228 protein-coding genes, 3 tRNA genes and 2 pseudogenes (2 of these 233 cut by a window edge) are annotated in these 230,686 nt (G+C 46.9%); 79 read left to right on the top strand and 154 right to left on the bottom strand.

The features are described 5' to 3' along the window. The 12 genes from guaD to SFSGTM_RS08550 form a co-directional block, all read right to left on the bottom strand. On the bottom strand, positions 1 to 1,179 hold the 5' portion of the coding sequence (gene guaD, locus SFSGTM_RS08495; protein WP_174237406.1) for a guanine deaminase. It extends 156 nt beyond the left edge of the window; only the first 1,179 of its 1,335 coding nucleotides appear in the window; its start codon is at positions 1,177 to 1,179; its stop codon lies off the left edge, out of view. Next, positions 1,176 to 2,375 (bottom strand): urate hydroxylase PuuD, encoded by a 1,200-nt coding sequence (locus tag SFSGTM_RS08500; protein ID WP_162084776.1) that lies wholly within the window; start codon positions 2,373 to 2,375, stop codon positions 1,176 to 1,178. Before SFSGTM_RS08500 ends, guaD begins: the two co-directional genes overlap by 4 nt. 9 nt (positions 2,376 to 2,384) lie before the next feature. Then, complete coding sequence (locus SFSGTM_RS08505) at positions 2,385 to 3,311, bottom strand: ABC transporter permease (RefSeq protein ID WP_174237407.1); 927 nt, start codon at positions 3,309 to 3,311, stop codon at positions 2,385 to 2,387. Beyond that, positions 3,308 to 4,420: an ABC transporter permease gene (locus SFSGTM_RS08510; RefSeq protein WP_162084777.1), complete on the bottom strand. Its 1,113-nt coding sequence runs from the start codon at positions 4,418 to 4,420 to the stop codon at positions 3,308 to 3,310. Before SFSGTM_RS08510 ends, SFSGTM_RS08505 begins: the two co-directional genes overlap by 4 nt. After that, positions 4,413 to 5,957: an ABC transporter ATP-binding protein gene (locus SFSGTM_RS08515; RefSeq protein WP_162084778.1), complete on the bottom strand. Its 1,545-nt coding sequence runs from the start codon at positions 5,955 to 5,957 to the stop codon at positions 4,413 to 4,415. The genes SFSGTM_RS08510 and SFSGTM_RS08515 overlap by 8 nt, the downstream gene beginning before the upstream one ends. Further along, entirely contained in the window at positions 5,954 to 7,006 is a 1,053-nt protein-coding gene (xdhC, locus tag SFSGTM_RS08520) for a xanthine dehydrogenase accessory protein XdhC (RefSeq protein ID WP_162084779.1), read from the bottom strand. Before xdhC ends, SFSGTM_RS08515 begins: the two co-directional genes overlap by 4 nt. Further along, positions 7,003 to 9,294 carry a xanthine dehydrogenase molybdopterin binding subunit gene (gene xdhB, locus SFSGTM_RS08525; protein WP_162084780.1) on the bottom strand — a complete coding sequence of 764 codons (2,292 nt, stop codon included), beginning with the start codon at positions 9,292 to 9,294 and terminating at the stop codon, positions 7,003 to 7,005. Before xdhB ends, xdhC begins: the two co-directional genes overlap by 4 nt. Then, positions 9,291 to 10,757 (bottom strand): xanthine dehydrogenase small subunit, encoded by a 1,467-nt coding sequence (gene xdhA / locus SFSGTM_RS08530; RefSeq protein ID WP_162084781.1) that lies wholly within the window; start codon positions 10,755 to 10,757, stop codon positions 9,291 to 9,293. The genes xdhB and xdhA overlap by 4 nt, the downstream gene beginning before the upstream one ends. Position 10,758: 1 nt before the next feature. Next, positions 10,759 to 11,112: a hydroxyisourate hydrolase gene (gene uraH, locus SFSGTM_RS08535; protein ID WP_162084782.1), complete on the bottom strand. Its 354-nt coding sequence runs from the start codon at positions 11,110 to 11,112 to the stop codon at positions 10,759 to 10,761. Positions 11,113 to 11,337: 225 nt separating this feature from the next. After that, on the bottom strand, positions 11,338 to 12,609 hold the full coding sequence (locus SFSGTM_RS08540) for an amidohydrolase family protein (protein ID WP_162084783.1): 1,272 nt from the start codon (positions 12,607 to 12,609) through the stop codon (positions 11,338 to 11,340). Between the two features lie 15 nt (positions 12,610 to 12,624). Then, the gene (gene upp, locus SFSGTM_RS08545) at positions 12,625 to 13,257 is read right to left on the bottom strand and encodes a uracil phosphoribosyltransferase (protein WP_162084784.1); all 633 of its coding nucleotides are present in this window, start codon (positions 13,255 to 13,257) and stop codon (positions 12,625 to 12,627) included. A 39-nt stretch (positions 13,258 to 13,296) separates the two neighbouring features. After that, a complete protein-coding gene (locus SFSGTM_RS08550) occupies positions 13,297 to 13,812 on the bottom strand; it encodes a nucleoside deaminase (protein ID WP_162084785.1) in 516 nt (171 codons plus the stop codon). Positions 13,813 to 14,215: 403 nt separating this feature from the next. On the opposite strand from SFSGTM_RS08550, the gene SFSGTM_RS08555 reads away from it, so the two are divergent. Genes SFSGTM_RS08555 through SFSGTM_RS08575 form a run of 5 tightly spaced genes read left to right on the top strand, consistent with a single transcriptional unit; the run spans position 14,216 to position 17,944 of the window. Beyond that, a complete protein-coding gene (locus SFSGTM_RS08555; RefSeq protein WP_198420531.1) occupies positions 14,216 to 14,944 on the top strand; it encodes a GntR family transcriptional regulator in 729 nt (242 codons plus the stop codon). Between the two features lie 39 nt (positions 14,945 to 14,983). After that, a complete protein-coding gene (puuE, locus tag SFSGTM_RS08560) occupies positions 14,984 to 15,910 on the top strand; it encodes an allantoinase PuuE (RefSeq protein WP_232525950.1) in 927 nt (308 codons plus the stop codon). Further along, positions 15,907 to 16,413, top strand: coding sequence for a 2-oxo-4-hydroxy-4-carboxy-5-ureidoimidazoline decarboxylase (gene uraD, locus SFSGTM_RS08565; RefSeq protein ID WP_162084787.1), 507 nt, complete (start codon positions 15,907 to 15,909; stop codon positions 16,411 to 16,413). Before puuE ends, uraD begins: the two co-directional genes overlap by 4 nt. 9 nt (positions 16,414 to 16,422) lie before the next feature. Next, a complete protein-coding gene (gene alc, locus SFSGTM_RS08570; protein ID WP_162084788.1) occupies positions 16,423 to 17,448 on the top strand; it encodes an allantoicase in 1,026 nt (341 codons plus the stop codon). Further along, positions 17,435 to 17,944 (top strand): ureidoglycolate lyase, encoded by a 510-nt coding sequence (locus tag SFSGTM_RS08575; protein ID WP_162084789.1) that lies wholly within the window; start codon positions 17,435 to 17,437, stop codon positions 17,942 to 17,944. The genes alc and SFSGTM_RS08575 overlap by 14 nt, the downstream gene beginning before the upstream one ends. A gap of 185 nt (positions 17,945 to 18,129) precedes the next feature. Here SFSGTM_RS08575 and SFSGTM_RS08580 read toward each other — a convergent pair whose 3' ends face one another. Together SFSGTM_RS08580 and SFSGTM_RS08585 are read right to left on the bottom strand one after the other, a co-directional pair. After that, a complete protein-coding gene (locus SFSGTM_RS08580) occupies positions 18,130 to 19,104 on the bottom strand; it encodes a phosphotransferase enzyme family protein (protein WP_162084790.1) in 975 nt (324 codons plus the stop codon). Between the two features lie 514 nt (positions 19,105 to 19,618). Continuing rightward, positions 19,619 to 20,257: an MOSC domain-containing protein gene (locus tag SFSGTM_RS08585; RefSeq protein ID WP_162084791.1), complete on the bottom strand. Its 639-nt coding sequence runs from the start codon at positions 20,255 to 20,257 to the stop codon at positions 19,619 to 19,621. Between the two features lie 966 nt (positions 20,258 to 21,223). Here SFSGTM_RS08585 and SFSGTM_RS08590 point away from each other — a divergent pair. Further along, on the top strand, positions 21,224 to 22,168 hold the full coding sequence (locus SFSGTM_RS08590; RefSeq protein ID WP_162084792.1) for a cation diffusion facilitator family transporter: 945 nt from the start codon (positions 21,224 to 21,226) through the stop codon (positions 22,166 to 22,168). Between the two features lie 103 nt (positions 22,169 to 22,271). On the opposite strand, the gene SFSGTM_RS08595 is transcribed toward SFSGTM_RS08590, so the two are convergent. Then, on the bottom strand, positions 22,272 to 22,844 hold the full coding sequence (locus tag SFSGTM_RS08595; protein WP_162084793.1) for a Spy/CpxP family protein refolding chaperone: 573 nt from the start codon (positions 22,842 to 22,844) through the stop codon (positions 22,272 to 22,274). 379 nt (positions 22,845 to 23,223) lie between these two features. On the opposite strand from SFSGTM_RS08595, the gene SFSGTM_RS08600 reads away from it, so the two are divergent. Together SFSGTM_RS08600 and SFSGTM_RS08605 are read left to right on the top strand one after the other, a co-directional pair. Beyond that, a complete protein-coding gene (locus tag SFSGTM_RS08600) occupies positions 23,224 to 25,005 on the top strand; it encodes a copper resistance system multicopper oxidase (RefSeq protein ID WP_162084794.1) in 1,782 nt (593 codons plus the stop codon). A 15-nt stretch (positions 25,006 to 25,020) separates the two neighbouring features. Then, positions 25,021 to 25,977, top strand: a complete 957-nt coding sequence (locus SFSGTM_RS08605; protein WP_232525951.1) for a copper resistance protein B — start codon at positions 25,021 to 25,023, stop codon at positions 25,975 to 25,977. Between the two features lie 24 nt (positions 25,978 to 26,001). Here the strand turns inward: SFSGTM_RS08605 and SFSGTM_RS08610 are convergent, their stop codons facing one another. From SFSGTM_RS08610 to SFSGTM_RS08665, 12 genes are all read right to left on the bottom strand, one after another. After that, on the bottom strand, positions 26,002 to 27,018 hold the full coding sequence (locus tag SFSGTM_RS08610) for an adenosine deaminase (RefSeq protein ID WP_198420532.1): 1,017 nt from the start codon (positions 27,016 to 27,018) through the stop codon (positions 26,002 to 26,004). 75 nt (positions 27,019 to 27,093) lie between these two features. Beyond that, positions 27,094 to 28,176, bottom strand: coding sequence for a BMP family ABC transporter substrate-binding protein (locus tag SFSGTM_RS08615; protein ID WP_162084796.1), 1,083 nt, complete (start codon positions 28,174 to 28,176; stop codon positions 27,094 to 27,096). Between the two features lie 107 nt (positions 28,177 to 28,283). Beyond that, positions 28,284 to 29,138 carry an outer envelope protein gene (locus tag SFSGTM_RS08620; RefSeq protein WP_162084797.1) on the bottom strand — a complete coding sequence of 285 codons (855 nt, stop codon included), beginning with the start codon at positions 29,136 to 29,138 and terminating at the stop codon, positions 28,284 to 28,286. A 267-nt stretch (positions 29,139 to 29,405) separates the two neighbouring features. Continuing rightward, entirely contained in the window at positions 29,406 to 29,819 is a 414-nt protein-coding gene (gene hpxZ / locus SFSGTM_RS08625) for an oxalurate catabolism protein HpxZ (protein ID WP_162084798.1), read from the bottom strand. Continuing rightward, a complete protein-coding gene (locus tag SFSGTM_RS08630; protein ID WP_162084799.1) occupies positions 29,816 to 31,213 on the bottom strand; it encodes an AtzE family amidohydrolase in 1,398 nt (465 codons plus the stop codon). Before SFSGTM_RS08630 ends, hpxZ begins: the two co-directional genes overlap by 4 nt. Then, complete coding sequence (locus SFSGTM_RS08635; RefSeq protein ID WP_162084800.1) at positions 31,210 to 31,395, bottom strand: DUF4089 domain-containing protein; 186 nt, start codon at positions 31,393 to 31,395, stop codon at positions 31,210 to 31,212. The genes SFSGTM_RS08630 and SFSGTM_RS08635 overlap by 4 nt, the downstream gene beginning before the upstream one ends. Beyond that, entirely contained in the window at positions 31,385 to 32,086 is a 702-nt protein-coding gene (locus SFSGTM_RS08640) for a cysteine hydrolase family protein (RefSeq protein WP_162084801.1), read from the bottom strand. Before SFSGTM_RS08640 ends, SFSGTM_RS08635 begins: the two co-directional genes overlap by 11 nt. Then, positions 32,083 to 33,651: an ABC transporter ATP-binding protein gene (locus tag SFSGTM_RS08645; protein WP_162084802.1), complete on the bottom strand. Its 1,569-nt coding sequence runs from the start codon at positions 33,649 to 33,651 to the stop codon at positions 32,083 to 32,085. Before SFSGTM_RS08645 ends, SFSGTM_RS08640 begins: the two co-directional genes overlap by 4 nt. Continuing rightward, a complete protein-coding gene (biuH, locus tag SFSGTM_RS08650; protein WP_162084803.1) occupies positions 33,648 to 34,334 on the bottom strand; it encodes a biuret amidohydrolase in 687 nt (228 codons plus the stop codon). The genes SFSGTM_RS08645 and biuH overlap by 4 nt, the downstream gene beginning before the upstream one ends. A 59-nt stretch (positions 34,335 to 34,393) precedes the next feature. Continuing rightward, positions 34,394 to 35,326 carry an ABC transporter permease gene (locus tag SFSGTM_RS08655; protein WP_162084804.1) on the bottom strand — a complete coding sequence of 311 codons (933 nt, stop codon included), beginning with the start codon at positions 35,324 to 35,326 and terminating at the stop codon, positions 34,394 to 34,396. A 13-nt stretch (positions 35,327 to 35,339) separates the two neighbouring features. Continuing rightward, positions 35,340 to 36,422 (bottom strand): ABC transporter permease, encoded by a 1,083-nt coding sequence (locus tag SFSGTM_RS08660; protein ID WP_162084805.1) that lies wholly within the window; start codon positions 36,420 to 36,422, stop codon positions 35,340 to 35,342. 67 nt (positions 36,423 to 36,489) lie between these two features. Next, the gene (locus SFSGTM_RS08665; protein WP_162084806.1) at positions 36,490 to 37,614 is read right to left on the bottom strand and encodes a BMP family ABC transporter substrate-binding protein; all 1,125 of its coding nucleotides are present in this window, start codon (positions 37,612 to 37,614) and stop codon (positions 36,490 to 36,492) included. A 340-nt stretch (positions 37,615 to 37,954) separates the two neighbouring features. On the opposite strand from SFSGTM_RS08665, the gene SFSGTM_RS08670 reads away from it, so the two are divergent. From SFSGTM_RS08670 to SFSGTM_RS08680, 3 genes are all read left to right on the top strand, one after another. Continuing rightward, positions 37,955 to 38,701, top strand: a complete 747-nt coding sequence (locus SFSGTM_RS08670; protein ID WP_198420533.1) for a GntR family transcriptional regulator — start codon at positions 37,955 to 37,957, stop codon at positions 38,699 to 38,701. Between the two features lie 190 nt (positions 38,702 to 38,891). Beyond that, on the top strand, positions 38,892 to 41,015 hold the full coding sequence (locus SFSGTM_RS08675) for an HDOD domain-containing protein (protein WP_162084807.1): 2,124 nt from the start codon (positions 38,892 to 38,894) through the stop codon (positions 41,013 to 41,015). An 85-nt stretch (positions 41,016 to 41,100) separates the two neighbouring features. Further along, the gene (locus tag SFSGTM_RS08680; protein WP_162084808.1) at positions 41,101 to 43,251 is read left to right on the top strand and encodes an EAL domain-containing protein; all 2,151 of its coding nucleotides are present in this window, start codon (positions 41,101 to 41,103) and stop codon (positions 43,249 to 43,251) included. An 8-nt stretch (positions 43,252 to 43,259) separates the two neighbouring features. Here the strand turns inward: SFSGTM_RS08680 and SFSGTM_RS08685 are convergent, their stop codons facing one another. The 9 genes from SFSGTM_RS08685 to purU are packed head-to-tail and all read right to left on the bottom strand — an operon-like array spanning position 43,260 to position 53,538. Further along, positions 43,260 to 44,624 (bottom strand): FMN-binding glutamate synthase family protein, encoded by a 1,365-nt coding sequence (locus tag SFSGTM_RS08685; RefSeq protein WP_162084809.1) that lies wholly within the window; start codon positions 44,622 to 44,624, stop codon positions 43,260 to 43,262. Between the two features lie 15 nt (positions 44,625 to 44,639). Then, positions 44,640 to 45,329, bottom strand: a complete 690-nt coding sequence (locus tag SFSGTM_RS08690) for a GltB/FmdC/FwdC-like GXGXG domain-containing protein (protein WP_162084810.1) — start codon at positions 45,327 to 45,329, stop codon at positions 44,640 to 44,642. Further along, positions 45,317 to 46,210 (bottom strand): class II glutamine amidotransferase domain-containing protein, encoded by an 894-nt coding sequence (locus tag SFSGTM_RS08695; protein ID WP_162084811.1) that lies wholly within the window; start codon positions 46,208 to 46,210, stop codon positions 45,317 to 45,319. Before SFSGTM_RS08695 ends, SFSGTM_RS08690 begins: the two co-directional genes overlap by 13 nt. Before the next feature lie 26 nt (positions 46,211 to 46,236). Then, positions 46,237 to 47,565 carry a type III glutamate--ammonia ligase gene (glnT, locus tag SFSGTM_RS08700; RefSeq protein ID WP_162084812.1) on the bottom strand — a complete coding sequence of 443 codons (1,329 nt, stop codon included), beginning with the start codon at positions 47,563 to 47,565 and terminating at the stop codon, positions 46,237 to 46,239. A 19-nt stretch (positions 47,566 to 47,584) separates the two neighbouring features. Continuing rightward, the gene (locus SFSGTM_RS08705; RefSeq protein WP_162084813.1) at positions 47,585 to 48,241 is read right to left on the bottom strand and encodes a methylglutamate dehydrogenase; all 657 of its coding nucleotides are present in this window, start codon (positions 48,239 to 48,241) and stop codon (positions 47,585 to 47,587) included. Continuing rightward, entirely contained in the window at positions 48,238 to 51,153 is a 2,916-nt protein-coding gene (locus tag SFSGTM_RS08710) for a 2Fe-2S iron-sulfur cluster-binding protein (RefSeq protein ID WP_162084814.1), read from the bottom strand. The genes SFSGTM_RS08705 and SFSGTM_RS08710 overlap by 4 nt, the downstream gene beginning before the upstream one ends. Further along, entirely contained in the window at positions 51,150 to 51,425 is a 276-nt protein-coding gene (locus SFSGTM_RS08715) for a sarcosine oxidase subunit delta (RefSeq protein WP_162084815.1), read from the bottom strand. Before SFSGTM_RS08715 ends, SFSGTM_RS08710 begins: the two co-directional genes overlap by 4 nt. Then, positions 51,426 to 52,667 (bottom strand): FAD-dependent oxidoreductase, encoded by a 1,242-nt coding sequence (locus SFSGTM_RS08720; protein WP_162084816.1) that lies wholly within the window; start codon positions 52,665 to 52,667, stop codon positions 51,426 to 51,428. Positions 52,668 to 52,677: 10 nt separating this feature from the next. Further along, complete coding sequence (gene purU / locus SFSGTM_RS08725) at positions 52,678 to 53,538, bottom strand: formyltetrahydrofolate deformylase (RefSeq protein WP_162084817.1); 861 nt, start codon at positions 53,536 to 53,538, stop codon at positions 52,678 to 52,680. A 144-nt stretch (positions 53,539 to 53,682) separates the two neighbouring features. Here purU and SFSGTM_RS08730 point away from each other — a divergent pair, with 144 nt between their 5' ends. The 3 genes from SFSGTM_RS08730 (at position 53,683) to SFSGTM_RS08740 (ending at position 55,330) form a co-directional block, all read left to right on the top strand. Continuing rightward, a complete protein-coding gene (locus tag SFSGTM_RS08730; protein WP_162084818.1) occupies positions 53,683 to 54,282 on the top strand; it encodes a helix-turn-helix domain-containing protein in 600 nt (199 codons plus the stop codon). Between the two features lie 6 nt (positions 54,283 to 54,288). Then, positions 54,289 to 54,762 carry a GNAT family N-acetyltransferase gene (locus tag SFSGTM_RS08735; RefSeq protein ID WP_162084819.1) on the top strand — a complete coding sequence of 158 codons (474 nt, stop codon included), beginning with the start codon at positions 54,289 to 54,291 and terminating at the stop codon, positions 54,760 to 54,762. A gap of 160 nt (positions 54,763 to 54,922) precedes the next feature. Then, positions 54,923 to 55,330, top strand: a complete 408-nt coding sequence (locus tag SFSGTM_RS08740; protein ID WP_162084820.1) for a hypothetical protein — start codon at positions 54,923 to 54,925, stop codon at positions 55,328 to 55,330. Positions 55,331 to 55,402: 72 nt separating this feature from the next. Here SFSGTM_RS08740 and SFSGTM_RS08745 read toward each other — a convergent pair whose 3' ends face one another. Beyond that, positions 55,403 to 55,576, bottom strand: a complete 174-nt coding sequence (locus SFSGTM_RS08745; RefSeq protein ID WP_162084821.1) for a hypothetical protein — start codon at positions 55,574 to 55,576, stop codon at positions 55,403 to 55,405. A 74-nt stretch (positions 55,577 to 55,650) separates the two neighbouring features. Then, the gene (locus SFSGTM_RS08750; protein ID WP_162084822.1) at positions 55,651 to 55,836 is read right to left on the bottom strand and encodes a CsbD family protein; all 186 of its coding nucleotides are present in this window, start codon (positions 55,834 to 55,836) and stop codon (positions 55,651 to 55,653) included. Positions 55,837 to 56,223: 387 nt separating this feature from the next. On the opposite strand from SFSGTM_RS08750, the gene SFSGTM_RS08755 reads away from it, so the two are divergent. From SFSGTM_RS08755 to SFSGTM_RS08780, 6 genes are all read left to right on the top strand, one after another. Further along, the gene (locus tag SFSGTM_RS08755; RefSeq protein ID WP_332836243.1) at positions 56,224 to 57,186 is read left to right on the top strand and encodes a carbohydrate kinase family protein; all 963 of its coding nucleotides are present in this window, start codon (positions 56,224 to 56,226) and stop codon (positions 57,184 to 57,186) included. Further along, entirely contained in the window at positions 57,183 to 59,336 is a 2,154-nt protein-coding gene (locus SFSGTM_RS08760) for an HAD family hydrolase (protein ID WP_162084823.1), read from the top strand. Before SFSGTM_RS08755 ends, SFSGTM_RS08760 begins: the two co-directional genes overlap by 4 nt. Next, a complete protein-coding gene (locus SFSGTM_RS08765) occupies positions 59,333 to 60,181 on the top strand; it encodes an HAD-IIB family hydrolase (protein ID WP_162084824.1) in 849 nt (282 codons plus the stop codon). Before SFSGTM_RS08760 ends, SFSGTM_RS08765 begins: the two co-directional genes overlap by 4 nt. A 1-nt stretch (position 60,182) precedes the next feature. Continuing rightward, positions 60,183 to 62,135 (top strand): amylosucrase, encoded by a 1,953-nt coding sequence (locus SFSGTM_RS08770; protein WP_162084825.1) that lies wholly within the window; start codon positions 60,183 to 60,185, stop codon positions 62,133 to 62,135. 12 nt (positions 62,136 to 62,147) lie between these two features. After that, entirely contained in the window at positions 62,148 to 63,059 is a 912-nt protein-coding gene (locus SFSGTM_RS08775) for a mechanosensitive ion channel family protein (protein ID WP_162084826.1), read from the top strand. 111 nt (positions 63,060 to 63,170) lie between these two features. Continuing rightward, positions 63,171 to 63,449 carry a hypothetical protein gene (locus tag SFSGTM_RS08780; RefSeq protein ID WP_162084827.1) on the top strand — a complete coding sequence of 93 codons (279 nt, stop codon included), beginning with the start codon at positions 63,171 to 63,173 and terminating at the stop codon, positions 63,447 to 63,449. Here the strand turns inward: SFSGTM_RS08780 and arsJ are convergent. The 3 genes from arsJ to SFSGTM_RS08795 form a co-directional block, all read right to left on the bottom strand. Continuing rightward, positions 63,446 to 64,654, bottom strand: coding sequence for an organoarsenical effux MFS transporter ArsJ (gene arsJ / locus SFSGTM_RS08785; RefSeq protein WP_162084828.1), 1,209 nt, complete (start codon positions 64,652 to 64,654; stop codon positions 63,446 to 63,448). The two genes, SFSGTM_RS08780 and arsJ, sit on opposite strands and share 4 nt — an antisense overlap. Before the next feature lie 3 nt (positions 64,655 to 64,657). After that, positions 64,658 to 65,653: an ArsJ-associated glyceraldehyde-3-phosphate dehydrogenase gene (locus SFSGTM_RS08790; protein ID WP_162084829.1), complete on the bottom strand. Its 996-nt coding sequence runs from the start codon at positions 65,651 to 65,653 to the stop codon at positions 64,658 to 64,660. 228 nt (positions 65,654 to 65,881) lie between these two features. Continuing rightward, complete coding sequence (locus SFSGTM_RS08795) at positions 65,882 to 66,127, bottom strand: TIGR02647 family protein (protein ID WP_162084830.1); 246 nt, start codon at positions 66,125 to 66,127, stop codon at positions 65,882 to 65,884. A 152-nt stretch (positions 66,128 to 66,279) separates the two neighbouring features. Here SFSGTM_RS08795 and SFSGTM_RS08800 point away from each other — a divergent pair, with 152 nt between their 5' ends. After that, complete coding sequence (locus SFSGTM_RS08800) at positions 66,280 to 67,020, top strand: 2OG-Fe dioxygenase family protein (protein WP_162084831.1); 741 nt, start codon at positions 66,280 to 66,282, stop codon at positions 67,018 to 67,020. A gap of 21 nt (positions 67,021 to 67,041) precedes the next feature. Here SFSGTM_RS08800 and hslO read toward each other — a convergent pair whose 3' ends face one another. Continuing rightward, positions 67,042 to 67,917 carry an Hsp33 family molecular chaperone HslO gene (gene hslO / locus SFSGTM_RS08805; protein WP_162084832.1) on the bottom strand — a complete coding sequence of 292 codons (876 nt, stop codon included), beginning with the start codon at positions 67,915 to 67,917 and terminating at the stop codon, positions 67,042 to 67,044. Between the two features lie 97 nt (positions 67,918 to 68,014). Between hslO and SFSGTM_RS08810 the strand changes: the two genes are divergently transcribed. After that, positions 68,015 to 70,312 carry a Tex family protein gene (locus tag SFSGTM_RS08810; RefSeq protein ID WP_162084833.1) on the top strand — a complete coding sequence of 766 codons (2,298 nt, stop codon included), beginning with the start codon at positions 68,015 to 68,017 and terminating at the stop codon, positions 70,310 to 70,312. A 64-nt stretch (positions 70,313 to 70,376) separates the two neighbouring features. Here the strand turns inward: SFSGTM_RS08810 and SFSGTM_RS08815 are convergent, their stop codons facing one another. The 6 genes from SFSGTM_RS08815 to SFSGTM_RS08840 all read right to left on the bottom strand — a co-directional run bounded on the left by SFSGTM_RS08815 (position 70,377) and on the right by SFSGTM_RS08840 (position 73,462). Beyond that, positions 70,377 to 70,652 carry a twin-arginine translocation signal domain-containing protein gene (locus SFSGTM_RS08815; protein WP_162084834.1) on the bottom strand — a complete coding sequence of 92 codons (276 nt, stop codon included), beginning with the start codon at positions 70,650 to 70,652 and terminating at the stop codon, positions 70,377 to 70,379. 69 nt (positions 70,653 to 70,721) lie between these two features. Next, positions 70,722 to 71,333: a DNA-3-methyladenine glycosylase family protein gene (locus tag SFSGTM_RS08820; RefSeq protein ID WP_162084835.1), complete on the bottom strand. Its 612-nt coding sequence runs from the start codon at positions 71,331 to 71,333 to the stop codon at positions 70,722 to 70,724. Between the two features lies 1 nt (position 71,334). After that, positions 71,335 to 71,901 (bottom strand): YceI family protein, encoded by a 567-nt coding sequence (locus tag SFSGTM_RS08825; protein ID WP_162084836.1) that lies wholly within the window; start codon positions 71,899 to 71,901, stop codon positions 71,335 to 71,337. Positions 71,902 to 71,928: 27 nt separating this feature from the next. After that, on the bottom strand, positions 71,929 to 72,483 hold the full coding sequence (locus SFSGTM_RS08830) for a YceI family protein (protein ID WP_162084837.1): 555 nt from the start codon (positions 72,481 to 72,483) through the stop codon (positions 71,929 to 71,931). Further along, entirely contained in the window at positions 72,480 to 73,022 is a 543-nt protein-coding gene (locus tag SFSGTM_RS08835) for a cytochrome b (protein ID WP_174237408.1), read from the bottom strand. The genes SFSGTM_RS08830 and SFSGTM_RS08835 overlap by 4 nt, the downstream gene beginning before the upstream one ends. Next, on the bottom strand, positions 73,019 to 73,462 hold the full coding sequence (locus SFSGTM_RS08840) for a MarR family winged helix-turn-helix transcriptional regulator (protein ID WP_162084838.1): 444 nt from the start codon (positions 73,460 to 73,462) through the stop codon (positions 73,019 to 73,021). Before SFSGTM_RS08840 ends, SFSGTM_RS08835 begins: the two co-directional genes overlap by 4 nt. 145 nt (positions 73,463 to 73,607) lie before the next feature. Between SFSGTM_RS08840 and ppsA the strand changes: the two genes are divergently transcribed. The 5 genes from ppsA to SFSGTM_RS08865 are packed head-to-tail and all read left to right on the top strand — an operon-like array spanning position 73,608 to position 79,952. Beyond that, positions 73,608 to 76,043, top strand: a complete 2,436-nt coding sequence (gene ppsA, locus SFSGTM_RS08845; protein ID WP_162084839.1) for a phosphoenolpyruvate synthase — start codon at positions 73,608 to 73,610, stop codon at positions 76,041 to 76,043. Beyond that, positions 76,040 to 77,428: an MBL fold metallo-hydrolase RNA specificity domain-containing protein gene (locus tag SFSGTM_RS08850; RefSeq protein ID WP_162084840.1), complete on the top strand. Its 1,389-nt coding sequence runs from the start codon at positions 76,040 to 76,042 to the stop codon at positions 77,426 to 77,428. Before ppsA ends, SFSGTM_RS08850 begins: the two co-directional genes overlap by 4 nt. An 11-nt stretch (positions 77,429 to 77,439) precedes the next feature. Then, complete coding sequence (locus SFSGTM_RS08855; protein WP_162084841.1) at positions 77,440 to 78,708, top strand: MgtC/SapB family protein; 1,269 nt, start codon at positions 77,440 to 77,442, stop codon at positions 78,706 to 78,708. A 12-nt stretch (positions 78,709 to 78,720) separates the two neighbouring features. Continuing rightward, on the top strand, positions 78,721 to 79,641 hold the full coding sequence (locus SFSGTM_RS08860; RefSeq protein ID WP_162084842.1) for a DnaJ C-terminal domain-containing protein: 921 nt from the start codon (positions 78,721 to 78,723) through the stop codon (positions 79,639 to 79,641). Between the two features lie 2 nt (positions 79,642 to 79,643). Next, on the top strand, positions 79,644 to 79,952 hold the full coding sequence (locus SFSGTM_RS08865; RefSeq protein ID WP_162084843.1) for a chaperone modulator CbpM: 309 nt from the start codon (positions 79,644 to 79,646) through the stop codon (positions 79,950 to 79,952). Positions 79,953 to 80,007: 55 nt separating this feature from the next. On the opposite strand, the gene SFSGTM_RS08870 is transcribed toward SFSGTM_RS08865, so the two are convergent. Next, the gene (locus SFSGTM_RS08870) at positions 80,008 to 80,298 is read right to left on the bottom strand and encodes a hypothetical protein (RefSeq protein WP_162084844.1); all 291 of its coding nucleotides are present in this window, start codon (positions 80,296 to 80,298) and stop codon (positions 80,008 to 80,010) included. A gap of 201 nt (positions 80,299 to 80,499) precedes the next feature. Next, complete coding sequence (gene radA, locus SFSGTM_RS08875; RefSeq protein ID WP_162084845.1) at positions 80,500 to 81,858, bottom strand: DNA repair protein RadA; 1,359 nt, start codon at positions 81,856 to 81,858, stop codon at positions 80,500 to 80,502. A gap of 35 nt (positions 81,859 to 81,893) precedes the next feature. On the opposite strand from radA, the gene SFSGTM_RS08880 reads away from it, so the two are divergent. Both SFSGTM_RS08880 and arfB read left to right on the top strand, forming a co-directional pair. After that, on the top strand, positions 81,894 to 82,007 hold the full coding sequence (locus tag SFSGTM_RS08880; RefSeq protein ID WP_162084846.1) for a peptide chain release factor-like protein: 114 nt from the start codon (positions 81,894 to 81,896) through the stop codon (positions 82,005 to 82,007). 158 nt (positions 82,008 to 82,165) lie between these two features. Continuing rightward, positions 82,166 to 82,579, top strand: coding sequence for an alternative ribosome rescue aminoacyl-tRNA hydrolase ArfB (gene arfB / locus SFSGTM_RS08885; protein WP_332836255.1), 414 nt, complete (start codon positions 82,166 to 82,168; stop codon positions 82,577 to 82,579). Positions 82,580 to 82,698: 119 nt separating this feature from the next. Here arfB and tnpC (SFSGTM_RS08890) read toward each other — a convergent pair whose 3' ends face one another. The 3 genes from tnpC (SFSGTM_RS08890) to tnpA (SFSGTM_RS08900) all read right to left on the bottom strand — a co-directional run bounded on the left by tnpC (SFSGTM_RS08890) (position 82,699) and on the right by tnpA (SFSGTM_RS08900) (position 85,069). Beyond that, positions 82,699 to 84,327, bottom strand: coding sequence for an IS66 family transposase (gene tnpC / locus SFSGTM_RS08890; RefSeq protein WP_162084465.1), 1,629 nt, complete (start codon positions 84,325 to 84,327; stop codon positions 82,699 to 82,701). Between the two features lie 80 nt (positions 84,328 to 84,407). Then, on the bottom strand, positions 84,408 to 84,767 hold the full coding sequence (gene tnpB, locus SFSGTM_RS08895; protein WP_162083704.1) for an IS66 family insertion sequence element accessory protein TnpB: 360 nt from the start codon (positions 84,765 to 84,767) through the stop codon (positions 84,408 to 84,410). Then, the gene (gene tnpA, locus SFSGTM_RS08900) at positions 84,764 to 85,069 is read right to left on the bottom strand and encodes an IS66 family insertion sequence element accessory protein TnpA (RefSeq protein WP_162083703.1); all 306 of its coding nucleotides are present in this window, start codon (positions 85,067 to 85,069) and stop codon (positions 84,764 to 84,766) included. Before tnpA (SFSGTM_RS08900) ends, tnpB (SFSGTM_RS08895) begins: the two co-directional genes overlap by 4 nt. Positions 85,070 to 85,127: 58 nt before the next feature. Between tnpA (SFSGTM_RS08900) and SFSGTM_RS08905 the strand changes: the two genes are divergently transcribed. The 8 genes from SFSGTM_RS08905 (at position 85,128) to tnpC (SFSGTM_RS08940) (ending at position 91,195) form a co-directional block, all read left to right on the top strand. Further along, positions 85,128 to 85,973 (top strand): toll/interleukin-1 receptor domain-containing protein, encoded by an 846-nt coding sequence (locus SFSGTM_RS08905; protein ID WP_162084847.1) that lies wholly within the window; start codon positions 85,128 to 85,130, stop codon positions 85,971 to 85,973. A 7-nt stretch (positions 85,974 to 85,980) separates the two neighbouring features. After that, positions 85,981 to 86,250 (top strand): hypothetical protein, encoded by a 270-nt coding sequence (locus SFSGTM_RS08910; RefSeq protein ID WP_162084848.1) that lies wholly within the window; start codon positions 85,981 to 85,983, stop codon positions 86,248 to 86,250. Between the two features lie 26 nt (positions 86,251 to 86,276). Further along, entirely contained in the window at positions 86,277 to 86,582 is a 306-nt protein-coding gene (gene tnpA / locus SFSGTM_RS08915) for an IS66 family insertion sequence element accessory protein TnpA (protein ID WP_162083703.1), read from the top strand. 62 nt (positions 86,583 to 86,644) lie between these two features. Beyond that, a complete protein-coding gene (gene tnpB, locus SFSGTM_RS08920; RefSeq protein ID WP_232526076.1) occupies positions 86,645 to 86,938 on the top strand; it encodes an IS66 family insertion sequence element accessory protein TnpB in 294 nt (97 codons plus the stop codon). Between the two features lie 80 nt (positions 86,939 to 87,018). Then, positions 87,019 to 88,647: an IS66 family transposase gene (gene tnpC / locus SFSGTM_RS08925; protein ID WP_162084465.1), complete on the top strand. Its 1,629-nt coding sequence runs from the start codon at positions 87,019 to 87,021 to the stop codon at positions 88,645 to 88,647. A 177-nt stretch (positions 88,648 to 88,824) separates the two neighbouring features. After that, complete coding sequence (gene tnpA / locus SFSGTM_RS08930; protein ID WP_162083703.1) at positions 88,825 to 89,130, top strand: IS66 family insertion sequence element accessory protein TnpA; 306 nt, start codon at positions 88,825 to 88,827, stop codon at positions 89,128 to 89,130. Positions 89,131 to 89,192: 62 nt separating this feature from the next. Next, the gene (tnpB, locus tag SFSGTM_RS08935) at positions 89,193 to 89,486 is read left to right on the top strand and encodes an IS66 family insertion sequence element accessory protein TnpB (protein ID WP_232526076.1); all 294 of its coding nucleotides are present in this window, start codon (positions 89,193 to 89,195) and stop codon (positions 89,484 to 89,486) included. Positions 89,487 to 89,566: 80 nt separating this feature from the next. After that, on the top strand, positions 89,567 to 91,195 hold the full coding sequence (gene tnpC / locus SFSGTM_RS08940) for an IS66 family transposase (protein ID WP_162084465.1): 1,629 nt from the start codon (positions 89,567 to 89,569) through the stop codon (positions 91,193 to 91,195). Between the two features lie 135 nt (positions 91,196 to 91,330). Here the strand turns inward: tnpC (SFSGTM_RS08940) and smc are convergent, their stop codons facing one another. Then, a complete protein-coding gene (gene smc / locus SFSGTM_RS08945; protein ID WP_162084849.1) occupies positions 91,331 to 94,825 on the bottom strand; it encodes a chromosome segregation protein SMC in 3,495 nt (1,164 codons plus the stop codon). 62 nt (positions 94,826 to 94,887) lie between these two features. Between smc and SFSGTM_RS08950 the strand changes: the two genes are divergently transcribed. Beyond that, entirely contained in the window at positions 94,888 to 96,063 is a 1,176-nt protein-coding gene (locus SFSGTM_RS08950; protein ID WP_162084850.1) for an FGGY-family carbohydrate kinase, read from the top strand. A 79-nt stretch (positions 96,064 to 96,142) separates the two neighbouring features. Beyond that, positions 96,143 to 96,535: a Gfo/Idh/MocA family oxidoreductase gene (locus SFSGTM_RS08955; RefSeq protein WP_162084851.1), complete on the top strand. Its 393-nt coding sequence runs from the start codon at positions 96,143 to 96,145 to the stop codon at positions 96,533 to 96,535. Positions 96,536 to 96,584: 49 nt separating this feature from the next. Here SFSGTM_RS08955 and SFSGTM_RS08960 read toward each other — a convergent pair whose 3' ends face one another. Genes SFSGTM_RS08960 through SFSGTM_RS08975 form a run of 4 tightly spaced genes read right to left on the bottom strand, consistent with a single transcriptional unit; the run spans position 96,585 to position 99,980 of the window. Further along, positions 96,585 to 97,787, bottom strand: a complete 1,203-nt coding sequence (locus tag SFSGTM_RS08960) for a tryptophan--tRNA ligase (protein WP_162084852.1) — start codon at positions 97,785 to 97,787, stop codon at positions 96,585 to 96,587. A 6-nt stretch (positions 97,788 to 97,793) separates the two neighbouring features. Continuing rightward, on the bottom strand, positions 97,794 to 98,495 hold the full coding sequence (locus SFSGTM_RS08965) for a site-2 protease family protein (protein ID WP_162084853.1): 702 nt from the start codon (positions 98,493 to 98,495) through the stop codon (positions 97,794 to 97,796). A gap of 1 nt (position 98,496) precedes the next feature. After that, positions 98,497 to 99,123 carry an L-threonylcarbamoyladenylate synthase gene (locus tag SFSGTM_RS08970; RefSeq protein ID WP_162084854.1) on the bottom strand — a complete coding sequence of 209 codons (627 nt, stop codon included), beginning with the start codon at positions 99,121 to 99,123 and terminating at the stop codon, positions 98,497 to 98,499. Continuing rightward, positions 99,123 to 99,980 (bottom strand): 3',5'-nucleoside bisphosphate phosphatase, encoded by an 858-nt coding sequence (locus tag SFSGTM_RS08975; RefSeq protein ID WP_232525952.1) that lies wholly within the window; start codon positions 99,978 to 99,980, stop codon positions 99,123 to 99,125. Before SFSGTM_RS08975 ends, SFSGTM_RS08970 begins: the two co-directional genes overlap by 1 nt. Before the next feature lie 54 nt (positions 99,981 to 100,034). On the opposite strand from SFSGTM_RS08975, the gene SFSGTM_RS08980 reads away from it, so the two are divergent. The 6 genes from SFSGTM_RS08980 to hfq all read left to right on the top strand — a co-directional run bounded on the left by SFSGTM_RS08980 (position 100,035) and on the right by hfq (position 103,109). Next, entirely contained in the window at positions 100,035 to 100,769 is a 735-nt protein-coding gene (locus SFSGTM_RS08980) for a hypothetical protein (protein WP_162084855.1), read from the top strand. A 2-nt stretch (positions 100,770 to 100,771) separates the two neighbouring features. Further along, positions 100,772 to 101,374, top strand: a complete 603-nt coding sequence (locus SFSGTM_RS08985) for a septation protein A (protein WP_162084856.1) — start codon at positions 100,772 to 100,774, stop codon at positions 101,372 to 101,374. After that, entirely contained in the window at positions 101,371 to 101,679 is a 309-nt protein-coding gene (locus SFSGTM_RS08990) for a YciI family protein (RefSeq protein ID WP_162084857.1), read from the top strand. Before SFSGTM_RS08985 ends, SFSGTM_RS08990 begins: the two co-directional genes overlap by 4 nt. Continuing rightward, positions 101,676 to 101,939, top strand: coding sequence for a BolA family protein (locus SFSGTM_RS08995; protein ID WP_162084858.1), 264 nt, complete (start codon positions 101,676 to 101,678; stop codon positions 101,937 to 101,939). Before SFSGTM_RS08990 ends, SFSGTM_RS08995 begins: the two co-directional genes overlap by 4 nt. A gap of 28 nt (positions 101,940 to 101,967) precedes the next feature. Continuing rightward, positions 101,968 to 102,810 (top strand): peptidylprolyl isomerase, encoded by an 843-nt coding sequence (locus SFSGTM_RS09000; protein WP_162084859.1) that lies wholly within the window; start codon positions 101,968 to 101,970, stop codon positions 102,808 to 102,810. Between the two features lie 62 nt (positions 102,811 to 102,872). Continuing rightward, entirely contained in the window at positions 102,873 to 103,109 is a 237-nt protein-coding gene (gene hfq, locus SFSGTM_RS09005; protein ID WP_162084860.1) for an RNA chaperone Hfq, read from the top strand. A gap of 62 nt (positions 103,110 to 103,171) precedes the next feature. Here hfq and pepN read toward each other — a convergent pair whose 3' ends face one another. The 5 genes from pepN to SFSGTM_RS09030 are packed head-to-tail and all read right to left on the bottom strand — an operon-like array spanning position 103,172 to position 112,279. After that, positions 103,172 to 105,811 (bottom strand): aminopeptidase N, encoded by a 2,640-nt coding sequence (pepN, locus tag SFSGTM_RS09010; RefSeq protein WP_162084861.1) that lies wholly within the window; start codon positions 105,809 to 105,811, stop codon positions 103,172 to 103,174. A 9-nt stretch (positions 105,812 to 105,820) separates the two neighbouring features. Continuing rightward, on the bottom strand, positions 105,821 to 107,797 hold the full coding sequence (locus SFSGTM_RS09015; protein ID WP_162084862.1) for an ABC transporter ATP-binding protein: 1,977 nt from the start codon (positions 107,795 to 107,797) through the stop codon (positions 105,821 to 105,823). Next, on the bottom strand, positions 107,797 to 109,161 hold the full coding sequence (locus SFSGTM_RS09020) for an ABC transporter permease (RefSeq protein WP_162084863.1): 1,365 nt from the start codon (positions 109,159 to 109,161) through the stop codon (positions 107,797 to 107,799). The genes SFSGTM_RS09015 and SFSGTM_RS09020 overlap by 1 nt, the downstream gene beginning before the upstream one ends. Then, the gene (locus SFSGTM_RS09025; protein WP_162084864.1) at positions 109,158 to 110,135 is read right to left on the bottom strand and encodes an ABC transporter permease; all 978 of its coding nucleotides are present in this window, start codon (positions 110,133 to 110,135) and stop codon (positions 109,158 to 109,160) included. The genes SFSGTM_RS09020 and SFSGTM_RS09025 overlap by 4 nt, the downstream gene beginning before the upstream one ends. Then, positions 110,132 to 112,279, bottom strand: a complete 2,148-nt coding sequence (locus SFSGTM_RS09030; RefSeq protein ID WP_162084865.1) for an ABC transporter substrate-binding protein — start codon at positions 112,277 to 112,279, stop codon at positions 110,132 to 110,134. Before SFSGTM_RS09030 ends, SFSGTM_RS09025 begins: the two co-directional genes overlap by 4 nt. Before the next feature lie 74 nt (positions 112,280 to 112,353). Here SFSGTM_RS09030 and fabI point away from each other — a divergent pair, with 74 nt between their 5' ends. Next, complete coding sequence (gene fabI, locus SFSGTM_RS09035) at positions 112,354 to 113,139, top strand: enoyl-ACP reductase FabI (RefSeq protein ID WP_162084866.1); 786 nt, start codon at positions 112,354 to 112,356, stop codon at positions 113,137 to 113,139. Between the two features lie 46 nt (positions 113,140 to 113,185). On the opposite strand, the gene SFSGTM_RS09040 is transcribed toward fabI, so the two are convergent. The 12 genes from SFSGTM_RS09040 to SFSGTM_RS09095 form a co-directional block, all read right to left on the bottom strand. Further along, positions 113,186 to 115,096 carry a SurA N-terminal domain-containing protein gene (locus SFSGTM_RS09040; RefSeq protein ID WP_162084867.1) on the bottom strand — a complete coding sequence of 637 codons (1,911 nt, stop codon included), beginning with the start codon at positions 115,094 to 115,096 and terminating at the stop codon, positions 113,186 to 113,188. Between the two features lie 58 nt (positions 115,097 to 115,154). Continuing rightward, a tRNA-Asp gene (locus tag SFSGTM_RS09045) sits at positions 115,155 to 115,231 on the bottom strand. Positions 115,232 to 115,244: 13 nt separating this feature from the next. Beyond that, positions 115,245 to 115,320: transfer RNA gene (locus SFSGTM_RS09050), tRNA-Val, on the bottom strand. 10 nt (positions 115,321 to 115,330) lie between these two features. Continuing rightward, a complete protein-coding gene (locus SFSGTM_RS09055; RefSeq protein ID WP_162084868.1) occupies positions 115,331 to 115,603 on the bottom strand; it encodes an HU family DNA-binding protein in 273 nt (90 codons plus the stop codon). Positions 115,604 to 115,723: 120 nt separating this feature from the next. Beyond that, a complete protein-coding gene (gene lon / locus SFSGTM_RS09060) occupies positions 115,724 to 118,141 on the bottom strand; it encodes an endopeptidase La (RefSeq protein ID WP_162084869.1) in 2,418 nt (805 codons plus the stop codon). A gap of 155 nt (positions 118,142 to 118,296) precedes the next feature. Further along, the gene (gene clpX / locus SFSGTM_RS09065) at positions 118,297 to 119,556 is read right to left on the bottom strand and encodes an ATP-dependent Clp protease ATP-binding subunit ClpX (protein WP_162084870.1); all 1,260 of its coding nucleotides are present in this window, start codon (positions 119,554 to 119,556) and stop codon (positions 118,297 to 118,299) included. Between the two features lie 26 nt (positions 119,557 to 119,582). Further along, positions 119,583 to 120,212: an ATP-dependent Clp endopeptidase proteolytic subunit ClpP gene (clpP, locus tag SFSGTM_RS09070; protein WP_162084871.1), complete on the bottom strand. Its 630-nt coding sequence runs from the start codon at positions 120,210 to 120,212 to the stop codon at positions 119,583 to 119,585. Between the two features lie 4 nt (positions 120,213 to 120,216). Then, the gene (tig, locus tag SFSGTM_RS09075) at positions 120,217 to 121,524 is read right to left on the bottom strand and encodes a trigger factor (protein ID WP_162084872.1); all 1,308 of its coding nucleotides are present in this window, start codon (positions 121,522 to 121,524) and stop codon (positions 120,217 to 120,219) included. 436 nt (positions 121,525 to 121,960) lie between these two features. Next, positions 121,961 to 122,263 carry a cyclic-phosphate processing receiver domain-containing protein gene (locus SFSGTM_RS09080; protein WP_162084873.1) on the bottom strand — a complete coding sequence of 101 codons (303 nt, stop codon included), beginning with the start codon at positions 122,261 to 122,263 and terminating at the stop codon, positions 121,961 to 121,963. 75 nt (positions 122,264 to 122,338) lie between these two features. Continuing rightward, on the bottom strand, positions 122,339 to 123,268 hold the full coding sequence (locus SFSGTM_RS09085) for a 5'-nucleotidase (protein ID WP_162084287.1): 930 nt from the start codon (positions 123,266 to 123,268) through the stop codon (positions 122,339 to 122,341). 5 nt (positions 123,269 to 123,273) lie between these two features. Next, a complete protein-coding gene (locus SFSGTM_RS09090; protein WP_162084286.1) occupies positions 123,274 to 123,636 on the bottom strand; it encodes a hypothetical protein in 363 nt (120 codons plus the stop codon). 39 nt (positions 123,637 to 123,675) lie between these two features. Then, the gene (locus SFSGTM_RS09095) at positions 123,676 to 124,578 is read right to left on the bottom strand and encodes an arginase family protein (RefSeq protein WP_162084285.1); all 903 of its coding nucleotides are present in this window, start codon (positions 124,576 to 124,578) and stop codon (positions 123,676 to 123,678) included. 111 nt (positions 124,579 to 124,689) lie between these two features. On the opposite strand from SFSGTM_RS09095, the gene SFSGTM_RS09100 reads away from it, so the two are divergent. Next, positions 124,690 to 125,247, top strand: coding sequence for a hypothetical protein (locus SFSGTM_RS09100; RefSeq protein WP_162084284.1), 558 nt, complete (start codon positions 124,690 to 124,692; stop codon positions 125,245 to 125,247). A 69-nt stretch (positions 125,248 to 125,316) separates the two neighbouring features. Here the strand turns inward: SFSGTM_RS09100 and SFSGTM_RS09105 are convergent, their stop codons facing one another. The 4 genes from SFSGTM_RS09105 to SFSGTM_RS09120 are packed head-to-tail and all read right to left on the bottom strand — an operon-like array spanning position 125,317 to position 130,516. Beyond that, positions 125,317 to 125,826 (bottom strand): DUF1643 domain-containing protein, encoded by a 510-nt coding sequence (locus tag SFSGTM_RS09105; RefSeq protein WP_162084874.1) that lies wholly within the window; start codon positions 125,824 to 125,826, stop codon positions 125,317 to 125,319. Continuing rightward, the gene (locus SFSGTM_RS09110) at positions 125,807 to 128,026 is read right to left on the bottom strand and encodes a DUF262 domain-containing protein (protein WP_162084875.1); all 2,220 of its coding nucleotides are present in this window, start codon (positions 128,024 to 128,026) and stop codon (positions 125,807 to 125,809) included. The genes SFSGTM_RS09105 and SFSGTM_RS09110 overlap by 20 nt, the downstream gene beginning before the upstream one ends. 15 nt (positions 128,027 to 128,041) lie before the next feature. Continuing rightward, a complete protein-coding gene (locus SFSGTM_RS09115) occupies positions 128,042 to 129,013 on the bottom strand; it encodes a helix-turn-helix transcriptional regulator (RefSeq protein ID WP_162084876.1) in 972 nt (323 codons plus the stop codon). Between the two features lie 3 nt (positions 129,014 to 129,016). Then, positions 129,017 to 130,516, bottom strand: a complete 1,500-nt coding sequence (locus SFSGTM_RS09120; protein WP_162084877.1) for a DUF2779 domain-containing protein — start codon at positions 130,514 to 130,516, stop codon at positions 129,017 to 129,019. Positions 130,517 to 130,714: 198 nt separating this feature from the next. On the opposite strand from SFSGTM_RS09120, the gene SFSGTM_RS09125 reads away from it, so the two are divergent. The 5 genes and pseudogenes from SFSGTM_RS09125 to SFSGTM_RS09150 all read left to right on the top strand — a co-directional run bounded on the left by SFSGTM_RS09125 (position 130,715) and on the right by SFSGTM_RS09150 (position 138,231). After that, the gene (locus SFSGTM_RS09125; protein ID WP_162084279.1) at positions 130,715 to 131,653 is read left to right on the top strand and encodes an FtsZ/tubulin family protein; all 939 of its coding nucleotides are present in this window, start codon (positions 130,715 to 130,717) and stop codon (positions 131,651 to 131,653) included. A 142-nt stretch (positions 131,654 to 131,795) separates the two neighbouring features. Further along, on the top strand, positions 131,796 to 133,895 hold the full coding sequence (locus SFSGTM_RS09130) for an AAA family ATPase (RefSeq protein ID WP_162084878.1): 2,100 nt from the start codon (positions 131,796 to 131,798) through the stop codon (positions 133,893 to 133,895). 296 nt (positions 133,896 to 134,191) lie between these two features. Further along, positions 134,192 to 135,105: pseudogene (locus SFSGTM_RS09135) on the top strand (tyrosine-type recombinase/integrase). Further along, positions 135,102 to 136,217 (top strand): IS91 family transposase, encoded by a 1,116-nt coding sequence (locus SFSGTM_RS09145; protein WP_162083488.1) that lies wholly within the window; start codon positions 135,102 to 135,104, stop codon positions 136,215 to 136,217. The pseudogene SFSGTM_RS09135 and the gene SFSGTM_RS09145 overlap by 4 nt, the downstream one beginning before the upstream one ends. 736 nt (positions 136,218 to 136,953) lie before the next feature. Continuing rightward, complete coding sequence (locus SFSGTM_RS09150) at positions 136,954 to 138,231, top strand: HEPN domain-containing protein (protein ID WP_162084879.1); 1,278 nt, start codon at positions 136,954 to 136,956, stop codon at positions 138,229 to 138,231. 358 nt (positions 138,232 to 138,589) lie between these two features. Here the strand turns inward: SFSGTM_RS09150 and SFSGTM_RS09155 are convergent. Then, positions 138,590 to 138,674 (bottom strand) — tRNA-Leu (locus SFSGTM_RS09155). A gap of 407 nt (positions 138,675 to 139,081) precedes the next feature. Here SFSGTM_RS09155 and hpnC point away from each other — a divergent pair. From hpnC to SFSGTM_RS09175, 4 genes are read left to right on the top strand one after another with little or no spacing between them, the layout of a single operon-like run. Beyond that, positions 139,082 to 139,894, top strand: coding sequence for a squalene synthase HpnC (gene hpnC, locus SFSGTM_RS09160; RefSeq protein ID WP_162084880.1), 813 nt, complete (start codon positions 139,082 to 139,084; stop codon positions 139,892 to 139,894). Positions 139,895 to 139,902: 8 nt separating this feature from the next. Beyond that, complete coding sequence (hpnD, locus tag SFSGTM_RS09165; protein ID WP_162084881.1) at positions 139,903 to 140,736, top strand: presqualene diphosphate synthase HpnD; 834 nt, start codon at positions 139,903 to 139,905, stop codon at positions 140,734 to 140,736. Then, positions 140,703 to 142,022 carry a hydroxysqualene dehydroxylase HpnE gene (gene hpnE / locus SFSGTM_RS09170; protein WP_162084882.1) on the top strand — a complete coding sequence of 440 codons (1,320 nt, stop codon included), beginning with the start codon at positions 140,703 to 140,705 and terminating at the stop codon, positions 142,020 to 142,022. Before hpnD ends, hpnE begins: the two co-directional genes overlap by 34 nt. Then, positions 142,000 to 142,740, top strand: coding sequence for a YciK family oxidoreductase (locus SFSGTM_RS09175; protein WP_162084883.1), 741 nt, complete (start codon positions 142,000 to 142,002; stop codon positions 142,738 to 142,740). The genes hpnE and SFSGTM_RS09175 overlap by 23 nt, the downstream gene beginning before the upstream one ends. A gap of 13 nt (positions 142,741 to 142,753) precedes the next feature. On the opposite strand, the gene SFSGTM_RS09180 is transcribed toward SFSGTM_RS09175, so the two are convergent. Genes SFSGTM_RS09180 through SFSGTM_RS09195 form a run of 4 tightly spaced genes read right to left on the bottom strand, consistent with a single transcriptional unit; the run spans position 142,754 to position 145,526 of the window. Further along, positions 142,754 to 143,251: an efflux RND transporter periplasmic adaptor subunit gene (locus SFSGTM_RS09180; RefSeq protein ID WP_232525953.1), complete on the bottom strand. Its 498-nt coding sequence runs from the start codon at positions 143,249 to 143,251 to the stop codon at positions 142,754 to 142,756. Between the two features lie 8 nt (positions 143,252 to 143,259). Next, positions 143,260 to 144,540: a TolC family protein gene (locus SFSGTM_RS09185; protein WP_162084885.1), complete on the bottom strand. Its 1,281-nt coding sequence runs from the start codon at positions 144,538 to 144,540 to the stop codon at positions 143,260 to 143,262. Next, on the bottom strand, positions 144,540 to 145,049 hold the full coding sequence (locus SFSGTM_RS09190; RefSeq protein WP_162084886.1) for a thioredoxin family protein: 510 nt from the start codon (positions 145,047 to 145,049) through the stop codon (positions 144,540 to 144,542). Before SFSGTM_RS09190 ends, SFSGTM_RS09185 begins: the two co-directional genes overlap by 1 nt. Before the next feature lie 12 nt (positions 145,050 to 145,061). Then, positions 145,062 to 145,526, bottom strand: a complete 465-nt coding sequence (locus SFSGTM_RS09195; RefSeq protein WP_162084887.1) for a TlpA disulfide reductase family protein — start codon at positions 145,524 to 145,526, stop codon at positions 145,062 to 145,064. Between the two features lie 44 nt (positions 145,527 to 145,570). Here SFSGTM_RS09195 and SFSGTM_RS09200 point away from each other — a divergent pair, with 44 nt between their 5' ends. Next, positions 145,571 to 146,971, top strand: a complete 1,401-nt coding sequence (locus tag SFSGTM_RS09200; protein WP_162084888.1) for an aspartate ammonia-lyase — start codon at positions 145,571 to 145,573, stop codon at positions 146,969 to 146,971. Positions 146,972 to 147,032: 61 nt separating this feature from the next. On the opposite strand, the gene SFSGTM_RS09205 is transcribed toward SFSGTM_RS09200, so the two are convergent. The 3 genes from SFSGTM_RS09205 to SFSGTM_RS09215 are packed head-to-tail and all read right to left on the bottom strand — an operon-like array spanning position 147,033 to position 147,969. After that, entirely contained in the window at positions 147,033 to 147,227 is a 195-nt protein-coding gene (locus SFSGTM_RS09205) for a hypothetical protein (RefSeq protein ID WP_162084889.1), read from the bottom strand. Between the two features lie 32 nt (positions 147,228 to 147,259). Further along, on the bottom strand, positions 147,260 to 147,556 hold the full coding sequence (locus tag SFSGTM_RS09210; RefSeq protein ID WP_162084890.1) for a DUF1840 domain-containing protein: 297 nt from the start codon (positions 147,554 to 147,556) through the stop codon (positions 147,260 to 147,262). A gap of 26 nt (positions 147,557 to 147,582) precedes the next feature. After that, complete coding sequence (locus SFSGTM_RS09215) at positions 147,583 to 147,969, bottom strand: DUF302 domain-containing protein (protein WP_162084891.1); 387 nt, start codon at positions 147,967 to 147,969, stop codon at positions 147,583 to 147,585. A 162-nt stretch (positions 147,970 to 148,131) separates the two neighbouring features. Between SFSGTM_RS09215 and SFSGTM_RS09220 the strand changes: the two genes are divergently transcribed. Next, positions 148,132 to 148,998, top strand: a complete 867-nt coding sequence (locus SFSGTM_RS09220) for a methionyl-tRNA formyltransferase (protein ID WP_162084892.1) — start codon at positions 148,132 to 148,134, stop codon at positions 148,996 to 148,998. Here SFSGTM_RS09220 and SFSGTM_RS09225 read toward each other — a convergent pair. From SFSGTM_RS09225 to SFSGTM_RS09310, 18 genes are all read right to left on the bottom strand, one after another. Beyond that, positions 148,981 to 150,390, bottom strand: coding sequence for a tetratricopeptide repeat protein (locus tag SFSGTM_RS09225; protein ID WP_162084893.1), 1,410 nt, complete (start codon positions 150,388 to 150,390; stop codon positions 148,981 to 148,983). The two genes, SFSGTM_RS09220 and SFSGTM_RS09225, sit on opposite strands and share 18 nt — an antisense overlap. A 99-nt stretch (positions 150,391 to 150,489) precedes the next feature. Beyond that, on the bottom strand, positions 150,490 to 150,828 hold the full coding sequence (locus tag SFSGTM_RS09230; RefSeq protein WP_162084894.1) for a hypothetical protein: 339 nt from the start codon (positions 150,826 to 150,828) through the stop codon (positions 150,490 to 150,492). A gap of 174 nt (positions 150,829 to 151,002) precedes the next feature. Next, positions 151,003 to 151,872 carry an ADP-polyphosphate phosphotransferase gene (locus SFSGTM_RS09235; protein WP_162084895.1) on the bottom strand — a complete coding sequence of 290 codons (870 nt, stop codon included), beginning with the start codon at positions 151,870 to 151,872 and terminating at the stop codon, positions 151,003 to 151,005. A 37-nt stretch (positions 151,873 to 151,909) separates the two neighbouring features. Then, the gene (locus tag SFSGTM_RS09240; protein WP_162084896.1) at positions 151,910 to 152,794 is read right to left on the bottom strand and encodes a F0F1 ATP synthase subunit gamma; all 885 of its coding nucleotides are present in this window, start codon (positions 152,792 to 152,794) and stop codon (positions 151,910 to 151,912) included. Beyond that, positions 152,791 to 154,338: an alternate F1F0 ATPase, F1 subunit alpha gene (locus SFSGTM_RS09245; protein WP_162084897.1), complete on the bottom strand. Its 1,548-nt coding sequence runs from the start codon at positions 154,336 to 154,338 to the stop codon at positions 152,791 to 152,793. Before SFSGTM_RS09245 ends, SFSGTM_RS09240 begins: the two co-directional genes overlap by 4 nt. Continuing rightward, positions 154,328 to 155,131, bottom strand: coding sequence for a F0F1 ATP synthase subunit delta (locus tag SFSGTM_RS09250; RefSeq protein WP_162084898.1), 804 nt, complete (start codon positions 155,129 to 155,131; stop codon positions 154,328 to 154,330). The genes SFSGTM_RS09245 and SFSGTM_RS09250 overlap by 11 nt, the downstream gene beginning before the upstream one ends. A gap of 3 nt (positions 155,132 to 155,134) precedes the next feature. Further along, positions 155,135 to 155,416, bottom strand: a complete 282-nt coding sequence (locus SFSGTM_RS09255; protein ID WP_162084899.1) for a F0F1 ATP synthase subunit C — start codon at positions 155,414 to 155,416, stop codon at positions 155,135 to 155,137. Positions 155,417 to 155,433: 17 nt separating this feature from the next. Further along, entirely contained in the window at positions 155,434 to 156,150 is a 717-nt protein-coding gene (locus tag SFSGTM_RS09260; RefSeq protein WP_162084900.1) for a F0F1 ATP synthase subunit A, read from the bottom strand. Further along, complete coding sequence (locus tag SFSGTM_RS09265; RefSeq protein WP_162084901.1) at positions 156,140 to 156,439, bottom strand: ATP synthase subunit I; 300 nt, start codon at positions 156,437 to 156,439, stop codon at positions 156,140 to 156,142. The genes SFSGTM_RS09260 and SFSGTM_RS09265 overlap by 11 nt, the downstream gene beginning before the upstream one ends. Then, on the bottom strand, positions 156,432 to 156,764 hold the full coding sequence (locus tag SFSGTM_RS09270; RefSeq protein ID WP_162084902.1) for an AtpZ/AtpI family protein: 333 nt from the start codon (positions 156,762 to 156,764) through the stop codon (positions 156,432 to 156,434). The genes SFSGTM_RS09265 and SFSGTM_RS09270 overlap by 8 nt, the downstream gene beginning before the upstream one ends. Then, positions 156,757 to 157,146 (bottom strand): F0F1 ATP synthase subunit epsilon, encoded by a 390-nt coding sequence (locus SFSGTM_RS09275; RefSeq protein ID WP_162084903.1) that lies wholly within the window; start codon positions 157,144 to 157,146, stop codon positions 156,757 to 156,759. Before SFSGTM_RS09275 ends, SFSGTM_RS09270 begins: the two co-directional genes overlap by 8 nt. Beyond that, positions 157,136 to 158,575, bottom strand: coding sequence for a F0F1 ATP synthase subunit beta (atpD, locus tag SFSGTM_RS09280; protein WP_162084904.1), 1,440 nt, complete (start codon positions 158,573 to 158,575; stop codon positions 157,136 to 157,138). The genes SFSGTM_RS09275 and atpD overlap by 11 nt, the downstream gene beginning before the upstream one ends. A gap of 169 nt (positions 158,576 to 158,744) precedes the next feature. After that, positions 158,745 to 159,293, bottom strand: a complete 549-nt coding sequence (locus SFSGTM_RS09285) for a hypothetical protein (RefSeq protein WP_162084905.1) — start codon at positions 159,291 to 159,293, stop codon at positions 158,745 to 158,747. Positions 159,294 to 159,449: 156 nt separating this feature from the next. Continuing rightward, complete coding sequence (locus tag SFSGTM_RS09290; protein WP_162084906.1) at positions 159,450 to 159,701, bottom strand: hypothetical protein; 252 nt, start codon at positions 159,699 to 159,701, stop codon at positions 159,450 to 159,452. 29 nt (positions 159,702 to 159,730) lie between these two features. Then, positions 159,731 to 160,018, bottom strand: coding sequence for a hypothetical protein (locus SFSGTM_RS09295; RefSeq protein ID WP_162084907.1), 288 nt, complete (start codon positions 160,016 to 160,018; stop codon positions 159,731 to 159,733). A gap of 177 nt (positions 160,019 to 160,195) precedes the next feature. Next, entirely contained in the window at positions 160,196 to 160,771 is a 576-nt protein-coding gene (locus SFSGTM_RS09300; protein WP_162084908.1) for a hypothetical protein, read from the bottom strand. Then, positions 160,761 to 160,919, bottom strand: coding sequence for a hypothetical protein (locus SFSGTM_RS09305; RefSeq protein WP_162084909.1), 159 nt, complete (start codon positions 160,917 to 160,919; stop codon positions 160,761 to 160,763). Before SFSGTM_RS09305 ends, SFSGTM_RS09300 begins: the two co-directional genes overlap by 11 nt. 174 nt (positions 160,920 to 161,093) lie before the next feature. Continuing rightward, positions 161,094 to 161,660 carry a YqhA family protein gene (locus SFSGTM_RS09310; RefSeq protein ID WP_162084910.1) on the bottom strand — a complete coding sequence of 189 codons (567 nt, stop codon included), beginning with the start codon at positions 161,658 to 161,660 and terminating at the stop codon, positions 161,094 to 161,096. A gap of 87 nt (positions 161,661 to 161,747) precedes the next feature. Here SFSGTM_RS09310 and SFSGTM_RS09315 point away from each other — a divergent pair, with 87 nt between their 5' ends. Then, positions 161,748 to 163,298 carry a cyclic-di-GMP receptor FimW-related protein gene (locus SFSGTM_RS09315; RefSeq protein ID WP_162084911.1) on the top strand — a complete coding sequence of 517 codons (1,551 nt, stop codon included), beginning with the start codon at positions 161,748 to 161,750 and terminating at the stop codon, positions 163,296 to 163,298. Here SFSGTM_RS09315 and SFSGTM_RS09320 read toward each other — a convergent pair. Next, positions 163,281 to 164,465 (bottom strand): YihY family inner membrane protein, encoded by a 1,185-nt coding sequence (locus SFSGTM_RS09320; protein WP_162084912.1) that lies wholly within the window; start codon positions 164,463 to 164,465, stop codon positions 163,281 to 163,283. The genes SFSGTM_RS09315 and SFSGTM_RS09320 overlap by 18 nt on opposite strands. Positions 164,466 to 164,537: 72 nt before the next feature. On the opposite strand from SFSGTM_RS09320, the gene wrbA reads away from it, so the two are divergent. Genes wrbA through SFSGTM_RS09340 form a run of 4 tightly spaced genes read left to right on the top strand, consistent with a single transcriptional unit; the run spans position 164,538 to position 167,429 of the window. Then, complete coding sequence (gene wrbA, locus SFSGTM_RS09325) at positions 164,538 to 165,140, top strand: NAD(P)H:quinone oxidoreductase (RefSeq protein WP_162084913.1); 603 nt, start codon at positions 164,538 to 164,540, stop codon at positions 165,138 to 165,140. Beyond that, on the top strand, positions 165,140 to 165,487 hold the full coding sequence (locus tag SFSGTM_RS09330) for a DUF2069 domain-containing protein (protein ID WP_162084914.1): 348 nt from the start codon (positions 165,140 to 165,142) through the stop codon (positions 165,485 to 165,487). Before wrbA ends, SFSGTM_RS09330 begins: the two co-directional genes overlap by 1 nt. Before the next feature lie 12 nt (positions 165,488 to 165,499). Beyond that, positions 165,500 to 166,783, top strand: coding sequence for a serine--tRNA ligase (gene serS, locus SFSGTM_RS09335; RefSeq protein ID WP_162084915.1), 1,284 nt, complete (start codon positions 165,500 to 165,502; stop codon positions 166,781 to 166,783). Next, entirely contained in the window at positions 166,776 to 167,429 is a 654-nt protein-coding gene (locus tag SFSGTM_RS09340; RefSeq protein WP_162084916.1) for a DUF1345 domain-containing protein, read from the top strand. Before serS ends, SFSGTM_RS09340 begins: the two co-directional genes overlap by 8 nt. Positions 167,430 to 167,515: 86 nt before the next feature. Here SFSGTM_RS09340 and SFSGTM_RS09345 read toward each other — a convergent pair whose 3' ends face one another. Next, positions 167,516 to 168,493, bottom strand: a complete 978-nt coding sequence (locus SFSGTM_RS09345) for a TonB family protein (protein WP_198420534.1) — start codon at positions 168,491 to 168,493, stop codon at positions 167,516 to 167,518. 361 nt (positions 168,494 to 168,854) lie between these two features. Here SFSGTM_RS09345 and chrA point away from each other — a divergent pair, with 361 nt between their 5' ends. Together chrA and SFSGTM_RS09355 are read left to right on the top strand one after the other, a co-directional pair. Beyond that, positions 168,855 to 170,060 (top strand): chromate efflux transporter, encoded by a 1,206-nt coding sequence (gene chrA / locus SFSGTM_RS09350; protein WP_162084917.1) that lies wholly within the window; start codon positions 168,855 to 168,857, stop codon positions 170,058 to 170,060. Between the two features lies 1 nt (position 170,061). Next, positions 170,062 to 170,823 carry a transporter gene (locus tag SFSGTM_RS09355; protein ID WP_162084918.1) on the top strand — a complete coding sequence of 254 codons (762 nt, stop codon included), beginning with the start codon at positions 170,062 to 170,064 and terminating at the stop codon, positions 170,821 to 170,823. A 189-nt stretch (positions 170,824 to 171,012) separates the two neighbouring features. On the opposite strand, the gene SFSGTM_RS09360 is transcribed toward SFSGTM_RS09355, so the two are convergent. Next, positions 171,013 to 172,173 (bottom strand): IS30 family transposase, encoded by a 1,161-nt coding sequence (locus SFSGTM_RS09360; protein WP_162084919.1) that lies wholly within the window; start codon positions 172,171 to 172,173, stop codon positions 171,013 to 171,015. 439 nt (positions 172,174 to 172,612) lie between these two features. Between SFSGTM_RS09360 and SFSGTM_RS09365 the strand changes: the two genes are divergently transcribed. Then, positions 172,613 to 173,269, top strand: a complete 657-nt coding sequence (locus SFSGTM_RS09365) for a peroxiredoxin (protein ID WP_162084920.1) — start codon at positions 172,613 to 172,615, stop codon at positions 173,267 to 173,269. Between the two features lie 140 nt (positions 173,270 to 173,409). Beyond that, positions 173,410 to 173,697 carry an encapsulin-associated ferritin-like protein gene (locus tag SFSGTM_RS09370; protein ID WP_162084921.1) on the top strand — a complete coding sequence of 96 codons (288 nt, stop codon included), beginning with the start codon at positions 173,410 to 173,412 and terminating at the stop codon, positions 173,695 to 173,697. 262 nt (positions 173,698 to 173,959) lie between these two features. Here the strand turns inward: SFSGTM_RS09370 and SFSGTM_RS09375 are convergent, their stop codons facing one another. Then, the gene (locus tag SFSGTM_RS09375) at positions 173,960 to 175,045 is read right to left on the bottom strand and encodes a TRAP transporter substrate-binding protein (RefSeq protein ID WP_162084922.1); all 1,086 of its coding nucleotides are present in this window, start codon (positions 175,043 to 175,045) and stop codon (positions 173,960 to 173,962) included. A 68-nt stretch (positions 175,046 to 175,113) separates the two neighbouring features. Here SFSGTM_RS09375 and SFSGTM_RS09380 point away from each other — a divergent pair, with 68 nt between their 5' ends. The 4 genes from SFSGTM_RS09380 to dnaJ all read left to right on the top strand — a co-directional run bounded on the left by SFSGTM_RS09380 (position 175,114) and on the right by dnaJ (position 180,630). After that, positions 175,114 to 176,796, top strand: coding sequence for a glutamine--tRNA ligase/YqeY domain fusion protein (locus SFSGTM_RS09380; protein WP_162084923.1), 1,683 nt, complete (start codon positions 175,114 to 175,116; stop codon positions 176,794 to 176,796). A gap of 110 nt (positions 176,797 to 176,906) precedes the next feature. Next, positions 176,907 to 177,428 carry a nucleotide exchange factor GrpE gene (gene grpE, locus SFSGTM_RS09385; protein ID WP_162084924.1) on the top strand — a complete coding sequence of 174 codons (522 nt, stop codon included), beginning with the start codon at positions 176,907 to 176,909 and terminating at the stop codon, positions 177,426 to 177,428. Positions 177,429 to 177,501: 73 nt separating this feature from the next. Beyond that, positions 177,502 to 179,421 (top strand): molecular chaperone DnaK, encoded by a 1,920-nt coding sequence (gene dnaK, locus SFSGTM_RS09390; RefSeq protein ID WP_162084925.1) that lies wholly within the window; start codon positions 177,502 to 177,504, stop codon positions 179,419 to 179,421. 96 nt (positions 179,422 to 179,517) lie between these two features. Continuing rightward, positions 179,518 to 180,630 carry a molecular chaperone DnaJ gene (gene dnaJ / locus SFSGTM_RS09395; protein WP_162084926.1) on the top strand — a complete coding sequence of 371 codons (1,113 nt, stop codon included), beginning with the start codon at positions 179,518 to 179,520 and terminating at the stop codon, positions 180,628 to 180,630. 53 nt (positions 180,631 to 180,683) lie between these two features. Here dnaJ and SFSGTM_RS09400 read toward each other — a convergent pair whose 3' ends face one another. The 17 genes from SFSGTM_RS09400 to SFSGTM_RS09475 all read right to left on the bottom strand — a co-directional run bounded on the left by SFSGTM_RS09400 (position 180,684) and on the right by SFSGTM_RS09475 (position 193,934). Further along, positions 180,684 to 181,223, bottom strand: a complete 540-nt coding sequence (locus SFSGTM_RS09400) for a DUF1439 domain-containing protein (protein WP_162084927.1) — start codon at positions 181,221 to 181,223, stop codon at positions 180,684 to 180,686. Then, a complete protein-coding gene (locus SFSGTM_RS09405; RefSeq protein WP_162084928.1) occupies positions 181,223 to 181,939 on the bottom strand; it encodes an EI24 domain-containing protein in 717 nt (238 codons plus the stop codon). Before SFSGTM_RS09405 ends, SFSGTM_RS09400 begins: the two co-directional genes overlap by 1 nt. Further along, positions 181,936 to 182,709 (bottom strand): TatD family hydrolase, encoded by a 774-nt coding sequence (locus SFSGTM_RS09410; protein WP_162084929.1) that lies wholly within the window; start codon positions 182,707 to 182,709, stop codon positions 181,936 to 181,938. The genes SFSGTM_RS09405 and SFSGTM_RS09410 overlap by 4 nt, the downstream gene beginning before the upstream one ends. Positions 182,710 to 182,713: 4 nt before the next feature. Continuing rightward, the gene (locus SFSGTM_RS09415; RefSeq protein ID WP_162084930.1) at positions 182,714 to 183,073 is read right to left on the bottom strand and encodes a PilZ domain-containing protein; all 360 of its coding nucleotides are present in this window, start codon (positions 183,071 to 183,073) and stop codon (positions 182,714 to 182,716) included. A gap of 7 nt (positions 183,074 to 183,080) precedes the next feature. Next, the gene (holB, locus tag SFSGTM_RS09420) at positions 183,081 to 184,088 is read right to left on the bottom strand and encodes a DNA polymerase III subunit delta' (protein WP_162084931.1); all 1,008 of its coding nucleotides are present in this window, start codon (positions 184,086 to 184,088) and stop codon (positions 183,081 to 183,083) included. Then, the gene (gene tmk, locus SFSGTM_RS09425; RefSeq protein WP_162084932.1) at positions 184,081 to 184,689 is read right to left on the bottom strand and encodes a dTMP kinase; all 609 of its coding nucleotides are present in this window, start codon (positions 184,687 to 184,689) and stop codon (positions 184,081 to 184,083) included. The genes holB and tmk overlap by 8 nt, the downstream gene beginning before the upstream one ends. A gap of 43 nt (positions 184,690 to 184,732) precedes the next feature. After that, positions 184,733 to 185,713 carry an endolytic transglycosylase MltG gene (gene mltG / locus SFSGTM_RS09430; RefSeq protein WP_162084933.1) on the bottom strand — a complete coding sequence of 327 codons (981 nt, stop codon included), beginning with the start codon at positions 185,711 to 185,713 and terminating at the stop codon, positions 184,733 to 184,735. Then, positions 185,706 to 186,515 carry an aminodeoxychorismate lyase gene (pabC, locus tag SFSGTM_RS09435; protein WP_162084934.1) on the bottom strand — a complete coding sequence of 270 codons (810 nt, stop codon included), beginning with the start codon at positions 186,513 to 186,515 and terminating at the stop codon, positions 185,706 to 185,708. The genes mltG and pabC overlap by 8 nt, the downstream gene beginning before the upstream one ends. Beyond that, a complete protein-coding gene (locus SFSGTM_RS09440) occupies positions 186,515 to 187,825 on the bottom strand; it encodes an aminodeoxychorismate synthase component I (RefSeq protein ID WP_198420535.1) in 1,311 nt (436 codons plus the stop codon). Before SFSGTM_RS09440 ends, pabC begins: the two co-directional genes overlap by 1 nt. A 76-nt stretch (positions 187,826 to 187,901) precedes the next feature. Further along, complete coding sequence (gene fabF, locus SFSGTM_RS09445) at positions 187,902 to 189,140, bottom strand: beta-ketoacyl-ACP synthase II (protein ID WP_162084935.1); 1,239 nt, start codon at positions 189,138 to 189,140, stop codon at positions 187,902 to 187,904. Between the two features lie 20 nt (positions 189,141 to 189,160). Continuing rightward, a complete protein-coding gene (acpP, locus tag SFSGTM_RS09450) occupies positions 189,161 to 189,397 on the bottom strand; it encodes an acyl carrier protein (RefSeq protein WP_162084936.1) in 237 nt (78 codons plus the stop codon). 67 nt (positions 189,398 to 189,464) lie between these two features. Then, a complete protein-coding gene (gene fabG, locus SFSGTM_RS09455) occupies positions 189,465 to 190,205 on the bottom strand; it encodes a 3-oxoacyl-ACP reductase FabG (protein WP_162084937.1) in 741 nt (246 codons plus the stop codon). Between the two features lie 10 nt (positions 190,206 to 190,215). Beyond that, positions 190,216 to 191,148 (bottom strand): ACP S-malonyltransferase, encoded by a 933-nt coding sequence (fabD, locus tag SFSGTM_RS09460; protein ID WP_198420536.1) that lies wholly within the window; start codon positions 191,146 to 191,148, stop codon positions 190,216 to 190,218. Continuing rightward, positions 191,148 to 192,107, bottom strand: coding sequence for a beta-ketoacyl-ACP synthase III (locus SFSGTM_RS17020; protein WP_179954399.1), 960 nt, complete (start codon positions 192,105 to 192,107; stop codon positions 191,148 to 191,150). Before SFSGTM_RS17020 ends, fabD begins: the two co-directional genes overlap by 1 nt. After that, positions 192,108 to 193,130, bottom strand: coding sequence for a phosphate acyltransferase PlsX (gene plsX / locus SFSGTM_RS17025; RefSeq protein WP_179954400.1), 1,023 nt, complete (start codon positions 193,128 to 193,130; stop codon positions 192,108 to 192,110). A gap of 110 nt (positions 193,131 to 193,240) precedes the next feature. After that, the gene (gene rpmF, locus SFSGTM_RS09470) at positions 193,241 to 193,420 is read right to left on the bottom strand and encodes a 50S ribosomal protein L32 (protein WP_162084938.1); all 180 of its coding nucleotides are present in this window, start codon (positions 193,418 to 193,420) and stop codon (positions 193,241 to 193,243) included. A gap of 19 nt (positions 193,421 to 193,439) precedes the next feature. Beyond that, positions 193,440 to 193,934, bottom strand: coding sequence for a YceD family protein (locus SFSGTM_RS09475; protein WP_162084939.1), 495 nt, complete (start codon positions 193,932 to 193,934; stop codon positions 193,440 to 193,442). A 54-nt stretch (positions 193,935 to 193,988) separates the two neighbouring features. Between SFSGTM_RS09475 and SFSGTM_RS09480 the strand changes: the two genes are divergently transcribed. Genes SFSGTM_RS09480 through SFSGTM_RS09490 form a run of 3 tightly spaced genes read left to right on the top strand, consistent with a single transcriptional unit; the run spans position 193,989 to position 197,887 of the window. Then, entirely contained in the window at positions 193,989 to 195,407 is a 1,419-nt protein-coding gene (locus tag SFSGTM_RS09480; protein ID WP_162084940.1) for an acetyl-CoA carboxylase biotin carboxylase subunit, read from the top strand. Positions 195,408 to 195,437: 30 nt separating this feature from the next. After that, complete coding sequence (oadA, locus tag SFSGTM_RS09485; RefSeq protein WP_162084941.1) at positions 195,438 to 197,288, top strand: sodium-extruding oxaloacetate decarboxylase subunit alpha; 1,851 nt, start codon at positions 195,438 to 195,440, stop codon at positions 197,286 to 197,288. Positions 197,289 to 197,293: 5 nt separating this feature from the next. Further along, positions 197,294 to 197,887, top strand: a complete 594-nt coding sequence (locus tag SFSGTM_RS09490; protein ID WP_162084942.1) for a Maf family nucleotide pyrophosphatase — start codon at positions 197,294 to 197,296, stop codon at positions 197,885 to 197,887. A 17-nt stretch (positions 197,888 to 197,904) separates the two neighbouring features. Here the strand turns inward: SFSGTM_RS09490 and SFSGTM_RS09495 are convergent, their stop codons facing one another. Genes SFSGTM_RS09495 through SFSGTM_RS09505 form a run of 3 tightly spaced genes read right to left on the bottom strand, consistent with a single transcriptional unit; the run spans position 197,905 to position 200,997 of the window. After that, on the bottom strand, positions 197,905 to 199,806 hold the full coding sequence (locus tag SFSGTM_RS09495; protein ID WP_162084943.1) for an ATP-binding cassette domain-containing protein: 1,902 nt from the start codon (positions 199,804 to 199,806) through the stop codon (positions 197,905 to 197,907). Positions 199,807 to 199,838: 32 nt separating this feature from the next. Next, the gene (gene rnhA, locus SFSGTM_RS09500) at positions 199,839 to 200,288 is read right to left on the bottom strand and encodes a ribonuclease HI (protein ID WP_162084944.1); all 450 of its coding nucleotides are present in this window, start codon (positions 200,286 to 200,288) and stop codon (positions 199,839 to 199,841) included. Further along, positions 200,281 to 200,997, bottom strand: a complete 717-nt coding sequence (locus SFSGTM_RS09505) for a class I SAM-dependent methyltransferase (protein ID WP_162084945.1) — start codon at positions 200,995 to 200,997, stop codon at positions 200,281 to 200,283. Before SFSGTM_RS09505 ends, rnhA begins: the two co-directional genes overlap by 8 nt. A gap of 52 nt (positions 200,998 to 201,049) precedes the next feature. Here SFSGTM_RS09505 and gloB point away from each other — a divergent pair, with 52 nt between their 5' ends. The 3 genes from gloB to SFSGTM_RS09520 are packed head-to-tail and all read left to right on the top strand — an operon-like array spanning position 201,050 to position 204,022. Next, positions 201,050 to 201,817, top strand: coding sequence for a hydroxyacylglutathione hydrolase (gloB, locus tag SFSGTM_RS09510; RefSeq protein WP_162084946.1), 768 nt, complete (start codon positions 201,050 to 201,052; stop codon positions 201,815 to 201,817). Positions 201,818 to 201,861: 44 nt separating this feature from the next. Further along, complete coding sequence (locus SFSGTM_RS09515; RefSeq protein WP_162084947.1) at positions 201,862 to 203,538, top strand: transglycosylase SLT domain-containing protein; 1,677 nt, start codon at positions 201,862 to 201,864, stop codon at positions 203,536 to 203,538. Between the two features lie 7 nt (positions 203,539 to 203,545). Beyond that, positions 203,546 to 204,022, top strand: a complete 477-nt coding sequence (locus SFSGTM_RS09520; protein WP_162084948.1) for an SRPBCC family protein — start codon at positions 203,546 to 203,548, stop codon at positions 204,020 to 204,022. 12 nt (positions 204,023 to 204,034) lie between these two features. Here SFSGTM_RS09520 and SFSGTM_RS09525 read toward each other — a convergent pair whose 3' ends face one another. The 21 genes from SFSGTM_RS09525 to SFSGTM_RS09620 all read right to left on the bottom strand — a co-directional run bounded on the left by SFSGTM_RS09525 (position 204,035) and on the right by SFSGTM_RS09620 (position 226,151). Further along, positions 204,035 to 205,600 (bottom strand): endonuclease MutS2, encoded by a 1,566-nt coding sequence (locus tag SFSGTM_RS09525; protein ID WP_162084949.1) that lies wholly within the window; start codon positions 205,598 to 205,600, stop codon positions 204,035 to 204,037. 58 nt (positions 205,601 to 205,658) lie between these two features. Then, a complete protein-coding gene (motD, locus tag SFSGTM_RS09530; protein WP_162084950.1) occupies positions 205,659 to 206,432 on the bottom strand; it encodes a flagellar motor protein MotD in 774 nt (257 codons plus the stop codon). A gap of 9 nt (positions 206,433 to 206,441) precedes the next feature. Continuing rightward, a complete protein-coding gene (locus SFSGTM_RS09535) occupies positions 206,442 to 207,182 on the bottom strand; it encodes a flagellar motor protein (protein WP_162084951.1) in 741 nt (246 codons plus the stop codon). Further along, a complete protein-coding gene (locus SFSGTM_RS09540) occupies positions 207,164 to 207,895 on the bottom strand; it encodes an RNA polymerase sigma factor FliA (RefSeq protein WP_162084952.1) in 732 nt (243 codons plus the stop codon). Before SFSGTM_RS09540 ends, SFSGTM_RS09535 begins: the two co-directional genes overlap by 19 nt. Positions 207,896 to 207,898: 3 nt before the next feature. Further along, positions 207,899 to 208,687, bottom strand: coding sequence for a MinD/ParA family ATP-binding protein (locus tag SFSGTM_RS09545; protein WP_162084953.1), 789 nt, complete (start codon positions 208,685 to 208,687; stop codon positions 207,899 to 207,901). Next, entirely contained in the window at positions 208,680 to 209,954 is a 1,275-nt protein-coding gene (gene flhF / locus SFSGTM_RS09550) for a flagellar biosynthesis GTPase FlhF (protein ID WP_162084954.1), read from the bottom strand. The genes SFSGTM_RS09545 and flhF overlap by 8 nt, the downstream gene beginning before the upstream one ends. Continuing rightward, on the bottom strand, positions 209,951 to 212,035 hold the full coding sequence (flhA, locus tag SFSGTM_RS09555) for a flagellar biosynthesis protein FlhA (protein ID WP_162084955.1): 2,085 nt from the start codon (positions 212,033 to 212,035) through the stop codon (positions 209,951 to 209,953). Before flhA ends, flhF begins: the two co-directional genes overlap by 4 nt. Then, entirely contained in the window at positions 212,032 to 213,204 is a 1,173-nt protein-coding gene (flhB, locus tag SFSGTM_RS09560; protein ID WP_162084956.1) for a flagellar biosynthesis protein FlhB, read from the bottom strand. The genes flhA and flhB overlap by 4 nt, the downstream gene beginning before the upstream one ends. 151 nt (positions 213,205 to 213,355) lie before the next feature. Further along, positions 213,356 to 214,120, bottom strand: a complete 765-nt coding sequence (locus tag SFSGTM_RS09565) for an MBL fold metallo-hydrolase (RefSeq protein ID WP_162084957.1) — start codon at positions 214,118 to 214,120, stop codon at positions 213,356 to 213,358. Then, on the bottom strand, positions 214,117 to 216,324 hold the full coding sequence (locus SFSGTM_RS09570) for a CHASE2 domain-containing protein (RefSeq protein ID WP_232525954.1): 2,208 nt from the start codon (positions 216,322 to 216,324) through the stop codon (positions 214,117 to 214,119). The genes SFSGTM_RS09565 and SFSGTM_RS09570 overlap by 4 nt, the downstream gene beginning before the upstream one ends. Further along, on the bottom strand, positions 216,309 to 217,247 hold the full coding sequence (rfaE1, locus tag SFSGTM_RS09575) for a D-glycero-beta-D-manno-heptose-7-phosphate kinase (RefSeq protein ID WP_162084958.1): 939 nt from the start codon (positions 217,245 to 217,247) through the stop codon (positions 216,309 to 216,311). The genes SFSGTM_RS09570 and rfaE1 overlap by 16 nt, the downstream gene beginning before the upstream one ends. Further along, entirely contained in the window at positions 217,244 to 218,566 is a 1,323-nt protein-coding gene (locus SFSGTM_RS09580) for a UDP-glucose dehydrogenase family protein (protein WP_162084959.1), read from the bottom strand. Before SFSGTM_RS09580 ends, rfaE1 begins: the two co-directional genes overlap by 4 nt. Positions 218,567 to 218,589: 23 nt before the next feature. Further along, positions 218,590 to 219,279 (bottom strand): orotidine-5'-phosphate decarboxylase, encoded by a 690-nt coding sequence (gene pyrF, locus SFSGTM_RS17030; protein WP_179954401.1) that lies wholly within the window; start codon positions 219,277 to 219,279, stop codon positions 218,590 to 218,592. Then, positions 219,280 to 220,434, bottom strand: coding sequence for a lipopolysaccharide assembly protein LapB (gene lapB / locus SFSGTM_RS17035; protein ID WP_179954402.1), 1,155 nt, complete (start codon positions 220,432 to 220,434; stop codon positions 219,280 to 219,282). Beyond that, complete coding sequence (locus tag SFSGTM_RS09590; RefSeq protein ID WP_232525955.1) at positions 220,424 to 220,720, bottom strand: LapA family protein; 297 nt, start codon at positions 220,718 to 220,720, stop codon at positions 220,424 to 220,426. The genes lapB and SFSGTM_RS09590 overlap by 11 nt, the downstream gene beginning before the upstream one ends. A 128-nt stretch (positions 220,721 to 220,848) precedes the next feature. Then, positions 220,849 to 221,136, bottom strand: a complete 288-nt coding sequence (locus tag SFSGTM_RS09595; protein WP_162084960.1) for an integration host factor subunit beta — start codon at positions 221,134 to 221,136, stop codon at positions 220,849 to 220,851. A gap of 11 nt (positions 221,137 to 221,147) precedes the next feature. Then, a complete protein-coding gene (gene rpsA, locus SFSGTM_RS09600; protein WP_162084961.1) occupies positions 221,148 to 222,866 on the bottom strand; it encodes a 30S ribosomal protein S1 in 1,719 nt (572 codons plus the stop codon). Between the two features lie 57 nt (positions 222,867 to 222,923). Then, positions 222,924 to 223,601 carry a (d)CMP kinase gene (gene cmk, locus SFSGTM_RS09605; protein WP_162084962.1) on the bottom strand — a complete coding sequence of 226 codons (678 nt, stop codon included), beginning with the start codon at positions 223,599 to 223,601 and terminating at the stop codon, positions 222,924 to 222,926. After that, complete coding sequence (aroA, locus tag SFSGTM_RS09610) at positions 223,598 to 224,881, bottom strand: 3-phosphoshikimate 1-carboxyvinyltransferase (protein WP_162084963.1); 1,284 nt, start codon at positions 224,879 to 224,881, stop codon at positions 223,598 to 223,600. The genes cmk and aroA overlap by 4 nt, the downstream gene beginning before the upstream one ends. Positions 224,882 to 224,918: 37 nt before the next feature. Next, positions 224,919 to 225,620, bottom strand: a complete 702-nt coding sequence (gene dnaQ / locus SFSGTM_RS09615) for a DNA polymerase III subunit epsilon (protein WP_162084964.1) — start codon at positions 225,618 to 225,620, stop codon at positions 224,919 to 224,921. A gap of 57 nt (positions 225,621 to 225,677) precedes the next feature. Continuing rightward, a complete protein-coding gene (locus tag SFSGTM_RS09620; protein WP_232525956.1) occupies positions 225,678 to 226,151 on the bottom strand; it encodes an Lrp/AsnC family transcriptional regulator in 474 nt (157 codons plus the stop codon). A gap of 155 nt (positions 226,152 to 226,306) precedes the next feature. Here SFSGTM_RS09620 and leuA point away from each other — a divergent pair, with 155 nt between their 5' ends. Next, a complete protein-coding gene (leuA, locus tag SFSGTM_RS09625; protein ID WP_162084965.1) occupies positions 226,307 to 227,968 on the top strand; it encodes a 2-isopropylmalate synthase in 1,662 nt (553 codons plus the stop codon). 60 nt (positions 227,969 to 228,028) lie between these two features. On the opposite strand, the gene SFSGTM_RS09630 is transcribed toward leuA, so the two are convergent. The 4 genes from SFSGTM_RS09630 to SFSGTM_RS09645 all read right to left on the bottom strand — a co-directional run bounded on the left by SFSGTM_RS09630 (position 228,029) and on the right by SFSGTM_RS09645 (position 229,172). Beyond that, the gene (locus tag SFSGTM_RS09630; protein WP_162084966.1) at positions 228,029 to 228,283 is read right to left on the bottom strand and encodes a hypothetical protein; all 255 of its coding nucleotides are present in this window, start codon (positions 228,281 to 228,283) and stop codon (positions 228,029 to 228,031) included. Then, positions 228,280 to 228,480, bottom strand: coding sequence for a hypothetical protein (locus tag SFSGTM_RS09635; RefSeq protein WP_162084967.1), 201 nt, complete (start codon positions 228,478 to 228,480; stop codon positions 228,280 to 228,282). The genes SFSGTM_RS09630 and SFSGTM_RS09635 overlap by 4 nt, the downstream gene beginning before the upstream one ends. 94 nt (positions 228,481 to 228,574) lie before the next feature. Next, positions 228,575 to 228,856 carry a helix-turn-helix domain-containing protein gene (locus tag SFSGTM_RS09640; RefSeq protein ID WP_162084968.1) on the bottom strand — a complete coding sequence of 94 codons (282 nt, stop codon included), beginning with the start codon at positions 228,854 to 228,856 and terminating at the stop codon, positions 228,575 to 228,577. Continuing rightward, complete coding sequence (locus SFSGTM_RS09645; protein WP_162084969.1) at positions 228,849 to 229,172, bottom strand: type II toxin-antitoxin system RelE/ParE family toxin; 324 nt, start codon at positions 229,170 to 229,172, stop codon at positions 228,849 to 228,851. Before SFSGTM_RS09645 ends, SFSGTM_RS09640 begins: the two co-directional genes overlap by 8 nt. A 653-nt stretch (positions 229,173 to 229,825) precedes the next feature. On the opposite strand from SFSGTM_RS09645, the pseudogene SFSGTM_RS09650 reads away from it, so the two are divergent. Further along, a pseudogene (locus SFSGTM_RS09650) lies at positions 229,826 to 230,686 on the top strand (tyrosine-type recombinase/integrase); it runs 53 nt beyond the window's last position.

Consider the following 230,686-nt stretch of genomic DNA (forward strand, 5'->3'; position numbering starts at 1 on the left):
ATCAGGGTCGAGCACGACAAAATCGGCTTCCTTACCCACGGCAAAATTTCCTATATGCTGATCCAGTCCGAGAGATCTCGCATTACCCAGTGTAATCATGTAAAACGCCAGTAACGGGGATAAGGTATAACCGCGTAACTGCGCCACGTTATATGACGCCCCCAAGGTTTGCAGCAGGCTGAAACTGGTGCCACCACCCACATCTGTCGCGATGCCCACACGCATACTCGCGTCACGCGCACCCGCCAGATCGAACAGTCCGCTGCCTAAAAACAGATTGGAAGTCGGGCAAAATGCAGCCGTCGCCCCGCTATCCACCATGCGCTTACGGTCTTCCTCATCCAGATGGATACAATGCGCATACACCGCACCTTCACGCAGCAAACCGAAATGGTCATACACGTCCAGGTAACTTCGGCTCCAAGGGAACAAACGCGCCACCCACGCCACTTCATCATGGTTTTCTGCCAGATGGCTGTGTATATGTACCTGAGGGTAAGCCAGAGCCAATTCACCTGCTCGCGCCAGTTGCTGATCGCTGGAAGTAATAGCGAAACGCGGGGTAATCGCATAACCCAGTCGCCCCAATCCATGCCAGCGCTCTATTAATGCAGCGCTGTCGGCAAAACCCGTATCAGGTGTGTCGCGCAAATATTCAGGACTATGCCTGTCCATCAACACCTTACCCGCCACCATGCGCAGCTTGCGTTGTTCTGCTACGGTAAAGAAAGCATCTATAGACGCTCTATGTACACTACCGAATACCAGCGCGGTCGTTGTGCCATTGCGTAATAATTCATCAAGAAAAAACTCAGCAACTTCAGTAGCGTGGGCTTCATTATCAAAACGGCTTTCGGCAGGGAAAGTATAACGCTCCAGCCAGTCCAGCAACTGTGTTCCTGGTGCAGCGATAATGTCAGTTTGTGGAAAATGAATATGCGTATCTATGAATCCAGGCATAATCAGTTTGCCCGAATAATCGGTGATAACTGTATTGGCAGGTAAATCAGATGCAAGTGCAACATAATCACCGACAGCGTCAACCAGTCCATCTTTAACCAGCATTAATCCATCGGCAAAATAGGCATAAGCCTGTTCATTTTCACTCTCGCCAGGGTCAGCCAGAAAATGCAGTATGGAACCACGAAAAGCACGATACTTCGGTGTAACTATACTCATTGAGTGAGCGCCCCTGCATCATGCCAGGCAACGATGAGTTGTCGTTCCTGTTCGGTCATTGCGGTCAAATTTCCTAGCGGCATAGCTCGGCTCGATACCTGCTGATATACCAATGTCTCCTGCATTGCTACTCGTGTCGGCGTATCCAGCATAATACCCTTAGGCGCCGCGACAAAACCAGCCTGTGTCGGATGTTCGGCATGACAGGCAACACAGCGGGTCTGGACGATATGTACGACCTTGGCAAATTGCGCTGCCGGTGCTTCAACAGTTTCCGGTGGTGTAACCGCTGCGGGAGAAATTGCTATCGCAACACCCACCAGCAAACCTATCCCCAGCAACAATGGCAATTTTGATGGCTGTCCTTTATGACGCGAAACAAAATATACCCGTATTGCTGCTCCTGCCAGAGATATTGCCACCAATAATACCCAGTTATATGCATGATTAAACAGCATCGCATAATGGTTGCTCATCATCGTAAAAATCACTGGCAAGGTGAAATAGGTATTATGTACTGAGCGTTGTTTGGCTTTCAAACCTGGCGTTGCATCAGGCTTACGTCCGGCCAGTTTGGCCTTAATCAGCTCACGCTGACCAGGCATAATCACAAAAAACACATTCCCAACCATCAGCGTACCCAGCATGGCACCATAGTGGATAAATGCTCCGCGACCGCTGAATACGTGGGTCAATCCCCAGGCCGCAAAAACCGACAGCGCCAATACCGCCAACCCAAGCAAACGATCATCTCGACCTAAAGGAGAGCGGCATAAACCATCATAAATCAGCCAGCCAGCAATCAACGTGCCTATACCTATCGCAATCGCTTGCTCAGGTGTCAGTACAGCAACAGCAGGATCAATCAAATAAGTGTCTGCACCTACATAATAAACCAGGCTCAGCATAAAAAAGCCTGAGAGCCAGGTTGAATAAGCTTCCCATTTGAACCAATGTAACGGTTCAGGCAATTGCTCAGGCGCTACGCGATATTTCTGTGCATGATAAAACCCGCCGCCATGCACCGACCACACCTCGCCGCTTATCCCCTTGTAACTATCAGCGGGGTCAATAGGCACGCGTAGATGGTTGTCCAGCCAGACAAAATAAAACGATGCTCCTATCCACGCGATACCTGTAATCAAGTGTACCCAGCGCCCAAGGAAATTCAGCCATTCCAACCAGTATGCATCCATAATTTTTTGTCAGGTATGAGGATAAAAACTCTGTCCCAGCGACATAGGCTGATTCAGCAATATAGTCTTAGGGTTGCGGCTAATCAGCACCAGCACCACAATAGTCACGATATAAGGCAACATAGACAGTATCTCCGACGGCACATGTACACCCATACCTTGCCCGTAGAATTGCAAGATAGTTACTCCACCGAATAAATAGGCACCAAGCAGTATGCGCATAGGTTTCCATGTCGCAAATACCACTAATGCCAACGCGATCCAGCCGCGTCCAGCGGTCATGCCCTCAACCCACATCGGCGTGATCGCCAGTGACAAATAAGCGCCAGCCAGTCCGCTCATGGCCCCGCCAAAAAGGATAGACAGATAACGAATACGTATCACTGGATAGCCAATCGCATGCGCTGAAGCAGGTGATTCACCCACTGCTCGCACTACCAACCCCCAATGAGAGCGGTTAAAAAACCACTGCAATGCAAACAGCAACAATATCGAGCCATAAACCAGAATGTCAAAATGAAACAACAACGACCCAACAAACGGAATATCAGTTAACACAGGAATATTCAAACGATGTAAACCATCCAGTGACATACCCACATACGCTTTACCAATAAAGGCACTCAATCCGACCCCAAACAGCGTTAAAGCCAATCCTGTCGCAACCTGATTGGTTTGCAAAGTGAGCGTAAGCACTGCGAATATTAGCGACAACGCAATACCAGCAATAATGGCAGCCGAGAATCCTAATGCCAGACTACCTGTATGCGACGTCACGGCAAAACCTGCGATGGCGCCAACTAACATCATGCCTTCCACACCGAGATTGAGCACACCAGCACGTTCCGTTACCAGCTCGCCATAGGCAGCATATGCCAAGGGTGTAGCAGCAGCGACAGTGCTGGAAAAAATGGGTATCAGTTGATCTGTGATCATGATTGCTCCTCAGGTAATGCAGTTGTCACTGGTTGCACAGGAACAACGGGGTGGTTTGCTGCCTTGAAGCGGAAAGTTATAAAGATGTCAGCGGCTAACAAATAGAACAGCAATAACCCCTGAAATAAACCGGTCACTGCCGAAGGCAAACCCAAATCAATTTGTGCGGTTTCACCACCGAGATACAGTAACGACATCAACAAGCTGGCCAGCAAAACTCCCAGTGGATGCAGCCGCCCAACATAGGCAACGATAATGGCAGCAAATCCATATCCCGGTGAAATGATAGGCTGCAACTGCCCAATAGGCCCAGCTACCTCACCCATACCAGCTAATCCAGCCACACCTCCACTGACAAGTAGCGCCAGCCAGACATTGCGTTTTTCACTGAATCCCGCATAACGTGCCGCTGCAGGCGCCAGTCCGCTGACCTGCATGCGAAAGCCAGCAAACATTTTGTGTGAAAAAAACCAGGACAGCGCGACTAATCCGATAGCGATCACAAACAACAAATTAGTGCGTAGCCCCTCCATCAATAAAGGCAAAGTTTCTGCACTGGTAAACATGACAGTCTGCGGAAAATTCAAACCATCTGGATCACGCCAGGGGCCTTGTACCAGGAACCCAAGGAACAGCTGAGCCACATAAACCAGCATCAGACTCACCAATATCTCATTGGTATTAAAGCGAGTACGCAAAAATGCTGGTATCACCGCCCATGCCATACCGCCGAGTATGCCAGCCAGCATCATTAACGGGATCAGCCAGGGTGCCGTTTCCAGTCCTTGAAAGTGGAGCGCAACCCCACCAGCAGCGATAGCGCCCATGGTCAGCTGACCTTCAGCACCAATATTGAATACGCTGGCACGGAAACCGATAGCCAAGCCCAATCCACACAATATTAACGGCGTGGCCTTTAACAGCCATTCACCTATGCCATACGCACTGGTCAGTGGCTTGATAAAGAATACCCAAAAGGCATGTAATGGTTCTTTGCCTAGCAGCGTAAACAGCAAATATCCAGTAATCAGCATGCACACGGCAGCGATTACCGGTGACGCAAACATCATCATCGTTGATGGCTGGGCACGACGTTCCAGGCTAGGCATGAGCGACCTCCGCATTATCATGATTAAATTCTCCACTCATCCACATCCCTATCTGTTCAACAGAGGTGTCTTTTGCTGCTACTGTGGGTGACAGTCGGCCATCCGCTATCACGGCAATACGGTCGCAGATCATAAACAACTCCTCCAGCTCTTCTGATATCACTAATACAGCAACACCCTGATTTCTCAACTCTATAAGCGCTTGCCGTATCAACTGTGCAGCCCCTACATCCACGCCCCAGGTGGGCTGTGCGACTATCATCACTTTGGGTGCTTGCATAATTTCTCGACCGACGATGAATTTCTGTAAATTACCGCCTGACAAACTGCCCGCCAGCGCCTGATCTCCACCACATTTCACATTGAATTGAGCAATAACGTTCCGGGCAAATTCACGTACATTTGTATAAGAAATCAAACCTCGTTTTACCATGTCACCGTCACTGGTAGTAAGCAAGGCATTAAGCGCCAAACTGAGTGTGGGCACTGCCCCGCGCCCCAATCGCTCCTCAGGTACAAAACGTAAGCCCAACAGTCGTCGCTGAGCAGGGTTCAATTTCCCTACCGCAGTACCACAAACTTTTACACCCTCAGATTGAGACAGGGTTTGTTCTCCGGATAATGCAGCCAACAGTTCCTTCTGTCCGTTGCCGGATATCCCTGCAATCCCCACCATTTCACCACTACGTACTTCCAGATTGATGTCTTTCAGCGTCGTGCCAAAGGGATCTATGGTGGAAAGACTCAAGTGGTCGACCTGTAATCTTGCCTCCCCTACTGTCGTCGCATCCAGCTGACATCCGGGCAAATCACGACCTATCATCATCTGCGCCAGTGTGACTTTGGTTTCTTCCTTGGGACTGGCAGTGCCCGTCACGCGGCCACTGCGCAATATTGTTGCGCTGTCACACAGCGCCTGTATCTCGTCGAGCTTATGGCTGATATACAATATGCTGCAACCCTCAGCAGCGAGGCGACGCAGGGTTTCAAACAGTTTGAGTACGGCCTGAGGTGTGAGCACTGAAGTAGGCTCATCCATAATCAGCAACTTGGGATTATTGAGCAGACAACGAACAATTTCGACGCGCTGGCGTTCACCCACTGACATGCTATGTATCAGGCGATGTGGGTCAACTGGCAAGCCATACTCTGTGGATACATCACTGATACGTTGCGCCAGTTCGGCCGGGGCTATGGTCGTATCAAGCGCTAGCGAAATATTCTCAGCTACCGTCAAAGTTTCAAATAAAGAAAAGTGTTGAAATACCATGCCTATACCCATGCGTCGTGCTTCTGCAGGTGACGCAATATGCACTTCACGGTTTTCCCAAAGTATTTCCCCCGCGTCAGGTTTGGTTACACCGTAAATAATCTTCATCAGCGTACTTTTACCCGCACCGTTCTCACCTAGCACAGCGTGAATTTCACCAGGATGTACGATTAAATCGACATTTTCATTGGCGATGACGGACGGATAAATTTTGGTAATGCCGCGCAATTCCAATCGAGGATGGGCAATGGGTAAGCTCGTATTCATACGCTCTCCATAATGGTACGTTGGAAATTATTACTGTTCATGTGAGGGAGATGATTGCTTGTAGACTGAGCTTCTCGCAATTGCATGAGTTGTGCGACCACAGAAATAGCGATGGTCGCTGGTTCTTTGCCAGATATTCCAGCTATCCCTATTGGACAGGTAATACGCTCTGGCTGATACCCCTGATCACGTAAACGGTGACTAAAACGCGCAGCCTTGGTCGCAGACCCGATCAATCCGATAAAGCCTGATTTTTCCTGATCTAATAAAGCCGCGCAGATGGCGTAATCCAGCGCATGATCATGTGTCAATATCAGAAACCAGGCATGGTCTGGTGCCTGCTCAACTTCAGCGGCAGGGTCATTACTGACCAATTTATTCAGTACCACATCAGCAGGAAAAATATCAGCACGATTATCGATCCAGATCAGGTCAAATGGCAGGTCGCGCAAATGGCTGACAATAGCCTGCCCTACATGGCCCGCACCGAATATCCACAGCGGTGTATTGCCATGTTCCAGCCGTTCTAGCAACACACTAGTAGCATCACTTTGTAACAGCCTCACACCGGCTGTGGCCGCATCCATTAATTCACCCACTTCACTGGCTAAACCAGCTTCACTATGGTCGTTGGCAGACTCAAAAACAATACGCTGAATTGATTGTTGTTTGACTCGGGAAGCAAAAACTATGGTCTTGTGTTGTAGTAACTGAGCATGGGCTGTTGTTATCGCTGATCTATCTGCAATGGTGTAACGCTCCCACCATAAATCAACGATGCCACCACAACATTGTCCCAATGTGGTTGCCAGTGAAAAACGTTGATAACGCGCCATCGAACCTGTTTGTGCTAACAAATCTCGTGCCAGTGCAATGGCCTTGAATTCGAGATTGCCGCCCCCCAGCGTACCCGACATACCCTGTTGGTGTACCAGCATGCTTGCACCCGGTTTGCGTGGTGTAGAACCTTTGGTCGCTGCAACAACGATACGAACTACGTCATGACCGTCGGTCAGTAGTTGGTCGAGTTCAGCGAGCCAGTGTTTCATACCACCTCTCCTGCACCCAAGGCACGCAGTATGGCTTCAGGTGTAGCAGGCGCACTCAAGTGCATTGCCGCCTGCGCACCAGCACTATTAGCAACCGCATCGCGCAACGCATGGAATGCTGAAATCGCCAGCATCAGCGGTGGTTCTCCGACTGCTTTAGAATGGAATATGGTGTCTTCGGCGTTTGGTGTATCACTCAACAGATTGATGCGTGTATCTTCTGGCCAGTCGCTGGCGGCCGGAATTTTATAAGTCGAAGGGGCATGCGTTTTAAGCTCGCCTTTATCACTCCAGTACAGCTCTTCGGACGTTAACCAGCCTACACCTTGCAGGAAGCCACCTTCTATCTGCCCTATATCCAGTGCAGGATTCAGTGAGGTGCCTACATCATGCAGAATATCCACACGCAGGATACGGTTCTCGCCAGTAAGCGTGTCTATTGCCACCTCCGTCACGGCGGCACCCCAAGAAAAGTAAAAGAAAGGACGCCCGCTGAAGGTTTTGCGGTCATAGTGAATTTTTGGGGTGCTGTAATATCCAGTCGAAGACAACGACACACGTGCCATATAAGCCTGAAATACCAATGCGGCAAATGTCAGCTGATGTCCCGGCATGTACACTTGCCCATCGGCGAAGACTACATCTGCTGCTGCCACCTGATATGCCTCGGTCGCAAAACTAACCAGGCGCTCCTTGATCGTCCGTGCTGCTGCCTGTGCTGCCTTGCCATTCAAATCACTGCCTGAAGAAGCTGCGGTAGGAGATGTGTTGGGCACCTTACTGGTATCTGTCGCCGAAACGCGAACCTGATCCAGCGCAATACCAAATTCATGCGCTACCACTTGTGCCACTTTGGTGAACAAGCCCTGCCCCATCTCCGTACCACCATGATTCAGCAATACACTACCATCGGTATAAACATGCACTAACGCACCCGCCTGATTGTATTGCGTGGCAGTAAACGAAATACCGAACTTGACTGGAGTCAGCGCCAACCCCTTTTTAATAATCGGGCTATTCTTGTTGAATTCATTGATAGCGATTCTGCGCGTCGCATAATCGCTGCTATCCACCAACTCATCCACTATCTTATGTACCAGATTGTTTTCAACCAGCATCTTGTAAGGCGTGACATTACGGTCTTCAATACCGTAGAAATTAGCACGACGCACATCCAGCGGATCAAGCTGTAAATGACGGGCGATGTCATCCAGCACCGCTTCTATCGCCACCATTCCTTGCGGCCCGCCAAAACCGCGGAAAGCGGTGTTGGATACCGTATTGGTTTTGCAGCGGTGAGAAATAATCTGCACATGCTCTAAGAAATAGCAGTTGTCCGCATGAAACATGGCGCGGTCGTTGACTGGACCAGACAGATCAGCCGAATAGCCGCAACGTGAAGCCAGCATCAACGTCAACCCCTGGATTCGTCCTTGCGTATCGAAGCCGACATCATACTCAGCGATAAAATCATGGCGTTTACCGGTCATGATCATATCTGCGTCTCTATCCACCCTGACCTTGGCTGGCACACCCAGTGCAGTCGCCACTATGGCTGCAACACTGGCAAATAACGCCGGTTGACTTTCCTTACCACCAAAAGCACCGCCCATACGCCGACATTGCACCACGACATCATGTGACTGTACATGTAGAGCATGCGCAACCAGATGCTGGACTTCACTTGGATGCTGGGTAGAGCTATGTATCAGCACACCGCCATTTTCCTGCGGTATGGCAATCGCAATCTGCCCTTCCAGATAAAAATGGTCCTGCCCACCAATCGCAACCTGCCCGGATAAACGCTGCGGCGCATTAGCCAGAGCAGTCTCGGGCTCACCCTGACGCAGGGTCTCAGTCGGTATCACTTGGCTATCAACTGCTAGAGCACTGGCAATATCCAGCAATGCCGGTAGCGTCTCATATTCAATTTTGGCTAATTTAACAGCACGTCGTGCTGCATCAAACGAGGTTGCGGCAACAGCAAAAATCGGTTGCCCATAAAACTGGATGAGGTCAGTCGCAAAAATAGGGTCATCGTGCAATATCGGGCCATAGTTGTTTACTCCTGGAATATCAGCATCGGTAAACACCCGTACTACACCCGGCGCACTGGCGACTGCCGACAAATCCATATGCCGGATATGCCCATGTGCAATTTCACTCATGCCGAATGCTACATGCACCGCATTTGCAGGCAATTCAATATCATCAGCATAACGTGCCCGACCTGACACATGCAGTGCTGCGCTATCATGCGTGGTAGAAATTTGTACGACCTGACTCATGATGCCACCCCATCAAGCTGCTTGATACGACATAGCGGCGTTGCCTGTTCCAGATAAAACCGTTTCAGCAGGTTTTTCGCAACCGTGAGTCGATAATCCGCGCTGGCGCGCATGTCACTGAGCGGCGTGTAATCGTTACTAAGTTCATCCATGGCAGTGGTTATACTGGCTAATGACCAATCCTTATCTGTGAGCACAGCTTCGGCATGTGTGGCACGTTTAGGTGTTGCCGCCATACCACCGTAGGCTATACGTGCTGTCTTGATTTGACCGTCCACAATATCGAAAGCATATGCACCACACACAGCTGAAATATCCTGATCACTGCGCTTGGAAATTTTATAAACTGCAACCAGACGTCCCGCTACCGGCAATGGTACGGAAACTGCCTCGATAAATTCTCCAGGCTGCAATGCTTTTTTCTGATAGCCCAGATAGAAATCTTCCAGCGCCAACTCGCGTACAACATCACCGCGACGCAGTTTCAACATCGCCCCGAGGGCTATGAGTATTGGCATGGAATCGCCTATCGGTGAGCCATTCGCCAGATTACCGCACAGCGTTCCTGAATTGCGTATCGGCGGAGAAGCAAAGCGCAGGGAAAGCTCCTCTAACATAGGATAGTGTTGTACCAGTCCAGCATAGGCATCAGTCAAAGACACAGCAGCGCCGATTTCTAATGTAGTTGCACTTACCCGTATCTGTTTAAGCTCAGCAACTTCACCCAGATAGATCATCTCTGGCAGTACACGTAATTGCTTAGTCACCCATAAGCCAATATCAGTACCGCCGGCTAACAGCAAGGCATCTGGTGTCTGCACATAACGTTGCGCTAATTCAGCCAGACTTTGTGGCGCATAAAAACCGTTATGGGTATCCAGCGCCTGAGTACGCTGAATTGCACTTAATTGCTGTTTACGTTCTGCACTCTGGGCATCAACCCTGCTCCAGCGCTTGGGCGCAGCATATTGATTGAGGCTACAGCCAGCATCAATAATGGGACGATAACCAGTGCAGCGACATAAATTCCCGGCTAAGGCATCGACAACTTGCTGACGTTCTGCATCAGGCTGATTCAGATACACGTCAAATAACGACATCACAAATCCAGGCGTACAGAATCCACATTGGGATGCATGATGGTCAACCATGGCTTGTTGTACTGGATGCAAAGGCTGATCCTTCTCAGCCAGACTTTCCACGGTAATCACTTGTTTACCATCAACTGTTGGTAAAAAACGCACACAGGAATTTACTGCGTGATAAACAATTTCATCACCTTCCAGTTCGCCCAGCACCACCGTGCATGCACCACAGTCACCCTCGGCACAGCCTTCTTTGGTGCCACAACGCCCTAATGTGTCGCGCAGATATTGCAACAACGTGGTTGCAGGTGCAGCATCCGCCACCTCTACCATCGCATCATCGAGCATGAATTTTATTGTATGTTGGTTGATCGTCATGTTAGCTACCCCGATAAGTAGAATAACTCCACGGCGATACCAGCAGTGGTACATGGTAGTTCTGTTGAGGATCGCTTACCTGGAAACGTATGGCTATCCTGTCAAGGAAGGGCGGCTCAGTTAGCACCAGACCCGCATCACGGAAATAAGCCGCTACATAAAATACCAGTTCATATTCGCCCGCCAGAAACTCATCTCCAGCTAGTAAAGGCATATCAGTACGGCCATCAGCATTGCTTAGCGCAACCAGTATGGGCGTATCCAGCGATGAACTTACGTTATAGAGCGCAATCGGCACATTCGCAGCTGGGCAACCGCGAGCGGTATCCAGTATGTGCGTACTTAACTTTCCCATTACTGAGGGTTTCCTTTCATATCCAGCCAAATCAATAAAAATTGGATACAATTTTATAAGCAATATCTATACCAATAAATGCATCACCAGCCATATTTCCCTTATCATGAAGCAATGAATCAAAGCTATTGAGGATGGTTATGAGGAACTTTCAATTCATCAGCAGCTAAAAATTAATAAAATTACACCGCTAAAAATATCAATATCAATAAAATTGGATACAATTTAAATTCTAAAATCAACAAGCGCTGTCCGCCCAGGTAACGATAACTGTGTCAACGCTGGTGCACTAGTGGCAATCACCTGCCCTGCACGTATCACTGCCAGTCGGGTCGCCCGCAAACGCAAAGCCTCTACTGGATCACGAGCCTGTAACAAAACCAGATCGGCACGACAGCCCACAGCTACGCCATAACCCGCCAAACCTAATATCTTTGCAGGCATGCTGGTTACTGCATCGAAGCTGGCACGCATTGCGTCCTGCCCAGTCATCTGTGCAACATGCAGCCCCATATGCGCAACTTCCAGCATATCGCCTGTTCCCAGGCTATACCATGGATCCATCACGCAATCATGCCCAAAAGCGACATCCACACCCGCCGCCATTAATTCGGGTACACGCGTCATGCCGCGACGTTTAGGATAGGTATCATGCCTACCCTGCAAAGTAATATTAATCAGCGGGTTGGCAACAACAGACACACCCGCTTCACGTATCAGCGGTATGAGTTTGGAAACATAATAATTATCCATGGAATGCATGGAAGTCAGATGCGATCCAGTTACTCGCCCTTGCAGACCTAAACGTTGCGTTTGAAATGCCAGCGTTTCAATATGACGCGATAGTGGATCATCCGATTCATCGCAATGCATATCGACCATTAAACCTCGTTCCGCCGCCAGCTCGCAAAGGATGCGCACAGACTCACCGCCATCAGCCATGGTGCGTTCAAAATGCGGGATGCCACCTACCACGTCCACACCTTTATCTAGCGCACGTTTTAAATTTTCCAATGCATCAGGAGCGCGTAACAACCCATCCTGCGGAAATGCCACCAGTTGTAAATCCAGGTAAGGTTTGACTTGTTCACGCACATAAAGCAGCGCATCCACTGCCAGCAGGCGCGAATCACAGATATCCACATGGGAACGGATTGCCAGCAATCCTTTGGCTACCGCCCAGTCGCAATATGCTAATGCGCGCTCGACCAGCGCCTCTTGTGTTAATAAAGGCTTGAGCTCACCCCACAGCGCGATACCTTCAAGCAAAGTACCCGATTGATTGATTCTGGGCAGACCAAAGGATAACGTACTATCCATGTGAAAGTGCGCATCAACAAAAGGAGCCGATACTAATTGCCCTTCTGCATCAATAACCTGAGCGGCCTCTGCCACAAGTGAGGGTTGCAGCGCGACTATGCGATCCCCCTGTATGCCGATGTCCATACCAGAACGCCCATCGACGAGAGTGCAATTACGGATGAGCAGGTCAAGCATGGCTAGCACCTATCATTATTTAGTACCAAACATACGGTCGCCCGCATCGCCCAACCCAGGCAAAATATAGCCATGATCATTTAGCCCCTGATCCAGTGCAGCAGTGGTGATTTGCACATCTGGGTGCGCTGCTTGCAAAGTCGCAACTCCCTCAGGCGCGGCCAACAGACAGACAAATTTGATCGTACTTGCACCTGCTGCTTTCAGCTTATCCAATGCCGCCACGGCAGAATTGCCGGTTGCCAGCATAGGATCAACCACAATGACCAGTCGCGCACTGATGTCATCAGGCACTTTGAAATAATACTCAACGGCTTGCAAAGTCTGTGGATCACGATATAGCCCGACATGCCCAACCCGCGCAGCTGGTAATACATCCAGCATGCCATCCAGCATGCCATTTCCTGCTCGCAGTATGGAAACCAGACACAATTTCTTACCTCTAATTTTGGGTGCTGACATTTCAACCAGAGGTGTTCTGATAGTCACCAACTCAATAGGCAAGTCTCGAGTAGCTTCATACGCCAGCATCTGACTGATTTCACGCAATAGTTTACGAAAGCTACCCGTTGATGTAGATTCATCCCGCATCAAGCTAAGCTTATGCTGTATGAGTGGATGGTTTATCAGGTTCAGTGCGTATGTCATACAGTTTACTCAACTCCAGCAAGATCAATGAAAATGATGTTATTCGTGCCAAAATGCCCGATGTAACAGCAATGTTTCCGCTACTATTTCTTCTATGGGTCCTATCAGTTCAACAGGTTTCTGGCAGTGATCAAACACATAACGGGATGGCACACTCATGGTCGGATTTTCTTTATGCCCACCCGTTTCCTGAAGTAACTGATGCTCGCTCATGCCATATACAACACGGCCGATATTCGCCCAATATGCGGTCCCTGCACACATACAGCAGGGCTCCACAGCCGTATACAGCGTGCAGCTCCATAAAAACTCAGGTGAATAATTAGTCGCAGCAATGCGCGCCAATGTAGATTCAGCATGATTGACTGTATCAATATTGCATTGCTCAAGCAAAACTGTTTCCTGGTCTGGCCCAACCAGTATGGCGCCAAATGGATGGCAACCCAGCGTCACTGCCCGCAATGCGACTTCGTTTGACTTGCGTAGATGCCGTAATATTTGTGCATGAGTTGGCGTCAAACCTTGAGCGCCCAGTATAGGATTAGGAAATGTCATCGTAATATATTTAAATAGGTTGGATACAAACTAGCATCGTCCAGCTGCCCGATACCACTAACATAATTTTACATCTGGCTTAAACAAGCAATATTTATGCAAATTAAATAACATACTATAATTTTAGATAAAAACCATTAACTGTATACAAATTTTGGTTAGGAATTTCATATCGGATTACTTTTCAAACCTTAATTACAGCTGAGATGCATTACTATGGTGCAATGATTACTCAGTATTGCAATATATTAGTGCATCGACATAATTCTGCAATTTTAAAAAATACAAAATTTTAAAAAACTGTATTCAATATATAATAAATTTCATTGCATATAAGTTGGGCAAATCATTACAATTAAAATGCACTTGGAAATTCAGCCAATTCATTACTATGGAACAAATCATGGCAACTCAGAATACATCATCCTCTACAACCCCTGCAGCAGCAAAGCGTGGCCTGGCGGGAATAGACAAAAAAATTTATGACGCCGTATTCAATGCAGTCATGAGTCAACGTCTGCCGCCTGGTACCAAGCTGACAGAAGCCCATTTCTGTGACTTATTCAAAGTCAGCCGTACCATCGTCCGCAAAGCATTGCAAAGACTCGCGCATGCACACATCGTCGAGCTCAAGCCCAATCATGGCGCCACTATCGCCTCTCCTACCCCTGAGGAAACTCGTGAGATATTTGCCGCCAGAAGGGGAATAGAAGCTGCCATTATTCCGCTGGCGATAGCACGTGCCAACAAAACTCAGATTGCCCGATTACGCAAAATGGCTAAGGACGAGCATGCCGCTTATGAAAGCGGTGATCGCGCTACCTGGATCAGCATGAGCGGTGAGTTTCACATTGCACTGGCTGAACTGGCTGGCAATAGCATATTGCAGCGTTTCCTCGCCGAACTGGTGTCACGCTGCTCATTAATCATTGCATTATATGAAGCACCGGGCAGCGTTGCATGCAGCCATGATGAACATGACAGGCTCATAGACGTCATCGCCAGCGGTGATATTCCCCTGTCGCTAAAAATGATGGAACAACATTTGCTAGCAATAGAAGCAAAGCTCAACCTGAACGATGAGGAAGACAAGATCGATCTTGCCGAAATCCTTGGGTTGTCACCCATTTAATAAATCTCGGGTTATCCCCCGCTTAAATAACGACACAACATGCTGAATATAACGACTGATTACCCACGCGACTTGATAGGCTACGGCGAGCACCCTCCCCATCCACATTGGCCAGGAAATGCACGTATAGCAGTACAGTTTGTTCTGAATTATGAAGAAGGCGGAGAAAACTGCATTCTGCATGGTGATGCCGCATCCGAAACATTCTTATCAGAAATTATTGGTGCGCAGCCATTTGTCGGCAGTCGTCACATGAGCATGGAGTCTATTTACGAATATGGCAGCCGTGCAGGTGTCTGGCGCATACTCAAACTGTTTCAGGACAGACAAGTACCACTCAGCATATTCGCCGTCGCCATGGCGCTGGCACGTAACCCAGCACTTGCCGAAAAACTGGTAGAACTCGACCATGAAATCGTTTCGCATGGATGGCGCTGGATTAACTACCACGGCATGGATGAAGCACTGGAACGTGAACATATCCAACTGGCAGTTGACACCTTACGTTCACTCACAGGTAAAGCGCCTGACGGATGGTACACAGGTCGAAATAGCGAAAATACACGACGTCTGCTGGTAGAGCACGGCGGCTTTGTTTATGACGCCGATTCCTACAGTGATGACCTGCCCTACTGGGAAACTGTCTCCGGTCAATCTCATCTGGTTGTCCCTTACACCCTTGACACCAACGACATGCGTTTTGCCACAGCCCAAGGTTTTAACAGCGGTGATCAGTTTTATACCTATCTGAAAGACGCTTTTGACACACTTTATGCAGAAGGTGCCGAGGCTCCAAAAATGCTGTCGATAGGTTTACATTGCCGTATCGCAGGCAGACCCGCCCGTATCGCAGCACTGGCGCGTTTTCTCGACTACGTACTCAGTCACCAGCAAGTATGGCTATGCCGTCGCATCGACATCGCCCGCCACTGGATCGCGCAACACCCTGCTCCTATTAAGCCATGAACATTACTGAATTAAACACACTCGATTCAGCCGACTTTATCAACTGCCTGGGTGATATTTATGAACATTCACCCTGGGTGGCTGAATGTGTTAGTCAGCAAAGGCCATTTTTAGACATTAGCCAGCTCGCGACTCAAATGCAGCATTGTGTATTGACAGCTAACCCGACTGCGCAAATGGCGCTCATATGCGCTCACCCAGAACTGGCGGGCAAACTGGCTATCAGCGGCAATTTGACTGCCGCTTCGCTATCCGAACAATCGGCGGCAGGACTGAACAATTGCAGCGCAGCAGAGTTTGCAGCCTTATCCCAATTAAATGCAGACTATCAGCAAAAATTCGGTTTCCCCTTCATCATCGCAGTACGCGGGCTGAAACGCGCCGACATTATCGCAGCAATGACTCAACGGCTTACCCATACACCAGAGCAGGAAATAAATACTGCGCTATATGAAATCGGACGTATTGCTCAATTTCGACTCAACGATCTTTTAACTTCCTGATAGCCATCCATGGATACTCAATCAACCTCATCACCCGAATTTACCACTCGCTGGGTCAACCTTGCAGATCCGCGCATCGGTGCACTCGTACTCTCTGCTACCGACGAATTTTTCGCTTCCAGAGAACGCATGCTTAATCCGGAACCTGCTGTATTTATTCCCGGCAAATACGATACCAACGGCAAATGGATGGATGGTTGGGAAACGCGGCGTAAACGTGTGCCTGGCAACGACCATTGCATCATTAAATTAGGTTTGCCGGGCATCATCAAAGGCATCGATATCGACACCAGTCACTTTACTGGCAATTACCCACCCGCTGCCTCGATAGAAGCCGCCAGTTGCGATGGCGAGCCGAATGCCTCAACACGCTGGGTGCGATTAACAGCACCAGTACCTTTACGTGGGAATGCTCACCATTACCTTGACATAGCAGACCCTCACATCTGGAGTCATTTACGCCTGAATATCTATCCTGATGGCGGTATCGCCCGCCTGCGCGTGTATGGACAAGTTGCATGTGACTGGGCGCTTCGTCCGCAGGATGAACTGTATGATTTAATTGCGATGGAAAATGGCGGTCTGGCAATCGCCTGTAACGATGCGCACTTTGGTAAACCCGCCAATCTATTGACACCCGGACGCGGTAAAGACATGGGCGACGGCTGGGAAACACGCCGCCGCCGCGAACCTGGTAACGACTGGGCTATTATTGCATTAGGCCATCCTGGAATTATCAAGAAAATAGAAGTAGATACAGCACACTTCAAAGGTAATTTCCCGGATAAATGTTCTATTCAGGCTGCTTACATACAGGGTGGAACTGAGCAGTCCATCGTCGCGCAAAGCATGTTCTGGCCGACGTTACTGCCAGAGCAGTCGCTGAATATGGATACCATACACACCTTTACTGACGAGATACAGGCGCTACCTGCCATCACCCACATTCGTTTCAATATTATTCCCGATGGCGGTGTCAGTCGATTGCGGTTATGGGGCAAAGTTAATCTAGGAGCTACACATGACAGCATGTGAGAACCTTGCCATCATCCCACTTACCGCCGAGGCATTCGCACCATTTGGTGACGTGATAGAAGCGCGTAGTGCGAATACATTTCTCATCAACGATGGTCAGGCGCAGCGCTTCCATGACTTAGCCAAGGTGGATATCAGCACTGACGGCGGCCGCCCTCTAATTAGTCTGGTACGCAGCGCACCTACCCAGTTTCCGCTGACTTTGAAGCTGGTAGAACGCCATCCACTCGGCAGCCAGGCATTCATACCGCTGGGAAATTATAAATTCCTTATCGTAGTCGCCTTAACCAATGATCAGGATTTGCCCGACACATTGCACGCTTTCCTGAGTAATGGCCAACAAGGTATCAACTATCACCCTGGCATATGGCATCATCCATTGATCGTTTTCGACCAAACCACCGACTTCCTGGTTATAGACCGAGGTGGCGCAGGTAAAAATTGTGATGTGGTAACGCTTGATGGAGATTTATTGATTCCTGAACCGCAACATTGACAAGTATTACAATTAGTATTTTGATATAAGCTAATTGTGCAGTTGGGGGCGATAAGCGGTTGATATGTGTTGATGCAAGACCTAGTACCAGTTTTTGGTTGTACACAAAAGTCAGACTTCGGGTATGAAAGTCATGAAGCCAGCGTTCGAACAATACTTAACCGACTATTCAGCACGCCCAATATTCAGTTTTTAAACACCACTTTTTCAAGTTCTTTAAGCATAGTCAGCTTTCTATTCCAATAGGGTTGCTCTAACCATTTGTGACCGATTAGATCAGCATTTTTTACAGTAATTGCCATTACCCATATAACCGAAATCATTTCAAAATAAGGCACTGCAGAAACTTCCAATGGAGTTAGTTGGCGAATTTGTTGATAGCCGTCTATGAATGCCTTAGCAAGATCATCTTTCATTTTTAAGGCATGAACTGAAGAAATTAACTTACCAATTTCAAAAGCTCTGTAACCATAGCCACATTGATCGAAATCGAACAATGTTATTTGTTTTTTATCATTCATATGGAAATTTGTCGGATTAACATCTCCTGTACAGATGCCATATAAACCTGGTTCTTTTGGAATTGACGGCAGAGCCAGATGGAGTTGCTTTTGCAACGTTTTAAGGTAGCTCCGCATGGCCGGATCAAGAAACGGATCAACAGTGATAATTGATTCATCAAGCAGGTGTGACATATCCAGAAGCGTTCGAGTGTAAGGTGTAGAAAACGTATCAGTTAATTGATGAATAATCGCTACCGAACTTCCCAGCAAGCCACTTTCCTCAACTGTAATTTCATGCCCCGGTGCATGGCCATCAGCATAGAGAAACAAAGCTGCAGCTCTTTGACCTTCGGCAGTATCAATGAGGAAGCTCAAACTGCCATTCTTGGTATGAATTGGAAATGATACATTGGCAGACTGGTTGCCAAGAAATCTCAGCAAGTCCAGCTCGAATCCTATCTCTTCTGCCGTACGCCAGGTCTTCCTGTATATACGAAGAATAAATTTGTTCTGCTTCGTTACAACCAAAAAATTATCATGTAATCCGCGAGCATAATATGTGCAAATTTCAGGGGTGGGCAAATCGTAATGTAATGCGATCAGATGGGAAGCTGATTGGGATGAGAGCTGAGAATAAGTGAATATATTTTCTTCCATTTTTTACTTGTCCGATATGACTTGCTGCTTTTAATTAGTTATTGCTGGTCACGACCGTCGGCTTTCTTAATGTTATTCCACACCTCGATCAGCCGCCTATAGCACAACACAATCATAACTCACATCCATTTCCCGTCACTTGGTAATTGCATGGGTAAGTATCCGCCAATAAGGAATGAGCCAATCAAAAAAACTGAGCACTGAGATGAAAATGTTAGCAAAGAAAGAGTTCAGAAGCCTAAAACGGTAAATCAGCGAACGAAAGACGAGCGAATGGAGTCAGGCAAGATTACGCAAAGGGAGTACGAAGTACTGAAATCATGCATTTTTCATGGGGTCCCCCCACCTGCAAACGTTAGCGTAATACATATAAAGCGATAGACTGTGAAAGATTTGGCACCGGCTTTCTTTATTTACGATGGTGTGGGTAAAAACTGTGATGTGGTTGAATTAAATGGGCAACTAACAATTCTCGCACCGCAGAATTAATGCATTGCCAGTATTCACCCAGTTTTTACATAAGCTGGTCATACCAGCCCTGTAATTTTGCTCTATGCATAGGTGCGATAGGTGAAGCTAATGCTTTTTTTATAATTTCTGGTGATTTGCTGTTGCTGTGCCATTGCTCAAAGACTTCCTTAACCGTTGCATAATCCATCTTGGTTTTTTCAACGGTTATGCTATCACCTACCGCAACGCTACCTTCTTTAATGACCCGTGCATAAGCCCCTGGACGTACGGCATTTGCAAATTTTTTCATAAAACCACTGTCATCCATACGCACAGCAAGCTTAAAACAGGGCGTACGTGGTGCAGTAATTTCCAGAACTACACCATTTACTTCCAGACGATCACCTATCACCCATGCAATATCGTCAGACCCTGCTAGCGTAAGGTTTTCTCCGAATGTTCCGTAAGGTATATCCCTGCCTAGTTCATTAGACCACCAGTCATAATCTTCTTTGTGATACAGGTACACTGCCTGGTCAAGGCCACCATGTACACTACTATCTATGATGGAATCTCCAGCCAGTCCCATAGGTGTAATTGCCACCTGACCATCAACTGGCATTTTAAATAACCCAGTTAACACATCTTCACCATTAAACCGAATAGTTACAGGTTGAGCCACATTAATAGACACTATTTGCATACACATACCTCTCAATGTTTGTAATGAATTCAGTATTTTGCAAGCACGAGTTATGCCATATCAAAAAATAACCCAAGCCTCGCGAGCTGGCAGCGTCAGTGCAGCGGCAATTAAGCGAAACCTGATGTCCGAGAATTCAGTATGGCAGGGGGTGGATATGCGCTGCTATAGTCAGTTGAACGATAGCAGCGCAACGAGGAATTTTAAATGGAATCGACCTTACTTATTGGATGGTGCAAATACTAACGCATCCACTGTGCAACCAGTTTGCGACACTCTTTGCTCCATTCACAGACTTCGGTACATGTATATCGTTTCGCAGTTCGAAAACACGGATCATCCGCCCGCATTATCTGTATAGACCTGATTTGCTGTATTTCAGCATGACAATCGCCAACCCAATTCGGGTGCGATGGTGATGATTTAACTTCAGTTACTAAATTCATACTCCATCTCCTTACGAATATATCATCATAATTCAGCCACCAAGGTGGCAAAGAATATAACGGTGTAGCGTCGTCACAATCAACCAGAGAGACTAATGACAGACTAAAACGACACTTTGGTAATTTAATTTAATATGTTTATCTGCCAATGATTAACAATCACGCTTAGCAATTCAGCATAACGTTAAACGCTCAACTTCTAGATGGCAGGTCTCAAACTATAGATAATTATTTGTAAAAAAACAACCAACCAATTATTAAGATTTCATTGCACTAAGTATATAAATTAAAATTGAAAAACAATCACTGACTCAACTCTAAAATAGCCAACATGCCATAAAAATTATGATAAGCAATGGTTAATAATCGACATAATCAGATGCTATAAATTGAGTCGAATATAGCTAAAAATCAACATCGAGTTGATATATCACCAACCTCCCGAATTATGGCAAATTACTGTATAGTTAGGCTGTATTAAAATCCGCCGTATAGACTTAATTCTTAAGCTCAACGACCTATGAAACACACTGAATTTTCCGATGACCCCGATGCGCCCCAATACAGCCTGGAAGAGCGCACTGTAGCCGCATCCCGTACTACTTGGGTCAGCGTAGCTGTAAATCTGTGCCTGAGCATCACTCAAATTATTGTTGGTCTGATATCGAAATCTCAGGGATTGGTAGCCGACGGTATCCATTCGCTTTCTGATCTCATAGCTGACTTTGTTGTGTTATTTGCCAGCCACCACAGCAAAAAAGATGCTGATGAGGACCACCCTTATGGACATCAACGCTTCGAGACTGCTGCCTCATTAGTATTAGGTGTGCTCTTACTGGCTGTTGGTATAGGCATGCTGTGGTCAGCTTTCCTCAAACTCCAGGATCCAGACACTGTACCTAAAGTACATATCGTCGCCTTGTGGGTAGCTGTGGGTGCACTCATCGCCAAGGAATCATTATTCCGCTATATGCTGGTAATAGCCAAGCGAGTCCGATCAAGCATGTTGGTTGCAAATGCATGGCATGCACGTTCTGATGCGGCGTCATCTTTAGTCGTTGGCATTGGTATTATTGGCAATCTGGCGGGCTATCCAATATTTGACCCCATTGCTGCACTGATAGTGGGCTTTATGGTCGCCAATATGGGATGGGGATTCGCCTGGGACGCATTGCATGATCTGGTCGATCGCGCAGTAGATGAACAGGAAGTCGCAGCTATACGTGAAACGCTAGTAACAACCCCCGGTGTTAAAGGTGTACACGACCTCCGCACCCGCAAAATGGGCGACATGATCGTTGTCGATGCGCATATTGAAGTCGATGCTACAATCAACGTCGAAGCCGGTCACGACATCGCTGTCGCCGCCCGAGCCCGCGTAATGCAACATCATCGAGTATTAGATCTGATGGCACACGTAGATCCATGGCACCGCCCAGACCTTGATCACGTAAAGCGACACTAAACTAAATACACTCAGTAACATTAGAATTGTTAGCGTGTGCAGATGTCGCTACCGAGCATACCTGTTGCTGCTTTACTAGGTTTAATCCTGCTTTATTTTTAGATCAGTAACCCATCATCCCTCTGCCAAAACCGCGGTGCATCTGACCTTGCTGCTCTTTAGTCAGTATGGCAGCCATTTTGTTTTCTGCATCAATATGAACCGCTAACGCCTGCTGTTGCATATCTGCTAATTGAACGTAGGCCTTACCGATTGCACTCAGGTCGCGCTTATTTGCTTTCATCAAACCATCTAGCTTATCCTGCGCATCCCACATCTGGCGCATGAGTGGATGCTGCTGCTTCATCATATCAACCTGAATTTTCTCCATTTGGGCTGTTTGTGCATCCGTCAGATCGAGCATGCTCATAGCCCCCATTCCGCCGCCCCAACCATTCATCATTCCCTGCCCCATACTATAACCGGAGCCCATTTTTCCTCCCATCATGCCTGCCCCAGCACCACCCATCATACCTGGACCATAACCTGGGCATGGCGCCCCGTCACCTGATACCTGACCTTGCATCATAGGCGGAGTAGATTTCGTGGGCTCTGCCGCGGAGGCAGGCACTGTAGTCCCCGCTAAATAAAAGGAAACGATGGAAGATGTTAATAAGAATTTCATGGATTTGTTCATTTGAGTCTCCTTTGCTCTTGCTGTTAAAAGAAATGAAACTTATTGCGCGTCATTGAGAACGGTCGTACCTCACTAAGTGACGTATATCTGACACACGGCCTGATTGCACCATATCTGCAAAATCACATTTCATTGTAGGCCATTAAAACGTTACCAAGTAACTAAATGTCATACGTAGCAAGATATCTACATTGTCGCTTCTACTAATTAATATTCATGGTGAACTTATCGATCTGTTGCATACTCTCGAGATATGATTGCGAATCGGCTATCTCTATACCAGTAATGCTTATCTTTGAAGCGTATTCTGTTTTCTAAATGCCTGACTCATTTCAAATATTGGGGTCGACCAAAAACGCTATTTCCCGAAGGGTGCTCTATGAAACCGTTTAAAAATCCGCCAGCAAATGTATCTCGCCGCCGCTTTGTAGAAGGACTTGCTGCAGGAGGTGCATTGATAGGCGTCGGTCTATGGCAAAACCCAGCGTGGGCTTTAACCAGCCCCACTCAAGCCACCGAACTCAGCGGAACCGATTTTGCGCTTGATCTGGTTGAATCTCCGGTCAACTTTACGGGCACTTCTCGCATGGCGACCACCGTGAATGGCCAGATTCCAGCACCACTACTGCGTTGGCGTGAGGGCGACCGAGTCACCCTGCGTGTAACTAATCGTATGTCAGTATCCAGTTCCATCCACTGGCACGGCATTATCCTGCCTACCGCTATGGATGGCGTACCAGGCCTGAGCTTTAATGGCATTGCGCCTGGAGAGACCTATGTGTACCAGTTTGATGTACGTCAATCCGGTACCTTCTGGTATCACAGTCATTCAGGTTTTCAGGAGCAGACGGGTCTGTATGGACCCATCGTCATTGAACCCCGTGAACCCGCACCCTTCACATATGACCGCGATTATGTCGTAATGCTATCGGACTGGACTGACGAAGACCCTAAGCAGGTCTTCAAGCACCTCAAACAAATGAGTGATTACTACAATTATGTCAAACCCACTGTCGGTGACTTGATCAAGGATGCCAAACAAGACGGCTGGGCTAACGCCTTGTCCACACGGGCAATGTGGGACGAAATGCGTATGAGTCCACGCGATTTATCAGATGTCAGCGGCGCAACCTACACTTTTCTCACCAATGGCATTACCCCAGCGGGAAACTGGACAGGATTATTTAAGCCAGGCGAGAAAATCCGTTTACGCTTTATCAATGGCTCGTCGATGACCTATTTCGATGTACGTATTCCTGGTTTACAAATGACCGTAGTCGCCGCTGATGGACAATATGTAAATCCAGTCAGTATTGACGAATTCCGTATTGGTGTTGCCGAGACTTATGATGTGATTGTCGAGCCGACTGAAGATCGTGCCTACACGATATTTTCGCAGGCGCTGGATCGATCTGGCTACGCACTGGCGACCTTGGCACCACGCATAGGCATGCACGCTGAGATACCCAAGCTCGACCCTGTGCCGACACTCGACATGGCAGACATGGGTATGGCGATGGGTGATATGGCCGGCATGGACATGACAGGATCTAACGACATGCAGGGTATGGATATGAAAGACATGCCGGGAATGGATATGTCAGCCACAAGCAAACCAGACACCGAAGGTGGGGATGTGCCAGTAGACCACCATGCAGCTACTGAATTCGGCCCATCCAATTCCATGCGTGCAGAGCAAGTGTCAACACGACTGGATGATCCAGGTGTCGGTTTGCGTGACAACGAGCGTCGTGTATTGACTTATGCTGATCTGCATACCATAGGAGGCGCACTGGATCCACGCAATCCAACACGTGAAATCTTATTGCATCTTACTGGCAATATGGATAAATATATGTGGTCTTTCAATGGCGTACCCTACTCTCAAGCCGAGCCGATACTGTTTCACTTTGGTGAACGTTTACGTATCGTCCTGATCAACGACACCATGATGCATCACCCGATACACCTGCACGGCATGTGGAGTGAACTCGAGTCACCCGATGGCAAATTCCAGGTGCGCAAACATACTATTACCGTGGCACCCGGGCACCGCGTCAGCTACCGGGTCACTGCCGATGCACGTGGCAACTGGGCTTATCATTGCCACATGCTATACCACATGGAAGGCGGCATGTTCCGCACTGTTGTGGTTGCCTAACTGGAGAATGCATTAATGAATAACCTCAAACCGTTAGCACTGCTATGCACGTTGTTCCCACTAAGCGGGATTGTTTTAGCGCAAGAAACGATGACTATGCCGATGTCTGGGCATGACATGGCACCCTCAGAGTCAGATGCCAGCATGAAAAACATGAACGACATGCCCGGCATGGCGGACATGCCGAGTATGGATCATAGCAGTAAGCCAAAACTGCCTGAGCAACCAAATTCGCCAGAGTTACCTGCACCAGCAGTAGGCAGTCTGCCCAGCAGCGATGGTTCAGCAGGCAAATCTTTCCACGTTGATGGAATGAACATGGACATCATGGATATGAATGACGATCCGCTCATCGCTAAATTTATGCTCGATAAGCTGGAATATGTACATGGCGATCAAGCCGACAGCTTGGTATGGGATGGCCGCTTTCGTCTCGGTTACGACATTAACAAGCTGTGGATACGCAGCGAAGGTCAGCGTGCGCATGGTAAAACACAAGACGCAGATGCGGAGCTGTTATGGGGCCACACCGTTGCGGCCTATTGGGATGTGATGTCGGGAATACGTCATGATTTTGGTACTGATCCATCACGTGATTGGGCAGCGCTGGGCATACAAGGGCTGGCACCGTATAAATTTGATGTGGAAGCCACCGCATATGTTGGTCCATCAGGTCGTACTATGGCACGCCTGAAAACATCATATGACTTGTTATTAACCCAACGGCTGATACTCACCCCAGAAGTCGATGCTAATCTATATACCAAAGAAGATTTGGAGCGTGGCATAGGCGCAGGACTGTCCGATACATCGTTAGGTTTACGCCTGCGTTATGAGATCCGCCGTGAGTTTGCACCTTACTTCGGTGTTAACTATGTACAAAAATATGGCAAAACTGCAGCCCTTGCACGAACCAATGGCGATCCAGCACATGATCTGCAATTTGTTGCGGGTGTGCACATGTGGTTCTAATTTATAGGTAACACACGTGACTTGTTAGCCATGAACACATGCGTCAATTTTCCGTTGCCATCCTTGTTTGTCTGTTTCCGACAAGAAGGATGCTTCAATAGAATTACGCGCAAGGGTCATCATGTCATCTCGTGTCAAATCCAGCGCTTGCTGCACGGCCAGCAGATTGTCCAGCGCATAACCACCAAAATAAGCAGGATCATCCGAGCTCACTGTCACACACAGACCGCGTTGCAACAGACGCTTAAGGTTATGTGATTCCATGCGATCAAATACTGCCAGTTTGATATTGGAAACAGGACACACAGTCAATGGCATGCGTTCTTGTGCCAGACGCTGACATAATTTCTCGTCTGCTTCACAGCCTACACCATGGTCAATCCGTGACACTTTCAGATCATCCAGTGCTTCCCAGATATATGAGGGTGGACCTTCTTCACCTGCGTGCGCTACGGTTAAAAACCCTTCAGCCCGCACACGCGCAAACACATTAGAAAATTTTGAAGGTGGATGGCCATTCTCGCTGGAGTCCAGACCCACAGCACAAAAATACTCACGGTAAGGCAACAAAGCTTCCAGGGTTTGCATGGCGGCTTCCTCGCTCAAATGACGCAAGAAACACGGGATAACACGATAAGTAATACCCAGCTCAGCCTCACCTTTTGCCAGAGCACGATTAATACCCTCGAACACAACGGACAGTGGAATGCCGCGTTCAAGATGACTTTGTGGATCAAAAAATATTTCGACATGAATAACGCCATCTGCATGAGCATGCTGCAGATAAGCATAAGTTAGCTGAAAGAAATCATCCGCATCAATCAATACCTGCACACCCTGGTAATAAATATCCAGAAATGACTGCAAGTTGGAAAAATTATAAGCGCTGCGTAATGCCGCTACATTGGCGTAAGGCAGCTGTATGCCGTGCTTGGCGGCCAGTGCAAACGTCATTTCGGGTTCTAGCGTACCTTCTATATGCAAATGCAATTCAGCTTTTGGCAAGGCACGTACAAAACTGACGATATCGGTGTCTGTCATAATTTTCTCTTCCATAATAAAAAACACGGACGGGATATGACTCCCGTCCGTGAATGATTTGCTGCCTGTCCGGAATTACTTAGGAATCGAACCTTCAACCCCTTGCACATAGTAATTCAATGACATCAATTCACCCATAGGCATCATAGCACCTGCGGCCACTTTCACTACACCAGCCTGATCTACGATAGGACCAGTGAAGGGAACGAGTTTACCACTGATAATCGCCTGTTTTTTCTCTTCAAACACTTTGGCTACTGGAGCTGGTACAGAAGGGCTAAGTGCAGTTAACACCACCATACCTTCTTTCATGCCCCATAAAGTTTGGGTCGGTTTCCATGTGCCAGCTAAAACCTCTTTCACTGTGTCAGTGTAGTAACGTGACCAGCTTAAAGTACTGGCAACCAGATGCGCCTTAGGACCAAATTTGGACATGTCCGAATCCCAACCAAATGCATAAACACCCTTTTCTTCGGCAGTCTGTATCACCGCTGGTGAATCAGTATTCTGGCTTAATACGTCAGCACCTTGGGCTATCATCGTTTCTGCAGCTTGACGTTCACGTGCTGGATCGTACCAGCTGCTTACCCAGATTACCTTGGTTTTTATTTTCGGGTTCACACTTTGCGCACCCAAAGTATAAGCATCGATATTACGCACGACTTCAGGCACTGGATAAGAACCTACGAAGCCCAGAATATTGCTCTTGGTCATTTTACCTGCCAGCACACCCAGCATGTAAGCACCTTCCCAGGAACGCGCCTGATAAGTGCCCATGTTTTTGGCTGTTTTATAGCCTGTCGCATGATCGAAATAGGTGTTAGGGAATGTTTGCGCCACTTTCAGTGTCGGATTCATGAAACCGAATGAAGTGGTAAAAATAATTTTGTTACCATCGGCAGCCAGCTGTCTGATTACACGCTCGGCATCTGCGCCTTCAGGTACATTTTCAACATAAGTCGACTTGACCTTGCCCGCCAGTGCTTTTTCCATGCTAAGACGACCTTGGTCATGCGCAAAAGTCCAACCTGCATCACCAACAGGACCCACATAAACGAAGCCCGCTTTTAACGGCTCGTCCGCAGCATGCGCCATTACCGCTGTCGTTGCTAAGGCCAATCCGATTGCCGCTATTTTGAAATTACGTACGTTTTTCATGTAAACAGACTCCAATATCAATAAGTTGTGATGCGGCACACGTAACATCATGCGTGCCGTACATCTTCATTGCCAAACCATTCGCTTAATTAAATGTTGCACCTGAATTAGAAATGATATTCGGCACGTATCATTGGGGTCTTAGCAAAAGCGCCACTACCCGCAGCACCTGAAGAATCGTTACCGAATTTGTTTTTCCAGTATTGATATTCCAGACCAAGTTTAAAGGTGTTCTTTGGTCCACCAGTCAACTTGCCAATATCAGCCATAATCTGACCATCAAAATCAGTTTCAGGCTTGGTTTCATGAGTGTATTCATCTAAGCCTTTGGCTGCGATGAAGTTTACAAAACCCTCAAAAGAAAAAGCGGAATCGCCGAGAGGAATGCCCCAAGCTGCGGTCAACATAGGATGTGTTTTATAGGTATAGCGATCGACGCCAGTAGGTGCATTACTTTCCCACAGAGCCAGCAAGCTAACATTCAAAAAACCAGGAACATCAAACATTAAAGTAGGACCAGCCACCAGCATGTGTTTCTTTGAACTGTAGTTGTCATTTTTGGTGTTAACATCAAAACCGACAGTTGCACCTACGTCTTTAACTACACCAAATTTCAAATCCTTGCCCGTAATTTTGCCTAAATCCAATGTATGGCGGTAAACCATGTATGCCTCTTGAGCACCTGTGGTAGAACCAGCTGCTGGATCCTTACTATCTGACATCAAGTAATCAATACTGACAAAATTCGTGCCATACTTATATCCACTCACGTGGGTAAAATTAATGATGTTTTTGGAAATATCATTTGTATTATATGGTTCTGCAAACGTTGTTCCATAACGCCAGCTAATCGAAGTATCACTCCAATCAGCCGCATACAGATTAGATGTTGCACCTGCTAACACGACCCCTAATAGAGCAACCTGTTTTAATCGGCTAGCTGCTTTTGCACTCTTTTTCATTGATGACACTCCTCTAATCAAAATAAAATTAAAACGCACTGAATAAACATCCGAATCAATGATTCATATCCAAATCACTTAAAAATTACAATTGGATACAAAGCAATTGCCATGCCAGCAATATAAAATTATTTATTATCATATAGTTGCTAATTTTGATTAAATACTATCAACACTTTGTCAGCAATGTATGCACAAAAATGTATCCAATTTATTTGTCCTTAAACTGTAATGGTGCATACATTTTTTTGTCATTAACTGAGGTAGTTAGTCGCAATGTATCGCCGCAACCGCACCATGCTGATTCAAGCTGATATGAGCAGAAACCACACGCCAACCTTCGTTAAACCTCACCCATGTCTGACTTTGACGGCCTAACATCTGATCTGAGCGAGTAAATTCAGTGGTTGTCGTTGCGAAATCTTCGCCATAAGTGATGATTTGCGTGTGCGATAAAACGCGTTTGAGCGACCCGACATTGCGCGCCTGTCGAAAAGCCCGTATCGCATCAATGCCATAAAGGTTTTCCGCAACGCCAAAACGTACAGTAAGTGTGCTCGTCCAGAACAGATGATCCAATGTTTCCAGATCGTTATCCATCAGCGCGGCTTCATACTGAGCAAAAATCACGGTAAGCTCTGTCAGCACATGGTCTAAATTAACTTGTGCGAGCTGTATCATGATGTGCTTTCAGGGATGCGTGAATAAGCCAGACCTTGCTGTTCCAGCATTCGAGCCGCACGCAGACATATATCCTCACGCCAAGGAGCGGCAATTAGCTGCACACCTATCGGCAAACCACCTTCTGGCCACATAGGTGCAACAGCAACGGGCATGCCGACAAAAGAAATTGGTTGTGTCAATAAGCCCAAATTAGGGCGTGTAGGTAACTGACGTGCACCAATAGTGATATGTTGCTGACCCAGCAACGGAGCTGTCACTGGGGTTGCAGGCGCTATCAGCAAATCATATTGCTCAAACAACGACAGCATGCGTTCGAGATATAAACGACGATAGCGTTGCGCCTGCTGATACCAGCTGGCTGGCACCAATGTACCTGCGGTCAGCCTGTCCACAGAGAGCGGCTCAAAATCATGCGGGCGGTCGCGCAAATTCTCAAAGTGCAATGCACCACCTTCCGATGCAGTGATGACGAATGCAGCGGCTCTCGCCTTATCCGTGTCCATCAGCTCCACCTCATTCACAGCTCCTAATGCTGCTGCTGCAGTTGTGGCCGCCCAGCGTGCCTCTACACCCGCATTTTCGTCAAAGTATCCGGTAAGTCGGGCCACTCGCAGCCCTTCCATACCATGTCCTAGTGTATCCAATGTGTTAGCTATGGGACGTTGTGCGCAGGCGGGATCACCAGCGTCATGGCCTTGCATGGCATCATAGGCCAGCGACAAGTCCTGCGTATTACCAGCCAGAGGACCTAAATGATCGAAACTGGCGACAAAAGGAAAACTTCCCGTACGCGGCAATCGTCCATAAGTAGGTTTAAGTCCAAAGACACCGCATAGCGATGAAGGTACGCGTATCGAACCATTGGTATCGCTACCCAACCCTATTGGCACCAGCCCGGCCGCAACCGCAGCACCCGTACCACCTGAGGAACCACCCGCACTTCGTAACCAGTCATGCGGATTGCGGGTAACACCATAGTGCGTATTTTCAGTGGTAAACCCATAAGCCAGCGCGTCCATATTCAACGTACCCAGTAACAACCCACCTGCCGCACTCATACGCTCGACCAGTACGGCATCTCGCGCTGCTACTGAATTTTGACTGAGCAGTTTTGCACCCGCCAGCGTCGTCACGCCTTCCACATCAAACAAATTTTTAACTGCATAGGGCACAGCAGCTAACGCAGGCAATGCGTCACCTTGCTGGCGCATTTTGTCCAGCGCATCGGCTTCGGCCAATGCACGTTTGCCAGTGATATCAATAAACGCATTCAGCATCTCATTTTGCGATGCAATGCGATCCAGTACGTCAGTCGCCAATTCACGGGCTGACACTTCACCTGAATTAAATGCTTCATTGCAGGCATGCGCAGTGACAGGATAGTTGCTCATAATCGGTATATGGCTGCTGATTCCAACTCAGCCGAAAGCGGTTCATCGATAAAGCTATTTGTCATTGAGGTCAGTAACGCAAACTGCTGAACGATAGATGCAAGCCGTTGCTTATCGACTTCAGTACCTTGTAAAGACAAGGCGACTTTGACGTACTCTTCCAGATAAATTTTATTGATCATCACTCGCTACTTTCGTTGCTGATAATATTGCCGACAAAGGTGCAGTCCAGCCCACTATTCCGCCCTGAGCGCGGATCATATCTATGGTGGACTGTTTAAATTCCGGGAAATAACTTTCAGTGGCGTCCTCGACCAGCAGACATTCATAGCCACGGTCATTGGCTTCACGCATCGTCGTCTGTACACAAACTTCAGTGGTGACGCCGCCGAACAGCAAATGCGTGATATTGGCTTGTTGTAGCAGACTACCCAGCTCAGTTGCGTAAAAGGCGCCTTTGCCAGGCTTGACGATGACCACCTCATTAGGTAATGGCGTCAGTTCAGCAACGAAATCACTGCCCTCCTCGCCATCTATCAGGATGCGTCCCATAGGACTTTGATCACCAATACGCACAGTAGGATTACCGCGATTGAGCTTGGATAATGGGCAATCGGACAAATCTCCTTTATGCGCTTCCTTGGTATGCACCACCAGCATGCCATGCGCTCGGCACCAATCCAGCAGTTGCCGCGCGACAGGAACGGTAGCAGCAAGTCGGTCAACATCATTACCCAGGCTTGCACCAAAACCACCAGGCAAAATAAAATCCCGTTGCATATCTATCATGATGACTGCGGTATGTTCGGGTGAAAAATTGAATACATAAGGTTCCGCAGTCACTGCGTAGTTATTCGACGTAGATTTGCTCATTGCGTCACCTCAGTTTCCACATGCCCACCTGCCATATAATGGCCAAGCTCACGTACATCTGCAGTTTCGGCAGAAGTTTCAAACACGATGAGCCCTTCACTCATCACTACGATACGATCTGCAAGCTCTAACAACTCATCCAGATCCTCACTCACCAGCAATACCGCAGTGCCAGCGTTGCGTGCAGCCATCAGACGAGCATGTGTTTCAGCAACGGCGTTAAAGTCCAGTCCAAACACGGGATTGGCGACGATAAGCAGATCTACGGGATGAGATAACTCACGCGCCAGAACCGCACGCTGCACATTACCACCTGACAGGGTCTGAATCTTGGCATCTATTCCGGGCGTTTTGACGTTAAAAGTCTCAACGTAACGCTTAGCCTGATTACGCATGGCACGCTGATTTATCCAGCCCCAGTGCGCCAGTGGCGGCTGATCAAAATTTCGTAGTGACATATTATGAACAACCGACAAACCACCCACACAGGCATTACGCAATGGTTCTTCAGGCAGGCTATAGACCTTATGCCGCGCCAATTCCTGACGTGTGCCATTAAACGGCACCCCGTTAACCATGACAGTACCGCCTAATTTCATGCGCTGACCAGTCAGCACTTCCACCAGTGCTTTCTGACCATTACCCGACACCCCCGCAATACCCAGAATTTCACCAGGGCGAACCTGCAAATCAACCCCTCTGAGCACAGGCAGTCCGTTATCTCCCTGGGCAAGCAACTGCTCTACCACCAGTCTGGCAGGCAAATCAGGTATAGCAGGTCGTTGCTCTCGTGGTGCGACATCCTGTGCAATCGGGCTGCCCACCATCATTTCTGCCATATTTTCAGTTGTCAGTTCGGGCAAAGTGCCACTACCGGCATAACATCCACGTCGCAGTACGGTTACCGCATCAGCATAGGCGGTCACTTCACGAAATTTGTGGGTAATTATCAGTACCGACAATAATTTCTGCCGAGTCATATCACCTATCAACCCAAGCACTTCATCTGCCTCATCGGGTGTTAGCACCGAAGTGGGCTCATCCAGTATCAGCAAGCGACGTTGTAGATACAGTTGTTTAATAATTTCGACTTTCTGTTTCTCACCAGCAGCCAGCGCACCTGCGGGTTTATCCAGTGCGATTTTAAAAGGCAGTGTCGCCATAAAGTCAGACAATCTGGCACGTTCCTCTTGCCAGTTAATAAACGCTGGCAGTGCGCCACGTGCTACCACCAGATTTTCTGCCACAGTCATGCTCGGCACTAAGGTGAAATGCTGATAAACCATGCCGATACCCAACTGCGAAGCATCTTTGGGGTTGGCAATACACACTTCACGGTTATCCACCAGTACAGTCCCTTGATCAGCCGTGTAAAACCCTACCAGGCATTTGACCAAGGTTGACTTCCCAGCCCCATTTTCCCCAAGCAAGGCATGGAACCCGCCTGCAGAAATATTTAAACTGACATCAGTGAGCGCTTTCACATCACCGAAATGCTTGGTCATATTTAAAATATTGAGCTCAAGTGCGCCAGTAGCTGGCACTACAGATTCCACTGGTATCATGTGAGCAAACCCTCCAGAATCTCGGTGCTGCTTGCCACAGCACCAAACACACCACCTTGCATCTTCACCATGCTGATGGCTGCCAGATGGTTAGCGTAATCTGTGGCGGCACAACCGTCTTCAACCAGCAGACACTCGAAACCCCTATCATTAGCCTCACGCATGGTGGTATGTACGCATACGTCAGTGGTAATCCCCGTCAGGATAATGTTACGGATACCACGTGTATGCAGGATTAACTCAAGATCCGTGGCATAAAATGAACCTTTGCCCGGCTTGTCGATAATCACTTCGCTGGGCATAGGCGCTAACTCAGGAATAATGTCCCAGCCAGGCTCGCCACGTACCAGCACCCTTCCACACGGACCGCTATCACCTATCCCTGCACCTATACGACGCGAGCGCCAGAGTTTGTTCTCAGGCAAATCAGACAGATCAGGACGATGACCTTCACGAGTATGAATAATCATGTATCCCTGCGTACGCATTGTATTCAGCAAATTCGTAATGGCCGGGATAGGTGCGCGCGTTAGCGTAATGTCATAACCCATTCTGTCAACATAACCACCATGCCCGCAGAAATCCGTCTGCATGTCGATTATGATCAGCGCCGTATTGTCTGGGTTGAGCTTGCCGTCAAACGGCCATTCATACGGATCTGCCTGTATATAATTTCCATTCATATCAATAACCTGCCGTTATATTTAAATTTTTTACATGAATACACATAGCCGCCCCTTTTCTAATTCCGCACCAGACTTAATTCTCCTGGCGCGCCAACCAGAGTGCGATGAGGCGAGCTGGTTGCAATTAAAATGCCCAAGGTCAGCACATAAGGTGCGGCGTTAAACAGGTAGTAACCGCTGGTAATCCCCATCGCCTGCAAAGCGGGTCCCAACGCGCCTGCTCCACCGAACAACAATGAAGCCCACAAACAACGCAACGGTTCCCAACGTGAAAATATCACCAGCGCCACGGCAATAATCCCTTGCCCTGAGGACAAACCTTCATTCCAGCTGCCAGGGTAGTAAAGTGAAAGAAAAGCACCACCAACTCCCGCCAAAAATCCGCCGATCACAGTAGCAAAAATACGTGTGGGCAAAACAGGGTAACCCAGGGCCAACGCAGCATCTGCACTATCACCCACGATACGTAGTTGCATACCCCAGCGCGTGTATCGAAACGCATAATGGAGCAATACCGCTAACGCTATCCCAATCAGGAACAAGGGATTGATTTGCAATGCGGACTGAATTTGCGGTGAATCACTCCAGAATCCGAACGGAATGGCATTCAACATCGGTGCCTGCGGTTGCACCAGCGGCTTACCGAGGAAAAATGCCAGTCCAGTACCGAGCAGCATGATACTGATACCAATGGCAATATCATTCACCCGTCGCAGGCTACATAACAAACCATGCAGCAAACCAAGCAAGCTGCCCACCAAACCCGCCGCCAACACACCTAGCCATGCCGAACCGCTCAGTAGCGACACGCCATAACCAGCCATCGCACCCATGATCAACACACCTTCCAGTCCCAGGTTAATGCGTCCGGATTTTTCCGTGATGCACTCCCCCAGACTCACCAACAAGTAAGGCGTACTGACGCGTATTGCACCTGCAAATATCGCCAGCGGCACACCCCACCATCCTAATCCATCAGCTACGTTCATAATTTTTACCTGCTCAAGGTTTAGTAGGGATCACCGCACTGATCGGTGACACGGGTTTGAAAATACGGAGCCGCCCATTTAAGGTTTCGCTTGCAATAATCACTACAAAGATAATGCCCTGCAGCACCATTACGCTGGCGTCCGGCATATCCAGGCGGCGTTGCAACATGCCGCCCGCAGCGTTAATACCCCCTATCAGAATAGCCACAGGAATGACTGCAAACGGATTTTGCCGCGCAATAAATGCAACTAATATCCCCGCATAACCATAACCTGCCACCACCGAAGCATTAGCCGAACCTTGCACAGCAGCAACCTCAATCGCACCCGCCAGACCAGCAGCCAGGCCACCAGCAAACGCCGCCCCGACTATCCAGTAGCCTACCTTCAAACCCGCCATTTGCGCAGCACGAGGATTGCCACCCACAGTACGCAAAGCAAAGCCTATGGTGGTAAATTTCAATATCACCCAGGTTATCAGCGCGCAGATAACGCCAAACAGTAATCCGTAATGCACATCCATACCGGGCAGATTACCTATCATATTGGCGTCGCCTATGGGTGCGGTTGAGGGTTTGTTCAAACTGGCAGGATCCTTAAGCGGACCTTCAACAAAGAAATTAAGCAAGGCAATACCGATATAGGAAAGTAGCAGGCTGCTTATGGTTTCGTTCACGCCGCGATAATGACGTAGCCAGCCAGACAGGCCTATCCACACTCCCCCGCACAGCGCGCCAACTGCCAACATTCCAGTTTGCACCAAATGTGGCGATGCGCCGTTTAGTGAGGCTCCAGCCACTGCTGCCGCCAGCGCGCCTAGTGCCAATGCACCTTCGCCACCAATAATCACCATACCAGCCTGAGCTGGAATAGCCACAGCCAATCCAGTCAAAATTAAGGGTGCTGCGCGCAATAAACTATTCTGTAATGAAAATGCTGAACCAAAACCACCTTGATACAACAAAGAGTAAACCTCTACAGGAGACTGACCGACTGCCATTACAAAACCAGCAAACAGCAACATCGCAACCAGCAGCGCCATAACAGGAATTGCGATAGATTCAGCCACTGGCAGAAAACGTTGCATTAATTTCATAGCAAATCAGTCCCTTAAAAGCACCACAAAATCAGCGTTGATCCGAGTGGATCAACGCTGTTGAACATCAAGCCTTGCCGACTACGCCAGCAACCAGATAATTCATTTGCTCCAGTACCATATCCTGCTGACCCAGACTGACCCCTGCTGCAATAACTGTATTACCGGCGTTATCCTTGATCGGCCCTTTGAAAATCACATAATCACCCTTCAGCATTTTGGCTTTTACACCATCTGCTTTAGCTTTAGCTTTGGCGGTAACTGCTGCACCATAAGGGCTCATTTTGACAAAGCCTTCCTTCAAACCACCACGCAGGAAGTTGATCATCGGTTTGCCGGCTTCGGTATCGCTCACCAGCAATTTATAAGGTGTCGTCCAGTCCCATTCAGCGCCGGTCAAATAGCCTTTTGGTGCCAAAGCTGCCTGACTTGCATGGTAACCACAGGAATATACGCCACGCTTTTCAGCCGTTTCGACGATAACTTTTGGACCATCAACGTGACAGGTCAGTACATCACAGCCCTGATCTATCAAACTATTTGCGGCTTCCGCTTCTTTCACCGGTAATGACCAATCACCGGTGAAAATGACATGCGTAGTAATGGCTGGATCGATTGATTGCGCACCGAGGGTGAATGAATTGATGTTACGTAATACTTGTGGGATAGGCTTAGCAGCTATAAATCCCAATTTTTTAGTCTTACTTGCGTGCTCGGCAACGATACCGCTCAGATATTCACATTCATCTATATAACCAAAGAAGCTTCCTACGTTTTTAGGTTTGCCTTCAGACCACAACCCACCACAGTGAGCAAAACGCACATCAGGATATTTTTCTGCCATTTTCAGTACATGCGGATCAAAATAACCATAGGAAGTTGCAAATATCAACTTGGCACCATCCTGCTGTATCATGGATTCCATAACTTTTTGCACTGCAACTGTCTCTGGCACTTTCTCTTCTTCAACCACTTTTACACCAGGCATTTTCTTGATGTTTGCTGCCGCTTGAGCATGTGACTGGTTATATCCAAAATCACCACGAGGGCCAACATAAATCACCCCTACCGTTAATTTATCAGCAGCAAATGCCAACTTGCTTCCCAGTGGTCCCAGTGCTGTCATTGCCGTTGCAGCACCAACTGTTTTTAGAAATGTCCGACGTGGTACAGAAAAATCAAATTTGCTCATAGTTAACAACTCCTCAAAAAGTAATTTAAATTGCCATAGGGGTATACACTTCCAAATCAAAAAAGTGATGAAGTTTCCCTCTTAACTTAATCATGATCTGTTGTATGCAACAATGTATGCAAACTTTATGCCAGCAATATAATTCCTGATGACATTATTCAACACCCTGTTTTTTATTAGGATTATGCATATACTATGATCGTGGTAGCGACATTGTTCATGCATTAAATTTGTGCACTTTCTGGTTTCTATGCGCACTATTGGTGCTCACAAATTTCGCTAAATTTGGTGTTTAAGCAGTAAAATGGGGCATTGAGCCCAAATTCAGCAGGTATATTCTATGGACAACATAAACACAGATATGAATAGCGCAGAACCTAACAAAACAGATAAGAAAATTGCGGCTAAGCAGGACATCTATAGTGTTTTACGGGAAATGATCCTGACGTTTGAGTTGTATCCAGGCAGTCGCGTAACCGAAACAGAACTGGCAGAGTATTTTGAAGTCAGTCGCACGCCGATTCGTGAAGCTTTACTCAAGCTGGAAAATGAAGGGCATCTCACCATACGTGCCAAGCAAGGCTGTTTTATCCGGCAAATTGACGTTGCTGAATTGTCTGAGTATTACCGAGTACGTACTGCACTGGAACTTGCAGCAGTAGAAGACGCCTGTACCCATATGCCTACCACCGAGGTGGAAAGATTAATCGCAATATGGTCGCCAGAAAACAAGCCCGAAACAGTCACTGCGAATCAGATGGAAGAATGGGATGAGTCGTTTCATATTGCCATTGCCTTAGGCGGCAAGAACGAAGTGCTGGTGAAATATTTGCAGGACATTAATGACCATATCCGCGTCATCCGCCGCGTTGACTTCGACAACTCAGACCGTATTAAACACACTTTTGACGATCATCAAAAAATCTTGCAGGCCATACTGCTACGCGACGTAACCACAGCACGCAACCTGATCAAGCGCCACATCCAGCGTAGCGAGGAATTTGCCAAGACACTGACGCTGACACAATTAGCCCGGAAGAAATCATCTGCCAATCGTTTTGGTAAATTACAGAATACGACTCTTTGACACGATTCGATACAGATTATTTCTGTTAGCGTTACAGCCTTAAAACACCCACCTTGTAAGAGACGATATGTAGTACATTTTTACGGTGTATTTTTTGCTACAAAATATCTACATATATATGAAAAATATAACAAAAAGTAATATAAAAATGGTTAAATAACTCGTATTCATTTTACAAACTTCATGGCCAATGAAACCAGTCACTACTCAACTGATGCAAACACTGGAGATTACCAACCTCCCTTCTTTGCCGCACGTGCTATTAAGAGTGCTGGATATTTGCAATCGTGACTCGGCATCTCTGAAAGCCATAGCAGACATCCTCAGCCAGGATGCTGCACTCACTGCCAAGGTTTTTGGTGCAAGCAGTACCGCTCAGTTCAGTCGACACAAAAAACTTACCACACTGGAACAAACGCTTACGTTACTTGGTTTGGACATGGTAAAAACCATAGCCATCAGCTCATCGTTTTATCAAGTATTCAATAATCTCAATATTAGTCCAGGATTTGACCTTAAGACATTCTGGACACGTTCCCTGTCTTCAGCTGTCCTATCCAAGCTGATCGCTGAGGAAGTCGAATACCCACATATTGAAGAAGCTTACCTCACTGGACTATTACTGAATATCGGCCAATTGGTGCTATGGAGTAATTTCCCTAAACAATATGCAAGCTTATTAACAAATAAAATCGATGACCTTGCATTATTGGCGCAAGAATCAGAGCAACTAGGTAACAACCATTGTGAAGTAGGCGCATGGTTAGTCAACAAATGGAATCTGAATTCATTTATGGCTGATGCGGTGCTCTATCATCACATGCCGCAAGACAAAATTACCGATGCACAGCAATTGATACAGATCACCCACGTTGCTAACAATCTGGTAGCCCTGAGAGACACCGACGCAGCCATACAATTTGCGGCTGGCGAACAAATATTAGGCGTTTCACCTGCCCGATTCCAAAGCATCCTTGATGAGTCTAAAACTCTGGTAGGCAAAGTAGCTAAATCTCTCGGCATAGAAATAGACACGCTGGAATCCACAGAACAAGACAACATGCGACAACAAAAAATGCAGCTCGCTGTTGAGTTGCGTGACATTGTCCTGATAGGCAGGAATCCGTTGGGAACGGGTTCTGGCAATACACTTGAAGAAACGCTTGCTTCAATACAGCGCTCGGTTCAAATTTTGTTTGGCATTCAAGACCTCGCTTTCTTTCTGCCTGACCCACAGGGCAAAACGCTCAAGGGCGAGTGCCTGACTGGGCACTGCACCATGCTCAATGAAATTCGCATCCCGCTAAATAAGAAAAACAGCATCATTACCAATGCTTTTTTCAGTAACACACCGACAACTTCCTTTACCCCTGCCGCAGACCCCAAAAACCCGAGCATACCTGACGAACAAGTCACCCGCCTGATGCAGACAGAAGGCTTTTATTGCCAACCCATGTTCACCCAGAACAAGGTTGTCGGCATTATGATCTTTGGATTGAATCAGACCCAATTGAGTTATGTGAAGAAACAGCAAAAACTCATGTCGATGTTTGCCCAAGAAGCAGCACAAGCCATTGCAGCGCTAAATGCATTTAATGAACAGGAAGCGCGTATCAAATCCGAGGTGCTGGCTGCATCCAGAACCCATGCGATGAAAATCATGCATGAAACAAACAATCCACTCAGCATCATTCAAAACTACATCCAGTTATTGGGCATAAAGTTACCCAAGGAAGACCCGGCTCAGGAAGATCTGAAAATCATCAAACAAGAAATTGATCGCGTTACTCGACTATGCCAGGCAATTACCACAGACGTAGAGTTCAATCCAAAACAGAAATTGAATGTCAATGATGTGATACACAACTTGTACAGAATCCTGCTGGAGCCGCTGTTTGCATTACATCAGGTGACAGTGCAAACGCAACTGGATCCTGCGCTGCCCACCATCATGGTGAACAAAGATAAGCTAATCCAGGTCCTGATCAACCTAATGAAGAATGCGGCAGAAGCCATGCAGAATGGCGGTACTTTACTGATCGTCACACGCGTCAATACCATGCGTAATGGTACCGAATATATTGAAATTTCAATCAAAGACGATGGCCCCGGGATACCCGCCGATGTAATGGAAAACTTGTATCAGCCAATAACGACTGATAAAGGCACAAGGCATGCTGGACTAGGACTGTCGATAGTTAGAAATATTATTGACGAATTAGGTGGGAAAATATTTTGTCAAAGCAATGAAGTTTCAGGCACCATCTTTCAAGTTTTACTGCCCCTCTCACGAAAGATAGGCATCAAACCCTGATCCACAAAGATACATTTTATCAATGCTCATCAGTACAGTTTAGTGCGGGGACAAATAGCATGACTTTAATGGTAAACAGGCAAATATGAATGCATTAGCTAAACAGCCATCGATACTGGTGGTAGACGACGAGCCACTGCTGCGTAATAGTTTATGCTCAATACTTGATTATCATGGTTTCCCATCATCGGCCGCAGATGGCGGAAAATCAGCCATAGCCGCACTGAAAAATAACGCTTACGAAGTGGTATTGCTGGATCTGTGCATGCCAGATGTTGATGGCCATCAGATCATGAACTGGATAATCGAAAACCAACTAGATACCTGCATCATAGTAGTAAGTGGCGACACCTCAATTGATTCAGCTATTAGTGCATTGCGACAGGGTGCATCTGATTTCCTGCGTAAACCCTACGAACAAGATGAATTGATATTAAAAATCAGGAATGCGCTTACCAAGCGTCGCCTTGAAAAAGAAAACAAAACCATCAACCTGCAGTTGAAGGAGTCAGAACGCTGGTACCGCTACATGGTAAATAGCTCACCAGATTTCATTTATACGCTGGATGCTAACGGTTATTGTACTTTCTGTAATGATCGCGTGAAAACACTGTTAGGTTATAACAAAGAAGATGTAATCGGCCAACACTTCTCTACTTTGATACACGCAGAAGATATAGATATCGCCCAATTTGCGATTCAGGAAAGAAGGTCGGGAAACCGGGCAGCCTGCAACATGGAAATCAGGATTCCACATGGTAGCGAAGCGACTATGCTGACGTTGGAATTTAATGCTTTTGGGATTTATGACGATGGAATTGATGGTTCACCTAAGTATGTAGGTACTTATGGTGTAGCAAAAGATGTCACCGAAAGAAAAAAAGCCGGCGAACTCATACTGTATCAGGCCTATCATGACCTGCTGACAGGTCTGGCAAACCGTAAATTATTTAAAGATCGGCTAGAAGTTGCTATCGCTCAAGCCAAGCGTTACAAACATACACTTGCCTTAATGTTTCTGGATCTTGATCGTTTCAAGGTTGTCAATGACACCTTGGGTCACGTAGTCGGCGATCATCTGCTAATTGAAGTGGCTGCACGATTACAGAAATGTCTGCGTGAAGGTGACACATTGGGTCGCCAAGGCGGTGACGAGTTCACCCTACTGCTACCACAGATAGTAAACAAGGAAAGTGCTGTTTCCACTGCAGAAAAAATCATCAAAGCATGTGGCGAACCCTTTTATATCGATGGCAATGAACTGTATGTACCCATGAGTATAGGTATAGCGTTTTACCCCGAAAATGGTGAAAACGTCGACACCTTAATCAAAAATGCCGATATTGCCATGTATGACAGCAAGGCCAAGGGAAGAAACCGCTTCCAGCTCTACTCAGCTAGCATGAACACCAAATTTGATGAGCGCTTCTCACTCGAAGTACAAATGCACAAAGCACTTGAACGCGATGAGTTTCAGATGGTTTATCAGCCACAAATCAACGTTGTCACAGGCAAAATTTCCGGTGTGGAAGCACTCATTCGTTGGGCATCCCCACTGCTGGGTCATTTATCACCAATAGAGTTTATCCCGCTGGCCGAAGAAACTGGTTTGATTATCCCTATTAGTGAATTCGTATTACGTACTGTTTTCCAACAGGCGAAATTATGGCAACAGACTAATTTATTACCTGAACGTATTGCCATCAACATATCATCAAGGCATCTGGAACAGGAAAACTTTGTCTCATTTCTCGCAGAGCTACTACTAGAGTTTAAACTGGATGGCTCGATATTCGAACTTGAAATCACCGAAAGCATCCTGCTGAATGATGGTGATGACATTATCGAAAAATTACACCTGATTTCCAGCATGGGTATGAAAATTTCGCTGGATGATTTCGGGACTGGGTATTCTTCTCTGAGTTACATCAAGAAATTCCCAATTGACACCATCAAAATTGATCGCTCATTCATGCATGGACTTTCCAGCGACTCAGAAGATGAATCCATAGTTACTGCTATATGCACTTTAGCAAAGAGTCTGCATCTGAATCTGATCGCAGAAGGTGTGGAAGAAAGTGGACAATATCGCGTATTGCAATCACTACAATGTAATGAAGCACAAGGCTTCCTGTTCAGCAAACCTCTTTCTGCCCATGACACTACCGAACTTTTACTAAAAAACTTACCACTGGGGCCGCAACATTTACGCCCCCAGCATTGTTTCAATTTATAACTGCTTCATCACATTTGCGAAAAACCAGGTATCCAGTCAGTACCAGCTAATGGCAATCTTGCCATAGCTGCCGCTTCGATAGTCATCGCTGCCAGATCCTCACGCTCCAGATGATGCACGTTCTGCTTGCCGCAGGCGCGCGCCAGTGTAGTCAGTTCCATGTTCAGCGTTTTCAGGTAATTCTTCAACCGCTTCGCTCCCAGATCGGGCATCAGGCGTTGCGCCAATTGCTCGTCCTGAGTGGTGATGCCGACTGGACATCGCCCAGTGTGACAGTGGTGGCAATAACCCGCCGCCGTACCTAACTGCTCATAATCATTGCAGGCACTATGCACCACGCCGTCCAGCGTATAGGCGTCGTGATTGCAACCCAGCGCATACAACACGCCCTGACCTATGGCTACGGCATCGGCACCCATGGCTAAGGCTTTAGCCACATCGGCACCGGTACGCACACCACCTGAAATGATGAGTTGCACCTTACCCTTCATGTTCAGATCTTCCAGCGCATCAACAGCCTGACGCAACGCCGCCAGTGTCGGTATACCAACGTGCTCGATGAAACAGGTCTGGGTAGCCGCAGTGCCGCCCTGCATGCCGTCGACCACGATAACATCGGCACCAGCATGGACTGCCAGTTTGACATCGTGGAATGTGCGCGTGGCACCGACTTTGACGTAGATCGGTTTTTCCCAGTCAGTCATCTCACGCAGTTCCTGTATCTTGATCACCAGATCGTCCGGCCCGGTCCAGTCCGGATGGCGACAGGCGGAACGCTGGTCGATACCTTCCGGCAGAGTACGCATCTTGGCCACGCGAGGTGAAATTTTCTGTCCCAGCAACATGCCGCCACCGCCCGGCTTAGCACCCTGCCCGATCACGATTTCTATCGCATCGGCGCGGCGCACATCGTCCGGGTTAAAACCATAACGCGATGGCAGGCACTGATATACCAGCGTTTTCGACGATTGTCGCTCTTCTGCAGTCATACCACCATCCCCCGTGGTAGTTGAGGTGCCCAGCTCGGTCGCAGCACGACCCAGCGATTCCTTGACGTTGGCCGACAGCGCGCCGAAGCTCATGCCGGCGATGGTGATCGGTATCTCCAGCTCTATCGGCTTACTGGCGAAACGCGTACCGAGTATGGTTTTGGTCGAACATTTTTCGCGGTAGCCTTCCAGCGGATAGCGCGACAATGACGCACCGAGTAAAACCAAGTCATCAAAATTCGGTACAGCGCGCTTGGCACCCATACCACGAATTTCATATAAGCCATGAGTCGCCGCGTTATGAATATAGTCCATGATCTTGCGGTCGTAGCCGGCACTGCCTTCTTTGGCGATATGCTTGAGTATGTGTTCGTTATCGTTCATTTTACGGCTCCTGATTTAATATTCCTGATTAGCGTCGGCGTTCCAGTGATACAGACTTTTAGCCGATGCAACGCGCTTGAATTCATGCGGGTCGTATGTGTAGCCTGCCGCCGCCAGCAATTCACCAACGGCTTGATAGTCGCTCTCAGTCATGTCCTCAATGCGCGCATCTGCACCCAGTGACTTAATCTTGCCACGCACGTAAATCACAGCCTCGTATAGCGAATCACCCAGTGCATCACCCGCATTGCCGCAGATCACCATGCGCCCAGCTTGCGCCATGAAACCGGAAAAACTTCCGACTGACCCACCAACCACAATATCGCCGCCCTTCAGCGAAATACCACAACGCAGCGAGGTATCGCCGTCCACTACCAGCAAGCCGCCGTGGGCGGACGCGCCCGCCGATACTGAGGCAAAGCCCTTAACGTGCACTTTCCCAGACATCATATTCTCCGCTACACCAGTACCGGCATTGCCATGAATAGTGACCTCGCCGTGCTTAAGCATGCCGGCAGCGTAATAACCTGCATGACCTTCAATATCCACAGCGACAGGCGCATTCAGACCAACCGCAATATTGTGTGCGCCATCCGGGTGCAGCACGGTTACCTGTTTGATTCCTTGCGCTACAGCTTCCTTGTGCAGGAAGCGATTGAGATCGCGCAATGGCGTTACCGCCAGATCGAAATTCATGCTGTCCATACGTACATCTCCTCCGGATTGGGTTCGTAAATGTGGGCATTTTTCACATCCGGTAAATGCGCCAGCGAGCGGAATTCGGACGCGATTGCCACGTAGTCGTCAGTCTCAGCGACAATGGCTGGTTTACAGGCAAACGGATCGCGCACTAAAGCCAGTTTATTTTCAGTACCAATCAAAAATGTGTAGAAACCATCCAGCTCTTCGAAACCTTTCTGGATAGCAGTTTCCAGTACATCACCTTCACGCATGCGCCACTCCAGATAACGACAGGCCGCTTCGGTATCATTGTCAGTTTCGAAGTGGATACCTTCCGTTTCCAGCATGCGCCGCAACCCGTACGGATTCGATAGCGAGCCGTTATGCACAAGACAGAAATCCTCGCCTGCCGTAAACGGGTGAGCACGGTCTGGGGTGACAGCTGACTCCGTCGCCATGCGCGTATGCCCTACCGCGTGGCTACCCTGCAAACTGGCGAAGTCATAACGCTGCGCCACTTCGCCGGGTGTACCGATATCCTTGTACAAGTCGATGGCACGGCCACACGACAGCACGTGCAGCACAGGGAAATGTTCCTTAAACCACTGTCTGACAGCTTCCGGCGCCAGCTCGGTGACCAGCACGGCATGGTTGCCGTGGCCTTCACACTTTGCAGGCACACGCAGGTGTGCGAACAGCTGTTGCGCCAACCCTTCCCAGTCAAAGCTAGCCGAGGCGGTATACAGGCTGTATTTATGGCCACTGGCCAACGGCGCGCTGAACACGGCCAGCCCGGCTGAATCAGGGCCACGTTCGGTCATCCCTATCATCATCGGCACCAGCATTTCGCCTAACCGCGCGCGTAACGCCGGGGTCTTGACGAGTAAACCTACAATTCCACACATGACACTCTCCTTGTTTCGGTAGCCGATTAAAAGAACTCGAGATAGCTGTTGATTTCCCACTCGGACACATGGCGCATGTACTCTATCCATTCCATGCGCTTCAGCTTGATGAACTCCTGCGCCACCGGACCTAACGCATCGCAGATGGTGCTGTCCGCTTCCAGCGCTGCTACAGCTTCATGCAGACTTTGCGGTAACACGCCTATGCCTTTGGCGGTCAGTTCTTCAGCGCTCAGGTCATAGAGGTTGATATTCTGCGGGTCGCCCGGATCAAGTTCGCGCGCTATACCGTCCAGACCAGCAGCGATAATAGCGGCGGCGGCCAGATAAGGGTTTGCCGATCCATCTGGCAGGCGTAGCTCGATACGGTCACCAGGGATGCGCACCATGCTGGAACGGTTATTGTCGCCGTAGCTGATATAGGCCGGCGCCCAGGTTGCACCAGTGAGCGAGCGCCCTACTACCAGGCGTTTATAGGAATTGACGGTCGGTGCGCATATCGCGGTAATCGCCGAGGCATGGGCAAGCAAACCGCCCAGGAAATGATAGGCCAGCTTCGACAGCCCAAGCTGGCGCGGATCTGCCGCATCGGCGAACAGATTGCGCTTACCATCAGACAGCGACATATGCATATGCATACCGTTACCGGGACGGTTGGCAAACGGCTTAGGCATGAACGAACAAATCATACCCATTTCATTGGCGATCTCGGACGCTGCCATTTTGAACATGACGAAATTGTCCGCCGACTTCAGGCAATCGCTATAGGTGTAATTAACCTCGAACTGGCCGTTCGCATCCTCATGATCGATCTGAAACACATCAATATCCACCGTCTGCAATGCCGCTACCAGCTTTTCTAGATAAGCGCTGCTGCGCGTCAAACTCTTGTAGTCGTAACATGGTTTGGCCAGCGTATCACTGTCATCGAACGGGTGTATGGCTCCGTGCTCGTCACGTTTCAACAACGAAAACTCCGGCTCCAGCCCGGTATTCAATATCCAGCCGTGTTCCTTGAGTCGGTCTATCTGTTTCAGCAGCACCACCCGTGTATCGTATTCATACGGCTGTTTATTCACATGACCATTGCAGACAATACGGGCAAAACCAGGTTGCCAGGGCACTAGTGACAGCGTACTGATATCACCGACCGCCATGTAATCCGGGCCATGCGGCTCTATACCCAGCCCCCAGATCGCAAAACCAGCAAACCCTGCGCCTTGTTTGAGGATGTCTTCAAAATGATTCACCGGCACCGCTTTGGTTTTGGCCGCGCCGTGGATATCGACAAATTGCGCCAGCACAAATTTAATCTGGTGGTCTTCAAGAAAAGCCTTAGCCTCTGTCAAATTCATTGTGATTTCCCTCTTAACATTAAATAATCGAAATACTGTTCAAGCCCACTGCACCACCACCCAGTTCATGAGCAATTTCCAGCAGCGTGCACCATAAATATTCACCGTAAGTACCATCGCACCACAACCGGTAACGCACACCATCCGGCGATTCCTGTGGCAGTATGGTAATTGGTACGCCAACCATGGTAGTCATTACCAATGGCCGAGTTGCTACATCCAGCCCCATGAAATTAAAGCTGCAAGTTTGTCGTAACAATTGTTGCAATGCTGCACCAGTCAATGCGAAAGCGGCATCCTGACGCAGTACTGGATAAATGCCATCTGGTCTATCAGCCAGTAAATTTTGTATGCGCCGAGCAGTATTACCTGCCAGTCCGTCTTCCAGCATGAACTCGGTTTGACCCAGTCTGGCGATCAACCCTCCATCTACTAATGTTGACCAGCTATTCACTGCGGGAACAGCGATATTCTGCGCCTCCAGCCATTCCACACTGCGGGGACCCTTTAGACCATGACGCCACAGGCACGACAAATCTGCGATGCCCAAAATTGACGAACGCTCCTTATCATCATGGTTAAACAACAACACCGTCGGCATATCATTACAGAGATCCCAATCAGGTTGCTGTTTGGCTAACACATGGTGAACCGGACTTTTGCGCAAAGGATTCATGCTGCGACCTCCTGAGCTGGATATTGTTGTCGGCTATTTTTGGGATCATAAAATGGCGTTGCATGTATTAGCGCACTAACCATACTGCCATCGCTTAAGCGAATAGAAATAACGCCATTTTCCACTGCCAGATCGGGGCGTACGAATGCCAATCCTATATGGCGCTGCAAACTCGGGCTCCAGGCAATACTGGTAATACGACCGGCGATATCACCCTGCTCGATAATCAAATGACATTCCTGCGGCACAGTGCCGTTGTAGTCTGCTGCGAGCACAAAACCTGTCAATTTTTGTTGTAACGGTTGCTGCGCGACGATTTGCAGGCTGCGCTGGCCGATGAAAAATGGCTTGTCCATCTTCAACGCCCAGTTGAGATTGGCTTGCAGCGGTGTGGTCAGACCATCGGTATCCTGACCGATAATGATGTGCCCCTTTTCCAGACGCAGCAGTCGTTGTGCTTCCACGCCAAACGCGCGGATGCTGTGCGCCTGACCGCTTTTCCATAAAGCCTGCCATAGCGCATCGGCATAGCTAGCCGGGACATGAATTTCATAACCCAGTTCGCCGACGAAACCGACACGCATCAATCGAGCAGGGATGCCCGCAACGACAGTCTCGCGGATACCCATATACGGAAATTCGGTCAATGCCAGATTCAGCTCTGTAAGCGGCGCCAGCACTTCGGCTGCCTTGGGGCCAGCGAGATTGATCGCCGCCATGGCACCAGTCAGATTCACCAGCCCACAATCAAGTTGCCACATGGTATTAAGCCGGGTCAGCTCGCGATAGATGGGCGCAGCGCCAGAAGTGGTAGTGGTGAAGTAGAAATGCTGCTCCCCCAGACGCGCTACCACGCCGTCATCGATAATCACCCCGGATTCGTCGCACATGATGGCATAACGTGTCATGCCGACCTTCAGATTAGCGTAGCGGCTGATGTACACCCGCTCCAGAAATTCAGCGGCATCTGGGCCGTAAATCTCTATCTTGCCTAACGTGCCGACATCAATCATACCTACTTGATTACGCACCGCAGCCACTTCGCCACGTATACATTCGATACGCGACTGGCCAGACTGGGCATAATACTCTGGCCGCTGCCACACTCCAGCGGGCATAAATACCGCGCCAAGCTGTTGATGCTGTTGATGCAATGGCGTCAGGCGTTCCGGTGAGAATCCGCGTCCGGCAAGATGCGATAACGGCACTGGGTGGAAGAATGGACGCGCCGTAGTAGTACCGACCTGACCCGGCGATTTATGCGTCAATCGCGCCAGTATGCGCAACGCGTTCATATTTGAATGTTTGCCTTGCGAAGGCCCCATGCCGACAGTGGTGTAACGCTTCAATAACTCAATATTATCAAAGCCTTCCTGCACTGCATTCTCAAAATCCTTGAGCTGAAGATCTTCATCGAAGTCAATAAAATTCTTACCCTTGGGATGTGCCACGACAGGCCAGGCATGCGATGGAGATTCGGTTTCGGCTATGGCAATTGCGCTACTTGCGCTACCAAAACCCAGGTGTGCAGCTGCATCACGACCGGCTCGTTCTCCGTCGAGCAGTTTACGAGCGGTATCGTAAACACCATTCACGCGACCACAGGCGAATACGCCATCCGGAAGCTGTTCTGGTACGAACTGTTGTACATCATCAGCAAAACGCATGCGTGTACCTGCCTGATATAGCAGGTTGGCAGTTGGTGCCCAGCCCACACTCATGACGATACCATCACAAGGAATACGCAGCGTCGATGCAGCATCTGCATTACCCTCTGTATCAAACGGCGAGATAATGGCAGCAGCCACGCCGTTACCATCGGCAGTCGCTTCGGCTTCCAGTATGCAATGGGCTTGAAATATACTAATACCAGATGCACGTATTTCAGCAGCCAGTACAGGTTGCTGATGATTACTACGCATATCAATCACCGCGGCTACATTAACGCCTAGGGCTACCAAGTCCAGCGCAGCACGGTAGCCATCGGCATTGGCAGTCAGCACTACTGCACTGCGCATAGGCTGTACTGCATAACGATAAATCAGGCGTTGCGCAGCGGACGCCAGCATCACCCCAGGCAAGTCGTTGTTATGGAACACCGCTGGTTGCTCAAATACACCTGTTGCCACCACCACACTACCCGCGCGCATTTTGGTCATTTTTTGTTCATCAACCAGCGGTATCCAGTGATCTGCATAATAGGCAGCTGCAACTGTACTGGTAAATAAACGTATGCGCGGATGTTTTACGACACTATTCAGCAGCGCATTAATTTGTGTATAACTATCAGCCTTACCAGCACGCTGATAAGCAGCTGAGCCACCAGCACGGGCATTTTCATCGACAATGACGACTGTTGCGCCCGCATCTGCTGCTGCTAATGCAGCATTTAAACCAGAATACCCAGCTCCGATCACCAGCACATCACAAAAATCATAATCCTTGGGGGTACGTATATGCGGCGTATCGAAATCCAGCTTGCCCAAGCCAGTCAGTCGACGGAACAAGCGTTCCCATAGCGGAAACAGCGCCTTGGTATGGAACGCCTTGTAATAGAAACCGACCGGCAGAAATTTCGCCAGATGATTCAGCCAGCGTCCGCTATCTGCCTGCAAGCCACCAAAGGTGTTAACGCTAGTCAGTTGCTGTTGTGCTGCCAACGGCTCAACGTCAGCACGCACATTCAGTCGCTGCCCATCCTGCATCAGCGCATTGATATCATGATTAGCCAACGACAGAATGCCGCGCGGGCGGTGATATTTGAAACTGCGCCCGAGCATACGCACATCGGCAGCCCATAATGCACTACTGATGCTGTCACCACGATAGCCGCGATAATGTTTGCCCTCGAACTGAAAATCGACCTCAGCACTGCGGTCTATCCATTCTCCAGGTATCGATTTAAACCTCACGCTGCACCGCCTTGTAAACTTATTTCACCAAAAAGAAAGCTGCGGATCACCACATCGCGTGCTGTATCACGCTCGGCAATAAACCATGTCGTAGATGGGGTATGGCACCACCATTCGAGCTTTATTCCGGGTGCACCATTGCGATTGAACACGTAATCGGCCCATACAGCATCTGTAGCCGTTTGCGCGTCAGGCATCGGACGATATTCGCCGCCGTAGGTGAATTCGCTGATGGGGCGTTGGCCATTAATTGGACAAGTCAGGATTTTCATTTAATGCCCCACCGATGCAGCGCCCTTCTCCCCCGTCAGCGCATACTGCGCAAAACGGGATAGAGAAAAGCCTGTTATCAAGTCATGATTACGGTCATTCGCCAGGGTATAAGCCATAGTCTTGCCGGAGATGGGCGTAGCCTTGAAGCCCCAGGTACCCCAGCCTGCGTCAAGATAAAACCCTTCAACCGGAGTTTTACCCATAATAGGCGCAAAGTCCGGCGTCATGTCGGCCATACCCGCCCATTGCCGCACCACTTTAACGTGCGACAGGAACGGGAACATATCGAGCATATGCGCAGACAAGCCCTCGACAAAATCCAGCGTCGAACGGGTGGAATGCAATTCGTAAGGATCGAGTGATGCGCCCATCACCAGCTCGCCACGAGCACTCTGGCTGACGTAGATATGCAAACTGCCTGACACCAGTATTGGGTTCAGCCAGGGCTTCATCGGCTCACTGACCATGGCTTGCAATGGATGGATATAGATCGGCGTACGCAGCCCGACCATATCGGTAATGCGCGGCGTTGAGCCAGCCACCGCACACAATACTTTAGGTGTGGAAATGTACCCCTTATCAGTTTGTACGCCGCAGACCTTGCCGCCTTGCACGTCTATCCCCGTGACCTGAGTCTGCTGGTGGATTTCCACCCCGCGCATGCTTGCTCCGCGCCCATAACCCCATGCCACAGCATCATGACGGGCAACTGCTCCTGGTGCGTGATACAACGCGCCTAAAATGGGCGAATGTCCACCGCAACTGAGATCGATTTGTGGACTGGCCTTGCGTATTTCCTCAGGGCCAACCACTTCTGAATCAACGCCATAATGCTTGTTTACTTCGGCCCGCCAGCGCATGGTGCGCATGGCTGCATCGGTGTGCGCCAGCGTGTAATGACCCCGTGTTGAATAAAACAGATTAAGGTCGAAATCCTGTGACAAATCCTTCCACAGATCGACCGAGGCATCGTAGAACTTCACGCCTTCTGGGGTCAGGTAATTGGAACGGATAATGGTGGTATTGCGGCCGGTATTGCCACCACCGATGTAACCTTTTTCCAGCACGGCAATGTTGGTCATACCATGGTCGCGCGCCAGATAATATGCCGCAGCCAAGCCATGCCCGCCGCCGCCGATAATTACCGCATCATAGGAAGATTTGAGCTTGTCGGGCTGCGTAAACATCCTTGGTTCGGGATGTTTTTTCGACAAGCCAAAACGTAACAGTCGCCAGGGCATTATTAATCCTTCACCTAAAAATTACGGTTTTGTTGCCATGCACCAGCGCACGATCTTCCAGGTGGTAACGCAATCCGCGTGCCAGCACGGCCTTCTCGATATCCTTACCGTAGCGCACCAGATCATCAACCTGATCAGAATGGTTGATACGGATAACATCCTGCTCAATGATCTGTCCCTGATCAAGATCCTCCGTCACATAATGACAAGTCGCACCGATCAGCTTCACACCGCGCTCAAATGCCTGATGATAGGGCTTGGCTCCGATGAAGCTGGGCAAAAAGGAATGATGAATGTTAATAATGCGCCCGGCATAGCGCTGACACAATGCTGGATTAAGTATCTGCATATAACGCGCCAGCACCATGACATCACCCTGCACTTCATCAAATAATTGGGCGATCTCAGCATAAGCTTCATCTTTAGTCGCAGCTGTTACCGGCACATAGTGAAATGGGATGCCGTGCCATTCAACAAAGCCGCGCAGGGTTTCGTGATTGCTGATTACGCAGGGAATATCCACGTCCAGATCATCACTCTGCCAACGCGAAAAAATATCGTATAAACAATGCTCCTGCTTCGACACCAGCAGCACAACACGCTTCTTAACGGCGGAATCCGTAATACGCCATTGCATATCAAATTGCTCGGCAATAGGCGTAAACAAAACACGGAATTGCGCTATATCAAACGGCAAGGAATCAGCCAATATTTCCTGACGCATAAAGAAATGCTTGGTTGTTGCATCCGCATGATGATTAGCCTCAACTATCCAGCCATTATTGGCTGCGATAAAGCTGCTGACTGCCGCAACGATGCCGGTACGATCAGGGCAGGACAGGCTTAACGTATAACGTCGTACATTTGGCATAGAATTATAAACACCAGAAGATTCATATTGAGAAACATTAGTGAATATTGTGCACACATGATTCACACAAGTCAACAATATTTAATACAAAATATTTGGATATGCGATAATCAAAACCAGTAACGATCAACAGGAATATCGAAAATGGAAAAAGACATCAATGACGATAATGAGCTAGAACGATATCTGGGCAACGCCATACGTGACCTGCGCCAGAAACATGGCCTGACCATAGCAGACGTCGCCGAGCGTGCGGGCATCAGCCGTGGCATGTTATCCAAGATAGAGAACAGCCAGACTGCAACCAGCCTGGACACGCTGTCCAAGTTGGCACAGGCGCTGGGCATTTCGTTGTCTACGCTATTTAAGGGTTATAACATCCCCGAAGGTGGCGCACAGCACGTCAAGAATGACAAAGGCATGCAAGTAGTGCGACGCGGCACCAAACACGGCCACACCTATCAGTTACTGGCTTACGATCAGGGTCCGACCAAACTGTTCGAGCCGTTCCTGATTTCGATGGACGATGCCTCCGAGGTATTCCCTACCTTTGAACATCCCGGCACCGAATTCCTCTACATGCTGCAAGGTAAAATCGAGTACCGTCACGGCCAGCAGACTTACTTGCTGGAACCCGGCGACTCGCTGACTTTTCGTGGCGAAGTGCCACATGGCCCGGAACAGTTAGTCGAATTGCCGATCCGCTTCCTCTCCATCACCATCTACCCGACCTCTGCGGGCTGACGACAGATGGCTGCATACACTATCCAGGCCGCCTGCCATGACGACATTCCGGCGCTGATCGTGCTGCTCGATACGCTGTTTACCATTGAACAGGACTTCACCCCTAATCATGCCGCACAACAACAGGGGCTGGAACTGATGTTGCAGCAAGCCGACATGGCCTATATCGCCATAGCGAAAAATGATGCAGGTAGTGTCATCGGCATGGCGAGCGCACAACTGGTCGTATCGACCGCGGAGGGTGCGTTTTCCGCATGGATAGAGGATGTGGTGGTAGATGCGAATTACCGACAGCACGGCATAGGCTCGGCACTCTTAGCCAACGTTCTGGATTGGGCAACCAGCAAAGGTGCCACCCGCGCCCAGCTACTGGCTGATCTGGACAACACCCCTGCACTGGATTTTTACCAGCGCACAGGCTGGAAAATGACGCGGCTGGTTGCGCACAAATGTGGACTGGTAAAACACTCAAATCCATAAACAAGTTTGTCGATTCAGCTTATACCTGAACAATATTCAAGTACGCCCCAGCCCGTTCCTCCTTGGCAATACCAAGTATTATTTCTTTATCTGAGCAATATTAAAACCATGTGCTATAACTAGTTATAGGTTTTTCATATTCTCACACAGGAGGTAGATCATGCATACTCTTCCAAACGCCGTACAACATGAGCGTGAAGCACTGCTCAGTGACGCTGTTGGTATTCTTAAAACCCATGGTTATAAGTCAGTAGCAGCACAGGACTTGGCTGGCTACCAAGAACCAGATGAATTACTCATACCTGTATTAAATGTCCACATGAGACCTGACATATTCGCTTCCAGCGAAATGGAAGATGGGATGATACTGGGTGTAGTTGAAGTCAGTACCGATCTGGGGGAAGAATCTTGCGGCCGACGCTGGCAAGCTTTTAACGCATGGGCGAACGATCACCATACCCGCATGCAAGTTTACGTCCATCCAGAGGACTTGAACCGCGCCACTGAAATTGCCAAACATTGGCACATGGTTCCTGATTTCCTTGTATCCGTCAAACGCACTCATTGACACTGGATACACAGGCGTAACAGCTAGCGCGCCTGAGCGTGCATAGCTGCAATTGGTAAATACTGACGCTGATTAATGATTGTCTTCTGAATTGTGATGATCATCATGACCTTTATTCTGGTCGCCATGGTCATCATGGTGCCCCTGATCATTGTGGTAGCCACCATCATGATCTCGGTAAGGGACGCCATAGCAACCAGTCAAACTGATAGAGATTATGCCTAAAAGCAGCAATAGTTTTTTCATGATATTTCCTTTAATAAGTAATACAGGGCTGAAGTTACAGTTGCCTAAACAATGCGGCCTGATCGGATCAGGAATTAGATAGAATTCACCTTGTCTGTAATAATTTTTTGCACGTCACCAACTGTTTTTTGCGTTTTTCCGGAGATTTGCTTATCCAGTCCTTCGACTTGCTGTTCTTCATTGCCAACCAGCTTGCCTGCTTTTTCCTGTACTTTTCCAATGATGTCTTTTGTAGTGCCTTTAATTTGATTTTTGTTCATGGTGATTCTCCTTAAAGATGCCAGATTGCACCTGTCACCAAATTAAGTCTGTACGGAAGCGAACACAACCCTGAAACGGCAGTATCGTCAGCAAACTGATTGCCACCAAACCAGATTAATTGCGCATCAACATAAATTATTAAAATAAATTTTTAACCTCAAAGAAATTAAAATTCCACTCAACCCGACCCATACCTCATTACCCCACAGCTACCAGTCACACTGGCCTTAGCACACCCAAGTCTTCAACTGCAAACCAAAATCAATACCAGCTTTGCAGCTCCAGGCACTCATTAGCCGCACCCAAAAACGCTATTAAGGTTTTGTCAGTTGCTTTTTTGTGGCACACTAAAAAAGGTGTTTTACTTCAACCAATAAAAGGAAAAGGTGAATCCCATCCATATTCAAAGTAATAGTAATGAAATAAATACTCAATCTAAACATCAATCTAGCACCATAGTGCTGTTCGGTGAGGTGTTGGCTGACAAGTTTCCGGATCGCTCTGTATTGGGTGGTGCGCCCTTTAATGTAGCCTGTCATTTGCAGGCGTTTGGTCTGCATCCAGTGCTCGTTACGCGTGTGGGAAATGATTACTTGCGCGACGAACTGCTTGCCAGCATGGTACGGTCTGGAATGGATACCAGCGGTGTGCAATATGATCCAGTTCATCCTACGGGTCAGGTGGTCGTACACATGACACAAGATGGTCACCGCTTCGAAATTTCTCCAGAACAAGCCTATGACTACATCGATGCCAATTTGGCACATCTCATTGCAAGCGCTGTAAAACCTGCGCTGATTTATTTTGGTACGCTGGCACAGCGTCATCACGTTTCCAAATATGCATTAAATCAGCTACTGCAAAACGTCAATGTCCCGCACATGCTGGATATTAATTTGCGTGAACCCTGGTATAACGAGTCCATACTCACCCATTCATTGCAGTTAGCCAGCATCGTTAAAATGAATCAGGATGAACTGATCAGCATAGTGCAACAATTAAAACTACCCGGTGAGCATGTAGCTGAGCAAGCAGCAGCATTGATCAAACACTTTGCGCTGGAACGATTAATCGTTACCAATGGCGCCGAGGGTGCATGGGAAGTGGATACGAATGGCATAAGCATGCAGGTTAAAGGCAGCACATTGACCGAAGCCCTGATAGACACCGTAGGTGCTGGCGATGGCTTTGCTGCTGTCTGCATACTCGGCATGTTACAAGGCTGGACTAGCGAACATACGCTGAGTCGAGCCAACTACTTCGCTGCAGCAATATGTGGAATACGCGGTGCTATTCCAGAGAACTCAACATTTTATCAACCCTTCCGCAACTCATGGGGGATAGGATGACATCTACCACAGCAACGCCTTTGTACATAATGATGATCAGCGTACATGGTTTGATAAGGGGTACGCATCTGGAACTTGGGCGTGATGCTGATACCGGTGGTCAAATCAAATATGTGGTTGAGCTTGCACGTGCTCTGGGTGAACGCGCTGAAGTTGGGAAAGTGGATCTACTAACGCGCCGTGTCATTGATGATCAAATCAGCACTGATTATGCTGAACTGTCTGAACCCCTCTCTACCAAAGCCGAAATCATCCGTATCGAATGTGGTGAGCAAAAATATCTGCGTAAAGAAATGCTGTGGGATAGTCTGGATAGTTTTGCGGACAATGTGCTTGCCTATCTCAAGAATCAGGGTCGCATTCCAGATATTATTCACAGTCATTATGCCGATGCCGGTTATGTCGGATCACGTCTCGCCCATCAACTGGGTGTACCCCTGATACATACTGGGCACTCATTAGGCCGTAATAAATTCAGTCAGTTATTAGCCAGTGGTGTCAAACGTAATGAAATAGAAACCACTTACAATATTACTCGACGTATTGATGCAGAAGAAACCACGCTCGGTGTTGCAGCGCGCGTTATTACCAGTACCCAGCAGGAAATCGAGCAGCAATATGGACTGTATGATTTTTATCAACCTGAGTGCATGCGTGTCATCCCACCCGGCACTGATCTGGTACAGTTCTTTCCACCTGTAGGTAACGAAAAAAACAGCGATATTGCCAATGAGCTACGGCGATTTCTGACCCAGCCTGACAAACCCATCATACTTGCCCTTTCACGTCCCGATCCGCGCAAAAATATTGTTGCGTTAATAACGGCTTATGGTGAATCCATTGAATTACAGCAAGTAGCTAATCTGGTTATTATTGCGGGTAATCGGGATGATATTCAGGACATGGAAAATGTCTCAAGTACCGTACTGAACGAGATTTTACTGACTATAGACAAATATGATTTATATGGGAAAGTAGCCTATCCAAAACACCACAAGGCGGATCAAGTTGCTGATTATTATCGCCTCGCAGCCACAAGCCATGGTGTATTCATTAACCCAGCATTGACCGAACCATTCGGCCTGACGCTGATTGAAGCTGCCGCCTGTGGTCTGCCTATCGTAGCCACTGAAGATGGCGGACCAATAGAGATTATCAACAACTGTAAGAATGGCTATCTCATTAATCCGCTAGACAAAGTAAATATTGCGGAAACGTTACTGCGCACCCTGACTAACAAAGCTAAATGGAAAAAGCTATCCAATAATGGCATACAAGGTGTTCGCCGCCATTATTCATGGCAAGCTCATGTGGAAGCCTATCTGGGTGTCATACGTCCACTGGTGGAGCGAACTGAGCCTATAGTCAGAACGCCGTTAAGCCGTCGCAATGGGCTATTCCGCGACCGGGCAATTTTTACCAGTCTGGATCTGAATCTGATCGGAGACCGAAGAGCGTTGACTCAGTTTCTGCAAATCATGAATAGCCATCACAAATCGGCCATACTTGGTATTGCAACCGGCCGGCGGCTGCGTGATGCATTATCCATATTGCGTGAACATGCCATTCCTCTGCCCGATGTACTTATTACCGGACAAGGAACAAAAATACATTACGCACCTAATCTGACTGAAGATACGGCCTGGAGCCAACATATTGATCATTTGTGGAACCCTCATGCCATACGTACTATCCTTGATGAAATAGAAGGACTTACACTACAGCCACAAGTTAATCAAAGCCGTTACCAGATTAGCTATATCGTCGATCATTCTGTCGCAAATATACAAGATATACGACAAACCCTGTTGCGTAACGAACAAGTGGTCAACACCATTTTCTGTTTTGGGCAGTTTCTGGATGTCATCCCAGTCAGAGCTTCAAAAGGTCTGGCTCTGCGCTGGTGTGCTGAACAACTGGGCTTCCCACTGGAAAACACATTGGTTGCCGGCGTTACAGGTGCCGATGCGGATATGCTGCGTGGCAATACTTTAGGCGTAGTCGTAGACAATCATTATCTTGATGAGCTGTCTGAGTTAACTAACATCGATAAGATTTACTTCACGCAACAGTCCCATGCGGCGGGCATACTTGAAGCGATGCAGCATTACAATTTCTTTGGTGACCAACCAGTGAAAGACGTGCAATGAAGCCTATCCTGCTATGCACCGATCTTGATCGAACATTAATTCCAAATGGGGTGCAGCCCGTATCATCAAATGCAATGGCAAGATTTAAACAATTAGCACGCAGACCAGAAATAACACTGGTGTATGTCAGCGGACGAGACCGTGGACTTATCGAACAAGCCATCATCGAATTTGATCTGCCGCAACCGGATTTTGCCATAGCAGACGTGGGTTCAACTATCTATCAAGTCAAAAACACCGAATGGCAACAGTGGGATGAATGGGATAAGCATATCGCAGTTGACTGGCAAGGACTGTCAGCTCTAGCACTCTTAGAATTACTGAAAGACATACCTGCGTTAACCTTGCAGGAGCAGACTAAGCAGAATCATCACAAACTTAGCTTCTATGTACCATTGGCAACTAATTTGGAAACGTTGAGTCACATCATATATGCGCAGTTTCTCAGTGCTGGCATCAAAGCAAATCTGATTTGGAGCATAGATGAAATACTTAAGGTGGGCTTGCTGGACGTGCTTCCGGCAAGCGCCAACAAGTTGCACGCCATCAATTTTTTGATGCAACAGCTACGCGTTACTCAAGACCGCGCTTTATTTGCCGGTGACAGTGGCAATGATCTGGACGTACTCGTCAGCGACATTTCCGCCGTTCTCGTCGCCAATGCGGATAGCGAGGTACGTCGCCTAGTGAGCCATGCGAATAAGGACAAGCTATATATCTCCCAGGGTAATTATCTTGGCATGAATGGCAATTACAGCGCCGGCATACTTGAAGGCACTGCTCACTTTTTTCCAGAAATTGATACATGGTTACGAACGATGAGCGAAACACACTCTAAGGGCTAAAATGTACGAACAAATTTCCCATTCGCTACTTAATGAAATACTGAATGATATAAAACCCGAGATTAGAAACCTGCGGCTGCATCATTTTTACACCCGCCTCGGCGCCAATTTCTACGCAATACACTCATTGTTTCACCTGCTCTATGGTGATCGAGACGATTTTAAACAGCAGATGACCCACCTGGTTGAAACACTGGCCAGCCGTTACGCCGAACGTGATGATGAACTGAAACAATCCGATCTGGATCGTGAAAAAAACCATAACTGGTTTTTGAGTCAGAAATGGGTCGGAATGGCATTGTATTGCGACCGTTTTTCTGAAAATCTGCAAGGCTTAAACACGAAACTACCCTACTTGCAGGAGCTCGGCATCAACATGCTGCATATTATGCCTATTCTGGACTGTCCTCAGGATAACAGCGATGGTGGCTATGCAGTGCGTAATTTCCGCAAGGTAGATACACAATATGGCACGACTGATGATGTTGTAAAACTGGCCTCAGGACTGCGCAAGCGTGACGCATTGTTAGTGCTTGATATCGTTGTTAATCACACATCTGATGAGCATGAGTGGGCACAGCGTGCAAAACGAGGTGAAAAAAAATATCAGGATTACTACTACGTCTTCGATGACCGCGAGTTACCCGATATTTATGAAGAAACCATGCCTGAGGTTTTTCCAACCACAGCACCGGGTAATTTCACCTGGGATGAGGAGATGGGAAAGTGGGTCATGACTGTATTCAACAATTACCAGTGGGACCTGAACTACCATAACCCGGCTGTGCTCATCGAGATGATAGACATCATTCTGTTCTGGGCAAACAAGGGCGCGGACATATTACGCATGGATGCGGTCGCATTCCTGTGGAAAAAAATAGGCAGTGTCTGCCAGAACGAACGCGAAGCACATTTACTGCTGCAACTGATGAAAGACTGCTGCCAAGTAACTGCACCCGGCGTGCTATTCATAGCTGAAGCTATCGTTTCCCCGAGTGAAATCAGCAAATACTTTGGTGAAGACGCAATCAATGCCAAAGAATGCGAAATCGCTTATAACGCCACACTCATGGCTTTGCTCTGGGATGCCGTAGCAACCAGAAATGCTGCCTTACTCACGCAGGGCCTCAAAAATCTGCCCGTAAAGCTGGAGCGAGCCACCTGGCTCAACTATGTACGCTGCCATGACGATATCGGCCTGGGTTTTGACGATAATGACATACGCTTGGCAGGTTATGACCCCACCAGTCACCGGCACTTTGTCATTGATTATTTTACTGGCAAATTTCCTGATTCCCCGGCCAGAGGATTGCCATTTGGCGCCAATCCCAAGACCGGCGATGCCCGTATTTCCGGTTCACTTGCCTCACTCGTCGGCCTGGAATCTGCACTGGAAAATGGGGACGAGGCTGCTATTGATGCCGCAATCAAGACCATCACTTTGTTACATAGCGTCATACTGTCATTTGGCGGCATCCCGTTGCTCTACTATGGCGATGCAATCGGCACGCTCAATAGCCTGGAGTATCTCGCCGAACCCACCAAGGTCGCGGATAACCGCTGGATGAATCGCTCTCACTTTGACTGGCGCAAAGCGGAACTACGCCAGCAGCCGGGCACCGTTGAATATCAAATATTCAGTGCGCTTAAAAAAATGATCGCACTACGCAAAGAAACAACTGCATTCGCAGATTTCGATAATCGCCAATTTCTGACAGTAGACAATCCTAACTTGTTGGTCTACTCACGAACCGACCCGCAAAACAACCGCAACCGAGTACTGGTGATCAGCAACTTCAACGTAGAACCACAATCACTTGCCGCCAGCATACTGACTACGTATGGCTATTTCCAACTAGGGGTAATGAAAAATCTCTGTGCCAATACTCAAATTGCAATAGAAAACGGTGCGCTAATCATTCCTGCACTGACCACCTTCTGGCTAACTGACTGAAAAGGAAACATTTTGGAAAAATCATTATCGGCATTTGACATCGCAAGTTTCAAAGAATTATTACACTTATCACAACCCATCTTACACATACTACTAATCCTGATACTCGCTACGGTATTACTGGCACTATCTCGCAAAGCCATTAAGATATTAAAAGGTTTGTTACGCAGCCATGCTGACCACAATCTGGAAGATTTAAAACGGATCGAAACGTTGAGCCAAGTATTTCGCTATATTACTTCTGTAGTTGTCGGGGTGGTGACTGGCATGCTCATATTAGGTGAACTTGGTATTTCCATCGCCCCAATATTGGCTGCGGCTGGCGTGCTTGGTATTGCGGTTGGATTCGGTGCGCAGAGTCTGGTCAAGGACTACTTTACCGGATTTTTTCTGCTTCTGGAAAATCAGGTTCGGCAAGGTGACGTAGTCGAAGCCGGGGGAAAAGCCGGTCTGGTTGAGGAAGTTACACTACGCTATCTCAAACTGCGTGATTATGAAGGTAATGTCCATTTCATTCCCAACGGCATAGTCACTACCATTACCAATATGAGCAGAGGTTACTCATATTCGGTCATAGATGTGGGTGTAGCCTACCGCGAGAACACAGATGAAGTAATGGCTATCATGCATGAAGTCGGCGCTGAAATGCGCGAGGACGAGGTATTTAGCAATAAAATCGTCGACGCTATGGAAATGGCGGGTGTTGATAAATGGGATGCGTCGGCTGTGGTATTGCGTTGCCGCTTCAAAGTGCAACCGCTACAACAATGGGATGTACGCAGGGAATATTTACGCCGTTTAAAACATGCTTTTGATCTCAAAGGCATCGAAATCCCCTTCCCTCATTTGACTGTATATGCAGGACAATCCAAGGATGGCTCAGCCCCGCCTTTGCATATTGCACAATTCGCTAGTCGAGGGTGATAATATTAACGCAAGCACAGCAATCAGATATGCACATTGAATAAACATGAATGATGTGGCAATGTAATCATCGTGTAAGGTATTTAATCATTTCTTGTGTAAGGGAGACGCATGATGGTGGTCATTAACCGCAACAGAAAAACCGCACTGGCTGTTCGGCGCACGGGTTGCGCTGTGCTGATGATAGTCATGCGTTCTGGAAAACTGACGACGTCCTATGTAAAACATCAGGAATTTGAAACCGAATGGCGTGAAATGAAGAAATCCATGGAACAGGCGCTCATCACATTTTCCAGACATGCAAAGAAAAACGGGGCAACCCAGTCTGCCCTCAATGCACTGAAAAAACTAACTAAAGAACAGGAATCTGCTTCGCTACGATTATTCTAAGACGTAGCACTGGTTTCTATTCGCTCTGGCAAACCTAAAGACAGCAACCATGCCATTATGACAAACCCACTGGATAGCCATAGGCAGCCAGTTAAACCATATTGTTGATAAGACCAACCCGACAATACCGTGCCAACCAAACGTCCGCCCGCATTGGCCATGTAGTAAAAACCCACTTTAAGTGCGACTTTATCCTGATCAGCATAAGCGAGTATCAGATAAGAATGCAGTGCTGAATTGATAGCAAATACCACACCAAACAGCATCAACCCGATAACCAGTACTGTAGCTGGATCCTTATGCTGCATCAGCGCCCATGCCATACCAGCAGGTATCAGTAACAGTATGAATGCCCAACGTCTTGCCGCACCTGCTCCCAATTGATGCTCTTTAAGCCGCAGCAACATGGGTGCAACGGCTTGCACGAAGCCATAACCTATCACCCATAGCGCCATGAAGCCCCCTACCCACATAAAGCTCCATTTCAGCTCGCTGTACATAAACACAGGCACAGCAACAACAAACCAGACATCACGTGCACCAAACAGGAAAAAGCGTGCTGCCGATAACCAGTTGATCGCGGCATTATTGGAAAATACCTGAGTAAACTTGGCGCTGGATTTGGCCTTGCCTAATTCACGTGGCAATATCAGCATGGTGATGACCATAACAATGAATAGACTACCGGACAAGATAAGCAAAGCATGGCTAAATCCGACAAACTCTAGCAATACGGCGCCTAGGAAGAAGCCGACTCCTTTCAATGCATTCTTCGATCCAGTCAGGATTGCGACCCATTTGAATAAGCGCGCGTTTTCACCCTGTGGCACCAGCGTTTTCACACTGGATTTTGCCGACATTTTATTCAGATCTTTGGCTATACCCGACATGGCCTGTGCAAACATGACATAAGGCACGGTAAGCATCGCCACTGGAACCGCCAGCATCGCCAGCGCACCCACCTGCATCGCCATGCCCACATGCATGGTTACGTTCATACCTAATCGCGCAGCAAGCCAGCCGCCGACAAGATTAGTTACTATGCCAAAGAATTCATAAAACAGAAACAGCATCGCCACCGCAAAAGGGCTATAACCCAACTGATGGAAGTACAGCACCACCAGCATACGTATCGCCCCATCAGTCAGGGTAAACGCCCAATAACCGCCTGTCACCGTCAGATAATTGCGCAGGTCATGATTCATGATTTATAGACTGGCTGCCACTTTCGCGGCCAACTCCATCATGCGGTTCATATAGCCCCACTCGTTGTCATACCAGGCATAAATCTTGACTTGCGTATCGTCAATCACCATCGTCGATAGCGCATCCACAATAGATGAGCGCGGGTCATTTTTATAATCTACTGATACTAACGGGCGCTCTTCATAGCCTAATATGCCCCGTAAATAAGTATCGGCTGCGGTTTTGAAATAGCTGTTAATTTCTTCAGCCGTAACCGCACGTTTTGCTTCAAACACAAAGTCAGTCAACGACGCATTGAGCAAAGGTACACGCACAGCATGACCATTGAGCTTACCTGCCAGCTCAGGGAATATCTTGGTAATGGCCTTGGCTGAACCTGTCGTTGTCGGTATTAGTGATTCGCCACACGCCCGCGCACGGCGCAAATCCTTGTGACCCTTATCAACGATGGTCTGGGTATTGGTCATGTTATGCAGTGTAGTCATACAGCCATGTACAATGCCAATTTTCTCATGCATAACTTTAACAACAGGTGCTAAACAGTTGGTTGTACATGAAGCCGACGTGAGTAAGTGATGCACATCTGGTTGGTAGAGATAATCATTCACGCCATAAACCACGTTGAGCGCTCCCTCGACAGGTGCTGCCACTATGACCTTTTTCACGCCCTGATCAAAATAGGACTGCAACTGTTCAACTTTGCGAAATTTTCCCGTACATTCAAGTACGATATCGCAGCCTGACCAGTCCGTGTCCGCAATTTCCTTGTTTGCGCTATAAGCTATCGCAACACCATCTATCACCACATGACCATCATCAGCACTACAATCTGGCTGCCAAATCCCATGGACAGAATCGAATTTCAGCAAATGTGCTGCGGTCACTGCGTTGCCAGCTATTTCATTGATCTGTTTAAAAGTAAGTATTGAGTTGCCCCAAGCCGCACGCACACCCAACCGCCCCATACGTCCAAAACCATTGATACCGATAGTTGCCATGCTGCCGTCCCTGTCAAATTGATCTGTGGCGAATTATATTCGCCATATCAAATATAATAAACAGCAAATACATCATGTCATAAAAAATTAATATTTGGGCTGGTTTGAGTTGAGGCAGGCAATGAATTTACTGGGTGACAAAATCGTCACCGCAGTAATTTTGTTAATGATACGAGAGCATCAATAGCGTATGTCGTTCCCACTTGTACAGGAACGAATAAAGTGAAATTAAACGGCTACAACTGAGGTTAATATGGTCAGTGCCATTGCTGCATGCTCAGCAACTTCACGACCCAAATCGGTTAAATATCCACCATCTACTTCTGTAACCAACCCCTTATCGAACAATCGCGCAGTCGTAGCAATTACCGCTGCATCTGCATTCTTATGGATTTTGATACCTTGTTGATTGGTAGTTAAATCATAACGTAGCAAGGCATTCAATTCATCGACTAAATCTTTGGTATAAATCATGTTAACTCCTCGCGGTAACATCAACCCGAATGGGTGACGAAGTTTCACAGTATCGCACTCGTCAACCCGCGTCAATAAGTCAGATTGAGCCCTATTCAATTCAAGCTCACCATTCTATACTGCCGAATGTTCTTCACACTACATAGCATCTTATGAGTATCACGACGATCACCCCTCCCTATACACCGCTCAACACATTAGGCCATCAGCTAAACACTGAGGGTTATGTCGTACTTGACCCATTATCGGTGTGCGCACTCATACATACAGATTTAACTGCACTCAGCACCATCCAGCCTGGCTGGGATAACTTGCCTGTTGATCAGTTCCTGCGTGATGGAGGGCGTTATCGACAACGCAGACATGCCAGTTTTATTGTTTCTCACAATGAAGTTAAGCAAACACCACACCGCGCGCATTGGCAACCGCTTGAATATAATGCTTTACACGGCGGTATGCAGCGCATGTTCGAGCCAATTGCCGAAAACACAATAACGCAACCTGTTTGGTCTCAACTGTTAACAGCAATAGCTACAGTGTGCGACAGTATCAAAGGTGAACAGCCGTGGTACGTAGAAGCGCACCAGTTCCGCATAGACACAACCGATGGCATAGGGCGACCGACTCCTGAAGGTGCGCATCGTGACGGTGTGGATTTTGTGGCGATATTGCTGATTACGCGTGAGCAGGTCAAAGGTGGCGAAAGTCGTGTGTTTGCGGCAGACAGTGCAAATGGGCAACGCTTTACTTTGATTGAACCTTACACATTACTCATACTCGACGACGAGCGTGTTATTCATGAAACCACACCGATACAACCGACTGCACCAGGTGGACATCGTGATACGCTGGTGCTGACTTTTCGTTCAGGTGGATTTCAGGAAGCTGAGTAATTTGAGCTGGTCTAATCCTGATTAATGCCGAGTAACATCGGTGGTTACTACATGGGGTAACCATAATTGCGCAGCATCAATCGGATCAAACCGATAATGTCGGTTGCAAAACTCGCATTGCACTTCGATTTTCCCTTGCTCTTCCAGCACTGATTCAACTTCTTCTCGACCCAGCATTTTCAGCATATCCGCAACCCGTGTACGCGAGCAAGTGCAATCAAATTGCAGCGCTTCAGCTTCATAAACACGTATATCTTCTTCATGAAATAAACGTTGCAATATCATATGTGCACTCAATTCCAGCAATTCATCAGGCTTTACTGTCGCCACTAAATGGCTCGCACGGTTCCATGCATCCGGATCAGCATCAGGCAAATCAGGTAATTTTTGTATAAGTATGCCCGCCGCACACTCATCATCCGCAGCGAGAACGATATGGGTGTCGATTTGCTCTGACTGTGCCATGTAATGCATAAGCGCAGCAGCAACATTATCACCCTGCAGCGGCACGATACCTTGGTAGGCTTGTTTATCACTGCTTTCTGGATCCAGGGTAATGAGCAAGCGTCCTTCGCCTAACAAATCCGCAAAGTTGCCGTGGGTCAAATCACCTGTCCACTTCGCTGTGGCACGCAGGGTGTGGGCTGACGTGGCTTCGACAACCAGCAACTGAATTGCACCCTCGCCTTGCATTTGCAATATCATGCTGCCCTCAAATTTCAACGTAGCAATCAGCAAGGCCGCAGCCGCCATGAATTCACCAAGCAAGTTCTGTAAAGCAGGCGGATAGTCAGCGTGTTTAAGTACCTCTTGCCAAGTTTTATCCAAGCTCACAATCTCGCCACGCACAGCAGCTTGTTCAAACATAAAGCGGGTCAGGCAGTCGGTAGTCATCATGGCTAAACTATGTGTCAAAAATAATAGTTAATTATACCGCTTGTCAGCGCCAAGAACTTTCTGCATAGTCACGCTTTTTGCAAATTCGTATCGAAATATGTTGCCTACCATAGAACAGCGCTTAGCTCAGGAAATGAATGTCCGCCCACAACAAGTCAATGCAGCCGTCAGCTTGTTAGATGAAGGGGCAACCGTTCCCTTTATTTCACGCTACCGCAAAGAAGCAACTGGCGGGCTGGATGATACGCAAATGCGCCTGCTACAAGACAGATTAGGCTACCTGCGCGAGCTGGAACAGCGCCGTGATGCCATCATCAGTAGCATTAGTGAACAAGGTAAACTTACGCCAGCATTGCAGCATGCAGTTACCCATGCAGAAACCAAACAGTCATTAGAAGATTTATACCTGCCCTACAAACAGAAACGTCGTACCAAAGCACAAATCGCACGCGAAGCAGGCTTAACGCCTTTAGCAGATAGCTTGTTTAATGATCCCACTCTAAATCCTGAGCAAACCGCATTGTCATATGTGGATGCAGAAAAAGGCATAGTCGATAGCAAAGCGGCGCTCGAAGGCGCGCGGCAGATTCTAATGGAACGTTTTGCCGAAGATGCAGGCTTGCTGGCACGATTACGTGAACACGTATCAGCACATGGCATGATGGTATCCAGAGTCGTTGCAGACAAAGAAACCGAAGGCGCAAAATTCAGAGACTATTTCGACTATCGCGAAGCACTTAAAGACATTCCGCCGCATCGCGCCTTAGCCCTGTTTCGTGGACGCAATGAGGGCATGCTTAGCATCGCTATCAAACTCCCAGAAGAACTCAGTGACACCCCCATGACGCACCCTGCTGAAGCCATGATAGCCCAACAAGTCGGTATCAGTTCACGCAACCGGGCTGCTGATCAATGGCTGGCAGATACGGTACGCTGGACCTGGAAAATCAAGCTCGCATTACATCTGGAACTGGAACTGCTGGGCGAGCTGCGTGAACGTGCTGAAGCCGAAGCCATCAAGGTGTTCGCACGCAATTTACATGACTTGCTACTCGCTGCTCCTGCGGGCTTACGCGCTACTATGGGTCTGGATCCTGGCATACGTACAGGGGTAAAAGTTGCCGTCGTTGATGCCACAGGTAAATTGCTCGACACGGCAACAGTTTACCCGCACCAACCGCGTAATGACTGGGATGGCGCTTTGCACACCCTCGCCCAACTGGCACAAAAACATCAAGTTGAGCTGATCAGCATAGGCAATGGCACGGCATCACGTGAAACCGATCAGCTTGCTGCAGATTTGATCGCGTGCCTGCCGCAACTTAACATGACTAAAATCGTCGTATCTGAAGCAGGCGCATCCGTCTATTCTGCCTCCGAGTTCGCTGCGAAAGAGTTCCCGCAACTTGATGTCAGCCTGCGTGGTGCAGTTTCCATCGCACGCCGCTTACAGGATCCCTTAGCCGAACTGGTCAAAATAGACCCCAAAGCCATAGGTGTAGGGCAATATCAACATGATGTCAGCCAAAGCAAGCTGGCTAAAAGCCTGGATGCCGTAGTTGAGGATTGTGTGAATGCCATCGGTGTAGACGTAAATAGCGCATCAGTTCCACTACTGGCACGAATCTCAGGCCTGTCGACCAGTCTCGCAGAGAGTATAGTAAATTATCGTGATCAGCACGGCATTTTTACCAGCCGGGCAGCACTGAAAAAAGTGCCTCGTTTGGGAGATAAAACCTTTGAACTGGCTGCTGGCTTTCTGCGTATCCGTGGCGATAATCCGCTGGATGCCTCTGCCGTCCACCCCGAAGCTTACCCAGTTGCCGAACGTATCTTGTATGATCTGATGCAAAAATTGCAAGCGCCTAAAGCTGATGAGTTGATTGGTAAAGCTGGCGTGTTCAATCAAATCGACCCACAAGCTTATGTTGATGAACATTTTGGTATTCCTACCATCAAGGATATTTTGCATGAGCTGGAAAAACCAGGACGTGATCCCCGCCCTGCGTTCAAAACTGCGACATTCAAGGCCGGCATTACCGCTATTAAAGACTTAACTGCAGGTTTGATACTGGAAGGCGTGGTCACCAATGTCACTAACTTTGGTGCGTTTGTGGATATCGGCGTACATCAAGATGGCTTGGTGCACATTTCTGCATTAGCTGATAAGTTCGTTAAGGATCCACATAGCGTGGTCAAAGCAGGCGATATCGTGAAAGTAAAGGTTCAGGAAGTCGATGCCCAGCGCAACCGTATTGCGCTTACCATGCGATTAACTGATGCCGCCACCATTAGCATGCCAGCCTCGCCTAAACCGAGCAAACGACTAGAAACCAATCAAACTCAGCCCCAAGGAGCGATGGCAAGTGCGCTGGCAGGATTGCTCAAAAGATAAGCTTGCTACATAAGTTCAGACGAAAAAAAACGCGGCTATTTGCCGCGTTTTACATTCAAAGCAATTAAGCCTTGGTATAAGCTAAACACCAGCCTTTAGGACTGACTTCGCCTTCAACAATTTTACATTGAGGTTTTTTACCTGGAATAAATTGCATACAGCTAGAACATTCAGCACCATTCTTAGGGCTATCCTGATACTGCATAGCAGCCTTAGGTGTTTTTGCAGCAGCAGCTTCTTTACTGACGACCAAAGCAGGAACCACTGAAATACTGGCTAACAACGCAGCACCCTTTAAGAAAGAACGACGTGATACTGGCTGATTTTTGATATCTTCCACAAATTTCTCCTGACTAAAGTTGATAAAGAATATTACAGTTCGCTAATGTATGCCTGTTAAACTCCATTGTCAATAAGCAACAAGTACTGGGTCCAGACTGCGCCAAAGGTACCATGTCGCCACCGAACGCCACGGTTGCCAACGCTCTGCGTGCTGCCGTAATTTGGCCTTGGTATGCGGCAATGTGTCGGGATAATGCTGGGCAATCGCCCGTTGCAAACCAATATCATCCAATGGCAACACATCAGGACGCAACAAATTAAACATCAAAAACATCTCTGCACTCCACTGCCCTATGCCGCGTATCTGCGTCAAATCACTGATAATTTCTACATCACTCATCGCATCCCAGGCACTAGGTACGATCAGACCTGCGGCAAAATGTCGCGCCAGATCATGTAAATATTCAACTTTGCGCTGTGAATACCCACATGACCGTATATCAGTAACTGAACAAGCTGCAATATGGGCTGGCGTGATTTCCGTCAATGCAACCAAACGCGCCCATACACTATCAGCCGCCTTGATTGAAATCTGCTGCCCGGTAATCGCACGGGCCAACGTCACAAAGGCATCACCACGGGTGAGCATTTGTCCGTGCGGATAACGAGCAATCAGGCCTGCCATTACCTCATCGGCCTGGCTTAATTGCGCAGTAGCAAGTGCCCAATAATCCTGCATGTTATTGCTGGATGGCTTCAACTGGGATAGTCAGCGTCACATCATCACCTACATACGGTGTGTACTTTGCCATATTAAAATCTGAACGCTTAATCATAGTTGTTGCATTTGCACCACATGCGGCTTTTTTAGCCATAGGATGTGGCATACATAACATAGAAGTCAAAGTTAAGGTAACAGGCTTGGTAATTCCTTTGATAGTCAGATTGCCATCGACTGCAACCACTTTATCACCATCAAATTTCAGTTTGCTGGATTTAAAAGTAATCGTTGGATATTTTGCGGTATCAAAGAAGTCCTCATCCTGCAGATGTTCGTTAAATACTGGAAAACCCGAGTCTACTGACTTGGCATCGATGGTGACATCAACAGAACCAGTCTTGGCAGCGCGATCTAAAACTATCGTGCCAGCGAGACTATCAAAACGACTCATTTGAGTAGAATAACCGAAGTGACTATAGCTAAATACTGGCTTGGTGTGATTAACATCAATAACATAAGTCTCAGGTGCCGCATAAGCTGCGGTTGTAAATGTGGTTGCAATGATTAAAGCTGATAATAGTTTCATGAAAAACTCCTGACTAATTAATAAAAATCACTTTACTGAACTCAGTACAAAGTGAAACTTCACCTGAACATCATCCGCCACCACTGATGGATCTGCCCAGGCCCCCTCACCTATCCCAAATGCTGCACGCGAGATAGGAATACTACCGTCCAACAACAAATTCGCACCTGCGAGTACACCGGTAAATGGCACAACCACATCACGCACCTTGCCCTTAATGGTTAATTTACCAACTGCTTGATAGCGATTGCCACCCAAGGCTTTGACAGCGCTGGAAACAAACGTAGCAGCCGGATATTCCTTGACGTTGAACCACGACTTGCTCTTGACTTCATCATTAGCTTCATCACTGCCCGCATCTATGCTGTTGAGCTTCACGGTTATTTGCGCCTTACCAGCTTCAGGATGTGCAGGATCCAGATTAATCAGACTGTCAAACTGGGCAAAGTTCCCAGTGACTGCCACGCCCATTTGCTTGGACACAAAGCTAATATTGCTTTTGGTTGCGTTAACCACACTAAAATTTGCAGCCAACACATGAGCGGAGGCAAGCAGTAACAACAATACTGATATAGCTTTCATTTAGGCGCTCCCAGAAAAGGCAACATGCGTCGTAAAGTATCATCACGCAGCATAAAGTGATGCTGTAACGCCGCACCGACATGCAAGACCACCAAACTTAATAAACCGTAATTAAGCAATTCATGGACTGACTTGAGCGTATGCCCCAACGCCTTGTCGGTATTAATTAAGTCAGGTATAGGCAATACGCCGAATAGAACTACTTGAAACCCTAATGCTGAACTCATTAACCAGCCAGTTAATGGTACAGCCAACATCAATCCATAGAGGGCAACATGCACCGTATGCGCAGCCATTACCTGCCATCGTGGCAAACCTGCCACTAATGCAGGTGGGCGATGTGTCACACGCCAAATCACGCGCAGAGTTAGCAACATCAAAATCACCATGCCTATCCATTTATGGTAGGAGTAGAGCTGCAATTTATGTGGTGATAACGGTAAATCACTCATATACAGACCTAATGGAAATGTAGCTATCATCAGTAAAGCCATCAGCCAATGCAGAGTAATAGCAGGATATGTATAGCGAATTGTCATGTTGCCTCCTTATCGAACAGACTGTGTATTTTCTGCAACGTTGCTTGCATCTGTTGAATTTCTTCTATATTTAAAACGGAAAAAACCTTATCCAGATAGTCTAAATGGTGCGGGAAAATATCATTAAAAGTTGCCTCACCCACTTCAGTTAATTGCACAATCTGACTACGCCCATCGTGTACAGCATCGTTACGCTGTACCAGACCTTTTTCTTCCAGCCTTTGTACTACGCCGGTCAAAGTACCTTTGGTAATCAAGGTTTTTTCACCTAACTCACGAAAGCTCATCCCTGCCGTATTTCCCAGTGTGGCAATAATATCGAACTGACATCCAGTCAATCCCATACTGCGTATATCCTGACTGGAATAAGCCTCAAATGCCTGAAAGCTGCGTGCCAATTCGCGGATTAATGGTAAAAATGGTCGGTTAAATTTCATCATGCAATTCATATAAAACTAAGGTTATGAAAATATAGTACTAATAAGAACTAAATACAAGTATCTTTCCAATTTATTTTGTTAGCGTCGCACAACTTAAAAATCGGCATATACTTAAAGGATAAATAATAAAGCGCAGGAGGCTATCATGACCAATAACTACATACGCTGGTTTGAAGATATCACTTTGGACGATATTGCATCGGTCGGTGGGAAAAATGCTTCACTGGGTGAAATGTATAGAGAACTATCCCCGCAAGGCGTAAAGGTGCCAAACGGATTTGCCATTACTGCGGCAGCTTACCGATCACTATTGGCACAATCAGGTATCGCCAGTGCGTTGCATGACGCAATGGATAATCTAAATGCAGATGATATGAATGACCTGGCGCAACGCGGTGCCCGCGCACGAGAGATTATTTACAATGCACCATTAGCTGATGAGCTCATTACACAAATATTATTGGCTTATGCAGCACTTAAGGCAGAATATGGTAACGAACTCAGTCTCGCAGTACGCAGTTCCGCCACCGCAGAAGACCTCCCCACCGCCAGTTTTGCCGGACAACAAGATACTTTTCTAAATATCAGTGGCGATAACGAGCTACTTGAAGCCTGCAAACGCTGTTTTGCCAGTTTATTTACCGATCGAGCCATCCATTACCGTATAGATCAAGGGTTTGATCATTTTGATGTTGCCTTGTCGATAGGCGTGATGAAAATGGTACGCTCGGACATAGCCGCATCTGGCGTGATGTTCTCGCTTGATACCGAAACCGGGTTTAACGATGTCGTATTTATCACTGGGGCTTATGGCTTGGGCGAAAATGTCGTACAAGGCACGGTTGAACCTGATGAGTTTTACGTACACAAGCCCACTTTTAAACTGAGACACCGTATGGTATTGCGTCGCCGTCTGGGTGGCAAAAAGATAAAAATGATTTATACCGCAGAGACTGCGACCTCACCCACCCGCAATATCGCCACTCCCGAAGCTGATCAGGCTCGTTTTTGTATCAGTGACGCTGAAGTACTAACCTTAGCCGACTATGCATTGAAAGTTGAATCGCATTACTCACAAAAAATCGGCCATAACCGCCCTATGGATATGGAATGGGCGAAAGACGGGATAGATGGTCAGCTCTATATGGTACAGGCACGCCCCGAAACCGTGAACTCACAGCGCACAAAAAACATACTGGAGGTTTTTCAGCTTGATGGTGAAGGCGAGGTACTGATAACTGGCAATGCGGTCGGTGCGCGCATTGCCGCAGGAACGATACATGTGATTGCAGACGCAACTCATTTATCTGAATTTCAGGCAGGCGAAATACTCGTCGCTGACACGACCTCTCCTGACTGGGAACCAGTCATGAAGATAGCCTCGGCCATCGTCACCAATCGAGGTGGCCGCACCTGTCACGCTGCAATTATTGCGCGCGAACTGGGTATACCAGCCATCGTCGGTACGGATAGTGCGACGACAACCTTAATCAATGGTGAGAAGGCTACCGTATCCTGCGCTGAAGGCGAAACAGGCAAGGTTTACCGTGGCGAGATTCCATTTCATGTCGCACAGACTGATCTTGCTGAACTGGCACGGCCAGCCACAGAAATCATGATCAATATCGGCAACCCGGATATCGCCTTCAAAACCGCCCAGTTACCCAATGACGGCGTCGGCTTGGCGCGCATGGAGTTTATTATCACTCAGGCGATCAAAGCCCATCCCATGGCGCTATTGCACCCTGACCGAATTACAGATACGAGTGTTCGTGACAAAATAACAGCGCTCACACAGGGATACAAAGATGGCGCAGACTTTTTCGTCTCTCGTCTTGCCGAAGGAGTCGGCACTATCGCCGCAGCGTTCTATCCCAAGCCTGTCGTTTTACGCATGTCGGATTTCAAATCCAATGAGTATGCCTCACTGCTCGGTGGACAGGATTTTGAGCCAACTGAAGCCAATCCGATGATAGGTTTCCGCGGTGCATCACGTTATGCACATCCCGCTTATGCCGATGGCTTCCGTCTGGAATGTCAGGCCATGAAACGCGTGCGTGAAGAGATGGGATTAAGCAATGTCATACTCATGTTGCCATTTGTACGCCGCGTAGCAGAAGCTGACGCAGTGCTGGCTAAAATGGCGGAATTCGGTCTTAAACGTGGAGAGAACGGCTTACAAATTTATGCCATGTGCGAAGTGCCTAACAACGTTATTCTCATTGACCAGTTTGCTAAACGTTTTGATGGTTTTTCCATAGGCTCAAACGACCTCACCCAACTTACTTTAGGTGTCGACAGAGATAGTGAAATCGTCGCATTTGATTATGATGAACGTGACGATGGCGTAAAAGCCATGATACAACTCGCGGTTGAGGGTTGCCGCCGCAACCAAATTCATTCAGGTTTGTGTGGGCAAGCCCCTTCTGACTATCCTGAAATGGCTGAATTTCTGGTTCATTTAGGCATAAATTCTATCAGCCTGAATCCCGACAGCGTACTTGCTACTACACGCCGCATATTGGCATTAGAAGCACAATTAGGCCGTGCACCTCGCACCTTACCAGGAGAGCTGTCATGAATATCTCCTTCCACGGTGCAGACCGGGGTGTCACAGGGTCTTGTCACTTAATCCATTGCTCAGGTAAAAACATCCTGATTGATTGTGGCATGTATCAGGGCGGGCATGAACTAGACGAGGAAAATAGCAAACCGTTTGGCTTTGATCCCACAAAAATTGATTACGTACTGCTCACTCATGCCCATCTTGACCACTGCGGACGGCTGCCTTTGCTCGTTAAACGGGGATTTCGTGGCGAAATAATCACTACTTCGGCGTCTCGCGCATTAGCACGTGTGGTCATGATGGATGCGGCTGGATTACAGGAAGAAGAAGCCCGCTATCAAGCACGCAAACATCACCGTCGCGGCGAACAAACAGATGCTGATCCGTTATATGCCACTGTGGATGCTTTAAATACGCTGGATTACTTTGGACGGACAGCTGACTATGAAAAGCCTATCGCCATTACGCCAGATATACAGGCAACCTTTTATGATGCAGGGCACATACTGGGATCAGCCAGTATAGTATTAGCACTCAATGAAAATGGCATCAAGCGCACTGTAGCCTTCTCAGGTGATTTAGGTAACGCAGGTCGCAAACTACTCCGTGACCCAACTCCACTGCCACCTGTCGATGTGGTGGTGATGGAAACTACCTACGGTGACAGGCTGCATCGATCTTTGGATGGCTCAATAGCTGAACTCTATTTAGCAATTAATGATGCTAAAGCGCGTGGTGGCAATATCATCATCTCGACCTTCGCCCTGGAAAGAACCCAGGAACTGCTGTTCTACTTGCGTGAAGGTGTCGAACAAGGCTCATTGCCGCGTGGTATGCAAGTGTTTTTAGACTCTCCGATGGCGATATCCGCCACGGAAATATTCAAACGTTATCCTGATTGCTACACGCCTGCCACTGCTGCATTATTTGCCCATGGGCAAGATCCATTTAACATGCCCGGCCTGCACTTTACTCGCGAAACCTCACAGAGTATGGCAATTAACAATATAGTCGGCGGTGCCGTAATCATGGCGGGATCGGGGATGTGTACTGGCGGGCGTGTACGTCACCACCTAAAACATAACTTATGGCGTAATGATTCAAGTATTATCTTCGTCGGCTATGCGGCAAATGGCACATTAGCGCGACAAATCATTGACGGTGCGAGTAAAGTCAAAATTTTTGGTGAAGAAATTGCTGTCAAAGCCAAAATTTATACCATTAACGGCTTTTCTGCCCATGCAGACCGCGATGAATTACTGGCTTGGCACCGACACATCCATCCTGCCCGCACTTTTCTGGTTCATGGCGAGGAACCCGTCATGCAAAAATTTGCAGCGCTAATCTCTGATTCCGTCATTGAAATTCCTACACGTGGCCAAACTTTCGACTTATCCTAAAAATTTACCTTATGTTCACTTTACCTGATATCCCACCACTGCTTGAATCACTTATTGCCACTGTATTATTTGGTTTTGTTATTGGCCTGGAGGTTCATAGCTACCGCCGCGCCAGCAATCAAGATTTAGGTTTTGGAACGACGCGCACACTCACCTTACTCGCGGTGATGGGATTTGTACTTGCAGCACTTGATCCACACTTATGGTTATTTATGGCTGGGATGGGTGTTATTGCCTTGTTGCTCACCTTGCAATACTGGAATCGGCTTGCAGCAGGTGAACAAAGTCTGTTACCCACGTTTATCGCCCTGCTGACTTATCTAATTGGGCCGCTGGCACTGTATCAACCCTTATGGCTAGTGATATTGTATGTAGTCATCGTTTTACTATTACTGAGTGAAAAACCCTTTATCAGAAAATTTTCCGATAATATTCACAGTGCTGAAGCGATTACCTTAGCTAAATTCCTGATTATGGCAGGCCTGATCCTGCCCATGCTCCCAGATCAGCCGATCGCCAGTTTTATCAGTGTCAGTTATAGCCAGTTGTGGCTGTCTATCGTCGTGGTCTCAGGAATTTCATATGTAAGCTATCTAACTCAAACTTATTTTTTCCCAAATGCTGGCGTTTTATTAACGGGTATATTAGGCGGATTATATTCCAGCACCTCCGCCACAGCCGTATTGAGTCGGCGCGCACATAAAGTGAACGCCAGCAATCGGCTCTATGCGAGCGCTATCATTCTCGCTACTGCCATGATGTATCTGCGTTTAATGTTATTGATTACATTACTTGGACATATTGATGTTGCCCGTCAGCTAATTTTGCCCTTTGCATTGCTGATATCTGGCTCTGTCATCCTCGCCTGGTGGTTATATCGACAAGGCAACCACACCCAACCTGCCGTAAACGACACCAGCAACACTATCCACCACCCACTGGAGTTCTCTACTGCAATATTATTTGCCGGATTATTTGTATTTTTTGCCGGACTGACTCAAGCAGTTATTACGAAATTTGGATTAGCTGGTTTGCATAGCTTGTCATTATTAGTGGGTTTCAGCGATATCGATCCATTTATCCTTGCCTTATTGGCAGGAAAATACAGCATAAATATACACATCATTACTAGCGCAGTGTTAATGGCAACTGCCAGCAATAACATATTGAAAGCTATTTACACCTTGGGAATTGCACGCAATCGCAATGTTTTTGCCGCGGCCGCATGGCTTGTTTTTACAGGTTTCGCCTCCATTACCTATACATACATTAATCAATAAACAGGAGTCGTTATGGAATTTCAGGATTACTATAAAACGCTAGGCGTGGACAAAACCGCCAGCGCTGAAGAAATCAAAAAAGCCTATCGCAAATTAGCCCGTAAATATCATCCTGATGTCAGCAAAGAGGCTGATGCAGAAAAAATGATGAAGGCAGTGAACGAAGCCAACGAAGTGTTATCAGATCCTGAAAAACGTGCCGCTTATGATCAGGTTGGACAAGGTTATCAGTCTGGCCAAGATTTCCGTGCTCCACCTAACTGGGATGGTGGATTTGAATTTTCAGGTGGCAATTTTAACGACACGAGTGACTTTTTTGCCAATTTGTTTGGGCAAGCAGGTAAACGTAGCCAAGGCCGTAGACAATATCAGGAGCGTGGTGAAGATAAACATGCCAAGATTGTCATTGACCTGATCGATGCCTATCAAGGTACCACGCGCAATATCACCCTGCGCGCACCAGAACTCGATGCTACAGGTCACACGGTCAATAAAGAACGCACTATCAGTGTACAAATACCTAAGGGTGTCAAAGCCGGCCAGCATATCCGCCTCAATGGACAAGGCAGCCCTGGCTTTGGCGGTGGCGCTGCTGGCGATTTATATCTGGAAGTCCAATTCAGGGAAGATGCTCGTTTCCGCGTAGAGGAACGTGATGTCTACCAAACGGTGCCAGTCACCCCATGGGAAGCTGCATTAGGGGGTGGTATAGAGGTCAACACACCATCAGGTACAGTGCAAGTCAAAGTACCTGCCAATTCGCAAACAGGCCGTAAGTTACGTCTTAAAGGTCGTGGTATACCGAGTACAACCCCGGGTGATTTATATTTACTGCTCGAAGTCGTGTTGCCACCGGCAGACACTGAAGCCGCGCGTAAAATTTATGAAACCATGGCGCACGAGCTTGCCTTTAACCCACGTACGGGAGCGTAAACATGAGTATAACGGCTGTTATTATTGACGACGACCTGCTTACACTGACTGATTTAGCCCATAGCTGCAATGTCAGTCCAGAATGGATAGTTTCACGTTTAGAAGCTGGCCTGCTTAGTTTAACCATCACCAACGCTCAACCAGTACGCTATACCAGTGCCGAACTTACCCGAGTTCGACGCTTATGTAATATCGAGCGCAATTTTGATGCGAATCCGGAATTAGCCGCACTTGTTGTTGATATGATGGAAGAAATTGAACGACTCAGAAAACAACTCCAACCTGTTGATAAACAGGCGTTTGATATATAAAAAAACACGAAGTTTTTGACTTCGTGTTTTATGTTTTCCAGACCATCCCTAATACTTATTGATTTCGGATAGTAATCACCTGAACAATCAGATTTTCTGTATACAAAATACGATCGGCCATTAAACCTATTTGCTCTTCAGTTGAGAGTATGCCATCTATCAATTGACTTGCAATGCCTGCACTTAACACCATAGCTGTATTCACATTTGCGGCACGATTTGCACTATTGCTGGTATTTGCGTTGGGGCCAGCGGCATATACATTGTGTTGTGTGATAACTGTTACAGCCATTAACATTGATGAAAAAACAACTTTACGTAGCACTGCAGTCATATTTAAAAACATAACAAAACCCTTATCGAAGTAAATTTTAAAAAATGTCTCACATGAAATCGAGCGCTTACGTTTCACTGACGGCGGCATTGTAACATTACTATATTATAATTTACTAATACTATTTCACTGAATAAAGATAACAAACAGCCGTGAGAGAGTATCGATTTACTTACTAACTGGCACGCATCACCATTTCAGTTGATTCAGTAATTAAGCATCCCTAAGATAAGTCACAGCATCCTGCAAACGCTCCACACCAATAACCTCCATCCCAGCAATAGCCTGACGAGGTTTATTGGCAATGGGCACAATCGCCAGCGTAAAACCCAGTTTTGCGGCTTCACGCAGACGCTCTTGCCCGCGTTGCACAGGACGAATTTCACCCGCCAAACCAACCTCACCAAATACAACAAGTTTGTCTGGCATCGCTTTGTTTTTAAAAGATGAAACTATGGCCAGTAACAGAGGTAAATCAGCAGCTGGTTCATTGATACGCACACCACCGACCGCGTTGATAAATACATCCTGATCATGGCAGGCCAAGCCAGCATGGCGATGCAATACAGCTAATAACATAGCCAGCCTGTTTTGTTCAAGACCCACTGACAAGCGACGCGGATTCGGCATGGGTGAAGACTCAACCAAAGCTTGAATTTCCACTAATAACGGTCGTGTACCCTCTTGCGTCACCATGACGCACGACCCCGGCACATCAGAGCGGTGGCCAGACAGAAAAATAGCGGAAGGATTGGAAACACCTTTCAATCCCTTATCTGTCATGGCGAACACGCCTAGCTCGTTCACCGCCCCAAAGCGATTCTTAATTGCGCGTACCAGACGGAAAGTCGAGCTGGTGTCGCCTTCAAAATACAACACAGTATCAACAATATGCTCCAGCACGCGTGGCCCAGCCAAGGCACCTTCCTTGGTTACATGCCCAACAAGAAATATCACGGTACCGCTTTGTTTAGCGAATCGTGTTAATTGTGCCGCACACTCACGCACCTGTGCCACCGAGCCGGGTGCAGATTGCAATGCCTCGGAATATACTGTTTGTATGGAGTCGATTACTGCGATAAATGGCTGGTGTGCTTGCAGGGTCGCAAGTATTTTTTCTAATTGAATTTCAGCTAGCAGTTCCAGCTTTTCGCCATCCAGTTGCAAGCGATTCGCTCTCAGCGCGATTTGACGGGCGGATTCTTCACCACTGACATATAAGGTTTTGTGCTGCTGGCTCATGGCGGTCAACGCCTGTAGCAGCAAGGTTGATTTACCCACCCCAGGGTCGCCGCCAATAAGCACGACACCGCCCTTGACCACACCGCCACCCAGCACTCTATCCAGCTCATCTACTGTGGTTAATACACGCTCATCTTCAACTGCCTCAACGCTACCCAGCGTTTGTACTTGGCTGACTACCGATAACGCACTGTAACGCGAAGGTGTAACGGATTCAGCCAGCGTTTCAACCAGAGTATTCCATGCATCACAATGCGGGCATTGTCCTTGCCATTTGGTCGAAGAACCACCACATTCGGTACATGTGTAGAGCGTTTTTGCTTTAGCCATTTGAGGATATCGTATTACGTTATAATTGAGTCACTATGATACGCATTAACCGCCACATCAGCATCCCTGAATCCGAGATTAGCGAGCAGTTTATCCGCGCGTCGGGTCCTGGTGGGCAAAACGTCAACATGGTGTACACTCGTACATAACAAGGTGTTTTTGATGAAAAACAAGGTAATTTAGTACAAAATTAGACAGATATTGTGAATAAATCGATTTGACCACCAAGAAATAAACGTTTTGTCCACCTAGTTTATTATTTTGCCCACCAAGGATAATATGAAAGCGTAGGTAAATTATTCTACAAATCACTCCAAATATCTCCATCGATGAGCGTGATATTGAACTTCAGTTTATTCGAGCTTCAGGACCTGGAGGTCAAAATGTAAATAAAATTTCTAGCGCGGTACAATTACGATTTGATACAGTACGTTGTACTTCATTACCAGAGGATGTGCAGCTACGTTTGCGCAAGTTGGCTGGTAGACGGATGACAGATGAGGGCATTTTAATCATTGAAGCAAGCCGTTTTCGCACTCAAGGAAGAAATCGAGAAGATGCACTGGCGCGATTAATCGCGCTAATCCGATCTGCGACCGAAATACCTAAACCACGGGTCAAAACCAAACCAACTTTAGCATCAAAGAAACGACGACTAGAAGGAAAGCAGCAACGAGGGGAAGTTAAACGTTTGCGAAAAGTTCCACCTTCGGATAGTTAATTCAATATATTATTTCCCCCTGTTATTTTTGGAAAGCTAAGATGATATGGCGACAGTAAGAGAGCGTTTTGATGTTGATGCGTAAGCGTCCAGCCCAGCCACTCCAATCCCTTCACTACTTATGGTAGTTCATTTTTAAACGGCAGCAATTCATCAATCTGGCTATTAGGCCAGACCGGTAATTTTTCCAACGTATCTTTGAGCCATGCATAGGGTTCCAAGCCATTGAGCTTGGCGGTAGCCAACAAACTCTGAATCGCTGCAGCGCGTTTGCCTGCACGTTCTGAGCCTGCGAACAGCCAATTCTTTTTGCCGATGGCAATGGGTCGTATCGCATTTTCGACTGGGTTGTTATCAATAGGCAAGATGCCGCTGTCCGCATAGCGTATCAGTGCTGGCCAACGCTTGATGCTGTAATCCAACGCGCGGGCTGTGCCGCTGCCATCGGCCACTTTGACGCGAGTCTGGATTAACCAGTCATGCAGTTCGCCCAATAACGGTTTTGCCTGAGTCTGGCGCAACTGCAAACGACCTGCCGCATCCAGCTTGTCCGCAGCCTGCTCAATGGCATAGAGTGCCGCGATACGCTGCAGCGCAGCCGCTGCAATTGGACTTTGGTTGGCCGCATGCAAATCAAAGAACTTCCGACGTGCATGTGCGAAGCATGCCAGCTCAGTGATGCCTTGGGTAAATAACGCTTTATAACCAGCGTAATCGTCAACCATCAAGTGTCCTTGCCAACCTGCCAGAAAGTGCCGCGCATGCAATCCCTGTCGCCCTGGCTGATAGTCAAACACCACGATAGGCGGTGCGGATGAAGGGGATGCCAAATCACCCGTGCGGTAAGCCCACAGATAAGCTTTCTTGGTTTTGCCCGCCCCGGGGTCTAATTGTGGCACTGGCGTTTCATCCGCATGCAATACACTGCGTGCCAGCAGTAATTCAGTGAGCCTGTCGACCAACGGTTGCAACGCTACCCCCACACGTCCGACCCACTCCGCCAAGGTGGAACGCGCCAGGGTCACCTGGCTGCGCTGGGCAATGTGTTCTATACGGTAGAGCGGTAAATGATCAACGAATTTACTGATCATCACCCACGCCAGCAAACCTGATGTCGCCACGCCGCCGTCGATGACGGCAGCTGGAATGGGGGCGGCAGCAACGGTTTCGCAGTGGCGACAAGCATACTGTGGACGGATGTGTTGATGCACGGTGAACTGGGCAGGTTCGACATCCAGTTGTTCGCTGATGTCTTCACCGATTTTGATTAACGCACCACCACACGCACCGCACTGGCAAGATGCAGGCTCATGGCGATGAATGATGCGGGGCAGATGGTCAGGCAGTGGCTGACGACCTGCGCGTGGACGCGCAGGCTTGGGGATAGCGGTTGTCGCATCTTCGGTATTAGGTGTATCTGGCTGCCCGATTTGGGCTTCAATGGCCGTGATGTCGGCTGCCCAGCACTCATCAAACAACGCACGCTGCTCAGGCGAGAGCTGCTCGCTCTTGTTGGCGAAGCGGATGCGGCGGTAATAGGCAAGTTCCAGTACCAAAGCCTGGTTCTTGAGTTCGGCGTGCTGGATTTGCTTAGTCAGCGTGAGGATTTGTGCGGTGTTTTGCTGGAGTAATACTGTGTTTTGTTGAATGAGTTCAGCATCCTGTTTAACCTGCGCCAACAGCTTATCCACATACGCCGCCAAGGCGGGATCGGGGATAAATTGGGCAAGTTGTTGGGCTGAATCCATGCTTGAATTATACCATTTCACCCCGCCTGAAACCAGCAATAATGCGGGTTTCAGGCATGTTTTTACTGAATCATGAGTGGCTACACCTGCCAGTGGGCAGGGGCTGGGGCACTGAGTCTTTGCCAGTCGATACCTGTGATCAGCCAGTCCCACTGTGTGGGGGTTAAAGGATGGGTGATGGCAGCGATGTCTGGCCAGGTGAAGTGACCACGATGCAGTCGGCGTTGGCACAACCAGACCCCTGTGCCATCCCAGACCAGGAGCTTGACCCGCGTTTGGCGACGATTACGGAAGGCGTAGGCGGCGCCGTCGCAGGGACTGCGACCCAGGCGGTGCTGGATGCGCTGGGAAAGGCCATCTATGCCGATGCGCATGTCCACGGGTTCGATGACTAGCCAGACCTGGGTGGCGATGGGGCTGATGGGATGGGCAGATATCATGGCAGTTGCCGCAACAAGTCAATTAGCCAGGGCGTGCTAGCAATGGGAAGCTCTACCCGCCAGCCAGTGGGGCTGTGGAGCTGGAGCGTGCCCGTGACAGGCGCAGGTTGAACACTGACGGGGATGAGGGTTAGCGGTGGCTGGCGCGTGAGATTGGGCGCTGTTGTCAGCTGGCTGCGCCAGCGATAAAAGGTCTTGGCACATAAGCCGTGCTGGGTGCAATAAGCTGTGACGGTCAGTTTGGTTTGTTGCCAAGCGGTAAGGTGCGTTTGCCAAAAATCAGGCGTGTGTCGAGTAGCCATCTAGCGTGCCTTTCATAAAAAAGCAGCTAGATTGCATGAGTTTGGCGGGCAATGACAGGTGGATGGGCTGGACGCTTACGTTGATGCAAAAGCATTAAATGCTCAGACAGAATGGACAATGAATGGCTCAGGAATAAATCAGCATAACATCATTGGGAAAATATCCTATGCCTTTGAAGAACATACTAAATATTGGTCATTTTTTGTGCCTGAAGGGTCAAACATTGCTTGCGTAGAATATATGCTTAACATGCCTGATACAGCTCAATGCATCATTTCGGAAGATATTCCAATATTTCAGATAGTTGGAGATGCTGATAGCCCAGAGAGATATGCACTAGATTCATTTAAATTTTCTGGGCGCATCTATTTGTACATAGACGAAGTATTGAAATCCGAACACAAGGAGAACATTGTCGATATTGGGACACGACTTGGATTCAGCGTGGTGGTAAGAGATAGAGAATATGTGGAAAAATGTTCTGAATTAGCTAGACCTATTGTGTTTATTTCTCATGACTCCAGAGACAAGGATTCTTTAGTTAGCGACTTGGCTCGTGAAATGTCAAAACTCATATGTCCAGTTTGGTACGATGAATATTCACTTAAAGTTGGAGATAGTCTTCGTGAAAACATTGAGAGAGGGTTAAAGGAAGCAAGAAAATGTGTTGTGATTTTGTCCCCAAACTTCATTTCAAATGGCGGTTGGACAAAAGCAGAGTTTGATTCCATATATACCCGTGAGATTCATGAAAAATCAAATGTTATTCTCCCCGTATGGCATAACATTGAGAGCTCAGACGTCTATGATTATTGTCCGCGTTTGCTAGATAGACTTGCTTTGTCTTCTTCAATCGGCATAGAGAAATTAGCTAAGAAACTAGTAGAAGCAGCCAATTCTTAGCTTATTAATGGATTTAATTAGACATAATATCAATAAAGTCAGTACAGCAGTGCAATTACGTCTGGATGTTGCGCATTCACCCTCAATACCTGAGGATGTACGTGTGCGGCTGATTAAATTAGCCGGCGGTCGTATCAATCAGGATGGCATACTCACCATAGAAGCCAAACGCCACCGTACACAGGCGCGCAATCGTGATGATGCACGGGTGAAGCTGATTGAGTGTAAGCGTCCAGCCCATCCACCTGTCATTGCCCGCCAAACTCATGCAATCTAGCTGCTTTTTTATGAAAGGCACGCTAGATGGCTACTCGACACACGCCTGATTTTTGGCAAACGCACCTTACCGCTTGGCAACAAACCAAACTGACCGTCACAGCTTATTGCACCCAGCACGGCTTATGTGCCAAGACCTTTTATCGCTGGCGCAGCCAGCTGACAACAGCGCCCAATCTCACGCGCCAGCCACCGCTAACCCTCATCCCCGTCAGTGTTCAACCTGCGCCTGTCACGGGCACGCTCCAGCTCCACAGCCCCACTGGCTGGCGGGTAGAGCTTCCCATTGCTAGCACGCCCTGGCTAATTGACTTGTTGCGGCAACTGCCATGATATCTGCCCATCCCATCAGCCCCATCGCCACCCAGGTCTGGCTAGTCATCGAACCCGTGGACATGCGCATCGGCATAGATGGCCTTTCCCAGCGCATCCAGCACCGCCTGGGTCGCAGTCCCTGCGACGGCGCCGCCTACGCCTTCCGTAATCGTCGCCAAACGCGGGTCAAGCTCCTGGTCTGGGATGGCACAGGGGTCTGGTTGTGCCAACGCCGACTGCATCGTGGTCACTTCACCTGGCCAGACATCGCTGCCATCACCCATCCTTTAACCCCCACACAGTGGGACTGGCTGATCACAGGTATCGACTGGCAAAGACTCAGTGCCCCAGCCCCTGCCCACTGGCAGGTGTAGCCACTCATGATTCAGTAAAAACATGCCTGAAACCCGCATTATTGCTGGTTTCAGGCGGGGTGAAATGGTATAATTCAAGCATGGATTCAGCCCAACAACTTGCCCAATTTATCCCCGATCCCGCCTTGGCGGCGTATGTGGATAAGCTGTTGGCGCAGGTTAAACAGGATGCTGAACTCATTCAACAAAACACAGTATTACTCCAGCAAAACACCGCACAAATCCTCACGCTGACTAAGCAAATCCAGCACGCCGAACTCAAGAACCAGGCTTTGGTACTGGAACTTGCCTATTACCGCCGCATCCGCTTCGCCAACAAGAGCGAGCAGCTCTCGCCTGAGCAGCGTGCGTTGTTTGATGAGTGCTGGGCAGCCGACATCACGGCCATTGAAGCCCAAATCGGGCAGCCAGATACACCTAATACCGAAGATGCGACAACCGCTATCCCCAAGCCTGCGCGTCCACGCGCAGGTCGTCAGCCACTGCCTGACCATCTGCCCCGCATCATTCATCGCCATGAGCCTGCATCTTGCCAGTGCGGTGCGTGTGGTGGTGCGTTAATCAAAATCGGTGAAGACATCAGCGAACAACTGGATGTCGAACCTGCCCAGTTCACCGTGCATCAACACATCCGTCCACAGTATGCTTGTCGCCACTGCGAAACCGTTGCTGCCGCCCCCATTCCAGCTGCCGTCATCGACGGCGGCGTGGCGACATCAGGTTTGCTGGCGTGGGTGATGATCAGTAAATTCGTTGATCATTTACCGCTCTACCGTATAGAACACATTGCCCAGCGCAGCCAGGTGACCCTGGCGCGTTCCACCTTGGCGGAGTGGGTCGGACGTGTGGGGGTAGCGTTGCAACCGTTGGTCGACAGGCTCACTGAATTACTGCTGGCACGCAGTGTATTGCATGCGGATGAAACGCCAGTGCCACAATTAGACCCCGGGGCGGGCAAAACCAAGAAAGCTTATCTGTGGGCTTACCGCACGGGTGATTTGGCATCCCCTTCATCCGCACCGCCTATCGTGGTGTTTGACTATCAGCCAGGGCGACAGGGATTGCATGCGCGGCACTTTCTGGCAGGTTGGCAAGGACACTTGATGGTTGACGATTACGCTGGTTATAAAGCGTTATTTACCCAAGGCATCACTGAGCTGGCATGCTTCGCACATGCACGTCGGAAGTTCTTTGATTTGCATGCGGCCAACCAAAGTCCAATTGCAGCGGCTGCGCTGCAGCGTATCGCGGCACTCTATGCCATTGAGCAGGCTGCGGACAAGCTGGATGCGGCAGGTCGTTTGCAGTTGCGCCAGACTCAGGCAAAACCGTTATTGGGCGAACTGCATGACTGGTTAATCCAGACTCGCGTCAAAGTGGCCGATGGCAGCGGCACAGCCCGCGCGTTGGATTACAGCATCAAGCGTTGGCCAGCACTGATACGCTATGCGGACAGCGGCATCTTGCCTATTGATAACAACCCAGTCGAAAATGCGATACGACCCATTGCCATCGGCAAAAAGAATTGGCTGTTCGCAGGCTCAGAACGTGCAGGCAAACGCGCTGCAGCGATTCAGAGTTTGTTGGCTACCGCCAAGCTCAATGGCTTGGAACCCTATGCATGGCTCAAAGATACGTTGGAAAAATTACCGGTCTGGCCTAATAGCCAGATTGATGAATTGCTGCCGTTTAAAAATGAACTACCATAAGTAGTGAAGGGATTGGAGTGGCTGGGCTGGACGCTTACGATTGAGTTAATCAGCCTCGCGCTGCATGTTCCCAAGCTGCGCACGGCTACCAAACCAACGTAAGCGTCCAGCCCATCCACCTGTCATTGCCCGCCAAACTCATGCAATCTAGCTGCTTTTTTATGAAAGGCACGCTAGATGGCTACTCGACACACGCCTGATTTTTGGCAAACGCACCTTACCGCTTGGCAACAAACCAAACTGACCGTCACAGCTTATTGCACCCAGCACGGCTTATGTGCCAAGACCTTTTATCGCTGGCGCAGCCAGCTGACAACAGCGCCCAATCTCACGCGCCAGCCACCGCTAACCCTCATCCCCGTCAGTGTTCAACCTGCGCCTGTCACGGGCACGCTCCAGCTCCACAGCCCCACTGGCTGGCGGGTAGAGCTTCCCATTGCTAGCACGCCCTGGCTAATTGACTTGTTGCGGCAACTGCCATGATATCTGCCCATCCCATCAGCCCCATCGCCACCCAGGTCTGGCTAGTCATCGAACCCGTGGACATGCGCATCGGCATAGATGGCCTTTCCCAGCGCATCCAGCACCGCCTGGGTCGCAGTCCCTGCGACGGCGCCGCCTACGCCTTCCGTAATCGTCGCCAAACGCGGGTCAAGCTCCTGGTCTGGGATGGCACAGGGGTCTGGTTGTGCCAACGCCGACTGCATCGTGGTCACTTCACCTGGCCAGACATCGCTGCCATCACCCATCCTTTAACCCCCACACAGTGGGACTGGCTGATCACAGGTATCGACTGGCAAAGACTCAGTGCCCCAGCCCCTGCCCACTGGCAGGTGTAGCCACTCATGATTCAGTAAAAACATGCCTGAAACCCGCATTATTGCTGGTTTCAGGCGGGGTGAAATGGTATAATTCAAGCATGGATTCAGCCCAACAACTTGCCCAATTTATCCCCGATCCCGCCTTGGCGGCGTATGTGGATAAGCTGTTGGCGCAGGTTAAACAGGATGCTGAACTCATTCAACAAAACACAGTATTACTCCAGCAAAACACCGCACAAATCCTCACGCTGACTAAGCAAATCCAGCACGCCGAACTCAAGAACCAGGCTTTGGTACTGGAACTTGCCTATTACCGCCGCATCCGCTTCGCCAACAAGAGCGAGCAGCTCTCGCCTGAGCAGCGTGCGTTGTTTGATGAGTGCTGGGCAGCCGACATCACGGCCATTGAAGCCCAAATCGGGCAGCCAGATACACCTAATACCGAAGATGCGACAACCGCTATCCCCAAGCCTGCGCGTCCACGCGCAGGTCGTCAGCCACTGCCTGACCATCTGCCCCGCATCATTCATCGCCATGAGCCTGCATCTTGCCAGTGCGGTGCGTGTGGTGGTGCGTTAATCAAAATCGGTGAAGACATCAGCGAACAACTGGATGTCGAACCTGCCCAGTTCACCGTGCATCAACACATCCGTCCACAGTATGCTTGTCGCCACTGCGAAACCGTTGCTGCCGCCCCCATTCCAGCTGCCGTCATCGACGGCGGCGTGGCGACATCAGGTTTGCTGGCGTGGGTGATGATCAGTAAATTCGTTGATCATTTACCGCTCTACCGTATAGAACACATTGCCCAGCGCAGCCAGGTGACCCTGGCGCGTTCCACCTTGGCGGAGTGGGTCGGACGTGTGGGGGTAGCGTTGCAACCGTTGGTCGACAGGCTCACTGAATTACTGCTGGCACGCAGTGTATTGCATGCGGATGAAACGCCAGTGCCACAATTAGACCCCGGGGCGGGCAAAACCAAGAAAGCTTATCTGTGGGCTTACCGCACGGGTGATTTGGCATCCCCTTCATCCGCACCGCCTATCGTGGTGTTTGACTATCAGCCAGGGCGACAGGGATTGCATGCGCGGCACTTTCTGGCAGGTTGGCAAGGACACTTGATGGTTGACGATTACGCTGGTTATAAAGCGTTATTTACCCAAGGCATCACTGAGCTGGCATGCTTCGCACATGCACGTCGGAAGTTCTTTGATTTGCATGCGGCCAACCAAAGTCCAATTGCAGCGGCTGCGCTGCAGCGTATCGCGGCACTCTATGCCATTGAGCAGGCTGCGGACAAGCTGGATGCGGCAGGTCGTTTGCAGTTGCGCCAGACTCAGGCAAAACCGTTATTGGGCGAACTGCATGACTGGTTAATCCAGACTCGCGTCAAAGTGGCCGATGGCAGCGGCACAGCCCGCGCGTTGGATTACAGCATCAAGCGTTGGCCAGCACTGATACGCTATGCGGACAGCGGCATCTTGCCTATTGATAACAACCCAGTCGAAAATGCGATACGACCCATTGCCATCGGCAAAAAGAATTGGCTGTTCGCAGGCTCAGAACGTGCAGGCAAACGCGCTGCAGCGATTCAGAGTTTGTTGGCTACCGCCAAGCTCAATGGCTTGGAACCCTATGCATGGCTCAAAGATACGTTGGAAAAATTACCGGTCTGGCCTAATAGCCAGATTGATGAATTGCTGCCGTTTAAAAATGAACTACCATAAGTAGTGAAGGGATTGGAGTGGCTGGGCTGGACGCTTACAAACCAACCAGATCATCACAGGTAAAACGAGTAGCCAGCAAAATTATTCACGGCAAAACCAAACAATCTAGAAGCAAAGTTACTGACGTAAATTAAGCTATTCCGCCAAACTCACCGCCTGCGCCAAGTCCACTGAAACCGTACGCGACACGCCAGATTCCTGCATGGTCACGCCTATCAATTGTTCCGCAGCTTCCATGGTAATGCGGTTATGGGTGATGAACAGGAACTGTACTTGTGTGGACATCTGTTTCACCAATCGCGCATAACGTTCGGTATTGGTATCGTCCAGTGGCGCATCAACTTCATCCAGCAAGCAAAATGGCGCTGGAGTCAGCTTGAATAGTGCAAACACCAGCGAGAGTGCTGTTAATGCTTTTTCACCACCGGATAACAAGTGTATCGAGCTATTTTTCTTGCCCGGAGGTTGCGCGAAAACCTGTACACCCGCATCAAGCAAGTCTTCACCAGATAGGATCAGTTCTGCCCTTCCGCCACCAAATAATGTGGTGAACAACTCTGACATGGACTGATTAACCACATCAAAAGTTGATTTGAGTAACTCACGCGTTTCACCATCGATAGTGGTAATCACCTCGGTCAATGTTGCAATAGCCAGCTCCAGATCATCAGCCTGTGCCTGCAAATAATTGACGCGTTCTTCCGCAGTCGTGAGCTCTTGCATTGCCGCCAGATTAACCGCACCCAAAGCTTCAATTTCAGCGCTTAATTGATTGATTTCTTGTGTCAATCCAGATATTTTTGCACCGGCATTAAGCTGCTGTATTAACGCAGCTTCATCGGCTTGCAAAGCCGCTAACTGCTCCTCACTTTGTTGCAATAACAACTCAGCTTCTTGATGCTTTAAGCGTAAATTTTCCAAAGCAGTCCGCAATGGGGCAAGGCCGTGCTCCAATTGCATGCGCTTTTCTTCATGCTCACGTAGAGCAAGATTAAGCTGCTCCAGAGACTCACGGTGTGCAGCAAGTGCCTGCTCGGCACTTAGCCGTTGCGCAATTGCATCTTGCAGCGACTGTGTTTGCTGCATTTCATCCAACTCCAGCAACTCAGCTGCAACCGTTTCACGCTGCTCTAGCAAACTTTCCTGCTGTGCCTGATTATGCTCAAGCGCACGTGATATATCTTGTATTTTTTGATGGGATGACTGCGCCTCAAATTTCAAACTTTGTAACTTACGCTCTACTTGCCGCTGTGATTCACGCTTTTGTTGAAACAAGCCATCCGCATCCTGCCGCGCACGGCGGGAATCTTCTAATTGCGCTTGCAAGCTGGTAATTTGCTCACGGTGTTGCGTCAATTGAGTTTGCAATTGTGCAGCTTCATCCTGCTCAGCACCCATTTGCACATTGATCTCAGCCAGCTCAGTCGTAATTTGCGCACGACGATAATCAACCCGCTCCATCTCCTGTTGACGGCGTGACAGATTAAGCTGTTGCTGATGCAACTGCTGCTGAGTTTGTGTATGTTGTGAACGCAGCGTGGTCAGTGTTTGCTGCTGCTCTCTGACTTGCTCAGTTAATTCGCTCAACTGCTCAGTCACCATAACCCTCTGCATATCCACAGATTCAAGCACTTCAGTCAGGCGCTCGATTTCATTTTGCCGTGCCAGTACACCTTGCATCACATTATTGGGCGCATAAAAGCACACGCTGTGCCGAGTGTATATATGCCCTTCCTTGCTCACCAACTGCGCACCTAATGGCAGTGTCGCTTGCATAACCCGTGCAATTTCCATATTTTCAGCAAGATAGACTTGTGCCAGCCAGTCATGCAATGCACTATGGGCTGGCGACTTCAAAGTCACTTTATCAAGCAGTCTCGGCAAACTGGGCACATCCAATTCAGTTTCAACATAAGCTTGATCAAACAAGGTCAACCGACTATCCGGCAATGCTGCGCCTATTGTAGAAATATCTGCTGCCACAGCTTGCATACGACTATCCAGCACCGCTTCTAGCGCTGTTTCCCAGCCTGCGGCAATATGCAAGGTTTGCCATAATCGCGGCGCATCATGCAGTCCATGTTGACGTAACCACGCCTCCACATCCCCGTCACGATTTAAACTTTGCTGGATTTTATTCAAACCAGCCAATTCGCCAGCAACTTGGTGATGCTGGCGACTCAGTTGATCTACGCTGACTTGTAATGGCTGGCGTTGCGCTTCCAGACTGGCCAATAGCTGCTGACCATCTTCCACGCGCTCACCTAGATCTGCCAAAGTGGCCTTCACATCTTCCAGCGCAGACGTCATGTTAACGATGGCGTCCTCATCGACTGCTGGCAAACCACCCAGCTCCTGATTTAATCGACCTTGCCGCGAGAGTAGCTGCTGCAAAGTCTTTTCAGCATGCTGCCCATGTGCCGTCGCGACTTGTCGCGCCTGTTCAGCATGTGCCAATGCTTGTTGACTGTTATGTACACGCTGTGTGGTGGAAGCTACGATTTCTTCGACTTCGGGTAAACTTTCATTAACAGACTGCAATTCATATTCCACAGTTTCTATCGCCATGGATGACTCTGCATAAGCCTCTTCGGTATCACCCAACTGCTGTGTCAATGCCACATGCTGCTGATTAAGTGTCTGATGTTGCTTACTGAGCTGCTCAGCCTGCTGATTCAAGCGGGCGCGCGTTTCTTGCAAATGACGGGAGGCCTGCTCCAGTTTCGACACTTCGGCAACGGCTGCGTAATAAATACCTTGTGCATCATTAAGCGCATTATTGGCTTGCAACGCTTCATCGCGCTGCATTTCCAGTTGCTGCGCCAGACCACGCAGGCTGTCTTCCTGATGGATAAGCTGATGCTCAGTCAGGCTGATTTGTTCTGCATGGCGCTGTTTATTGGCCTGCGCATCGCGCTTTTTGACCAGCCATAAGAATTGTTGAGCACGCTTCAGACTATCCTGTAACGAAATATAATGTTGTGCAGTCGCTGCTTGCCCACGCAGCCGCTCTATTTGCTCGTTCAATTCTCGGCGGATATCGTCTAACCGCAGTAAATTGTCACGGGTATCTTTAAGCCGTGACTCAGTTTCACGGCGGCGTTCTTTATACTTGGAAATACCCGCAGCTTCTTCCAGAAAGCCACGCAGCTCTTCAGGCTTGGCCTCAATAATGCGCGAAATCATACCCTGCTCGATAATCGCATAAGAGGTTTTAGTACCCAACCCCGTGCCAAGGAAAATATCGACTAAATCACGACGACGCACGTGCGTATTATTGATGTAATAGCTGGACTCGCCGTTACGGGTCAGAATACGTTTGACTGAAATCTCTGCATATTGCGCCCACTGACCAGGTGCAGTGGCATCCGTATTATCAAAGGTAAGCTCAACGGATGCGCGCGATACCGCCTTACGCGTAGTAGAACCGTTGAATATCACATCGGCCATGTTTGCACCGCGCAACTGTTTGGCTTGCGATTCACCCAGTACCCAACGTACCGCATCAATGACATTAGATTTGCCGCAACCATTCGGCCCTACCACGCCAACCATTTGACCAATGATAGGAATATGAGTCGGATCAACGAAGGATTTGAAACCAGCAAGTTTGATAGCGGTTAAACGCAATGAATTAAGCCAATAAGAGTAAAATATGACCTTATATTTTACCTTAAAATTAGTTATCTGCTATGTACTACTTAGGCTTAGATTTCGGCACATCTGGTGCGCGCGCGATAATAATCGATGATGCTGAGCAATTAATATGGTCAACACAAACCACATACCATACTGCCGATAGCCCACACAGTTGGCGTGATGCACTATTCGAGCTGATTGCAGCCATTCCTGCCCCCCTACGTGCTGGTTTAACACGCATTGCCATTGATGGCACATCAGGCACGGTATTGCTCACTGATGATAGCTTTGAGCCCATTACTCCAGTACTGATGTACAACCATCCACTGGCTGGTCAACCCGCTGCAAAATTAACGCTACTGACCAAAAATACAGCCAATGCACGATATTTAATGCATCAGGTTGATTACCTCAATGCGCAATTGACTAGTGTGGCTGGTATAAGTGATTATCATAATGCATTAAAAAGCGGCTATGACGTTCGAGCCCTTAAGTGGCAAGCGGAACTATGCACACCTGAATTTGCCAGACTGCTCCCCACCATCGTCGCACCAGGCACACCCATAGCCAAGCTGCAACGGCGTATTGCCCGCCATTACAACCTCAATGCCAATTGCACCGTACACACTGGCACCACTGACAGCATTGCTGCTTTCATAGCTGCCGGGGCTACGCACATAGGAATGGCAGTAACGTCATTGGGAAGCACACTGGTACTGAAACTGCTTAGCCAGCACTATGTCGCCTCACCCAAGCACGGCGTATATAGCCATAAATTTGGTAATTTGTGGCTAGTTGGCGGCGCTTCAAATACAGGTGGTGCCGTGTTACGACAGTTCTTTACTGATGACGAGTTAATAACCTACAGCGCATTGATTGACCCATCTCAACCCGCTCTCTACGATTACTACCCATTACCGAGCCCAGGTGAACGCTTTCCTGTTTGCGACCCTAACTACCAACCACGACTAACACCCAGACCAGACGACAACATCGTATTTTTACATGAGCTATTGGCAGGCATGGCACGGATAGAACAACAAGGTTATGCCAAACTCGTCGAATTAGGTGCCGACGATGTAACACAAGTATTAACTGCCGGTGGTGGGAGTAAAAATCCTCAATGGCAAGCAATACGTGCTCGCTTTTTGAACATTCCCGTCAACTCTGCACTATGTTCCGATGCCGCGTTTGGCAGCGCGCTAATGGCAAAAAGACAAGAGCTTTGAATACTTGCTCTATCAAGTGCATTGCGCTATGCTTTCCGAGCAGTTCAACAACAATCTTAACAATAGGAAACAACACACAATGGCTAATAAAATCAAAGTAGCAATACTAGGTTTAGGTTCTGTAGGTGAGATTTTTTCTGAAAATTTCCTGGAGAAAATTCAAGAACAGCATGCAAATGTGGAAATTGTAGCTGTTGCAACACGACACATGGATTCACCCGTGGCATTAGGTTTTGCACACAGCAATGTGCCGGTATTTGAAAATGCACTCGACGTAATTGGCCTTGGCGAAAATGTAGATATTATTTTTGATCTCACTGGCAATGCTGATCTGCGTCAAGAACTCCGCAACCAATTGCAAAGCACTAATAACCGTCACACAGTCATCGCACCTGAAGTATTTGCGCGTTTATTGTGGAATTTCTTTGGTGAAGAGACCGATTTACCTCAAGGTAAAACAACAGGTTACTGATCAAATTTGCCAGGATGGCACATCCATCCTGGCCTGTACCAGCAAAACATCAATCGTAACGCAACCCCATCGCTTCACGCACATCACGCATCGTATCACGCGCATGCTCTCTGGCCTTCTCACAACCATCAGCAATTAAATTACGTACCAGCGATGGGCTTTCCATGTACATCTTGGCACGTTCGCGCATCGGCTCTTGTTCTTTCAATACTCCCTCAATTACTGGTTGCTTGCACTCAATACAACCAATGCCAGCGCTCACGCAGCCTTCTTGCACCCAGTTACGGACAGCATCATTCGAATAGATCTGATGTAATGCCCATACTGGACATTTATCTGGCGTACCTGGATCAGTACGACGCACCCGAGCAGGATCAGTCGGCATGGTACGAATCTTTTTAGTCACGCTCTCAGCATCTTCGCGCATGCTAATCGTATTATGGTAAGACTTGGACATTTTCTGACCATCTAAACCTGGCATACGCGATGCGACTGTCAGCAAGGATTGCGGCTCAGCCAGAATAACTTTACCACCACCTTCTAAATAACCGAACAGGCGCTCTCTATCACCCAGCGATAAATTTTGCTGTTCATTGATCAGCGCTTGCCCAGCGGCTAATGCCTCATCATCACCCTGCTCCTGATAGCGCGTACGCAGCTCTTCATATAACCGGGATTTTTTACCTCCCATTTTTTTAATCGCTGCTTCAGCCTTTTGTTCAAAGCCTAATTCACGACCATACAAATGATTAAACCGCCTTGCCATTTCACGAGTGAACTCGATATGCGGCACTTGATCCTCTCCCACGGGGACAAGATTGGCGCGATAGATCAAAATATCGGCACTTTGTAACAATGGATAACCCAGGAATCCGTAAGTCGACAAATCTTTTTCGGTAAGTTTTTCCTGCTGATCCTTATAAGTCGGCATCCGCTCCAGCCAGCCCAGTGGTGTAATCATCGACAACAACAAATGCAATTCCGCATGTTCAGGTACTTGAGACTGAATAAACAAAGTCGCATGATTGGGATCTACACCTGCTGCCAACCAGTCGATGACCATTTCCCATACATTATTTTGGATAACCTCAGGGCTATCATAATGGGTAGTAAGTGCATGCCAGTCAGCAACAAAAAATAAGCACTCATGCTCATGCTGGAGCTTGACCCAATTTTTTAACACGCCATGATAATGGCCTAAATGCAGACTACCCGTAGGGCGCATGCCCGATAATACTCGATTTGCGTACATATATAATTACTGTGTAATAAGTTGAATAAGCATAACTAAATCGTTGTGCGACAAACCTGAAAACGCACTAACGAAAACCAAAGTAAAAGCCAATATGGGGCTTAAAACCAACCCCAACCAGCCAAAAAACATTAATGCTAATAATATATAGAATCCATAAGGTTCTAGTTGCGCATACTTATAAGCATACTTATTAGGTAACAGACTCACAGCTATACGCCCACCATCTAGGGGTGGAAGTGGCAATAAATTCAACGCCATTAGGATAGCATTAATAAATATGCCTGCAGCCCCCATCAGTGCCATCGGCTGACTATAAGCATCACCTAAACTGATACCAAATTTAATCACCAAAGCCCAAAACACTGCCATAAACAAATTGGCCGCAGGTCCAGCGAGTGCTACCCACAGCATATTGCGCTTAGGATTACGCAAAGCGCCAAAATTCACAGGCACCGGCTTAGCCCAACCAAATAATATAAATCCACCACCCAATAATTTGCTCATCAACAAAATAGATAATGGCACCAGTATCGTACCCACTGGGTCAATATGCTTTAGCGGATTGAGCGTAACGCGACCTAACATCCATGCAGTTTTATCACCAAAAAACTTGGCAACATAACCGTGTGCTGCCTCGTGCAAAGTAATCGCAAAAATCACAGGTATCGCCCAAACGGCAATTTTTTGTATGATATTAAGTTCCATATCAGTCCAATCCAAAAGGAGATAGCGCACCACGCCCTGCCCGCATTAACTGGGGTTCACCGTGGGTTAAATCAATTACGGTCGTTGGTTCTATGCCACATGCACCCGCATCAACTATTAAGTCCAATTGATGCTCAAGTTCGTCACGTATCGTATCTGCTTCGTGCATAGGCATAGTTTCACCCGGCATAATCAGCGTCATACTCAACAACGGTTCATCCAATTCGGCCAGTAGCGCCAAAGTAATGGGGTGATCAGGCACGCGTAAACCTATGGTATTACGTTTAGGATGTTGCAAACGTTTAGGCACTTCACGGGTAGCTTCCAATATAAAAGTATAACTTCCCGGCGTATTGGCTTTTAACAAGCGAAACTGCTGGTTATCTATTCGTGCGTACACCGCAATTTCAGACAAATCACGACACAACAAAGTGAAATGATGTTTGTCATCAACGGCACGTATAGTCCGTATTTTATCTTGCGCACTTTTATCGCCTAAATGGCAAGCCAACGCATAACTGGAATCGGTAGGCAAAGCAACCACACCGCCATCGCGCAATATCGTAGCAGCTTGTTTAATCAAGCGCGGCTGTGGGTTCTCAGGATGTATGGTAAAAAACTGTGACATTACATGTTCCAATCATGCCAAATCGGCGTGCAAATTTCAGGAAGGGGTGGCAGACGACCGATATCCCGATAACCCTCACCAGGCGCATGAAAATCAGAACCACGCGAACTGAGCAATCCAAATTTCTGTGCCAGATTGGCATATTGCGGATATTGATCAGGGCTATGACTGCCGGTAACGACTTCAATGCCTTCACCGCCCACCGACTTAAAATATTCCAATAATTCGTGCATTTTACCGCTACCCATCTGGTAGCGACCTGGATGCGCTAAAACAGCTTGCCCGCCACTGGCACATATCCAAGCGACAGCGTCAGATAGTTCCGCCCACTTGTGAGGCACATAGCCAGGCTTGCCTTTAACCAGAAATTTTTTGAATACGGTACGAGTATCTTTAACCAAACCTTGCGCAACTAAATACCGTGCAAAATGCATGCGTCCAATTAAATTAGGATTATCCGCATGTTGATACGCACCCGCCAGACTATCGGTTATGCCAACATTACGCAGACCTTCTGCCATTTTGATAGCACGCTCACCTCTACCAGTGCGTATACCAGCCAAACCCGCCACCAAATCTGGATGTTCTGGATCTATATTCAACCCGACCACGTGCAGTGTATGCGCACCCCATGTCACCGATATTTCCACACCATTAATCAGTTTCAAGCCTAAAGCCTCAGCTGCAAAACGTGCAGGCGCCAATCCGGCAACGTCATCATGATCAGTTAACGCCAACGCAGTAACGCCTTGAGCATGGGCACGCGCTATTAAATCGGCAGGAGGTAACATGCCATCCGAAGCATTGGAATGACAGTGTAAATCGTAGTTTTCGGGTGTTTCTGATGGGTTCATCATACTATTACTTGTGGAGTTAGGCTAAATCATAGCAAAATACAGGCTTACTCACTAATGTTAGTTCAGAACATGGCCATTCCAGTAGAAATTAGAAATACTTTTGAAGAAGCAAGCAAGATAATTCAAGATACATTCAGCCAATCAGACATCCAATCCGGATCACAAGTTACACCAGATCAACTCATAGAAGCCGTCACTCAATTTTTGTTCGTGTTCGACAAACTGGATGCGGAAAATGGCGAAAATGGCGCCATTCTATTTGATGATGTAAATCAACTCGGCGATCACGCTATCGGCTTCCTGATGGATTTAGCCTATTGGGCAGACAGACTACGCTTACCTAAATCCAAAATGGATATTGAAAAAACGGCTTTGGGTGTCGCGCACTGGCTAATCAGACACGAAGGTGAGCTACGAACCTTAGAGCCACTGGTTAACAGCCTTGCAGCCAGCGCCAACCTGACTCAGGATGCGACCACCTTAAAAGCACTTGCGCAGGTCATGGGCGACATTCTTGAGCATGCAGCACCTAGTGTTAAAGCCGATCTGGAAAAAAACGATCCGACTCGCCCTTGGCGCATATTGAACTTTAACTATGCTATTGTTGCCACACGCACACAAGATACCGATTTAATGGCAAAAGCATTTGATACATTAGGACGTAATTTACCAGAGGATTGCCCAGAATTTTTTGAACAAGGGGTACAGCAGGCTCAAAAGGCAAATTACGCTCAACCTGTACAAGCTATGCTGCAAGAACACTTTAACCGTTGGGCGACCAAGCATTAATCATGAAATTTCTATTTGATTTTTTCCCCATACTACTTTTTTTTGTAGCTTATAAATTTGGCGACATCATTGCCGCAACTGAGGTAGGAAAGGCAGCAATTTTATTTTTCCATATTACCCCACCGTATCCCATTTATGTTGCTACTAGTGTTGGTATGATTGCAGGTTTAAGTCAAATAGCGTGGTTGATCATTCGTGGCAAGAAAATTGACACGATGATGTGGATAAGCGTGGGATCCATTATGCTGTTAGGTGGTGCGACTCTACTTCTTCACGATGAAACATTCATAAAATGGAAGCCAACTGCTCTCTATTGGACGTTTGCACTGGGATTACTTATCAGTGCTTATGGATTTAAAAAAAATGTCATTCGCACCATGATGGGAGAGCAGCTAGATTTACCTGCCGGTTTATGGACTAAACTCAATCTCAGCTGGGTGGGATTTTTTATCATTATGGGGCTTGTAAATCTTTATGTCGCCTTCACTTACAGTACCGACGCTTGGGTGAATTTCAAACTGTTTGGCAGTACAGCCATGATGTTTGCATTCATCCTCGCACAAGGGTACGTTCTCAGCAAATATATAGATGATAAAAAAGAATGAGTAATTGGTATGCCATTATTGGCGAAGACGTAGAAAACAGCTTGCCCCTCAGGCAAACTGCCCGCCCCGCGCACCTCGCCCGCCTGCAAGCTTTGCAAGATCAAGGTCGTTTACTCATTGCGGGTCCATTTCCCGCAATTGACAGCATGGATCCAGGACCAGCAGGTTTTACGGGCAGTCTGGTTGTTGCTGAGTTTGCCAGCCTTGCAGATGCACAGGCCTGGGCTGATGCTGATCCCTATGTCAGTGCTGGTGTTTATCACCAAACCACTGTCAAACCCTACAAGAAAGTCCTGCCAACATGAACACAGTTGAACTAATGCAGGAAAAACTAGCCGAATTACAGCCTAACGAAATCGAAATTACCGATGATAGTGCACTTCACGCAGGACATGCGGGTGCAAAAAGTGGTGGTGGCCACTATCGTCTGCGTATTATTTCGTCGAGTTTCGCTAATATGAATACTCTTGCGCGTCATCGCTTGGTATATGCAACACTGGGGGATTTAATGCAACAAAAAATACACGCGCTTACGATTACAGCCCTTACCCCAGCGGAAATTTGAACTTAATACTTAATCTAAAGGAAGATCAATGAAATTGAAAAAACTCACTATCGCAACCGTTTGTGCTTTCGGTTTAACCGCGCTGACAGGTTGTAATGCAGCTGAAGAAGCTAAACCTGCCGTTGCTGCAACCGCACCTGCAGCGCCAGCTGCTGGCAAACCATTAGCAGTCGTGAATGGTGTGACACTTTCACAAACTCAATTTGAAGTGTTAAAACAAGAACGTGCAGCCCAAGGTCAGCCTATGAATGACCAAACTGCAGCGGCATTACGCGAAAGCATGATTAATGCAGAAATCTTGGCACAACAAGCTAAAAAAGCCGGTTTGGACAAGGACAGTGATTATATGGCACGTCTTGACTTAGCTAAAACCCAAATGTTAGCGCAGGCTTACATCGCCAACTATGTCAAAACGCATCCAATTGCTGAAGCTGACATGAAAGCTGAATACGAAAAAATCAAGACCATGATGGGTACTAAAGAATATGAAGTACGTCATATATTGGTAGATAACGAAAGCGATGCCAAAGATATCATTGCTCAGCTAAATACTAAAAAAGCAAAATTTGAAGATTTAGCCAAGAAAAAATCTAAAGATTCATCTGCAGCTAGTGGTGGTAAATTGGGTTGGGTTGCGCCTGGTAATCTAGTAAAGGAATTTGCTGATGCAATGGTTACCTTGAAAAAGGGCGAATATACCAAAACACCAGTACACAGCAAATTTGGCTGGCACGTTATCCAAGTTGATGAAATTCGTGACTTAAAAGTCCCACCATTTGAACAAATCAAAGATCAATTGCATAATGATATGGAACAACAGGCAGTGAAAAAATTAGTTACAGATTTACGTGCAAGTGCTAAAGTAGAATAAACAAAGTGTTAGCTTGTGCCTGGTTGGTAACAACCAGGCACAATTTATCCCATTTTAAGTGGATGACAAAAATGAAAAACCTACAAGACCAATTCCTGAACGCTTTACGTAAAGAACACATACTCGTATCGGTATTCTTAGTAAACGGTATCAAACTCGTTGGCAAAATCGAATCATTTGACCAATACATGGTCATGTTGAAAGGTCACGATAACGTGAGCCAAGCAATATTCAAACATGCAATTTCAACTATTTCGCCATCCAAACAGGTGAATATTGACACTAGTAGTGTTGATTAAACATTAACTCTGCACAAATGTACTCAAGCGCGCTGTCACCAACGCGCTTGTCCCACCAAAGCCTATTTCAACATCTTTACCACTAACTCCTGCACGTCTTTAGATAAACCTACACTATTCGCCACAGTTAGCAAAGCATCCTGCATGCGCGCCTGTAATGCAGGCTGATACTTACGCCAATGGTCTAACACACGAACCAAACGTGCCGCAACCTGTGGGTTAATCGCATTTAAAGCCAATACCTGTTCTGCCCAAAATGCATAACCACTTCCGTCTTTTGCATGAAACTGTACTGGATTAGCATGGCAAAAGCTGAATATCAAACTTCGTGCTCGATTTGGATTATGTAAATTAAAATCCGGATGGCGCATCAATTGGCGAACCAGCTCTACATCTGTTTTTGGCGAACTTGCTTGTAAACTAAACCACTTATCTATCACCAAAGCATCATCAGCAAAGTCCTGATAAAAATCATTTAGTGGCTCAATTGCACACTCATCCCCTGTACGCACCAAAACAGCCAATGCGGCCAATCGATCCGTCATATTCTGCGCTTCATGTACTTGCGTCAATGCGAGGCTAATCATTTGCTCATCAGCATCGTTGCTTACCAAATACGCCAGTGCCAAATTTTTCAAACCGCGCTTACCCGCAGATATCGCATCAGGACTATAAACACCCATAGTCTGATTCGCTTGATATACTTGATAAAAATCTTTATGCATATGAGCACTTATCTGCTGACGCATATACTCTCTGGCTACATGTATTGCATGCGGATCTATCTCTGCAGACAACTCAGCTAACATAGCTTCCGATGGCAACGTCAAAACCAGTTCACGGAAAGCCGGATCTAGATTCTCGTCATTCAGCACCAGACCTACGGCTTCAAGATACAAACTATCTAGCGACAGTGCCTCTCCTGCTTGCACCGATTTAATCAATTGCATTAATCGCTGCGTTGCCAAGCGCTGCCCAGCCTCCCAACGATTAAATGCATCACTATCATGCGCAAGCAAATGGGCTAATTCAGTATCGCTGTAAGCATATTCCAACACAACAGGTGCGGAAAAATTACGTAATAACGAAGGCGTCGGCAAAGCTGGAATACGATCAAAAACAAAACTCTGCTCAATATCAGTCAGTTCCAACACACAACTCGCTTGTGCTGAAGACTCACCCACTAAATACAACGGCATTTCCTGACCATTGGAATCTAACAGCCCAACGGTAACTGGAATATGGAATGGTGACTTATCTGTTTGCCCTGGCGTGGGCGCGCAGGATTGGCGTAGTGTTAACGTATATTGTTGCAGATCAGTATCATAATGTGATTTAACAGTGACCACAGGCGTCCCAGCCTGACTATACCAGCGTTCAAACTGCGCTAAATCACGCCCATTTGCATCTGCCATAGCCGCGCGAAAATCGTCACACGTCACTGCACAGCCATCATGTCTAGCAAAATACAAATCCATACCTTTACGGAAGCCATCACGTCCAAGTAACGTTTGATACATACGTACAACTTCAGCACCCTTTTCATAGATGGTCACGGTGTAAAAATTATTAATTTCCACATAGCTGTCTGGCCGTACGGGGTGTGCCATAGGTCCGGCATCTTCAGAGAACTGCACTTGTCGCAAGGTACGTACATCGCCAATACGGCTTACCGCGCGCCCGCTATCCGTACCTATCATATCCGCAGAAAATTCCTGATCACGGAATACTGTCAGCCCTTCTTTAAGTGATAACTGGAACCAATCCTGACAAGTCACACGGTTACCCGTCCAGTTATGGAAATATTCATGTCCTACTACCGATTCAATATTGGCATAATCAATATCAGTAGCCACTCTAGAATTCGCCAGCACATATTTAGTGTTGAATATATTTAAACCCTTATTCTCCATCGCTCCCATATTGAAATCACTCACTGCAACTATCATGAAACGATCCAAATCCAGTTCCAATCCGAACCGTTGCTCATCCCAGCGTATGCTGTTTTTCAACGACTCCATGGCGTGTTGAGTTTTATCAAGATTGCCGTCTTCCACCCAAACTTGCAGCAGGACTTCACGACCCGAAGCCAGTATGAACTTTTCCTCCTGACAAACCAGTTTTCCGGCAACCAGTGCGAATAAATATGAAGGTTTCTTAAAAGGATCTATCCACTTCGCATAATGCCGGCCATCATCAAGCACACCCTCATCAACCAAATTACCATTGGATAGCAATACTGAATACTGCTCTGCATCAGCCCTCAGCTCTACCGTATATTGCGTCATCACATCTGGGCGATCTGGGAAATAAGTAATCTTGCGGAAACCTTCAGCCTCACATTGAGTAAACAAATTACCATTCGACGCATACAAACCCATCAGCGTAGAGTTTTGATCTGGCTGAGTTTGTGTAACGATAGACAGGGTAAAGGACTCAGGCGGATTCAGCACTCGCAATCCATCATCATTCAACACATAATCCGTTACCGCACTTAATTCACGCCCATCTAAATGTATGCTCAGCAGGCTTAAACCGTCAGCGTGTAGCAATAGATCCGAACCTGGATTCACCCTGGTCAGTAACATCTCGCTATGCACATGCGTATGGGCTGCATCTAAATCAAATATCAAATTCAGATGGCTGATCTTAAAGGGATAAGGACAGTAATCTTGACGAAATATAGTAGGAATAGTTTGCATAATTGTATTTTAATGAGTGGATAGTAAATGGCAGTTAACGAAATGCGTAGCGCTCAATTGCGTCATACGCGGGTATTGTTGGCGACAGATATCCATCGCCTGTGAGCAACGTGGGTGAAAATGACAGCCTGCTGGTGGATTTGCTGCACTTGCCATATCACCTTGCAGCAAGGGCACCTTAACCTCATGACGCTCTATACTTGGCACGGCAGCAAGTAGCGCCTGTGTATACGGATGTTTAGCGTGCTGCATAATTTCTGCACTGCCACCAATTTCAACAATACGGCCTAAATACATTACGGCAATACGGTGTGCAAGATAATCAGCCACGGGTAAATTGTGAGTAATAAACAAATAACTCACCTGCAATTCAGCCTGTAACGCTTTCAATAAATTGATAATTTGTGCTTGCACAGAAACATCCAGCGCACTGGTCGGCTCATCACAAATTATTAGCTGTGGACGCACGGCTAACGCTCTGGCTATCGCAATTCGTTGACGCTGCCCACCAGAAAATTCGTGTGGATAACGCTGCAAGGCATTGGCGGGCAAACCCACCTGCTCCACCAATCGTTTCATCTGCAGGCGGCGTTGACCTGTATCAGGTTCAACACCCAACGCAACCATTCCTTCCTCCAATATCGCTTGCACACGCATATGCGGATTCAGCGAAGCATAGGGATCCTGAAAAATCATTTGTACTTTGGCTCGCTGTTGCTGTAGTGCAGATGGACTAAGCGCAGCCAAATCTATCCCACCCAACATAACCTGACCTTGCGTAATAGGCTGCAATTGCACAATTGCTTTACCCACAGTTGTTTTGCCGCAACCTGACTCACCAACCAATGCCAACGTTTCACCACTATGGATGGTTAAACTCAACCCATCTACAGCTTTCAACACTCGAGACCCTGTCTGCAACCAGCCACGTTTTAACGGGTAATACACCTGCAAATTATCAACAACTAACATCTCCACCTGATCAGTTTGATCAGGCTGTACCGGTGACGATGCTTCATGTGCTACTGGTGCTGTTTTAAGCCCTGCCTGAGACAACAAATGACAACGTGCACGATGTCCATCAGCAAGTTGCGTCCATACTGGTGACTGCTGATGACACAGATCAAACGCATATTCACAACGGGGTGCAAAGCGACAGCCTACGAAAGTCGTATCTAATGGAGGGACATTTCCAGGGATGTTGACTAACTTGTTTAACTGCCGATTGGGTAATGCCGCAAATAATTTCTGACTATATGGGTGCTGAGGCTGACTAAAAAAAACATCACGTGGTGCAACTTCTACCAGCTCACCTGCATACATCACACCAACCTGATGCGCCATTTCACTGACCACACCTAAATCATGCGTAATCAATAACATGGCCATGCCACGCTGTTGCTGAATATTACGCAACAAGGCTAATACCTGTGCTTGTATCGTCACGTCCAATGCCGTAGTTGGCTCATCGGCTATAAGCACATCCGGATTGCCTGCCAAGGTCATGGCTATCATCACTCTCTGCTTCATTCCGCCTGAAAGCTGAAAAGGATATTCATCCAGGCGATGATGCGCATCAGCTATTCCCACCGACGTTAGCAAATCCGCCGCTTGCTGACGCGCAGCTTTAGCTGATAATGCCGAATGACGAAGCAGCGTTTCCATGACTTGCTCACCCACCGTCAGTACGGGATTAAGGCTAGTCATAGGCTCTTGAAAGATCATACCTATCTTGCCACCGCGTACAGCACGCATCGCTGATTCGGGTAAGGCCAACACATCCTGATCATGTAGCATAACCTGACCTGAACTGACACGTGCCACATCTGGTAACAATCGCATAATCGACAATGCTGTCATCGATTTGCCACAACCTGATTCACCCAGCAGTGCAAAAGTTTGCCCCGCTGCCACATCAAAACTTATGCCATCAACCAAGCGTAATGCGCCTAAACGGGTATGTAATTGTTTAATGGAAAGAACCATCAGTGTGGCCCTTTCGGGTCAAATGCATCACGTACGCTGTCAGCAAATAGATTCGCGGATAACACCAAGGTAAACATGAACCCAAATGCAGCAACCAGTGGCCACCACACTACGGGCTCACGTGCCATTTCCAGACGGGCAGCATTAATCATATTTCCCCAACTTTGCATTGCGGGATCAACTCCCACCCCCACATATGACAAGACCGCCTCAGCCAGTACCAGACCTGAAAAATCCATCACTACGCTGATTAATACTAAATGGTATAAATTTGGCAAAATATGCCGCAGCATAATTCTTATATCACTTACCCCGAAAGCACGCGCAGCCTGGACGTAATCAAGTTCCCGCAGTTTTAAGGTTTCCCCTCGCAACAAGCGACATAAGCCAGTCCAGCTGGTCACACCCAAGATTACACATAAGAACAGCAACCTGAAATCAGTCCTTGCCGCCGAGCTATCAAACAACGCAGCATGAGATTCGATATAGACTTGCATTAACAACACAGCTGCTGCAATCAGCAATACGCTGGGAATTGCATTTAACGTAGTGTAAATATACTGAATCACATCATCCAGCCAGCCACCAAAATAACCTGCGCTGATCCCCAGCAATATCGCAAATGGCAGCATAATCAAGGTTGTCAGCGTACCAATTAGCAAACCCGTACGTATGCTTTTGAGCGTGTTATAAAGCACATCCTGCCCGATCTTGTCTGTCCCTAGTACGTGGTAATGTGTGGATAGACTCGCCATTACAGTCACAACGAGTATCAACAATGCTGATACCCACAATACCGTTCGTCTGGTTGTGTCATTGTCGGCATACCACAGCTCTGACCAAACACGCCGCATACCACGTGCCCATATAATTCCTAAGACTAACCAGACCAGCATACAGATTCCAGCACCCCACAATGCACCACGCATAATCAATTTTGCTACACTGGGCTGCGCACCCTGTGCGATCTCCAAACGTGGGTAATCACGAACAACCGACCCATTTGGCAAAGTAACATTTTCTTTTACATACAAATGCTGAGATAACGGAGCTGAATAGGATTTCTCGTTATGTGCACGTAGCGGCTGCAATATCACATCCCAGACACTGAGTACTTCTACGCTGTATTGAGACTGAGCATGGGCTTCCTGTTGCAGCAATGGTCGATAATGCAGTGAATCCAGCAATGCAATCGTCGTAAATACCAACAACACCATACCGGTTGCGACAGCCATGGGATTACGCGATAAGCGTCTCAGTGCATCCCGCACCTGGCCATCGGCGGGCTGTTTATAAAGCAGTAACCCTATACTCAATACCAGCAAATAAATCAGTGCATCTGTCCATAATACGACGGGCATCATGACAGCCTCACCCGCGGGTCGGCCCAGCTATAGGCAATATCCGTCAACCATAAACCAATGATGTACAGTACAGCACCGATGAACACCATAGCACGCACAATGGCAAAGTCCTGCGCTTGTATCGCATCGATGATGTAGCTACCCAAGCCAGGAATACCGAAGAATGACTCAGTAAGCAAACTGCCCATGAACAACAATGGCAACACCACCACTGCCCCGGTCAATATAGGTATCATGCCATTCTGTAGCACATGGCGAAACAATATACGTGGCTCCGACAAACCCTTGGCTCTAGCTGTGCGAACATAGTCTTTGCCTATTTCTTCCAAGAAAATACTACGGTACCAACGTGCGCCACTACCTAGCCCACCCACTATCGAAATCAAGACGGGCAACAATACAAATCGCCAGGCATCAATTCCCGGTGCAAACCCGGAAATGGGCAACCAGCGCCAAAGCTTGGCAAGCAAAAACTGCCCCGCAATAATATAAAACAAACCTGACACTGACATTAAAATCACCGTCAATACGACACCCAGTCGATCAAGATAAGTGGCGCGAAAGAACACCATCATCAATGCAAAGCTGATATTGACTAACAGTCCAACTACAAATACAGGCACTGCAATGGCGAGACTGGGGCCTGCACGCGTTTTAATCTCATGTGCAATATCTCGGCCATCATCAGACGCGCCAAAATCAAGCGCAAACATACGCAGGGATTTGTTGAAAAAGACGGTATCCGTCAGTGCAGACATTTGTGGCTGTGCCGCATTATAAAATAGAGGCAAATCGTAGCCATGTTCCGCTTTCCACTGGGTTATTGCTTGCTCGGTGACATGTTTGGCACCCAAGTGCATACGCGCCATGTCATCTGGAGTATTCACCACAAAGAAAAGCATAAACGTAAGTAAATTCACCCCTAACAATATCGGAATCGCATCGCGTAATCGACGCAGCAAATAAGCTATCATTTCGCGGTGCTCCGTTCATGTCGTCGCCACGCCCATACCGCTGGCAGCAACAAACCTGCTATCACCAGCCCCATCCACACAAATGGCATGAAAACAGGCTGATTCCATTGCTCGCGTAAGTGTTGCCGTAACGCGGGGTCAATTTTGCGATACTTCAACGTATTGTTAGCAATCACATTAGGCTTAGTCGGTGCAACCCAGGCTTGGCGTAGGCTAAAAGCTTTAGGGAAATAACCGAATAGCCATGGGCTATCTTCACGCACCACAGCCAACATTTGATTGATAATAGCCTGACGTGCAGGCGTGTTATCCAGATATTTCATTTCATCAAATAAAGCATCAAATTCTGGATTTTCGTAATTCGCTGCATTTTCACCGTTGTGACCTACTTTGCTATTAGCGCCATATAACAGGAAAAGAAAGTTTTCAGGGTCAGGATAATCTGCATTCCAACCCCATTCAAAAATCTGTGCATTACCACGGCGCATCTTGTCCTGAAAACGATTGTAATCAGTACCGCGAATCACCAGTTGTATATTCAATTTTGCAAATTGCTTCACCATCCAATCCAGCCTCGCCTTGGCATCTGGGCCGCTAGCTGCAGTATCAAAATAAAGCACCAGTGGTGCACCCGATTTACTATCACGGCCATTGGGATAGCCCGCCTCAGCTAACAAACGCTTTGCATCGGTAATTGGACGACGCACGATCTTGCCATTCACATTTTGATAAACCACAGGGTTCATTCCTGCGACGCCTTCCTGATAACCAAATATCCCTGGTGGAATTGGCCCTTGTGCTGGAATACCACGACCATTGGCAAAGATAGCAATAAACTCTTCATAATCCACCGCAATTGCAATAGCCTGACGCAGCTTACGTGCACGATCTGATAAGCCACCAACCACACTATCTTGCATATTAAAACCCATATAGCGATTGGAGGCTGTCACGGCGGTTACCAGACTCATTCCTTGCGCACTCATTGCATGGGTCAGCTCTGGCTCACCCTGCGCATTAATTTGCACCGCCTGATCAAAACTATCCGAACTTATCCCGGACAAATCATAATAGCCTTGTAAAAACTTATTCCAGTAAGGAATGCTTTCTTTTTCCAGACTGAATACCTCAGCATCAATAAAAGGCATAGCTTTGCCCGCATCACGCAACAACCCTGCTGACTTATCACCCATGTCACCATCACTAGGATAGGCTTCACCATGGTAATTAGGATTACGCGCCAGTACCATTTGTCGATTCGGATCGTTCACTGTCAATTGATAAGGCCCCGTGCCTACCGGATGCCAATCGAGTGTAAAATTATGCTCCGCCATTCCCGGTTGGCTATAAAATGCATCCACTTCAGGTGGCACTGGGGAAAAAAATGGCATAGCTAACCAATAGGCAAACTGTGGATACTTCCCCTTTAAACGTATACGGTAAGTATATCGATCCACCAGCTCGACACCGGCCAATGGATAACGCGTCAAATCCAGATAGGTATTTGCAGGCAATAATTGTGCTTGTTGTGTCAGTACACGATTGAACTCTTTCAAGCCAACTATGTAATCTGCCATCACCCCGAAAATCGGCGAATTAAGCTGTGGTGATGCCAGTCGTTTAATTTGATAAACATAGTCTGCCGCAACTAACTCGCGTGTTCCCACCTGAATGAAATCATGCCAATCGTTAAGTTTCACCCAGTCTTGGGAACTTAAATGAGCATAGCGCAACTGTCCACTTGAATTACGCGCAAACGCAGGGTGTGGTTGATAATAAATTCCAGGACGCACATGTAATTCATAAACACTTTGCGCTATCTTTTGCGCAGGTGCATCATCTGGCAATACCTTACCTGTCACATCCAGATAATGCACGATGGGCAATGCAGTCAAAGTCTGGGGAATCAGCGTATAAGGCCGTTTTAGATAATGATACTGTAATGGCGGCTCGTAAATCTGCGAAATGATTTCGGTTTCATTACTGCTGTATGACAACGCTGGATCTAGGTGTTTGGGACGCTCTTCAAATGACGAATACAGTATATTTGCCCGATTCGTATTAGCAGGATAAGGGCTATTCCAAACTGTGCGCTCACAACCACTCAGCAGCAACAATACTGTTAATAAAAAGATTCGTATCATGGGTATGAGTTTAACCTAGTCACACGACTATGGGTATAATCCTAGTTCTCATTTTATGTATAAGGAAAGCACACATGGGGTTCTTACAAGACAAACGCATACTGATTACTGGTCTAATCAGCGATCGCTCAATTGCTTACGGTATCGCACAAGCATGTCATCGTGAAGGTGCAACTTTGGCCTTTACTTATCAGGGCGAAAAGATCAAAGACCGCGTCACTGCACTTGCCAGCGAATTCGATAGCAGTATTGTTCTTCCATGTGATGTAGCCAGCGATGATGAGATCAATCAGTTATTTGCTGATCTGGGCAAGGAGTGGGACAGTTTGGACGGTATCGTACATGCTATCGCTTTCGTTCCTAAAGTTGCGCTCACGGGTGATTATCTGGAAGCGGTAACACGTGAGTACTTCCAGATTGCCCATGACATCAGCTCATACAGTTTTGCCGCATTAGCAAAAGCAGGCTTGCCGATGATGCAAGGGCGTAATGCTGCAATGCTGACACTGTCCTACTTGGGTTCGATACGTTCTGTACCTAGCTACAATGTCATGGGATTAGCTAAAGCCAGTCTGGAGTCTAACGTCTATTACATGGCACAAAGCCTGGGACCTAAAGGCATACGTGTAAATGGTGTATCAGCTGGCCCGATTAAGACACTGGCTGCCAGCGGTATAGGCGGCTTTAGCAAGATATTGAATCATGTAGAAAAACATGCACCATTGCGCCGCAATGTCACCATCCAGGAAGTTGGCAACACCAGCGCTTTCTTGTTATCCGACTTAGCCAGTGGGATCACCGGTGAAATCACTTATGTTGATGCAGGATTTAATACAACTGTAGGTGCTAGTTTCGATTAAGACATTAAGGTAAGTGCCGAAATATTCACTTCGGCACTTACCTTGATTATGGTGCGGTTTTTTCTAAAGCAGATTTAGCAATTTGTATCTTGGCTGACTTAGTCAAGCTAGCCAAATAGTCGGCAAAAGCCTGTTGAGATACCACATTAGCTAATTGTGTTTGCATAGCAAGCAGTTTGGTAGCATCGGGAGTATTACCAGGCAATACACGTGTAACACGCACCAATTGATAATTTCCATCAACATCCACACCACCAACATAACTCGGCATCGTTTTTTCATCAGCTGCAAAAATCGGTTCAACTAATTTTGGCGTTACTGCCTCAGCATGAGCACGACTAATTAACTCAAATGCACTCCACTTGAGGCCTGCAGACTCTTTACCGGCGCGTAATTCGGACAATACCTGTTCGCCTTGTTTAAGCGCAGCTGCCCGTGTCTGTTGTTGCATTAGCAGGGTAGTAATTTTGCTACTTACTGCTGTCAAAGCCTGAACCGTAGCTGGTTTATAATCCAACAAACGTGCAGATACCAATTTATTAGGCGCAACTTCTATTGCTTCGCTATTGCGCTTATTTTTAAGAACGTCATCAGAAAACAGTGCCGCCAGCATCTTAGGTGAATTCAATATACCAGCACTTACCCCACCCATTTTGCTTACCCAGTCAGAAGTTAAAACGGGCAAATTTTGCGCCTTGGCAGCGGATGCCAATTCTGTTGATTGCTCATAAACCTGATTACTAAACCGCTCAGCAGCGTCTGCAAACTGCTTTCCAGCTTGTTGTTTCTGTAGGTCACTCACAATCGCAGGCTTAACCATTTCAAATGGTTGCGTTTGGGCAGGCTTAATGCCATTCAACATGATGATATGGTAACCAAAGTCAGTTTCAATAGGGCCTCTAATTTCATTTGGCTTCATTGAAAAAGCCGCATCAGCAAATGGCTTCACCATTGCATTACGAGGGAACCAACCTAAATCGCCACCCTGTGCAGCAGAACCTGGATCTTCTGAATTTTGTTTAGCCACCTCAGCGAAACTTGCTGGATTAGCCAGTACCTGTTTGTATAACTGTTCTGCTTTAGCTTTAGCTGCAGCACGTGTGGCAGCAGTAGCATTAGCCGCGACGGTGATTAAAATATGCCGTGCTGAACGTTGTTCAGGCTCGCTATATTTTGCCGCATTCGCTTGATAATATTGCTGTACGCTAGCATCATCTATCTTTACTGTTTTTGCCATATCATCCAGCGACAATACTACATACTGAAATTTTGCTTCTGCAGGCACATTAAAATCAGCTTGATGCGCATCATAGTAAGTTTTAATTTGCGCAGGTGTCACTTGTATCTGTTTCACAAAATCAGCTGCAGCAACTTTAGCCGTGCTAATTTCACGCTGTTGCTCAAACACACCAGCAAACTGCTTAACCACTCGCGATGAAATAACTGATGCTTGCGCAAATGGCACACGCATATCATTCATCAGCAGTTCTTCACGTACGCGATTTTCAAAATCGGCAACTGACATATTCTGCTGGCGCAACACTTGCTCATACCGGGTGACTGAAAACTGGCCATTATCTTGGAACGCAGGTACGGCTCCGATAAATTTAGCTAATTGCGTATCCGTCACGACCATACCCAAATCATGACCTGAATTGATAAGCAGTTTTTGTTTGATTAAATTGTCGAGTATAGATTGGCGCACACTTGGATCATCAAGTAGTGCAGGATCAAAGCCAGGTCCCATAGAAGCAGCCAACTCTGATCGCTGATCCTTTAATGCCCGATCAAACGCTAATCTACTGATCTTTTGACCATTGACAGTTGCTACCGAATTATCGGCAGCATGATTTTTAAAGTAGGAATCTATCCCAAACAAGGCAAATGGTATAGTGATTAAGGCTAATATGACTTTAGCCATCCAACCATGTGTACGTTCACGTATCGAATCTAGCATTCACAATCACACTATAAAAATGTATAAAAAAAGGCGAACCTAGGTTCGCCTTTCGTATTGGCGGAGCGGACGGGACTCGAACCCGCGCCCCCCGGCGTGACAGGCCGGTATTCTAACCAACTGAACTACCACTCCAAATCTTTATTCTTGGTGGGTGCTGAGGGGTTCGAACCCCCGACAATCGCCTTGTAAGGGCGGTGCTCTACCAACTGAGCTAAGCACCCAAGAAGCCGATCAGTTTACAGCATCTTTCAATGTTTTACCAGCACGGAACTTAGGTACTTTTGCTGCTTTAATTTTGATAGCTTTACCAGTTTGTGGGTTGCGACCATCGCGTTCAGCACGATCGCCCACGTAAAACGAGCCAAAACCCACCAATGTCACCATACCACCGCTTTTCAAGGTTGCAGTAACAGCACTAACAGTCGCATCTAAAGCGCGTCCTGCAGCTGCTTTAGAAATATCAGCTGATTCAGCGATTGCATCAATTAATTCAGATTTGTTCACGTGTATCCCCTTCTATTAGTTAACAGGAAAATCCTGAAGCTCACTTTATAGCAAGCCGCAAAAGCTTATGTCAAGCGGCTTGCACTGATTTTACTCATAAATAACATCTTTAGGTGAAAATTAATGTTTAGTCGAAACAACTTCAGTAGAAACTGCCGCCGCTCCCACGATTTCAGCAACAACTGCTGGGGTATCAGGTAACGGTTCTGGCTGACGTTCCAAAACCAATTGCAATACCTGATCTACCCATTTTACTGGACGTATATCCAGACCACTCTTGATATTATCTGGCATCTCAACTAAATCACGCACATTCTCTTCTGGTATCAATACAGTTTTAATTCCACCCCGCAGTGCGGCAAGTAGCTTTTCTTTCAAACCACCTATTGGCAACACTTCACCACGCAATGTAATCTCTCCGGTCATTGCAACGTCCGCACGTACAGGAATACCAGTCAGTACAGATACCAATGCTGTGCAAATACCAATACCCGCACTAGGTCCATCTTTAGGTGTTGCACCTTCGGGTAAATGTATATGAATATCTTTCTTCTCATAAACATCCGCAGGGATACCCAGACTCTGTGAACGACTGCGAACTACCGACATTGCAGCTTGTATAGACTCCTGCATGACTTCACCAAGCTGTCCAGTGGTTATCACCTTGCCTTTACCAGGCATGGTCACGCCTTCGATAGTCAAAAGCTCACCACCAACTTCAGTCCATGCCAATCCAGTGACTTGTCCAACTTGGTTATACTTCTCGGCAACACCAAAATTAAATCTGCGCACACCTAAATAATTATCTAAATTGGTTTCATCAACTATGATTTTTTTGTCCTTTGTCGATTTGGTCACCAAAGCCTTCACAACTTTACGACAAATCTTCGCCACATCCCTATCAAGGTTACGTACACCAGCCTCACGCGTGTAATAACGCACGATGTCACGCAATGCAGCTTCGGTAATCTCACATTCATCAGGTTTTAAACCATTTGCCTGTAACTGCTTGGCCACCAAATAACGCTGACCTATGCTTACCTTTTCATCTTCGGTATAACCAGACAAGCGGATAATCTCCATGCGATCAAGCAATGGAGTTGGTATATCCAAAGTATTTGCCGTAGCCACAAACATCACATCGGACAAATCAAAATCCACCTCAATGTAATGGTCTGCAAACGTATGATTTTGTTCAGGATCCAACACCTCTAGCAATGCAGATGACGGATCGCCGCGTGAGTCCTGACCCATTTTATCTACTTCATCTAGTAAAAATAATGGATTACGTACACCAACCTTAGTCATGCTTTGCAAAATCTTACCCGGCATAGAACCAATGTAGGTACGTCGATGCCCTCGTATTTCAGACTCATCACGTACACCACCTAACGCCATACGTATAAATTTACGATTAGTAGCCTTCGCAATAGACTGACCTAACGAAGTTTTACCTACACCGGGTGGCCCTACTAAACATAAAATAGGACCTTTCAATTTTTCAACACGTTGTTGTACAGCGAGGTACTCAACAATACGCTCTTTAACTTTATCCAGACCATAATGATCCTTATCCAGAATCGCTTCTGCTTTCGTTAAATCTTTACTGATTTTTGTTTTCTTTTTCCACGGCAAACCAATAATTGCTTCGATATAAGTACGTACAACCGTTGCTTCAGCAGACATAGGCGACATCATTTTCAGCTTTTTCAGCTCAGCATCTGCTTTTGCTTCAGCTTCCTTGCTCATTTTAGCTTCTTTAATCCGGCGTTCTAAATCCTCAATCTCTACGCCATCCTCACCGTCGCCCAACTCTTTCTGTATGGCTTTAACTTGTTCATTCAAATAGTAATCACGCTGGCTCTTTTCCATTTGACGTTTAACACGTCCACGAATGCGCTTTTCTACTTGTAATATATCAATTTCGCCCTCCATCAAGCTCATCAAGTGCTCTAGACGCGCTTGAACAGGGAACATCTCTAACACTTCTTGCTTTTGCTCCAATTTCAATGGCAAATGTGCAGCAATCGTATCAGCCAAGCGGCCAGCTTCATCAATACCAACTAAAGAAGTTAGTATCTCAGGTGGGATTTTTTTATTTAATTTGACATACTGATCAAATTGCGCGACCAATGCCCTGCGCGTAGCTTCGGCTTCTTTATCTTCAGCGGTATCATCAGCATCAACTAAGGTGACAGTACCTGCGAAATGAGTATCCAGATCAGCGTATTCAATTACATTGGCACGCTGGTTACCTTCCACCAGTACTTTAACGGTACCATCAGGTAATTTAAGCATCTGCAAGATAGTTGCAACGCTACCAATGTGGTACAAGTCTTCAGGTGTGGGTTCATCTTTGGACGCGGATTTTTGTGCAACGAGCAGAATACTCTTGCCAGACTCCATGGCAATTTCTAACGCTTTAATGGATTTGGCGCGCCCGACAAAAAGCGGGATAACCATGTGAGGGAAAACTACCACATCACGCAAAGGCAAAAGTGGCAGAGTTAAAGTTTCAGCGTCTTGGAGTAAGGCCATGATAGTAACATCCTATAGAAAAGGTACGACATAGGACAACATATACGGGCGGCGTTAAAAAAATTCAAGCGCTACCTGCTATATTATCCGCAAGTGCCTGAATCCAAGCGTGATTTAATTTGCACCAGCAATCGTCACTGGTGCAAAACTACTTACTACGAAGCTATTTTAGCCTGATCAGCAAATATCATTAAAGGTTTAGCAGTGCCATTAACCACATTGGCATCTATCACCACTTTAGTGACATTTTCCATAGAAGGCAATTCATACATAGTATCCAGCAACACATGCTCAATAATAGAGCGCAGACCACGTGCACCAGTTTTTCTTGCTAAAGCACGTTTAGCTATTGCAACCAAAGCATCTTCACGAAACTCCAATTCCGCACCTTCCATTTCAAACAATTTATTATATTGTTTGGTAAGTGCATTTTTAGGTTCGGTCAGTATCGTTGTCAAAGCAGACTCATCAAGCTCTTCCAAAGTTGCAATAACAGGTAAGCGACCTATCAACTCAGGAATCAGTCCAAACTTGATCAAATCCTCTGGTTCAACTTCTTGTAACAAAGCAGAAACATCCTTGCTTACATCTTTGCTTTTAACTTCAGCTCCGAAACCAATACCACCTTTAGTTGAACGATTTTGTATTACTTTTTCCAGACCAGCAAAGGCACCACCACAAATAAATAACATGTTAGTGGTATCAACTTGCACAAATTCTTGATTTGGATGTTTACGCCCACCTTGTGGTGGGATTGAAGCGGTTGTACCCTCTATCAGCTTAAGCAATGCCTGCTGAACACCTTCACCTGATACATCACGAGTGATGGAAGGATTATCAGATTTACGCGAAATTTTATCAATTTCATCAATGTATATGATGCCGTTTTTAGCTTTCTCTACATCATAGTCGCATTTTTGCAATAACTTCTGAATGATGTTTTCAACGTCTTCACCAACATACCCCGCTTCAGTAAGGGTAGTTGCATCTGCCATGACGAATGGCACGTCCAACATGCGTGCCAAAGTCTGCGCCAATAAGGTTTTACCTGATCCTGTGGGACCAATTAATAAAATGTTGCTTTTCGCTAATTCAACATCATCCTTACCACCTATATTTTTTAAACGTTTATAGTGGTTATAGACGGCCACAGCCAAGATACGCTTTGCTTTATCTTGACCAATGACATAATCATTTAGAATAATTTGAATTTGCTTAGGTGTTGGTAAGGCAGATTTATCCGTCTTACCCATTTTATCCTGCTGAATTTCTTCACGAATAATGTCCGTACATAAATCCACGCACTCATCACAGATAAAAACAGAAGGACCCGCGATTAGTTTGCGCACTTCGTGCTGACTCTTACCGCAAAAAGAACAGTACAAGAGTTTTTCGCCGCTGTTTTTGTCAGACATGATATAACTCCATTAAGATTGCATGATTAAGCAGCAGCTTCTGCGCGGTTATGAATGACTTTATCTATCAATCCATAATTCACAGCTTCTTCTGCACTCATGAAATTATCACGATCAGTATCTTTATCCAAGGTTGCCACATCTTTACCCGTATGTGTAGCCATCATGCCATTTAAACGTTCACGCAGATACAAAATTTCTTTGGCGTGAATTTCTATATCCGACGCTTGCCCCTGAAAACCACCCAATGGCTGATGTATCATAATACGAGAATTAGGCAATGAATAACGTTTACCTTTAGCACCAGCTGTCAGCAAGAACGCACCCATACTGGCAGCTTGGCCCATGCACAAAGTGCTCACATCAGGTTTTATAAATTGCATGGTGTCATAAATTGACATCCCTGCTGAAACCGAACCACCAGGTGAATTGATATACAAATAAATATCTTTATCTGGATTTTCAGACTCCAAAAACAATAACTGAGCGACTACTAAATTAGCAGACATCTCATTAACTGGGCCAACCAGAAACACCACACGCTCTTTTAATAAACGTGAGTAGATATCGTAGGCACGTTCACCACGACCACTTTGTTCGACCACCATGGGAACCATACCCAGACCTTGCGGATCCCAAACGTTATTGTTCATCATGTATTTAAGCCTTTCCCATCAGTTCATCAAATGATGTTGCCTTATCGATTACTTTCACTTGTCCCAGCACCCATTCTACAACATTGTTTTCCAAAGCCAAGGATTCAATTTCTTGCATTTTTTCTGGATTCTTACGATACCAAGCCATTACATTTTGTGGATCTTCATAACTTTGAGCGAACTCTTCTATCATCTCAGTCACTTGCTCAGGCTTTGCTGCCAGTTCTTTAGATTGGACCACTTCAGCCAAAATCAAGCCTAAAGCAACACGACGTTGTGCACGCTCTTCAAATATATCTGTTGGCATAGGAATATCAGCCACATTCATTCCACGCGCCTGCATATCACTACGCGCCTGTTCCATTAAACGCTCCGCTTCATTTTTAACCAACGACTTAGGTGTTTCTACCTGAGTAGCAGTTAAAATGGCTTGCATAACCTGATCTTTGACTTGCGCTTGCACACGATTTTTAACTTCGCGCACCAAGTTAGCCTGAATTTCACCACGCATTACAGCAACATCACCATCAGCCACACCCAAAGTCTTGGCAAACTCAGCATCAACAGCAGGCAACTTAGGTTCTGCCACATCAGTAACTTCTACGCTGAATTGTGCAGTTTTACCAGCCAGTTCAGGCGCTTGATAATCGGCAGGAAAAGCTACATCAAAAGTCTTTTGATCACCAGCCTTAACATCCATCAAAGCTGCTTCAAAATCTGGCAAGGTGCGACCTTCGCCCAATACAACACGGAAACCTTTAGCTTCACCACCAGCAAAAACCGTTCCATCCACTTTACCAACATAATCCAAAGTCACTAAATCGCTGGTTGTTGCAGCACGATCAGCGCTTTCGTATTGCACACGTTGTTTACGTAATACATCTATCGTTTTATCAACCTCAGCATCAGCCACTTCAACGACAGGACGAGTAATTTCTGTAGCGCTCAAATCACCCAAAGTAATTTCTGGATAAACTTCGAATACAGCGTAAAACTCAAATATAAATGGATCTGCCGCGTCTGATTTAGGCTCAATACGAGGGAAACCAGCCACTTTTAATTTATTATCTTGCACTACCTTTGTGAATACACGCTCAATCGCGGTACCTAAAGCTTCTTGCCGAAATTCACCACCATATTGTTTAGCAACAACTGACATCGGCACTTTACCTGGACGGAAGCCGTCGATACGTGCAGTACGTGCGACATGCTTTAGGCGACTCGCAACTTCAGATTCAATTGCGTTCATTGCTACAGATAAATTTACACGACGTTCTAAGGCGCTGACTTGTTCGATATTAGCTTGTTGCATGAGATATCCTTGAGTGTGTTGGATAGGTTAACAGACAGTGAAAGTGCGCCACAGTGGGCGCACGATGATTCAATAAATGATGGTGCGAAAGGGGGGACTCGAACCCCCACACCTTACGGCGCTGGAACCTAAATTTGAATTACAAAAAATAACCAGCAATCTAACTTATTGATTATATTGAAAATTCAGTATAAATATTACAGATTTTGAGAGTTTCCCAAACTGTTTCCCAAACTACACCATCCTAATTAATAAAAAAATGCCTCACTGTATCTAGCAATTTATTAATTATGATTTTGATTAATAAGCCACTGTGAAGTCTGTGATTATAACAAAGGAATTCAACAAATGGCGAATATTGCTAACAGATCGCCTTGGGCTCTTTCTATTCCAAGAAGAACAAAATTGCAATAGCCTTAACATATCCCCACCCTATTTACTTACCAAAACGTTCTGCTGAACGCATTGCAGCTTCAATATTCCGCCTCCCTACTGGATTGGCCGAATGAACAGCCCAACACGGCATTGGGATTGTCCCATCCATTACCCATTCCTCAATTCGTTTTGCCACGTCATAACCTGTCAGCTCAGTTCCAAGATCATGATCAAATGAAATACGCGTTACCTTACCCGTTACGAGCAAGCACAGTGCTTCAACTGCTGTGCGGCAACACACAGCGTCAGTCGGCGATTCCCGCAAATCATCTAAGTACAGAAATATCTCACTATTTTCATCCATATTTTATATCTCACATTAGTTTCTGTTCATCATTAAGGTACATTTATCCGTTCAAACCACCTGAGAGCAATTCAATTATTCATTAGCCACACCATGCGGAACGTGCCCAGTGGCGACGTGCTGGCGCGCGGATTCGCAGTGCTTTTGATGGTCATCAAAGAAAATATCGGCTCTGAATGCTTTCAGAAACTCCCCTTTGTCTTTTCCGCGTAAGAAAAAGGCTTCATCTATACGGATATTCCAGGCGCGCAATGTACGAATAACCCGTTCATGGGCAGGTGCACCACGCGCCGTGATTAAGGCTGTGCGGATAGGTGCTGTATCTGCTGGAAATTCCAATTGAAGCTGATGCAACAATGCAAGAAAATTTTTAAATGGCCCACCAGGCAAAGGCTGCTTCGCGGCTAATGTTTCATTACTTTCAAATGCCTCCAATCCATCCTGCTTATAAATACGTTCTGACTCATCTGAGAACAAGACAGCATCCCCGTCAAAGGCGATACGCAACTGCGATGGATCCACTTCAGAAACAGCTGCAGAAGCAGAAGGTAAAATCGTCGCCGCAGCAAATCCCGCCTCTAGCGTCTTACGCACATCATTAGCTTCGGCAGAAAGAAACAGCTGAGCACCGAATGCTGAAATGTACGGATGTGTACTTGCGCCCCGTGTAAAAGCAGCGCGACTGATATTCAACCCATGATGCTTTATCGAATTGAATATACGCAAGCCAGTATCTGCGCTATTACGAGATAATAAAATCACTTCAACACGCGGATTTTCAGGATCACGTTCATTTAATGCCAGCAATTTCCTCACCAGACTAAATGCCACACCAGTTTCAAGCGGTATATCCTCATGCTGAATTTGGTATCTGCAATATGCTTCCACACCGTCCTTTTCAAAAACAGCATGGCTCTCATCAAGATTAAAAAGAGCACGAGAGGAAATGGCGACTATTAGCTTTTTATGGCTAAAAGACATACCATCCGAACTTGAATCCGTCATGGTTTTCAAATTAATTCAATCGCAAATAAAATGGCGGCCAATTGTTCGGTGCTAAATCTCTCTGAAGTATTAAAAAGTATGTTGCTACTGCTACTACTATCACCTTTATAGACCTTATTGCCTTTAATATTGCACAGCATATTACTGCTACTTCCGCTCTCGCCTTTGTAAACTTTATCATCTCTGATATTAAACAGCATATTGCTACTACTGCCGCTATCCCCCTTATAGACCTTACCTTCTCTAACATTACATAGCAGATAACTACTGCTTGTGTGATTACCTTGGTAGACTTTGTTTCCTACAATATTGCAATCCAAACTAATCAATTTACTACTACTGCTGCTATCACCCAGATAAACTTTCATAGCTACTCCACTTCAAAAAATCAATAAAAAATTAACCAACTATTGGTGCACTTGCTTATATTTACATACATATACCCTAATACATTCAAGCATAGTGTTGCTATGAATGGTCAATACTTCTGGAATGCTGCCATCGTCAGCAACTTGATAACCACCTGCCAGATTCCACGCGATGGGTATGCCAAGCGCATTTGCCGTTTCAAATACAATCTTGTCTCGTATCCTTAGTTGCTCAGTTGTTAAAAACCCACCTAATGGATCTTTAATATGCGGGTCTGCTCCAGCCTGGTACAGGATAATGTCGCAGTCTTGCATCTTTGTAATTTTCTCAGAGACACTCAACAAGAATTCCTGGGTTTGATGTGTAGCTTCATATTCACGTCCAGCCGTATAGTGTTCTATCCATTTCAATTGATGCTGTTCAATTAAGTTATCCGTGCCATCCCCATAATGCATATCAAAGTCCAGGATACCCACTTTGTTGGCTAATCCACTCACCTTCAAAATCATCGCCGTCACTACCAGTCCATTGAACGTGCAATACCCAAACGCGGATGCATACTTTGCATGGTGAAATCCTGAGCAAGGTGCAACAGCTACTTTCCCGTTACGAATAGCTTCTCGTGCCGCCGCCAGCATAGCACCTGTTGTATAAAGCAAAGTAGCTGCTACCTCGGGTAATTTATTGCCAAAACCATTTTTAATTTCGCATGCCAAAATTTGATCCACATAATCTGGATTATGTGCCTGCTTAAGTTGATCAACAGTCACTGGTTCAGGCTCAATAACAGCAATCGGTAGATCCAATCTTAACCAAGCATCCATCACCTTTTCAGGCTTGGCGGCACTGGGTGAAGAACTACTGAAATGGGCAACCATCCTAGGCGTAAAAAACACAGGTACATCGTTCACACATTCAGTAAGTTGCGAGACTGGTTCCACTTTGTTCGCCCTATATTCATTGCCAATAAGGTGTATTTAATCCCATTGATACGACACTATGTGACGCATGCGTAAATAAACTTAGTACTTTCGATTAAAAACCAGAACATCATGAAATTCGACCACAAACTAGACTATTCTGAAAATCTAAAAGCACGTTATATGCATAGGCAAAATGCCGAAGCATATTTCACCGACTATCAATCGCTTAATGAAACAGAACGTAGTCAACTACAAGCATTAAATAAACACCTCACTTTGCTTGAAAAGCAATACTTGCCCATTTTAAAAACCAAATACACACAACTGCAGGAACGAGTTAAAAATCATCACGACTGGATACAAGATTTCAATCTTGAGTTTGTCATTACCTTTTATTTACATGAAAGCGACTATGAATATGAAGAAAACGATGACAACATCCTTATGGAGCTACATGAGGATATTTTTGACTGTATCCACACTGATCAAGAATGGGGATTTGGTATAACGAATATAAATCATTGTGACTGTCCTGCATATTTTGTTGGTGAGTGGCATTGTTATCTGTATCACTGTCTTTACGATCATTGCGGATTGGACTGGCTTGATTTGCTTCGCATTGGCTCAGTTTGCGTGGAAATTAAAATTGATGAGCAGACGTGGGAACAACCGTTCCCACGCATATAGCGCCCCCTGTCTGCCCCATTGTTGACTTTGGAAAGTGGGATAACAATGTTAAAAGTAAGGGTATGCTTATTATAGATATGGCTGAATAAAACCATCATACCGACCACGTGACGGATGCATCCTAGTCTGGTAAATCACCTTCTGTGGCATCTCAGCAAGTAGTTCTAGCACATAGGATTTGCGTGCTGTAAAACGATTGGCCGCACCCCAACCTAAAATGACAATATCAGACTCATTCAGAGCGTCCTTAATAGTTGCATCATTGAGCGCGCCAATTTCGTGTGGCAAACCCTGAAAATCATTGGTTTGAATGTATGCAAACTGATTAACCACTATCAGTCGGCGCACGCCTGCGAATTCTGCCAGTTCTTTTTTGAATACCACCTTTTCCATGAATTGAACGGACTTGTCAGCTACGTCTTCCCCAGCATAACTCGGATTTTGCATTACTACACAAGCAGTTTTGCCTGTGGGTGGTGCATCGTTCAGAGTGATATCCAGTTGATAACGGTAGCGCATTTCATTTTCCCATGCGAATTGGGCAGTTACTGTTACATCGTCAATGTGCTCGTAAATCATGAATACTCCCCGTCAGTTCATTTGAACCAGCATCCTTTGAAAGAATAGAACTACAAACCGCATAATATTCGCTATATAAATTGAACGCCCGCCTATAAACCGCATGTTGGAACGCTTGCAAACGTTTTTCGTGCCATACCCAGCATTCTTTACTTCCAACATCACCATACTTAGGAGATGCTTCTAACCATAACTGCTCGTGATCCTGATTCTCGTATAGCTTACTATCGTCAGCTTGCCAATCAACGAGGTTTGTCTCTAATTTAGAAGCAAGTGGATCATCACCAAAACTTCGATTTAGGCTAGATTCAAGCACGTGCAAATTGCCTATACAATTACCTATGTCGTTCCTAGCAGCATGAAAGTCTGAGTCACTGCATTTAATATAACTCCAGTGTTTACCCCAATGATCTTGTGGGCAAAGGTGATCGTAATCATAGGGCACCGTGTCCTCATCAATTAAATTTGAATCCGAAGTTAACTTGCTAAAAGCTTTCTCTACATAGTCCCTTTGTAACCACAACAATATAGGCTTACGCCACCAGCAAAACCTTTTATAAAGCTCACGTTGCGGAATTGTATTATGATCATCCTTAAACAGTTTATCCGCTGTGAGTAATCTCGTAGATTCATACGGTAATAAAATTTGGTTTAGTTCATCCGGTGGCATCAATGGTAGCGCCAATCCAATTTCATTTTCATTTCCCGAATTAGATTTTATTAATGCGTTGTATATAGCTTCTGCTGGAAAAGCACCTTCAACCCCCGCTATTTCAAACGCCTTTTTACTCGCGCCATCATCATTCCAAATGTGCAAATACCAAAACAAGGCAAATGCGATGATTGTTTCCCGACTATCTGCAATCGTCTTCTCATCGTTAAGCATAATCCATCGAAGCAATACTTGGATTAAGCCGCGAGAAAGATGCGGTAGCATATAATTTGGGATGCCACTATCCTTCTCTCCTCGATAAATCAAGGTGCGTCCCAGCGACTTGAATGCATTAACAAACTGACTATCTTTCATCAAATAATTACGTAGTGGACCAGGCTTCTCTTTTGTCCCGAGAAGCGTTGCTAAATGACGATGAAAATCGCTAGGTTTGGGACGCGGATTGTCTCCAATTACTATTACTTCTGTTTGCGCTGCAGCCAGTCTATACGCAGTCATCACATAATCTGAGGAACTCATTGGGTAAGGGAAATCGTCACTCTTCACTTTCTCAACTAAATTATGTGCTTCAGGCCATTGTTGTTTGATCATGGAAAACAGCAAATCATCAGGTGTAAGTTTAGTGGCGTTGCTACCTATACGTTCAAATAACAATATCAGCGGTGCTGTAAACTCGTTATTCTTGTTATCTTTAGCCTCTGGCTGGCTCTGGCTAATATATTCAGGAATCAAAATCAAAGGGACTTCAAGTGATGCTATACGTTCAAAAGCATCATAAAGCTGTTCAAGTTTATGTTTAACCTTTTCCTCATCAGTATCACCAAATAATTTTTGCATGAATGCTTTTTTGTCGCTTAGCCCTCTGAATACATTCCAAGCATCTGTCAAACGAATAAATAACTTACTATTCCTGCCAGCCACATATGGGCGTGGTTGTTCAGTTTTGTCGAGATTAAATAATTCATAATCACGCCTTTCTTCATGTTGTTGATGATTTTTATCATAATCTTTCCGTGCTTCTTTTCGCTCATGCCTAGAAAGGCGAGTTTGGGATATGCGCTGAAACCCAAATGGCTGTGCCTTAGTCGTGATTCTGAGTTCGAACGTAGCACCTGCCCCACCATCCCTTCCAAGGTCTATCCATAAACAATGTTGTTTTGAATGTTTTTCAAACCAACCCAACAGCATGGACAATGTTCTTTGCTGTCCGTCAAGCAAACCTACCGACTCAGACTGTACCTCTGCAGATACGCGCTTATCTTCCACAATATTTGTTGCAGATTCCCCTGCTGCTAACTTGCTCACCATGAGACTACCTATCGGCATGCCTCTCAGCAATGAATCCCACAGATCCACAATCTGTTTAGGTTTCCATACAAATCCACGCTGAATTGATGGCAGTAACAATTGCTTAGCATATGTGCCAGTATTGCTAGCCCATGCCAGATATTCTGGCAGTTTCATTCCTATTACTTGGGCACCATTACAGAATGGCCAATCATCACAGTCCAATTTTATATCCGTCATTTCCTGCTCCGCCTTTTATGTTGTTACAACGCTAATTACTTCTTTATTCACTGCCCAAACATCATCCCCAAATCCCCGCAACCACCACTCCAGCATCTCACTATCCACCACCGTCGCAGTAATCTCGTAGGCATCATCCAACTCCACTACCCGCTGATCCAGCGACAGAGGCGATTCAAGCAAATGCAGTCCCGCATCCTTATCAATACGGAAACTCAGCTTAATGTGTTGGCCATTACCATAACCAAATCGGCCATCGTCGTCATATTGCTTAAGATCGAAGTCTTTGGGGCGTTCAAACGTTAGCGTTGAAACCTTTGCGGAGATGATGCGATTCAACGCAAGGCTACGCTCGTTATCATAACCATCAAATCGACAAACAAGGTACATGCGTTGACCCTGTTGCGCCAAGCCCAGCGGCATGACGCGAGTCTCGGTACGTTTACCAGCCGCGTTTTTGTAATCCACTTCCAGCCACTGATTTGCGTAAAGCGCATTGCTGACCTGTTCAAATACGAGCGGATCAATTTTGGGTGGCAACAACGGCTGGGTGGTGCTGACTACACGCACCTTTTCCAGCCATTCCCGTTCGCGTTTGGTTTTACTTTTGTCCCCGAGCTGACTGCGTGCCTGGGTAAAGAAGCCTTGCATGGATTTCATTAGTTTGGTGGGCAACAGGCTGTTCAAATGCTGTTCAGCAAGGGTAAGCAACAACGATTCCTGTGGGCTAAGACCAACCAGGCTTAACCCTTTGGCAAACTCTTTCCATTTGTAACGATACGGCTTACTGCTGTCATCACGATCAATGTCATAGTTTTCGCTAAGCATATCCAGTTGGCGCTGCAGGGTGCGCAAGTCACGATTAATACCTGCATCAGCCAGTTGCTGACGCAACTCCGATGCAGTAACCGTACGTCCCTTGGGAATGCGCTGTAATATTGCATGCGTTAGATTGAGTTCTTCAACGGAATTTGGACGTTTTGGCATAGTCTATAACCTCATATCTGTGCGACCAGCAAATACCTGCCACAGGCGCACCATGGCGTAAGTATCGAGCTTGCAATACGCTAAAAGCTGCTGCTTGATCTGAGCTTTGCGTTCAGTGTTCGTATTCGGATGAATAGCTTCAAGAAAAGCATCCATCGCCATGCCGCCATCTTGCACACCGTCGAGCGCGTCATAACGTAATTCAGGCACTACGGCAGGCAGCACTTTTTTAATGCTCCAGCTACCTTGCTGACTTGGGTGATAATAACGCTCACGTGCAATAGGCAGCAGATCAACAACACGCTCATTAATGGCTAGCAGCGATTCACTTATCAATGGATAACGTTCAGCCAATTCACGGATACGTGCCGTTTCAAAGCCTGCGTTATAGACATAAACAGGGCCTTGCTGACCACAAGCTGCGATTAACGCATACGCAAATGCCTCGGATGGGTTATTACCAGACAGATCAAGGAAGTCACTATGTTCCAACTCTCCTGATTCAGTTAATGTGTGCAAACTAAACTGGAAGGTAATCTGCTGATATGGTCGTGTGCCTTTCCAGATAGGTACTGCAAACTGAATAGTCTCAAAATCAAGAAAATTGGCTGGAAGCGGATACTCAGCCAGATCCGCCAATGCGCCTTCAGCATCAAAATATACTGTATTGGATACCGTGTAGTCTTTTACTCGTTGTTGCTTATCATTAAGCAAGTCATCGGGTATTTCTGTCATATCGTACAACCCTTGAGCCGCCAGTTCACGCTTCTTGGCCGAAGGAAAACGTGGCAACCAATTAATTGGGTATTCAGGTTTCGGCTCATTTTGACTGCAATATGCGAAGAAGCCACACTCATAAGGCGTATCGCAATGATTACCAATTTTAATATCTGGTTCATCAGTTTCAGCAACGATATTTTGCGCCTGGGTTATCCAACCTTGAACTTCCTCTGTCCGCGCAAAGGCTTCCGCTGTAAGGTCATTTTCTTTTAAAAGGCCGTGATAATTATCGTCGCCAGGATAAACCCAGGAACTGTCAATGTGCGCCAATGCAATAGACTTCAACGGCACACCTGCAGACTGCGTTACAAACGCTTGCACCGCCACATCGTCGCGATGGTAATCTTTAACGCTAGTAGAGGATTTAACTTCCACCATGCGCCAGGCTTGCTTGCCCTCATTTTGTATAGGTAACATGACATCGGCGAATGCCATCGCTCCACCTGCTGAAAAACCAGCCTCAAAAATGGGTTGCGCAATATTCAGTAATTCAGCGCTGCGTTCAAATGCACGCTTAAATCCTTCGCTCTGAATATCAATTAGCGCACCACAACCATCCGGATCATATATTTGCTGAGCAATATCCCCGACCTGGAATCCAATCTGAAAACTGGCTTCAGTTGCATCCGAATCCTCACGTAGATCAGGACGATTGATTTCCAGCCACAACCGTTTTGGACATTGTCGTAAAGCGAGCAGCTTGGATTTTGAGAATGTGCGCATAACTTCCTCGTTAAGAATTACTAGATTAAACAAACTAACTCTATTGTAAGCACGCATGCGACATATTGTGTCGCACTTTTTACATAAACAATAATTTCCTTAAACATCAGACTTTTTGAATCCATTACGACACATTTCGTCGCTGAGGTGATTATGCTGCTTTATCGCTATTTTCCGAAGAATACTTGATTAAGAAAAATGGATAAATCGACATGGGACACCAAATTTGGCGTCATTGCTGTGGGTGGCGCTGGAAGTAACGTTCTTACAGACAACGCCAAATCGTTACCCTATATTCATCGCACCATTGCTATTGATACCGACCCTACGGCTTTACATGATGCAGTAGCGGACATAAAACTTTTAGTTGGCGCTAATCAAGCTAACCAAACTATTCCAAACACGACACTATCCATTACCAACATACATCAAATTATTGATGCTGTAAGTGATCTTGATATAGTGTTTATTGTTGCTGGAATGGGGGGCGTAACTGGAACGAGCATTTCATCCAACATTGCTGAAATTCTACAAAATCACAATATTGCTGGGCTAGCAGTTGCCATTATGCCTTTCAATTTTGAAGGCGAAAAACATAAAGAGATAGCATTAAATGGCGTCAAAACGCTCACTCCTCATGTTAATGGTGTTTTCCAAATATCCAATGAGACATTTGCGAACACAGCAGATAAAAATCACCGTACTGTACCTCTGCTTAAGCATGCATCTTTAGCCTTTGCTCAATTTTATCAATGCATCATAAATACCAGTGAAAAGCCTGGTATCGTCGGTATTGATTTCGCGGATGTGGCTAGTTTCATGAGCAACGATGGGAATACTGCTTTTGGATATGGATCAGCAACGGGAGAGAATAGTATCGAAACAGCAATACAACGAGCAATTGATCATCCACTGCTCACTCAACGTCAATTACCACTCGCCTCAAGCGCACTGATTGCTTTTGAAATAAACAACCAGAATCATCCCATCATGCCAATAATCTGTCATGGTTTTAACGTCTTTCGAACGCAACTTCCACCAGATACGGTCATGTTTTGGTGTGCGATATTTAATCCAGAAATCAATCATGATTTCAGAGTAACAATCATGTTAAGTGGTATTTCAGATGAGAATTGAGGCTATTATCTGCAAATTAAATGAAACACTATAGCTAATAAATGACTCGGATATAAATCTTAGGATTCGTAACGCATTTAATACGACACAAAATGTCGCATGTGTGCCTGATCATTACCCAAAACTTATCAAGGACACGATTATGAAACTCGATATTCAAAAAAATAAATCAACCTTTACTGACAACTTAAATAAAGAGCTAAAGCATTTATGGCTCTTACGTATCATTCTAAAACTTGAAGCGCATAAAAGGTTTTTGAATGAACATGCATTTAGATTTGATGATATAGCACGTGAACTAGGTTTGGACAATTACGTTGATAATCCACGTGCATACAACCGCGATTTAATTCTGACTGAGCTACGTCAAAATTTAGCCACCATTGAGAAGCATCCACCCCAAGCAAAATCGGAATCACGGCTATGGGAAAACCTTGGCATGCTAGGTCAAGCACTTAAACTGAATGATATTGAAATTCTGATTCTCTTTTTTGCCATCGCTGTTAAAACCGAAGATCATTTTGAAGAAGCTATTGATTCTATGGGTAACCTAAATATAGCGTCCATAGAAAAAATATTCAGCATCTGCCTTGGAATTGGAATAACTGATGTCCGGACAGCTCTCTCTGAATCAGGCACCCTATTTCGTACAGGTATCCTGTGGCTTGATATGGACAGTGTTTATACCTTTTCAAACACAGTAGTCATCATGCACGGTTTAACAACTGAACTCATGCGTGAACAGAATGAGCCTTTGAGTTTATTCCATAACCACATCGTCCCATCTTTTAAAGCCAAACTGGGTGCAGAGCATTATTCCCATCTTACCGAAGACACCGCAACCATCAAGCACTATCTTGGCGCTGCCGGACAAGCAAAAAACACAGGGATAAATATACTTATTTATGGTGCTCCTGGCAGTGGAAAAACCGAGTACGCACGAATGATAGCTGAAGTTACAGGACATCATCTATACGAGATAGCCACCGAAACTCGCCAAGCTAAAGCGCTGGAAGGATCAGAACGGTTTCGCGCGTTCAGATTAGCGCAAACCATCCTGGAACGGCGTCATGACACGCTGATCCTGTTCGATGAAATCGAGGATGTGTTCAAAGAGTCACTTAGTAAATCAGGTAAAAGAGACAATCAAAGTGGCACTAAAGCATGGGTAAATCGATTATTGGAAACCAACCCAGTGCCCTCCTTCTGGCTTACCAACAACTTGCCACAACTGGATCCCGCTGTCGTACGTAGGTTTGACTACATACTGGAAATGAATGCACCTCCCCGCAGTGTTCGTGCTCGTATGCTGGATGATTATTTAATTGACCTACCAATTTCCACGCACTGGAAACGTCAAATGTCAGAACATGAAAATCTGGTACCTGCCGTAATTGAACGAGCAGCAAAAGTTGTACGACACATTAAACATACCATTCCAACACAGGAGATGGATAAGGTCATTTCTAGGGTGATGGGCAATACCCTGGAAGCGCTTTATCTACCCCGTATGCCTAAGGCATCATTAGGCATGGATACCAACTATCGCCTAGAAATCCTTAATGCTGACTGCAATGTAGGCGAGATTTGCGATAACTTGGTAACGGAAAAACGAGGCCGCTTGTGTTTGTACGGTCCGCCGGGTACAGGAAAATCTGCATTCGGCCGCTATATTGCTGACCGTATGGATCGTCCTCTGCTCATCAAGCGTGCATCTGACATACTCTCACCATTTCTTGGTGAAGCTGAGATAAACATGGCGAAAATGTTCCGAGAAGCCGAAATCGAAAATGCCGTGCTGCTACTAGATGAGGCTGACACCTATCTGCAAGATCGGAAAAATGCCCAGCGTTCATGGGAAATCAGTGAAGTAAACGAGATGCTCACGCAAATGGAAAGTTTTGATGGTGTATTTATTGCCTCAACCAACCTCATGAGTAGCCTGGATCCAGCCGCTTTAAGACGTTTTGATTTAAAGTTGCGATTTGATTATCTGAAGCCAGAACAAGCCTGGCTTATGTTTACTGACACTATAGCCAAACTAGGCTTGCCGCTCGATGAATCATTACAAAAATCAGTAGCTGCACTCGCTATGCTGACACCTGGTGACTTCGCTACGGTTAGTAGACAGGCTCGGCTGCGTAAAATTACTGATGACGCTGATTTGTTAAGTCGGTTAACGGATGAATGCGCCCTTAAGCCAGATGCAAATAAACGCGCTATTGGCTTTTCATCTTACTGAATAAAAAATTGCAAATGTTGCTATCCACAATCGCACAGTAACAATCAAAGCTAGTTGTACATGAGGGTTAAAAACTAATCTTCAAATAAATGCACTAGGTTGTTAAATTGCGCCGCAGATTGACCCATCTTTAGCATATTAGTCTGACCCACCAAATTTGATAACTGACCATTTGGCACAACGGGTTGAACGAAGCCGCTATCGCGGAGAAATATTCCCGAACCATCAAATTACGCAGCATAATTTCGTCTCCCCCAGCAATGGAATTTTGATTACTGTACCACGAGGAGACGACATTGACAGCCCCCACACCCATCCCCGCGCACTTCGAGCACAATCACCAGCGACTGCTGAATTGCCTCAAGCTCAGAGGCATGCAGCCTAAAACCATCGCCTTGTATTCACACGGCGTACGGCGCGCAGCGGTGTATTTTAATGACCAGATAGACGCGCTCACCAAGCCACAATTAACCGACTATTTTGTTCGCATCCTGGATACCCATTCATGGAGTACGCTCAAACATGATCTGTATGGACTGAAGTTCTATTATGCCCATGTACTCAGCCAACCCTGGCCAGGTGCGGATCTGGTTAAACCACCCAAGTCATATAGCCTGCCCGACATCATTACCGTCGCCCAGGCACAACAAATCTTCATGGCCACCCGCGTATTGAGCTACCGCGTATTCTTCTTCACCCTCTACAGCCTGGGCTTACGATTAGGCGAAGGCTTACGCTTGCAGGTAGGGGATATCGATGCGGATCGGATGCGGGTGCAAGTACGCAACGCCAAAGGCAACCGTGATCGATTGGTGCCGTTATCAGAGAACACCTTGCAGGTATTGCGCCGTTTCTGGCTCACCCATCGCAACCCAAGCTTGCTCTTTCCTAATCGACACGGCGGTCTTGCCAAATCGCACTTGGCACGCACCCCGCTGGATCGTGGTGGTATCCAGACCACCTTGGGTCAAGTGACCCGTGACTGTGGCTTAAAAAAAGAATTACACCACACAGCCTGCGCCACAGCTATGCCACCCACCTGATAGAAGCTGGCATCGATTTACTCGAAATTCAGCAGATACTCGGACACCAGTCCATCCTCACCACCATCCGCCACACCCACCTCACCGAACAACGCCATCAGAGCGCACACACTCGCCTTAATCAATTAATGGAGAAATTCCACATTCATTGGGGCAAAGTCAAATGATCAGACTGGCGCACATCGTAGCAACCTACGCAGCTAAACTGCTTGCACAACACGGTCATCACCTATTGCCCAGCCAGCAAGCTGCCTTAACCGCCTTTCAAACCTGCCGTAGCCAGATGAGCCCGAGGATGCAACTTGCCTGTGATGATTGTCAAACACCCAGCTACCTGCCACATTCCTGCGGTCATCGGCATTGCCCGCATTGCCAGGCGCACGAATCACAGCGCTGGATAGACCAGCAATTACACAAATCCATCCCCGCCAACTACTTCATGCTCACCTTCACCGTGCCCGCCCAGTTGCGCACACTGGCCTGGCAACATCAGCGCGTCATGTATGACTTGATCACACGCTGCGCGTGGGAAACAGTCAACACCTTCAGCCAAAACGACAACAAGCTGCGCGGCAGCGCAGGGGCGGTGACTGTACTGCATACCCATAACCGCCGACTGGACTATCACCCCCATGTGCATCTCGTCATGCCCGCTGTCGCCTTTAACCCCAAACAGCGACGCATGCGTCATAAACACGGCAACTACCTGTTTAACCACAAAGCCCTGGCCAAAGTATTTCGTGCCAAATTACTGGCAGGCATCAGACAAGCAGGACTCACCCTGCCAAACGATTACCCGACCGATTGGGTGGTGGATTGCAAAGCCGTCGGCACTGGACAGCACGCTCTGATCTACCTTGGGCGCTATCTGTATCGGGGGGTGATACAGGAGAAAGACATCCTCTCCGACCGGCATGGTCAGGTCACCTTCCGTTACCGGAACAGCCAAACCAAACAAATGGAAACCCGTACCTTGAGTGGTGTAGCCTTCCTGCGACTGATACTGCAACACATTCTGCCCAAAGGCTACCGCCGCGCCCGCAACTTTGGCTACCTGCATCCCAATAGCAAACTACTCACCCAGCTACAGCTGACCCACCTATGGCGACGGAACAATCCGCCGCCAGCGCAACCCAGACCAGCGATACGTTGCCAATGTTGCGGTGGGGTGATGAAGATAGTGCGCACACGTATCAAAGCGATACCGCTAGCCACATCAGCCCCATCTATAAAACGGGAACACAGAGCAGATGACACAGGGTGGGAGACCATGCGCTAAACCAGCCCACACCGCCCACCTGCCAGACTAGGCAGGTATGGCCGTGCTCGCCCTGAAGAAGGCTGAAATTGGGTTAACATGCCCGAAAAGCCGACTAAAAACGGTGAGTTGAATAGAATAAGTTGCTGCAATGGCAACGTGAAGGTCGTGAAATGGCGGGTGGGATGCGTAACGCGTCCAGTTATGCCAGCATAGTCAAAAAGATATTTCCATAAGCGCTCAAGCAACACCCGCCCCAGCCATGCCGGGCTTGTCCAACAAACGGTTCAGATTGTGGCTCGCTTCGCGATCACAATCTAACCTTATTCGTTATATTTCTTGAGGCGGATCAATATTTAATGCAAACATTTAGACAAAGCGGCTCAATTCGGCATGCAATTTAACAGTTGATGGCATCTAACGTCAATATTCAGGGACGCGAGCCACAGACTTTCAAACAGCGTCCTAATTATTAGGTTTCGATGATTATCAGCGTCAATGAAACCGCTAAAAAGCCATACCACCTCTGGATTAGCTAAAAACAAGTGGGAAATTTACGCGTTGATTGGTGGAAAATATGTGGCGCTGTTTAACACTGTCACCCCAGTTTGGACTAAATTAACTATAGGCGTCCGCTTTGTGGCAAACTGTTAGCAAGTCACTATAACCGCTTCGTACCATCAGCGGAACTTCAGTTGGCACACCAAATTTCCACACATTCATGACAAAGCTCTCAAACAAAGACCGATGCACGCTGTTGAATTCAGCAAAACGCCTTTTTAGCATCAAGTCTCTGCTCGTTCCAAAATTACTTAGCGACTTGCGAGAGATTCCTGTCAAACAACACTTCCCACGCATGCTAAAGCTGACGGGAAACCGAACTGTTTTTCTAACAGATTCTGGTTACGAACACTTTCGTGCTGTTATCGATGTTATTGATAAAGTTGATTTATTCGAGGGAATGGCTGATATCTCAGATATCTGGACGGCGTGGCATAAAGTCGTGGAAAAGTGGCTTTCAAATGGCTCAGAGCCAGAAAATGCCGATGAAGTCGTACATGCTATTACTGAGCTTGTTGCTCAAGAAATCGACGAACACACCTTTATCGTTCCTTTATTCGGCATTGAGCTGGACAGCGTCGATTCCTTTGTTCTTGGGATAATGACGATTTTACGCATGTCGGTGGATGTGCTACATGCTTCAGGGATAGAACATGATCACATAAACGTCCCGCATCTCCTTGAATTGAACAAGAACTATTTGTGGCTGAAAGGCACTACACGAGGCACGCCACACGTAGCGCAACAAAAGTTTTCAGACCAGGCTGCTTTGACGGTAGGGATGCTAGCCATCACTGCCGCTTCGATGTATGAGCTGGGGGCAAGCGGTTTTCGAATTGGCATTATCATGTCACCAGAGGAAGCTATCGGGAGATCTGTTTGGTTTTCATGGCCTGAAAAAACCCGTAGTCTCACCACTCATTATGCATCTCCCAAAGGACAGATGTTTGTCGTGAATAAGGCACTTGGAGATGAGTCTGACATGGTGCGGATAATTTATCGTACGTTCACAATTTTACAAAAGGCAAACGGCAGGACACAGCTTGAGGAAGCAATCGCAAGGGCGGTTTACTGGTATTCTGATGCGCAACGTGACTCCATATTGGTGATGAAATTAGTCAAATATTGGAGTTGCGTTGAAGCATTCTTCTCATTCGAGAATGGGAAAATCACACAAGCCGTTACATCCGGCCTCGCAAGTACTCTGGTCTTCGGTGGTTTTCATTTCGTGTCTACATCTGAGTACAGTTCGCTCAAGAAAAAAATAGCAAATCTGTACAGCCTCCGCTCGCGCGCCATTCATCGGGGATCACATCAACACATCACAGAGCTGGATGTCGCCCAGTTTAGTCAATGGGTAGCTTGGATGATCATCAGCATGGTAGCTTTAGTGGAACAAGGGTATACGACACTTAATGACGTCAAGATGCAAACTGATCGTCTTGACGGTCTTGCAATAAATTACAATAAATAGAGTATCCAGAATACGGTCTAAGACTCCATATTGCATGACTGCTATCTGGAAAATCCAACTTCCGGTTTGTCTCGATTGCTGACATCTGAACTAGGTTAGTCGGATGCCTGCTTTGGCCGATTATGTAGATCGCCACAATCGACGAACACAATTCAGTTGATAGTTTAAGGCTCCCAAAACTCAGTTTGGAAAAGTTCTAAAATGGCGGATTCAAGTTCGAAGTGCAATACTGACTGTATGACCTTTGCTAAAATCTAGTGTCTTAACAATGTCATCAATTGTAAGATGCATTTTTGAAGGACACATAGTCATTAACACGTTCTAAATGTTCTGACATACAAATCCTTCAAAAATATTTTGGTGCGAGTGGGGAGACTCGAACTCCCACGTTTCACAACGCCAGATCCTAAGTCTGGTGCGTCTACCAATTCCGCCACACTCGCAAAAGTAGTGTGCTGTATTATATCAACTTAAACAGATATTAGCTAATTTTAACGCAGGCAGCGCATATTTTTACCACTGAAATCTCCCCGTTTTTTCCCAAACTTTTTCCCAAACTGAGGTAATGAAATTGCATGAATTCTGATGAAACAGGATGAAATCAGATGAAATAGAATGAGAACAAACGAATCTAATTGTTAATTAGATAGATGATTATATTGAATTTACTACTGTAAGCGTTGATTTTTATAGTGTTCAACGAAGTGAGAATTATACATATTGGAACCTAAATCCAGTGCGTCTACCAATTCCGCCACTTTCGCAAGCTCCTTAGTGTAATATAATTCAACCTGTGCTGTCAGCATCTATCGGCAAAAAATCACAAATTTTATCCATACTACAAAACTTTATGGCAATTAACCATTACGAAAATTTCCCTGTTGCTTCAATACTTTTACCTAGACGTTTACGCCGTGCGGTTACGGCCATATACCGTTTCGCACGCACTGCGGATGACATTGCTGACGAGGGCGACGCCAGCCCCGCAGCGCGTTTAGCTGCGTTAGATGGTTATCGTACTGAACTACATCTCATACAGCAAAAAAATACACCCACCACACCATTATTCACTGAACTCGCAGTTATCATCACAAAGCATCAACTTCCACTACAGCCGTTTTATGATCTACTCGATGCATTTTCACAAGATGTCGTCAAAACACGTTATGCCAATTTTGGTGAAGTCATGGATTACTGTAAAAAGTCAGCTAATCCTGTTGGACGATTGATGTTAGCTCTATATCAGGAACATGACCCCCGCAGCATTGCCTACTCAGACGCAATTTGCAGCGCATTACAGCTTATTAACTTCATTCAGGATGTTGCGATCGATTACGATAAAAACCGTATCTATCTGCCCCAAGATGAGTTAGCGCAGTATCACATCAGTGAAGCGCAAATTAAGCGTCATGACAGCAGTGGTACATGGTCACCATTTATGCTTATGCAAATCGAGCGCACACGTAAATTATTACAAGCCGGTGCGCCATTAGGTAAGGTTTTAAAGGGGCGGATTGGGTTAGAATTACGCATGATTATCATGGGTGGCTCAACCGTATTAGAAAAGCTGCATCATGTGCGCGGTGATATTTACCAGCAACGCCCCGTACTTGTCCCCCGTGACTGGCTCAATATGCTCTACCGCGCCGTGCGCGCTAAATAGGAAATACATTGGATCCACATCAATATTGCCAAGACAAAGCTGCTGCCAGTGGCTCCAGTTTTTATTACAGCTTTCGATTCTTACCCGAGAACCGTCGTTTAGCGATCACCGCGCTCTATGCTTTTTGCCGTGAAGTTGATGACATCGTTGATGAATGCAGCGACGCAAATGTTGCGCTGACTAAACTCAACTGGTGGCGACAAGAAATAAAAGACTTGTTCCAGGGACAACCACACCATCCAGTAAGCCACGCACTTGTGCCTGCTATACAGGAATTCAATCTGCCTGCTGAACAATTCCAGGAAATTATAGACGGCATGGAAATGGATTTAACCATGCATCGTTATGAAGACTTCAAATCGTTACGCCTGTATTGCCACCGCGTCGCAGGAGTAGTCGGTGAATTATCTGCGATTATATTTGGCTATACCGAACGTGGCACTTTGCGCTATGCGGCAGACTTGGGTTTGGCATTCCAGCTCACTAATATTATTCGTGATGTAGGTGAAGACGCCCGACGCAATCGTATTTATCTGCCTATGGATGAGTTAGCAAAATTCAACGTGCCTGCCAGCGATATTCTCAATGCGCGACAAACCGACAATTTCAAGCAATTGATGGAGTTTCAATATCAACGTGCGCAGGAGTTTTATGACTTGGCTTTTAGTGAGCTTCCTCAAGCTGACCGTAAAACGCAAAAAACCGGTTTGGTCATGGCGGCAATTTATCGCACATTGCTAGAAGAAATTCGTAATGATGGTTATCTGGTTCTCACCCAACGCACTGCGCTCACTCCCGTGCGCAAGTTATGGATAGCCTGGCGCACCTGGATGAAAGGTTAATGCCACACGTCGCCATTATAGGCGGTGGCTATGCAGGCATAGCAGCCGCCGTTACACTGGCTCGAAACAACATTCCGGTCACGATTTATGAAGCAGGCCAAATATTAGGCGGCAGAGCTCGCGCTGTGCAGCTCGACGAACTCTCCACCCCCGTAGATAATGGTCAACACCTGTTACTTGGCGCATATCAAACGACACTAGAACTCGCTTCCTTAGTACATCAAGGCAATCTTCCATGTCTGCGCTTGCCTCTCACCCTGCACACGGCAAACGGCATACAGCTACAAGCCCCTGCCCTACCCTCACCATTAAATACGTTAATAGCCTTACTCCGCGCAGGTGGACTTAGTCGCAATGAACGCATTGCCGCAATAGTTTTTATGCTCAGGCAACGACTTGCCGGATTTCACTTAAAGCAAGACACCAGCGTGGCGGAATTATTAGCCCAACAACCAAGTACGCTTATCAAGGGTTTCTGGGAACCACTGTGTCTTGCCGCACTTAACACACCAATTACAACAGCATCAGCCCAAATATTTTTAAATGTATTACGTGACAGCTTGGCTCGAAATCAGCATGACAGCGATTTAATCATTCCAAATGTCGATTTATCCGAATTTTTTCCACAGGCTGCTGGAAATTACGTTACCCAGCATGGAGGCAATGTCATCACCTCCCACCGCGTCAAAAACATACTTCGCAACCATGACGGATGGTCAGTTGATGGCGAAGCTTACAGTCATGTGATATGCGCAACCGCAGCACATCAGGTCAATACACTCATCGCAAATTTATCCCATATTGCGCCCATTCCGAAATATGACTATGAGCCTATCATCACAGTCTATTTGCAATATGCCAATGATGTTAGCCTGCCGCGTGCCATGACAGGATTGGTGAATACAACCACACAATGGATATTAGATCGTGGTATTACCCATCAACAACATGGGTTATTTGCCGTGGTTATCAGTGCATCTGGGGCGCATGAAAATATGCAGCATGAAGAACTCGCTCAGGTAGTCGCCGCTGAATTGCACCAATATCTGCAAATGCCTATTCGTCCTCTATGGCACAAGGTAATCGCTGAAAAAAGAGCTACATTTGCCTGTGTCGCAGATATACAGCGACCATCCCAGCGCACAAATGACCCTTATTTTTTCCTTGCTGGCGACTATACAGCCAGCGATTATCCCGCAACACTGGAAGCCGCGACCCAAAGCGGGGTAAAATGCGCGCACTTAATTATTGAGAACCTGGCCAATGAAAAACTACATAGCTCCTAAAACTCTATTACAAGATCGCGTCATATTGGTCACTGGCGCAGGTCGTGGTGTTGGGCGTGAAGCCGCACTCAGCTATGCCGCTCATGGCGCAACTGTGATATTGCATGGGCGTAATGTCGCTCAGCTAGAAGCTGTCTATGATGAGATAGAAGCCGCAGGTTATCCGCAAGCTGCGATTATTCCACTCGACTTTGAAAAAGCTGATGCGCAAGCATTTGAAGGATTAGCAGGTTCTATTGGACTGCAACTTAAACGATTGGATGGTATTCTCCACAATGCTACTGCCGCATTAAGCCCGTTCCCGCTAGAATTACACAATTTTGATCAATGGATGACATTACTACGTGTCAACGTTGCTGCACCTGCCGCGCTTACCAAAGCCTGCCTGCCACTGCTCAAAGCATCACCAAATGCATCCGTCATCATGACAGGTGAATCGCATGGTCACACACCTAGCGCGTTCTGGGGAGCTTATGCGGTATCAAAAGCGGCATTAGAACCTATGGTACAAATCTGGGCTCAAGAATTAGAGAATTTGCATCCTAATGTACGTATCAATGCACTGATACCAGGCCCTGTAAATAGCCCTATACGCCGCAAGACTCATCCAGGGGAAGATCAGATGTCTATTGCGCAACCTGCTGACTTGATGCCTGCGTATTTATATTTAATGGGTGATGACAGCGCACAGATCAAAGGCGAAGTGATCTGCTTATAAAGCGATGCAGCCGCTATTTACTCAGAATAATGAGCGTAGCGGGCTGAAATTCAGAAGTAACCACCATACCAGGTTCAGCCAAGCGCTTGCTCACCGTGGCATTAAAAGGTGCGCGTAACGTACTGTATTCCAGGTTTTTCCTGGCGATAGTCAGCTTAGCCTGTGCCTCACGATAAAGCCCGTCTGCACGCGCATAACGTAATTGCGCCTGTTCATATTCTGTAGTTGAACTCACCGCTCTGTCATAGAGTTCTTTAGCCCGTTTCAAATCGCGGTCGGCTTCAGCAGCCTCTTCTTTTAATCGACTCAACGCTGCTTCCGCTTCAACAACACGCGCCTGATAAATCGTATCATCTAGCGATAATAAAATTTGCCCTTTCTTCACACTTTGGCCTTGCGAAACCAATACACTTTTCACCACCCCGGAAACAGGTGTAGTCAACGGTACATCAACCGCAAATGCCAGCGGAACAATACACATCATGCTTAATGCCAACGCAGTTGTACGCATTATTATCCTCATTTATTATTTGCAACCAATTTGGTTAACTCATTGACTGGCTTACCTACCAATGCACTCAGCTTCGCCATTGCCAGTGCCAGTTGATATTCCACTGCTTGCGACCGTTGTTGTGCCTGCATGGTTTCAGCCATACTGTCACCTAAATTAGTTTTCAACTCTAGTTCATACTCGGCACGACTACGATCCAGCGCGACATCACGGTAATCAATTTGTGTTTTGGCTGCTGGACGTGCACTGTTGCGCAATTGATCAATATCCAACAGCGTATCAAGCAAAGTCTGTGACAAACGCATTTCCAGGCCTGCGCTGATAGCCTGTAATTTTTGGAATTGCGCCTGTTCTTTAGCAATGCGAGCATCAACACGACGCCCTTGATAAATGGGCCAAGTCAGAACCAAACCTGCACTCACAGTGTTACGCGTAGTGGCAACACGACTATAGTCTCCGGCCTCAACCTCAGCATCCAGCCTCGGGGAATTTTCATGCCTAAAACTTGCCAATCGCCGTTGTGATGCAGTTAATTCGGCTTGTTGCGCTAACCAACTGGTATTGTTTTTAAACAATATGGGTAACAAATCTTCGTAATCCGGTACCGCCACATCATTTTCACCCAGCTCAGGCTCTGCCAAATCAGAGGCCAACATACGTGGCTGATTCATCGCATTTGCCAAAGCACTCCGTGTACTTCGTTGTCTGGCAAGGCTGGCGTTACGCTTTTCTCGCAGATCTTGGTAACGCGCTTCCAATGTCGCCACATCAAAGCGACTCAACTGCCCCAACTTCATACGGTCACGGGCATTATCAAAACTGACATACGCCACTGCCGTAAGCTCATTATCAGCAGCATATTGATGATCGGCATTCAGCACATCAAAATACCTTGACATGATTGCCAGACGCTGCCGATCTCGGCTGTTTAATAATTCCAGTTCACGCGCATCTAATTCTGATTGCGCTGCATCAACCGCCGATTGAGTTCGTGAAAAATCATAAATATTTTTACGTGCAACAATATGCCCCACGTTATCAGCTAGCCACTCATTATTATTTCCCGCACTGGGACGCCCCTGACGTAGCGCACCATCGACTGTGACACTCAAATCCCTGCCTGCTTCGGCTGCCATCACATCAGCTTTAGCCGATGCAACGTCGGACTCAATAACAGCCACGTCCGGATGATGTGCATCAGCCGTGGCCAGCGCTTGGTCAAGGGTCAACACAGCAGCCTGGCAGCTATACACAAATCCAAGCAGTAATAACAATAACCAATAGCGCATTACTTGGCAGTCGTTTTATAGACTGAAAAGGGTTGTTGCTTATATCCACCGTCAACCACGTAACGTCCCAACAATAAAAATTCCGCAGCATCCTTGGTCGGACCAATAAACTTGGTCATGACATTACCTTTGGTATCGTAAAAAATGAAGGTGGGTGTAGCTCTTGCCCGTTGTGTCAATGCAAAAGCCTTTTCTGTTGTCGCTACTCCCTGAAAATCCACCATAGGGTTATCACCTTTGACATCCATCTCATAGATCAAAAAGTGTTTACGATAATAATCCTGTACTTCAGACTGGCTCAGTATCGTCGATTCCATCCGTGCACAAAATGGGCACTCTTCCATCATGAACATCAACAGCACACCTGATTTATCAGTTTTTTTTGCTGTCTCCAGCTCAGCCTTGAAATCACCTAATTTAGGCTGAAAAAAATAATCTTGCGCACTCCGCATTTCAGCAAAAGCCATATTTGCTGTAAATAACAAAACCAATCCTAAAATACGTAGCATGTTACCTCCTGATTATTTTTTTACGGGCTTTTTACCATTGATATATTTTTCAACAGCTTCTTTAGTCAAAGCACCCACTTGATATGCAACGATTTTGCCTTCTGGATTAAACAAATATGTCGTTGGTAATCCTTCTACCTGCCCAATCTGTGATGCGATTCTAGGCGTACCTAAAACTATTGGATATGAGATAAACATACTATCTGCAAAATCTATCACCTGCTTAGGATCCTGATATTCCATAGCGATACCAATAACCACTAATTTTGTTTTACTGTATTTTTCATGCAGCGCGATTAAATCAGGTATTTCTTCCAGGCATGGCGGACACCAGGTTGCCCAGAAATTAACCAACACCCACTTGCCTTTATAGGCATCCAAACTTTGTGTGTGACCCTTGGTATCGGTAAAACTAAATGCCCATACCGAAGTCGTCATCAATGACAAAGCTAATATAACTAATACGCGTTTTAACATGAACTATCCTATAATCTCATTTTTTAATTAAGCCATCACACAACATGACTGACTTTCGTACAGAAAAAGACTCACTGGGTGAGTTCAAAGTTCCCGCCGCCGCCTGGTATGGCATACAAACTGCACGCGCAGTGGAAAACTTTCCGATTTCAGGACGTATGCCCGACACTGATTTCGTTCGAGCTCACGTGCAAATCAAACTTGCCGCCGCAATTGCCAACACCCAAACTGACTGGCTTACCCCCATACAGCGCGACGCTATTGTATCCGCTTGCGAGCGTATCTTAAATGGTGAATTTATAGATCAATTTGTCGTGGATCGTTTTCAGGCAGGTGCAGGTACCAGCCACAACATGAACACCAATGAAGTCGTTGCCAACTTAGCCAACGTTACGCTAGGCAGTGACAAAGGTAGCTACACGCCTATCAACCCCAATGACCACGTCAACATGGGGCAATCGACCAATGATACTATCCCCACCGCTATCCGCTTAGCTTTATTAGCCAAGCTGCCAAAACTACTCGCTGCCACTCACCACATGGCGGATGCATTTGATGCGCTTGCGGTGCAAGAACGTGACACCGTTAAAAGCGGTCGCACCCATTTACAGGATGCTGTGCCGACCACATTAGGTCGCGAATTTGCAGCTTACGCCTGGACATTGCGCCGCGTTGCAGACAATTTAGCACAGGTACGTCCGCTACTCTGCGCCACAGGCTTGGGTGGCTCAGCTGCTGGCACAGGACTCAATACCTCACCTAACTATGCTGAAAATGTCGCTGCTGAACTGGCTAAACTGACTGGTGAGCCCATCGTAGTTGGGCATCTTGCCGCGCAAATGCAATCCATGTTCGACATGCAAGCCATCTCAGCTGCGATACGTGGTTTGGCATTAGAGCTTACCCGCATCAGCAATGACTTGCGCCTGCTGGCTTCAGGTCCACGCACAGGACTGGGTGAAATCACCCTGCCTGCTGTGCAGCCTGGCTCATCCATCATGCCAGGCAAAGTGAATCCGGTAATGTTTGAAATGCTCAATCAAGTCTGCTTTCAAGTGTTAGGACAAGATGCAGCCGTTGCCTATATGACGCAAGCAGGACAACTGGAATTGAATGTGATGATGCCAGCATTAGGATCAGCATTATTTGATGCAATGGACTGGCTTACCAATGCCATGCGTGTTGCAACAGACAAAAACCTGATCGGCTTAATCATCAATCGTGACCGTTGCGATAAATTTATCCATGACAGTGTAGGTCTGGCAACGCTGCTGAATACCAGCATAGGCTATGCACGCGCTGCGGAGATTGCTAAAGAGTCTGAAAAAACCGGCAAACCTGTACGTGAAATCGTAGCCGCACATAACTTGATGAGTGAAGCTGAGTTTAACAAACTGGTACTGGCAGCCGCACACGGTGTCGGCAGCGGCGGTGGTGGCGGTTAATTAACAAGGGCAGTGCGTATAACCGCACTGCCCTGTTCGCTTTTCCTGCACATACAAGTAATTAGTCAGCTAATTTTTCAGCTATGTCATCCAGTGCTACGTGCATAGCTGCAACGATCAGTTTGTCTGCCATAACTTGATTAATTTCAGGAATATCCCAATCAAAAATTGCGCGATACTTTTCAACCAGATGACGCATATCTTTAACGATCTCACCACGATGTGCTTCTAATTCCAACTGTTCCATTTTTTCCATAACACTGTCTCCTCGATCGAACCCTTAAAGCATCATTTCCACATTACGTCATTTTCAGCTTTAACAGCAGCAGTCAACAGGTCCACCAATGGTAAGCCACGGTTAGCCATACTCACGACAGCTTCATCATCCTCCGTATTCGCAGTCGCAGGCGCATCAACTGTCGCCGCCAATGCTGTTTTCAACTTAGTTAATGCAGCAGGCACATCTGCTGCCAAAATAGCCCCTGGTACAGTTCCGCTATGCCCCATCATTTTCAGCATAGCAAGACCGACATCGCCAAACATGGTGATATCAGCGTAAGCTTTTGTGGTAAATGTTACTAACATATAACTCTCCTTAATAAATTACGGTTTTACAAACTCTCCAACACCTTTTGCAACTTCATCTGCACTTGCTTCGCAATAATGATCAATTCTGGATTACCGATTGCCCCCATCGAAGCCATAGGGTCGACTGTGGAAACTTCTACTAAGCCATCTATTTGCTCCTGAACGACCACATTACAGGGCAACATGACACCAATTTTATTTTCCAACGTCAATGCCTCGTAAGCAAAGGAAGGATTACATGCGCCTAATATCTTGTACCGCTTAAAATCCACGTTCAGTTTTTTCTTCAAGGTCGCCTGAACATCTATCTCGGTCAGAATCCCAAATCCCTCCTCCTTTAACGCTTCAGTAAGCTTGATAATTGCATCGTCAAATGGCAGCTTTATAGTTCTACTAAAATGATAGCTCATAGACTCATCCTCTTTAAAAGAGTCAACTATACTCCAAACTGAGAAGCACACTACTTCAACAAACTGACTATACAAGCATTCAAGTTCAGAACAGGCAACTTTAGAATTGTCTATGAGGATGCTGTATCATTACATGCAAATAACTCATCGTATGAGCTACAGATGACACCACAACCGCGTTTTGCAATAGCCACCAGTGATGCATATCAATGTGTTTTAGAAACATTTCTAGCCGCTGGCTGGAAACTGGAGAAATTATTTACTTCTCCAGGAGACTGGATGCATGATAATAAGCTCATTATTAACAGAGCATTGGAACTTGGTGCCCCTGTGCAGCACTCCCCTATCACTGACAGCGATCTAGCTGCTCTTGGCAGCAGCGGTTGTACGACACTGATAATCGCAAGCTATCCATGGAAAATTCCAGCATGGCAGCCACATCTTAAACACGCGATAAATTTCCACCCATCACCTCTACCAGAGGGGCGCGGCCCTTATCCATTGATTAGAGCCATTCTTGACCAACATCAACAGTGGGGCATCACCTGTCATCAGATTAACGAACAGTTTGATCAGGGTGACATACTGGATGCTGAGATCTTCCAGATCAATCCTGATGAGCGTCATGAGACATTACGTTTAAAAACCCAAATGGCTGTGGCTCGACTAGCCCAACGAGTTGCCAACGACCTTGATACCCTGTGGCAACAAGCCACCCCACAAAGTGAAGGCAGTTACTGGCCGCTATGGTCAGAACAAGAACGCACCATCGATTTTAATCAGCCCATAACAACCATCATGCGTCAGATTCATGCATTTGGTAATCTGGAATGCATAGCGACCATCAACAACGTAACGATATTCATACATAGTGCACAAGGCTGGCTAGAACCTCACAGCGCTCGACCCGGTGCAGTTGTTTACAGCAATGGGCTGGCACTGGTCATTGCTGCAGCCGATGGTGTCATTGCGATTACTGAATGGAGTTTTAACGCACCCGGGGCAATCACTTCAAGTACAAGACGTTAACTCTGAACGCGCCAGATCTTGGCGCTGTTTCCATTCATGTAGCGCTGCAACCACGGCAATAATAACTTGTGACCAATTTCCACTCTGAGGTTGACGGAATAAGCGCATATTTTCCGGATACCATGGTGTATCTGTCCGTTCTGTGAGCCAGCGCCAATCCGTACGATAGTCCGGCAACAACAGCCAGCACGGTTTCCCCAAAGCACCAGCCAAATGCGCCACCGCCGTATCAACACTGATCACCAGGTCAAGGTTAGAAATAACTGCCGCCGTATCAGCAAAGTCCACCAACTGATTACCCAAAGCCAGCAACACCAATCCATCAGGTGGTCGCAACGCCTCATCCTCCCCCTCACCTTTTTGCAGGCTCACATATTGAATGCCAGGAACAGTACCAAGTGGTGCCAGTGTATCCAGTGAAGGCAAGGAACGATCAGCATCATTCTCAAAATTTGGATTGCCTTTCCAAACCAGTCCAACTTTATATCCTGACATAGGCAACAGCTTTGACCACGTGGATAACTTGTCAGCATCAGCTGATAAATAAGGAATATCAGCTGGTATGTTTTCCAACCGGGTGTGACAGTAATGAGGCAAACTCAGGGGTGGCGTCCAATAATCAAAGCCTGTGGCAGGTATACCTTCATCCAGAGAAATGACATCATCAACCCCCTGTAGTGTTGCAAACAATGCTTTAAGCCCAGGATGGCAAACCAATGCAACACGTGTTGCACCCATGGATTTGAGCATCGACCCATAACGGCAAAACTGTATCATGTCACCGTGTCCAGCTTCTATGCTGATGACAATAGACTTACCTGCCAGCGACTCACCAAGCCAGCGTGGGTAACTGAAATGCTGCGCCAGCGAGTCATACCACTCACGAGCACCCAAACATTGCCAGCCTTCTGCAAAACGACCCTGCCGCAATAATATATATCCCAGATTAAATAAGGCCTTGGCATACGTATTATCCAATTTTAACGCTGTCCGATAACAAAGCTCAGCCTCATCCTCCTTATGCATACAAGCCAGCAGCACACCCAGATTAGACCATGTCACAGGCGACTCGGGCGCAAGTTGCAACGCCTGCCTGCCGACCTTTTCCGCTTCAGCAAAACGTTTGCTATCCAACAACATCACGCCCAGTAATAAGTAAGGCTGGACACCGTCAGGCACAATACTGATAGCCTTTTTATAACAGGTCTCTGCCTCGGCTAGCGCACCAGCCTGCTTAAGTAACAAGCCAAGATTGGTCAATACCTCGCTAAAATTCGGATCCAGTGTCAAAGCTTGCCGAAAGCACTGCTCTGCATCAGCAGCCTTACCCGATTTCATCAACTGGTTACCTGCAAAAAACAATGTTTCCGCCTGCGTGAGTGGAGTGCGCATATTTATTAAAGTATCAGCAAAATTTAAGCTTCCAAATAAAAAATGCACACCCACATATAGTCATGGATGTGCATTACAGTAATAGCAGTCCAGCAACAATTACTGGCCAATTTTCTTGCTAATCCCATTTTCCTGCTGGTTTAAAGCTTTTTGATCCTGATTGGTAATATGACCGCCGTCCTGATGCGCCATATCACGCTCTTCCTGGCGCACCTGGTTATCTTCCTTATGTAACTTATGCGCTTCCTGCTTGCTCATGTCGCCTTCCTTGACCTCATGATTGATGCGCTTATCCTGTTTGTGCAACCGATCATTCACTTCATCGCGTCGAGGATGCGTTTTTTCAAATTTGGATTCAGCCATAGCACTCGTTGCAGTCGCCGCAATGAACCCGGTCAATACGGTAATTAAAATTGCCTTGCTTGATTTCTGTAACATAACAATCTCCATAAACGGTTATTTATTTGAGTAGCATGGATGCTACATAGCAAATAACGATGGGTAGTATCTTATGTTGACTATTATGTTGTAACGATTTGTATCCGCAACCTCATTGCTGAGCAAACATTAAAAGCAGAAAACATTACACGAATTTAAATTGAATATTTGGGTTCATGTCTCCAGCATTTTCCTGATTTCCTGCAATTCAGCGGTACGTTGCGAATCTGGCTGTGGAAAAGCCGGATTAAGCACTCTGAATGCATCCAGAATCACTTCAGAAATAATCAGGCGGGCATTTTCCTTATCATCAGCAGGAACAATGTACCATGGCGCATCCTCAGTACTGGTGGCGCTTAAACATGCCTCATACGCCTTCATGTAATCATCCCAATATTTACGCTCTTCAATGTCAGCCTGACTAAATTTCCAATTTTTTTCTGGCGCGTCTATCCGCGCGAGAAAACGCTTACGTTGTTCTTCATTGGACAAATGCAGAAAAAACTTGATGACTTTAGTACCATTACGCTGCAAATGTTTTTCCAAGTCGTTAATAGACTGATAACGCTCATCCCAAATTGTCTTTTCGTTGAGCAATTCCTTAGGCAAGCCCTGATTATGCAATATCTCCGGATGCACCCGCACAATCAACACATCTTCATAATATGAACGGTTAAAAATACCGATACGCCCGCGCTCCGGCAGGCACTGAACTGTCCGCCACAAAAAATCATGATCCAGCTCGGCTACACTAGGATGCTTAAAACTGTAGACTTGGCAGCCCTGTGGATTAATCCCTGACATCACATGTCGAATTGCGCCATCCTTACCGGCCGCATCCATCGCCTGAAATATCAGCAATACGGAATGACTATTGGCAGCATAGTGTTTTTGCTGCATCGTACTTAATTCAGAAATCTGCTCAGCGAGTAATTGTTGATAATGATCTTTGGATTTGTAGATAGGTTTAACCAGCGTCGACCATTTTTTAAGATTCACTTTTTTCGCCGCAGGTACCTGATAATCAGTTATATCTATTTTCATCACTACGCCTCTCGTCCATACATACTATAAGTTATAACTATTTCTTTTTATTCGATATTAGCAATTCAAATCCTGATACGACATCAAACAATTCAGCATCAATTCCACTCTGCCGCAAGCGGTGATAGCTCAAACGCAGATCAACCAGCATTTCCTCAATATTTTTTTCGGCACGCTGCATGGCAGCCAGTCGGCTGGCATTTTCACTGGCCAGTGATTCCACACAAGAACGGAACAGTGATACAAACAAGTACTCACGAATAAATGCGGCTAGAGTTAACGCACTTTCACCAATAATTTCAGGCAAATTTTGCGTAGGCCATTGCTGAGCCAGCAACTCATGCTGCCATGTTGCATCCAACGGCAACAGGCGTTGGCTGACTGGTTCATATAAAGCACCAGACTTAGGGCGATTATGAAAAATATAGACCTGCTCTACTCGACCTTGTTCACTGTACCTGCCAATCTCGGCCAGTATGCGCCCTATCAACGGCGTCACAGCATGTATGGCCGTCGGCACACCAAACAGACTGTCTGGCGTCAACCCTATCTGCTCAAGCCGCAGCTGCACTCGTTCACCTACCGCCCACACAACCTTATTGCCAGGCAAATCACGTAACACATGCGCTGCAAAATCAGCTAGTTCATCATTAAACTGCCCAACCAATCCCTGATCCGACCCAAAAATAATGACGCCAGTCGCGACAGTATGTTTGTGTACATTGCTCGACATCGGCGCGCCTTGTCGCAAGCACGCCAGCAAACCCAGCTGCACGGTACGATAATACTCATCCAATGAATTTACTGCTCGTTCATACTGGCTAATGCTCGATGCCGCCAACGCCTTCATCGTACGCACTACCGCTTCCAGTTCACCCGCATTACTGATTTTGCGCTGCAATGTGGCTGTTGAATCACTCATGCATCAACCTTAGTATCAGACTGTGATGCAAAAACCGCCAGCGCCCGACGGGCAATTTGTAATATGACCGATTTATCGGCTTCCTCAAGCTTGTTCGCCGATACAAAACCTTGAGAAATAGCAGATGGAATAGTTGCCGCCGCTGCACGTAAAGCAAGTTCAGCCTCTACCATGCGCTCCAATGGTACTGTGTCAAACAGACCATCAGCCAGAGCTAACAGCACAGCAATCTGCTCAGTGACAGACACAGGCGAAAATTCAGGCTGTTTGAGACAGGCACGAATACGTCGTCCATGCGCTATGCTGGCGCGCGTACTATCATCCAGCCGTGCACCAAAACGCGCGAAACTTTCCAGCTCCTCAAACTGCGCGTAATCCAGCTTGAGATTTGCCGCCACTGCACGGTAAGCTGCCAGCTGTGCCTTACCCCCAACACGTGACACCGATTTACCCACATCTACAGCTGGCAGCACACCCAACTCAAATAGCGTAGGTGACAAGTACAACTGACCATCGGTAATAGATATCAGATTAGTAGGAATATAAGCAGAAATATTCTGTGACTCAGTTTCAATAATTGGCAAAGCAGTTAATGATCCGCCGCCGAATTCCTTGCTCAAATGCGTCGCTCGTTCCAGCAAGCGTGAATGGATATAGAAAATATCACCAGGAAAAGCTTCTCGCCCAGGCGGACGACGCAACAACAATGACAACTCACGATAAGCACGCGCATGATTGGTCAGATCATCATACACAATCAACACGTCACGCCCTTGTTGCATAAAATACTCAGCGATACTGGTTGCTGCATAGGGTGCGATATAGGCCAGACCCGGCGGATCATTGCCCTCAGTAACCAGCACCACGGTATATGCCAACGCACCTTTATCACGCAATGTCGCAATCACTTTGGCGACACCGGATGCACGCTGACCAATAGCACAATAGATACACAACACATTCTGATTGTGTTGATTCAAAATCGCATCCAGGGCAATCGTGGTCTTGCCTGTCTGACGATCGCCAAGTATCAGTTCACGCTGACCTCGGCCTATGGGTATCAGCGCATCAATTACCTTGATTCCCGTTTGCAAGGGCTGGGTGACGGGTGCTCTGTCCATAATCGCGGCAGCAGGCCGCTCAACGGGCATACGCTCGCTAAAATGCACAGCCCCACCACCATCCAGTGGTTGACCAAGCGGATTTAGCACCCTCCCTAACAGTCCATTTCCAACCCCGACATCCAACACGCGCCCTGTACGTTCAACTTCATCACCAGCATGTAAATGCGCATATTCACCCAGCAATACCACACCGATTTCATCTTCATCTACGTTAAACGCAATACCAAATATGCCGCCTGGAAACTGCAATAGCTCCTCGAATCCGACACCTGGCAACCCAGATACTTTGGCAATACCGGTAGAAACACTGGTAATCGTGCCTATTTCTCGCGGCACTAATTTGGGTGCATGCGCTGCCCGTACTGCGCTGAATCCTGCAAAGGCCTGATCAAACACCGTCTGTAAACTATCAGTGCTCATCGTTACTTTTCTCATTTGCTACTGGCACAGTTTTAAGTTGCTCATGCAACAGCTCACCTACACTTTTTTCCAGCGCACCCAGATATTCAGTGATGCTCCACGCCAGTTTCTGTCCATTTGCCGAAAGCTCAATACCACTGACAATAGTTGGCACCACCTCAAATTGCAGCCGCTGTGTCAGGCCAAAAATCGCGTTTACCGCTGCTTCTATAACTGTATGCTGCTCAGCGGATAATGGGTAAGCGGTCCGCACCAGCGCAACACTCGATGTAGCCTTGAAAGCAGAAAGTAGTGGCGCTCGTTCTTCCTCATCCAACTGCTGCAAACGCTGAACAAACAAAGCAACCATACGTGCTTCCAGCGTCTCCCCTGCCAAATCTCCCAATACCTTGCGGGCAATGGCAAAAACCTCATCCTGCGTTCTGTGCGTGATTTCAGCATTCAGATTCTGATGTTCATTACGCAATGCCTCCTGCCACTGACTACGTAACGTCGCTGTCTCCATGCGTGCGGTGTCAATAAAACGCTGCCGCTCGACTTTAGCTTCATCCATCGCCTTATTCATCATCTCAGTACGCGCTTGGTCGAACGCCTCATTTTTCTGGGCGAATTCATCACGCTGCTGCTGCGCTGCGAGTTTAGTCGAATTAGCTTCCGCAAGCTCAGCTGCAATGCGTTGCTCTCGTGTAGCGATAGCCTGCAATATAGGCTTATAAAGAAAATGCTTTAGCAGCCACACCAGAATCAGAAAATTGATAACCTGGGCAACAACAGTAAACCAGTCAATTATCATGCTTTATTTTCCCGCAGCTTCTGCGATAACGTGGCTCCAGAACGGATTAGCAAATAACAGTATCATCGACACCACAAAGCAATAAATCGCAACGGACTCTATCATTGCCAGCCCAACAAACAAGGTACGGGTAATGGTGCCCGCCGCATCGGGTTGCTGCGCCAGTGAAGTCAATGCAGTAGCAACTGCGCGCCCCTCTCCCAGTGCGGGTCCTATGCTACCCAGTGCTATCGTTAAGCCAGCGGTAATAATTGAGGCTACCGCAATAATTGTCATATTATCCATTTCAACTCCTTGTCGAATTATGCTTCAGTTTGTGAGGTTATTACGTCATGTTGCGCTCTGTGCGTACCTGTTGCTGCAGCGATATACACTGTGGCCAGAATACTGAATATATAAGCCTGCACCATCCCCGTGAGCAAGCCCAGCACGCTCATGGCTATGGGAAACAGGAACGGCGTAATAGTAAGCAGGATGCCAATAATCATGCCGCCGCTCATCATGTTACCGAACAGACGCACTGCCAGCGCCAGCGTGCGTGACAGCTCGCTGATAATATTGAACGGCAGCATGATAAAAGTTGGTTGCAGATAATCCTTCAAATACCCGCCCAATCCTAGCTCGCGGATACCGAAAAGTGGCACGGCTACCAGTACGCAAATTGCCAATGCAGCTGTAGTAGAAAGCGAAGCCGTGGGTGGTTCATAACCGGGAATAATGGTAAAAATACTGGCCGTAGCGACAAACAGAAAGAGCGTACCAAGAAAGCCCATATACTTTTCGGGCTGACGCAAACCTACCTCGCCTATTTGTTGCTTGATGGCCCCGACCACAATTTCCAGCAAGCTTTGCCAACGCGTAACTTGAACGCCATGTTTGCCTATCATACCTATCTTGCGCGTTACCAGCTTGGCGCCTATGACCAACACACCCATCAACACCCAGGTCGTCACAATAGTCAGATTGAGTTTGATAAATCCATATTGCCAGAACACCACCTCATCCGGACTAAGATGCATGACTGCCCCCCGTAGTTGTTACTGATAAACGGGTCATCCGTGTCACAATAAAACGCGCAATGATAAATCCTGCAAGACACGCCAACAGGCGTCGGAAATCATGATTCCCAACTATATAAAATCCGCCTACCGTGATACCTGTCCGTATCAACATACTGCTCAAAAACCATAGCGCAGGCCGATCCGCAGTCAATCCCTTCTGCACTGTCCACCACAGCCCACCAAAAAATAGCGCACCCAATGCCAGCCCAGCTAATAGTGATGGCATTAGCCCCCAGATTTCATTCATTGTCACTATTCTGTTCCTCAGTTTGATTTTCTATACGCACCCAGCGCCACGCGTTCCAGCAACCCAGACTCAAGCCCATCATGAGTAACGTCAATGTCCATGAATGTGACATGGGGTAGTTCGCATCAAGCCAGTGTCCCAATGCTGCCCCAAGCAAGGTAGGCACCACCACTGACCAGCCTATCAGCCCCATTACACTCAAGCCAGACCATACGACTTCTGGCATATCACTCTGCGCTTTGAGCTTACGCGCTGCCTTAACCCCTACCTTGCGACTAAAGTCGGATTCATCATTTTTAGGCTGTACTTTCGGCAACTCACTCACCACGAAATGCCTTGAAACGATTAATAAATCCACTCTCCAGTTTCGCCAGCACTACACGAGCATCGCGCTCCTGCTCATCAAGATTGAGAAATTCGCGCTCTACCGCAGCATGCAGCTTATCTAAATCTGTCCCTGAAATCGCATTACGTACGGACACCAGCACGTCGGCACCCGCTTTAACCATCACACCCTCATCAACGGCGATATAAACAACGCCATCAGTTGGGGTTTCAAATTCCAGTATTCCCGGCATCAATGCAGCAACACAATCTAGTCTATGTGGCAAAATGCCAAACGAACCTGCTCCGGTTTCAGCCACAATACGCGACACATCGGTCTTTTCGACAAAGATTCTGAATGGCAGCAACACTTTAAGATTCATGAGCAAGCGCTTCTGCAGCCGGTACTGGTGCTACAGCATGCAATTTCAGTTTTGCTTCGTCTATTGCACCTATCATGTAGAGCGCACTCTCCGGATAATCCTTGAACTCATCGCGCAATATACGCTCACAGCCATCCAGCGCATCTTCCAGACTAACCAACTTACCTGCGACACCACTAAACTGTTCTGTGGTAAAAAAAGGCTGTGTAAGAAAATGTTCCAGCCGTCGCGCACGTCCGACTATGTCACGATCTTCAGGCGAAAGCTGTTCTAATCCGAGCATGGCGATAATGTCTTTCAGTTCAGTATATTGCGCCAGGGTACGCCGTATTTCCTGCGCAAGTTGATAATGTCGATCTCCGATAATGCCTGGCGTTGCCATTTTTGAACTAGACTGTAAAGGATCTATTGCTGGGTACAGTCCCTCGCTGGCGCGTTTACGCGATAGCACGATGGAAGCAGAAAGATGGGAAAAGGTATGAACAGCGGCAGGATCGGTAAAATCATCGGCAGGAACGTAAACTGCCTGTATCGAAGTTATCGCACCATTATCAGTATTGGCAATACGCTCTTCCAGACCTGCCAGTTCAGTACTCATGGTAGGCTGATAACCCAGACGCGACGGCATCTGTCCCATCAAGCCTGACACTTCTGAACCGGCCTGAATAAAGCGGAAAATATTATCGATCAGCAGCAGCACGTCACGATGTTCATCGTCACGGAAATATTCAGCCATGGTCAACGCGGCGTGACCGACACGGAAACGACTACCAGGCGGTTCATTCATCTGTCCGAACAGCATCACCATATTCGACAGGACGCCCGCATCTTTCATATCGCGGTAAAGCTCTTCACCTTCGCGACAACGCTCACCGATTCCACAAAAAATACTGACACCTTCGTGATGCCCGACCATATTGTGGATCATCTCGGTAAGCAACACCGTTTTGCCCACCCCAGCGCCACCAAACAGCCCAGCCTTGCCGCCACGCTCAAGTGGCACTAACACGTCTATAGCCTTGATGCCGGTTTCAAAGATTTCGGATTGGGTAGAGCGACGCACCAGCGCGGGTGGCGCGTTATGCACTGAACGCCATTCAACATCAGCCGGTGCAGACTGGTGATCAATAGGGTCACCAAACACATCGAACATACGACCAATTATGTTTTTACCCACTGGTGCTAATAATGGCGCTCCCGTATCGGTAACCACAGCTCCCCGTGCCAACCCTTGAGTAGGCGTCAACGCAATGCCACGCACCCGATGAGCATCCAGTTGCGCCAGCACTTCTATGGCAATTTCGTCATTCGCACCACAACGCAACAACGTAAAAATAGGTGGCAAATCGATCTCGAACTGCACGTCCACAACACTGCCCCGCACCGACACCACCGTGCCCAGATTCAGGGAACCAGCTTCATTGTTCATGTATAGCTTCCATTCTGCCCGAAGATAGAATCATCATAGAACCTTTCAGCAGGCGTTACCAGCCATTTACAGAGCATGCAAACCACATGCAAAAAATTTTTAACATAATACGATAGACAAATATATGGCATGCAATCCCCATTAGTAATGACAAATATCAGCCCAACTATTAGTGTTCAGTTACGCTTTCCTTTATCCTAACTTCAAACCAAACAATAATTAAAATAAATACTCCCAACATTATTAAGATAAACCAAGGAGCACTTTTTGAAGTTGATCGTGACCATGCCAAAGTTTTTTCATAACTTATTTTTTCTTCTCCGGTCACGACCACACGAACTAGGTGCTTATGCATAACAAAGAAATAAACGGGTTGCTCATACCACCATGCCACTGCCGGTCTTCCTGCCAGTTTAGGATATTCTGTTACGGGAAATAGACAATCCGGATGCTCCCCAAATATGCCAGAGGCGCAGGTAAAATAAGTTACACCGGCACTGTTCCTTATCCCCGTCAAATACTCACTTCCATTCTTGCCAACTTTTTTATATGTCAATTCGCCACTAGTCACCTGTAATTGATTAATCGGAGGTATTGTTACCATCCAAGTATAGGACAGTGGAATCAAAATAATGAACACATATATTAGGAACGTCAGCAAACTACCAATACGAATATTATGTACATCTTTTGCTGAATAACGAGGTGGTTTTTTCATCTCACGAACCATACGGCAAACGTCACTTCGTTTGGTATTTTTTCAACGCATCAATCAATTCCAATATGTCTTTAAGCGTTCCTAATGTTGACATACTGCCTCACCTTACTAAAATCAAGTGCTAATAAATTATGTAGATACCCTGTTAAAAACAGCTCACCATTTTGTAGGTGTATTTACAACGAAGCGTTCCACCAAGGTCTGTTTTTCACTTACACAACTATAAGTTTTCGATAGAAAGACTTTTTTCTCCGCGGAATTGAGCTTTTCAGGATTGTTAAACATTTCTCTATCTATTGGATTTGCTGTGCACTCATATACAAATTTTGGAAATCTGTATATTGCCCAAGCATAAATACCAGCATAGCTAATCAATACACATACCAAAATCAATACAAATTTTTTCATTAATTATTAGTCCGTTGCAAAAAAGGTAGTTAAAAGAATAATTTGACGGCTTTATATAGAGCCGTAGCTAAGGCTAAACACACAACAAGGTAAAAAAACAATTTGAGCGTTGCCCAATTATCCTCACTCCATTCACCCCGCAATAAGGACAACCAAGATGGCTGAAAAAAGAGTCGAAGGGTATCTAAGAAGTCTTCCCAACTGTCATAGAAGACTGAACCAACCGCAATATATGCAGGGCTAGCAACAAATAGACAAACAAAAAACAAATTCGGTCGGTCAAGAAGTGAAAACAATGCAGTCATCTCGCGCTCCATGCAGCTATCCTACATATTCGGCAAAGCTGGTGTTTACAGCGCATAACATAGTATCGGTGGCGATCAGCTTCGGCTATTAGACCTGCACTACTTTGATTTAAAACCTCCGATAAAAAAATCGCTACATTAAAAGCCCCATTGCTAAAAGAAGGTGGAAAGTCTTGCACACTAACGCCATCATCCATGATTTATACCCTTCCTAAACAATAAATAATATAAATTGAAAGCTATGGAAAACAACCCTGCAGAAAAGCCAATCCATATTCCCGCACCGTACAAAATTACAAAATAAGACGAATTTTTTAAATTCATATAAATAAATTTTCCTAATCGGCCAATATCATGCGGTGTGTAATACATCATAAATATGAGTAATGTTGGTATACAGACAAATATCAAAAGCACCAGCCAAGATGAAGTGTTTTTATAAAAACTTTCGTAATTAATATTTTTCCATCTTACAAAAATAATCATTAGCATAGTCGCAACGACAACCAATACCCAGGCTATTGATAAAATTACAGCTGCCGAATCTGGTATCCGCGTCAGAGTAGACGTTGTGATTATTGACGGGATTATTGAAGCAAAAATATCCACAAATGCTTTGGCAAAATGGTGCTTACCCAAATCAAAATAAATAATGACCAAACCTAAAGCAACATAAATAAAACTCAGTGTCGGTAATAAATTACTTATTCTTAGAAATCGATTTCTTCCCACATTCTTCAAATCAACTATTCTTTCACCGACCATCTTCCACCACCTCCATCCGTACCGCCCCCTGTTGCCCAGCCCCAAAATTAAACACCTCATTCACCTGTAAGCCACGCGGTATTTGGTGAGTGATGAACATCATGGTGACGCGCCCCTTAAGCTTGTTTATGGTTTTGGCTAAGTGCATAGAGGTATGCTGGTCGAGGTTGCATATAGTTTGGTCACAGTTGCGAATTTTGGGTTGTTTGAATTGTCGTAGAGTGTGTCAGAGACACAGTACCGTTTCTTGAGAGCCCCAACACCGTGACCCACTACAATATCTACCACAAGCTGACCAATCACAGCATGAGCTGATTTGTAATCAATGCTTGCTAGCAGGCTCAGTTTCTTCTTTCCCTGCACCATGTGACTCAGATGCATGGGTGAAATACAGCGCCACACCAATTAGTGCAATTGCGCCGCCTAGATATAACAAATCCAAAGGCTCTGTCATCGGGATCTTTAAGGCTTTTTCAAACAGGTTAACTATCAGTATCATCAATACCACTTTTGCCAGCCGCTGCTTCAAATCATCCAGGCTGTTGATCACCAGTATTTTGCTGGACGAGCGCTTTCCTTGCGCTTCATCAATATCGCTGACAAACAGCTCATACAACCCTAATGAAAAAATCAGCATGAAGGTCGAGAGCAAATAACCATCCACTACTTCAACCACATGTGTAATTGTTTCATCATGAATCGCTTTTCGTGCTTCGGCTGCGAGTCCTGTATCTGCATAATGCATTACATGCTGAACCAAATACACGACATCCACTGTTGCCATGTACAGCACCATCAATGCTGAAGCCATACTCGCAATCACGGCAAACACTACCATGTACCGACTACGCCATAACGTCCCTTCAAATACAGCTTCAAGAAATTTCATATCTGTCCTTATCCATTCAAAATTTTACAAGCTAGATGATAAGTTTTACACTCATCTAAACAATACTAGTTAAAGCATACCAATATCATGGTATTACATTTTTCTACACCAGTTCAAAACACAAAATTAGCGCCCCTCATAGAGCTGCGTCCTAAACAACTACAGTCCTGGCTAACCAACTTACAAAATACCGATCCGCAAGACGCCGCTCAATCGATTTTAACATCATTGGCAGCGCTCAACCGCCAACCACTGGCGAGTGATATACGGCTAAACTTAATAACTCTGCATTGGTCTGCTGCCCAAAACCAGATAGATATGTTGCAACTGCAGTTATCTGGCAGCATGTTACCGCTTTCGGATAAATCAGAAGCGCAATCACGTCTCGCGCGCGATCTGCTAATAGAGTTTGGTTATGGTTATAAACTAGTATTAGTTGATGACGCGACCAACAATGCCAAAAAACCAAAACTGGATATTGCTGCCGTTATTTATCAATTATTGACCATACAGCAACGCATATTCAGCTTGTGTTATGAAATGTATGCACCTGTGCCAGCCACAATATGGCGTGAAACGCATCAAGCCTTTGAATATGCGGAATCACTTGGATTACTGGAACACGAGATTATGCCTAATCTCAACATCTTATATACATACCAACAAATACTGCTCATTACCCTGGCTGATCCTTATCACCTGATGCAGGGTGAGATTTCATCAGTATTAGAACTGGCCCGTGGACTCGCTCCGCTAGGTCGAATTACGCATCTGGAAACAAAAACAGAAGTACATCCACTTTTCATACTGGACCTGGCTGCGGATGCCCCCCCCAGCATGAATAAACAAGCATCTATTACTACCAAGAAAAATACTTCTATCCGCTTATTTGACACACGCCAAATTACTCAACAATTACAAATGCTAATCTCGCATTTGGAAGCTGGTGTATCACCACTCGAGTTAGGTTTACCTATCGCAGCCATTAAGGCCAGTTACCGCACTTTGCTCTATCAGTTACTCAAATCCTGGGGCAATCCACTGGCTCGCCGTTTCAACCGTTACATACCCAAACAGGATGAAATTGAACTGGGACTGGGTGTTCGCACCATACATGCCTTACTTGAAACGGACACGCCAGAACCCGTAAAACTCACTGCCAGTCCTGCATTTTTCACACCAGCGCCTGCGTTACGCAGCCACTATCTCGCCAAATGGCAAATACTCAACGTAGGCGCGCAAGGGCAAGCGCTGCGCAATAAAACGCATGCACCTAGCCATATCAAAGTTGGGGAATTAATCAGCATACGCGAACACAATCACGAGAAATGGCAGTTGTGCATCATTAAGTGGATTAAAAATAACGACACGCAAACATTGGAAATTGGCGTGCAATTACTGCCTCCAGGTGCGCGAGCAGTTGAAATTTTCAACCCATTATCCGCAATTAAAACCATACAGCCGGGCATTTTATTCCCGGCTAACAGGACACTTAATCAACCGAATTTGTTGCTCACACCCCATGGTATGTATATGAGTAATGTGCATATGGAGCTGATCACCTCAACTTCACACACAATTAAACCTCATACACTCATCATGCAAACTCAATCGTTTGATCTATTTGAAATCCCCTGACTGGGTCTGCCAATCAGTTAAACTGATAAGTGGATTATTGACCAATGTAGTCAAATTCAAGTGTGCGTCTTTATCATCAAACACAAAATACTCAAAAACAGAACGTAACAAAATACGATCAGGATGCATCGCCAATGCCCATCCTTTACCTGATCTCAAAACCCAATTTGCATCAACTAACTGAGACAGCAGCGCTTCAAGCTGCTCCCAATTAGCCTGAGTATTTGACGCAATCTGCTGTAGACTCAAGATTTCACCACGCAACTGTGCATTAGCCAGAAGCATTAACACACGTACAGCAAGCTCAAAAACATGCCCACTTTGTCTATGGTCATTCCAGTCTTCTAATGCCAAATTAGGTAACTCTGCAGTAATCACAGCACCCAGCAACACCGTCATCCATGAAAAATATATCCATAACAAAAACAACGGCAAGATGGCAAACGCACCATACACCAGCGTATAAGAAGGCATATGACTAACATAACTGGAAAACAGCGATTTCATTGCTTCAAAGCAAAGCCCCGCAATCAAACCACCCAGCCATGCATGCTTCGCAGGGACATAACGATTCGGCACCATCAGATAGAGCAAAGACATTGCAGTGACTGTTAACGCAATCGGCACAAATTTGAGTATATATAACGTTGCACCATGAACCTCATGCCCCAGACCTAAAGCTAAACTGGCAAAATACGAAGTAACATAAAGGCTACCACCTATCAGCAAGGGGCCCAGCGACAACACTGCCCAAAAAACCAACAGACGCTTAGTTAATGAACGAGTACGACGTACGTGCCAAATCGCATTTAGCGCACCTTCTATGGTATGCATCAACATGAACGCGGTAATCGCCAGCACTACAGTCCCGATCGCCGTTAACTTGCCCGCATTTTCGGAAAACTGAAACATATAAACACTGATCACTTTGCCCGCGGCCTCAGGCAACATATTCTCCAATATAAATATTTTCAGATTGGTCGAAATGGTTTCAAAGGCGGGGAAAGCGGAAAAAATCGTTAAGCCGATAGTAATCAACGGCACTATCGCCAACAAAGTCGTATAGGTTAAGCTGGCTGCGGTCTGTGGCACATTATCTGCCGTGAATCGCCTGGCCACTAATCGTATAAAATTCAAAGTTTGCTGTATCTTATTTCGCATATGCATAGTTTACAGCACCCAGCCGATTCTGGTTATATCGCGGTATAATTGCCGTCTATACTACATTACGAGCTTATTATGCCCGACATCCTCGTTCTCTATTACAGTCAACACGGCTCAACTGCCGCTGTCGCGCAAGCAATTGCACGGGGAATAGAATCCGTTCCCAATGCACAAGCACGTATCCGCACCGTACCCAAAGTTGCACCAACGACCCAGATTGCCACACCCGCCATTCCCGATGCAGGCGCACCTTATGTTGAAATCCATGATTTGACGGAATGCATAGGTTTGGCACTGGGTAGTCCTACACGTTTTGGCAACATGGCTTCAGCAATGAAACACTTTCTCGATGGCACGGCTGCTATATGGATGCAAGGTGGTCTGGCGGGTAAACCTGCCGCCGTGTTCACCTCGACTACCACTATGCACGGCGGGCAGGAAAGCACATTGCTGTCGATGATGTTGCCATTACTGCATCACGGCATGGTCATTGTTGGCATTCCGTTTACCGAAGCAACGCTGACCAGCACTACCAGTGGCGGTACACCTTATGGTGCCAGCCATGTCAGCGGCATTGATAATAAAACCCAACTCACGGAAGACGAACGCAAACTAGCCTTTGCATTAGGTCAACGCCTCGCCACCACCGCACTGAAACTTGCCACTGAAAGTCATTAATGAACAACACGAAACTATTACAAAACATCAGCATCGTCAGCCTTATCGCACTGATATTTCTATCCGTCGCCTGGGAAGGCTGGCTGGCTCCGCTTAAACCCGGCGGTTCCATGCTGATATTCAAGGTTCTCCCGCTGCTCGCTCCGCTATTCGGCATATTGCACGGCAAACGTTATACCTACCAATGGTCATCATTGATGATACTGGTGTACTTCACTGAAGGCGCAGTCCGCGCATGGTCAGATCATGGCATCTCGCAAATTCTGGCTATGATAGAAGTTGCGTTCACCGTTACTTTCTTTTTTGCCACTATTTATTACGCTCGCGCCACTGGCCGCGCACATTGATACAGGAATACCATGTTAGATATACAACTACTCCGCAATGATTTAGACAACGTCGCCGCCCGCCTCGCCAGTCGTGGTTTTACCCTCGATACCAGCGAATTCGCACGCCTTGAAGTCGAACGTAAAAAAATCCAGACCCTCACTCAGGAATTGCAAGCCAAACGTAATGCCAGCTCCAAGCAGATAGGTATCGCCAAATCCAAAGGTGAAGACAGCAGCGCGATCATGGCGGAAATCGCCAATCTGGGCGACGAACTCAAAGCGGCGGAAGATGCATTAACTGAATTGCAAACACCGCTAAACGCGCTGCTCATGAGCATTCCTAACCTGCCACATGAATCAGTTCCTGTTGGCAAATCCGAAGAAGACAACGTCGAAGTCAGCCGCGTCGGCACACCGCGCAGTTTTGATTTCCCTATCAAGGATCATGTCGAGCTAGGCGAAAAACTCGGTCTGGATTTTGAGACCGCAACCAAAATTGCAGGTGCACGTTTCTCATTACTACGTGGTGACTTAGCCCGCTTACATCGCGCATTAGCGCAGTTCATGCTGGATACGCACACCGTGGATCACGGCTATACCGAAGTTTATGTGCCTTATCTCGTCAACGCCGAATCCATGCGTGGCACGGGACAATTACCAAAATTCGAAGAAGACCTGTTCCACGTACCTCGTACCGACGCAGAAAAACTCTACCTCATCCCAACTGCAGAAGTGCCTCTGACCAACATGGTACGTGGTGAAATTGTTGACAGCGCAACCTTGCCACTGAAATTCGTCGCACATACCCCGTGCTTCCGCTCTGAAGCCGGCGCATACGGTCGCGACACACGCGGAATGATACGCCAGCATCAATTCGATAAAGTTGAATTAGTACAACTGGTCAAACCCGAACATAGTTACGATGTACTGGAAGCCCTCACCAGCCACGCTGAAGCTATTCTAACCGCTCTGGAACTGCCTTATCGAAAAATGGCGCTGTGCACCAAGGATATGGGGTTCTCCGCTGCCAAAACCTACGATCTGGAAGTCTGGCTGCCTGCACAGAACACTTATCGCGAAATCTCGTCATGCAGCAACTTCGAAGCTTTCCAGACTCGCCGCATGCAAGCTCGTTTCCGCAATGACAGCGGCAAGCCCGAACTACTGCACAGCATTAATGGTTCAGGACTAGCAGTAGGCCGTACGCTCGTAGCCATATTGGAAAACCATCAGCAAGCCGATGGCTCCATCAGCATACCAGCGGCATTACAGCCCTATATGCGTGGCATGACCAGTCTGAGCCTGAGTGCGTAATTTAAGTGATTTTCAGCGTTTAGGTATTGCGGTAGTCGCAGGATTACTTACATTTTTTGTCCTGCCCAACCGCATCATCTTGCTGGACACACGTATCATCGCCAGCTGGGATGTGGCAGCAAGCACAAGTTTATTACTCGCCTGGGTAACCATGGCAGGTGCTGATGCGACTGCCACAAAAACCAGCACGTTAAATAAGCGTCAAAGTAGTTCAGGTATATTGGCGCTAGTCATCTTGGCAGCATTGGCCAGCCTGATGGCACTTACGTTTTTATTCAAAGCCAATGAGAACGTCAGCGAACTAGCCAAAATTGCACACGTAGGACTTTCAGTTATCGCGTTAGTTACGTCATGGCTGCTGATACACACGCGCTACGCCTTCCACTACGCTCATCGCTATTACGTTAGCAGTGGTAGCACACACAGAAAAATATTGGGCGGGCTAAGTTTCCCTGGTGGCAACCCTCCAGATTACTTCGATTTTGCCTACTTTTCATTCGTCATCGGCATGACCTCACAAGTCTCCGATGTCACCATCACCTCCCGCGTCATGCGCCGTATCACGCTGATTCATGGCTTGTTATCATTTGCATTTAACATGGGTGTATTGGCACTGAGCATTAATATTGTTGCTAGTATGATTTAATTGTCACTACACCCTCACTGGCAACATCGTGCTTCTGAAGGTGTTTCTAAAAGTCGCAGTAGTGCCAATCATCATGCTTGAAAAAATCAATTGACCCCATTTAATCGCCCCGAACCCCATTGATCAAATTGGCGTTTCATATCTTTCTCTTCTGCATCGATGGAGTCCGATGAGGAGTCAGGTGGGCAATCTGTCTGTGGGGATGCGCTGGTCACGGGCGAACCAGCCTCCTGATTGCCTTGCGCAGTGTGCTGAATTGAAGCGCCATCCCACGCGTAAGGATTATGAAAGGCCGGCGGATCGGGTAAACAGTCATATTTGTAAATAGGTGGCCACCCCATCTCAACCGGCTCAAATGAGATTGTCTTTTCAAACACGAGAGGTTTACCAGTCGGAGTAGGCGGCAATGGTGGCAGCGCGCTAATGGCTTGCAAAGCCAGCTTTTCAGCTGTTTCCGAGGTCGTCCAAAGCACTTCGACCTTGGCAATTTTGCCGTCGGGTGCAATCTCTATATGTAATCTAACCTGCCCCTGTTGAGGACCCTCCACTGCTGTTCCCATCATGCTTCGAACCAACTGACCCCAGTTGTAACGGTAACGCTTGCTGTTCTTGAGCGTGTAGGTAGAAGCTAATTTCCACTCCTCTGCGGTTGGAGGTGGCGGCGCTGGCATGGAAGCTGGTTTTTTCTCAGGTTCGGGTGGTGGCATGGAATCCACAATGCCATTGTGCTCAACCTCCTCGACACTCGTCGGTGTTGGGATAGCCAGTTTGGAGCGCAGTTTCGTAGTGTGTTCCAGAGACCCAGCGCTCACTTGGGCAAGGCTGGCAGATTTCGCTGCATTAGCGGCATGTCTCATTGGCTGGGCAGGCTCAATCAATAGACTTACCTGCAATGGCTCTGAAACTGTCGATGAGTGAGGATGTGGTAACGCCTTGACCGTCGATAGCACCAGCAGTACTGCGTGTAACCCCAGCGACAACGCAAGCGCCACGAGAATACTTATCCGGATTTTGGGCATGTGAAAGTGAGGTGTGGGGTTGAAGAGTTGAGCCGATTCTGGCATGCCAAGGATGAAATGGTCAAGTAATTGACAGCCATGATTTGTGTAGCGAAGCCACTACGTACACCGTATATTTGCAGGGTGGATGTGAATATATATTTGTGGACTGAACCTAAAATCGATTCATATAGATAACCAATTTTCAGCAGAGTAACCGATTCCAACAATGACGGTAATTAATAGGCGTAATAGAACGGGTTGTACGCCAATTGCGGATGGTCGGGATGTAGATATCAAGTAAGAAGCCTGACGCTCGTGCACGCCAACAAGGCATCATGAGGCGACATCAAATATACTCCCCATAATGGACGGTCAACAAAAAATCCAGGTTATGATTAAATAGTACTCAAATTTAGGTAGTGAAATGGGACGATTGGAAATTACATTGCCAAAAGAACATCAACATCCTTTGGAAATATTCCTGATTTTTCTCCGGTTGGGGCTAACTTCATTCGGAGGGCCAATTGCCCATCTTGGATATTTCCGTCAGGAGTTTGTGGAGCGCTACAAGTGGCTGGACGAACACGCATATGCCGATCTGGTTTCGTTATGCCAATTTCTGCCAGGACCAGCAAGCAGCCAAGTTGGTATCGCAATTGGATTATCGCGGGGTGGTGTTTCTGGTGCAATCGCTTCATGGCTTGGTTTTACTTTGCCATCGGCAATTCTGCTCGTCATCTTTGGGCTTTCTTCTGTGGAAAACCATCTCGGAAGTGACTGGCTGCATGGGCTCAAGATTGCTGCCGTGGCAGTGGTGGCTCAGGCGCTCTGGGTAATGGGCAAAAGCCTCAGCCCGGATAAAATTCGGGCAACAATCGCCATATGCGCAGCCGCCATGGCAACGTTAATCCCATCCTCGCTTGGACAGCTTGCTGCAATTGCCGCTGGTGGTTTCTTCGGCTGGGCATTCCTCAATGTTTCAACCGTTCTGCCGCATAATTCCATCCAAACCAAGACCGGTAGAAACACTGGGATGGCATTGCTTATGATGTTTTTCATACTTCTGGTTTTACTACCTGTCGCAGCATCGAGTACAAACAGTCATATTATTAAACTATTCGATAGTTTTTATCGCGTCGGCTCACTGGTTTTTGGTGGAGGGCATGTCGTGTTGCCACTTCTTCAGTCACAGGTCGTGCCCTCTGGATGGATATCCAATGACGCTTTCCTTGCCGGATATGGCGCAGCGCAGGCCATTCCGGGGCCGCTGTTTACCTTCGCCGCATATCTTGGTGCTGTTTCTACTCAAACACCTTCCAGTTGGGCGGGAGCAGGAATCGCACTGACTGCGATATTCCTGCCATCATTCCTATTAATTATCGGGATTCTGCCGTTTTGGGAACAACTACGCCGTTATAAGACCATGCAGCGGGCGATGCTCGGGATTAACGCGGCGGTAGTGGGAATTTTACTCGCCGCTTTTTACAATCCGGTATGGATAAGCTCAATCCGGAGTCCGGTTGACTTCTGCCTGGCATCTACCGCCTTTTTGCTCCTGGTCTTCTGGAAGTCTCCCCCGTGGTTGGTCGTACTGCTGGCAGCATTGGTTACAGGATTGGGAATTGGTTAAAATGAAACCATACAGCGTAGATTATATTGCCGGCGCTTTGCTGGCATGCACCATACTAATTATCTCATCCCCAGCGTTGGCTGGTCCGCCGTTCCTTACGGACGATCCCGAGCCAGTTGAATATCAGCATCACGAGTTATATATCTCCTCACAACAATTAAAAACAAGAAACGACACAACCGGAACGCTGCCTCACATCGAATACAACTATGGTGCGTTGCCTGATCTGCAACTGCACATCATTGTTCCCTACGCTTTCAACCACCCGGTGAACGGTCAACGCGAAGGTGGGCTGGGAGATATTGAGCTGGGTGCCAAATACCGCTTTATGCAGGAAACCGACAATCGACCAATGGTAGGCATCTTCCCTCTTGTCGAAATCCACACAGGTGACGCCAACAAAGGGCTGGGAAACGGAGCCACCCAAGTGTTTCTGCCCATTTGGCTGCAGAAAAGATGGGGCGAGTGGCAAAGTTATGGGGGTGGAGGCTACTGGATCAACAATGCTCAGATTGCCAAGAACCACTGGTTATTCGGATGGCAGTTACAGAAGGATATTTCGGATCATCTGACGCTGGGCGGAGAGATATACTTCAGCACAGAGCAGGCACCTGGTGCTGGATCAAGTTCCGGCTTCAATCTAGGCGGATTCTACAACCTTGATGAGCACAATCATCTGCTTTTTTCTGCTGGCCGTGGGCTGACCAATATTGATACAACAAACCAGCTTTCTTCCTATATTGGCTATCAAATAACTTGGTGATTCCATCTGCATTCTAGATAAGCATCTGGCCAGTTAGGGTCGTTTAATGAATTAATCTGCCAGATAGCAGGCCATCTTCAAGTTAAGTAGTGCTTCAATTGCGAACATTGGCGATCAGTTGACTGGTTTGGCCGAGCAGCTGGCATTCATCATGGTCATCACTTTGACTGACCGCTCCTGGCTGCGGATTCAACCGGTCGATGCAACAGATTGGCTGAATCGTTCAGCGTGCGTTTCATAGTTAAGTGTCTTCCTGGGCCGGGTATTTAATTTTATAGCTACTGCATTTAGTTCGGTTTGCGAGTAAGTGGAAAGGTCTATCCCCTTGGGGAAATACTGCCTCAATAGCCCATTCGTGTTCTCATTAGTCCCTCGCTGCCAAGGATTATGAGGGTCGCAGAAGTAAACCTTAATATCAGTCGCTAGCGTGAAACGCTTGTGGTCTGCCATTTCTTTGCCTCGATCCCAAGTCAGCGATTTGTAGAGTTCCTGCGGTAACTCGCGAGCATTTTTGATCAACGCGTTGATGACGGTTTCGGTGTCTTTGCTGGTGACCTTTACCAACTTCACGTAGCGTGTATGACGTTCGACCAGAGTCGCAATCTGGCTGTTCCCGCTTCCACACAGCAGGTCACCCTCCCAGTGGCCGGGTACAGCACGATCTGCTGCCGTAGCCGGACGTTCACTGATCGATACCGCATCGGTAATTCTGCCATGATTGTCTGTCTTCTGCGAATGATGGCGCGAGCGGCGCATAACTCGTGTGCGTCTCAAATGCTGCACCAGTTCTTTCTTCAGAGCTCCACGGGCTTGAATGAAGAGGCTGCGATAGATGGTCTCGTGTGACACCTGATAGTTCTCGTCGTCTGGGTAAATGCGTTTCAGCCATCCAGCAATTTGCTCCGGTGCCCACTGCAATTGGAGCTTCCCTGCCACGATGTGCGCCAACGTTCTGTTCGCCACCAGTTTACAGGTCTTGGGGCGAAGCGTCCGATCCCAGGCTGCTTGGTCAGCTTGATTCGCCCGATAACTTTCCTGTCCACCGTTGCGCTTGAACTCGCGACTGATGGTGGATGGTGCACGCCCGAGAGACGTTGCAATCGAGCGAAGCGACTGACCCGCCACCACTGCACGCGATATCTCTTCGCGCTCAGCCAAAGTCAGAGCTAATCTCGAACGATGTCGCTGCGCCGGTCGTATCCCACCACTCTCGGACAAAATGCGTTGTATTGATGAGTGGTTTCGATCAAACAACTGCGCGATCTGCTGGAGAGATTCACCTTTCTGCCAGCGGTCCCACATCAGGGCTTTCTGGGTTTCCGTGTAATAGATTCGTGGTCTTTGTTTCATCTGCAACACTCCTTCTGCTTACGCAGATTATAGTATGTTGCATCGACCGGTTGAATCCGCAGGTCTAAGCAGTCGTTGGCGCGTTAATCAGACTACTGCCACTATGTATTCGGCTGATCGAACGAATAAACCATTGATTTGGCATGTGTGTAGGAGGCGAAGGTAAACTCGTTATGTGTGGCAACGTACAGAGTCGGTAATCGGTCGCCATTACATTGTGGATAGCGCATTACACACCGACTGAGTGCAGGTACAACAATCGAAACGTCTTTGCGATACACGCAAACCGGTTCATCCAACACAAAAGGTGTGAAACAACTGGGTCTGGCCGTTATGACCTTACTCGTCATCAGCGCGAAAGTGCTTAATAATGAGTCACTTTGAGTTCTAATCAGTGGCTTGTAAAGTTAACTGAACAACTACTAAGAGGAATACATTCATGTCTATTCGCATCGACGATATCGCTCCAGACTTCACTGTGGATTCTACAGCCGGCAAAATCAACCTTCATGAATGGATCGGTGACAGTTATGCCATTCTGTTTTCACATCCAAAAGATTTTACACCGGTGTGTACGACCGAATTCGGTGCAGTTGCTCAGCTTGTGCCCGAATTTGCCAAACGCAATACCAAGGTGATGGGCGTATCCGTGGACAACGTTGAAGAACACAAAAAATGGAAGCGCGATATCGAAGCCTTTGCTGGCGTTCCTGCCGACTTCCCGATTATCGACGACACTTCGTTACATGTTTCCAAACTGTACGACATGCTGCCAGCCGGTGCCTATCTGGCAGAGAATCGTACGCCTGCCAATAGCGCTACTGTACGGACTGTGTTCATCATCGGTCCGGACAAAAAGGTTCGCCTAACCATGTCATATCCGATGTCTGTGGGTCGCAACTTTGCTGAGATTTTACGTGCCTTGGATGCTATTCAGATTACTGATGGTGCACCTATTGCAACGCCCGCTAACTGGATTCCTGGTCAGGACGTGATTGTGGGATTAAGCCTGAACGATGAGCAGGCTAAAGAAAAGTTCGGAAATATCGATATTAAGCTGCCTTATTTGCGATTTACAAAAGCCCCGAAAAAGTAGGAAAGTGATCAGAGTCAAAGCCTGCACAAATTACAAGACAGATGAAGACAAGAGAGTTTTCTAGGCATCTCTGTCCTTTTTCCAAGTTTGCAGACGCTTAAAGAACTGCTTAATTTAACCAACCATAAAAAGGATAAAATATGTCAAGTGTCGGTTATCACGAGTCCATTGAAGAGCTATCAGATGAGACACGGGACATGCACAGAGCGATCGTTTCATTAATGGAAGAAATGGAAGCTGTGGATTGGTACAACCAGCGTGTGGATGCATGCAAGGATGAAGAACTCAAGGCAATCCTAGCGCACAATCGCGACGAGGAAAAGGAACATGCTTCTATGGTTCTAGAGTGGATTCGGCGCAAAGACTCAGCATTTTCCAAAGAACTTAAAGACTACTTGTTCACTGAGAAACCAATTGCACACAAATGAATTCGCCTAACTAGTCGGTTAACTCAGAAGTGCGATTGATCGCAGCACGCCGGTTGCTTAGTCCTTGATGGTCTGTTTTTGAAATCCACAATTTTCACTTATAAGCCAAGGAGCAGACTCAATTAATAATTTAGTCCGATGCATGCTTAGGCCAAACAGTGAACGATCCTCCCGACTACCTGCTAAGGATCAATTTCACCTATTCATGACAAACAAATTGTGTTGAAAAAACTGACCTGTCTAAAGCTCAAGTCAACTCCAATCACTTAACGTAATACATAAAATTCTGATACGGCGCTTCACCCACTTTGAACCACTGGATTTCGCTATCACGGAATTTTTTCCATTCGATGTAGATTTTTTTAAAAGCAGGATTCTTGGCGGCTTCTTCGTCATACAGCGCAAAAGCACGTTCCCGCGCGGCTAACATCACATCCTTAGGGAAAGGATGGATTTTTACGCCCTGCTGTATCAAGCGCATCATCGCAGGTGGATTTTTGCTGTCGTATTGTGCCAGCATCATGGCATTGGCTTCCATGGTGGCGACTTCAAAAGCCTGCTTGTACGTTTCAGGCAAGGCGTTCCATTTATCAATGTTGACCATAAAACTCAGTTGCGGGCCACCTTCCCACCAGCCTGGATAGTAATAATGCTTGGCGATTTTATAAAAGCCGAGCTTTTCATCGTCATACGGCCCTACCCATTCGGCTGCATCCAGTGCGCCACGCTCTAAAGCTGGATATATATCACCTCCAGGTAAAGTTTGCGGCACTGCGCCCAGCTTGGCCATGATTTTGCCACCCAAGCCTGGGATGCGCATTTTCAGGCCTTTTAAATCTGCCAGCGACTTGATTTCATGGCGAAACCAGCCGCCCATTTGTGTGCCTGTATTGCCACCCGGAAATTGCACGATATTGTAGTTTTTGAAAAACTCACGCATCAGTTGCAAGCCACCACCTGCATACATCCAGGAATTTTGTTGGCGAGCGGTTAACCCAAACGGCACTGCGCAATCAAATGCAAAAGCCATATTTTTACCAACATAGTAATAACTCGCCGTATGTCCACACTCGACGGTGCCATTTTGTACCGCATCCAACACTTGCAAGCCGGGGACCAACTCACCACCTGCAAAAACACGTATCTGGAACTTACCATTAGTTAATGCTGCAACGCGCTTGCTTAACACTTCGGCTGCGCCGTATATCGTGTCCAGACTTTTGGGGAAACTCGACGCTAGTCGCCAATTGATCACCGGTGCATCTGCCGCCTGTGCTATAGATGGTGCAGCTGCCAACCCTGCCAAACCCGCACCAGCAGCCCCCTTAATGAAATCTCGACGTTGCATTTATATCCCCAGCTTCTAATAAAGATGTAAAATTATACGGCTAACCGATTATTCACACACACTTAACTATGTCTGCACCTACTGAAAAACCTGTTATTTCCAACTTCATCCGCAATATCATTGATGACGACATCGCCAGCAACAAGTGGAACCACCCAGTTACCACGCGTTTTCCACCCGAGCCTAATGGGTATTTGCATTACGGCCATGCGAAATCCATCTGTCTGAATTTTGGCTTAGCGCGTGATTATGGTGGTGCGTGTCATTTGCGATTTGACGATACCAATCCCGAAAAAGAAGAACAGGAATACGTCGACTCAATTATCGACGCGGTGCGCTGGCTGGGATTTGACTGGGGCGACAACAAATTTTTTGCATCTGACTACTTTGACAAGCTTTACGCCTATGCAGAGTTCCTGATTGAACACAGTCTGGCTTACGTTGACAGCCAGGATGCTGCAGCGATGCGCGAAAACCGTGGCACGCATCTTGTACCAGGAACCAACAGCCCTTATCGCGAACGCACGCCAGCAGAAAATCTGGATTTATTCCGCCGTATGAAAGCGGGTGAATTTGCTGATGGTGCACACGTGTTGCGCGCTAAAATTGATATGGCTTCACCGAATTTCAACTTACGTGACCCAGTCATTTACCGCATTCGCCACGCCGAGCATCATCGTACCGGCAATACATGGTGCATCTATCCGCTATATGACTACACCCACTGTATTTCTGATGCGATAGAGCATATTACGCACTCGGTTTGCACGCTGGAATTTGAAGATCACCGTCCGCTCTATGACTGGGTACTGGATAAGCTACAACCTGTCATCGGCTGGCATCCGCAACAAATAGAATTTGCCCGTCTCAACCTTACCTACGTTGTGCTATCCAAACGTAAACTCATCAGTCTGGTCGAAGGCGGTCACGTTGATGGCTGGGACGACCCACGCTTGCCTACCTTAGTCGGCGCGCGCAGACGAGGTTTCACCGCTGCAGGGTTCCGTCTGTTTACTGACCGTATTGGGGTATCCAAAGGCGACTCATGGATAGACATGAGCGTGCTCGAAGACTGCATGCGTGAAGACTTGAATCAGGCCGCAGAACGCCGTATTGCCGTACTCGACCCGATCAAACTCATCATCGACAATTATGCTGAAAATCAGTCAGAAGTCTGCTACGCACCTAACCATCCATTAAAGCCAGAACTCGGCAAACGTGAAGTACCGCTATCTCGCGAGCTATGGATAGAGCGTGATGACTACATGGAAACACCGACCAAAGGCTATTTCCGTTTGTTCCCAGGCAACAAAGTTCGTTTGCGCTATGGCTATGTAGTTGAGTGTACAGGTGCTGAATATGGTACAGACGGCGAAATTATTGCAGTGCATTGCCAATATTTACCAGAAACAAAATCAGGCACTGCAGGAGCTGACAGCGTCAAGGTTAAAGGTAATATTCACTGGCTTTCCGCTGCACATGCCAGCGCAGTTGAAGTGCGACTCTACGACAGATTGTTCGCCGTGCCGCATCCAGGCGCAGATGACAAAGACTACTTGCTAGACATAAATCCATTGTCAAAACAAGTAATTAGCGCTTATGTTGAATCTGCCTTATTAGATATGCCAGCGGAACAGCATTTCCAGTTTGAACGCAATGGCTACTTCGTCAGCGACCGTGTCGACAGTGTTGCAGGCAAACCCGTATTTAACCGCACTGTCACTCTCAAGGACACCTGGGCGGCTAAATAGATTCACTAGCGCGGTGTTAAAACACCGCGCATCACTAAAATAATAAAAATCACGCTTGAAATACCCTTACTCATCCCCATCTCTTGCCTATCTAAAATCTAGGAGCCACTATGCAGTCCGAAAATAACCAGAACGAACAAGCTGAAGAAGTTTCAGCAGAAACAGAAACCATGCCTAGTCTGGAAGAGTCACTTAAACAAGCCGAATTACTCGCACAAGAGCACCACGACGCTTGGCTACGTGCAAAAGCTGAAGGCGACAATATTCGTAAGCGCGCACAAGAAGACGTGGCAAAAGCACACAAATTTGCGGTAGAAAATTTTGCTAATGAGTTGCTTGCAGTCAAAGATAGTTTAGAAGCGGCATTGAGCACAGATGCGCCTAGCATCGATAATCTGAAAAGCGGTGTCGAACTAACCCTGAAGCAACTCACCAGCGCTTTTGGTAAATCAAACTTGCAGGAAATTAACCCGGTGGGTGAAAAATTCGATGCGCACAAACACCAAGCCATCAGCATGATAGAAAGTGAAGCGGAAGCGAATACCGTTGTTGCCGTGTTGCAAAAAGGTTACCAGCTACACGATCGCGTCATTCGCCCAGCATTAGTAACCGTCGCAAAAGCTAAATCTTAAAAATTAGTCTTGAAAATTAAATCATTAACCACATATTAAACACATCTAATTAACTTAAAAACAGGAAAAAATCATGGGTAAAATTATCGGTATCGACTTAGGAACAACCAATTCTTGCGTTTCTGTAATGGAAAACGGCGCAACTAAAGTTATTGAAAATGCTGAAGGCGCGCGCACTACTCCTTCCATTGTTGCTTATGCAGAAGATGGCGAAATATTAGTTGGGGCGGCAGCAAAACGCCAGGCAGTTACCAATCCAAAAAACACGATATTCGCTGTTAAGCGTTTGATCGGTCGTCGTTTTGAAGAAAAAGAAGTACAGAAAGATATCGGCCTCATGCCTTACAGCATTGTCAAAGCTGACAATGGTGATGCATGGGTAGAAGTGCGCGGCAAAAAAATGTCTGCACCAGAAGTATCTGCACAGATCTTGATGAAAATGAAAAAGACTGCTGAAGACTACTTGGGTGAACCAGTAACTGAAGCAGTTATTACTGTACCAGCTTACTTTAACGACAGTCAGCGCCAGGCAACTAAAGATGCAGGTCGTATCGCAGGTTTGGAAGTTAAACGTATCATCAACGAACCTACTGCTGCTGCATTAGCGTTCGGTATGGACAAAAAAGAAGGTGATCGTAAGATTGCTGTGTATGACTTGGGTGGTGGTACATTCGATATCTCCATTATTGACATCGCTGAAATCGAAGGCGAACATCAGTTTGAAGTACTATCTACCAATGGTGATACTTTCCTTGGTGGTGAAGATTTCGACCAACGCGTAATTGACTATCTTGCTGATGAATTCAAAAAAGAACAAGGTATTGATTTGCGTAGCGACATGCTGGCATTGCAGCGTTTGAAAGAAGCGGCTGAAAAGGCAAAAATCGAGTTGTCATCTGCACAACAAACTGAAGTTAACCTGCCTTACATCACTGCAGATGCAAGTGGCCCTAAGCATTTGGCTGTTAAGATCACTCGCGCTAAATTTGAAAGCCTGGTTGAAGAATTGATCGAACGTACTATCGCTCCTTGCAAACAAGCGATTAAAGATTCAGGTGTAAGCGTAGCTGACATCGGCGACGTAATTTTAGTCGGCGGTATGACACGTATGCCTAAAGTACAAGAAAAGGTAAAAGAATTCTTCGGTAAAGAGCCACGTCGTGACGTTAACCCTGATGAAGCTGTTGCAGTTGGCGCATCTATTCAAGGTGGTGTATTACAAGGCGAAGTAAAAGACGTATTGTTGTTAGACGTAACACCGTTGTCTTTGGGTATTGAAACTATGGGTGGCGTGATGACTAAACTCATCCAGAAAAACACCACTATCCCAACTAAAGCTAGCCAAGTGTTCTCTACTGCGGAAGATAACCAGAATGCGGTTACCATCCACGTATTGCAAGGTGAGCGTGAAATCGCTTCTGGCAATAAGAGCTTGGGTCAATTCAACTTGTCCGACATTCCACCAGCATCACGCGGCATGCCACAAATTGAAGTGACATTTGACATCGATGCCAACGGTATTTTGCATGTTTCTGCAAAAGACAAAGCAACTGGTAAAGAGAACAAGATCAAGATTCAGGCTAGTTCTGGTTTGTCAGATGCTGAAATCCAGCAAATGGTGCAAGATGCTGAAGCCCATGCTGAAGATGACCGTATCATGCGCGAGTTGGTTGATGCACGTAACCAGTGCGACAATTTGATCCACTCAACCAAAAAATCGTTGACCGAATATGGCGACAAAGTCAGTGCCGACGAAAAATCTGCGATTGAAGCTGCGATTAGCGCTGCTGAAGAAGCGTTAAAAGGTAATGACAAGGCTGATGTCGAAGCGAAAGCAACTGCATTGGGCGAGCTGGCACACAAACTGTCTGAGAAAATGTATTCGGCTGAAGCTGCACCAGCAGGTGATGCTGGTCAAACAGGTGGCAACGCTCACGCCCATGATGACAATGTCGTTGATGCTGAGTTTGAAGAAGTTAAAGACAAGCCTTAAGTCTACTGCGTGTTAAAAGGGGTGCGCTAGTTTGCGCATCCCTTTTGCTTTATCTACAATTGCAAGATTTACCAAGCTAAATTTTTAATTCTAACCATGTCTAAACGCGATTATTATGAAGTGCTCGGCATCAATCGGGATGCCAGCGAAGAAGAACTCAAGAAGGCTTATCGTCGCTTAGCGATGAAATACCATCCTGACCGTAATCCAGACAATCCTAAGGCTGAAGAACAGTTCAAAGAGGCAAAGACTGCCTACGAAACACTGACTGACGCTCAAAAACGTGCTGCGTATGATCAATATGGTCATGCTGGCTTGGATCAAGGTGCTGGTATGGGTGGTGGCGCAGGTGGATTCTCTGATGCCTTCGGTGATATCTTTGGCGATATCTTCGGTGGTGGCGGTCGTGGACGCTCCAATGTCTACCGTGGCGCAGATCTGCAATACAATCTGGAAATCACCCTGGAAGAAGCCGCACGCGGTACTGAAACCAAGATACGCATCCCGACCCAGGAAGAATGCGAAACTTGTCACGGATCAGGCGCACGACCAGGTACCGAAGCCACAACATGTGGCACCTGTGGTGGTCATGGTCAAGTACGTATGCAACAAGGCTTTTTCTCTATCCAGCAGGCATGTCCAAAATGTCATGGTACGGGTAAAGTTATTCCTAACCCATGTACGACTTGTCATGGCTCTGGACGGGTTAAGAAGCATAAAACCTTATCAGTACGCATCCCATCCGGCGTAGACAATGGCGATCGCATACGCCTGTCTGGTGAAGGTGAAGCTGGTGTGAACGGTGGTCCAACAGGCGATCTATATGTTGTTATCCATCTCAAGGCACACTCTGTATTCCAACGTGATCACAATGATTTGCATTGCGAAATGCCGATCAGCTTCACCACGGCAGCATTAGGTGGCGAAATTGAGATCCCGACACTGGATGGTCATGCCAAGCTCAAAATTCCGGCAGAAACTCAATCTGGCAAAGTTTTCCGTTTGCGTGGCAAAGGTATACAGGGTGTACGCACCAACGCACCCGGCGACTTAATGTGTCATGTTGCTATCGAAACGCCAGTCAACCTTACCGAGCGTCAAAAGGAATTGCTGCGTGAGTTAGAAAGCATTAATCAGGAAGATGATGCCCGTCACAGCCCGAAAGCACGGTCATTCATGGATAAGGTGAAGGCTTTTTTTGCAGGCTGATTTAAGTTGAGTTACACCACTAAACCCCGATGCAGTTATGCCGCTTCGGGGTTTTATTTTTGGATATGCACAGTTACACCAGCATCTGTAATTTCCAAGCTCTCAGGGGCAAGGCTCATACCCAGAATTCGTGTTTCATTTTCCGTAAAATGATAAATGCTGGCCCCCTCTAACTGCTCACTCACTAGCATTGCCGCAATTTGATTCAAACTTTCTGCCTGCCCACTAGGCATACCAACGACACCAATTTTTTCTAACCGCGGCTCTTTTAAGATCACGCTTTGTTTAGCTACGTCATAAAACAAACTAGTAGTGATGCTGATGCTGCTATCAAGTACACGGTTATAACCCAGCATATACACTCGAGTATCAAACTGCAATGCAAGACGCCTGGTATCTGGGCGCGTAGCTATTTTTGGATTAAGCAAGGTTAAATCTATAATACCCAGATATTTTTTCTCGATAGGGAATTTTTTATCTAGATTTTTCTGCATCTCAGCCGTGGTAAAACTAAATTGATTCGGCTTAAACAGATTGCTAGTACAGCCAGCAATCAGCATAAGACTCATAATCAACGCCAAAATTTGGCGCATCACTTCTGCATCTCACGTAATTTCTGGAGTTTATTTAAGCCAAAATGTATATACGCCAGCCCAGTATAGATGGGTGAAAACAAATTAATGACGGGTATAAAATGCAAAAAAGCCAAAATCAAGCCCATGCCATAAAGACTGCCACCTGACTGTTCCAGTATCATGTCAAACTCTTCACGACTGGCATGATCTGCCAACGCATCATAACGGAATAATCGTTGATTCAGATAAGCAGTCAGCAGCAAGGAAAATACTGCCCCTAAGCCGGCAGCAAACCAGAATGGTAAAGTGATCAACCACAAGCCTATGTACACCACCACAGCAATGAGTGCATTCAAGATACTACCAAGCACTGTGCCGCCATGCTTGTATTCCAATGTAGGAAAATCACGTTGTGCCACATGCCTTACCATCATCGGCATAGCGATAACAGCTGCAACCAGCAACGCTGTAGTCAGCGCCAATGGCGTAATCAACAGCACCAGCAAAGTTACACTCAGCATACTTGCCATCCAGGCAAAGTTATACTGATCTAACCATAATTCTGCAGGCTGCACCCAGCCATTAAGTACACTCAACCAATCCGCCCAGAACAACCAGGCTAACGCCCCCCATAACAGCAAAGCAAAGACTACGGGCCATAAAACGATGGCCAGAATTTTTGGATGAAACAGGCTTTTTGCTGCCCCTAACAGGGCATCTATGATGTCACTCATGCAGGTGTAGCAGATGAAAACAAGTTGAAGAAATTGGCTGTCGTCGCCAGCCCTATCGTCTCAACCGAGACGCCACGTAACTGTGCTATATGCTCGGCAACGTGTTTGACCCATGCAGGTTCATTAGTTTTGCCACGATAGGGAATGGGAGCGAGATAAGGTGAGTCAGTCTCAATTAACATGCGATCCAGCGGCACTGCCTGTGCAACTGCCTTTAAATCAACCGCATTTTTGAAGGTGACTATACCCGAAAATGAAATATAAAAATTCATCGCCATTGCAGCTTCCGCCACAGCCAAACTTTCGGTAAAGCAATGCATTACACCACCGATCTCTGCGGCACCCTCTTCCTGCATGATACGCAAAGTATCTTCTGCGGCTGATCGAGTATGAATAATTAAAGGTTTTTTTGCTAGCTTTGCTGCGCGAATATGGGTGCGGAAACGCTCACGCTGCCATTCCAAATCTCCCGTCAAACGAAAATAGTCCAAGCCAGTTTCACCTATGGCAATAACACGAGGATGCGCAGCCAAGCTTACTAGTTGAGCAACGTCAGGTTCAATAAGATTTTCATAATCAGGATGGACACCCACTGATGCGAAAACATTGGCATGGCGCTCAGCCATTGCCAACACTTCAGGATAACGATCTAGTTCGACACTGACACATAAGGCATGCGTAACTTGGTTGGCGCGCATATTCGCCATCACTTCGGCTTCGCGCGCTACTAAATCCGGGAAATTAATATGGCAGTGCGAATCAATAAACATAGGCTTATAGCGTATGCGTAGGTCTGACCGCTTTCAATGATCCACCTAATGCACCCTCAATTTTATTACGTGCATAAACACCGTTTTCATTACTATCAAACTGTACGCCGATACCAGGCGTTTTACCGCCATGACAACCCACGGGGGTTACCCACACAACTTTACCCGCAACGGGAATTTTGTTGGCATCTTCAAGCAAGGACAGCAACATAAACACTTCATCACCTAAGTGATAAGGCTTGGTTGATGGCACAAACAGACCACCACCCTTTAAAAATGGCATATAAGCGGCAAACAAAGCCGATTTTTCTTTGATTGCCAATGACAAAACGCCAGGCCGTTGTACTGGAGGAACTGCACTCATGATGTTCTCACTCAAACAAATTAACGTAATCCAGCAAAATATCTTCTAGTACCATCTGCACATTCAATGGGTGCGCTACCGCAGCACGCGCTTGCTGCAAACGCTGCTGCCAAAGCTGTAACAGGCTTAACTTAACATGCAACGCCAAGCTGTGCAATTGCTCAGTGTGGTCCAAATGATAATAAACCCGCCCTGCCAGCTTAACCGCAAGCATATCCTGAGCCCATTGCTGTAACCACAACAGCAATTGTGAGAAATCAGCGTTAACCAGCTTTGCATAACGCTCGGCTAGCAATAATGCATTAGTTTTTTTAGCTGCCAACAAATCCTGCAGCAATGTTCGGCGACGGGTTTGATAATCCGCATCTGCCAGCGTAACCGCTCGCAAGGGTGAACCCGCGGCCAAACCTAAACACAATGCAGCATTTTCAACACCTTGCTCCTGCAACCAAGCTAAGGTTGGCCCATTTTCTGGTAAATCAAATCCAACCAAATGACACCGACTTAATATCGTCGGAATAAGTTTGGACATTTGATCACTGACAAGGATTAACAAGCTATTTTCAGGCGGTTCTTCCAGCGTTTTTAATAGCGCATTCGCTGCACCCGCTTGCATAGCTTCAGCAGGGTAAATCAACACAATACGCAGACCATTTCGATGGGATGTCAGCTGAACAAAGTCTATGGCATGACGCACTTGCTCTACAGAAATCCATGCACTCCTTTTGGCATCACTATCTTCCACCTCGTCCATCGCACTGGGTTGCAAAACATGCACATCAGGATGAGCACCTTGCTCAAACCAATGACAGGCTGGACAAACACCACAAGCAGCAATCGATTTATCCGCTGACTCACACAGTAAAAATTTCGCATAAGACTGAGCCAGGGCATATTTACCCAAGCCCGCCCGTCCGTGCAATAACAAGGCATGCGGCAACTGCTTGCGCAAGTTGATTAATCGCTGTGCCGTGTCAATTTGCCATGGATAAGCATCCAGCATCGCGTTATTCACTAATCAGCACAGACAACATACGCTTTAATTCAATACGGATATCAGAAATGGACTGATCGGTACGCACAACCCGAAACCGCTCTGGATACTGAGCCGCCCGATGAAGATACATAGACCGTACTCGCTCAAAAAAACCAAGCTGCTCTTGCTCAAATCGATCCGGATCAGAATGCGTACGCACGCGCTCATGTGCAATCGCCACATCAACATCAAACAACACTGTCAAATCGGGTTGCAAACCTTGTTGTACCCATGATTCCAAAATACCCAACCTGTCCTCAGCAATACCACGTCCACCGCATTGATAAGCAAAACTCGCATCAGTAAATCGATCCGACAGTACCCATACACCTCTATCCAGAGCTGGTTGAATAACTTGCGCGATATGTTCACGTCGAGCTGCAAACATCAGCAAGGCTTCGGTATCAATATGCATAGCTTGATTCAACAACAATGCACGTAATGACTCACCCAATGGGGTTCCACCAGGCTCACGTGTTACCAATACTTCCAACCCCTGGGAACGCAAATATTCGGCAATCCACTCCAAATTAGTCGTTTTTCCAGCGCCGTCTATGCCTTCTAAAGTAATAAATGCCATCAATACACCTTGCGATTTTTAATCTATTTGAGCTACTTTTTAGCTATTTTTGATAACGTGCAACTGCACGGTTATGCTCATCTAAATTATTGGAAAAATAGTGCGAACCATCACCTTTAGCAACAAAATATAAAGCATCGCTCTTGGCAGGATGCAATGCCGCCAGTATTGATGCTAAACCCGGCATAGCGATCGGGGTAGGTGGCAAACCTGAGCGAGTATAGGTGTTATAGGGCGTATCTGCCATTAAATCACGCTTATGTATATTGCCATCATATTGAGCGCCCAATCCATAAATCACCGTTGGATCAGTTTGCAAACGCATACCCTTACGCAAACGATTAATAAACACTGCAGCAATAAGTGGGCGCTCAGCCACAGCGCCTGTTTCCTTCTCGATAATCGAAGCCATGATTAAAGCATCGGTTGGCGAAGTGTAAGGTAAACCAGCATCTCGGCTTTCCCAAGCTGTTTGTAAATGCTGCTGCATCGTATCATAAGCACGTTGCAAAATAGACACATCACTACTACCCGCATCTATGTAATATTTTGCAGGGAAAAACCAACCCTCTGCGTGTATAAGTGGAACACCCAACGTTTGTAAAATTTCTTGTTCACTCATATCTTTAGTATCATGGCGGACCAATGGATTGATATCCAAAGCATTTCGAATTTGAGCAAAAGTCCAACCTTCGATAAAAACAATTTCCCGCAAGCTCACATCACCGGCAACCAGCTTATCCAGCAACTGCATGGGGGTAACGGGTGCATCTAAAATATAATATCCTGCTTTTATCTTGTTTGCTTTACCCAGAATACGCGTAAGAATACGGAAACGCCACGCATCTGGAATCACCCCAGCCGCCTCCATTTGTCGACTCAATGCAGACAAATTACTCCCCGGCTGTAACTCAAAACCTATTGGCACCTGCCTTAAGGATACTGGTGTAGATGCATACCAGAACATATAGGCAAAGAGAGCAATTACTAAAAACGCACTCCAGTTTATTATTTTTTTAATCATTATCCATCTCCAGATACGCACGAATTAACGGCGTAAATTGTCCTGCTTCCCATCTTCTTTCAGCCAAAGATCGAATTTGCCATATACCTATCACACTATTCGTCACTATCACTTCATCAGCCGCAAGTACATCTGCCACAGACAACACCGTAATTTTAGTCATCAAGCCTATGCTTTCTGCCCCTGCCAACACTCGCGCGCGAGTCACACCAGCAATACCACAGCCGCTTAAATCCGGGGTATACAAATACCGCCCTTTAATCACAAACACATTACTCATCGTGCCGCAGATAACATTACCTGACTCATCCATCAATAAGCCTTCCAATATATCTGCGTCCTGCCATTCAGATCGTGCCAGCACATTCTCTAAACGATTAAGATGTTTTACACCAGCTAGCACAGGCTGACGACTCAACCTTAGCTGACACCAACGTGCACGAATACCTTCATGAAGTATCTTATCTTCAAACTGTGGCATTGCTGACCACATACTGATACGCGTTACTGGCATCCCAGATTGTACTGCATAGCCACGCATTCCAATTCCACGCGTCACCATGAGTTTAATTACCCCATTTTCATTTGAAGACAGATTAGAAATATCTTTTTTAAACAGATCATTATCAGGACATGTTAAAGCCAACTTAGAACAATCATCAACAAGCTTTGCGTAGTGTAGCGACCAGTTTTTAACCTTACCTGCCTGCATCAACATAGTGCGAAACACGCCATCGCCGTAACTTAAGCCTCTATCATTCGCCGCCACCTGCGTGCAGACATCTCCATTAACCAATATCATCACATCAACCCAAAAGCACGTAACAAACCTTTAGCCTTAGCACGTGTTTCAGCCAATTCACGTAACGGGTCGGAATCTACCACGATTCCCGCCCCAGCCGAAAAAGTTAATTGCTGTGCCGACAGGCTTAAAGTTCGTATAAGTATGTTCAAATCCAAATCACCATCCAGATTAATATACCCCATGCTTCCCGTATACGCACCACGAGGCGTATGTTCTAACTCACGGATAATTTGCATAGTACGCACTTTGGGACAACCCGTAATCGTACCACCTGGGAACAATGCTCTAATCAATTCTACTGGCGTAATACCTTCTCGTAACTGCCCAGTTACTGTCGATTCTATGTGATGCACATGCTGGTAAGTAGCAACTTCCATTAGCTCATCGACAATGACTGTACCAGGAACACATATGCGGCCCAAATCATTACGCTCCAAATCGACAAGCATAACGTGTTCAGCTCGCTCCTTAGGATGCGCGATCAAATTCGCCTTTAATTTTGCATCTTCTTCACCATCTGCATGTCTAGGATGCGTACCAGCAATAGGTCTGGTTAATACACGCCCATCGTGAACTTGCACTAAGCGCTCAGGTGACGAGCTGATAATATACTGATCCTCTCGCAAGCGTACGCTACCCGAAAAAGGTGCGGGATTTTTTTTACGCAATGATTGGTATATCGCAGGCGCAGCATTTGGTTGACGTACTCGACCACGCCAACGTCTTGATAAATTGACTTGAAACACGTCACCAGCAGCGATATATCGCTGTATCCGCTCAACACCATCAAGAAAAGTTACATCCTTTTCTTCAACCAACTCATCCAAAATGGGATCATCAAAATCAGCCACTGGAACATCAGCCAGATCAGCCATTAATGCGGACAGTAACACATCATCCTCAGCAAACGCCCAAGCTTGCTGCTGCGTCCTATCCACCATAATCGCTGCGGGTATCCGCATAAGCGCAGCCATAGGCAATTGATTCACATCTAGTTCACGCGAAACTACAGTTGATTCGATTTCATGCAACAACTCATAACCCATATACACAAACCAGCCGCCACGGAAAGGCAGATGCGCGTGTTCATGCATTTTTTGTATAGCTTGAGATGTATATTTTTGAGTAAGACACTTTAAAAAGTCGGCACCCTGCGACATATCATAACAATATGTCTCACTTGGATAGGCCATGAGTATGTCCCAACCCAAGCCGACAGTTGTTTCTAACAATACAGGAAAGTTAGCTGGATATTGTGCGTGTAATGCGAATAAATCAGGTATCGCTGATAAGCAAATAGCAGGCACGAGATAGTTTAGATGCAAAAATAGCGATAACTCATGCCGTAAACACGGAAGAAATTATCGCCATCATGAGACACAATTAGACTTTACGAAATACCAACGTGCCATTTGTCCCACCAAAACCAAAGGAATTGGACAATGCCACATCAATCTTCATATTACGCGCTGTGTTCGGAACATAATCCAAATCACAGCTCGCATCTTGGTTGATCAAATTGATCGTAGGTGGTGCTACTTGATGATAAACACTCAAGGCAGAATACACGGCCTCTACACCACCAGCTGCACCTAATAAATGACCTACCATAGACTTGGTTGAGCTAACCGCTGCCTTATACGCCGCATCACCTAATGCAAGCTTCATAGCCGCGGTTTCTGCAGCGTCACCTAAAGGCGTAGATGTACCATGCGCATTGATGTAGTCAACCTGATCTGGATTAACACCCGCGTTACGCATTGCATTAACCATACAACGTGCAGCACCTTCACCAGACTCAACAGGTGCTGTCATGTGATAGGCATCACCACTCATGCCAAAACCCGCTAACTCAGCATAGATTTTGGCACCACGCGCCTTAGCATGTTCATATTCTTCCAACACGACCACACCGGCGCCTTCACCCATGATAAAACCATCACGATCCTGATCCCAAGGGCGACATGCAGTAGCAGGATCGTCATTGCGGGTAGACAAAGCACGTGCTGCGGAAAACCCACCTATACCCAGTGGGCTTAATGCCGATTCTGCACCACCGGCTATCATCACATCAGCATCACCATACTCTATCATACGAGCAGAATCACCAATTGCATGCGTTGCCGTTGCACAGGCAGTTACCATCGCAAGATTAGGGCCTTTAAGTCCATATAAAATGGATAAATTACCCGAAATCATATTGATGATCGATGCTGGAATAAAGAATGGCGAGATTTTGCGTGCACCACCAGTATTGTAAATGGTATGCGTTTCTTCTATCAATGGTAAACCACCGATACCTGAACCGATATTCACCCCAATATTTACCGCATTTTCTTCAGTCACCACTAAACCCGAGTCTTTAAAAGCCTCTATACCTGCAGCCATACCGAACTGTATAAATAAGTCCATACGACGTGCATCTTTAGGATTCAGAAACTGGCTGACGTCAAAATCTTTTACCTCACCTGCGATTTGTGACGCAAATGGGCTAGGATCAAAACGGGTAATACGCGTAATGCAAGATTTACCTGCGGTAATATTTGTCCAGTTTTCTTGAACGCCTACACCTGCTGGGGAAACTATCCCCAGACCTGTAATAACAACTCTACGTTTGGACAAGACAGCTCCGTTAAAAATAATTAAGCTTGATGGCCAGTGACGTAGTCAATAGCGGCTTGTACAGTAGTGATTTTTTCTGCTTCTTCATCAGGAATTTCGCATTCGAACTCTTCTTCTAAAGCCATTACCAATTCTACGGCGTCTAACGAATCCGCGCCCAAATCGCCAGAGAAAGAAGACTCTGTTTTAACTTCAGCTTCATTCACGCCCAATTGCTCAGCGACGACTTTTTTAACGCGTTGTTCGATATTATCCATCTGTGTAACTCCCAAAAATTAAAAAAAAGCCCAACTATTCTAACAAACTTCCAAAAATAACCCAAGGTTATTCCATGTACATACCACCATTGACGTGCAAAGTTGCACCTGTTACATAACCAGCCTGCGTAGAAGCCAAGAAACTCACGGCATGCGCAATATCATCAACCTGACCTAAGCGCCCCAAAGGAATATGTTCAAGCAACGCATTACGCTGCGGTTCAGGTAACGCACGCGTCATATCAGTATCAATAAATCCAGGTGCGACGCAATTAACCGTAATATTACGACTGCCCACTTCGCGCGCTAATGACTTAGAAAAACCGACCATTCCAGCCTTAGCAGCAGCATAATTGGTTTGTCCCGCATTACCCATAGCGCCGACTACAGAAGCGATGTTTATTATACGACCATATCGTGCCTTCATCATCGCACGCAACACAGCGCGTGACAAACGGAAAACAGAAGTTAAGTTGGTGGCGATAATATCATCCCACTCATCGTCTTTCATACGCATCAATAAATTATCACGAGTAATACCCGCATTATTAACGAGGATAGCGATCTCACCATATTCAGCCTGTATTGCTGATATTACAGCTTCTACACTGGCTGCATCAGTTACATTCAGTGCCATGCCGCGACCAACTGCACCTGCTTGTTGCAAATAATCTGTAATCGCAGCAGCGCCTGATTCGCTGGTTGCAGTGCCAACGACAATTGCGCCCTGACGTGCCAATTCCAATGCTATTGCCTGCCCTATCCCGCGGCTGGCGCCTGTCACCAAAGCTACTTTTTGCTGTGGCATACCACTCTCCCTAAGCAATTAAATTTTTAAATTCTTCGCACGCAGCGACACTGATTAATGCTGTTGCGGTAACCCTGTCATCTATACGCTTGGTCAACCCTGCCAATACTTTGCCGGGCCCACATTCAGCAGCCAGGGTAACGCCCTCATCAGCCATCGCTCGGACAGTTTCTACCCAACGAACTGGGCTATACAATTGCCGCGCCAATGCATCACAAATCTGGTTGCTTTGTTGATAACTAGCCACATCAGCATTATGCAACACCGGCACTTGCGGTGCTGTAATTGTTATATTCGCCAATGCCACACTTAATTTTTCAGCCGCTGGTCGCATTAATGCACAATGCGATGGCACAGAAACAGGCAATGGGAGTGCACGTTTAGCACCTTTTTCCTTGGCCAACGCCATACCACGCTCAACCGCTGCCTTATGCCCAGCAATGACTACCTGCCCAGGCGAATTAAAATTAACCGCCTCCAACACTTCACCTTGCGCCGCATCAGCACACACGGCACGCACGGTATCGTCATCCAACCCTAAAATTGCAGCCATCGCACCCACACCTTCAGCAACAGCATCCTGCATTGCCAATGCACGCAGACGCACCAACGGCAATGCATCAGCAAAACTTAACGCGCCAGCAGCGACTAATGCGGTATATTCCCCTAAACTATGCCCAGCCATCAAATCGGGCACGCGCCCACCTAACGCCAGCCAAGCCCGGTAAGTTGCCACACCTGCAGCCAACATCACTGGCTGCGTGTTTACGGTCGCGTTCAATAGTTCTACTGGGCCATCACCAACCATCGCCCACAGGTCTTGCCCCAAAATATCTGACGCTTCAACAAACGTATCATGCACTACGGACAAGTCAGCAAAACCCTGCATCATAGCGATGGATTGCGAACCTTGACCTGGAAAAAGAAAAGCAAATTTCATCATTAAGCCCATTTCATCAAAACTGAACCCCAAGTGAAGCCACCACCAAAGGCCTCCATGAGCACGACATCACCGGTCTTAATACGACCATCTCTCACAGCGGTATCCAAAGCCAAAGGAACTGAGGCTGCAGAAGTATTAGCATGCTTATCAACGGTCACTACAACATTATCCATACTCATACCGAGTTTCTTTGCAGTTGCCTGAATGATACGAATATTCGCCTGATGTGGCACCAACCAGTCCACATCAGATTTTTGCATGCCATTGGCTGCCAGCGTTTCATCAACAATGGCATCCAGCGTTTTGACAGCAACACGGAATACCGCATTGCCTTCCATTTTCATAACGTGCGCACCCTCACCACCTGCCGACACACCGCCACTGACATGCAGCAAGTCTTTATGTCGACCATCAGCGTGCAAATGTGTAGCAATAATGCCAGGCGTTTCTGTCGCGGTTAATATCACAGCCCCAGCGCCGTCCCCCCATAGAATACAGTTACTTCTATCGGTCCAATCGGTAATGCGTGATAAGGTTTCGGCACCGATAACCAGTGCACAACGTGCTTGCCCAGCACGAATAAAATTGTTTGCAATCGACAATGCATAAACGAAACCACTACAAACCGCCTGCACATCAAATGCAGGGCAGCCATTAGTAATCTCCAGTTTAGCCTGCACCAAACAGGCTGTGCTTGGAAACACCAGATCAGGAGTCGTTGTGGCAATAATAATCAAATCAATATCATTAGCTGACACACCCGCCGCTTCGATCGCCTGACGCGCAGCCATTGTTGCCAAATCGCTGGTAGTTTGATTTTCAGCAGCCAAATGACGTTGTCTAATGCCAGTTCGTTCAGTTATCCACTCATCACTCGTATCAACAGTGGCTGCCAACTCTTGATTGGACATAATGCGTTCTGGCAAATAACCACCAGTTCCTGATATTTTTGCGTACATCTATGCGACTTCCTTTTGCAATACTGCCATTTTTTCAGTAATTCTTTGTTGTACATGATTACGCACTTCACGCGCAGCCTGCTCTATTGCATGCTCAAACGCATAACGATCAGCACCACCATGACTTTTAACCACAACACCGCGCAACCCCAATAAAGTCGCACCGTTATAACGACGTGGATCAACGCGCTTTTTAAATGCACGTAACACAGGCAATGCAATCAACCCTGCAATACGCGTAAACACATTGCGCTTAAATTCTTCACGCAACATGGTAGAAATCATCTTTGCCAAACCTTCAGACGTCTTTAGTGCGACGTTACCCACAAAGCCATCACACACAACCACATCTGTCGTGCCTTTATAGATGTCATCACCTTCAACGTTACCGTAAAAATTCAAACCACTATGGCGTAACAACTCAGCGGCCTGTTTTACTATCTCATTCCCCTTGATCTCTTCTTCACCTATATTGAGTAAACCCACGCTAGGCGCATCGCGTTGATCAAGAGCCGAAACCAGCATCGCGCCCATAATACCGAATTGCAGCAAATGCTCGGCTGTACAATCCACATTTGCACCCAAATCAAGCACAAAGGTACGTCCTTTAATCGTCGGCAACTCACTAGCAATGGCTGGACGTTCAATACCGGGCAGCATTTTTAACACAAAACGCGCCGTTGCCATCAGCGCGCCGGTATTACCAGCGGAAACACACGCACCAGCCTCACCAGATTTCACCAAATTAATCGCAACACGCATCGATGAGTCTTTTTTATTTCGCATCGCCAATGCTGGCGATTCATCCATATCCACCACTTCACTCGCATGATGAACACGTAAACGCGCATCAGTACTGGATTTTAATGTGCGTAACTGCGCGTTAAGCGCATCTGCAACACCCACCAGAACAATATTAAGCGCAGGGTCACGCGCTAAACACCGCAACGCTGCGGCAACCGTCACTGACGGCCCATGATCCCCACCCATTGCATCGATTGCGACAGTGACATCTTTAGTCATTTTTTTCCCAAATCACAAACGTCAAGACGTAAAAATCCGCGCCCAATAAAACAAAAACGCCGCAAGAAATTAATCTTGCGGCCTATTTGTTTATACAACATCAGTTTAGCTTAATCGCCCTTGGTTGCAACAACCTTACGACCACGATAAAAGCCATTAGGGCTGATATGGTGACGCAAATGAACTTCACCAGTAGTTGGCTCAACAGCCAACGGTGGGTTAGTTAAGAAATCGTGAGCGCGATGCATACCACGTTTAGAAGGTGATTTTTTGTTCTGTTGAACAGCCATGTTAGTACTCCAATAAAAATTAATGTTGCCGTTTCAATGCCGCCAATGCCGCAAATGGGTTTGGTCGCTCATTATTCCCTTGTTCAGCTATAGCTGAACATCCATCGTCTGGGTGAACTGGCGATACTGGCAAAGCCAACAACACCTCTTCCTCCAACCAAGCTTGCCAATCAAACTTCACCTCTGCCAACATCGCATCGGCTAATCCGTCCGCTTCTCTATCCCACGCAGCTAATTCATCCACATTCTGCGCCAGCCAAACCTGACATTCTGTATCCAGATGCCAGCTAAAAACTTGCGCACAACGATGACACAACAAAGGCAAATCGCCACTCAATTTGAGTCGCAAATAAGGGCGAACAGCTACGCCACCCTCAATTACATAACTCACATTTGCAGCGCGCGCCATCAATGCTTCCCTCAGACGAGGAAGTTTTTCCACGCTGATATTGCCTGATGAAACGCTGTTGCCCTGCGCGAAAGCAAGACTATCTATGACTACCTGTTCCGACATAAGCCGCTCATGATATAATTTTCCCATCGTATTGTCAAAAGAAGGCTAGTGAACGTGATAAAGAAGATACTTATAGCCAACCGAGGCGAAATTGCAGTGCGGATTGTACGCGCATGTTCCGAACTCGGCATTACCTCCGTAGCGATTTATTCTGACGCAGATCGTCATGCGCTACACGTTAAAAAAGCAGACGAGTCTTATAATATAGGTTCAGATCCCGTTCAAGGCTATTTAAATGCCCACAACATCGTCAACCTGGCAGTTGCCAGTGGTTGTGATGCACTTCATCCTGGTTATGGCTTTTTATCTGAAAATCCTATCCTTGCCGAAATCTGTGCACGTCGTGGCATACGTTTTATTGGTCCGAACGCCGATGTTATCACCATGATGGGAGATAAAATCCAGGCTCGCAAGGCTATGATCAAGGCAGGCATCCCTGTCATCCCGGGTAGTGATCACAATCTTGCCAACGTCGAAGAAGCACGCGTGCTTGGCAACAGCATTGGTTACCCAGTCATGCTCAAGGCGACCAACGGTGGTGGAGGTCGTGGTATACGCCGCTGCGACTCTGAAGCTGAACTCCTGAAAAATTATGATCGAGTTGTATCTGAAGCCAGCAAGGCATTTGGAAAACCCGAGGTATTCCTGGAAAAATGCGTAGTTAACCCTAAGCATATAGAAGTGCAAGTCATTGCCGATGGCTTTGGTGATGCCATCCATCTATTTGAACGGGATTGCTCCATCCAACGACGCAACCAAAAATTAATAGAAATTGCGCCATCCCCACAACTCACCGAAGCTCAACGACAATATATAGGCAAACTCGCTGTTAAAGCTGCCAAAGCTGTAGGTTATGAAAATGCCGGCACGGTCGAATTTTTATTGAATGAAGACAATCAGTTCTACTTCATGGAAATGAACACACGCCTGCAAGTTGAACATACCATCACAGAAACCATCACTGGCGTTGATATTGTGCAAGAGCAGATCCGTGTTGCTAGTGGCTTGCCATTGCAATACAAACAAGAAGAAATACAACATCGTGGCTACGCAATTGAATTCCGCATCAATGCAGAAGACCCAAAGAACAGCTTTTTACCAAGTTTTGGACGTATCACCCGCTACTATGCACCAGGTGGTCCTGGCGTACGTACCGATGCCGCAATATATAGTGGCTACGTCATCCCACCTTATTACGATTCCATGTGCGCCAAATTAACGGTATGGAATCTGACATGGGAAAGCGCAATTGCTCGTGGTCGGCGCGCTTTGAATGATATGGTTGTATTCGGTGTTAAAACTACCATACCTTACTATCTTTCCATCTTGGGTAATGAAGAGTTTCGAAGTGGCGAATTTAACACTTCATTCGTTGATATGCACCCAGAGCTTATCAACTATGATGCCGGGCACCCACCAGAAATGTTAGCGGCTGCAATTGCTGCTGCGATTGCAGCCCATAATGGTTTATAATTCGCTTATATTCTAAAGAATGCATACATCATGACTAATAAAGTATTTATCACCGATCTTGTCCTACGCGACGGACACCAATCTTTAATAGCGACACGCATGCGTACCGAACACATGCTGCCGATCTGCGCCAAACTCGATAACATTGGCTTTTGGTCACTAGAGGCATGGGGTGGCGCAACTTTTGATGCCTGTGTCCGCTTCCTTAAGGAAGACCCATGGGAACGGTTGGCAAAGTTACGCAAAGCGCTACCTAATACACCGATACAGATGTTGTTACGTGGGCAAAACCTGCTTGGCTATCGCCACTACGCTGATGACGTAGTAAGAGCATTCGTACAAAAATCCGCAGATAACGGCGTAGATGTCTTCCGTATATTCGATGCCATGAACGATTTACGTAACATGCAAGTTTCCATAGATGCTGTTAAAAAATCTGGAAAAATGGCAGAGGGTGCCATTTCATACACAACCAGTCCTGTACACGATATTCCGCACTTCGTTGAGCTTGCCAAAGGCTTGGCAAACTTTGGTTGCGACACCATTGCTATCAAAGACATGGCCGGTTTGTTAACGCCATCGGCTGCGTTTGAGCTAGTCACTGCAATACGCGCAGCAACCGGTTTACCTGTTCATACTCATAGCCATGCGACCTCAGGTTTAGCCAGCATGACTCAGCTCAAGGCTATCGAAGCAGGCTCTACCATTATTGATACCTGCATTTCCGCCTTCGCAGAGGGTGCCAGTCACCCAACGACCGAAAGCATGGTCGCAGCATTGGCTGGCACACAATATGACACTGGGATCAAACTAGATGATCTGGAAGAAATCGCTGCTTATTTCCGCGAAATCCGTAAAATTTACTGGCAGTATGAAAGCAAGTTTACTGGAGTTGATCCACGCGTACTCATCAGTCAAGTTCCTGGTGGCATGATTTCCAATCTGTCCAATCAACTCAAGGAACAAGGTGCGTTAGATCGTATGGATGAAGTACTCGCTGAAATACCGCGTGTACGTGAGGATTTAGGTTACCCACCCTTAGTCACACCAACGTCACAAATCGTTGGCAGCCAAGCTGTCATTAACGTACTCACGGGTGGCCGCTACAAAACCATCACCAACGAAGTTAAGTTATACATGCAAGGGCGCTATGGTAAAGCGCCTGGTAAAATTAATGAAGCTGTACGTGACATGGCGATTTCAGATCAGGAAGTGATCACATGCCGTCCAGCGGACTTGATTACTGACGAAATGGACAAGTTACGTAGTGAAATCGAAGACGTAGCCAAATCTGAAGAAGATATACTCACCTACGCCATGTTCCCAGATTTGGGTCGCACTTTCTTACAAGAACGTAACGCACATACACTGACGCCAGAAACGCTATTACCAATAGAAGCCAAATCTTCAGGTGATTGCACTCGCTTTGCTGCTGATGAGTTCCGCGTGACACTGCACGGTGAAACTTACCACATTCGCCTGACTGGCACAGGACACGGCTCACAAACTGAACGTCCTTATTACGTATCAGTCGACGGCATCACTGAAGAAGTGTTCGTTGAAGCACTTAACGAAGTTGAAATCAGTGCAAATGGCAGCTCAACTGGCAAGGCTAAATCCACTCAAAAAGCCAGCAGCACTGGTCGTCCACGCCCAACACACGCAGGACACGTCACCACTGCAATGCCTGGCAATATTGTTGACGTGCTTGTCGTCACAGGGCAAAAAGTTGCGGCGGGTCAAGCTGTACTCGTTATTGAAGCAATGAAAATGGAAAATGAAATTCAGGCATCCATTTCAGGAACGGTAATCAACCTGTTTGTAATTAAAGGCGATGCAGTTACTCCAGACCAAGTGTTGCTAGAAATTCAACCTGAGTAATCTGCTTGACCACAACAACACCGCAACTTGTACTTGCATCAACCTCGCCTTATCGACGAGAGTTACTGGCAAAACTACAAGTTGCGTTTGTTGTTGCCAATCCTAATGTAGATGAAACGCCTCTAGCTAACGAAACACCTGAAAACACTTCGCTCCGCTTGGCAGAACTTAAAGCCAAGGCTGTTGCAGCTGACTTCCCCAATGCACTGATCATAGGCTCGGACCAAGTTGCCACCTTAAATGGTAACCATATAGGCAAACCGGGTAATCACGAAAACGCAGTTAAACAGCTACAAATGATGCGTGGCAACTCCATCATTTTTCATACAGCGTTAAGTCTTTATAACAGCGAAACAGGCAATCTCCAATCACGCATCGTTCCCACTACAGTCACAATACGCAATCTCAGTGATGCCCAGATAGAAAGCTACCTGATCAAGGAGCAGCCATATCAGTGTGCAGGCAGCGCAAAATCAGAAGCCATGGGAATAGCCATCATGGAAAAGATGGAAGGCACAGACCCTAATGCGCTTATTGGCTTGCCGTTAATTGCATTAACTCAAATGCTGATGAATGAAGGCTGGGATGTGCTGCTCTAACACTATCCCAAACGCTCTTAAATCCTAGCTTCTAACGCTTCCCAACGCACCAACATTTCTTCCAGTTGAATATTCAATGCCGCTAGCTGAGCTTGCAATGCTGACGCCTCTGATTTCTGGTTTGCATACAGGTTAGGATCTGCAAGGCAGGCGGTAATACGCTCTTGCTCAATTTCCAGCATTTCAATCTGCATAGGCAACGCTGCCAGATCCTGCTGTTCTTTCCAACTTAATTTGGATTTAACTGGCGCAACCTTAACAGTTTTTTCAGTTGTTGCTGCCAACTTGGGTGCGGATTGATTAGCTACGGCGACAGGCTTGGAACGTTGCATCACCCAGTCTTCATAGCCACCTGCATATTCACGCAATACGCCATTGCCTTCGAAAGCAATAACCTGAGTCACCACATTATCGAGGAAAGTACGATCATGTGAGACCAGCAATACCGTACCGGGATAATCCTGTAACAACGACTCTAACAATTCCAGCGTGTCGATATCCAGATCATTCGTCGGCTCATCCAGTACCAGAATATTTGCAGGCCGAGTAAACAACCGTGCCAGCAACAAACGGTTACGCTCACCACCTGATAACGATTTAACAGGAGAACGGGCACGCTCAGGTGCAAACAGGAAGTCTTCTAAATAGCTGATTACGTGTTTGCGCTCACCGCCGATTTCGACGTAATCACCACCTTGACTGATAGTGTAAGCTACGGTGGCTTCATCATCTAGCTGCGCACGGAACTGATCGAAATAGGCCACTGAAAGCTTGGTTCCTAATTTCACCTCGCCACTATCTGGCTCAATCTCTCCAAGTATCAATTTTATCAGCGTTGTTTTACCGATCCCGTTTGCGCCGACCAGGCCGACTTTATCACCACGCTGTATCACCCCAGAGAAATTATCAATCAGCAAACGTCCACCATAAGATTTGCTGACATTTTCCAACTCGGCAACGCGTTTACCTGATTTCTCACCGCTGTCCACATTGAGACTCACTTGTCCTAGGTGATTGCGACGCTCACTACGCGTCACCCGCAACTGTTCCAAACGGCGAACACGGCCTTCATTACGCGTACGTCGCGCTTGTATGCCTTTACGTATCCACACCTCTTCTTGCGCAAGAAACTTGTCAAACTTCGCCTGCTCTACCGCTTCTATGGCCAGCTGATCTGCTTTTAAACGCTGATAATCAGAGAAATTACCCTCAAACGTACGCAACTTGCCGCGATCTAATTCCACAATTTGCTGTGAAACATTATCCAGAAAGCGCCTATCGTGGGTAATAACCACAACGCTGCCTGTAAACGTGCGTATCAGATCTTCCAGCCACTCTATCGAGCTTAAATCCAAATGGTTAGTTGGCTCATCCAGCAAGAGCAAATCAGGCTCGGCCACCAATGCTCGCGCCAATGCAACTCGTTTTTTCAGTCCACCTGATAGTGTCCCTACCAACGTATCTTCTGGCAAATTAAGTTTGGTCAGCGCAGTTTCTACACGCGCCTGCAGACTCCAGCCATCCCTCGCTTCCAATGCTGTCTGCAAGCTTTGCATTTGCGCCATCAGCGCATCAAAATCAGCATCGACCTCACCCATTTTATGGGTGACGGTATGGTAATCCAGCAATAACTGACTTACATCTCCCAAGCCTTGCGCCACCGCTTCATAAACAGTATGTTCGGGATCCAGCACAGGCTCCTGAGGAACATAACCCAGCTTCATACCAGGTTGCCGCCACACCACACCATCGTCAGGTGGCGTATCACCTACTAACACTTTTAATAAACTGGACTTACCCGCGCCATTACGACCGATTAATCCTATGCGCACGCCAGGCTCTATCACCCAACTTGCGCGATCCAACAATGCAAAATGTCCAAACGCCAACGAAGCGTTATCAATAGTTAATAATGGCATAGCTCTCTTTTACCTTAAAATCACTGGGTCTATTATTGAGTCAACAGTTGCTCAACACCCTTATTTGCCAACTCATCAGCACGCTCATTACCAGCATGCCCTGCGTGACCTTTAACCCAAATCCATTGCACCTCATGCTGACTGGCTAATGCATCCAGACGTTGCCATAAATCTACATTTTTAACTGGCTTATTATCACTAGTCCGCCAATTACGCTTCTTCCAATTTGCCAGCCATTCATTTATGCCTTTAAGTACATACTGCGAATCCGCATAGACCAATACCCGACTGGCCTGTTTCAAAGTCTGCAATGCCTCAATAACTGCCATCAATTCCATGCGATTATTCGTCGTCAACACTTCACCACCAAAGATTTCCTTGGTGTAATTACCACTTACCAACAGCGCGCCCCAACCGCCTACACCGGGATTACCCTTACATGCCCCATCGGTATAAATTATTATTTCTTTTAACTCACTCATCACAACTTTCACTTTGCATACTTCGATTTGCCGGGCGCAATGCACCTGCTACTTGGGCAGAATTCTTCCAGCGAGGCATAATTAACCGCATACTATGCACACGTTTTACCGCATGAATAAAATACACACCCCCACCCTTTGCCCACCACCTGTCACCCGCCAACTCCATGAAATCAAAACGTTGCATCAAACTGGCATTGTGCAAAGGTGGCGCATAACAGCACATACGCCCTGTCACCACATCACAATTCAGCAGTGCCAACCAATCTTTCAAACGAGTCAGATTTATAAAATCACCAGTCCACGGATAAGTATGCGCATTACGCAGCATCCAACGATACATTCCCCACAAACTTCTGGGATTAAAACCGCTAATCAACAAATTCCCTTCGGGAATAAGCACCCGCTCCGCTTCACGCAAAATTTGATGGGGATAATCAGAAAATTCCAATACGTGGGGCAAAACAAGTAAATCGATAGATTGTGTTGCAAATGGCAGATGCATGGGATCAACCAACACATGCGCATGTTCAGAATAAGCCTGAAAACGATGTGCAATGCGACTATTCCGCAATAAATCCCATTGTGGGTTACCCACTTGCACTGCGTTGAAACCAAATAAATCAGCGACAGCGTCATCAAAATACGCTAATTCACGTTGATAAAGATATTGCCCTAACGGGGTTTGCGTCCACTCAGCAAAAGTCATATCAGCACTGTCTAACCCTAAACACGCAAGCCGCTATGTTATCATAATCATCATGGATACCCATTTACATATACATCCCATTCCCGCATTTAAGGATAACTATATTTGGATTATCCATAACAACCAGCATGCCATCGTTGTTGACCCCGGCGATGCTGCTGTTGTGCTGGCATACTTAATCAAGCATCAGCTCAATTTAACAGCCATACTCATCACCCATCATCATCATGACCACATCGGTGGTATCGCCAAGCTTGTAGATACGTATGCAGTTCCAGTGTACGGACCTGCTCTGGAAAATATTCCTCACCGCACACATGCGCTACGAGAAGGTGACATAGTTCATATTGCATCTTTAAATTTAAATTTAAAAACATTAGATATCCCGGGGCACACTGCTGGGCACATTGCCTACTATGGTGCGAACAGTGTTTTTTGTGGTGACACATTATTCGGCTGTGGTTGTGGTCGATTATTCGAAGGCACACCCGCTCAAATGCTCGCGTCACTAAGCAAGCTCGCCCAACTTCCAGCAGACACTGCTGTCTATTGCGCCCATGAATATACACTGAGCGGCATAAATTTTGCGCTTACACTAGAATCCGAAAATGTAGCATTACAGCAACGTTTACAGCACGACCAGGCCTTACGCGATCAAGACTTACCTACACTACCCTCTACGCTGGCTATAGAAAAAGCCACAAACCCATTTTTACGCTGCCACTTGCCCAGCATTCAAATCAGGATGGGGTTTGCCATAAACGCTGATAATACCTTGGCAACATTCACAGCTGTAAGAACCCTTAAAGACAATTCCTGACCACTTACCTTGCCCGTCACCCACAATTCCAGTATCATCCACTGATGATTAAATCGCGAGACTTAACGCTAATCACTCAACTTCTGCTGTTACTGTATTTGAGCTTTCCAAGCATCAGCCTTGCCGACACCCCAGTTGTAAAATTAGCAGACAAAACCACTTACATTAGCAACGCTCCTGACACTGGCATCAGTGCGCCACAAGAAAACACTGCGGACTTATGGGATAGAATACGCTCAGGCTTTGGCATGGATACTATGGACAGCCCACTGGTCCAAGCCCACATTAACTGGTATGCACAACGCCCAGACTATGTCCGCAGAACCGTGGAACGTAGTCGCCGCTACCTCTACCATATACTCGGTGAAGTTGAAAAACGCGGCATGCCTACCGAAATAGCGCTGCTACCCATGGTAGAAAGCGCATTTAACCCCATGGCCTATTCACCTAGCCACGCCTCTGGCATCTGGCAATTTATTCCCTCTACCGGCAAAGACTTTGGCCTAAAACAAAACGGCTGGTACGATGGTAGACGTGACATTATTGCTGCTACTGATGCCGCTCTCGACTACTTAAGTAAACTTCACGACGAATTTGGCACGTGGGAACTCGCCCTCGCCGCCTATAATTGTGGCGAAGGATGCGTAACCAGAGCAATAGCCAAAAATCAGGCGCAAGGCTTACCAACTGATTACCTTAGCTTAAATTTACCGATGGAAACAAGGCACTATGTGCCAAAATTACTTGCGGTTAAACAAATCATCGCAGACCCAGCAAGTGTAGGTATCAACCTCGACAGCATTCCTGATCAGGCATACTTCACCACGGTAATGCTCAACAAATCAATTGATGTCAGTCTGGCTGCCAAGCTTGCCAACATGCCTGTAAACGAGTTCATATCATTGAACCCTGCATTCAACAAACCCGTTGTACGTTCAGATACGCCAACTCAGTTACTGCTGCCCGTTGATAAAGCCGATACATTTTCCAATAATTTACAAAACTATGACAAGCCATTGGTTAGCTGGCAAGCCTACTCAGCCAAAATCGGTGAACGCATAGGCACTATCGCGAAAAAATTCAATGTCAGCGTAGCCTGGCTTAAAGAACACAATCCAATTCAGCTTAGTAAAAAAGGCAAACTAACCAGCGAGCACATGCTTATCGTGCCACTCGCCAGCACAGGCACGACAGACAAATCACTTGCCACCATGCCTATAGAAAAAATGGCTATTGCAGACACGACATCAACCAAAACCAGCATCAAAGATACACCTGCAATTGATACTCGTAGCAAATCAACAGAAAAGTCCACACCCCAAACTATCAAAGTGCAAAAGGGTGACACCTTATACAATCTGGCAACACGCTATCACGTTAGCACTCAAGATTTAGAACAATGGAATAATATTAAACATCACCAGTTAAAAATTGGCCAGGAACTAACTATCAGCGAAGCTAAACTACCACTTGCTGCAAATGATAAAAAAGTCAGTAAAGATGAAAAGGTGGCTGAGACCACTCGTCACAAACATGGCGACAAAACAACCAAAGAAACCAAGACAGAAAGCAGCAAAAAGAAGGTAAATAACAAGAAAGACACAGCGGCTAAAATTAAACACAACTCAAAAACGAGTGTCACAAAAAAAGTAACCGTTGAGAAATCAACTAAAATACCGGCCGAAAAGCCCAAGAGAAAATCCAAACACGAAGCAAAATAAGGTCGATATGCTATTTGAACACATCGTCGAGATTAATCACCCAAACATACCCAGCAATCAGTGGTTGACACTAGATCAGCTTTGGCAGGGTCTAGTGCTTCGTGCAACCCATCCAAAATTATTTGTTCCACATCTAGACGAATGCCATGTCGGTGAAATAGACGATTACATCATCAGTCGTGAATTGCATTATGGCAAACTGATAATTCATGATCAGGTTACATTCACACCGCATCAGCACGTCCATTATGCGGTGCCTGCTCAAGGCGAAATTCCGGCCTCTCATTTACATATGCACATCGAGACACCGCAGGAAAACGTAATGATTGTTCGCTTTGTATATAACGACCATCAACCAGAACCGGACAATCCAAGTGATGCCATGGTTAATGATTTTCGTCGTTCAGCTTATTTAGAATCGGATTTGGACATTATTCGCATCATCCGTGAGCGTGCCCTGACAGGCCAACTCACGGTACATTAAACCTGACGAGTATCAGACCTTATCACGCTGTATTGAAGTTAAATACTCCCGCGCTTTCCCAATCAGACTACCTGGCAAGCCACTCTTTTCGGCTATTATCAAACCTAATGATGCGCCTGACTGCCCAAACACGAGTTGATAGGTTGGTGACAAGGTTGCGTAATCAAAACGCATAGACGCATTGCTCAGGTATTCATGCTGATCTGCGAAGGCCTTGAGTGGCGTCAAATGTGTAGTCACCACACCATGCACTTTACGAGTGGCTAACTCATCCAGCACTGCCATCGCTAAAGATGCACCCTCTTCCGGATCGGTACCCGTACCTAGCTCATCCATTAATACCAGTGTCTTAGCATCTGCCTCGTTCAACAAACGCTTAAGCACTTCGACATGTCCGGCAAAAGTCGATAAATGATTATGGAGACTTTGTTTATCGCCCACATCAACAATTACCCTACTAAAATTACCAATCACGCACTCACCTTCCGCAGGCAAATGCAAACCACAATGCGCCATGGTGACCAACAACCCGACCGTTTTCAACACAACGGTTTTACCACCAGTGTTAGGTCCGGTAATTACCATCATGGAATGGTTACCACCTAAATCGATATCTAAAGGTACGATACGAGATATGTTCTTTTCTTGAAACTGCATCATCAATTGCGGATGGTAAGCCTGTTCCAATCGTACTCTTGGCTCATCAATCAATTTAGGTGGTGTAGCATTAAGCGCAGCAGAAAATTGACCTGCGGCCAACGCCAGATCTATCCACGTAATACCATCGACCAAGTGGTGTAAATCTTCTAAATGTACGCGTACCACATCGGTAGTCGCACGCAACACAATCTGATTTTGCCCCTCTATCTGTCCATTCAGGGTCTCCAGACGGTTATTGTGGGCAACCACCTCAATCGGCTCTATCAACACATCCCGCCCACCACCGCTTGAACCACGGCGCACACCTTTAACTTTATCTGCATTGACGGCTCGCACTGTCAACACTGCCCGCATGCCATGCCATTGCACACGGCTATTTTCATCGAAGTAGCTTGCATACTCTGACGAGCGCATTAAAGATTTTAGTTGTGTTTCTATATTGTGCTGCACCTCGTGGTACTGCTGGTGCATCGCTGTCAACTCAGGCGTCGCATCTTCACGTAATCTTCCAGCTGCATTGACAGTTTTATCCAATACTGCCATCAAATCCGCAGGCGCTTTAAGATGATGAATTTGCCCATACAACTCCGCATAATTGGCTACTAGCGCTCGTAAGGTCAAGCCTAATTGCATGATAATGCGCAAATTATGTAAAGCACTTGCTGGTAGCGCAGCACCTGCTTGGTTAGCCTGGCGTAAAGCTGCGCGTATGTCAGGTGTATTTTGTATTTTAGGTACTAAATATGCATCCACCACTTGCCGTGCGGCAGTAACAGAAGCTTGCATCTGACGTGCTATTGATAAATCGGGGGCTGGTTCGAGATTACGTGCCGCATCTGCACCATAAGGGGTAAACGTTAATCGTTCGATGATGCGTCGTATTCCATCAAATTCGAGCGCTTTAAGATCGCTTTGCATAAACGCTATCCAAATTACCAAATCGTAACAAAGTTACACTGCGATGACAATCTGGACTTTAATGTACTATTGGTGCAACCAAAGTTGTTTCTCTCGCAGCTTCAGGCAAGTTAGACAGTATTACCACTTCCACCCGACGATTACGTGCCCTATTTTCTGCCGTATCATTTGGCATAATGGGCTTATTTGGTCCATTACCAACCACCATTAAGCGATTTTCTGCCACACCATTATTCATAAATTCACGCGCAACACTACTTGCCCGAACAGCAGAAAGCTCCCAATTAGACGCAAAAGCCGAATTACTAATTGGTACATCGTCAGTGTAACCATCAATTTCAATATCGTTACGTTGCATCTTCAGCACGTTGGCAATCGCACCCAGTGCCTGTCTCGATTCAGCCGCCAATTTTGCATCACCCGGTGCGAATAACAAACTGGCATTAATTTCTATGCTTACACCATGTGCTGTCTGTGTCACCCGTACTTTGCCTTCTCGAATGAGCGGTGATAGTGCATGCAAAATATCATTCGCCACATTAGTCATCTGCGACCGCTCTTGACGAATTACCGTACTATCATTGGATTTATTTGTAATAGCCTTGGACTTATTTTTACTGCTGCCGGGATTTTGTTCGCTGGCAGAGCCAAAAGCGCTCCCCAGTGATTCAGACAAAACTTTATATTTGCCTACATTGACTGCTGAAATGGCATACATCACCACAAAGAATGCAAACAGCAAAGTCATAAAGTCAGCATAAGACACCAACCAACGGTCGAGATTATCATGCTCTTCATCATCATCCCCCTGCCTTCTTTTTCTTCGTGACATTACCTGCCCCTAGCGTAAATAGGCCGCCAAACGATCTTCAACTACATGAGGGTTTTCACCGTTAATAATCAGCAACAAACCATCAGCAATCATTTCATGTGCACGAACCGATTGATTTACGATCACTTTTAACCGATTCGATATCGGCAGAAAAAACAAATTGGCAAAACCCACACCGTATATAGTCGCGACAAAAGCTACCGCAATACCACTGCCTAACTTAGCTGGGTCTGTTAAGTTCTCCATCACGTGAATCAAACCTAATACCGCACCTAATATACCTATAGTAGGTGAATAGCCACCCGCTGCTTCCCAAATTTTAACCGCCTGCCTTTGCTCCAAGGCATAAGCATCAATTTCAGTGTCAAGTATCGCCCTTAGTTTCTCTGCATCGATACCATCTATGATCAAACGCAAGCCTTTAGCAGTAAAAGCATGTTTGGAAGAACGCATATACGGTTCCAGACTCAACAAACCTTCGCGTCTTGCGGTATTACTCCACACGAAAATTTCACGCATGATGGCGGGACGAGTATCTTCTGGCGGCTTAAATAGCCAGCGCAACATACGCATGCCGCGTTTAAACACCGGCAATCGGGTTTGTATCAAGACCGCCCCGAGCGTGCCCACGACCACAATAATAAACGCAGCTGGTTGTAACAGCGAACCTATATGCCCACCGTCGAGCAGGTGCGCCACAAGTACCGCAGCTAACGCAAGGATAATACCTGTTAAGCTGCCCCAGTCCACAACTGGCTCCTTAAACTTGAACGAATACGTGCAACTGCCTGGCTATGCAATTGGCAAACTCGTGATTCTGATACACCCATTACCGCGCCAATTTCTTTCAAATTCAATTCTTGCTCGTAGTACAACCCCATCAATAATTTTTCGCGCGCAGGCAAACTGTCTATCGCCGTAATCAACGCATCTCTGAAATCATCTTGAAGTAGACCGGAAAGCGGGTCTCCCGACACATCAGCACAGAAACGATCCAGAAAACTATCATGCTCATCATCGTCATGATAATCCTCATAATAAATCAACTGGTGACCGCTACTCTCACTGAGCAGATCCTGATATTCAGCCAGCGTCATTTTCATCGACTTGGCCACTTCCAATTCGGTCGGCATGCGCCCTAATTTTTGCTGTAACGCGGACATGGCAACTTCTATTTTGCGCATATTCTGACGCAAATTACGTGGCAACCAGTCCGTACTCCGCAATTCATCCAGCATCGCACCACGTATGCGTTGTACAGCATAAGTCTCAAATTGCGCACCGTGTGACTCTTCATAACGGTTTACAGCATCCAACAGGCCTATCATGCCAGCCTGGATCAAATCATCCACCTCAACGCTGGAAGGTAATTTAGCCCGAAGTTGATAAGCCAATCGTTTCACCAAAGGCGCATGCTCTTTGAGTAATTGATTTTTATCAGATTTGCCGTTTGCGTTATACATAAATCAAGAAATACCTAATTGCCCTGCAATACGTCTAAACGCCACCGAAGCCATAGCCATCGGAAAGGCATCAATAACGGAACGTCCTAATCGCGCGGCACGGCTTAAATGGTCATCAGCAGGAATTGAACCCATAAAATGTAACGGCACCGCAAGATAACGACTCGCTGTTTTCGCTAGATTAGCATAAACCAGCTGCGCCTGTTCTTCTTCTGCATTTGTTACCAATACACCGAACCCACGACGACCGAGATTTGCATTCAATTGTTTAATTAAAGCGTAACCCGCTTTGATTGATTCTGCACTAGTCGAAATATGAATAACCACTTCTCCATCCGCCAATGCCTGCACAGGCAAGCTATCTGAACTATCCAATTCAGCATCCACAATAACCGTACCATATTGCTGCGCCAGCACACTTAACACATTGGACAATCGTTGCTTATCTTGTTCACTATAATGAGTTTCCTGCGCATTTCCACCCAGTACTGACGCAAAATTAAAACCATTTTGTATAGGCTGTATCACTTCATTTAAAGCACATTCTTGCCGCGCCACAGCCAACAAACCTGCGCGACGTGTGCGCCCCAAACGCGCCCCCACACCGTCACGATGACGAGCATCGATCAAAATTGCGTCATTCCCCAGATGCGCAAATGATGCGGACAAATTGGTTAACATCGCATTTTTTTCAGCGACACTTAGCACCGACAATAATGTCACTATACGAGGCTTAGGCCCCGCCAGCATGCGCCGCAATCCTGCGGCCTGATCTATATGTAAATTAGCCAAGATGCACCCCACGCAATGTAGCATCCTGATTGGCACGTACAGCATTAGCCACAATCAAAGATAACTCATCATCCAATAATTGAAACGCGTTGGTTTCGCGACGCAATTTAAATGCACGCTCAATCAAATCTGCACGCTGTACAGTATGTAAATCTTCAGGTACACGCTGTCCATTAGCTACATAATACAAATTCAGTTTTTGCCGTATCACTACATCCAGCACATTACCTATAGTAGCGGCTTCATCCACTTTAGTGACTATGCATCCAGCCAAACCACTGCCTTGATATGCACGCACCACTTCGTTCAAAGTCTCGCCAGTAGACGTTGCATTCAGGCACAACAGGCGTTTCACTTGCGCACCCATACCAGACAACATCGCCACCTGTTCAGCAACCATCTGGTCGCGCTGATTCATACCAACGGTATCAATCAATACAGTATGCTTACCTTTCAACTCTTCAAGCGCAATGCGTAAATCACTTTCATCTTTAACTGAATGCACCATGACGCCAAGGATTTTGCCATAAATACGCAGTTGCTCATGACCGCCAATACGATAACCATCAGTCGTAATTAAAGCCAGCTTATTAGCACCATGACGCATCACACAACGCGCAGCTAACTTAGCAGTAGTGGTAGTTTTGCCCACGCCAGTTGGCCCAACCAGAGCAAATACACCACCCTTCTCCAGAATTTCGTTTTCATTGCTCATCACATTGATATTGCGTGACAACACAGACTTGATCCAAGCCATTCCTTCAGGAAATGAGTTCACTGCAGGCAAATGCTCTATCAAATGCCGCGACAGGCCAGCGCTAAAACCAGTTGAGAGTAATTCACGCATAATTTCAGCACGACTAGGATCGCGATGCTGCATAGCACCCCAGGAAATTTCGCTCAACTGCACTTCCAGCATACTGCGCATTGCACGAATTTCTTCCATCATTTCGTTCATTTCGCGCTGCGTGTTGACCTGGCTAGACGGAGTAGTTGACGCCACCTTTGCGACAGCAGGACGAACTGTCGGACGTGTAACCACTGCTGCTGGTTCTTCATCGAACCGCATCAGTGGCGCCTTGTTTTCCACCACTTTATCAGCAGATGGGCTGACCAATGAGGCTATATCATCTCCAGCCAACGCCATGATTTCTACACCATTAGGCACTTTACGGTTAGACAGAATGACAGCATCCTCTCCCAACACATCACGCACCTGGCGTAATGCATCACGCGAATTATTCGCTATAAATTTCTGTACGTTCATACTTGACCTCCAACTAAACTGGTTACTCTTATGGTTTTAGAATCCGGGATTTCTGCGTGTGACAACACTTTCAACTGTGGAATTGCGCGACGTAAGAAACGAGCCAGCAACGCACGCAATGAACTTGGAACGATTAACACGGGAGGCAAACCCATTTGCTCTTGCTGGCGAGTTGCCAGATTCGCTTGCGTAGCTAAAGTATCAGCCAAACCTGGCTCTATACCTGCGCCATCAGGACCGCCTGCATTGATAGCCTGCATTAGCAACCTTTCCAAACGATTATCCAATGCCATCACAGACAACTCTTGTGAACCTGGATATATCTGCTGCACGATGGCGCGTCCCAGTGCAATACGCACCAGCGCTGTCAATTCGTTAGTATCCTGCACTTGCCCGGCATGCTCTGCCAGAGTTTCAATAATGGTACGCATATCACGTATATGCACGCCTTCAACTAGCAAATTCTGTAATACTTTCTGTAAAGCAGCTAACGTCATTAGCTTGGGCACTAAATCCTCAATCAATTTAGGTGACTCAATTACCAAATGATCAATCAACTGCTGCACCTCCATCCGCCCTAATAACTCAGCTGCATGCATGCTCATCAAATGGTTAAGATGGGTTGCTACAACTGTACCCGCATCAACTACGGTATATCCAAATGATTGCGCCTGATCCCGCAAACCACCTTCTATCCAAATCGCAGGCAAACCAAAGGCTGGGTCTGTCGTGGCATTGCCAGGTAGCGTACCGCTGACCACACCAGGATTGATAGCCAAAAACTGCCCATCAAATGCTTCTCCCAGCCCCATCTCTACGTCTTTAAGCGTAATGCGATAAGCCGAAGGACGCAGTTCCAAGTTGTCACGAATATGGACAGAAGGTGGCAAAAAGCCAATTTCCTGTGCGAATTTTTTACGTATGCCTTTAATCCGTTTAAGCAATTCACCGCCTTGTGTTTTATCTACCAGCGGAATCAAACGATAGCCAACTTCCAAGCCCAATGTATCCACAGGCACGATGTCTTTCCATGTTGCTTCCTCTAATTCAGAAGGCGCTTGTGCGGGCGCTTGCTCAGGAACAACCGCAGCCAGTTTTGCTTTTTGCACAAGCACATAAGCACCACCAGCCAACACAGCAGCCAACATGACAAAAGCCACATGTGGCATACCAGGTATCAATCCCATACCACCAATAATGCCTGCTGCGATATACAATACAGCAGGCTTAGCAAACAATTGATTCAACAACTGGCTACCAATATCCTGATCGCTTGCAACGCGAGATACAACGATACCAGCCGCTGTAGAAATAATCAGTGAAGGAATCTGCGCAACTAAACCATCACCGATGGCGAGCAAGGTGTAGTTTTTAATTGCCACGTCAAATGCCAGATCATGCTGCACCATACCAACTATCAACCCGCCGATGATATTGATGATGGTAACCATAATCCCTGCCACGGCATCACCACGCACGTATTTACTCGCACCATCCATCGCGCCGTAGAATTCGGCCTCTTGTGCAACATCTGAACGACGTTGACGAGCTTCTTGTTCACCAATCAGACCTGCATTCAAGTCAGCATCAATCGCCATTTGTTTACCTGGCATCGCATCCAAAGTAAAACGCGCACCCACTTCAGCGATACGTCCAGCACCCTTGGTAACCACCATAAAGTTAATAATGGTCAGGATAATAAATACCACAATACCTACTGTGTAATTACCACCTATCAAAAAGTGACCAAATGCCTCAATTACCTTACCAGCTGCATCTGGACCAGTATGACCTTCGGTCAACACCACACGCGTAGATGCAACGTTCAATGACAGACGCAGCATAGTGCTAACCAGCAACACGGTTGGGAACACAATAAAATCAAGCGGTTTAACCGTATACAAACTGGTCAACAACACAATGATAGACAGCGCTATATTAAAGCTGAAGAAAATATCAAGGATAAATGCAGGTAATGGCAACACCATCATCGATAACATCACGATAATGATGATAGGGGCGACTAGTACTGCGCCACCGGTTACGCCTGTCATCCAGGCTGGTAATTTAAATCCGTTCATAGCGGCATCCCATCAAGTAGTGGTTTAGCAGCAGCTGGATTCAACGGATCCAACTCAGCAGGCACATCAATATCTTTAGGCATAGTCGGAGCAACACCACCACGGACACGGTAGCTGCGTAACTGGAATACATAAGCCAGAATTTCGGCCACTGCGGTATAGAGCGCTTGTGGAATCTCCTCACCCAAATCAGTGTGTTGATACAAAGCACGCGCTAAAGGCGGCGCTTCTAATGTAGGAATATTATTCGCAGCTGCGATTTCACGAATTTTGGCTGCAACTTCATCTGCGCCTTTCGCCACCACAATAGGTGCACTAGATCCACCATCGACATAACGTAATGCCACTGCATAGTGCGTAGGGTTAGTGACGACCACGTCAGCCGTAGGAACTTCAGACATCATCCGGCGACGCGCCATTTCACGCTGTTGCTGACGTATTTTTGCTTTAACTTGCGGATTACCATCAGCTTCTTTGGCCTCTTGACGCACTTCTTCACGCGTCATTTTCAGCTTTTCAGCATAGTGGTACATTTGATAAGGTGCATCTATCGCCACAATCAGACCCAGTGCTGAAGTCATGGAAATAAAGGCGTACCACAACAACTGTCCAACGTGAGCTGTACTTGCCTGCACCGATTCATTGCCTAAAGCCATCACAGCTTCTTTTTCATGCAGCATGACCATCCATGCGACAACACCGACCAGTGTTGCTTTGGCAACGGCTTTCACCAATTCCACCAAGGCATGAGTGGACACCATATTGCTCAAACCCTTGATTGGGTTCATTCGTCCAAAATTAGGAACAAGTGCTTTATTGCTGAACAACCAGCCGCCTATTAGTGCAGGTGATAATAAAGCCACTAGAATTAGTAAACCAGCCAATGGTGCAAAAGCGACCAACAACTTCATCAGATTTGCGCCAATTTGGGTATAAATCAGGTTCATATCAAACACCTGATCACGCGTAAATGACATGCCAGAAACCAGCATGGCTTTCAGTTCGCTCACCAAATTACCACCGCTCATCCACAATCCTGTGCCAGCAGCCATTAAGCCAGTAAAAGTAGCCAGTTCTCGCGAACGCGGTACATCGCCATCTTCCCGCGCTTTTTCAAGTCGCTGGGCCGTGGCCTGTTCCGTTTTCTCTAGATCGCTATCTTCAGCCATCGCCTATTGCTCCTGAACACCCATCTCACTTTAAGACGGATTACACAGTTTCAATTATTGACGAGAAAACAGATGACGTATCGACGGAATAAAGCTGTAAAACCGTTTCTTTTCAGCTTAACGCAAGCTACTGGAGCAAAACGTAAAATGTTCAGAAATTAAATATTTGTCCCTGTTGTAATGCTTGTAACTGATACTCAACTGACTCTAGTTCAGCGATTTCACCCATGATAGTCTCTTCGCGCCCTGGCTTGAGATGCGTAATATAAATAGGAACGTTAGCCGTGAGCTGTTTTAACTCTTCAAGCAACGTTGAGGGGGAAAGATGCTTGGATATCTCAGCAATACCATGTTCATCCTGCGGAAATGCCGTTTCTATAATCAATGCATGTAAATTTTCAATTTTATTAATACAGTCCCACAACACGGGATTTTTCCCTGTGTCACCTGAGAAGACTATACTCGCCGTCGGACTGCTCAACTGATAACCAACAGCCGGCACGGTATGGTTTGCAGGCAAAGCCGTAATAACGCGTTCAGCGAGCTGTACCGCTTGATAAACATCGATGGCGCTATAGCGTAAATACGGACACTCAGGCGGAACCTCCGTAAAGTCCGGCCAGATACGCCAGTTAAAAATATCCTGGCGTAGAATTTCCAGCACAGTGTCAATCGCATAAACCGTGACGGGGCGATCACGCATTGCACCTACCGAATCCAGCAATAAAGGTAGCGCAAGTATATGATCCAGATGGCTATGCGTAATGAAAACATGATCTATCAGAGCCAATTGTTCCAGCGACAGTTGCAGCACGCCGCTTCCCGCATCAATGAGTATATCGTCATCAATCAGCATGGAAGTCGTATGACGCTTGCCACCTATACCACCACTACAGCCTAAAATTTGTAATTTCATTTGCTTGCAAACACCCATACACCGTCCCAATCCGCTGCTGGCGGATGTTCACGGAAGTAAATTATGCGGTCTAAATAGATTTGATATAAGCCGACAGGCACATTTTCAGCCTGAGCACGGATAATCATCGCAGCTAATTTGGATTGAGCCACATCCCAATGCTGCGTGCGATAAGCCTTAAGTACCTCTGAAAAATCCGACGCCAGTGCCAGCACATGCGGTGATACATCAGCACGCAATCCCAATGGTTGATAAATAATGACAGGCTTAAGCTTGCCTTTCACTCGCACACTATCCAGCTCAACAAATGCCATCTCAGGTAAGACCGCAAAAGTTTCCTCACCCACAACCATAGGAACATCATATTGTTTAGTGATCCCTTCCAGCCTTGACGCCAGATTTACCGCATCGCCCATCACGGTATAAGCCATGCGGAATTTCGATCCCATATTGCCGACACTCACTCGTCCCGTATTTACACCTACACCTACGTGTAATTGCGGCCAGCCTCGTGCTGCAAAACTCAGATTTAATTGGGCCAATTCTTCCTGCATGGCCAATCCTGCCAACACCGCATCGCGTGCATGATACATATTGTCCAGTGGTGCTCCCCAGAACGCCATCACGCAATCTCCCATATATTTATCTATGGTGCCTTGATGTGCATGGATAACTGCTGTCATGCTGCTTAAAAATTCGTTAAGCAAATCAGATAATTGCTGTGGCGTCAGTGTTTCAGAAACCGTAGTAAAACCACGCACATCTGAAAACAGAATGCTTAGATCCTTACTCTCAGAACGCATATTAAATTTTGATGGATCATGACTCATCTCATCAACCAACTCAGGTGGCACATATTGCCCGAATAACCCTGTTATTTGGCGCTTGGCCAACGATTCAGCAAAATAGCCCCAGGCCATATTCAAGATCATCAGCCCCAATATCAATACCATCACGGGGGCGACATTCAATACACTGCCGTGTTGCCACGCCCATGCTACCAAACCCAGGTAGACTGCTGCCAGACTCATGCTCAATAACGCACCACGCAAAGGGCTAAGCCGAGGCAATATCAACGCCAACAACATCCCCAAAATCAGCAACAGTGCCATTTCCAGCATATGTGCATATCCTGGCTGATAACGTAATGCGCCATCCAAAATGCCTGAAATCAGATTGGCATGTATTTCCACTCCGGGATAATTTTTTGCAACTGGCGTAACACGTAAATCCAGTAAGCCTGGTGCCGTGGTACCAACCAAAGCTATCGCATTTTCCAACAAATCTGCAGGTGCACGGCCAGTCATTACATCTACAGCGGATAGATAGGTATACCCTGGATAAGCACGATATGGAACTAACACTGCCCCCCGTTTATCCACAGGGATAAACATATCGTCAGCAGCAAGCGCGACATGCCGAGTATTAAATGGTGACTCTGTGATATTTTTGATTTGCAAATGTGTTTGCATCGCCGCTTGTAACGTCGCCAAAGACAAACTTGGATAAAGCGCACCCTGATATGAGGACAACATCGGCATACGCCGCGTCACGCCATCAAAATCAGCACTCATATTGAAATAGCCGGCACCTGTCGCTGACTGTTGTAAACGAACCAAATTCGCACCATACCCTTTGACTTGTAATAATTGCAGCGCACTTGCTCGCTGACTCTTCAACATGGGTTGTGGCAACTGCCCCAGGTTTTGCACATAAGGCGTAAAGTAATAACCTAGCACAGATGGTCCCAAACTCAGTGCCTGTGCGAAACGACCATCATAATCAAGACTGGGGCGTAACTGATTCAATACATGCTGAAATTCAGCATCATGCTTAAATTGGGTATTAGCCAGTTGTGTAAGTGCAGGCAAGCCAGAACTGGTATCCGTTTCAGCGAAGACCACGTCAAATCCGACCGTAGCAACTTTGTATCGTGTGAACAAAGATTCTGTCAGCAACGCCATCTGATCGCGCCCCCACGGCCAACGACCAATTTGCTTCAGGCTGGCCTCATCAATATCGATGATGACGATCCGCGGATCTATCTCATGGGGCAGCGTCATCAATAAGCGCGCATCGTAACTCCAGGCTTCCAGCCTGTCCAACATACCCAATCGTACTATGCCTGCGCTATGCATGATCAGCACAACACTGATCAGCAAGCTGACCAACACACGCAGCCAGTATTTCAGGATGTTGCCCATAACTCCTCAGGCAATACCACAGCAGTTCCCAGTTTGGCAACGACGATGCCCGCAGCGCGATTTGCCATCGCCATCGCCGCGGGTAAAGCTTCGCCAGCAGCCAGCATCGCACCTAACGTAGCAATAACTGTATCGCCTGCCCCACTCACGTCAAACACCTCACGCGCGAGTGTTGCCTGATGGAACACACCTGCCTCGGTAAACAAAGTCATCCCCGCCTCGCTACGCGTCACCAATAATGCCTGCAAGCTCAGCTGCGCACGCAAAGCCTCAGCTTTAGTACGGAACTCATTTTCATCACGCCAGGAGCCTGCCACTGCACGAAACTCGCTTAAATTCGGCGTCAGCACGCTGGCATATTGATAACGCGCGTAATCATCACCTTTGGGGTCAACCAGAATAGGAATGTTACGTGCATTTGCAGCTACTATCATCGCAGCAATATGCGTCAAACTCCCCTTGCCATAATCAGACAGAATAACCAAATCATAATCAGCTATCAGCGTATGAAAGCTTGCTAATTTGTCTGCCAGCACGGCATCACTGGGAGGTGTTTCAAAGTCTATGCGCAATAACTGTTGCTGACGACCTATCACCCGCAATTTGATTATCGTATCGACACTGGCGTCCTGATGCAGATTAGCTTGCACACCTGCTTCAGCCAATAACTGCGCCAGTTGTAACCCAGCTTCATCCTGCCCAACCACTGACAACAGTGTTACTTGCGCGCCCAGACTCGCTGCATTGCGGGCAACGTTAGCTGCACCACCCAGCCTCGCCTCTTGTTTGTGCACCTTGACTACAGGCACAGGTGCCTCAGGTGAAATCCGCGCCACATCGCCGAACCAGTAACGATCCAGCATCACATCACCCACAACTAAAATACGGGCGCGTGACAAATCGACGCGGGAATTTATACTCATTTACGACCTATGGCGAAATACTCAAACCCCAATTCACGCATTTGCGCAGGCTCATACAAATTACGCCCGTCAAAAATCACAGGATGTTTGAGGTTAGCTTTAATCACGGCAAAATCCGGGCTACGGAAAACTTTCCACTCAGTCACGATAGTCAACACATCTGCTCCGGCCAATGCGGCTTCGGGCGTATCGACCAAAGTAAGTTGTGGGTGATTGCCATAAATGCGCTGGGTCTCATGCGCAGCCGCAGGGTCAAACGCTTGCACATACGCACCGCGTTCCCACAGACCTTCCATTAACACACGACTGGAAGCTTCACGCATATCATCGGTATTTGGTTTGAATGCCAGACCCCACAAAGCAAAACGCATCCCCGACAAATCATTACCAAAACGCGCAATAATCTTGGACAACAATAGGTGCTTCTGCGCTTCATTCGCAGTTTCTACCGCATCAATCACGCGCATAGGCACGCCATACTCAGCCGCAGTACGACGCAAAGCCTGTACGTCTTTGGGGAAACAGGAACCGCCATAACCACAACCTGGGTAAAGGAAATGATAACCGATACGCTCGTCAGAGCCTATCCCTTGGCGCACATGTTCGATATCCGCACCCAGTTTTTCCGCCAGATTTGCCAATTCATTCATGAATGAAATACGTGTCGCCAACATTGCGTTAGCTGCATATTTGGTCAATTCAGCCGAACGCACATCCATCGCCACCAATCTGTCATGATTACGCTGGAACGGCGCATATAACTTACGCATCAGGTTAGTTGCTCGCTCATCATCAGTACCGACAACAATGCGATCTGGACGCATGAAATCATCTACTGCTGCGCCCTCTTTCAAGAACTCAGGATTCGAGGCCACGCTAAATTCCAGATCCATACCGCGATTACTCAACTCTTCCTGCAATGCCGCACGTACCTTATCGGCAGTTCCCACAGGCACTGTGGATTTATCTACAACCAACTTGTACTCAGTCATGTATTTACCGATATTACGCGCAGCTGCAACTACATACTGCAAATCAGCAGAACCATCTTCATCAGGGGGCGTACCCACAGCGATAAACTGAATCAAGCCATGCTGAGCAGCCAGTTCAATATCGGTAGTAAATTGCAAACGACCTGCGGCCACATTACGCTTCACCATGTCTTCCAGACCAGGCTCATAAATCGGAATGCCGCCTTGATTCAGAATAGCGATTTTTTTGGCATCCACATCCAGACACATCACGTTGTTACCCACTTCAGCCAAACACGCGCCGCTTACCAAGCCAACGTAACCTGTTCCTATCACGGTAATTTTCATCTAATCTTCCTTGCGTTTTACTTTTATAAAATATCTTGATGGATTGCTAACAATGCAGCCAATGGATCGGGTGCATGGGTAATGGGTCGACCAATAACCAGATAATCCGAGCCAGCTGCTAACGCAGCTGCTGGTGTCATTACTCTGTGCTGATCGCCTACTTCAGCAGTTGCTGGTCGTATACCTGGTGTAACCAGATTAAAATCCTTGCCCAATTCCTGTTTCAGCATACTGGCTTCCTGCGCGGAACATACCACACCATCTAAACCATTAAGCTTGGTTAATTTCGCCAATCTTAACACAGCAGCCCGAGGCGTATCCTGCAAACCGATTTCACGCATATCCACTTCACTCATGCTGGTAAGCAAGGTTACCGCGATCAATTTAGGTCGGTCAGCCGCATCACCCAGCGCCGCCCGTGCAGCTCGTAACATCGCACCACCACCTAGAGCATGTACATTCATCATCCACACACCCAAATTGGCTGCAGCAGCACACGCCAAACCGACAGTGGTTGGAATGTCATGGAACTTGAGATCCAGAAATACAGGGAAACCACGTTTCACCAGTTCCTCTACAAAACGGGGGCCAGCTGCGGTAAATAACTGCTTGCCTACTTTCAAACGACAAAGACTCGGATCCAGTTGTTGAACTAGCTTTAACGCTTCGACTTGATCTGGATAATCCAGAGCAACTATGATTTTAGTATCCATTTACTCTTTCAAAGGAGGAAAGCTGTCCCAATGATTACATGCGGGACAATGCCAAAAAAAACTACGCGCTTTAAAGCCGCAGTGCTCACATTGATACAAGGATTGCTGTTGGCTATAGCGTTGTACTATAGATTTTTTTAATTGCAAATCAGGCAATAAATCAGCTGGCGCGGTCAATAATTCGGCCTCTAGCAACTTGTCCAGCCCACGCAAATTCGGATGCGTTTGCAGTACCTCACGGGCTAACTGATGGGCAACAGTTGCACCGTGTATATTGAGCGTGGCATTAAATATGGTATTGAACAATTCAAATGACGGCACCCGTGCCAAAGCACCACGCAAATAAGCCAAGCCCTCGGCATCCTGTTGCAACGCCCGATAACTGGCCATCATTCTATCTGCCACCAATGCCAGATAGGTCACGTTTTGTGACTCTATGCGCCGCCAAATTGCGACTGCTTGGATATGATCATTCAAACTTGCAGCGATATCGCCAAGCAAAACCGTGGCGCGCACACAATCATGATTCGCTTCTAGTGCTTCATTCAAATATTGTCGCGCATCATCCAGGTCACCATGCGCATATGCAACATTTGCCAATTCACAATAATAATGGGCAATCTCAATGTGATACGACTTATTCGATGTGCGTGATAACGCGACAGCTGCTTCTATGGCTTTAGCCCAGGATTTTTCCTGAACATAAATCTCCAACAAAAATTGTTGCGCATCGCTATATCTATCCGTTTTGTACAATTGAGAAAAAATTTCTTCGGCCCTATCCAGCAACCCGGCTTTAAGATAGTCTTGGCCTAATTCAGACATTACTTTTAATTGACGTTCAGGCGACAAATCTTCGCGAGCAACGAGATTTTGATGCATACGGATGGCACGTTCGACTTCACCACGTTTACGAAACAGACCACCCAACGCAAAGTGCAGATCAACCGTATCACTATCAACCTTCACCACCTCAATAAAAGCTTCAATCGCTTTATCAGGCTGCTCATTGAGCAAATAGTTTAAGCCTTTAAAATACGAAGCTGGCACACTACGCGACTCACTCATGGCATGACGCATATCTACTCGTGCCGCCAGCCATCCTAAAGCAAAAAACAATGGAAATGCTAACAGCCACCACAATTCAAACTCCATGCCGCACTCCCTGAGACTCGCTCAATTTTGCTACTGATGATCGCAAAGCCAACAATTCACGCCGCTGCCTGAATAAATAGGTAAGTGATGCCGCCACACCCATACCTGCGCCAACCACAAAAAATATCAAAATCACCAGGATTAGTGGCATATGCCATTCGTAGCCTAAATAATATCGCAGCGTCACCACTTCACTGTTTTTAACAGCAAAACCCAGTAAAAAGATAAAGAGGATTAGCTTCAATCCTCCCCCTAAGTAACGCATCAATAATATATTTTTGGCCATGGCAGGATTTTACCTTAAAAACATTACTAGTCGGGCAGTGCTAGCTTACTGCATTACAGAATATTATCCGAAAAAAAACGGCATACCTCGCGATATGCCGTTTTTATTACTACTATGCTTCAACCACCTTAGCTTGCTGGAAAATCCACACGCTCACGCAATTCCTTGCCGGCTTTAAAATGCGGTACGTACTTTTCGGGTACGGCCACTTTTTCGCCAGTTTTAGGATTACGACCCAAACGTGGCGGACGGTAATTCAGGCTAAAACTACCAAATCCGCGAATCTCAACTCTGTCACCAGCAGCGAGACTCTTGGAAATAGCATCTAATATTGTTTTAACCGCAAATTCCGCATCCGTCGCGAGCAATTGGGGATGGCGTGTTGCCAACTGCGCAATCAGCTCCGATTTGGTCATGATACAGCCTCTCAGGATTCAGCGTTTTTGTTATCTAACTTGGCTCTTAACAACGCGCCAAGATTGGTTGTACCTGTATTAGCAGACTGATCACCAGCCAATTTTTGCATAGCATCTGATTGCTCTGATGCATCTTTAGCTTTAATTGACAAGTTAATGCTACGGCTCTTACGATCCACGTTGATAATCATCGCTTCAACTTCGTCGCCTTCTTTCAGATGGTTACGAATATCTTCAACGCGATCACGTGAGAATTCTGAAGCACGCAAGTAACCTTCAACATCATCACCCAACAATATCACAGCGCCTTTAGCATCTAATGATTTAACAGTACCTTTTACGATGCTGCCTTTGTCAAAGCTAGAAACGAAACTGTTAACTGGATCGCCTTCAACTTGTTTGATACCCAAGGAAATACGTTCACGTTCAACATCAATTGCCAAAACAACAGCTTGAACTTCGTCACCTTTCTTGAAGTTGCGAACAGCTTCTTCACCAGGCTGGCTCCAGGACAAATCTGACAAGTGAACCAAACCATCGATACCACCAGGCAAGCCGATGAACACACCGAAATCGGTGATAGATTTGATTTGACCGCTAACTTTGTCACCTTTCTTATGGGTGATTTCAAAATCATCCCAAGGATTGGTTTTGCATTGTTTCATGCCCAAGGAAATACGACGACGTTCTTCATCGATTTCCAATACCATCACTTCAACTTCATCACCTAACTGAACAACTTTAGATGGATGTACGTTTTTGTTGGTCCAGTCCATTTCAGAAACGTGCACCAAACCTTCAATACCAGTTTCGATTTCTACGAATGCGCCGTAGTCGGTCAAGTTAGCGACTTTACCGAACATACGTGTACCTGATGGGTAACGACGCGCCAAACCGCTCCAAGGATCATCACCCAACTGCTTGATACCCAATGAAACACGGTTTTTATCTTGATCAAATTTAAGAATCTTAGCTTCGACTTCATCACCCACTTGCACCACTTCTGAAGGATGCTTAACACGACGCCATGCCATGTCAGTAATGTGCAACAAGCCATCAATGCCGCCCAAATCAACGAAAGCGCCATAGTCAGTAATATTTTTAACCACACCTTTAACAACTGAACCTTCTTGCAGGTTAGCCATAAGTGCATCACGGTCAGCGCCCATGGTTGCTTCCAACACAGCACGGCGTGACACAACAACGTTATTACGCTTACGATCAAGCTTAATAACTTTCAATTCCATCTCTTTATTTTCGTAAGGAGTAGTATCCTTAACAGGACGTGTATCCACCAATGAACCTGGCAAGAATGCACGAATACCATTGACCATAACAGTCAGACCGCCCTTAACCTTACCATGCACCATACCAGTGATGATTTCGCCTTCTTCCATGGATTTTTCCAAGCTTATCCATGCAGCTAAACGCTTGGCTTTGTCGCGTGATAATTTAGTCGCGCCATAACCATCTTCCAGCATTTCAATCGCAACACTAACGAAATCGCCAACAGCAACTTCTAGCTCACCACGATCAGAACGGAATTCTTCGATAGCGATTAAGCTCTCAGATTTCAAACCAGCGTTCACGGTTACAAAATTATCGTCGATACCTACAACTTCAGCGGTAATAACTTCACCTGCGCGTAGTTCTTGACGGGTTAGGCTCTCTTCAAAAAGAGCTGCAAAACTTTCCATACTGGATTCGGTAGAGGAGGAAACGGTAGACATGTATAAAGGAAACCCAAATTATCCGCAATCAAGCGGGGTAAATTATAAAAATCCAAGTTAATAGTTAACTTGAACACCTGCTGCTAACTCATAGTTTTTCAAGACAAAATTGACTGCATCTGCTATGCCAATTTCAGTTGTATCCAACAAGATCGCATCATCTTCTTGCCGTAACGGCGCAACAGTTCGCGCACTATCGCGCGCATCCCTATCCCGCAAATCATTCAGCAAGTCTGCAAGATTAGCACTAATTCCTTTTTCGATCAACTGCTTATAACGTCTTTGAGAACGTTCTTCAGCACTTGCAGTCAAAAATATTTTTAGCTGCGCATCAGGGAAAACCACTGAACCCATATCCCGCCCATCAGCCACCAGGCCAGGCGCCTGCCTGAATGCATGTTGCCTGTCCAATAAAGCTGCACGCACTTTAGCCAACACCGCTATTTTGGATGCACCTACACCAGCAGCCTCACTGCGTAGCGCATCGCTGACGTCATTACCATCCAACAGTATCTGTTGCCCCGCGAACACCACATCCAGATCAAGAGCAATTTGCGCCAAACTTGTCTCATCATCAACCGCCACGTTTTGCAGTTGCGCAGCCACTGCCGTCAAACGATACAATGCACCACTATCCAGATAGTGATAGCCCAACTTCTGCGCCACCAGCGCCGCTACCGTACCCTTACCCGAAGCCGACGGCCCATCTATAGCAATAACAGGGATTGCCATCATGAAGTCAGTCCAGCAAACGCCGAAAAATACTCAGGGAAAGTTTTATTCACACAACGCGGATCATTGATACGCACAGCCACCCCACCCAATGCCACCAGCGAAAAGCACATCGCCATACGATGATCATCGTAGGTATCTATCGTTGCCGCCTGCAATTTCACTGGCGGCGTAATACTAATATAGTCCGCACCCTCCTCCACAATTGCGCCGACTTTGCGCAACTCAGTTGCCATAGCGTGAATACGATCTGTTTCTTTAACTCGCCAACTGGCGATATTGCGCAAGGTTGTTGTGCCCTCTGCGAACAAAGCCACTACAGCAATAGTCATTGCCGCGTCAGGAATATGGTTGAAATCCATATCCACACCACGCAAATACTGACCAGCAGATGCTGTAATCGCATTATCCTCATACACGATATTGGCACCCATTTGCGCCAGCGCCTCAGCAAAACGCACGTCGCCTTGTATGCTGGTACGCCCGACACCTTCAACACGGACAGGCCCTAGTCCTAACACACCTGCTGCAAGAAAATACGAAGCAGATGACGCATCACCCTCGACCGTGATGACTGATGGACTGACATAGCGTTGACCCGCAGCAATACTGAACGACTGCCAGCCATCTCGCACTACATTCACACCAAAACGCTGCATCAGATTCAGCGTAATTTCTACATAAGGCTTGGAAATCAACTCGCCATCGACTTTGATTGTCACAGCACGCCCAGTCATCGGCGCCGCCAGCAACAACCCCGTCAGAAACTGGCTGGATACATTACCTTTAACCGTCGCCACCGCATGATCGGTAGGTTGCAAAGGTGAAATCTTCAACGGCGGAAAGCCCGCCACATCCAAATATTCAATCTGAGCACCTAATTGACGTAAACCATCAACCAAATCCCCTATCGGACGCTCATGCATACGCGCCACACCAGACAAAGTGTAATCGCCATGCGATAAGGCCAGCGCAGCAGTCAATGAACGAAATGCCGTGCCAGCATTACCCAGAAACAAATCCGCCGCTGCATTAGGAAATTGCCCGCCCACACCAACCACATCATAATCACGACTGTTATCTACTTGCGTAACCGACACACCCAGCTTGGTCAATGCCGCCAGCATTACCTGAGTGTCATCCGAATCCAGCAAATGATTAATTCGCGTTTTACCCTCAGCCAGTGCTGACAACAATAAAATCCGGTTCGATATACTCTTGGAGCCAGGCAATACCACGGCACCCTGAGCATGTTTTAACGGTGATAAATCAAGAAATTCCATGTACATTCCAACAATTCGTTATAAATTTCGTTATAAATTAAACAGATGCTTCAGCCAGCCACAAACATGCACCACGGCTTTCCTTCTGAATCACGGCCAGTGTAGCTTCATGCTCGCTTAGCTCATCTGTACTGGCAGAAATCACACGTATGGGTGTAGCACTACTGTTAGTGGCTTGAACTTGCGATGACGCCACTTCCACATCCATCATCAGACTCTCTTGCCCGCGGGTCATACCAAGATAGACAGCCGCCAGCAACTCGGCATCGAGCAAGGCGCCGTGGAAAGTACGATTGGTGTTATCAACTTCATAACGACGACACAACGCGTCCAGATTATTTTTCTGCCCAGGATGTATATCCTTAGCCAGCTTGAGCGTATCCAGCACTTCCGGACAATAGACAGTCATAGGCTGACGATTTAAGCGCACCAGCTCGCTGTTAAGAAAGCCGATATCAAACGGTGCATTATGGATAACCAGTTCCGCACCCGCCAGAAACTCAATCAACTCATCGACAATATCAGCAAAGCGTGGCTTATCCTGCAAAAACTCAGCGGTCAGTCCGTGCACAGCAACCGCCCCAGCATCTATCTCACGATCAGGATTAAGATAGCGATGAAAATGCTTGCCCGTCGGGCGGCGATTAAACATCTCCACACCCGCCACTTCAATTATACGGTGGCCTTGCTTGGGATCCAGACCTGTAGTTTCAGTATCAAGGAAAATTTGCCGAGTCATAGCGCGTTTACAAAGCAGATAAAGTCCAGAATTTTACCCTTAAATCAGCCCCGACTCTCAATTTTCCGCAATCGCCAATGCGGTTTTACTCACCACCCGCCGCAGAATAAAGCTGGAATGCACACCCGTCACACCCGTGATGCGATTGATTTTATTTAACAATAGCTCCTGATAAGCATCCATATCCCTCACCGCCACTTTAAGCTGGTAATCAGCCGATTGCCCCGTAATCAGCAAACACTCAATCACCTCAGGAATATCAGCAATACTCGCTTCAAAATGATCGAAGCGCTCCGGTGTATGCTGATCCATAGAGATATGTATCAACGCCATCAGCGACAGCCCTAGCGCTTTAGCATCTACGAGCGCACGGTAACCGATAATAATACCCGCATCCTCCAACGCCCGCACGCGGCGCAAACACGGTGATGGCGACAAACCTATTGCATCAGCTAAATCCTGATTACTCATACGCCCATCGACCTGTAACAGTCGCAAAATTTGACGATCAAACTTATCAATATCCACCATAATTGCGTACACCTTAAATTTTAAGATACAAAAAATACATTAAATCAAATATAACGCAATTTTATGCCAATTTATAGTGATTTTATCGTCAATTACGCAAGCACATTGCGGACGAATTTACGTAACATACTCACATAGTCATTAAGGAGTGCAGCATGTTAAAAAACCCATCAACCAAATACACAGCCTTTCCGCCCGTTGCGTTAAGCGACAGGCAATGGCCGAACCGCACTCTCACCACACCACCCATCTGGATGAGCACAGATTTGCGTGATGGTAATCAATCCCTGTTTGAACCGATGAATGCAGAACGCAAATTACGCATGTTCAAAACATTATGCGACATCGGCTTCAAGGAAATCGAAGTTGCGTTTCCATCCGCCTCACAGACGGATTTCGACTTTGTACGCCAAATTATTGAAGATGGCCACATCCCCGACGATGTCACTATAGAAGTACTCACCCAGGCACGCGAACACCTCATTCGTCGCACCATGGAATCGCTCAAGGGTGCACGCCGCGCCATTGTTCACGTTTACAACGCCACCTCCAAACCCTTTCGCGATGTTGTATTTGGCATGAGCAAAGCTGAAGTATTAGACATGGCTGTGTCAGCCGTGCAACTCATCAAACAGCTCGCTGCCGAGCAACCTGATACCGAATGGGTATTGGAATACAGCCCAGAAACCTTTACCGCGACTGAGCTGGATTTTGCACTGGAAGTCTGTGACGCCGTCACCGCCGCGTGGGGTGCTACACCAGACAACAAAGTCATCCTCAATTTACCCACCACAGTAGAAGTTGCCTCGCCCAACGTCTACGCTGACCAAATCGAATGGATGCACACCCACCTCGCTCGCCGTGACAGCATCATCCTGAGTTTGCACCCGCACAACGACCGTGGCACCGCAGTAGCGGCGGCTGAATTAGGCTTAATGGCAGGTGCAGACAGGGTAGAAGGCTGCTTATTCGGCAACGGCGAACGCACAGGCAACGTCGACATTGTCACCCTCGCGCTTAATTTTTATACCCAGGGCGTTGCACCAGGTCTGGATTTTTCCGACATCAATGCCGTGGCGCGCACGGTTGAATACTGCACGCAGTTACCTATTCATCCACGCCATCCCTACGTCGGTGATTTGGTGTTCACCGCTTTTTCAGGCTCACATCAGGACGCCATCAAAAAAGGCTTCGCCGCACAAAAGCCGGACGCATTGTGGAACGTACCCTACTTGCCTATCGATCCCGCCGACGTCGGACGCAGTTATGGGTCGGTAATACGAGTGAACAGCCAATCAGGCAAAGGCGGCATCGCTTACTTATTGGAAAATGAATATGGATTAGCCTTGCCACGCCGCCTGCAAGTCGAGTTTTCTGGTGAGGTGCAGCGCTACATGGACGACCACGGCGGCGAAATGAGCGCAGCAGATATCTGGGCGCTGTTCCAGCAGGCTTACCTCGCCCAAAATAAACCCGTACGCTACGTTGAGCATCATTTATTCGAACAAGATGAGACACAAGGCATCTCATTGACCATCGAGCAAGACAGCAAGCAACATACGCTGACAGGCACAGGCAACGGCCCCATAGACGCTGCCATCCACGCGCTTAACGGCGTCACATCAGGACTACAAGTCCGCAGCTTTGAAGAACGCGCCATAGGCCTCAACAAAGGCAGCGACGCAACCGCCTGCGCCTTTGTTGAAGTGAATCGCAAAGATGGTGGCAAAGAATGCTACGGCGTAGGCATGGACAACAATATCGTGACTGCCTCGATCAAGGCTTTGGTGAGCGGGATGAATAGATTGGCAGGCTAATTCCGACGGGTAATTGTAGGATGGGTAGAACAAAGCGAAACCCATCCTACAGGCAAATTATCAGGCAATGAGTTTGTCATATTCCGAATGCAACCCTATCCACATCCACAGAAAACCATCATCAACTTCAATTGCAATAGCGCGGTGATGGATACCTATACGCACCGACCAAACCTTACCTACTTTTTTGAAATGTAATGAAGGATGTCGCGAGTCGCTTTTAAGTAAATCATAATTCTTATCTGCGAGTGTACGAATTTCTACAGGCAGCGAGTCGTAACATTTCCAAAATCGGCTGGTAGTAGAATGCTTCACAGTTTTTTTGTTTTTCCCGCAAGATGCTCAGCAAGCGCCTCATCAATCAGAAAATCAAGCTTCCCCGCATCAGAATCAGACGCGATTTGATGATCCCAGCGCGTATGTTCATATTCGATAAACCAATTTCGCAATAAAGCAAATGACTGATTGTCGAGGTGCTGAATTTGGTCTTCAATCACTTGAACACTTATCATGATTCGTTACTCCTATATAACTGGATATTTTAGCCAGAATTATACTTGCAATTCCCAAATATTTGCTGGGGGAAATTGCAATCTATCTCGCACCTCAAACGCAAGCCAGTTCAACCTTACGCCCTGCTCTTGTTGCCAGCGTCACTAACATATCAAGACTAAATTTATCACGTTTACCGCGTACCAAATCAGACACGCGAGACTGCCCTATACCTAAATGTTGCGCCGCTTCCACCTGTGTCCAGCCATGTGCAGTTATCGCCTCCCGCACCTGCGCCATCAACGTCGCACGCATCATCAGCAAAGCGGATTCTTCAGGACTAAACCCTAAATCAGCAAAGACATTACCACTTGATTCAATTATTCCATCATTCATTGCCTGCTCCTATCAACTGATACCGCCGCGCAGCCAGCGCAATATCCTCATGTCGTGTTTTTTGCGTTTTCTTCTGAAAAGCATGCAGTACATAAACCGCATCAGCATGCTTGGCCACATAAATCACGCGCCATTCACCAAGAATATGCAAACGAATCTCATACACCCCAGAACCAACCGCTAGCATCGGCTTAAAATCAGACGGCATCTGACCGCGCTGTATAGCATCCAGCTCAAACCCAGCCTCACGCCGTACTTCAGCAGGAAAATCTTTCAAATCATCGAGACTAGAGCCAATAAATTTAAGCTTCTTCATGACCTGATTATATCAATACTTTGATAAATATCAATCTACTTATATAGAAATGGTAGGATGGGTAGAGCAAAGCGAAACCCATCAACTAGCGGTGTCCGCACCCTAGGTGCCACTAGCCCGACTGTCGTTGGTGATAAAGATAATACGATTGAAGAAGCCACCCCTTTTCCCCTTCTGCGCCACCGCGTAGCGGTTAACAAAGCGGGAGCAGTCGGCGAGGATTGTCTGAGCGCGCAGCGCGAGTTCCGCAGCCGCCCGCTTTGCTAGCCGCTACGTGGGAAGTCCGCAGGACTGGCGCAGCGGGGTGCCCTTCTCTTTGGTTACTTTCTCTTGGGCAAGCAAGAGAAAGTAACTTGCCGTCGGGCAACCCCGACCTGCATCGAGGTTTTAAACCAGAGTTGATGCAAAGAAGCCGGAGAAATACATTGAACAAATGCACCGATTTCTCTTGATTTGATGGGTATCACTACGTTCCACCCATCCTACTAACTTACATTTGACATTTGATTCGATGAATTCATGACCGCGCGTAAAACGTTAGGTTGAACGAAGCCGCTATCGCGGAGAAATATTCCCGAACCATCAAATTACGCAGCATAATTTCGTCTCCCCCAGCAATGGAATTTTGATTACTGTACCACGAGGAGACGACATTGACAGCCCCCACACCCATCCCCGCGCACTTCGAGCACAATCACCAGCGACTGCTGAATTGCCTCAAGCTCAGAGGCATGCAGCCTAAAACCATCGCCTTGTATTCACACGGCGTACGGCGCGCAGCGGTGTATTTTAATGACCAGATAGACGCGCTCACCAAGCCACAATTAACCGACTATTTTGTTCGCATCCTGGATACCCATTCATGGAGTACGCTCAAACATGATCTGTATGGACTGAAGTTCTATTATGCCCATGTACTCAGCCAACCCTGGCCAGGTGCGGATCTGGTTAAACCACCCAAGTCATATAGCCTGCCCGACATCATTACCGTCGCCCAGGCACAACAAATCTTCATGGCCACCCGCGTATTGAGCTACCGCGTATTCTTCTTCACCCTCTACAGCCTGGGCTTACGATTAGGCGAAGGCTTACGCTTGCAGGTAGGGGATATCGATGCGGATCGGATGCGGGTGCAAGTACGCAACGCCAAAGGCAACCGTGATCGATTGGTGCCGTTATCAGAGAACACCTTGCAGGTATTGCGCCGTTTCTGGCTCACCCATCGCAACCCAAGCTTGCTCTTTCCTAATCGACACGGCGGTCTTGCCAAATCGCACTTGGCACGCACCCCGCTGGATCGTGGTGGTATCCAGACCACCTTGGGTCAAGTGACCCGTGACTGTGGCTTAAAAAAAGAATTACACCACACAGCCTGCGCCACAGCTATGCCACCCACCTGATAGAAGCTGGCATCGATTTACTCGAAATTCAGCAGATACTCGGACACCAGTCCATCCTCACCACCATCCGCTACACCCACCTCACCGAACAACGCCATCAGAGCGCACACACTC

Source organism: Sulfuriferula nivalis, from assembly GCF_009937995.1.
Classification (GTDB): Bacteria; Pseudomonadota; Gammaproteobacteria; order Burkholderiales; family Sulfuriferulaceae; genus Sulfuriferula; species Sulfuriferula nivalis.

Excerpts from the sequence above, each read along its gene's own strand:
- SFSGTM_RS08500 (WP_162084776.1), bottom strand. The coding sequence starts at position 2,375 with ATGGATGCATACTGGTTGGAATGGCTGAATTTCCTTGGGCGCTGGGTA.
- SFSGTM_RS08505 (WP_174237407.1), bottom strand. The coding sequence starts at position 3,311 with ATGATCACAGATCAACTGATACCCATTTTTTCCAGCACTGTCGCTGCT.
- SFSGTM_RS08510 (WP_162084777.1), bottom strand. The coding sequence starts at position 4,420 with ATGCCTAGCCTGGAACGTCGTGCCCAGCCATCAACGATGATGATGTTT.
- SFSGTM_RS08515 (WP_162084778.1), bottom strand. The coding sequence starts at position 5,957 with ATGAATACGAGCTTACCCATTGCCCATCCTCGATTGGAATTGCGCGGC.
- xdhC (WP_162084779.1), bottom strand. The coding sequence starts at position 7,006 with ATGAAACACTGGCTCGCTGAACTCGACCAACTACTGACCGACGGTCAT.
- xdhB (WP_162084780.1), bottom strand. The coding sequence starts at position 9,294 with ATGAGTCAGGTCGTACAAATTTCTACCACGCATGATAGCGCAGCACTG.
- xdhA (WP_162084781.1), bottom strand. The coding sequence starts at position 10,757 with ATGACGATCAACCAACATACAATAAAATTCATGCTCGATGATGCGATG.
- uraH (WP_162084782.1), bottom strand. The coding sequence starts at position 11,112 with ATGGGAAAGTTAAGTACGCACATACTGGATACCGCTCGCGGTTGCCCA.
- SFSGTM_RS08540 (WP_162084783.1), bottom strand. The coding sequence starts at position 12,609 with ATGCTTGACCTGCTCATCCGTAATTGCACTCTCGTCGATGGGCGTTCT.
- upp (WP_162084784.1), bottom strand. The coding sequence starts at position 13,257 with ATGACATACGCACTGAACCTGATAAACCATCCACTCATACAGCATAAG.
- SFSGTM_RS08550 (WP_162084785.1), bottom strand. The coding sequence starts at position 13,812 with ATGACATTTCCTAATCCTATACTGGGCGCTCAAGGTTTGACGCCAACT.
- SFSGTM_RS08555 (WP_198420531.1), top strand. The coding sequence starts at position 14,216 with ATGGCAACTCAGAATACATCATCCTCTACAACCCCTGCAGCAGCAAAG.
- puuE (WP_232525950.1), top strand. The coding sequence starts at position 14,984 with ATGCTGAATATAACGACTGATTACCCACGCGACTTGATAGGCTACGGC.
- uraD (WP_162084787.1), top strand. The coding sequence starts at position 15,907 with ATGAACATTACTGAATTAAACACACTCGATTCAGCCGACTTTATCAAC.
- alc (WP_162084788.1), top strand. The coding sequence starts at position 16,423 with ATGGATACTCAATCAACCTCATCACCCGAATTTACCACTCGCTGGGTC.
- SFSGTM_RS08575 (WP_162084789.1), top strand. The coding sequence starts at position 17,435 with ATGACAGCATGTGAGAACCTTGCCATCATCCCACTTACCGCCGAGGCA.
- SFSGTM_RS08580 (WP_162084790.1), bottom strand. The coding sequence starts at position 19,104 with ATGGAAGAAAATATATTCACTTATTCTCAGCTCTCATCCCAATCAGCT.
- SFSGTM_RS08585 (WP_162084791.1), bottom strand. The coding sequence starts at position 20,257 with ATGCAAATAGTGTCTATTAATGTGGCTCAACCTGTAACTATTCGGTTT.
- SFSGTM_RS08590 (WP_162084792.1), top strand. The coding sequence starts at position 21,224 with ATGAAACACACTGAATTTTCCGATGACCCCGATGCGCCCCAATACAGC.
- SFSGTM_RS08595 (WP_162084793.1), bottom strand. The coding sequence starts at position 22,844 with ATGAACAAATCCATGAAATTCTTATTAACATCTTCCATCGTTTCCTTT.
- SFSGTM_RS08600 (WP_162084794.1), top strand. The coding sequence starts at position 23,224 with ATGAAACCGTTTAAAAATCCGCCAGCAAATGTATCTCGCCGCCGCTTT.
- SFSGTM_RS08605 (WP_232525951.1), top strand. The coding sequence starts at position 25,021 with ATGAATAACCTCAAACCGTTAGCACTGCTATGCACGTTGTTCCCACTA.
- SFSGTM_RS08610 (WP_198420532.1), bottom strand. The coding sequence starts at position 27,018 with ATGACAGACACCGATATCGTCAGTTTTGTACGTGCCTTGCCAAAAGCT.
- SFSGTM_RS08615 (WP_162084796.1), bottom strand. The coding sequence starts at position 28,176 with ATGAAAAACGTACGTAATTTCAAAATAGCGGCAATCGGATTGGCCTTA.
- SFSGTM_RS08620 (WP_162084797.1), bottom strand. The coding sequence starts at position 29,138 with ATGAAAAAGAGTGCAAAAGCAGCTAGCCGATTAAAACAGGTTGCTCTA.
- hpxZ (WP_162084798.1), bottom strand. The coding sequence starts at position 29,819 with ATGATACAGCTCGCACAAGTTAATTTAGACCATGTGCTGACAGAGCTT.
- SFSGTM_RS08630 (WP_162084799.1), bottom strand. The coding sequence starts at position 31,213 with ATGAGCAACTATCCTGTCACTGCGCATGCCTGCAATGAAGCATTTAAT.
- SFSGTM_RS08635 (WP_162084800.1), bottom strand. The coding sequence starts at position 31,395 with ATGATCAATAAAATTTATCTGGAAGAGTACGTCAAAGTCGCCTTGTCT.
- SFSGTM_RS08640 (WP_162084801.1), bottom strand. The coding sequence starts at position 32,086 with ATGAGCAAATCTACGTCGAATAACTACGCAGTGACTGCGGAACCTTAT.
- SFSGTM_RS08645 (WP_162084802.1), bottom strand. The coding sequence starts at position 33,651 with ATGATACCAGTGGAATCTGTAGTGCCAGCTACTGGCGCACTTGAGCTC.
- biuH (WP_162084803.1), bottom strand. The coding sequence starts at position 34,334 with ATGAATGGAAATTATATACAGGCAGATCCGTATGAATGGCCGTTTGAC.
- SFSGTM_RS08655 (WP_162084804.1), bottom strand. The coding sequence starts at position 35,326 with ATGAACGTAGCTGATGGATTAGGATGGTGGGGTGTGCCGCTGGCGATA.
- SFSGTM_RS08660 (WP_162084805.1), bottom strand. The coding sequence starts at position 36,422 with ATGAAATTAATGCAACGTTTTCTGCCAGTGGCTGAATCTATCGCAATT.
- SFSGTM_RS08665 (WP_162084806.1), bottom strand. The coding sequence starts at position 37,614 with ATGAGCAAATTTGATTTTTCTGTACCACGTCGGACATTTCTAAAAACA.
- SFSGTM_RS08670 (WP_198420533.1), top strand. The coding sequence starts at position 37,955 with ATGGACAACATAAACACAGATATGAATAGCGCAGAACCTAACAAAACA.
- SFSGTM_RS08675 (WP_162084807.1), top strand. The coding sequence starts at position 38,892 with ATGAAACCAGTCACTACTCAACTGATGCAAACACTGGAGATTACCAAC.
- SFSGTM_RS08680 (WP_162084808.1), top strand. The coding sequence starts at position 41,101 with ATGAATGCATTAGCTAAACAGCCATCGATACTGGTGGTAGACGACGAG.
- SFSGTM_RS08685 (WP_162084809.1), bottom strand. The coding sequence starts at position 44,624 with ATGAACGATAACGAACACATACTCAAGCATATCGCCAAAGAAGGCAGT.
- SFSGTM_RS08690 (WP_162084810.1), bottom strand. The coding sequence starts at position 45,329 with ATGGACAGCATGAATTTCGATCTGGCGGTAACGCCATTGCGCGATCTC.
- SFSGTM_RS08695 (WP_162084811.1), bottom strand. The coding sequence starts at position 46,210 with ATGTGTGGAATTGTAGGTTTACTCGTCAAGACCCCGGCGTTACGCGCG.
- glnT (WP_162084812.1), bottom strand. The coding sequence starts at position 47,565 with ATGAATTTGACAGAGGCTAAGGCTTTTCTTGAAGACCACCAGATTAAA.
- SFSGTM_RS08705 (WP_162084813.1), bottom strand. The coding sequence starts at position 48,241 with ATGAATCCTTTGCGCAAAAGTCCGGTTCACCATGTGTTAGCCAAACAG.
- SFSGTM_RS08715 (WP_162084815.1), bottom strand. The coding sequence starts at position 51,425 with ATGAAAATCCTGACTTGTCCAATTAATGGCCAACGCCCCATCAGCGAA.
- SFSGTM_RS08720 (WP_162084816.1), bottom strand. The coding sequence starts at position 52,667 with ATGCCCTGGCGACTGTTACGTTTTGGCTTGTCGAAAAAACATCCCGAA.
- purU (WP_162084817.1), bottom strand. The coding sequence starts at position 53,538 with ATGCCAAATGTACGACGTTATACGTTAAGCCTGTCCTGCCCTGATCGT.
- SFSGTM_RS08730 (WP_162084818.1), top strand. The coding sequence starts at position 53,683 with ATGGAAAAAGACATCAATGACGATAATGAGCTAGAACGATATCTGGGC.
- SFSGTM_RS08735 (WP_162084819.1), top strand. The coding sequence starts at position 54,289 with ATGGCTGCATACACTATCCAGGCCGCCTGCCATGACGACATTCCGGCG.
- SFSGTM_RS08740 (WP_162084820.1), top strand. The coding sequence starts at position 54,923 with ATGCATACTCTTCCAAACGCCGTACAACATGAGCGTGAAGCACTGCTC.
- SFSGTM_RS08745 (WP_162084821.1), bottom strand. The coding sequence starts at position 55,576 with ATGAAAAAACTATTGCTGCTTTTAGGCATAATCTCTATCAGTTTGACT.
- SFSGTM_RS08750 (WP_162084822.1), bottom strand. The coding sequence starts at position 55,836 with ATGAACAAAAATCAAATTAAAGGCACTACAAAAGACATCATTGGAAAA.
- SFSGTM_RS08760 (WP_162084823.1), top strand. The coding sequence starts at position 57,183 with ATGACATCTACCACAGCAACGCCTTTGTACATAATGATGATCAGCGTA.
- SFSGTM_RS08765 (WP_162084824.1), top strand. The coding sequence starts at position 59,333 with ATGAAGCCTATCCTGCTATGCACCGATCTTGATCGAACATTAATTCCA.
- SFSGTM_RS08770 (WP_162084825.1), top strand. The coding sequence starts at position 60,183 with ATGTACGAACAAATTTCCCATTCGCTACTTAATGAAATACTGAATGAT.
- SFSGTM_RS08780 (WP_162084827.1), top strand. The coding sequence starts at position 63,171 with ATGATGGTGGTCATTAACCGCAACAGAAAAACCGCACTGGCTGTTCGG.
- arsJ (WP_162084828.1), bottom strand. The coding sequence starts at position 64,654 with ATGAATCATGACCTGCGCAATTATCTGACGGTGACAGGCGGTTATTGG.
- SFSGTM_RS08790 (WP_162084829.1), bottom strand. The coding sequence starts at position 65,653 with ATGGCAACTATCGGTATCAATGGTTTTGGACGTATGGGGCGGTTGGGT.
- SFSGTM_RS08795 (WP_162084830.1), bottom strand. The coding sequence starts at position 66,127 with ATGATTTATACCAAAGATTTAGTCGATGAATTGAATGCCTTGCTACGT.
- SFSGTM_RS08800 (WP_162084831.1), top strand. The coding sequence starts at position 66,280 with ATGAGTATCACGACGATCACCCCTCCCTATACACCGCTCAACACATTA.
- hslO (WP_162084832.1), bottom strand. The coding sequence starts at position 67,917 with ATGATGACTACCGACTGCCTGACCCGCTTTATGTTTGAACAAGCTGCT.
- SFSGTM_RS08810 (WP_162084833.1), top strand. The coding sequence starts at position 68,015 with ATGTTGCCTACCATAGAACAGCGCTTAGCTCAGGAAATGAATGTCCGC.
- SFSGTM_RS08820 (WP_162084835.1), bottom strand. The coding sequence starts at position 71,333 with ATGCAGGATTATTGGGCACTTGCTACTGCGCAATTAAGCCAGGCCGAT.
- SFSGTM_RS08825 (WP_162084836.1), bottom strand. The coding sequence starts at position 71,901 with ATGAAACTATTATCAGCTTTAATCATTGCAACCACATTTACAACCGCA.
- SFSGTM_RS08830 (WP_162084837.1), bottom strand. The coding sequence starts at position 72,483 with ATGAAAGCTATATCAGTATTGTTGTTACTGCTTGCCTCCGCTCATGTG.
- SFSGTM_RS08835 (WP_174237408.1), bottom strand. The coding sequence starts at position 73,022 with ATGACAATTCGCTATACATATCCTGCTATTACTCTGCATTGGCTGATG.
- SFSGTM_RS08840 (WP_162084838.1), bottom strand. The coding sequence starts at position 73,462 with ATGATGAAATTTAACCGACCATTTTTACCATTAATCCGCGAATTGGCA.
- ppsA (WP_162084839.1), top strand. The coding sequence starts at position 73,608 with ATGACCAATAACTACATACGCTGGTTTGAAGATATCACTTTGGACGAT.
- SFSGTM_RS08850 (WP_162084840.1), top strand. The coding sequence starts at position 76,040 with ATGAATATCTCCTTCCACGGTGCAGACCGGGGTGTCACAGGGTCTTGT.
- SFSGTM_RS08855 (WP_162084841.1), top strand. The coding sequence starts at position 77,440 with ATGTTCACTTTACCTGATATCCCACCACTGCTTGAATCACTTATTGCC.
- SFSGTM_RS08860 (WP_162084842.1), top strand. The coding sequence starts at position 78,721 with ATGGAATTTCAGGATTACTATAAAACGCTAGGCGTGGACAAAACCGCC.
- SFSGTM_RS08865 (WP_162084843.1), top strand. The coding sequence starts at position 79,644 with ATGAGTATAACGGCTGTTATTATTGACGACGACCTGCTTACACTGACT.
- SFSGTM_RS08870 (WP_162084844.1), bottom strand. The coding sequence starts at position 80,298 with ATGTTTTTAAATATGACTGCAGTGCTACGTAAAGTTGTTTTTTCATCA.
- radA (WP_162084845.1), bottom strand. The coding sequence starts at position 81,858 with ATGGCTAAAGCAAAAACGCTCTACACATGTACCGAATGTGGTGGTTCT.
- SFSGTM_RS08880 (WP_162084846.1), top strand. The coding sequence starts at position 81,894 with ATGATACGCATTAACCGCCACATCAGCATCCCTGAATCCGAGATTAGC.
- tnpC (WP_162084465.1), bottom strand. The coding sequence starts at position 84,327 with ATGGATTCAGCCCAACAACTTGCCCAATTTATCCCCGATCCCGCCTTG.
- tnpB (WP_162083704.1), bottom strand. The coding sequence starts at position 84,767 with ATGATATCTGCCCATCCCATCAGCCCCATCGCCACCCAGGTCTGGCTA.
- tnpA (WP_162083703.1), bottom strand. The coding sequence starts at position 85,069 with ATGGCTACTCGACACACGCCTGATTTTTGGCAAACGCACCTTACCGCT.
- SFSGTM_RS08910 (WP_162084848.1), top strand. The coding sequence starts at position 85,981 with ATGGATTTAATTAGACATAATATCAATAAAGTCAGTACAGCAGTGCAA.
- tnpA (WP_162083703.1), top strand. The coding sequence starts at position 86,277 with ATGGCTACTCGACACACGCCTGATTTTTGGCAAACGCACCTTACCGCT.
- tnpB (WP_232526076.1), top strand. The coding sequence starts at position 86,645 with ATGCGCATCGGCATAGATGGCCTTTCCCAGCGCATCCAGCACCGCCTG.
- tnpC (WP_162084465.1), top strand. The coding sequence starts at position 87,019 with ATGGATTCAGCCCAACAACTTGCCCAATTTATCCCCGATCCCGCCTTG.
- tnpA (WP_162083703.1), top strand. The coding sequence starts at position 88,825 with ATGGCTACTCGACACACGCCTGATTTTTGGCAAACGCACCTTACCGCT.
- tnpB (WP_232526076.1), top strand. The coding sequence starts at position 89,193 with ATGCGCATCGGCATAGATGGCCTTTCCCAGCGCATCCAGCACCGCCTG.
- tnpC (WP_162084465.1), top strand. The coding sequence starts at position 89,567 with ATGGATTCAGCCCAACAACTTGCCCAATTTATCCCCGATCCCGCCTTG.
- SFSGTM_RS08950 (WP_162084850.1), top strand. The coding sequence starts at position 94,888 with ATGTACTACTTAGGCTTAGATTTCGGCACATCTGGTGCGCGCGCGATA.
- SFSGTM_RS08955 (WP_162084851.1), top strand. The coding sequence starts at position 96,143 with ATGGCTAATAAAATCAAAGTAGCAATACTAGGTTTAGGTTCTGTAGGT.
- SFSGTM_RS08960 (WP_162084852.1), bottom strand. The coding sequence starts at position 97,787 with ATGTACGCAAATCGAGTATTATCGGGCATGCGCCCTACGGGTAGTCTG.
- SFSGTM_RS08965 (WP_162084853.1), bottom strand. The coding sequence starts at position 98,495 with ATGGAACTTAATATCATACAAAAAATTGCCGTTTGGGCGATACCTGTG.
- SFSGTM_RS08970 (WP_162084854.1), bottom strand. The coding sequence starts at position 99,123 with ATGTCACAGTTTTTTACCATACATCCTGAGAACCCACAGCCGCGCTTG.
- SFSGTM_RS08975 (WP_232525952.1), bottom strand. The coding sequence starts at position 99,980 with ATGATGAACCCATCAGAAACACCCGAAAACTACGATTTACACTGTCAT.
- SFSGTM_RS08980 (WP_162084855.1), top strand. The coding sequence starts at position 100,035 with ATGTTAGTTCAGAACATGGCCATTCCAGTAGAAATTAGAAATACTTTT.
- SFSGTM_RS08985 (WP_162084856.1), top strand. The coding sequence starts at position 100,772 with ATGAAATTTCTATTTGATTTTTTCCCCATACTACTTTTTTTTGTAGCT.
- SFSGTM_RS08990 (WP_162084857.1), top strand. The coding sequence starts at position 101,371 with ATGAGTAATTGGTATGCCATTATTGGCGAAGACGTAGAAAACAGCTTG.
- SFSGTM_RS08995 (WP_162084858.1), top strand. The coding sequence starts at position 101,676 with ATGAACACAGTTGAACTAATGCAGGAAAAACTAGCCGAATTACAGCCT.
- SFSGTM_RS09000 (WP_162084859.1), top strand. The coding sequence starts at position 101,968 with ATGAAATTGAAAAAACTCACTATCGCAACCGTTTGTGCTTTCGGTTTA.
- hfq (WP_162084860.1), top strand. The coding sequence starts at position 102,873 with ATGACAAAAATGAAAAACCTACAAGACCAATTCCTGAACGCTTTACGT.
- pepN (WP_162084861.1), bottom strand. The coding sequence starts at position 105,811 with ATGCAAACTATTCCTACTATATTTCGTCAAGATTACTGTCCTTATCCC.
- SFSGTM_RS09015 (WP_162084862.1), bottom strand. The coding sequence starts at position 107,797 with ATGGTTCTTTCCATTAAACAATTACATACCCGTTTAGGCGCATTACGC.
- SFSGTM_RS09020 (WP_162084863.1), bottom strand. The coding sequence starts at position 109,161 with ATGATGCCCGTCGTATTATGGACAGATGCACTGATTTATTTGCTGGTA.
- SFSGTM_RS09025 (WP_162084864.1), bottom strand. The coding sequence starts at position 110,135 with ATGATAGCTTATTTGCTGCGTCGATTACGCGATGCGATTCCGATATTG.
- SFSGTM_RS09030 (WP_162084865.1), bottom strand. The coding sequence starts at position 112,279 with ATGATACGAATCTTTTTATTAACAGTATTGTTGCTGCTGAGTGGTTGT.
- fabI (WP_162084866.1), top strand. The coding sequence starts at position 112,354 with ATGGGGTTCTTACAAGACAAACGCATACTGATTACTGGTCTAATCAGC.
- SFSGTM_RS09040 (WP_162084867.1), bottom strand. The coding sequence starts at position 115,096 with ATGCTAGATTCGATACGTGAACGTACACATGGTTGGATGGCTAAAGTC.
- lon (WP_162084869.1), bottom strand. The coding sequence starts at position 118,141 with ATGGCCTTACTCCAAGACGCTGAAACTTTAACTCTGCCACTTTTGCCT.
- clpX (WP_162084870.1), bottom strand. The coding sequence starts at position 119,556 with ATGTCTGACAAAAACAGCGGCGAAAAACTCTTGTACTGTTCTTTTTGC.
- clpP (WP_162084871.1), bottom strand. The coding sequence starts at position 120,212 with ATGATGAACAATAACGTTTGGGATCCGCAAGGTCTGGGTATGGTTCCC.
- tig (WP_162084872.1), bottom strand. The coding sequence starts at position 121,524 with ATGCAACAAGCTAATATCGAACAAGTCAGCGCCTTAGAACGTCGTGTA.
- SFSGTM_RS09080 (WP_162084873.1), bottom strand. The coding sequence starts at position 122,263 with ATGGATGAAAATAGTGAGATATTTCTGTACTTAGATGATTTGCGGGAA.
- SFSGTM_RS09085 (WP_162084287.1), bottom strand. The coding sequence starts at position 123,268 with ATGACGGATTCAAGTTCGGATGGTATGTCTTTTAGCCATAAAAAGCTA.
- SFSGTM_RS09090 (WP_162084286.1), bottom strand. The coding sequence starts at position 123,636 with ATGAAAGTTTATCTGGGTGATAGCAGCAGTAGTAGTAAATTGATTAGT.
- SFSGTM_RS09100 (WP_162084284.1), top strand. The coding sequence starts at position 124,690 with ATGAAATTCGACCACAAACTAGACTATTCTGAAAATCTAAAAGCACGT.
- SFSGTM_RS09105 (WP_162084874.1), bottom strand. The coding sequence starts at position 125,826 with ATGATTTACGAGCACATTGACGATGTAACAGTAACTGCCCAATTCGCA.
- SFSGTM_RS09110 (WP_162084875.1), bottom strand. The coding sequence starts at position 128,026 with ATGACGGATATAAAATTGGACTGTGATGATTGGCCATTCTGTAATGGT.
- SFSGTM_RS09115 (WP_162084876.1), bottom strand. The coding sequence starts at position 129,013 with ATGCCAAAACGTCCAAATTCCGTTGAAGAACTCAATCTAACGCATGCA.
- SFSGTM_RS09120 (WP_162084877.1), bottom strand. The coding sequence starts at position 130,516 with ATGCGCACATTCTCAAAATCCAAGCTGCTCGCTTTACGACAATGTCCA.
- SFSGTM_RS09125 (WP_162084279.1), top strand. The coding sequence starts at position 130,715 with ATGGATAAATCGACATGGGACACCAAATTTGGCGTCATTGCTGTGGGT.
- SFSGTM_RS09130 (WP_162084878.1), top strand. The coding sequence starts at position 131,796 with ATGAAACTCGATATTCAAAAAAATAAATCAACCTTTACTGACAACTTA.
- SFSGTM_RS09145 (WP_162083488.1), top strand. The coding sequence starts at position 135,102 with ATGATCAGACTGGCGCACATCGTAGCAACCTACGCAGCTAAACTGCTT.
- hpnC (WP_162084880.1), top strand. The coding sequence starts at position 139,082 with ATGGCAATTAACCATTACGAAAATTTCCCTGTTGCTTCAATACTTTTA.
- hpnE (WP_162084882.1), top strand. The coding sequence starts at position 140,703 with ATGGATAGCCTGGCGCACCTGGATGAAAGGTTAATGCCACACGTCGCC.
- SFSGTM_RS09175 (WP_162084883.1), top strand. The coding sequence starts at position 142,000 with ATGAAAAACTACATAGCTCCTAAAACTCTATTACAAGATCGCGTCATA.
- SFSGTM_RS09180 (WP_232525953.1), bottom strand. The coding sequence starts at position 143,251 with ATGCGTACAACTGCGTTGGCATTAAGCATGATGTGTATTGTTCCGCTG.
- SFSGTM_RS09185 (WP_162084885.1), bottom strand. The coding sequence starts at position 144,540 with ATGCGCTATTGGTTATTGTTATTACTGCTTGGATTTGTGTATAGCTGC.
- SFSGTM_RS09190 (WP_162084886.1), bottom strand. The coding sequence starts at position 145,049 with ATGCTACGTATTTTAGGATTGGTTTTGTTATTTACAGCAAATATGGCT.
- SFSGTM_RS09195 (WP_162084887.1), bottom strand. The coding sequence starts at position 145,526 with ATGTTAAAACGCGTATTAGTTATATTAGCTTTGTCATTGATGACGACT.
- SFSGTM_RS09200 (WP_162084888.1), top strand. The coding sequence starts at position 145,571 with ATGACTGACTTTCGTACAGAAAAAGACTCACTGGGTGAGTTCAAAGTT.
- SFSGTM_RS09205 (WP_162084889.1), bottom strand. The coding sequence starts at position 147,227 with ATGGAAAAAATGGAACAGTTGGAATTAGAAGCACATCGTGGTGAGATC.
- SFSGTM_RS09210 (WP_162084890.1), bottom strand. The coding sequence starts at position 147,556 with ATGTTAGTAACATTTACCACAAAAGCTTACGCTGATATCACCATGTTT.
- SFSGTM_RS09215 (WP_162084891.1), bottom strand. The coding sequence starts at position 147,969 with ATGAGCTATCATTTTAGTAGAACTATAAAGCTGCCATTTGACGATGCA.
- SFSGTM_RS09220 (WP_162084892.1), top strand. The coding sequence starts at position 148,132 with ATGACACCACAACCGCGTTTTGCAATAGCCACCAGTGATGCATATCAA.
- SFSGTM_RS09225 (WP_162084893.1), bottom strand. The coding sequence starts at position 150,390 with ATGCGCACTCCACTCACGCAGGCGGAAACATTGTTTTTTGCAGGTAAC.
- SFSGTM_RS09230 (WP_162084894.1), bottom strand. The coding sequence starts at position 150,828 with ATGTTACAGAAATCAAGCAAGGCAATTTTAATTACCGTATTGACCGGG.
- SFSGTM_RS09235 (WP_162084895.1), bottom strand. The coding sequence starts at position 151,872 with ATGAAAATAGATATAACTGATTATCAGGTACCTGCGGCGAAAAAAGTG.
- SFSGTM_RS09240 (WP_162084896.1), bottom strand. The coding sequence starts at position 152,794 with ATGAGTGATTCAACAGCCACATTGCAGCGCAAAATCAGTAATGCGGGT.
- SFSGTM_RS09245 (WP_162084897.1), bottom strand. The coding sequence starts at position 154,338 with ATGAGCACTGATAGTTTACAGACGGTGTTTGATCAGGCCTTTGCAGGA.
- SFSGTM_RS09250 (WP_162084898.1), bottom strand. The coding sequence starts at position 155,131 with ATGATAATTGACTGGTTTACTGTTGTTGCCCAGGTTATCAATTTTCTG.
- SFSGTM_RS09255 (WP_162084899.1), bottom strand. The coding sequence starts at position 155,416 with ATGGATAATATGACAATTATTGCGGTAGCCTCAATTATTACCGCTGGC.
- SFSGTM_RS09260 (WP_162084900.1), bottom strand. The coding sequence starts at position 156,150 with ATGCATCTTAGTCCGGATGAGGTGGTGTTCTGGCAATATGGATTTATC.
- SFSGTM_RS09265 (WP_162084901.1), bottom strand. The coding sequence starts at position 156,439 with ATGAATGAAATCTGGGGGCTAATGCCATCACTATTAGCTGGGCTGGCA.
- SFSGTM_RS09275 (WP_162084903.1), bottom strand. The coding sequence starts at position 157,146 with ATGAATCTTAAAGTGTTGCTGCCATTCAGAATCTTTGTCGAAAAGACC.
- atpD (WP_162084904.1), bottom strand. The coding sequence starts at position 158,575 with ATGAACAATGAAGCTGGTTCCCTGAATCTGGGCACGGTGGTGTCGGTG.
- SFSGTM_RS09285 (WP_162084905.1), bottom strand. The coding sequence starts at position 159,293 with ATGAAAAAACCACCTCGTTATTCAGCAAAAGATGTACATAATATTCGT.
- SFSGTM_RS09290 (WP_162084906.1), bottom strand. The coding sequence starts at position 159,701 with ATGAAAAAATTTGTATTGATTTTGGTATGTGTATTGATTAGCTATGCT.
- SFSGTM_RS09295 (WP_162084907.1), bottom strand. The coding sequence starts at position 160,018 with ATGGAGCGCGAGATGACTGCATTGTTTTCACTTCTTGACCGACCGAAT.
- SFSGTM_RS09300 (WP_162084908.1), bottom strand. The coding sequence starts at position 160,771 with ATGGTCGGTGAAAGAATAGTTGATTTGAAGAATGTGGGAAGAAATCGA.
- SFSGTM_RS09305 (WP_162084909.1), bottom strand. The coding sequence starts at position 160,919 with ATGCACTTAGCCAAAACCATAAACAAGCTTAAGGGGCGCGTCACCATG.
- SFSGTM_RS09310 (WP_162084910.1), bottom strand. The coding sequence starts at position 161,660 with ATGAAATTTCTTGAAGCTGTATTTGAAGGGACGTTATGGCGTAGTCGG.
- SFSGTM_RS09315 (WP_162084911.1), top strand. The coding sequence starts at position 161,748 with ATGGTATTACATTTTTCTACACCAGTTCAAAACACAAAATTAGCGCCC.
- SFSGTM_RS09320 (WP_162084912.1), bottom strand. The coding sequence starts at position 164,465 with ATGCATATGCGAAATAAGATACAGCAAACTTTGAATTTTATACGATTA.
- wrbA (WP_162084913.1), top strand. The coding sequence starts at position 164,538 with ATGCCCGACATCCTCGTTCTCTATTACAGTCAACACGGCTCAACTGCC.
- SFSGTM_RS09330 (WP_162084914.1), top strand. The coding sequence starts at position 165,140 with ATGAACAACACGAAACTATTACAAAACATCAGCATCGTCAGCCTTATC.
- serS (WP_162084915.1), top strand. The coding sequence starts at position 165,500 with ATGTTAGATATACAACTACTCCGCAATGATTTAGACAACGTCGCCGCC.
- SFSGTM_RS09345 (WP_198420534.1), bottom strand. The coding sequence starts at position 168,493 with ATGCCAGAATCGGCTCAACTCTTCAACCCCACACCTCACTTTCACATG.
- chrA (WP_162084917.1), top strand. The coding sequence starts at position 168,855 with ATGGGACGATTGGAAATTACATTGCCAAAAGAACATCAACATCCTTTG.
- SFSGTM_RS09355 (WP_162084918.1), top strand. The coding sequence starts at position 170,062 with ATGAAACCATACAGCGTAGATTATATTGCCGGCGCTTTGCTGGCATGC.
- SFSGTM_RS09360 (WP_162084919.1), bottom strand. The coding sequence starts at position 172,173 with ATGAAACAAAGACCACGAATCTATTACACGGAAACCCAGAAAGCCCTG.
- SFSGTM_RS09365 (WP_162084920.1), top strand. The coding sequence starts at position 172,613 with ATGTCTATTCGCATCGACGATATCGCTCCAGACTTCACTGTGGATTCT.
- SFSGTM_RS09370 (WP_162084921.1), top strand. The coding sequence starts at position 173,410 with ATGTCAAGTGTCGGTTATCACGAGTCCATTGAAGAGCTATCAGATGAG.
- SFSGTM_RS09375 (WP_162084922.1), bottom strand. The coding sequence starts at position 175,045 with ATGCAACGTCGAGATTTCATTAAGGGGGCTGCTGGTGCGGGTTTGGCA.
- SFSGTM_RS09380 (WP_162084923.1), top strand. The coding sequence starts at position 175,114 with ATGTCTGCACCTACTGAAAAACCTGTTATTTCCAACTTCATCCGCAAT.
- grpE (WP_162084924.1), top strand. The coding sequence starts at position 176,907 with ATGCAGTCCGAAAATAACCAGAACGAACAAGCTGAAGAAGTTTCAGCA.
- dnaK (WP_162084925.1), top strand. The coding sequence starts at position 177,502 with ATGGGTAAAATTATCGGTATCGACTTAGGAACAACCAATTCTTGCGTT.
- dnaJ (WP_162084926.1), top strand. The coding sequence starts at position 179,518 with ATGTCTAAACGCGATTATTATGAAGTGCTCGGCATCAATCGGGATGCC.
- SFSGTM_RS09400 (WP_162084927.1), bottom strand. The coding sequence starts at position 181,223 with ATGCGCCAAATTTTGGCGTTGATTATGAGTCTTATGCTGATTGCTGGC.
- SFSGTM_RS09405 (WP_162084928.1), bottom strand. The coding sequence starts at position 181,939 with ATGAGTGACATCATAGATGCCCTGTTAGGGGCAGCAAAAAGCCTGTTT.
- SFSGTM_RS09410 (WP_162084929.1), bottom strand. The coding sequence starts at position 182,709 with ATGTTTATTGATTCGCACTGCCATATTAATTTCCCGGATTTAGTAGCG.
- SFSGTM_RS09415 (WP_162084930.1), bottom strand. The coding sequence starts at position 183,073 with ATGAGTGCAGTTCCTCCAGTACAACGGCCTGGCGTTTTGTCATTGGCA.
- tmk (WP_162084932.1), bottom strand. The coding sequence starts at position 184,689 with ATGGCATTTATTACTTTAGAAGGCATAGACGGCGCTGGAAAAACGACT.
- mltG (WP_162084933.1), bottom strand. The coding sequence starts at position 185,713 with ATGATTAAAAAAATAATAAACTGGAGTGCGTTTTTAGTAATTGCTCTC.
- pabC (WP_162084934.1), bottom strand. The coding sequence starts at position 186,515 with ATGATATTGGTTAATGGAGATGTCTGCACGCAGGTGGCGGCGAATGAT.
- acpP (WP_162084936.1), bottom strand. The coding sequence starts at position 189,397 with ATGGATAATATCGAACAACGCGTTAAAAAAGTCGTCGCTGAGCAATTG.
- fabG (WP_162084937.1), bottom strand. The coding sequence starts at position 190,205 with ATGCCACAGCAAAAAGTAGCTTTGGTGACAGGCGCCAGCCGCGGGATA.
- fabD (WP_198420536.1), bottom strand. The coding sequence starts at position 191,148 with ATGATGAAATTTGCTTTTCTTTTTCCAGGTCAAGGTTCGCAATCCATC.
- SFSGTM_RS17020 (WP_179954399.1), bottom strand. The coding sequence starts at position 192,107 with ATGTACGCAAAAATATCAGGAACTGGTGGTTATTTGCCAGAACGCATT.
- plsX (WP_179954400.1), bottom strand. The coding sequence starts at position 193,130 with ATGACTAAAGATGTCACTGTCGCAATCGATGCAATGGGTGGGGATCAT.
- rpmF (WP_162084938.1), bottom strand. The coding sequence starts at position 193,420 with ATGGCTGTTCAACAGAACAAAAAATCACCTTCTAAACGTGGTATGCAT.
- SFSGTM_RS09475 (WP_162084939.1), bottom strand. The coding sequence starts at position 193,934 with ATGTCGGAACAGGTAGTCATAGATAGTCTTGCTTTCGCGCAGGGCAAC.
- oadA (WP_162084941.1), top strand. The coding sequence starts at position 195,438 with ATGACTAATAAAGTATTTATCACCGATCTTGTCCTACGCGACGGACAC.
- SFSGTM_RS09495 (WP_162084943.1), bottom strand. The coding sequence starts at position 199,806 with ATGCCATTATTAACTATTGATAACGCTTCGTTGGCGTTTGGACATTTT.
- rnhA (WP_162084944.1), bottom strand. The coding sequence starts at position 200,288 with ATGAGTGAGTTAAAAGAAATAATAATTTATACCGATGGGGCATGTAAG.
- SFSGTM_RS09505 (WP_162084945.1), bottom strand. The coding sequence starts at position 200,997 with ATGACTTTTGCTGAGTGGACGCAAACCCCGTTAGGGCAATATCTTTAT.
- gloB (WP_162084946.1), top strand. The coding sequence starts at position 201,050 with ATGGATACCCATTTACATATACATCCCATTCCCGCATTTAAGGATAAC.
- SFSGTM_RS09515 (WP_162084947.1), top strand. The coding sequence starts at position 201,862 with ATGATTAAATCGCGAGACTTAACGCTAATCACTCAACTTCTGCTGTTA.
- SFSGTM_RS09520 (WP_162084948.1), top strand. The coding sequence starts at position 203,546 with ATGCTATTTGAACACATCGTCGAGATTAATCACCCAAACATACCCAGC.
- SFSGTM_RS09525 (WP_162084949.1), bottom strand. The coding sequence starts at position 205,600 with ATGCAAAGCGATCTTAAAGCGCTCGAATTTGATGGAATACGACGCATC.
- motD (WP_162084950.1), bottom strand. The coding sequence starts at position 206,432 with ATGTCACGAAGAAAAAGAAGGCAGGGGGATGATGATGAAGAGCATGAT.
- SFSGTM_RS09540 (WP_162084952.1), bottom strand. The coding sequence starts at position 207,895 with ATGTATAACGCAAACGGCAAATCTGATAAAAATCAATTACTCAAAGAG.
- flhF (WP_162084954.1), bottom strand. The coding sequence starts at position 209,954 with ATGAACGTACAGAAATTTATAGCGAATAATTCGCGTGATGCATTACGC.
- flhA (WP_162084955.1), bottom strand. The coding sequence starts at position 212,035 with ATGAACGGATTTAAATTACCAGCCTGGATGACAGGCGTAACCGGTGGC.
- flhB (WP_162084956.1), bottom strand. The coding sequence starts at position 213,204 with ATGGCTGAAGATAGCGATCTAGAGAAAACGGAACAGGCCACGGCCCAG.
- SFSGTM_RS09565 (WP_162084957.1), bottom strand. The coding sequence starts at position 214,120 with ATGAAATTACAAATTTTAGGCTGTAGTGGTGGTATAGGTGGCAAGCGT.
- SFSGTM_RS09570 (WP_232525954.1), bottom strand. The coding sequence starts at position 216,324 with ATGGGCAACATCCTGAAATACTGGCTGCGTGTGTTGGTCAGCTTGCTG.
- rfaE1 (WP_162084958.1), bottom strand. The coding sequence starts at position 217,247 with ATGAGTATAAATTCCCGCGTCGATTTGTCACGCGCCCGTATTTTAGTT.
- SFSGTM_RS09580 (WP_162084959.1), bottom strand. The coding sequence starts at position 218,566 with ATGAAAATTACCGTGATAGGAACAGGTTACGTTGGCTTGGTAAGCGGC.
- pyrF (WP_179954401.1), bottom strand. The coding sequence starts at position 219,279 with ATGGATACTAAAATCATAGTTGCTCTGGATTATCCAGATCAAGTCGAA.
- lapB (WP_179954402.1), bottom strand. The coding sequence starts at position 220,434 with ATGGAGTTTGAATTGTGGTGGCTGTTAGCATTTCCATTGTTTTTTGCT.
- SFSGTM_RS09590 (WP_232525955.1), bottom strand. The coding sequence starts at position 220,720 with ATGGCCAAAAATATATTATTGATGCGTTACTTAGGGGGAGGATTGAAG.
- SFSGTM_RS09595 (WP_162084960.1), bottom strand. The coding sequence starts at position 221,136 with ATGACCAAATCGGAGCTGATTGCGCAGTTGGCAACACGCCATCCCCAA.
- rpsA (WP_162084961.1), bottom strand. The coding sequence starts at position 222,866 with ATGTCTACCGTTTCCTCCTCTACCGAATCCAGTATGGAAAGTTTTGCA.
- cmk (WP_162084962.1), bottom strand. The coding sequence starts at position 223,601 with ATGATGGCAATCCCTGTTATTGCTATAGATGGGCCGTCGGCTTCGGGT.
- aroA (WP_162084963.1), bottom strand. The coding sequence starts at position 224,881 with ATGGAATTTCTTGATTTATCACCGTTAAAACATGCTCAGGGTGCCGTG.
- dnaQ (WP_162084964.1), bottom strand. The coding sequence starts at position 225,620 with ATGACTCGGCAAATTTTCCTTGATACTGAAACTACAGGTCTGGATCCC.
- SFSGTM_RS09620 (WP_232525956.1), bottom strand. The coding sequence starts at position 226,151 with ATGGTGGATATTGATAAGTTTGATCGTCAAATTTTGCGACTGTTACAG.
- leuA (WP_162084965.1), top strand. The coding sequence starts at position 226,307 with ATGTTAAAAAACCCATCAACCAAATACACAGCCTTTCCGCCCGTTGCG.
- SFSGTM_RS09635 (WP_162084967.1), bottom strand. The coding sequence starts at position 228,480 with ATGATAAGTGTTCAAGTGATTGAAGACCAAATTCAGCACCTCGACAAT.
- SFSGTM_RS09640 (WP_162084968.1), bottom strand. The coding sequence starts at position 228,856 with ATGAATGATGGAATAATTGAATCAAGTGGTAATGTCTTTGCTGATTTA.
- SFSGTM_RS09645 (WP_162084969.1), bottom strand. The coding sequence starts at position 229,172 with ATGAAGAAGCTTAAATTTATTGGCTCTAGTCTCGATGATTTGAAAGAT.